Origin of the sequence: Candidatus Nitrohelix vancouverensis, from assembly GCA_015698305.1 — a bacterium.
GTDB lineage: Bacteria > Nitrospinota > Nitrospinia > Nitrospinales > VA-1 > Nitrohelix > Nitrohelix vancouverensis.
Genome location: CP048620.1, coordinates 2,771,827 through 3,002,512 on the forward strand (window position 1 = coordinate 2,771,827; position 230,686 = coordinate 3,002,512).

Consider the following 230,686-nt stretch of genomic DNA (forward strand, 5'->3'; position numbering starts at 1 on the left):
CGTCTTGAGAAGCAGGTTAACAGCTTCCTCCCACTGCCCGCGATACACCATGTCATTCCAGTCAGGAATCATATTACCCAGCGGACAGCCGCTGTCGCTCTGGCAAAAGGGAACGCCGCAATCCATGCAACGCGCTCCCTGCTGGCGAAACTTGTCCTCAGGAAATGGCTCGTACACTTCCAGATGATCGACCAGGCGCTCCGCAACATCACGATGCGGAGGCGTTTCTCTGGGAAATTCCAAAAATCCTTTTATCGCGCCCATGTGTCACCCCTTTCAAAAATAATACGACAAGCAAGGTCAGGAGCGTCCGGCGCATTCCACGCACAGAGCTTCTCCATACGAGAAGTCCTGAGTATCTTCACTTTCATTAAGCCACCTCTTCCAACATATCTTTTTTCATATTACGTTTTTTCTCTTCCACCACCCGGCGATAATCACGCGGATAGACCTTGACGAATTGAGGCAATACGCGCTCCCAGTCATCAAGGATTTTATGGGCGACGCTACTGCCCGTGTAATGCAGATGATCTTCAATGAGGGATTTCAGCAAGGCCGCATCCTCGTCTTCATCGACAGGGACCAGGTCCACCATTCCCTGATTGCAATGAATATCAAAGTCCTTGTCGCGGTCCAGAACATAAGCGGCTCCGCCGCTCATGCCCGCCGCAAAATTCCGCCCCGTTTTTCCAAGGATCACGGCGACGCCTCCGGTCATATACTCGCAACCGTGATCGCCCACGCCTTCCACCACCGCATGCGCGCCGCTGTTGCGTACGCAGAAACGTTCCCCGGCAACGCCTCGGAAAAAAGCCGAACCCGCAACTGCGCCATAAAGCACCACGTTGCCAATCAGAATATTGTCTTCGGGAACGATGGGCGATTCCGGCGGCGGAGCGATAGTGATTTTACCGCCCGACAATCCCTTGCCCACATAATCGTTCGCGTCGCCCGACAAATGAAAGGTCACGCCCGGCGCAAGAAACGCTCCGAAACTTTGCCCCGCCGATCCCTTGAAATTCACTTCAATGGTGTTTGGAGGCAGGCCCTGTTCGCCAATGCGCGTCGAAATCTCATAACTCAGCATCGCGCCAACCGCGCGATTGGTGTTTCGTATCGGCAAGTTCAAGCGCACTTCAGACGGATTCGTCTGTATGGCTTTCTCGCATTCGCGAATCAATTGATGGTCGAGCGCGCCGTCCAGATCGCCGCTCAGATCCTGCTTCGTCACGTTGCGAATGGCGACGCTATCGGCGACTTTGGGTTTGTGAAGAATTTTTGAAACATCGACGCCGTAGGCTTTCCAATGTTCAACCGCCGTCTCGCTTTCGAGCCATTCCACGCGACCGATCAAATCCGAAAATTTACGAACCCCCATTTCCGCCATGATCTCCCGCACTTCCTGTGCGATGAACTTGAAAAAATTGACGACGTACTCCGCATCCCCATTGAATTTCTCGCGCAATTTCGGATCCTGAGTCGCGATACCCACGGAGCAGGTATTGAGGTGACATTTACGCATCAGGATACAGCCCAGCGTAACAAGAGCGGTCGTGGAAAAACCAAACTCATCCGCGCCCAGCAAGGCGCCGATGACCACGTCGCGTCCGGTTTTCAATTGCCCGTCGACCTGCACGCGAATTCTGCCGCGCAGATCGTTCAAAATCAAAATCTGTTGCGTTTCCGAAAGCCCCAATTCCCAGGGCAGACCCGCGTGTTTGATCGAAGTCTGCGGAGACGCGCCCGTGCCGCCGTCGTGTCCGCTGATGAGCACGCCCTCGGCATGCGCCTTCGATACTCCCGCGGCAATGGTGCCGACGCCCGCTTCGGAAACCAGCTTCACGCTGACGTCCGCTTTCGGGTTGGCGTTGTGCAGATCAAAAATCAACTGCTGTAAATCTTCAATTGAATAAATGTCATGGTGCGGCGGTGGCGAGATCAACGACACGCCGGGCGTGGAGTTGCGTAACTTCGCAATATACTCCGACACCTTGTGCCCCGGCAACTGTCCGCCCTCGCCGGGCTTTGCGCCCTGCGCAACCTTGATCTGCAATTCATCGGCGTTTGCCAGATAATAACTGCTGACGCCAAAACGACCGGACGCCACCTGTTTGATTTTACTTCGGCGCAGATCGCCGTTCGCATCAGGTTTGAAGCGCACCGGGTCCTCGCCGCCCTCTCCCGTATTGCTCTTGCCGCCAAGCCGATTCATGGCGATCGCCAGAGTCTCATGCGCTTCGCGGGAGATCGAACCGATCGACATCGCGCCGGTGCAAAAACGTTTGGTGATCTCTGAAACCGGCTCCACCTCTTCAATGGGAATCGCTTTGCCGGTTTTGATTTTCATTAAACCGCGTAAGGTCGCCTGACGCGCGCTCACTTCATTGGAATGTTTGGAAAACTTTTTAAAGGTCGCATAATCGTTGGAGCGCGTGGCGTGTTGCAACAATGCGATCGCATTGGGATTCAACATATGCTTCTCTTCGCCGCGTCTCCAATAATAATTGCCGCCGGCTCCTAGCATAGCCGCTTTACCCGAGTCGGGATAAAACGCCCGCTGATGCCGATCCAGAGTCTCGCGCGCGATCACATTCAGTCCGGCGCCATTCACTCGCGAGGCCGTGCCGGTAAAGTATTTGGCAATCACCTCGTCGGCAAGACCCACAGCTTCAAAAATCTGCGCGCCGCGATAACTCTGAATGGTCGAGATTCCCATCTTCGCGATGATCTTGAACAGACCCTTGCGCGTGGAGAGGATAAAATTTTCCAGCGCCGTTTGCGGATAAACGCTCTTCACATAAATTTTTTGTCGGGCGATTTCCAACGCCGTCTCATAAGCCAGATAAGGATACACCGCGCCCGCCCCGTAACCGATCAATAAAGCAAAATGCATCATCTCGCGCGCTTCGCCGGTTTCGACAACGATTCCAACCCGGGTGCGCGTCTGCTCTCGAAGCAAATGATGATGAACCGCCGCCGTCGCCAGCAAACTAGGAATCGGAGCATTCTCCTTGTCCATACCGCGGTCGCTTAGAATAAGAACCGTCGCGCCATCGCGTATGGCCTGCGATGCGCTCTCGCACAAACGCTCCAGACCTTTTTCCAGACCGCCCTCGCCCTCGCTCGCCTTGAACAACATCGGCAATTCCACCGATTTGATATATGGAATCTCCAGCGAACGGATTTTCTCCATTTGTTCCAGAGTGATGATCGGGTGCTTGATTTTCAGTTTTCCGCAATGCTTGCCAGACTCGGTCAGAAGATTTTCTTCCTTGCCGAGGGTGATCTCCATCGACATGACCAGCTCTTCGCGAATGGAATCGATCGCGGGATTGGTCACCTGAGCGAACAATTGCTTGAAATAATTGAACAGGATTTGAGGTCGCTCCGAAAGCACCGCCAAAGGCGTGTCGTTACCCATCGACCCTGTGGCCTCCGAACCGTTGCTCACCATGGGACTCAAAACAATCTTGATATCCTCCGCCGTGTAACCAAACGCCGTTTGACGTTGCAAAAGATCGTCCAGATTGGCGGACAATTTCACGCCATCGCCGGGAACATCCTCGACATTGACCTGATTTTCAGCCAGCCATTCACCGTAGGGGTTTTTACCCGTGATTTCCTTTTTGATCTCCTCATCGGCGATGATGCGCCCCTGTTTCATATCCACCAGAAACATTTTTCCCGGCTGGAGTCGCCCTTTGTGAATGATGGTCGACTCATCAATCGGCAAAACACCTACTTCAGACGCCATGACCACAAGGTCATCCTTGGTCACAATATAACGCGACGGGCGCAAACCGTTTCGATCCAGAATTGCGCCGATCATGTCGCCGTTGGTGAAAGCGATGGAAGCCGGCCCGTCCCAGGGCTCCATCATCGACGCATGAAATTCATAAAAATCCCGCTTCGCGGCATCCATCGTTTCATGACCGCTCCAGGGTTCCGGAATCATCATCATGATGGAATGTTGTAAGGATCGTCCCGTCATGGCCAGCAATTCCAGTCCCTGATCAAAATCCGCTGAGTCGCTCCCGCCTTCCGCGATCACCGGAAGTATTTTTTCAATTTCCTTGAAATGCGGCGACTCAAACATCGATTCGCGCGCGCGCATCCAGTTCTTATTGCCTCGAATCGTATTGATTTCTCCATTATGCGCAATGAAGCGGAAAGGCTGGGCGCGTCCCCATGAAGGAAAAGTATTCGTGCTGTAACGCGAATGCGCCAGCGCCAACGCCGAAGTCAGATTCGGATCGGTGATATCAAGGAAATAAGTTTTCACCTGCGGAGCCATCAACTGCCCCTTGTAAACGAAGGTCCGGCTCGACAAACTGACGATGTAAAAACTGTCGTTATCGATATTCAAACCTTCGCGACGAACCGCATTGGCGACCCGTTTGCGAATCACATATAATTTTCGTTCAAAATCAATTCCAGATTTCACGTTGTCCGGAGCGCCGACAAACACCTGACGGATTTCCGGCTCGACATTACGCGCCGTTTGCCCGATCGTTGTGTTGTCGACAGGAGGCTTGCGCCAGCCCAGAAGGATCAACCCCTCTTCCTTAACAACCTGATCGAGAAGAGCCATGCGCTTTTCCGTATGCGCATCGCGACGCGCGAAGACCAGACCCGAGCCATAACGTCCCTCCTCAGGAAGGTCGATGCCCAACTCTTCACATTTGATTTTAAAGAACTGATGCGGCAACTGAATCAGCAATCCCGCGCCGTCTCCCGTCAACGGGTCGGCGCCGCAAGCCCCACGATGTTCCAATTTAGTGAGTAATTCGAGTCCCTGCAGGACGATGTCATGAGATTTCTTCCCCTTCATATGGACAACAAAGCCCACACCGCAGTTCTCATGCTCAAAATTCGAATCGTAAAGCCCCTGATTGACTGGATATGACATAGTTACTGAACCTGGATATTGTTTAAAATCATTCTAAAGATGAGACTTCTTTAGCTGAACTGAAGCTAAATAGCAAATTTTATACCTTCAGAAATAAAGGCTTGAAATCAAACACTTAATTCAAGCCTTATAAAAAAGAGTATATTTTATACACATATTCGCGCATAAAATCAACATTCTACACTCAGCGATAGCGCTGTCAAATCACACCTGAAACGCTTTCATGAAAGCTGATTGACACAAGCCGGGCGCCCAGACGCAAAAAAACTTCAGGCAAAGGCCAAAAAGTTAATGAAACGCATTTGGCAAATGGTTACAATAACATGTTCGGCTTTTCAGAAGCCATCACCTTTTATAAATCCATTCCCAATCAACGTTTACAGCCGCATCACTCTGGCTGAAAAAAGTTCACGTCTCTACAGGGGCGCGACTGATGGCAATGGATTACGCGTTTATTCTGGAGGTAGATGATGATTGTTGAAGAAGTGATGACTACAAAATTAATCACGATATCCGAAAACGACACCCTGTTGCAAGCGCAACAGCTAATGGTCGAGAAATCGGTTCGTCATCTACCTGTTGTTAAAAAACGGAAGCTACTAGGTATTATCACAGAAAGTGATATTCGTAGCGCATTTATTTTTGACGGGCGGACCACAGACCTCGACGAAGAGGTCCCGGTGAACCCGGCAAAAATGAAAGTCAAAAACTACATGACGAAGGAACCGCTGACGGTTTCTCCCGAGACAAATATCGAAGATGCGGCTCTGATCATCTATCGAAATAAAATCGGGGGCTTGCCTGTAGTTAAAGACGACAAACTGGAAGGCATTATTTCCATCATCGATATGCTGGGACTGTTCATCGACATGATGGGCATTCTGCATGGGAGTTCGCGCATCGACGTTCTAACGGATAAAAGTCAGAAGTCGCTCGACAAGGTCTCCAAGATCATAAACGACCATGGATTGAATATCATTGCTACGGGAATCGAGCCTTTCCCTCAGGACGACAAAAAACAAATCTGTTTTTTTCGAGTGGATTTGTGCGAAACGGAGCCAATCGTCGTCGACATCGAGAAAGCCGGGTTCAAAGTACTCGACGCCATCGATTGACGCACGACGCACCGCCGCGCCAGCGCCCGCTGATTAACAGATTTTCAAATACACTACATACATAGAAGGTCTATCATGACAAAAGAAAATATCATTATTTTTGACACGACATTACGCGACGGGGAACAATGCCCCGGCGCCAGCATGAATATAAAAGAGAAGATGGAAATCGCGCGTCAACTTGCCCTGTTGAAAGTCGACGTGATCGAAGCCGGTTTCCCGATCGCATCGCCGGGAGATTTTGAAGCGGTCAAACAGATCGCCGAAGAAATCCGCGGCGCGTCCATCGCCGGACTGGCGAGGGCATTGGAGAAGGACATCGAATCGGCGGCGCGCGCGCTTGAAAAGGCGGAGAAACCTCGCATTCACATTTTTCTGTCCACGTCCAAATCGCATCGCGTGCATATGGTCCACAAGGCCAAAGCCGAGATCATAGAGATGGCGCAAAAGTCTTTGGCCTTTGCCGGCAAGTTTTGTAGCGATCTCGAATTTTCACCCATGGACGCCTCGCGCACTGAACCGGAGTTTCTTGCGGAAGTCGTTGAAGCCGCCATCGACGCCGGAGCAACAACGATCAATATTCCCGACACGGTGGGTTATGCCATCCCCGATGAGTTTGGACGCTTGATAACCTATTTGAGGGAGAAAGTTCCAAACATCAAAAAAGCGGTCTTAAGCGTGCATTGTCACAACGACCTCGGCCTCGCCGTCGCCAATTCCCTCGCCGCAATTCAGGCGGGCGCGCGTCAGGTGGAATGCACCGTCAACGGCATCGGCGAACGCGCCGGAAACGCCTCCATGGAAGAAGTGGTGATGGCGCTGAAAACGCGCAAGGACTTTTTTGGAATTTCTACGGACATCGACACGCAACACATCATGACCTGTTCCAAAATGGTCAGCAGTTTCACCGGCTTTTACGTGCAACGCAACAAAGCAATCGTCGGCAAAAACGCCTTCGCCCACGAGTCCGGCGTGCATCAGCACGGTTTCCTCAAGCGCAAGGACACCTTTGAGATCATGAATCCCAAGGAAGTCGGCGTCGAAGAATCGGAGCTGGTGATGGGCAAGCACTCCGGTCGCAACGCCCTGCAATTCCGCATCAAGGAAATGGGATATGAGTTGACCAAGGAAGAGCTGGACAAAGTCTTCAATGAGTTCAAGATTCTTGCTGACGATAAAAAAGAAGTGTTCGAGGAAGACATCCTGACGCTCGTGCAGAAAGTGATTTTCACTGAAGAAACGATTCGCAACTGGAAGGTCAGTTCCGTGCAAACGCATACCGAGACTGGGCGCAAGCCCAGAGCGCAGGTGGCGCTGTCTGATTTCAGCGGCGAGGTTCATTCCGCTAACGCGGAAGGCGACGGCCCGGTCGATGCGATCTGCAACGCGGTCGACAAGATCACCGGTTTGAGTTGTAAACTTCTGGACTATCAGGTGATGTCCAAGACGCGCGGCACTGACGCGCTCGGCGAAGTCACCGTTCAAACCTCTTATCAGGACAAGAAGGCTCTGGGCAAGGGAGCGGGCGTCAACACCATTGAAGCCAGCGCCGAGGCCTACGTCGACGCGGTCAACAAACTGATTCGCAAGGATCAGATGGGCCAGGCGCAGAGGGAAGAATTCCCAGGACCTTGAGCCCATGTCGATTCACGCCCTAGATTCATGAAAGACGACCTGTTCACCCGGGCGACCCCTGAGAAATTTCAATTCAACGAGGCGGTCGCCCGGGTTTTTGACGATATGCTCGAACGGAGCGTTCCCCTGTACCGGGAATGCCTGACGATGACCGCGGAATGGTGCCGGGCGCTCGCAAAACCGCATTCGCGCATTTACGATCTCGGTTGCTCCACCGGAACCCTGCTCGATCTGCTTTCGCAAACCGGAGCGCTCCCGCCATCGGTGGAACTCATCGGCGTGGATAATTCCCGCCCGATGATCGAACGGGCCCAAAAAAAACTGTCCGCTCAGGCGAGGTCATTCCAGTTCATTGAGGCCGATCTCAGCCAGCCTTTTGCGCTCGAAAATGCCAGCGTCGCGATTCTCAACTACACCCTGCAATTCATTCCCCCCGACACGCGACTCAAACTCCTGAGCCAAATCTGTACCGGCCTGCTCCCCGGCGGAGGTCTCGCCATCATCGAAAAAATCAAGGGCGAAACGGCGGAAATGGACGCTCATTTCATCGCCATGCATCACGAATACAAACGCCGACGCGGTTATTCCGAACTGGAAATTTCCGCCAAACGGGATGCGCTGGAAAATGTACTCATCCCCTGGACGCTCACAGAAAATCTGGCCGTGTTGAAAAAAGCCGGATTCTCTCAAATCGACGTCTTTTTTAAGTGGAATAATTTCACCGGACTCATTGCATTGAAATAGAAACTAATGTATCTTTTCAAAAGCGTTTTTTTTATGATTCGACCCTGTTTATTGAGGAGGCCGTTGGAATGCCCCATTACGATTACACTTGCGAAAAATGCAAAAAAGATTTTGAAGTCGAAATGAAAATTTCCGAGGTGGACAAGAAGAAAATTTCTTGTTCCCACTGCGGTTCCGCCAAAGTCTCTCGCAACGTGACCAACGCTTCCTTTACCAGCGAAAGCATCAACCGATACGTCTGGAAACAAGACTGACCTCTCCCATACCTATGCTAACTCACGTCAAAACAATACCTAAAAAAGTACCGGGCAAGATCGGCGAACTGGTTCAGTTCCCCATGCAACGCATTCACATTGAATTAACCAATGTGTGTAACTTTGACTGTACTTTCTGCCCCAAGCAGGAGATGACCCGCAAGTACGAGTACATGGACTTCGACAAGGTCTGCGGCATCATCGACGAAATCGCCGAATACAATATGGCGGAGAAGATCACTTTCCATATCATGGGCGAGCCTTTCATGCACCCGCGCTTTTTTGACATTTTAGAGCATGCGGCGAGTTTGGGCGTGAAAACAGGCGTGACCACCAACGGCACCTACCTGAACGAAGAAATTGCAAAGAAGCTGGAAACCGTAACGGTTTCGCAAATGAATATTTCCCTGCAAACGCCGGACGCCGAGTCTTTCAAGACCCGCAAGGCGCGACGCATGGAGTTCGACGAATATCAGCAAAAGATACTTGAATTCATCGCGGCCTGCCTCAAGCAGAAGGAACCGCCGAAGATCAAAATGCATTTTCTGAACACGACCATACAAACCGACGTTCCGGGAGAAGACTGGTCGCTGGGAACCATGAAGGTCATCAACAACACGCAGGAATTGCGCAACACCTTCACTTACTGGGCCAATGAACTTCATAAGATCAGCCCGCCGAGTTCCGACCAGGCCCGCACGGAAGTTCTGGATAAAATCCAGAAGCTGTCTGCCTTCAAGTGGAATGTCGTGCAGGTGGTTCCCAATGTCTATTTTGAAACCTATATTCTCGACACCTGGGGCAACGCCTTTGTCGGCGACAACGTGGTGCCATCCAAAGTAGGCTATTGCAGCGCCCTGACCGATCACTTCGCCATCCAGTGCAACGGCAACCTGTCATACTGCTGTAAGGATTTTGACGGCAAGACCACGGCAGGCAATGTTTTTGAAAACCCCATCGTCGATATTTTGAATTCCAAACCTATCATCGACGCCATTGAAGGCTTCAAAAACTTCAAGGTTGTGCATCCCCATTGTCAGAAATGCCTTGGCGGAAGCACCTGGTTGAAATCTTTGGGAAACCAGATTGGCTCCATCGTTATCTGGAAATTTCTAAAACCCTTCTTTTACAAAAAGAACTGAACTACAAGTATCAACGACGTTAAAAGAATAGAAATTTGCGCTCCTGTTCTGCATAGAAAACTGTGGACTTTTGTCGCGTTTTGACTAAAATAGCGTCTGACCTCAGGGTTTCATTCATCGGGATGTAGCGCAGCCTGGTAGCGCACTTCGTTCGGGACGAAGGGGTCGGAGGTTCAAATCCTCTCATCCCGACCAATACCTTCGTTATATAAAACAAGGTTTTACAACAATTCCACCGACCAGGGATTTCGCGATTGGTTCCACCCTGCACAAAAATTGCACAAGCATCAGAAGCCTTTGTTTTTTTAACCCGCTCTTTTTAAATTTTCCATAGCGCCCACCCGCCTTTCGATTTCAGATAAAGGCCGCTCCACAGCAAATTCATCTAATGTTTTGCTCTTTTTCAGCCGCAGTGAATAGCATATAGATTGGTTCAATCCAGCTCTCACCATCCAGGAGTTTCTCATGCCAGCCGCCAAAACGATTACATCCAACACCAACCAGGATCTTTCAGGTGACAAACAGGTGGTTCCTTATTTCTGGATCAAAGCCATCGCTGCCGCAGTCAGTGGAGGCGCCATTCCAGGCATCATCTTTTACTTTCTCATGTAAGAAGCGCAACACTTCTCGTGTCGCATGGGAATGCGATCACAGAAAACTTCAATTCCTCGAAGCATCGATACCCCCCTGCCTCACGGGCTTTTCCAAGCCTGCAAAATTTCTCTGCAAAAATCATTTAAACTATCTATAATATCCTCATAAGCTTAATTAATCCTTAGAGAGAGGCTTGATGATGGATCAAATTAGAGATTTCATGAGATCTTCAATTGTTAGCGTAGATAAAGACACTACATTGGTCGAATGCGCAGTTCAACTCGTTGAGCAAAAAGTCAGCTCCCTCTTGATCACCAACAATGGAGAGTATGAAGGAATTGTCACCCCTAAAGACATCGTCAGGAAAGCCATCGCTAAAGGTCTCGATCCAAAAACCACTCTGGCCCATGCGGTCATGTCCTCCCCGATATTGGGCATGGAGTATTACCTCCCGCGTGAAGAAGCTCACGAATACATGTTGCGGCACAAAATCAAACATCTTGCGGCGACGGATAATAAGAAAATTATCGGTATTCTGACCTTCAAAGATATGACGCGCTGATCCGCCCCGGCGGTATTATTTTAAGACATCATCATAAAACCTTCGACAGGTTCGAAGGCTTAGCCACCTCTGTTTTCTCTTAAATCACACAGACAATACAATTAGAATCCCACGGCTACGCGCCGGCGGGGTTCCATGATTAAAGGAATAGTTCATGAAAGCATCGGACCTGTTTGTTAAATCCCTTGAAAAAGAAGACGTCGAATATATCTTCGGAATCCCCGGAGAAGAGAATCTTGATTTTCTCGAGTCATTAAGAAACTCGAAAATCAAACTCATACTCACTCGACACGAACAGGCCGCAGGATTCATGGCCGCAACTTATGGGCGGCTCACAGGCAAAGTCGGCGTGTGCCTCTCCACGCTTGGCCCAGGCGTCACCAATTTCATCACGGCGGCGGCCTACGCCCAATTGGGAGCCATGCCCATCCTCATGATTTCCGGTCAAAAACCCATCAAAAAAAGCAAGCAGGGTCGTTTTCAAATACTCAACGTCGTTGAGATCATGCGCCCCATCACAAAATTCACCCGACAGATCGTGCATGGGAACAATATCCCCGTCGCCGTCCGCGAGGCCATTCGCCTGGCCCAGGAGGAACGGCCCGGAGCCGTCCACCTTGAGTTGCCTGAAGACATTGCCGCCGAAGATTGCACAAGCCAGCCCCTTGAAATCATAGAATCCCGGCGTCCCTTCTCCGATTCCAAGATCGTAGATCAAGCCGTCGAAATGATACGCAAAGCGACCCGCCCCCTTCTGCTCATCGGCGCCGCCGCCAATCGCAACCGCACCTGCAAGGCGCTGGCAAAACTCGTTGACAAAAGCGGACTCTATTTTTTCAATACGCAAATGGGCAAAGGCGTGATCGACGAACGCCACCCGAAATACCTGGGAACCGCCGCGCTGTCCACACAGGACTATATCCATTGCGCGATAGACCGCGCCGATCTAATCATCAATGTCGGACATGACGTGATCGAGAAGCCGCCGTTTTTTATGGAAGTCGGCGGCGCGCAGGTGATCCATATCAATAATTTTGCCGCCCAGGTCGACGAGGTGTATTTCCCTCAACTCAACCTGGTCGGAGACATTGCCCACAGCATTCAACAAATTTCCAAAAAGCTCAAACCTTCGCCCAACTGGAATTTCAGCTATTTCGAGCGCGTTAAAAATGAAATCGAAGCGCATATCGAGCTGAAAAGCGCGGACGATCATTGCCCCGTCATCCCGCAATACCTGGTGTCTCAAGTCAGAAAAGTCATGCCAGACGACGGCGTCATCGCCCTCGACAACGGCGTCTACAAGATCTGGTTCGCGCGCAATTACAAGGCCTACAAACCCAACACCGTCCTGCTCGACAATGCCCTGGCGACCATGGGAGCCGGGTTCCCCTCGGCGATGGCGGCAAAAATCGTCAATCCCAAGAAGAAAGTCATGGCGATTTGTGGCGACGGCGGATTCATGATGAACTCACAGGAAATGGAAACGGCGGTTCGCCTCAAGCTCGACATCGTTATCCTGATCCTCAGGGACGACGCCTACGGAATGATTAAATGGAAACAAGCGGGCATGGGCTTCCCTTATTTCGGGCTGGATTACGGCAATCCCGATTTTGTTGAATACGCCCGTTCATATGGCGCCGAAGGACATCGGATCACATCCTCGGCGGAACTCGCGACGACGATGGACAAGTGCCTCAAGTCCAAGGGCGTGCATCTGATCGAAGTCCCGGTCGACTATACCGAGAACGAGCGCTTCCTCACAGAAGAACTCAACTCCCGCATTTGTCTGCTGTGATTCGAAGAATTAACGCCTGTTTCCGCTCCCGTTTTAACAACGGCGCCGGAATGGACTGCGCGTAAAACGCTAATTCGTTTGTTTCCCGCGTCAAAAAATCATATGATAGGGGATTGACTTTTCAGGGAGCGCTGATTCCCTTTACCTCTATAACGTTCAAAACGCACCGGCCCCTACAGAATCAAGCGTTACGGCCCAATGCGTTAACGGAGAAAGTGTTGTTATGACAGATTCCACTACCGATCTGCAATCGCCCCAGGCAAAAATGGATTTCCGGGCTTATTCAATTTCCTGGAACCTTACCAAACGTTGCAACTTGAATTGCGACCACTGTTACCTGGACGCCGACTTTCGCGGCGGTTTCAGAACGGACGAACTCAATACCGAAGAATGTTTTCGCGTGGTCGACCAGATCGCCGAAGTCAACCCCAACGCATTCCTGATTTTGACTGGTGGCGAGCCGCTACTGCGCCCCGACATCTACGAAATCATCCGCTATGCCGCCGATAAAAAATTCATGGTGGTGCTGGGAACCAACGGAACCCTCATCAACCACGCCAACGCGAAGAAGATCAAGGAAGCAGGCGCGCACGGCGTCGGCATCAGCATCGATTCGATGGACGCCATCAAACACAATAAATTCCGCGGCGTCGATCAGGCTTGGGAAAATTCCACCAAAGCCTTCGACATTCTCAACGAAGTGGGCGTCGATTTCCTCATCCAGATGTCTGTTTCCGATATGAACTACAAGGAAATCCCGGAAGTCGTCGCGTATGCCGAAAGCATCGGCGCGATCGCTTTCAACCTGTATTTTCTCGTCTGCACCGGTCGCGGCCAGGGCAACACGGATATCTCCAACGCCGCTTACGAAGAAGCGCTCAAAACCCTGTACGATCTTCAAATGGAATATCGCGGACGCCTGATGATCAATTCCAAATGCGCGCCGCAATACAAGCGCGTCGTTTATGAAAACGATCCCGATTCCGTTTACACGCGCACCTACTCCGGTGGCTGTCCGGCGGCAACGCATTACAGCCGCATCACCCCGGAAGGCAATCTGACTCCCTGCCCCTTCATCGAAGAGCCGGTCGGCAATCTGAAGAATTCCAGTTTCAAAGACTTATGGAATAATTCGCCACGCATGCTCGAACTGCGCGACCGAAAAAATCTGGAAGGCAAATGCGGCACCTGCGAATTCTCAGCCATGTGTTCCGGCTGTCGCGCCCGCGCCTTTGCCGAAACCGGCAATTATATGGCGGAAGATCCTTCCTGTGATTACGAACCCGGTAAATACGGCAATAAGGAAATCACCCTTAAAGTCGAGGACACGCTGGGTCTGGAAGTCGAATACCATGTCCAATGGACGCCGGAAGCCAAGCAGAGACTGGAACGCATTCCTTCCTTTGCGCGGGGAATGGTCGTTAAGGGCATCGAACGATTTGCGGAAGAAAGAAACATCGCATTGATCGACGAAGCGGTCGTGAAAAAATCGCGCGAAGAAATGATCGAAAAACGCGGCGCCATGTTCCCTTTCCTCAAAAAGTTCATCAATTCGGAAAAAGAATAAGAGAAGCGCAAGTTCTCCGAAATAAGGCGTCGCTGATGCGGCGCCTTATTTTTTTTTGTACAGGTCGCCGACGCGAAAAGAACTCTTGTTGACGTCCGCCGCTCCATCTTCAGCGATGGCGTTCGCCACCTCGTTCCGGTAATTCTTCACGGTCCGGTACATGGGGTGGGAAATATCCAGTTTCAAATTGGTCAAAGCCGCTGTCGCCTTCTGCCCTCCCAACTGCAGGTAACAGACGATCTCTCCAGATTCATTGTCGCGAAACGCGTCGATGATCTCCAAAGGCGTGTTTTTATCCAGAACGCAATTCAACTCGCGAAACAGCTCAATCACCGGTCCCTTGCCATAAACGCGAAAGGGAATATGCTTTTTTAGCTCGGTCAATATTTTTTGGGCGCTCATTTTGCTTTAACCCTATATTGTGTGGAATAACGTCAAAAAATTGGACGCCAGAAAACCATTCAAGGCGATCCATGATTATTCCGAAAAGATAACAGTAGGGGTCTCTAAAAGGAACTCTTTTTTTTCAAAGGCGATTTTCACTTTGAAATGATGATTCCAGGGCCGCTCCCAAAGCAAGCAGAAACTTGACAAAGACCAATAAATTCATTAACTTAGAAGAAGTCTCTTCGACTTTCCCAAGGCCCTGTGAACCGATTCTTGCCCGCAATTAATCTGATATTGGGAACGCTGATCCTGGTGATCGTCGCCTTGGGCGTTAAAACATGGACCCACCCCAAATATCCTTCCCGGGTGGATGGGCAAACCGTGTCCATAGCGCCCAAAATATTTGAAGAATTGAAACTCAGCCGGAAAATCATATCTCCAGACGTCGTGAATCAAGTGACTTCTAAAAATTTATTCAGACAGCAACGCGCGGAATACATTCCTCCCCCGCCGCCTCCGGCTTCGGTCTCTGAATCCGCAACAGCCGTTGCGCAAGTTCCGGCGACGCCTCCGCCAACTCTGGAGCTTAAAGGCGTGATGCTGATCAATGGGAAAAACATAGCCATTCTCGACGGTGAATTCTCCGTTCGCGATACCAATAACGTGGTCAGCAAAAAACCGGTCAAACGCAAAGGCTATTCGGTCGGCGATCAAATAGGCGACTATCGAGTGGAGCAGATTGAAAGAAGCCATGTGACTCTGAGCAATCAACAGGGATCGGCGCTGATCGTGCCCTTGAACAAAAGAACGGCAACCGAGACCATCGGCCGCAGAGGCAACGAGCTGTATCACAAGGCGAAAAACTTTTCTCCCAACGATTTGAAAATCAAGCATATCAAGAAAAAGTCGCCGCCGATACCGAAGCCAGCAGAAACCAGAACCGAAACGCCGTCAACGCCACAGAGAACCCAAGGCATTGCGCCCGCCCCTGTGGCGTCCGCGCCTCCGCCAGTCGCTATCGCTCCGCCCGCCCATGTATCCGGCGGAGCCTGGTAAAAGGACAACACCCTATGCTGAAAAAATCTGATCCTGTAGAGCGCATCCTGCTTCAACACAAGAAGATTTCAGAAAAATCGCTCCAGGAAATCAAAGCGAAGCAGTTGCACAACGGAAAGTATCTAGGGAAATCCCTGGTCGATCACGGTTTCATCCACGTCCAGACCCTGCTCTCCACCTTGAGCGAAGAGCTGGGCGCGCCCTATCTGAGCAAAGACGATTTTCAGAACAAAGAACTTCCCGTGCAGGGACTCGACATTCCCGAAACTTTTCTCCGCGAGAAACTGGTATTCCCGATTGAAGTCTCAGGCAATACGCTTCGCATCGTCATGTACGACCCCTTCGACTGGGGAGCCATCGAAAACCTGAAAGTATCTTTGGGCAAAGAGATCAAAGTCTGCCTTGCCAGCGAAAGCGATATTCTCGAATCCATCGAACTGTATTACGGCGGCGGCGCCTCCGCGATGGATCGCATGGTCGGTCAAATCGATCAGGACGAAACCAAAAACGGCGACGACGACGAAAATGCCGAACAAATTCGCGACATGGCGTCGGAAGCGCCCGTCATCAAACTGGTCAACCACGTCATCACTCGCGGCATCGAAATGGGAGCCAGCGATATCCATCTTGAGCCTTTTGCTGAAGACCTGATCCTGCGCTACCGCGTCGACGGCATTCTGCACGAGGTGGAATCGCCGCCAAAACGTTTGAATTCCGCCATCAGCACACGCATCAAAATCATGGCGAAGCTGGACATCTCGGAGCGACGTCTGCCGCAGGATGGGCGCATCAAATTGAAAATTCACGGCAAGGACATCGACATGCGCGTGTCCACCCTGCCCACCCTTTACGGCGAAAGCGTGGTCATGCGTATTCTCGATCGCGGCGCCCTGCAGGTCAATCTCGATCACCTGGGTTTCCCCGAGCGCGAACTCAAATTATTTGAGGAGTTGATTAAAAAGCCCTATGGAAAACTCCTCGTCACCGGCCCGACCGGTAGCGGCAAGACCACCACCCTGTACGCGGCTCTCGATAAAATCAACACGCCCGACAAAAAAATAATCACCATCGAAGACCCCGTCGAGTATCAGATGAAAGGCGTCAACCAGATTCATGTGCGCTCGCAAATCGGGCTCAGTTTCGCGCAAGGCTTGCGCTCCATCGTTCGCCAGGATCCCGACGTCATCATGGTCGGCGAGATCCGCGACTCGGAAACCGCAGACATCTCTATTCAGGCCGCCCTGACCGGTCACATGGTTTTCAGCACCGTTCACACCAACGACGCGGCGGGCGCCGTATCGCGCCTGCTCGACATGGGCGTTCAAAGCTATCTCCTGTCGTCCGCCCTGCTCGGCGTGCTCGCCCAGCGACTGGTGCGCATCATTTGCGAACACTGCAAGGAACCCGTCGCCCTGCCCGCCCAGTTCGTTCAGGAAATCGGCCTGGGAGACAAAGGCAAGGTCATGGTCTTTCACGGCAAAGGCTGTAAAGCCTGCAACCAAACCGGGTTTCGCGGGCGCGTCGGCATTTACGAATTGCTGATCGTCGACGATGAAATCCGACGACTCATCGTCGAGAAGGCCAGCTCCCACGTCATTCGCGCCGCCGCCATGAAAACCGGCATGCGTCGCTTGAGAGACGACGGCTGGAGAAAAGTTCTGGAAGGCGTCACCACGGTCGAAGAAGTTCTCCGAGTCACCCTGAACGACAGCGTATAAAATCATCATGAGCACCTATTACTACCGCGCCACCGATCAACGCGGAAATTATTGCGAAGGCCATGTTGAAGCCGCAGATTACCGCATGGCGGTGCAGTCCGTCCGAAGCCTCAACTATTTCCCGATCGAGGTCAAAAGCCAGCCGCTGAAGAAAAAGGTTTCGCTTAACAGCCCGGAGATCAAATTCGAATTCGGCAAACGAATCTCGCCGCGGGAGATGATGGACATCACCCAGCAACTGGCGACGCTGGTGGAATCGGGATTCACCATCGACAAAAGCCTCGGCGTGCTCACGCAGTTGACAGAGAAAGCCTACAGCAAATCGGTTCTCGCCGACGTTCAGGAAAAAGTTCATGCAGGAAGCTCCCTCGCCGACGCGCTGGCGGAGCATCCCAAAGATTTCTCCAAGCTCTATTTGAACATGATCCGCGCCGGAGAAGCGGGCGGGACCCTCGGCCCCTCCCTCACCCGGCTCGCCGGGTTTCTCGAACGCTCGGAAGAACTCAAGGCCAACATCCGTTCCGCCATGGTCTACCCGGCGATCCTGACGCTGGTCGGCGGCGGCGCCGTCGCCGTACTCATCACCGTCGTCATCCCGCAATTCTCCAAGCTCTTCGAGGAGATGGGACAGGCCCTGCCGACGCCCACGAAAATCATGCTCGGCTTCAGCGCACTGTTGACGGATTACTGGTGGGCCTTGCTCATAGCGACGATCGCCTTCGGCTTTGGATTTTATCTGTTTTTGAAAACGGAGAAGGGACGTTTGAAATGGGACGGGCTGTTATTGAAACTTCCCGTCCTCGGCTCTCTGATCGAGAAAATCGAAGTCTCCCGGTTCAGCAGAACGCTTTCCACCCTGCTTCAAAGCGGCGTCCCGGTCTTGCAGGCGCTCACCATTGTCAGCAGTATTCTGGAAAACCGCGTCATCAGCCGGGCGATGGATCATATCCACAAGGGTCTCAAAGGCGGACTCGGCCTGTCCGGCCCCTTGATCGAAACCGGCGTTTTTCCCGCGCTGGCGACGCATATGATCACCATCGGCGAGCAGTCCGGAACGCTGGATGAAATGTTGGAAAAAGTATCGAACACCTACGACAGGGAAGTCGAGCGATCCATCAAACAACTCATTTCCCTGATCGAACCGATCATGATTTTACTGATGGCGGTGATCATCGGATTCATCGTCATCTCCATGTTACTCGCAATCTTCAGCGTCAACGAAGTGTCTTTTTAATTATTTTTTACAGGATCGATATACACGCTATGAACAGAACACGCATCACACTGTCGATATTAAAAGCCAACGCCATGACACGCGCCTCATGGTCGTTGAAAAAGTCGGGCAAAGCAGACATTGCGCCATCGTTAAAAAAGTCAGACCTGGGGTTCACGCTGATTGAACTCATGGTCGTGATGGTCATCATCGCCTTGCTCGCCGGACTCGTGGTCCCCAAATTTTTTGGTCAGGTGGACAAGGCCATGCAACAGGACGCCCAGGCGCAGATCGAATTGCTCGGTCAGGCGCTCGATCTCTACCGACTGGAAAAGCATAAATACCCGACCACCGACCAGGGACTGGAGGCCATTCAATCGTATTTGAAAAAAGAAATCCCAAAAGACCCTTGGGGGAATCCCTATGTCTACAAATCTCCGGGACAACATGGCGATTACGATCTGGTGTCCTACGGCGCCGATAACGCCGAAGGCGGGGAGGAAATCAATCAGGATATTGTCAGCTGGAAACATATTGGCTAAGCGTCGAAGTTCTGCAACGAGCGAGGGCTTCACCCTGCTGGAACTGATCCTGGTTCTGGTTCTCATGGGACTGGTCGCCGGGCTGGCGACGCCCTTCGTCATGTCCACCGTCGAGCGCATTCAGCTGAACACGGCGACTCGCAAAATGGCCGCCGCTCTGCGCTATGCGCGGAACGAAGCGGTGACGCATAAAAAACGCTACCTGTTCAGCGTTGATATCGACGCCAACCGTTACTCCTTGAGCCGGGGCGACGATGAAGAACAGACCCTGGAGCGCACGGTGGAAGGCGACGCCAGAGTCGCGGCTTACGAAAACGAAAGCGAGCCTGTTTCCTCCGGCGTCTTTTCCATACAGTTTTTTCCGCAAGGAAGCGCCAGCGGCGGAAAGATTCGCATCGAGCCTGTTGAACGCGAAGAATCGGACTCATACTATGTCATCACCATCGACCCCGTCACCGGCGCAAGCCGCATCGAACAAAAAGAATCCTGAGGCCGGCTTCTCGCTTCTGGAAGTCGTGGTCTCCATGGCCATACTGGCCATCGGCTTCGTCACGGTCATGGAACTGTTTTCAGGAAGCGTGAAATCCGCCTCCCTGTCCGAACAGTATCTGAAAGCGTCGACGCTCGCCCATTCGAAATTCAACGAAATGGAGCTTTCCAATTTTCAATTGAACGAAACCAGCGGTTATTTTGAAGACCCTTATCGTTGGGAAGTTGAAATCTCCCCCTACGAGTCAGAACTGAACGACCCGGACAACCAGATCAACCTGTACCAGATTCTCCTCACTGTTTTGTGGAACGACGCCGGCAAGGAAAAGAATGTGCAACTCGCCGCTCTCACTCTTGCAGGCGAGAGCTACCCCCGGCCCGACTCCGACTTGAGCGAACTCTTCGCTGGCGGCGCCGGATCGATCGCCGCAGGCGGCGCGGAAGCGCCCGCAGAAACGCCTGATGCGGGTGATGGGGACTCCTCTTCCGGCGCCAACATCAGCGGCTCTTCAACCGGAGGCTTTCATATTTCAGGAAGCGGCTCCTCCATCCCCAGCGGTTCGGTGGGCAAAATCATCATCGGAGCCACCTGATATGAAATCCATCTCACAATCCGACGGCTTCACCCTGCTGGAACTCATCCTGTCGCTGGCGATTGTCGCCCTCATGGTCGGCCTGTCCCTCGGCGGCATCCGGCTCGGCATCATGGCCCGCGACGCGGGAGACAACAAAGCGGAAACGCATCAACGCCTGAGAACCATCGCGCAACAGCTGGGGCAGAAAATCAAATCCAATTACCCCGTCTATATCCAGAAAAAAGACCAGACCTTCGCGCGCGATGAAGCCAACCTGCAAGCCGCCAAACGTTCGCTCGCATTTCAGGGAGGAGAAAATTTCGTGCGCCTCGTGACTTTCTCTCCGCCCTTGACCGGCGACCCGGAACACGCGCCCTTCGCGCATGAAACGCTCATCTATCAGGGAGAACTCCCGAAAACAGGAGAAACCGGAATCATTCTGATGGAAAGGGAAATTCAGGGCGACAACCTCTTCACCTATATCGAACCGGACCAGCCGGACTCGCGCTTCTACATGCTTTCCAAAGACGTCAAATATCTCAAGTTCCGATATTACCAAATGGAGAAAATCCCCAAAAACGAACTGGAGAGCCAATCCAACCCATCCATCACCCATCGCGGACTCTGGGTCGACGAAATTTTTAACGTCAGCGCCCGTCAATTGACGGAAGCGGAAATAGAACGCAACAAACGTTTGGGAATCCAGGGCGACGACGCCATCAGCCTGCCGCGCGCCATAGAAATCTCCATCGGCCTGACCGAACAGCCCATAGGCGAGGAAGAAGCGGTGGTCGCTTACGCGCCGCCCATCATCATACCGCTGAATTCTGGAATGGAATTTGCATTACCTGCTAGAGAGGCTGAAGATGCCGCCAACTGACAAAATTCCGACGCCTTTGGCGCGCAGAATCGGGCAGGAACGCGGGATCGCCTTGATGGCCGTTTTATGGCTCCTCGTCATCCTCATGGCGCTGGCCAGCGAGTTCGCGTTTTCGATGAAAACCGAAGTCAACGCCACGCGCAATTACAAGGACGATCTGGAAGCCTATTTCCTTGCGAAGTCCGGCGTCCAGTTGGCGATGGCGGAAATCATTCGCAAGGCAAAATTTCATTCGATTCACCCCGAACTGGGATGGATCAGCGGCATTCCCGCTCAGAGCGGAACCAGCGTCAGCGCTGGCGAAGAAGAAACGCAGGAATTTTTTGAAATCAACCGGGACGACATTGAACTCGGACAAGGAACCGTGACTTACTCGATCACAGACGAAAACGGAAAAATCGGCGTCAACACCGCCTCGCGCGAAGCCATCATCAAGGTACTCGCCGCGCTCGGGCTGGAGGTCGGGCAGGATCGCGACATCATCGCCGATTCCATTCTCGACTGGATCGACGACAACGACACGCATCGCCTGAACGGCGCCGAAAACGATTATTACCAATCGCAAACGCCGCCCTACAAGGCGAAAAACGGGCGCATCGAATCCATCAATGAACTCCTGCTAGTCCGCGGCGTCACCCCGGAATTGTTTTACGGCTCCGACGAAATCGGCGCAGGACTCAAGGATTTATTTACGATTTACAACGTCAGACAGACCAATCCCAACACCATGAGCGCGGCGGCTTTGCGAGTGTTTTACAGCGGCGAGCAAATGAGCAACATCCTGTCTCAAAAAACCGCGAAAGGTTATTTCAATAATTCAACCTCGACGCATTTTCGCGTCCGCTCCACCGGCTCCATACCCGGAGGCGCCGAGCACAGCATCGAAGCCGTCTTTCAGAAAACGCTGGTGGACGGTAAACCGGCGTTAACCACTCTCTTTTGGGACGACAACTCGTTCAGCGAATGAAACCAATCTATCTTGAAAAATCCATTGGGATCGATATCCGCAGCGACTCCGTTGCCATGGTTCTCATTGGCAAGAAACTGACCCAGACCGACCTGCTTGGAGCCTGCTGGTTCCGCATTCGCGATATCGATGGACCGGACAAAAAAGAAGAACAGGTCTTTTTGACCGAAGCGAACCGCTTCCTCATGCATCATAACGCCTGGCCTCAGGCGACCGCGATCAGCCTGCCGCGTCGACTTTTCACATTCGAAACTTTTGAACTGCCCGCGCCGGACGCAAAATCGGTTCCAGCAATGATCGAATTTGAAATGGAGCGGCATTTTGCATCAATGGAACACTGCTACGCCGACCATCTATACGTCCAACGCGGCGCCAGTCAGTTTCATATCTCTGCGGCGGCGATACGTTCGGAGAAAGCCGATTATTATTTTGAACTGATGGATAAATTGAGTCTGCCTCCGGCTTCAGCCAATCTGTCGACCATTGCCAACGCCTCACTCGCGCTCTCTCGTCCCGGCGCTCGAGATGAAATTTCAGCGATTGTCGACATCGACGCAAAAAGCATCGAAACCGTCATCATGAAAAACGGCGGCATTGAGGCATCCAGACACATCCCGCTGAACGATCCAGACATACAAAAAGCCTACGCCAACGACGCCTTGTCCTCTTCCCATTTTGAAGCCTTGTCGCAGGGTCTGGCGAAACTTGTCATTGAAGGATTGCAAAACGCTCTCGGTCAGTGCCGCAACATTCAGGAATCTGAATCCATCGAACGCATCTGGCTCTGCGGAGGCGGAGAGCTGGCGAATAGCCTGGCTTACGCTCTCGAAAAAACTTCAGGCGTTCAGGTCGAAGCCCTGGGCAAGCTCAATGGCATGCGCGACTGGACGCGGGGAGAATTCGACCCGGCTTACCACACAACCGCATTGGGTCTGGCTGTGGCTGAATTGAATTCAGGCAATAACCGCGGAAATTTGCTCCCCGTCGAAAAACGTCCTAAAAAGAAACGGGGCAATTTAAAAGTTACCGCCGGAATGGCCGCAGGGGTTATACTGTTGATCGCTGGTCTGTGGGTCAACCAAACCTTGTACAACAAGCAAACGCTCGCAAATCTCGACCGGCAATTACAGGAAATCAAAACCCAGGCAGGCGCCTTCGAAAAAATCGATCTCGCATTTGAAACGCTGGAACGATCCACGCACACCCTGAACGCTATCGAAGCGGATCACCCGGCGCGCCTCGCCGCCCTGCTCGAATTATCAAACATCGTTCCGGGAGACTCCTGGCTCACGACCGTCAAATTCACAAAAAATGAAATGGAAGTGAAGGGCTATTCCAGCTCCGCATCGAAATTGATTCCCATCATAGAAAATTCGCCGTTGTTTCGAGACGCCTCGTTCACGGGAACAATCCTCAGCGAAGCGGCTGGGGAAAAATTTTCCATCAAGGCGCAAATGGAGTCGGTATCGTGACGATGACAGCGCGGGACAAACAATTTCTGATCGGCGGAGCGGTCTTCATCGTCTTTTACGTACTCTACCTTTTCGTCGCCGAACCGCTTTACAAAAAGAACAAAAGCGCCGTTCAGGATATAGAGAACAAAATTTTATTCATTCAAAAATATTTTGCCGTGATCAATCAGGAATCGCTGTACCAGCAACAGGAGCAAGCCAACCAGCAAATCCGCACGCAGTTGGAGCAACGCTTTCTGGATGAGAACCAGCCCGGCCTGGCCGCCGCGCAATTGCAAAAAATTCTGGAGGAGCTGTCGCGTCAATCCGGCGTCGAAATGCCGCGCGTAAGGGTGGAAAAAGCCCGCTTCGTTCAGGGCCTGCTCTCGGTTCCCATTGAAGTCACCCTGCTGTCCACAACGCGCGGCCTGACGCAATTCATCCGCTCCGTGGAGAGCCATCAAAAATTTCTAGTGATTGAAGAATTGAACAGCCGCATCTCCGCCAAGGGAGAACCCGAAAAACTCCAAACCCGGTTATTGATCAGCGGTTTCATCCACCAGTTCGAATCCGGGGACAAGCAAAACACATGAGACATTTTTTAACATTCATTCTGATCGCCCTGCTGACGCTGTCGCTCGGTTGCGCGCAAAAGCGCAAGTCCACCATCGACAAGCTGAAAGAGCAAACCGCGCTGGAAGAGTTGTACGCAAAGCGCAAGGATTCAACGAAACCCGGCGATCCATCGGGCAAGCCAGGCGCGCCGCAAGGCGACGTCATCGCCGATAAAGAATTGAAGGCGCTCGAGCAGATTCAGCCGCCCGCCAAGTCCGTCACCGTCGTCACGGTCGACGCGCCCTTGCGCAAAGGCCCCGGAGAGCGTTTCAAACAAATCGGCGTCGCCAAGATTGACGCGAACTACAAACTGATTCGCTCTCAGCGTTTACCGGAAGAGGAACAAAACTGGTATCTCGTAGAAAACGCCAGAGGACGAAAATTCTTCATCTCCGGTCAGGACGCCGTTCCGCCTGAAACAACGCCTAAGGAAACGACTGTGGAACCAACGGTCGCGCCGCCAGCCAAACAATCCGGCGAGGCAGTTGCGCAAGCGCCTGAAACAATCCAAACCTCTAAGGATGAAATCGAAGATGAGCCGGATCAGCAATTGAGCAATCTCGATATCCTGCAAATGCGCGATACCGGAGCGCTGGATGATTTGCGCACGCACCTCGATCCCAGTCCGCCGGTTCCTCCGGAATTGCTTCAGGCGAAGCATATCACCCTGAATTTCGAAGGCACCGAGGTTTACGACGTCATCACCACCTTCTGCGAATTACTGCAACTCGACTACATCATCGAAGGCGCGATCGAAGGCAAGGTCACCTTGCAGACCTTCAATAAAATCGACGTGAAAGACCTGTACCCGGTGCTGGAACAGATTCTTGCCCTGCACAATATCACCGTCGTGAAGAGCGGCAATTTTTATCGTTTCCTGCCCATCGAAGAGGCGCAGAGAAAAGCCACCGGCGTTTACCTCGACGACGATCCGGCCTTGCCTTCGGACGAACGCATGGTCATCCAGATCGTTTCCTTGCAGAACATTTCAAAGGAAGCCGCCGAGAAAGTTCTCAAACCCCTGCTCACTGAAAAAGCGCAGTTCATTGAAGTGCCCGGTTCGCAGAACATGATGCTGGTTGAAATCGCATCCAATCTGAAACGACTGGTCAAAATCGTCAAGGCGCTCGACGTGGATAAGCTGGCTTCTTCGGACATTCAACTGTACCGACTGAACAATGCAAACGACGAGGACGTCGCCGAAGAGCTTAAAAAAATATTCACCGCGATGGGCTTTGCCGACGCGCTCGACAAATCCCTGACCTTTCTTCCCATCGAGCGGATGAACTCGATTCTCGTGGTCAACACCATCGAGAGTCTGACGCCGACCATCGACTTCTGGATGCAGAAACTCGACCAGCCCATCGCCGAAGGCAATGTCAGCACCTTTGTCTACTATGTGCAAAATGGCGAGGCGGCGGCGATCTCCACCCTGCTGAACGGAATTTTCGGCCAGTCGTCCGGTCAATCGTCGCTGGGCAATATCAAGCTGACCTCGGACAAGGACACGAAAAAAACAACAACGAGTACAAAAGAAACCGGGAGCAAAACGGATAAGGGCGACAAATCTTCAGGAACCAACGTCAGCGTCACCGCAGGCGGCATCAGCGGTGAAAAGCTCGAAGGCGATATCACCATCATTCCCGATCCCGACACCAACTCGATCATCATTCGCACCAATCCGAGAAACTATCCGGCGATACTGGCGCTCATCAAGAAACTCGACCTGTTCCCGCAACAGGTGCTCATTGAAGTGCTCATCGTCGATGTGACCATTGACGAAAACACCGCCACCGGCCTGCAACTGGCGATTCAGGATAATATGGGCAGTCCGACCGTTTCCGGCGGCGTCAATGGCAATACTCTGGGAGCCACGCTCGGCGCGGCCACCGCCAGCCTGCTCACAACGGGCGGCTCGCTGGTCGTCAATCAGGCGGGCAAACTGTCGGCGACCCTGCAATTATTCGCTTCAGACTCCAAGGCAGACATCCTCGCCAATCCGATTCTGGTGACCTCGGACAACAAGGCGGCGAGCATTTCCATCACCGACGAAGTCCCGATTGAAAGCAGTTCGATTCTGGACACAACGGGAGGCTCGTCACTGGTAGGAACAACCATCGAATTCAAGGACGTCGGCATCAAACTCGACATCGTTCCTAAAATCAATTCCGACAATTTCGTCAACCTGAAGATCAATCAGGAAATCAGCAGTCAGGGCAACGACATCACCCTGAAGTCTGGCGATACCACGCCCTCCTTCAGCAAACGCCTGGTCAACACCGAAGTGGTCCTGCGCGACAAGCAGGTGCTGATCATGGGCGGTTTGATGCGAACCACAATCAACGAAAATTCAAGCGGCGTTCCCTACTTGAAAGACATTCCCTATCTGGGCCGTTTGTTTGGCAGCAAGGAGGACTCAAAAAAGAAAACCGAGCTGATGCTGTTCATCACCCCGCACATCATTTCCAACAGCGAGGACTCCGAGTTCATCACCAAACAGTTCGAGCGTCGCCTCGGCGATTTCAGCCAATACGTGAACCGAGGCTAGGTGAAGACCGCCAACCGCCGTCTTCTCCCCTGCAGGGTCTGCCTTACTCGTTTGAAAATAGGCTTTTGGGGGGAATCTTTCAGGAATCGATTTCCGACAGGATTCCCCCTCTCCTTTTATTGACTTCCCTCCCCCCCTTATTTATAATCACTTCTTTCATAGTGTAAGACTTTCTAACAACCCTATTGGTCCCTCCATGCTGGAACAGATAAGAACCCGATTTGATAATAGTTTAGAGTTGATTGGCTCTACGCCATTAGTTAAACTTAACAAAGTCGTCCCAGACAATGGCGCCAACATATACGCCAAGCTGGAATTCATGAATCCCGGCGGTAGCGTTAAGGATCGTATTGCGCGCGCGATGGTGGAAGACGCGGAAGCGCGGGGAATATTGAAACCCGGTTCGACGATCATTGAACCCACCAGCGGTAATACCGGAATTGGCCTGGCGCTGGTCGGAGCTGTAAAAGGATACAATGTCATTCTGGTCATGTCTGAGAACATGAGCATGGAGCGACGCATGATCCTTGAAAGCTATGGGGCCAAAACGGAACTGAGTCGCGCGGAATTTGGCATGGAAGGCACGATCGAACGCGCCGGTGAATTGCTGGCGGAGAATCCCGATTATTTCATGCCGCAACAATTCAACAACCCGGCCAACCCGGAAGCGCATCGCAAAACGACGGGACCGGAAATCGTCTCGGCGATGAACGGCGAAACCGTCGACGCATTCGTCGCGGGCGTCGGCACCGGGGGAACGATCACCGGAACCGGCGAAGTGTTGAAAGAGACTTATGGCGATGTACTGCTGGTGGGCGTGGAGCCTTCCACATCCGCCGTTTTATCTGGCAAACCTGCGGGCCCGCACAAAATTCAGGGAATCGGAGCCGGATTCAAACCCAAGGTTTTGAATCTGGACATTATAGATCGTCTTCGACCGGTATCCGACGAGGACGCTTATCATTATTCACAACGTCTGGCCATGGAAGAAGGCTTGCTGGTTGGCATTTCCTCCGGGGCCGCTTTGTGCGCCGCCTACGAGATCGCCAAAGAGCTGGGCGCGGGCAAAAATGTAGTCGTGATTTTACCGGATACAGGCGAACGATATTTCAGCTTCAAACAGTATTTCTAGAGGATAGGTAACTTTCGATGGGATATGTCAAAGGTTTAAAATGCAAGGAGTGTCAAAGAGAATTCCCCAAAGACCCGATTCACGTCTGTGAATATTGCTTTGGGCCGCTGGAGGTGGACTACGATTACGAAGCCATCGGCAAAGTGATCTCGCGCAAACGCATTCAGGACGGGCCGCCCTCCATGTGGCGTTACAAGGACCTGATGCCTTTGGACGAAGAGCCGAAAGTGGGCCATCATGTCGGCTACACGCCGCTGGTACGCGCGAAGAATCTGGGCAAGGCGCTGGGACTCAAAAACCTGTACGTCAAAAATGATTCGGTCAACCACCCCACCTTTTCCTTCAAGGACCGGGTGGTCTGCGTCGCCATTTCTAAAGCCATGGAATTTGGCTTCGATATGATCTCCTGCGCATCGACCGGCAACCTCGCCAATTCCGTCGCCGCGCATTCAGCGGAAGCCGGATTGAAAAGTTGCATCTTCATTCCCGACGGACTGGAAGCGGGTAAGATTCTCGGCACGAACATTTACGGCACGCAATTGATCGCCGTTCACGGCAGTTACGACGACGTCAACCGCCTGTGTTCGGAAATCGCCGCCAACCATCGCTGGGCCTTCGTCAACATCAACATCCGCCCTTATTACGGCGACGGTTCCCGATCCTACGGTTATGAAATCGCCGAACAGCTCGGCTGGAAAACGCCGGACAATGTGGTGGTTCCCGTTGCGGGTAGTTCGCTCATCACCAAAATTTATAAAGCCTTCAAGGAATTTGAACAGTTCGGTTTGCTGGAAGGCAAAGTCAACACCAAGGTGTTTGCCGCGCAGGCCACCGGCTGCTCTCCGGTAACGACCGCTATTAAGAACGGCACCGAAACCATCAAACCGGTGAAACCGAACACGATCGCAAAATCCATCGCCATCGGCAACCCGGCGGACGGCTATTACGGCGTCAAGACCGCCAAGAACAGCGGCGGCTGGGGCGAAGACGTCAGCGACGAGGAAGTCGTCAAGGGCATGCAGTTGCTGGCCCAAACCGAAGGCATCTTCACCGAAACCGCAGGCGGCGTGACCGTTGGCGTTACGAAAAAGCTGGTGGAACAGGGTCGTATCAAGCCCGACGAAGTCACAGTCATCTGCGTCACCGGCAATGGACTGAAAACACAGGAAGCGCTGGCGGGAGTGTATGCCGCGCCGCCAGTCATCGAACCCAAGTTACAATCATTCGAAGATATTTACTCAAACAGCATCACGGTATAAGGAGATAGAAATGCCCGTCAAAGTAAGAATTCCAACCCCTTTGATGAAACTCACCAATAATCTGAGCGAAGTGGACGCCGAAGGCAACGCAATTTCAGATATTCTGAACAACCTGGAAACCCAGTTTCCCGGCATCAAAGAACGGATTTGCGAAGAGAACGGAACCCCGCGTCGCTTCATCAACATCTACCTCAACGAGGAAGACATTCGTTTTCTTGAAGCGGAAAAAACCGCCGTTAAAGACGGCGATGAAATTTCAATCATCCCGGCGATTGCGGGCGGGGTTCAGTAATGGATTTTACCGATGAACAGATAGAACGTTACAGCCGCCACATCATCCTTCCCGAAGTGGGAGGCGTTGGGCAAATGAAAATGCTCGACGCTCGCGTTTTGTTGATCGGCGCTGGCGGTCTGGGTTCCCCTGCGGCTTATTATCTGGCCGCCGCCGGGATCGGTAACATGGGCCTGGTGGATTTCGACGTGGTGGATTCTTCCAACCTGCAACGCCAGATCATCCACTCCACCGAACGGGTGGGAATGCTCAAAACCGAATCGGCAAAAAAAACCATTGAAGCGCTGAACCCGGATGTCAAAGTCACTCTCTTCAACGAACGCCTGACTTCTGAAAACATCATGCGCATCTTTGAAGGCTTCGACTACATCCTCGACGGCACCGACAATTTCGCGACGCGCTACCTCATCAACGACGCCTGCGTCATGATGAACAAGACCAATATTCACGGCAGTATTTTTCGCTTTGAAGGTCAGGCCACCGTGTTCAAGCCCAAAGAGGGGCCTTGCTACCGTTGCCTGTACCCCGAACCTCCGCCTCCGGGACTGGTTCCCAATTGTCAGGAAGGCGGCGTGCTGGGCGCGCTTGCAGGCGTGATTGGTAATCTGCAAGCGGTGGAGACCCTGAAACTGGTGCTGGGTATTGGCAAGCCTTTGATCGGCACGCTTTTGCTCTACGATGCCTTGAACACCGAGTTTCGCCGTCTCAAGCTCAAAAAAGATCCAAATTGTCCCATGTGCGGGGATTCCCCGAGCATTAAGGAATTGATTGATTACGAAGAATTTTGCGGTTTATCCAGGTAATTGAGACTAGCGACTCAAAAAATATTTTCTACTGACTCACAACCTTTGGAACTTCATTGAATCTAAAAGAGACTATGTCCAGAGTAAAAGTGAACGCATCCATACCCGAAGAAGTGCAGGTTCCGGCCTGTCCCTTGATTACGGACGAAAGCATTCTCAAGCAGATCGGCAACACGCCCCTGCTGAAAATGCAGAACGTAGGCCGGGAATATCCCGACGTTGAGATTTACGCGAAAGCAGAGTGGAGAAACGCCGGCGGTTCGGTCAAATCCCGCCCTGCCCTGCAAATGATCCTCGACGGCGAGAAATCCGGCAAGCTCAAGCCAGGAAAAATCATCCTCGATTCCACTTCCGGCAATACCGGCATCGCTTACGCGCTCATCGGCAAGCTCAAGGGCTACAAGGTCAAACTGGTCATGGCCGCGAATGTCTGTAAAGAACGCAAAGGCCTGATGGCGGATTTTTACGGCGCAGAGATCGTCCAATCCAGCCCATTCGAAGGTTCCGACGGCGCCATTCGACTGGCTAAAAAATTGAACGAAGAGAACCCGGAGTTGTATTTCATGCCGGACCAGTACAATAATGATTCCAACTGGAAAGCGCATTATTTCGGCACCGCTGAAGAGATCTGGAAACAGACCGAAGGCCGCGTCACGCATTTCACGGCGGGCATCGGCACCGGCGGCACGATCATGGGAAACACGCGACGCCTGCGCGAATTGAACCCGAATATCAAATGTTACGCGATGGAACCCGCTGAAGAATTACACGGCATCGAAGGCCTGAAACACATGGCCTCCTCCATCGTACCTGGCATTTACAAGGAAGAAGAACTCGACGGCAAACTCTCCGTCGCCACGGAAGACGCCTACTCGATGGTCGAAACCCTCGAAAAAGAAGAAGGCATTCTGGTCGGGCATTCCTCTGCGGCGGCGATTGTCGGCGCATTGCAACTGGCCAAGGAAATCAAGAAGGGCGTGATCGTCACGGTCTTTCCTGACAGTTGCGACCGTTGCTACATCAATTTTGGCAAATTCAAGGAATATGCCGAGAATCAACCGCACAGCATCCCCAAGGCCGACGCGTAAAACCCCCGATGCCGCCATTTCAGAAACACCTCTTCATTTGCAATAACCAGCGTAAGGAAGACGACCCGCGAGGCAGTTGCACGAAATGCGGTTCTGAAGATTTACTGGATTTCGCCAAAGGCTGGATTCACGACAACGGATTGAAAGGCAAGGTTCGCGTCAACAAAGCGGGCTGTCTCGACGCCTGTCAATACGGTCCCGCAATGGTGATCTACCCCGACGATGTCTGGTACTCGCCGCAGAATCGTGAGGACATGCAAGCCATTCTCACCGAGCATGTGCAGAACAACCAGCCGGTGGAACGCCTGCGCATCCAGTTCAAGACCCGCGGATCGACCGCCTAGGCTGTATTCGCCTGGATCTGATGCAGTTTGTAAAAAATCCCCTTTTTCTCCAGCAGTTCCCGTCGCGTTCCATACTCGGCAATCTCCCCATCCTTCAACACCAGCGCCTTGTCGACATGTTTGATCGTCGTCAAACGATGCGCAATGATGATGCTGGTGCGACCGCGAATGATTTCCTTCACGGCGGCATGCAACAAGGCTTCCGTCTCTGAATCCACGCTCGACGTGGCTTCATCCAGAATCAGGATACGCGGGTCCACCGCCAGAGCGCGCGCGAAGGACAATAACTGCCGTTGCCCCAGCGACAGGCCCTTCCCCTCTTCGCCGATATCGTGGTTGTATTTCTCGGGAAGCGTTTCTATGAACTCATGCGCGTAGACCGCGCGGGTCAGGGGTTGGATGTCATCCAAGGTCTTATCAGAATTGGAAAGGCGTATATTATCCAGAATATTTCCCGAGAACAAAAACACATCCTGCGGCACCAGCGCCATTTGACGCCTCAATTCGTACTTGTCCAATTCTCCAATGGATTGCCCGTCGAGACGGATTTCTCCGCGCGCGATGTCATAAAAACGGCAGAGCGCATTCACCAGCGTCGATTTGCCCGAACCGGTCGCGCCGACAATCGCCAGACTCTCTCCCGGCTCCAGAGTGAATGAAACATCCTTCAAAACATAGTTGTCTTTCTGGTAGGCGAACCACACCTTGTCGAATTCAACGCGGCCCTTGGGAGACGCAATCGGTTTCGGATTTTCAGGATTGGGAACTTCCTCCGGCGTGTCGAGCAGTTCAAAAATGCGTTCGGAAGAAGTCATCGCCGTCTGGATGATATTGAATTTTTCCGCAAGGTCCCGGATCGGCTCGAAAAACTTCTGCAGGTATTGCAGGAAAGCGATCAATACGCCAAGCTGTATTTCCTCCTGAATGAAACGCCCTCCTCCATACCAGATCGCCAGGCCAATGGCGGCGGAACTGAACACGTCAATGGAAGGCATGAAGACGGCGTTGTAATGCAGGGCGCGTAAATCCTCGCGCAGTTTGTCGCTGTTGGCGCTTGAAAATTTTCCGTAAAATTCCTTCTCCTTGCTGAACAATTGCAAGGCTTCCATTCCCGAAATATTTTCCTCCAGCGCCGTGTTCAGTCGGGTCAGATGCGCCCGGTTCTTTCTCAAGGCGTCGCGCGCCCGCACGCGATAATACTGCGTCGCCATCACCAAAAAAGGAAATACCGCGCACACCACCAACGCCAGACGCCAGTCGAGATACCAGAGTACGCAGAAAATTCCCACCAGCGTGAACAGGTCGTTGAAGACCAGTATCAAACCCGAGGTCAACATTTCGTTGAGGACTTCAACGTCGTTGACGACTCGAGTCACCAGTTTGCCGATGGGCGTCTGGTCAAAATAGCGAAAAGACATGCGATGCAAATGCGCGAAGGCGCGCGTGCGCAAATCCAGCATCACCCGTTGTCCGATCGACTGCATCAGCCAGGTCTGCGCAAACTGGCAGATGAAAGTGAACACCAGCACGCCAAGATAAATCAAAGCCAGCTTGTCCAGACCCTCCAGCTTGCCGACGGAGATATGATCGTCGATAGCGATCTTGGTCAGATAAGGACCCGCCAGGTTCAGCATGGAAACTGCAAACAACATGCTGATGGCTAAAATCGCCAGCCCCGAATAAGGTTTCAGGTAAAGCAGAATCCGGCGAAACAGCGTCCAGTCGAGATAACGCTCCTGAAGATTTTCCTGACGCTCGTCGTTCATTGCAATGCGATTTCCATTTCCATGGCCAGAACCTGGTTATTGTAGGTTTCCGCGTAACGCCCCTTGTTTGCCATGAGAGTATTGAAATCCCCTTTCTCGCTGATGACCCCGCGCTCCATGTAAATGATCTGGTCGGCCCGACGAAGCGCAGGCAAACGATGCGATACCAGAATGAGCGTCGAACCTTCCATTTCTTTTGCGATATTCTCCATGACGCGCGCCTCGGTTTCCACATCCAGACCGGACAATGCGTCGTCCAGAATCAAGACTTCAGGGCGAACCAGCAGGATACGGGCCAGAGCGACGCGCTGTTTCTGTCCGCCGGATAAGGAAACGCCGCGCTCTCCCACCAGCGTTTCCAGTCCGTCGGGGAAACGCTCCAACTCCCCGGCAAGCCCGGCATTGGCGGCGGCGCGATTGATTTCTTCGAGCGTTGCCTGAGGACGACCCAAAGCGATGTTCTCGCGGATCGTCATCGAAAACAGAAACGGTTCCTGCCCTACAAAGCCAACCCAGCGACGCAAGGACTCCAGACTCAGACTATTAAGATCGTGTCCGCCAACCTTCACCGACCCCGACTGCGGATCGTACAAGCGAGGGATCAGCTTCACCAGACTGCTCTTGCCAGAACCAACCGAACCCGTTATCGCCAGCACGCTTCCTTTGGGGATGAGCAGATCGATCTGCCGCAATGCGGGACTCGCAGCGCCGGGATAAGTGAAACTTGCATCGCAAAATTCAATGTCCCCATCCGGGTCGACCGCCGTCGCCGTTGCGGAATCGGCTATTTTGGGTTCCGCCTGAAAAATTTCATGCACCCGTTTCATCGCCGCCCGGCCCTTTTGCGCCAGATTCACCACATAGCCCATTCCCATCATCGGCCAGGACAACATCATTAAATAACCGTTGAAGGCGACAAAATCGCCAAGCGTCATCTCACCCGCAAGCGTCGCCTTGCCTCCGACCCAAAGGGAAATCAGGGCCGCAATACCCAGCGTGAACATATAAGACGGGCTGAACGTTCCATACAACTTGGCGACGTTGAGATTTTTTTCGACGTATTCCTGATTGAGCTTGTTGAATTTTTTCTTCTCCTGCTCTTCCTGCACAAAGGAATGCAAGGTTCGAACGCCCGCTATATTCTCCTGCACCAGCGTCGTTATTTTAGCCAGATGCGTTTGGACAATTTCATGACGCTTGCCGATTTCCCGAATGAATCCAAAAAACAAAAACGATACGATGGGCAGAGGCAATACAACCCACAGAGTCAGCATGGGGTGAATCATCAACATCAATATAAGAGCGGCAACGATCACCACCACGGCGTCTACCAGGATCAAAAGCCCCAGCCCAAAAAAATCCCGCACGGCGCGCAGATCGTTGGTGGCGCGCGACATCAGATCGCCTGTTGAAAAACGCAGGTAAAAGGATTTGTCCAGCTTGAGCAGGTGTTGCAACAGATAGTCGAGGAGATCGCGTTCGATTTTACGCGAGGGACCGAAAAGAAATTTTCGCCAGCCAAAGCGACACACCGCCTGAATGACCGAGACCAGCGCGATCAGCAAAGCCAGCCCGATCATGTCGTCCCGATGCGCCGCTTGCGGGAGGCTGTCGATGACTTCCTTCAACAGCCAGGGAATCGCCAGTCCTGCCGCATCCGTCACCAGAAGCGCAAGGATGCCCCAGGCAAATTCCTTGCGATATTTGAGGAAGAAGGGAAGAAAGAATTTTATGTTATCGAACTTCATTAATTTTCATGAGAGAAAAACCGGCAGAAGTGCGACGGGGAAAGCAGGCGGGGACTTCTATGCAATGTCTTTGGTCAGCACCATCAAAAGGATGCCCATTCCCATACACAACAGGTTTTTAAAACCACCCTGATGTTCTTCATACACCGTTGGCAAAAGATCGCCAATTGAAATAAATAAAAAAGTCCCCGCAGATAGGCCGATGGCGACGCCAAGTGCGTATTCGCTCAACCCATCCAGGATAGAAACCGCAAACAAGGCCCCCACCGGCGTTGCCAGAGAAAAAATCAGCATAGAAACCAGAATGCGGTTTTTAGAATACTCTCCGCCCTTAACCAGCATTCCTCCCAAAGCCAAGGCCGCAGGAAATTTATGCACCGCAACCGCAGTGAAAATGACCAGGCTCAAGTTCATCATTTCGCCCGCGCCAATGGCGATGCCTTCCAGCAAACTGTGGAAGCCAATGCCGAAATACGCCGCCAATCCCACTTTGTGAAAATCGCATTCGCCTTCTTCGCAGGGATGAACCATGATGAATTTTTCCATCAGGAAAATCATTAAAAATCCCAGCATGATGGGGACGCCCAGATTATCTCCAAGAACCGTGGAAATCTCCGGCAACATGTGAAAGAAAACGGCGCCCAGCAAAACGCCCGCGCAAAAACTGATGACCAGGCGAAAGGTCCCCTTGGACAAAATTTTCACGGTGGGAATCCACCCGCCCAGCATGGTGATCGCAAATACAAAAAGAAGAAAAAGATAAAAAGACGCCTGTTCCATTAATTCAAACCGTTTCCTGTTGAGCGCTGTAGATATTAGGCAGGACTGTCACTCTTAAAGTGACGGGAATCATTTGATTTCCCTAGTCCTTTGATTCAATTTGGGATAATATGATGCCAAATTTTCAAGGAGGATTCTTTTTCAGATCCTACTGCTATTGTGGCCGAGTATTGAACTTGAAAACGTATCACAAACAATTCCTATAATCTATCATATTCAAATCAGGACTCTTATTTGCTCTGTCCGGTTTGACATCCCAAATTCCGATTTCACAAATGTTGTTCAATATCATTCTGGCGGGAGGTAGCGGAACCCGGTTCTGGCCCCAAAGCCGCGAAAATCATCCCAAGCAACTGTTGAAGCTCGGCGGCAACGACACCCTGATCCAGCAAACGCTCCAGCGCCTGCTCGCTTTGGCTCCATTGGAGCGGACTTTCATCATCACGGGTGAGGCCCACGCCACCGAAACCTGTCGTCAATTACAGGGTCGCGGATTTGACTCCGGCAATCTTGTCGCCGAACCTGCCAGTCGAAACACCGCATCCGCGATCGCCCTCGCCGCGCATCTCACGGCTCAAATCGATCCCGACGCCGTCATGGCGATTTATCCGTCCGATCATTTCATCGGCGATCTTGAACGCTTCAACGAAGCGGCGACGCAAGCCGCCGATCTGGCTCTGCAGGGCTATCTGGTGACCTTGGGGATTCAGCCCAATCGACCGGAGACCGGCTTCGGTTATATCAAAAAAGGCGATTCCCTTAACATCGGACAGGGAGCGTTTCAAATTGAAAAGTTCACAGAAAAACCATCCGCTGACAAAGCGGCCGAATTTTTAAAACAAGGCGGCTATTACTGGAACAGCGGCATGTTCTTCTGGAAGGCCAGCGTCTTTCTCGAAGAATTGCAAAGCCACCTACCCAATACCGCCAGCGCCTTGCAGGGCATTGCAGACTGCCTGACGCAGAAAAGCGGAAAGTTTCCTTTTCAAACACTGGATGCCAAGGGCAAAAGCAAATACGAAGGGCTTGAATCCATATCGGTGGATAACGGAGTCATGGAAAAATCCAAACGCTCTGCCGTAATACCCGCAGACATTGGTTGGAACGACGTCGGCTCCTGGAGCGCGCTCGATGAAATCATGAAGAAGGACGCCTCTGGGAACATCATTTCAGGAGACGTGATTCCCGTCGATTGCCGCAACTCGATCATACAAGGGTCCAGCCGCCTGCTCGCCGTTCTCGGCATCGAAGACACCATCATCGTCGACACCGAAGACGCGCTTTTGATTTGCGACAAAAACCGGGCGCAGGAAGTCAAGCAGATCGCCGCCGCCATCAACAAGGAAAAACGCAAAGAAGCGCGCGAACCCAACACCGTCGTCAAACCCTGGGGAAGCTACACCACTCTTGAAACGAATAATAATTATCTCGTGAAACGCATCGAAGTCCTGCCCGGCGAAAAACTGAGTCTGCAATCGCACACCGGTCGAAGCGAACGCTGGACCGTGATCCAGGGAATCGCCGAAGCGGAAAAAGACGGGGAAACCTTTCGGCTCTCCAGCAACGAATCCATCTACATCCCCCAGGGAGCCAAACACCGTCTGGGAAATCCGGGAGAAGAGCTGTTGGTCATCATTGAAATTCAGACCGGCCCACTGCTCGATGAAAACGACATCACCCGCTACGAGGATTTGTACGGACGCGAAGGCTCCTGAATTTAACAGGCTTTACAGTCGCTCGTCTCCAGCATAAAAAAATCACCTCAAAACGCGAAGCAGATTTCCCGCCGCGTAAGCGCGAACCGCTTCATTCGAATCCCCGAGCAAACGAACCAGCAGAGCAAAGGCATCGCTCCCACCCATCATGCCAATCGCGCGCGTCGCAGAAGACCGTACGCGAATATTGGGGTCCCGCGACGCCCAGGCCAGCAGATTCGCCTGATTGTGCAAGTGAATGTCCCCCATCGCCCGCGCCGCCGCGCTCCGGATTCCAAAATCCGGATCCGTTAACAATTGCTCAAAAACGCCATCGCAAGCGTTTTGCTTGAAACGTTTCAGCGCAACGGCGGCGGCGATCCGCACCATTCCGTCGGCGTCCGAGCACAAACCAATCAGCATATCCCGCGTGTAATGAGACGGCAATGCCCCCAGCTCCAAAGCCGCCTGATGACGAATCGAAGGATTGGCCGAATGCATCAATTCACGCAAGCGAGGCAATATATCCGGCTTGGCGTTTTTGCCGATCGCCTTCAAACCGTAAAAAATAATTTCATCCTCCGGGTCATTCAACAAATCCACCAAATGACGATAGGCCTTCTCTTCGCCTATTTTTCCCAGATGACCGATCGCATGGTATTTATAAACCACATCCTGTCGTTTCAAGGGCTCCAGCAACTGCGCGTAATGCTCCGGCTCGCCCAGTTTGATCAAAGCCGCCGCCGCCGCAAAACGAACGGGAGGGTCCGGCGCATCCAGAAAAGGTCGTATCTGCTCTTTGTAACGAACTCCGCCCAGATCGCCCAGCATTTCCAGGGCCGTCGATTTGACCCATATATTGCTGTCGTCTTTCAATTTTTCTGCAAGAGCAAGCGCCTCCGACTCCGATATCGTCTTCATTCCCTGAAGAGCGAACAGGCGCGTGTTGTGATAAAAATCCTCCGCTGATTTCTGTAAAAACGGGATCATCGCCGGGCTTTTAGACTCGCCCGCCGCTCTCGCCGCCGCGCTACGGACGTATGAATTCTCGCTCTGCGCTGCCTGCTCCAGAATCTGAATACACTGGTCGCGTAATTTGCTGATCGCCGCCATCGGTTTTTCATCAGCCTGAGCCAGGGCAGACAAAACGCATATAAAAAGAGCGACGGATAAAATGAATTTCAAACCTGATTTAATGTGCATGAATGTCACTGGTTTCCGCTTCGGATTTTTCTAAATATTTATTCATAATCGTTCTGTATTTCTCTGCATCCTGAACTTTGCCGCGTTTGTCGCAACCCAGCGCCAGAATACGACATTTTTCAGCCAGTTCCCCTATAGTCAGAGATCGTTGAGATGGGTTCAAGTTCCCCGACTCCAGGAGATTCAAAAGCGAGCGAACACGAAAGCGATCCATCCCCCAGTGTTTGTGCGATAACTGGTCCGCATGGCCGCCGCGCTTTATCATCAATTTCTCATCGATCAATTCAATGCGGAACTGCGCCGCAATCCGCAACCAGAGGTCATAATCCTCACAGGCCGGAAGCGATTCGTCAAAGCCACCCACCCTATCGAACAGTTCCTTTTTTAACAATATCGAAGAAGGGCTGACAATGCAAAACGGCAGACAACGCTCAAAAATATCTCCTCCATGCTTCGCATGTTTCGACATCGGGTTGACCCTCCTGCCGCGACGTATCCAGATTTCATCGGTATGAACCGCCATCGCCTCAGGGTGTTTTCGCATCCACTCCATTTGCACTTCCAACTTGTTCTCCAGCCACAGATCGTCTGAATCCAGAAAACAGATATAAGCTCCGCGCGCCGCCTGCACCCCAATGTTTCTCGCCCTTGAAACGCCGCCATTCTCTTGTAGAAAAATAAACCGAACCTGTGGGAAGTCTGAGGTCAGGGTTTCCGTTCCATCGCTGGACCCGTCATCCACAACAAAAACTTCATAATTTCTGAAAGTTTGATTTATAATAGAGGAAAGACAATCCTTTAAGAAATTCTTGCGGTTATAGGTCGGCACGATGATCGAAACTTCCGGCGCCTGTTTGTTTTGACTTTCTGCCATGATCCGATGCTAGGAATTATAAATGACGTCGTGGGATGGGGCGATAAATCCCTTGACAAAACAGCGAATTTCACCTAAAAAGAGGGTTCCTTTTCGCCCCCCCAGTTAAGCTAAGTTATTAATATTAATGCAAGAGCTACGGAATTTGAATGGAATTCACCGAAGTCACAGCTGAGTTGAAAGAGGACTTGGCAAAAATTGAAAAGGCTATCAAAGTAAATTACAAATCCGACATTCCCCTCATTCCGGGTATGACGAGCTATTTGATGAACGGGGGCGGCAAACGCATCCGGCCAATATTGTTATTGCTTTGCGCCAAGCTTGGAGGTCGAACGGTTGACGACGAAGTGGTCAACCACGGATGCGTCGTTGAATACATCCACACCGCAACCCTTCTGCATGACGACGTCGTTGATGAAACCACCGTACGACGCGGGCATGAAACTGTCAACTCCAAATGGGGAAGCGACGCCAGCATTCTGGTTGGGGACTTCCTGCTCTCGCGCGCCATCCTTCTGCTGGCCGACAACAACGACGCGGCTATCATTCAAGCCGTTGCCGGAGCCGCCAAAATTCTGGTTGAAGGCGGTATCAAAGAATACGCGAACGCGCGAAAAATAGACGTCACCGAAGAGCATTGTCTCGACGTTATCTATCGAAAAACTTCCTCAATTATAACAGCAAGCTGTCAGGTGGGTATGTTGCTCGCCAAGGGAACTCCCGAGCAGGTCAAAGCAGTGGTCGATTTTGGCGACCAGTTTGGAATGGCCTTTCAATTGATGGACGACGCGCTGGATTACGACGGCGATGAATCCATCCTCGGCAAGCCGCCGGGAACCGATTTCAAAGAAGGCCATGTGACGCTCCCTTTGCTACATCTTTACACCCACTCTTCTGATACGGTCAAAAAAGAGATCGAAGATTTCATTCAGAACGAGAATATCAGCGATAAGGACTTCCAATACATTCTGGGGCGAATGCGCGACGCCAAATCCATTGAGTACACTCAGGATCTGGCTCGCAACTACATGGATCAGGCCAAAAACTCTCTGGAAAAAACCCAGTTCAAGACCCCGGAAATCAGAGAACGTCTGTATGCGATCGCAAATTACATTATCGAGCGCCACACTCCCGTAAGAACCTGATCTCCTAATCGCTTCACGCCGCTGTCGAAGCATTGGCATCAATGTTCACAGGAGGTCAGCTTCATGTCTCCATTCACGCGCCTGGCTTACGATTCCATCGCCTATTATCTGGAGCGCCAACAAAAACTGCCGGCGCCCTCCCCCCCACTGCAAAGCCTGTTCACAGAACCACGCGGCGTCTTTGTCTCTTTAAAAATAAAAAATCGATTGAGAGGTTGCATTGGCTCCCTCACGCCGGTCAAAGACAACTTGTGGCAGGAAATCGTTGATAACGCCGTCAAGGCGGCCTGCAAAGACCCCAGATTCCCTCCGGTCGAGCAATCGGAGCTGGATCAGCTCACGATTTCAGTCGATATTCTGAGCCCGCTGACGCCAATAGAAAATTTATCGCAAACCAATAGCAGGGAGTTTGGACTGCTCGTTCGTTCGGATAAAAAGCAAGGCGTCTTGTTACCCGATCTGGAAGGCGTTCCCAACGTCAACGAACAATTACGAATCTGTCTGAACAAAGCGGGGATCAAGTCCGGGGAATCTTATAAAATGTATCAGTTCAAAGTCCAGCGCTACAAATGATGATAGAGATTCACGGCTCCTGGAAAAATTTTAGAAATCTTTCCAGATCGCGGTCGGCGAGAGAGACCCCATCCGCAAGCCGCCCATGCGCAGACCGGTCAACAGATCCAGAGAAGGGATGAAGTAGGAAGACCCGGTCAAGGGCTGGCCGGTAGAAAGATCCTGAGACCATTGCGGAAACAACCTGAAATCTCTATGAAACTGCATGGTGAAGAGATGCCCGTCTTCAGGATTTTCCCCGCCGAAAGTATGATCGCAAGCTCCGTTTGAATTCACAAAGGAATCTGTTTTACCCAGAGACTGTTTTGCGGACCATTTACGGATATACGAAAAACAACTCTGAGTTAATTCCGGATTTTCGTTGCCCAGGAAGACTTCAGAACGATCAGGCGCTCCAGCGTCCGGCGCCTGCAAGGATCGACCCTCGGCGCGCTCCACAATACTCGCCATTGAACTCGTGTAATCGCCAAGCCTATCCGCCAATCTGGCGTTCAAGTCTCTATCCGCCGAAGAAAAATAAAACAACATGTCGCCGCCCGTATACGGGATCGAAACGCCATCCTGCTCAGCGGATTTCAACGCGCGAAAACCATACGGGAAATTTCCGGGAAGAATAAAACTCCACAACTGCGGACCAAAACCGACTGTAACCGCAAGTTTCGATTCAGGACGCTCAGCGATTACCTGACGACATAATTGCGGCGCCATGGCCCCGATTTTGGCCATGCTCATCGCCGTCAATGGAACGTCGTGAACTTCAAATACCAGATAAAGACGTTCAAGGCCCGAGGGATTGAGAATCCCTGTTTGCGGTTGCGACATATAAAATATACCTGAAAGAAAAAAAGCCCCCTCCCCAAACCGGGGAAGGGGCTGATTGATACGACTCAGTTAACGTAAACGCACTTGCTGGCCGCTGTTCGCGTATCCATGTTACGACCCCGGTTGGTATGATCGTCGATCTCTGCCGCACAACCGATCATTCGACCGAACAGGAAGGTCGTGAAACTTGCATTTTCGATGTCGCGCTCATCCAGCTGACCGGCCTTGTATTCCTTCCAGACCATCTTCAACAGGATAACAGCGATCACCGCATCAATGTTCACGCAGTAAACGTCCTTGCTGACCTTCGCCTTGAACATTCCCTGAACGAGATTATGATAGTAATCAAGAAACACGTTGTACAAACCCTTCTCCTCGAAAAGTTTATTAACGAACACTTCACGCGGATCGTAGTTGACTTCTTTGCCTTTAAAAATCGGATGATTGACGCATGGAATTTTTTCATACGACAAATTGCCGATGGCTTTTTGTTTGTTCTTGTATTCGCCATACTCCTTGGCGCAGTTCAGAGCCATTTCTTCGAGATTCAAACCATGGTCCTTTTCATCTGCGGCCTTCAGCGAAGTGTCCTTGAACTGTTTGATCAGGAACGCCGCCGCTTCATAACCGTTGCCGCCATGAGCGAAACCGGTATGCGTCAGGAAGCCGACCATGCACTTGTTGACCTGAACGCGATCCGGCACTTCAGGACCGTCGGCGCTGACCGCGCCTTTGGCTCCTTGCGCAGAGATCGTGCCCGGCCCGTTGGTGATGATCAGGCCCAGCAATACCTGAAACTCAAACAACTCTTTATCATTGGGTTCTCGCCCCATCAACGACAGAAACGCCGTTCGGGTGAAGCTGAACTTGGTGATCAGATCTTCCATTTTAACGCCGCAGAAACTGTCCTGAGTCTGTGATTCCGCAGGAGCCGCAACGCCAACCAGTACGCTGTAGACTTTGGAGTACCAGGGCAAGCGAACCAGCGTGTCTTTGGAAATCTTCTTGCCTTTCAGACTGCTCCAGGCCACCGTGGTCCAGGTCGCCGCCAGCATGGTATCAACCGTGAGATGTTTTCCCTGTTTCTTCGCCAGATCCTGAAGGAAAGAGAAGAACACGGTTTTCCCTGCGGCGTTCACGCACTCCAGCCATTTCTGCACGCAAGGGCTTTCTTCCGAAGAGAGCAAAGCGTCCTCATGCTCTGCGCCTTTGGCGAGAAGACCCGAGTGATCGAATTCATCCCGCGCATCCGCCAGTTTTTCGTATTGAAAAATATCGAGAAGCGCCTGGGATGCGGCCATTGCTTTTTCAGCGCATTTTTTACCAACGATGGAAATCGCCGCCGCCGTCGCCGTGTTCGGCGAGTTGCCGTTTTCGCGAGACGCTGTCGCCGCCGCAAGAGTCGGTTGTCCGTGCTGATTGACAAAGCCATTCAGCGCAAAATTGACCAGCTTCTCACCCGTCTCACAAGTGTATTGTCGCGTCAGCGCAAATACGAGATTGGCTTCGAAGGTTTTTGTCGATGCGTCGAGAATCGATTGATTATGAATCTTGGAAACCTGGGTTCCCGGATCCATCATCGATGCGCCGCTCGCGTCTTTCATGGCTTCGCGTCTGAACTGCGCGCCCACATGCTTGTCGAGAGCCGCAATTTGTTCGTTGTAAGGAGCTAATGCCTCAACAATCGGTACATCCAATTCCGGAGGAAGAGTCACGCCATGGTTGTTGCCAAACCAGCATTTCAGAGACAGCGTTCCCTTCGGCTCAAAGTCAGGTTTCTTGTTGTTCAATTCCATGACTTTCGTGAGCGCTTCCGGGATGTGCGCAATGTTGGTTACCAAAGCGCCCTTCTTCGAGAAAACGGGTTTCTCCGGAGTGTAAATATCTTCAACTCCAAAATAGTCCATGAACCAGCGCTCTTTGGCGAACGCATCGTCCCCGGAACCCGCAAGCGATCCCGCATGTCCGCATGCCTTGGTCAGTTTCGCCTTCCACCGTCCAACGACGCAGGCGACAATCGGCTTGCTGGATTTCAGACCGTATTCATAATAACCGCCCGGCTCGCTGTAGATAACTGCCGCCTGAGAGCGGTCGTCATTTTCGAAACCGTGCAGGAATTCCTTCGGACCGTACTGGATATAAACATCCTTGCCGCTGGATACCGAAGTCGTGGTGCCCCAGCCCGCTGTCGAAAGATACACCGCAATCGTCGTGGTGAAGTTGCCCGAGTTGGAAAACAAGGCAACCGAACCCTTCATCAGCGATTCTTCCGGGCTGTTACCGCCCAGCGCGCCGCCCAGTCGAACATGGTTCCAGGCGTCCGCCAATCCCAGGCAGTTGCCGCCAAACAGGTCCACGCCGTTGGTCTGGCAGATTGCGCGCATGATACGCGCGTCTTTAACAGACACTTTTTCGGTCAGGATGATGACTTTTTTCAAGTCCGGGTTCGCGCGCACCGCTTCAGCAACGCCGTCTTTAACGCCGGACGGCGGCAGATAAACCACGCAGGTATTGAATTTATGTCCCGCTTCAATACCTTCCTTGATGGAGTTATAAACAGGAATCTTGCCGATTTTCGTCGGCAATGCCTTGCCCCCTTTGCCCGGTCCCGTGCCAAAAACAATATTCCCACCGGAATATTCATGGCTGGTAGGGGTAACCGTTGAACTTTCTTTTCCCATAATATTCAGAACAACCACCCGGTCGTCCTTGGTCGCCAACTCTTTTAAAGAGTTGATGCCTACATAATAAGGGAATTCCTTGATGCCTTCCTTATGCATTATTTAAATCTCCCCGAATAAATTGAGCGATTCGTTGGTCGCATTATTTAATATTCATTGCTGCTTTGATTTCTTCCTTGCCGCCATTCTTCAACCATTTGTTAACCTTCAACGTGTAGTTGATAACTTCAGACATGGCGCTATCGTGACCAAAGAAACGATAGGGAACGCCCAGCTGATCCAGCGTGTCGCGGAAATAAGACATGCCTCGAATCAGGTTGGGTCCGCCGCGACCGACGACCACAAACAAGGGAATCGGACCGTGTTTCTGGAAATAATCACGCAATGCGTCCGCAATCGCGCGCAAGGTTTCGTAAATATCCGTGTTGTTCGCTTTACCGCCAATCACAAACAGGATGTTCGACTGCCCCAGCCAGTGATTGAAGGTAATGCGGGAAATTTCATTCATCTTTTCATAAGGTGGGTTGCCGCCGAAGTCGGAAGAAATCGTCGCGTCTTCACCCAGCAACTCGGTCACCATCGCATTCGCGCCGCCGCCAAAGGTGGGGGCGGTGATATTGCCCTTTTCGTTGATGACGAACACGTCGCTCTGACCCTGATAGGTTCGAAGCTGATTGATTTCCTGTTCGAACTCCGAATAGTCGGAAGCAAAAACATGCGCCGGCAGATGCAATCGTTTCCAGGCCGGATCATCAATGTCAAACGCGCATTTGAAATCGCAAGCGACAGGAGTCACGCGACCGCCGTTGCCCGGCATCATGCGAATCGGGTTCAACTCCAGCATGGTCATACCGTAGTTATTATACAAATCCCACAATTTAGGAAGGTTTTGCACCAAGGGGCTGATGATATGCGCAGGCGCGCCAAGTTCAGTCAACGCATTGGACACATGGAAGGCTTTCAGACCCGTTAGCGGATCAAACGGCACTTCCCTGATTTTTGACTTGTCCAGCTCTTCAATGTCCACGCCGCCATGATGCGTGATCGTCATTGTCGGCGCGCGAAACTCTGTGTTCTCGGCAATCGAGAAATACACTTCGACGTCCGCAGGAACGGCGCCTTCATAAGTTACGCCATCCGCTTTCGTCGAATAATTGTCAACCTTGTGCTCGGCGAAATACAGCCGTTCCTTTTCCTTCAGCGCGTCGGTGATATTGTCGACGCGACCCAGCAAGCCGGATTTTCCTTTTTTACCAACGCCGCCTTTAAAAACCGGTTTGATAAAAATTTGCCCGTGCCGCTTGAGCATGTCTTTTATTTCATCGTAGCTCAGCTCCGGCCCTCGAACCTCCGAGTGTGGAAATTCCACCAAGTCGAGCAGTTTTCTTCCCCAAAGCATTCCCGTAATTTGCATAGTCTCCTATTAACCTCCAGTACAGTCCAAGAATCGAAAAAGGCGTGAAATCTATAGTTTCAGTAATAAAAAAAAGAGTCAAAAATCCTAAACTAATTTATGAATTTTAAGACCCGAACACTCATCAGAATGGGTTGCAAAACAACGTATTTTAAAGAATTTGGCGGGATTGTCAATTATTTATAAAATATGATTCGACCTTTTTTCCAGCGGGACTTTTCAACAGAAAAACAGGCAAGTAGAATCGAATTATCGAATAATTTCTTTTAATTCAACCCCTGCAAATCAAAGCATGCCCGCCCGGGCAATACCCGAAAGACCTAAATTATGTTGTTTAGAATTGCTGAGAGCTTAAGGCAGGATTATTCAAAAAGCGCGAAGACCGCCTGAAATCAACTTGCAATAGCGGCTTTGGATTCTTGAGAGCGCGCCGGGCGTAAAAACATTTCAAGGACCCGCTCGTCAAAATCCGGTTTTTGATACAAATTGCGGTAAAAGGTGAGAATACGCTCTTTATCCAAATGCTTTTCCAAAACGCTATGGCTGTTTCGAATGCGTTCTTTGTTGTGGAAAATATTACGCATCCACTCCCAGCGAATATTTTGGATATCCTTGCCCGTCAAAGGCACCCTATCAGGTGGGAAAAAATCGCCGTAAAAAGATGGGTCGTCCATCAACTTGGTCAGCAAGGATTCGGAAGTCTGTTCCTCAATCAAACGCGCTTCTTCTGGCGTGGGATTGAGAGCGTCAAATAACGGCGTTTCCGGATAAACTCGGACGATGCTCAAACCCGGCTCAGCCACATAGGTCAACTGCTTCGCCAGGTTCACCGTTTCCCAGGCTTCCTCCAACGTTTCCGTCGGGAAACCAATCATGAAAAACGTTCGAACTATGAAGCGACGCGACGCCTTTTCAATCATTTCAATCGCTTTGGGAATCTCAAGATACTTCACGATCAGGCGTTGAAGTCGAGGCGTTGCCGTTTCTACCGCCAAGGACATCTGGCTAGTGCCCGCCTCTTCAAAGAGGTCTAGAATTTCATCATCCAACCGGTCTGCTCTAAGACCGTTTGGGAAATTGAGAGAAACTCCAGGCAAATTCTTGATGATGCCGCGTAATATTTCTTTGGCAATCTTCTTAGGAACATTAAAGATATCGTCCACAAATACAAAATTGCGGATCCCCCTGCGGTAATGATCCTCCATTTCTTCGAGAACAAGATGCCCGGATCGACGTCGAACGGTCTTGCTCACTGCCGCATGGCAGTAATAACATTTATAAGTACACCCGCGTGAGCTTTCCATGAAGACGCAGGTGGCGGTACTTTGATTGGCAAGATTATAAATGCCTTCATAATCGCTCAGTTGAATCAAATCGTATGCCGGAGCGGGAAGAATATCGATATTCTCAATATCACCTCTTGCTTCGTTAACCTTGATGCCTGTTTCTTCCGAATATGTAACGGTTCCCTTTAAATCCAGAGGAAGAGTTCCGTGCACATTCACCCACTCAATCAATTCATTGAACGTGGTTTCGCCTTCGCCGCGAACAACCAGATCGACGAAAGCCCCAACCACTTCACGATACGATGAAGACGAATACGGCCCGCCGCCAATCAAATAAGCGCTCGGCGTCGTTTTGCGAATTACGCTGGCCAAGTGTTTGTACTGGTTCTGGTACAAGGATAAACTACGCAGGCCGACCAAGTCAGGTTTGAATTCACTCAAATATTCAACAACCGCTTTTTCGGAATCATCAAAAGTCGCGGTATGGATGATCTTGACCTCAATCCCCGGAAATGCTTTGCGAACGCTGGAAGCCAGGTACATGAGTCCTAATGGGTGGTGCGTATTGCCTGAAGCCTGATATTCAAGACGCCCTGTGTTGGTTCGGCGATCCAACTCAATATCAATCAGCAATATTTTTTTAATCATCAAGATATCTCCCCGCTCACTCTGTATATGAGAACGTATTGAAGCTACGAAAGGTTCTAACTGCTATGTGGAATAATGACGATTGCTATGAAAGCCAATGATGAAAGATTATATTACAATCTTTCTAAGCAGTCATGTTTTTCATGAGTTTTGCCAAAAAAAAACGTCCAACACGCGGTTGAAAACAGGGGGACAAGAATCTGTCTTCAAAGCCGATCACAAACGTTTCATGATTTCTGAAACCCGGTAACGCTCTTCATCCAGCGAAATATATCCCTGTTTGAGATCATAGGCCAGCATCATGATTTCAAATTGCAGGGCCGATTCCACCGCCGCGCGAAAACTTGGGCGACCGTCGCAGGGGAAGGCCAACAGGCGCGTGTTGAAACGCAGGGGCTGGGCTTCTTCCAGTATCTCATCAATATTTGCAGGGCAAATGCCGCCGCCAATCGAGACAGGTACGCCGCAGTCGCGAATCCGTTTCACCGTCTTTTGCACCAGCTTGCGAAAATCGGGATCGTTGCGCGACACGCCCATCGAACTCGACAGATCACTGCATCCGATGGTCACCTCGTCGATCCCGTCAACGCCGCAATATTCCAAGATCTCGTCCAGTTGGGTCAAGGCGACTCTCGATTCAATATTGATGCTTTTCTTCAAACGCTTGAACTGGAGCGGCGTCGTAAAATCATGCAAGGACGATAAAAAATTCTCCAGTCCGTAAGCCGATTCCACCATCGGCGCGATGAGGCCGTCGACCTCCAGCGGGATCATCTCTTTAATATCGTTGCGCGCGTTGGGGCCGCCAATCTTGACCCAGACCGGCACAATGCCTTTCGCGATACGCGCCCATTCCGCGATCTGGGCGTGTCCCATCCCGGCGTCTTCCGTTGACAGCTTCAAGCCCGACGCGCCGTGCAATTGCTTCAATTCCAATAAAGCTCTCTCCGGCGCCTTGGCAATCTTTTTGGGTCGTCCAGCAAGCGCTTTCAAGTTTGTCGGCTTGCGTTTCATATCAATCCCCTTTCAAGACACTCTCGCTTCATCTAAAATCTCCTTTGGAATTTCGCGCAATCACCGAGGCGTCCACCTGATCCGCTCTCGCACAACCGGTCAGAATCATCGCCTTGTTCAGTTCATCCCGTTTCTGATTCAGATAAAATTCCACGCCTTCCTGCCCGGCTCCGAACGCGGCGATGCAGACAGGGCGACCGATCATCACCGCATCCGCGCCCAGCGCCAGCATCTTCAGAATGTCCACGCCTTCGCGAATGCCGCCGTCAACAATGACCTTGACGCGGCCGGCAACCGCGCTGGAAATTTCAGGAAGCACTTCCGCCGTTCCCGGCATGGTGTCCATCACGCGACCGCCATGATTGGAAACGACAATCGCATCCGCTCCCGCTTCAATCGCCGCCAGAGCGGTCTCCACATTCATGATGCCCTTTAATATGAAAGGAACGGATAAATGCGATTTCAACTCCTGCAATTCGTCCACCGTTTTTGGGGCGACGCGTTGCGACTTCAACGCCATCGTCTTGAAAGACGCGGCGTCGATATCGATGCCCACGGCAATGGCCCCGGCGTCTTCCGCCGCCTTGAAACGTTTCACGATATCCATATTGTATTCGCGCGGCTTGAAAATGGGGATGCCCAGACCGCCGCATTTGCGAATCGCCTCCAGCCCAATCAGGTATTTCTGAGGACTCGCGCCGTCGCCCACCATGCCCAGCGTGCCGCAACCCAGACAACCGTTGAGCACGGCGTCCGCGTATTCGCGCTCGTCCATCCCGCCCGCCAGATTGGTCTCCATCCCGGTGATCGGCGCGGCCAGCACGGGGAAAGAAAGACGTTGCCCGAACAATTGAATCGACAGATCCGGCTTCTTGACATTGTGAATCGTGCGCAGATTGATTTTATAACGCGCCAGCGCGCGTAAATTTTCCGTGAAGGATTCGCCGCTCCCGATGCCGCCAATGCCCGGCACCTTGCCCGCGCATTCGGCGCCGTCGCAGACCACGCAGGCCTTGCAGGCGACGTAGAATTTCTTGCGCGCGTTATTGCGAATCGCGTCCCAACTCAGCTTGGCTTCCGCGCCGACTTCAATGCGGATGCAGGCGCGCGCTTCGTCGTTAACGCGAATGGCCTCTTCCCGCGTCTTGCCGACGCTGATCACATAACCCGTCTTGCCCAGATTGCTTTTGATATCCTCGACCGTATCCCCCGCCTCTTTCATGAGGATGATTTCTTTCACGCCCTTTATTCTTCGCGCCTCTTCCACACCCTGAATCGACAGAATTTTTCCCGACTGCGGAATCAAAGCGCGTTCGGCGGAAAATAATGTCTTCTTCGGTTCCAGTTGATCCGGGGTTTCTCCAATCGCGATCTGTATCGCCGCCTTGATCAGGTTCACCCCCGTCGCCAGCGGGTAAGTATAGGTCGACATCCAGCCGCCGCTCAGACGCGCGGCGATCTCCACCACCTTGGCTCCGTCCGACGTGATTTTGATATCGCCCTTGGCGGCGCCGATATTGATCCCTATCGCGCGAATGGCGCTCTTGAAAATTTCTTCAGCCGCTTTGCGATCCGCTTCCGGCAGAACCGACGGCATGGTGTGTCCGACTTCGACAAAATAAGGCGAGCGCTCGATGATTCGGTCGGCGACGCCGGTCACAACGATCTGATCGTTGAACACCAGAGCGTCGAGGCTCAGTTCCGGGCCTTCCATATATTCTTCGATCACCAGCTTGCCGCTGATGGACGCTTCCTTGGCTTCGCGAAAGGCGACGGGCAGTTCTTCCAGCGCGGTCAGTTTTTTAACGCCGCGCGCTCCCATGTTGTCGCAAGGCTTGATAACGAGTGGCAAACCCATTTCCTTGATCGCCCTCCTGCCCTCTTCCAGGTTCCAGACCGGACGAAAATCCGGGACGCTCACGCCCGCTTCTTTCAAGCGCTGGCGCATCTTGATCTTGTCCGTAGCGCGCTCCGCCACCTCAAAGGGGATTCCCGGCAGGTTGAGCGCATCGGCGACCGCCGCGACGGTCTGCGAAGCGTCGGTCCCCACCGTCATCACGCCGTCCAGAGCGCAGGTCTTGTGGAACTGCTTGGCGGCGTTCACGGTGAGATTGATGTTGCGGGTGCTGACGGGAATCGAGAAATCGGCGAGCAACATGCCCTCGGCGTCTTCGTTATAATCCGATACCGCCACCTTCAGGCCCATGGCCTTGGCGGTTTTGATCGCGGGGACCTGAAAAGGACCGCCGCCGATGATGAGAAGATGTTTGGGTCGGTGGGATTTCATTGACGTTGGCATTTAACAGTCTGAGGCAATAAAAACAGCTCTATAATGTCTTATTATCGACAAAAAATGAACTCTTCTTTAAACATTCCGGCAAAATGCCCTCTTTTTTTGCCATTTATAGCCCTGCGACGCTGACCCCATAGTTTCACGCCCTTCGCCGATGACGCAGAGATATGAAAAAGCTGGCTTTTCATGCTGAATCGGCATAGAGAAATCTTGACCGCAATGCGCCTCTGGTATAGGTTGATTTGAATTTTTGTGAAATAGAAATAACTGATCCTTCAGACACTCAGGGGACGCTTTTGACGAACAAATGGTTGCAACGCTGGCGCGGTCGCATAAAAAAATACGCGGAGCGCTACCTCCTGCGCCCGGACATGGAAAACGACGCGGCCTTCCAGGCGCTCTACAAACAAGTCGGAAGCCGGGAAAACAAATTCACCATGACGCCGATGGAGCGTTGCTACGCTCTGTACAACGCCGTGCGCTATGTTCAGGAAAGCGGCATCGCAGGCGACTTCGTCGAATGCGGCGTCTGGCGCGGCGGCAGTTCCATGCTGGCGGCGCTCACGCTCATCGCACAGAACGACCCGTCCCGGCAATTATACCTGTTCGACACCTTCGAAGGAATGCCGCAACCCACGGATAAAGACGTGGACCTGCACGGCTCGCCCTATCAAAAAATCTGGAAACAGGAAAAAGAACTGCTCAGCGTTTCTCTGGAAGACGTGCAACGCAATATCGAATCGACCCGCTACCCCAAAGAAAAAATCACACTGGTGAAGGGCATGGTCGAGGACACCATCCCGGAAAACGCCCCGGAAAAAATTGCCCTGTTGAGGCTGGACACGGACTTCTACGACTCCACCTATCACGAATTGCAACACCTCTACCCGCGCCTGGTCCCCGGCGGCATTTTGATCATCGACGACTACGGGCATTTCATGGGCGCGCGCGAGGCGACGGACAAGTATTTTTCCGAAACGAATCAAAAAATCCTGCTCAACCGCGCGGACTACTCCTGTCGACTGGGAATAAAACCCGGCTGAACAGTAGCAACGCGTATCGCATGAGGAATTGCAGATGATTTCGTCTTTAAACAGCGGAGCAGTTCTTGGCATCGACGGCTATCTGGTGGAAGTCGAGGTGACGCTCAGCCCCGGCCTGCCCGCGATTTCCATCGTCGGCCTGCCCGACGCGGCGGTGAAGGAAAGTAGCGACCGGGTCTCTGCCGCGATACGCAACGCCAATCTGGAATTGCCGCAACAGAAAATCACCATCAACCTCGCTCCGGCGGATATCAAAAAAGAAGGCTCGTCCTTTGATCTGCCCATCGCCCTCGGCATTCTCGCCGCCAACGGTCTCATTCTTGCGGAAGCGCTCAAGGACACTTTGATTCTCGGCGAACTGTCCCTCGACGGACGCGTCAAAGCCATACGCGGGACCCTGTCCATCGCCGCCGCCGCGAAACAGGAAGGCGTTCAACGTCTCATCCTTCCCGCTCAGAACGCCAACGAAGCCTCGGTGGTGGAAGGACTGCAGATCATCCCCGTCGCCACGCTCCCGCAGGCCCTCGACTACCTGAACGGTCAGATCGAGATCGCCGCCACGCCGGACGACACCGCCGCGAACCTGTTCGCCGAATCGCAGTACGAGGTCGATTTCGCAGACGTCAAGGCCCAGCACCAGGTCAAGCGCGCCCTTGAAATCGCCGCCGCAGGCGGACACAATGTTCTGTTGATCGGCCCGCCCGGTAGCGGCAAGTCCATGCTCGCGCGGCGCGTTCCCACAATTTTACCGACGATGGCATTGGACGAAGCCATTGAAGCGACCAAGATTCACAGCGTCATGGGCCTGTTGAGCAAGGACAAGGGACTGCTCAAGGCCCGGCCCTTTCGCACCCCGCACCACACCATATCCGACGCCGGGCTGATCGGCGGCGGACGTTACCCGCTCCCCGGCGAAGTGTCGCTGGCGCATAACGGACTTCTTTTCCTCGACGAGTTGCCCGAATTCAAACGCAACGTGCTAGAGGTCCTGCGGCAACCCCTTGAGGACGGTCAGGTCTCCATTTCCCGCGCCGCCGCCTCGGTTTCCTATCCCGCCAATTTCATACTGGTAGCGGCGATGAACCCCTGCCCCTGCGGTTACAAAAACGACGCCAAGCGCGAATGCACCTGCACGCCGCACGATATTCGCAAATACGTCTCTAAAATTTCCGGCCCGCTTCTTGACCGCATCGACATCCACATCGAAGTGCCCGCGCTCAATTACAATGAATTGTCCGACGAGGCCAGCGGCGAACCCTCGGAATCGATCCGCAAGCGCGTGGAACAGAGCCGGCAAATTCAATTGCACCGCTTCAGTAAAGATTCGATCTATTTCAATGCGGGAATGAGTTCTCGGCTCCTGAAAAAACATTGCGCGCTGGACGCCAACTCCAAAAACATCCTGTCGCTCTCGATGGACAAACTCGGGCTGAGCGCCCGAGCGCACGACCGCATCCTGAAAGTCGCCCGCACCATCGCCGACCTCGCCGGGAGCGAAAGCGTGATGGCCGAACATGTCGCTGAAGCGATCCAGTACCGCTCCCTCGACCGCGAACAGTGGTTTTGATTTTTATCACGGCGGGCTCTCATCCTTGCTTATTTTCCCATGCCTGTTTGCCCTGCATAAAAAATAACTATTTACTTAAATCCAGAATCTGAAATAATGAGGGGGCCATTAACTCGTTAAAAAACTTATGGATGCCTGCGAAATAAAAGACTATTGCGACGAAGCTCAGATCATTGCCGACAGCCACGGTATTTACGCGGCCCTGTCTTATGTGCTGGGGCAGAAGTTTTGCGCGGAATTGTTTCGATTGAAGGAGTTGAATCGGAAATTAAAATTCCTGCAACCCGCCGAGATGGACAGCCTCGCCCAGAAATCTTCGGGCATTCAGTCGTTTCAACTGAGTTATGCGCTGACCGCTGAGGATAATTTCCAGACCGCTCTGGAGAAAAGTCGCTTCCTTAAGGATCGGCTGGATAATTTCAGGAAGGAAATTCAGCTCCGCTTCAAGCAAAGCGATATCGAAGAATATTTCAACACCTACCCGCGCCTGGAATACAAGCGGACTCTGACCGCGCCCGACGATGCGCTTAATAACGAGGAACTGATGACGGGCAAAGCGGTACTGGAAGAAGCGGAAGATATCTTTATCATCGAAGAGCTGAAGCGGATTTTCAAATGATTGGACGCCCTCTTCCGGTCCTGAGCGCTCACGACCACCCCCATAGATCATCATGCTGAAACCTGTTCTGGGGCAACGAACGCGACTCGTTCTCGCCTTTCTGATTCTGTGCGCCTGCACGGTTTTGATTCTTTACACTGGGCCAGAGTTCAATTTTGCGCTTCAGGTCATTCTCTCCTGTCTGCTGATGTTTTTCCTGTTCTGGCTGGTCACCTGATTTTTTCTACTTTGTAACGATAATTGATTCATCTCTCAGGCGGGCTCCTCCATCTATTTAATTTCACATAATGAAAGCGCCGGAGCCACGGTGGGAATGCTTGCGGAATTTTTCTATCTCTGTAGAATATACAGTTACAGCTTAAAATAATTAAAAACACATCCATCATGGGGTAGCAGCGCCGCCGTGAACCAGCCCATTCAAATCCTCGCCGTCCAGAACAGCAGCGCTCAGGCGATCATCCTGACCAACATACTGGAAAAAGGCGGCTATAAGGTACGGGTTCTGAATGACGGGCAAGAGGCTCTCGATTCCATTATCAAGGCTCCACCGGACCTGGTCATCACAGACATTCACACGCCGGGTCTCGATGGCTTTGAATTATGCGCCAGCGTAAAAGACAATCCGGCGACCAAGAATCTTCCCATCATCATCGTCACATCACTGACCGGTATTGATAACCTGTTGAAATGCCTTTCTTCCGGCACTGACTATTTCTTCACCAAACCTTACAACAGCCAATCCATCCTGCCCCGCGTTAAAATGGTTTTGTCGACGCAGGATTCCAAGGAAGACAAAAGAACAACAGCGCGTCCTTTCGAATTTGAATATGCAGACAAAAAACATTCTGTCGTCTCGGACCGCAGAAAAATTCTCAACTTACTGCTCTCGACCTATGAAGGCGCCGTCAATCAGAATAAAGAGCTTTTGGCCGCCCAGGAGGCCTTGAAAAAAACGAACGCTGAACTGGCGATCCAGATCGAAGAGGCGGCAAGGGCCAGAGAATCCGCCAATCTCGCCAATCAATCGAAGAGTATTTTTCTGGCGAACATGAGCCATGAAATTCGCACACCTATGAATGCAATCCTCGGCTTCGCGCAAATACTCAAACGCAATGCGTCCCTGTCCCCGGAGCAAAAAGGACAGCTGAACACCATCATGGAGAGCGGCAATCATTTGCTGTTGCTCATCAACGATATTCTCGATATTTCCAAAATTGAATCGGGCAAAACCGAACTCAGCGAAAATGATTTCGACCTTCAAAAACTGGTCGCCAGCATCGTTCCGATGATTCAGATGAAATGCGAGGAAAAAGGCCTGCAGTGGAACATTGAGGGATTGGGAGAAGACCCGATACCCGTCCACGCAGACGAAACAAAAATGCGGCAGATACTAATCAACCTGCTCGGCAACGCCAGCAAATTCACAGATGCAGGCTCCGTTACCCTGCGCATGGTTGAGGTGGAATCGAAATCGGACACTATCCTTGCATACCGCTTTGAGGTGATAGATACGGGCGCAGGCATGACTGCAGAGACGCAAAAGAAACTGTTCCAGCCCTTCCAACAGGGCGACGAGGGGATAAAGAAAGGCGGCACCGGACTGGGCCTGTCGATCACAAAAAAACAAATCGAAATGATGGGAGGAGAGTTGTCTCTGGAATCAGAGGCGGGCAAAGGAGCGCGATTTTATTTCACCTTGCAGATAAAAAAAGCTCTGCAGACGATCGACGCGCCAAAAACAAAACTAACCATATCGAAAGTACTGGATTCATACAAAGTCACGGCTCTGGTCGTTGACGACAATGAACTCAACCGAAAAGTCCTCGACATCTTCCTGCGCAATTATGGAATCGAAACAATCATCGCAGTAAACGGTCAGGAAGCGATAGACAGGTACAGGGAACACCGCCCGGACCTGGTGTTTATGGATATTCACATGCCGGTCATGGACGGCATCGAAGCGACAAAAATAATCATGGATGAATTTTCAGCCGACGATCCCAAAATCGTCTGCGTCACAACCTCTGTATTCAGCGACCTCCGGGCGAATTACAAAGAGAGCGGATTCAAATATTTCATCCTCAAGCCTTTTTCAGCGGAAATCCTGTCTGAATGCCTCGTGGAAATCCTCGACGTCGAATTTGACTTTGCTCAAGATAAAAATGAGGAGGGGGAGCAAGGAACGCCTGGCCTTGGATCATTCGACAGCGCCTCCATATCCCTTCCTGAAAGCCTGTTGGGCCGAATGAATGACGCGCTAACAACTTACTCCGTAACAGAGTTGGAAAAATGCCTTGAGGAAATCAAGCAAACGGGAGAGACGGGCGCTCGCCTGGCAGATGCGCTTGACAAGCATGTCAAAGAATATAATTTTGACGACATCAAAAAATTTCTCACCCGAATCAAAACCACTTCCTGACAGGGGACAAAACCAACGACAGGCGCGCGGAAACATGGAGCGCGCATCCATTAATGCGGAATTTAAACATCAGGAGAGTAGTTTTGTAATCACTATCCCCACTCCCACCACCGTGGTCGCGCCTGCCAGAGCCGTCGCCAGCGCGATTTTCTTGTTCATCGCCTCGCGTTCCAGAGCCGCCGCTTCTTCCATCTCTTTTTTCAACTCCAGCTTGACCGAAGCCTTCAAGCCATCATGACCGGCGCGTAATTTTTCGTCCAATGAGGCGTCCGCCTTCTCCATGAGTTCTTCCATGAATTCCGGCCTGGATTTCTCCAGGTGTTCGCGGACCGCTTCAACGTTATCCTCTTTGAAACGATCCATCTGCTTCTGAATCACTTCCAAGCGCTCATTGATATGAATTTCGAGTTTCGGCTCGATGTTCTCGGCGATTCGTTCGAGCGAATCACGACCGTTTTGAATCGCCTCGTGGAGCTTCTCTTCGATTTCCTCGTCCAACGCTTCTTTGCGTTGCGAGACATGCGCCTCCAGGAGTTTCATTTTCTCTCTCAAATCCGAGATCACTTCGAAATCGTCCTGAGCGCGTTTTATTTTTTCTTCCAGATCCTCGCGGGGTGGCTCCATAATCCCTTCCTTACAATTCTTGTTTTATTGGTTTAGATGCGACCGACCGCCAAACTCTTCAAAAAAATCTTCCAAGATGAAAAATCGTTTGAGGCTTGACCCTTTTAAATCGCTCTAGTATATTGTTTTAAAAGGACTTAATATGAAAAATGACATCCAGAAATTCACCGCTTATCTTGCAGGCGAAAAATCTGCTTCGCCTCACACTATCACGAATTATCTATCCGACCTCAATCAATTTTATGATTTCCTGAAACAGTCCGGGCATGGAATAGAAAACGATCAGGTGCGCTCCGACCGCGTCGACCGACTGGCTCTGCGCTCCTATGTCGCTTCGCTTCACGAAAGATCCAGCAGTCCCGCAACCCTTTCAAGAAAACTCTCTGCAATCAGTTCTTTTTTCAAATTTCTGGGACGCGAAGGCGAACTGGAAAGCAATGTAGTGAAAAGCATTCCACGCCCCAGGCAAACGAAAAAATTACCGTCTTTTCTCAGCGTCGACGACATGTTCAGCCTGCTCGAACAGCCGGAATCCGACGGTTTTCTAGGAGTGCGGGATCGCGCCATTCTCGAGTTATTCTATTCAACCGGCATGCGTATCAGCGAGTTGACGGGCTTGACTCTGGAACGACTGGACCTGAATGCGCGCTTTGTCCGCGCCCTGGGCAAGGGCGACAAGGAGCGCTTGATTCCCATTGGCGACAAAGCCGCAGAGCGACTGGAAACCTACCTGAATTATCGAAAAGAAAAAATCAGGGAATCCAGACTGGATGAAATCCCCGAAGCCGTTTTCCTAAACTATCGCGGCGAAGCCTTATCGATTCGAGGAACCCGCAAAATCGTCGACAAATACCTGCGCATCAACGGATCGCCCTCCAATCTCTCCCCCCACTCCCTGCGCCATTCATTTGCGACGCATTTGCTCGAAGCGGGCGCAGACTTGCGATCCATTCAGGAAATGCTGGGCCATGTCAGCCTGTCGACCACACAGAAATACACCCACCTGAGCCTCGACAAACTCAACGAAGTTTACGATCAGGCTCACCCCAGAGCGCGCCGAAAAAGCCAATAAATCAAACGGAAAAGCCCCGTCCGGCCTGCTCCGTGAAAGGTGTAGGATTCAACAAGCTTTTTATGTTAATCTGAGCGTTATTCAATGCCCGCTGGGTTCCCGACAAACTTCACAGATTATTTTTAACCTATGATGCACGCAACCACCATTTTAGCGGTTCGGGTGAAAGATCAGGTCGCCATTGGCGGCGACGGTCAGGTCACTCTGGGTAATACCGTGATGAAACATTCCGCCAACAAAGTGCGCCGAATGTATTCAGGAAAAGTCATCGGAGGCTTTGCAGGCTCCACCGCCGACGCCTTTTCCCTGTTCGCAAAATTCGAAGAGAAACTGGAGAAATTTCAGGGCAATCTGGCCCGCTCCGCAGTGGAACTGGCGAAGGACTGGCGCACCGACAAAATGTTGCGACGTCTTGAAGCCATGCTCATCGTTGTGGATAGAGAAAGCTCCTTCATTATATCGGGCACCGGAGACGTGGTGGAACCCGAAGACGGCATTCTGGCCATCGGTTCCGGCGGCATGTACGCCATGGCGGCGGCGAAGGCTTTAATCAAACACACCGACCTGGACGCAAAGCAAATTGTTCAGGAGGCTATGGACATCACCCAGTCCATTTGTATTTACACCAATTCAAACATCACCATTGAGGAGTTATAGTCAGTGGATATTTCATTATCGCCCGTTTCCGAAACGGCGAACGCAACGGAAGATTTTTTATCCAATTTGACCCCGCGAAAAATTGTCGCCGAACTGGACAAATTCATCGTGGGACAAAACAAGGCCAAACGCGCCGTCGCCATCGCCCTGCGCAACCGCTGGAGGCGACGCAAATTGCCCGACGCCCTGCGCGACGAGATCGCTCCAAAAAACATTTTGATGATCGGCCCCACCGGCGTGGGTAAAACCGAAATCGCGCGGCGACTGGCAAAGCTGGCTCAGTCCCCATTCATTAAAGTCGAGGCTTCCAAATACACCGAAGTCGGTTATGTCGGGCGCGACGTCGAATCCATGATTCGCGATCTCGTCGAATTGAGCCGCACCATGGTCAAGGAAGAAAGTAAACTGAAGGTCGTGGAACAGGCGCGCGTGGCGGCGAAAGAACGTCTTCTCGACCTGCTCCTACCCCCGCCGCCGGGTTTTTCCAAACAAAAAGAGAACATGGAACTGGACCCGCTGGGACGCCAGCATTACGAAAAAACCCGAGAAAAATTCTCCGCCTATTTGGCAGAAGGACGCTTTGACGACCGCGAGGTTGAAATCGAAGTGCAGGAAAAAGCCGGCCCTTCTATGGACATGATGGGAACCGGAATGGACGAGATGGGCGCCAACATCAAAGACATGTTGCACAATATCATGCCGCAAAAAACCAAGAAACGAAAAGTCAAAGCGCCCGAAGCGTTCAAGATACTGGCACAGGAAGAAGCCGAAAAATTGATCGACAACGACAAGGTCGAACAAGACGCGCTGGACCGGGCGCAGAACAGCGGCATCATCTTCATTGACGAGATCGACAAAATCTGCGGACGGCAGGGAATGCAGGGACCGGATGTTTCGCGCGAAGGCGTGCAACGCGACCTGCTCCCGATCGTCGAAGGCGCTTCCGTCAACACGCGCTACGGCATCGTCAAGACCGACCATATTTTATTCATATCGGCGGGAGCCTTTCATTCGTCCAAGCCCTCGGACCTGATTCCCGAGTTTCAGGGCCGCTTCCCGATCCGCGTGGAACTCGATTCGCTTTCCGAATCGGACTTTGTGAGAATTCTGACGGAGCCAGACAACGCGCTGATCAAACAGTACATGGAGTTGCTCAAAACCGAAGGCATCGAACTCACTTTCAGCGAGGATTCCATCGCCGAGATCGCCTCCATGTCGGCGACAGTGAACGAACGCACGGAGAATATCGGAGCGCGCCGCCTGCAAACCGTTCTGGAAAAATTGCTCGAAGATATTTCCTTCGACGCTCCCGATCTGGAAGACCAGGTTGTTTCCATCGACCGCAAAGCCGTGCAGGACAAACTGTCGGATATCATTCAGGATGAAGATCTCAGTCGCTACATTCTCTAGGCCCATCTCAACAATGCCCGAGAATAACTATCATTCATTGTGCAAGCTGAATATCTCAATCGTCACGCTCTATAGGTCGCTATGAAAAAAGGATTACAGAAAGCCGAAGTCCTGCTCGAGGCTCTGCCTTACATAAAAAAATTCTTCGGGAAAACCATTGTCATTAAATATGGCGGCGCCGCAATGGTTTCCGAAGAGTTAAAGAAAAACTTTGCTCTCGATATCGTGATGATGAAGTACGTCGGCATGAATCCGGTGATCGTGCATGGCGGTGGACCACAGATCAACAAGACCTTGGACGCTCTCGGCATTCCCTCGCATTTTGTCGAAGGCCAGCGCGTGACCGACAAGAATTCCATCGACGTCGTGGAAATGGTTCTCGGCGGTCAGGTGAACAAGGAAATCGTGTCGCAGATCAACGAGCAAGGCGGCAACGCCGTGGGCATCACCGGAAAAGACGGCGGCTTGATCGAAGCCAAACGCCATCGAAAAATAAAATTATCCCCGGAAACGGAACGACCTGAAATCATCGATCTGGGTCTGGTCGGCGAAATCACTCAGATCAATCCCAAGATTCTCAAGGTTCTGGACAACAGCGGCTTCATTCCCGTCATCGCGCCCACCGGAAGAGGCGAAGACGGCGAGACCCTTAATATCAACGCAGACTTTGTCGCTTCCGAAATCGCCGTGGCGCTTCATGCTGAAAAACTGATCCTGATGACAGACGCGCCAGGCGTGCTCGACAAAGATGATAATCTGCTGACCAATCTCACGCCCAAGATGGTGAACCGCTTGATCAAGTCCAAGGTCATCATCGGCGGCATGGTGCCCAAAGTGAATTGCTGTCTGACCGCCTTGAAAAAAGGCGTGCTCAAAACGCATATCATCGACGGTCGCCAAAAGCACGCCCCGCTCCTTGAAATTTTCACGGAAAAAGGCATAGGCACCCTGATCGTACCGGAATAATTTTTCAAAAGGGAATCAGGCCGTGTTGCTATTTGACATCGGTCGAAACACCGCCCCCGCCAGATATATTGACAAGACGCGGACGGATTGATAATTTGAAATCAGTTAACGATTCCTATTACTGGCAAACACAATGACAACTCTTGCCCTGGACGAACGTAGCAAAGTGATATTGCTAGAAGTCGTTCGAGACTATATTCAAACAGCGGAACCCGTCGGCTCGCGCACCGTTTCCAAGAATCTGTCGGAGCCATTGAGTCCGGCAACCATTCGCAACGTCATGGCGGACCTGTCCGATCTCGGTTACCTCAAGCAACCGCACGTATCCGCAGGCAGGGTCCCCACGGACAAAGGCTACCGTTTTCTCGTCAATCACCTTCTCGACCTCGAAAAAACGCAAGGCAGTCAGTCGCATGCGCTCCCCGGCGACGTGTTCAACGCGCATCCGAATCTGCAGGAGGAACTGGAAAGAGCCTGCGCGAGCTTGTCGACTCATTCCAACCAGACCGGGCTGGTCATGTTACCTTGTTTTTCCAATGCGCTTTTCAAACACATCGAATTCATCAAGGTCGGCCCCAAAGAAGCGCTTGCCGTGTTTTATTCCGAACTCGGCGTCTTGCAGAATAAAATCATTCCCATTGAGCAGGGCGTCACTCAGGAGCAACTGGCTTCGATATCGAATTATATCAATCGCGAGTTCAAGGGACTGTCCATTCGAAGCATCAAGAAAGAAGCGCTCAGAAGGATTCAGAACGAAAAAGCGCATTACGATAAATTGATGCAACAGGCTTTGAAATTTTCGGCGCAATTGATGGAAGATGAAAATGAAAAGAGCGGACTTCTGGTTGAAGGCGCCTTTCACCTGCTGGATTCGCCGGAATTTTCCGCCAATCTGGAGAAAATGAAAACCCTTCTGCAAACAGTTGAAGAAAAAACAAAACTGATCACCCTGCTCGATCATTGTCTGAAACAGGACGGAGTCACCATTTTCATTGGCGGCGAGGATCTGGAAGAGGAGATGGAGGACTGCAGTCTGATCGCAAAAAATTACGGACACAGCGGCGAAAACCTGGGAACCATCGCGATTTTCGGCCCCAAGCGCATCGACTATTGCCGCATGATATCCATTGTCAATCAAACCGCCCAGGCAGTCTCTGGCGTGTTATCCAATGTAAAAAAGGACGTTTCATTATATGAGTAAGAAAAAAGCAGAAACCGAAGAAATTCAGGACGAATCACCCGAAGTCCTCGACGCGGATGAAGTTGTTGAAGAGTCTTCTGTCGACGAGGTTCTGGAAGACATCGAACAGGATGCGGTCGCAGAACTCCAGAAACAATTGGATGAAAAAGAAGCGGAACTCGTCGAGTTGCGCGGCGTGGCCTTGCGCGTCAAAGCCGACGGCGAGAATTACAAAAAACGACTGGATAAGGAAAAAGCGGACCTTTCCAAATTTGCCAATGAACGTTTGCTCAAGGAACTGCTCACCATTCACGACAATCTGGACCGCGCTCTGAACGCGCCCAATATTTCCATTGAGTCTCTGCGCGAAGGCGTTGAAATGATTCTCAAGGAATTCGAAAAATTCATGGAAAAACAAAACGTGGAGCCTATGGAATCGGTCGGCAAACCTTTCGATCCCAATATCCACGAAGTCCTGAGTCAAATCGAATCCGCCGATCACGAAGACAATCACGTGATTCAGGAACATGCGCGCGGCTATTATTTGCAGGGACGCGTCCTCCGCCCGGCGCAAGTGGTCATTTCCAAAGCGCCCGCCAAAGCGGAATAATCCGGCGCATCGCTCGCCGCGCGTTACCTAACTCAGGGATCGATTTCACATGCCCGAATTGCCAGAAGTCGAAACTTTGAAAAACGCCCTGCTCCCCCTCGTCCGCCATCAGGTTCTGGAAGACATTCATTTTCATCGGAGCAATCTGCGCTACCCGATCCCCATCGCCGACCTGAATGAACGTTTCAAGGGGCGCCGCATTGACAATGTCTTGCGCAAGGGGAAGTACATTCTGTTTCAGGCCGAAACGGGCGCAATGATCCTGCACCTGGGAATGAGCGGACGGGTGACGCAGTCGCACTCTGCCGAGGCGAAAGAAAAGCACACGCATATCGTCTTCAAATTTCAGTCCAACTTGTATCTGCATTTCGTCGACCCAAGGCGCTTTGGTTGTGTCGCCTGGGCGCCGGAAAATAAAGGACACCCCCTGCTCGACCGGCTCGGCGTCGATCCCATGACGCCCGAGTTGACAGCGCAGGCCATGAAAACTCTGGCAAAGGGTTGCACCGCATCCATCAAGTCGTTTCTGATGGATTCGCATCGTCTTGCGGGCGTCGGCAATATTTATGCCTGCGAATCGCTCTTTCGCTCCGGCATCCGCCCCACCTCCCCAGCCGGACGCGTGTCGCTCAAGCGCTGGGAGCGTCTTGTCGCTGAATTGCGTTTTGTCTTGCAACAAAGCATTGATGCGGGCGGGTCGACGCTACGGGATTTTTTCAACGCCGACGGAGAACCGGGATATTATTCGACCCAGTTCTGCGTCTATGGAAAAGAGAAACAGGCTTGCCCGCAATGCTCGTTTCCCATCACGCGCATCACCCAAACGGGTCGTTCCACTTTCTATTGTAAGAAATGTCAGAAATAAACCGCATCTGATTTCATGAGCGCTCAATCCACAATCTCAAACACGCCAGAGACCGCGCAATCGCTTTCCATCGGCCTGGTCACGCTGAACGCAAAATTCGTTCACAGTTCATTGAGTCTGCGTAATCTGCGCAACGCGGCGCGACGCGCAGGCTATGAAAATGTATGGCTCCTGGAATTCTCTATCGGTCAACCTGTATGGAAACAGGCCGCAGAAATCCTTGCCCGGTCTCCGAGCATTCTGGGTTTCGGTATTTACATCTGGAACCGCGCGCAAACGTTCGAGCTGATCGAACGAATTCACAAACAGGCGCCTCATATTGCCATCGCCATTGGCGGCCCCGAAGTTTCTTTCGATGCGGAAAGCCAGGCGCCCTGCACCCTGCTCGCAGGAGAAGGCGAAGACAAGTGGGTGGAATTTCTCAACCACTCAGCCCTGGGCCTCACGCCTTCATCCGCAACCCTGCAGGAATGGAAAACTTACGGCAACAGTCTGCCCGACCTGCTCCCGCCCTATGGCGAAGAAGATTTGCCGAATTTAAAAAACCGGATCGTGTACCTCGAAACGTCGAGAGGTTGCCCCTATCTCTGCTCGTTCTGTTTGTCCGCGCTGGATAAAACCGTTCGCTATTTTGAAGACGCCGACACCGAAAAACAAATCGAGCTTCTCATTCAGGGCGGCGTCAAGCAGATCAAATTTGTCGATCGCACCTTCAACCTGAAACCCAAAAGGATGAAGGAATTGATGTCATGGCTGACGCAGTTTGAAGACTGCTCGTTTCACTTCGAAGTCGTCGGGGATATTTTGTCCGCTGAACTGAATGAATTTTTCAAGACCGTGCCCGAGGGAATGTTCCAGTTTGAGATCGGAATTCAGACCACCAACGAAGAAGTCCAGAACGCCATCCAAAGAAAACAGAACGCGCAAAAGCTCCTGAAAAATTTAAAGAACCTGATTGAGCTGGACACGATACACCTGCACTGCGACCTGATCTTTGGCCTGCCCGGAGAAAATTTGCAGGACATTCTGCAATCCTTCGAAGAGATCGTTTCGCTCAAACCGCATGAACTCCAACTGGGGTTCCTGAAATTTCTGCCCGGCTCTCCCATCTGCAAGGACATCGAACCGCACGGTTATCAATATCAGTCCACGCCGCCTTATGAATTGATCTGCCACAATCAGCTTTCAGCCGAGGAAGTTGTTTATCTGAAAAAATTCGAGGAAGCCTTTGACCTTTTCTATAACACCAAACGCTTCTATTTTTCTTTTCAGCGTCAGATGGAACGACTCAAGGCAAGCGAGATTATCAATCGGCTGATCGAGGTCATGGAATCGCGAAACCTGTTTTTCTCCGCGCTGTCTCTCGACGCCCAGTACCGGATTTTTCACGACGCATTTGAGATACACGCCAGTCCGCTGGAATTCGACCTCCTGCGTCTGGATTATCTCTATGCGCAACGCGTCTACCGACTCCCTGAATTTTTACGCCTGCCATTTCTCGGAACCGGAAAGGAAAAATTGAAAGCCTGGTCCGGCGACGGCAAAACGCCGCTCATGCCCTTTCGTCACAACATCAAAATTGAACGCGGCGTCGTTCAAACCACCCCCTCCGACGCCTACCAATACTACGCCATCGAGCATGTAACGGGGGAACGCGGCTACCATCGCAAACCCCGGCTTCGCCAGGAAACGCCTTAAAAAAATTTTTGTTATCCGCAGGTAAAAAGATATACTTGTGGAATTAATCCAAATTCACCATTTTTGCGCCACAGGAGTTAATTTTGAGCGACACAACGCCCCCCATTTTGAATCGTAAAAGCCGAGTCGTCACCCAGGGTGACAAACGCGCGCCCAACCGCGCCATGCTACGCGCCGTGGGCTTTCAGGACGGAGACTTCAACAAACCCATCGTCGGCATCGCCAACGGACAGAGCGACATCACGCCCTGTAACGCCGGCCTTGGTAAACTTGCCGATGTCGCCGCGGCGGAAATCCGCAAATCCGGCGGCATGCCCCAAACCTTTGGCACGATCACCGTCAGCGACGGTATTTCTATGGGAACCGAGGGAATGAAATGCTCCCTCGTCAGCCGGGAAGTGATCGCGGACTCCATCGAAACGGCCTGTCGCGGCGCCAATATGGACGCCGTCATCTGCATCGGCGGCTGTGATAAAAACATGCCCGGCGCGATGATCGCCATGGCGCGTATGGACATTCCCGGTATTTTCGTTTACGGAGGCACTATCAAACCCGGAAAGCTCGGCGAACGCGACCTGACCGTGGTGAGCGTTTTCGAGGCAGTGGGACAACAAAGCTCCGGCACGATCAACAACGATTATCTGGCCGAAATTGAAAAGAACGCCTGCCCCGGATTCGGTTCCTGCGGCGGCATGTACACGGCGAACACCATGTCCTCCGCTTTCGAGGCGATGGGAATGAGCCTTCCTTACAGCTCCACCATGGCCAACGAGGACAAGGAAAAAGAACTCAACACAGGGGAATGCGCGCGCGCCCTGCTGAAACTTGTCGAGAAAAATATTGTCCCGCGCGATATTCTGACACGAAAGGCTTTTGAGAACGCCATCACCGTCATCATGGCGCTGGGCGGCTCGACCAACGCGGTTTTACATTTGCTGGCCATCGCGCACACCGTCAACGTCGACCTCACGATCGACGATTTTGAAACGATTCGTCAGCGTTCGCCGCGATTCTGCGATCTGCGCCCTTCCGGCAAATACGTTGCGGTCGATCTGCACCGCGTCGGAGGCGTCCCGCAAGTCATGAAAATGCTCTTGAACAAAGGCCTCCTGCATGGCGACTGCATGACCGTCACCGGCAAGACCATCGCGGAAAATCTGGCGGACATTCCCGACATGCCGTCCAGCGATCAGGACGTTATTCTACCGATTGAAAAACCGCTTTCACCTGAAGGCCATCTGGCGATCCTGAAAGGCAACCTCAGCCCCGAAGGCTCTGTCGCCAAAACCAGCGGCGTGAAAGTCAAACGCCTTGAAGGCCCGGCGCGCATCTTCGAATCGGAAGAAGAATGTCTCGATGCGATCATCAGCGATAAAATCAAGGCCGGAGACATCGTCGTCATTCGCTATGAAGGTCCCAAAGGCGGTCCGGGCATGCGAGAGATGCTGGCGCCCACCGCCGCAATCGTGGGCAAGGGACTCGACGACAAGGTCGGACTCATCACCGACGGCAGATTCTCCGGCGGCACGCATGGGCTGGTCGTCGGCCACGTCGCGCCGGAAGCGCAGGTCGGCGGAACCATCGGCTTGCTCCAGGAAGGCGACCCCATCGTCATCGATATTGAACACCGCATTCTCGAAGTCAAACTGGATGACGCGACTCTCGAAGCGCGGCGAAAACAATGGTCGGCTCCAGCGCTGAAGTATACCCGAGGCGTTTTGTCGAAATTCGCCAAACTGGTATCCTCCGCATCCCGCGGGGCTGTAACCGACTAGTGAGACTTTTCGAACGTCCCCCTGCATATCGCAGGGGGACGTTCTCTTCAAGCGTTTTCTATGACTGTGGAATCAATCAAGGTAAATCGAAAGATACTGGACCGGGAGGGGCGATTAAACCTCTACTACCTGCACAAACTGTACGGGCACATCGCGCAGACCGTTTCCAGACGATTGTTCGAGGAACATTTCATAGACATTCCCATGACGGCGGGCATGTGGGGCGGTTCGTACATGGTCGCCAACGACGAAGGAATCGCCCGTTCCAACGTGACTCGTCTTTACAGCATCGTCAATGTTCCACAAAATTCCCGCCTCGATGATCCCAAGAACTTTGAATTGTTGATGATCACCTATCATCAGGTTCTTAAGGAAACGCTGGACGCTTACGGATTCAATTTCGTCGACCCGCAGTGGGGAGAAAAGATTCCCTACACCAACAATCTAAAACCGACAACCTCTCTGCAAATGTGGGATCAGAGCAAGCGTGTGCACTATTTGCGAGTGTTTTTTGTCTGGAACATCACGTCCTGGGAAGAGTCGATCATTTACGACGCTGTGCGAAAAATCAAGGTTGTGAAAGAAGTTCTCGACCTGAACCGTCCGCCAATGATCAAGGACATGGCAGAAACAAAATTCCTATTGCAGGACACTCTGATTCTTTACTACACCCTTTATGGGGCCTTGACCGAAGATTTCAAGGAACATGCGGACGCCATCATGCAACCCTTGCTCAAGGAATTTCTGGGGGGGATACGTAGCGCCGAAGTGGCGGAAGAATGGTTCCTGAAAATCTATTCCAACGCCATTGTCTATGGCTTTGAAGAAGCCCTCGAAGGCGCCTATCAGAAATATGGTCTGGAGATTAAGAAAGTCGAAGAGTGGCCGGTTGATAAAATCAACTGGGTGCCGCCAGAGCTTAAAGAAAAACTTGTCCCGCAATTTCAGAAGCTGTTTCTGAAATTCCAAACCAATCTGGAAAAAAAATACCTCGACGAAAACGCAGACTGACCCGCCGTTTCAGACAAATTTAAGCAACAACCAGCCGACCAGACCTTTTTGTCCATTGCGCTCGCGATTGGCTCCGTTCCAGACCGCGACGGCCATGAGACTTGAACCCGTGAGCTGAACGTCGTTATCGTCGCCGGTGTCCATGCGTCGTTTGAAAACGATCCGCCATTTTCCATCGTTCCAGAAACTGCCGCCCTGAACGTTTTGCTCATCCTGCTCGGTTAAGGTGCTGTAACCTTCCGCATTCAAATCTTCAACGACAATCGGGAATTCGCTTTTGGATTTGACATGTCCGGCGCGCTCACTGCGAACGCTTTCGGGAGATTGCGGGTCCTTCCATTGCCAGATGTTCACCATTTTTCCCGGCTCCCCCATCGTGATGGCGGGAAACTCGCCCTGAAGAGAAAGCGGAAACATCAACGCCGCCATATCTATGTACAACGAAGAAATGCCAAAAGTCCGGTCGCGCGTGGGGTCGTCCCATTCCAGACAAATAGCGATGTCTTCCCCATCCCTTGCCGCGGCGATGCGCACATTCTTGATCGACGGATCCGGCCATTTGGGGTTGGTGATCATCTGCGGGCCTAACTCCACCAGCGTGAAACGCGAATCCGTAGTCCAGAAAGTATCGGAAGGGTCGAGAGGAAGCGCGCTTGCGCTTTTTGGCACTTCGATCACGGGTCCGCAGGTTTGTTCTTCAAGACAACTTTCCACATTACCGCCGCAACCCGCGAGGGTAAAAACAACAAGCAGTCCGGCAAACAGCTTTCGACTTTCGCTAATAATCGTAAACAATCCGTTCAATTTCTTTTTTGATTTCATCGTTAAAAGGGCCGACAACAATAACATTTAGCTTTTCCTGAATCAAAATTTTTCCAGCCACATTCCAGATGTCTTCGGTTGTGATTTCATTGACGCGATCCCATTCTTCTTCCGGCCCCAGGTCCTGCGAATACAGTTTGGAGAAACCGTAACGCAGGTTTTGTTTATAAGGATCATCCAGATCAAAATCCAGTTCATAAAAATAACGTTGCTTGACGTGGTTCAACTCCTCCTGCGAAGGGCCTTCCTTGATGAAGGTTTTGATCTCGCGAAACAACACGCGCGCCACTTCCAGAATTTTTTCCTTGCTCACCATGACGTCAAAATCCAGCGTGCCCGTGTCCGAGGAACTGGTCGCCCGACACTCCACAGAGTAAACAAGGCCGCGATCTTCACGAAGAGCCTGTTGCAATCGAGAGGTCACGCCATCGTCAAAAATTCGTTGAAGCAGACACACTTGAAAATATTCCGGGTCGTTGTAGGAAACCGCTCGAAAGCATATCTGCAACTGTACCTGACTGTCACTGTCGAACTGGAAACGGAATGCCGGCCTGTTTTGCTTCTCTTCCAGCGTGCCAACGAAGACGTCTCTCGGCACGCGCTTGCCGCGTTTGGGGATCCTGAGAAAATGTTTTTCCGCCATCGCCTCCACAGGAGTGTGCGTCACCGGCCCGGCAACGGCCAAAATCATATTCTCAGGTGAATAGAAAATTTTAAAATAATCTTCCAGCATTTTCTTGTCGATTGCGGTGATCGTCTTTTCTTTACCTATGGTCGGCCAGGACAGCGGCGTTCCTGGATACAGCAATTCGCAGGCCTGATTGTCGATGTCGACGTTGACGCCGTCTTCGTTGAGTTCTTCGAGATACTCTTCCAGAATGATCTGCCGTTCCAGTTCGATATTAGGAAAAGTTGGCTCTGCAAAAAAATGTGAGAAAATCTCCATGCCGCGTTCCAACTGGGTCAGGTGCGGATTGAAGCCATAATAAGTATATTCCGTGAGAGTCGATGCGCGCAATTCGCGACCGATCATTTCAAACTCGCGGTTCAATGAAACCGAGTCGGGAAATTCTTTATTACCTCGAAACAACATATGCTCGAGAAAATGCGAAACGCCGTTGTTGCGTTCGTTTTCAAACCTCAATCCGGCGCGCACGAACATGGCCACTTCCAGAATGTGAACGTGCGGCATTTCCACGGTAACAATCGTCAATCCATTCGACAGGACTTTATGATACGGGCGAATGGAGGAATTAACTTGATATTTTGAATTCATAAAAACGTAAGGACCGCCAAAAAATGGGTTGGATAAAATGCTAAGATTCGAGAGCGCGACCGCCCTCGACAAACTCGTCAATAAAAACAGGTGAAATTTAGTTTACCATTTTATCATTCAATTTGATAAAACAACCCGAATCAAATCACACTTTAATACTCAGGAAATTCGTTATGGAGCAACCACAGTGGGCAATCAAGGATTATGAAACCGGGCACGATGCGCTGATCGACCTCGAAGACCCGGAAACGCCATCCCTGTACGCCGTCCGCCCGGATCTGACTCTGGTCCTTGCCGAAGGGCTTCCCGTCTTTGGCTTTCACTGGATTGGCGCAGTGATGATAGCGCCGGCTCTGGTTTTCATGTTGATTCTCATCCTGCTCCCGGTATTCGTTCTCACCGGATCGGATGTGACATGGATCATGGCCATCGTCACCCTTGTCGTTTCTTCAAGTTTCCTCTGGGGATTCACCTTTGCCCTGCAACTCATGGTCCAGAATCGAGACATATTCCCCCGCCGTTATTTCACGACGCTTGGAAATGAGGGACTCGCCCTGCATTTTTCAAGAATCCATCTTCCCGGTCAAAACCCCAAAGCATGGATGGAATGGGCTTCCGTCCAGTCCGTTGAACTGAGCAGACGTTTTTTCCTGCCCGGCATCCTCGTCGCCAAACCCTTCATCCCCTATATCGACTTGAAAGGGAGCGGGGACCGGCGCTTGTCCATTCCCCTGTCCCCCAACGAAAACGATATCCAGTCCCTTGTGGAACGCATCCGGCGCCAGGCGAAACTGATCTGAAAGAGAGGCGCTCACTCAAAATGAATGGAGTGTTCGCCTAGAATTTCTTCGATTTCCTGAACGATTTCATCCGATGCGCGCGCTTTCAGATGCGGGCCAACCGTCACCGTCCGTTGCTTGTTGTCTGGGAAGATAAAATGGATTTCCACTTCATTGTTGCCCCGATTTTTTTCAAGCGCATCGCGAACAGACAGCATCATCGCCCTTTCCAGTCCGGGAGTTCGAATATGAATATGAATCGTTCCCTTCCAGTTCTGTTTCACATCATCCAGAGAACAAATCTGCTCAACGATCAGCTTCGGCGTGTTGCCCTCCGCATCGACTTTGCCGCGAATCCAGACCGGCGCATCTTCAGCCAGCAATTGTTCAACGGAGACATATAAGTCAGGCCAGATGATCGCCTCGACCGAACCTTGTAAATCTTCCAGAAGAACGATAGCCATTTTATCGCCCTTCTTTGTGTTCTTGACGGTCACTTTTGCGGGCAGTCCGATCATGTGAACGGTCTGTCCCTTGTGGTCGCTGATCGTGGCGGATGCGGCGTCTGAAAACCAGTGGATTTCCTTTTCATACTTATTCAAAGGATGACCGGAAATATAAAAACCGATCGTCTCCTTTTCGTAACGCAAACGATCTTCATCGCTCAGGCGTTCCTCGTTATCCGGCTCATCGGGAGCCGACGCTTCGTCTTCAAATGCGTCGAACATATTACTTTGCCCCATCAAGCGATCCCTCTGCTTTGCCTGGGCCATCTCCATCGCTTCGGGAAGATGTTTGATCATGTACGCGCGGCTTTGCCCGAGTGAATCGCAGGCTCCGCTTTTGATCAGACTTTCGATCACCCGCTTGTTCGCGGCGCGCAAATCGATCTGCTCGCAGAAATCCTTCAGGGAAGAAAAACGCTCCGCCGTCTTGCGAACCCCTATGATGGATTCAATCGCCGCCGAGCCGACGTTTTTAATAGCGCCCAAACCAAATAATAATTTCCCGTTCGCAATGGAAAAACTCCAGGAACTCTCGTTGATGTCGGGCGGCCGCACTTCGATTTTCATTTCCCGGCAATCGTTGATATAGCGAATCACCTTGTCGGTGTTGTCCATATCGCTGGTGATGAGGGCGCCGAAAAACTGCAGGGGGTAATGCGCTTTCAGGTAAGCGGTCTGGTAGGAAACCAGCGCATAAGCGGCGCTATGGGATTTGTTAAATCCGTAGCCCGCGAACTTTTCCATCAGGTCAAAAATTTTCTTCGCCTTGTCTTCTGGGATCGATTTGGAATGCGAGCCTTCGAGAAAACGTTGCCGCTGAGCCGCCATTTCCTCCGCCTTCTTCTTACCCATCGCGCGTCGCAGTAAATCCGCCTCGCCCAGACTGTAGCCGGACAACACGCTGGCGATTTTCATGACCTGCTCCTGATACAGAATGACGCCGTGCGTTTCTTTCAAAATGCCTTCGAGTTGCGGCAATTCGTATTGCGCCGCCATCACCCCATGTTTGCGTTTCACATAATCGTCCACCATGCCGCTTTCCAGCGGACCGGGACGATACAGGGCAAGCAGGGCGATGATGTCTTCAAAAGAGTCCGGCTTCATCTTCTTCAAGAGATCGCGCATACCGCCGCTTTCCAGTTGAAAGACGCCAAGGGTGCGGGCTGAACACAACAGTTCGTAAGTTTTTTTATCGTCCGTGGGAATCAGGCTGATGTCGATATCGTCGGAGGTCGACTCCCGGATGAGGCGCAGGGCATTGTCGATCACCGTCAAGGTGCGCAGGCCGAGGAAGTCCATCTTGAGCAGGCCCAGTTTCTCCACATTGCCCATGGAGAACTGGGTCACGACTTCATCATTACTGCCTTTATAGAGCGGGAGAAATTGTGTCAGCGGTTTGGAAGAGATCACCACGCCCGCGGCATGGGTCGAACAATGGCGAGGAAGGCCTTCAAGATTTTGAGCGATTTCAAGAAGTTCCTCTACATGTTCGCTTTCCTTGCGCAGTTCCCCAAACTTGTTCTCTTCCTTAAACGCCGCGTCCAGGGTGATGTTGAGCCGATCCGGCACCAGCTTGGCGATCCGGTCGACTTCGCCATAGGGCATATCCAGCACACGGCCCACATCGCGCAATACGCCTTTGGCGTTCATGCTTCCAAAGGTGATGATCTGCGTGACGTTCTGCGAACCGCCGTATTTCTCCGTAACGTACTGAATAACCTCTTCGCGCCCGTCCATACAAAAATCGATGTCGATATCCGGCATGCTGACCCGCTCCGGGTTCAAGAACCGCTCAAACATCAAGCCGTAAGGCAGAGGGTCCAGATCGGTGATGGTCAACGCGTAAGCCACCAGACTGCCCGCCGCAGAACCGCGCCCCGGCCCCACAGGAATTTTTCGTTCGCGCGCGTGGCGTATGAAATCCCAGACGATGAGAAAGTATCCCGGATAGCCCATGCGCTTGATGATGCCCAGTTCTTCTTCAAGTCGCTCTTTATAGCGTTCTTCATCAGGCTCCTGACCACAGCGCCGCATCACTTCCAGTCGATCTTCCAGCCCTTTCCGCGTCATTTCCTCCAGATAGCCTTCCAGCGTATAGGTCTCGGGGATCGGGTAGTCCGGTAAATTGATCTGGTCAAAATCCAGATGCAAATTGCAACGCTCGGCGATTTTCACCGTATTTTCTATCGCGTCGGGGACGTGTTTGAAAATCGCCGCCATCTCTTCGGTGGACTTGAAATACATCTCTTCGGTGTCGTAGCGCATTCGGTAGGGATCGCTGATCGTTTTCCCCGTCTGCAAACACAGAAGGATCTGGTGCGCCCGAAAGTCTTTTCTGTCGAGGTAATGGCAATTGTTCGTCGCCACAACGGGAATGGAGAGCTTGTCGCCAATCTGAACCAATTCCTTATTGATCCGTTCCTGATGTTCGAGTTTGTGATACTGCAATTCCAGAAAGAAATTATTTTCGCCCATGATATCCCGGTATTGCGACGCCACCTTGATCGCGCGCGGGATATTTTCCTTGTACACGTTATGCGCCACCTCGCCGCGACCGCAGGAGCTGAGGGCGATCAGGCCTTCGGAGTATTCGGCAAGCATTTCTTTGTCGATTCGGGGCTTGTAATAGAAACCTTCCAGATAGCCCGCTGTGACCAGTTTCAGCAGATTTTTGTAACCCTGATCCGTTTCAGCCAGCAATATCAGGTGATACGATGCGTCCCGAAGATCGTGCTTTGAACTTTTTTCGAGACGACTTTCCGGCGCCACATAGACTTCGCAACCAATGATCGGTTTCACGCCGTGCTTTTTCCCCGCATTGTAAAACTCCACCGCGCCGAACAAATTCCCGTGATCCGTCATGGCGACGGCGGGCATGTTGTACTCCGCCGCTCGTTTGAACAGGGCATCGTGTCTTAGGGAAGAATCGAGAAGACTGTAAGAGGTGTGGAGATGAAGGTGGACGAAATTTGTAAGGGGCATATTGAAATGAAAGCGGTCGTCAAAAAATAAAAAAGATGCCTGCGACTCTATCAGGAATTTTTACATTTTCCAAACCCCATCCAGAGGCTCTCCCAAACGTCGCATTTCGAGCCGAAAAGGGATTCAGGATTGCAGAGCTTCATCCGGCGATAACACGGGGTATCCCAACGCTTCTGCGACTGCGGGATGCGTGACCTTACCGCGATACAGGTTCAAACCCGCCTTCAATGCAGGGTCCTCGCTCAATGCTCGCTTGAATCCCTTATTCGCAAGCGCCAGGGCAAAAGGGAAGGTTGCATTGGTCAGGGCAAAGGTTGCGGTTCGGGCGACTGCGCCAGGCATATTCGTCACGCAATAATGCACAATACCATCGAGTTTGAAAATCGGGTCGCTATGCGTGGTGGGTCGAGAGGTTTCAAAAATTCCGCCCTGGTCAATTCCGACATCGACGATAACCGCCCCCGGACGCATCAAATTCAACATCTTGCGTGTTACGAGTTGAGGCGCCTTGGCGCCGGTGATAAGAACCGCGCCGACCACCAGATCGGCGTTGGACAGAGATTCTTCGAGATTGAAGCGGTTCGACATGAGGGTTTTGAGTCGGGCGCCGTAAATATCGTCAAGATAGCGAAGCCTCTGCAAATTGGTGTCGAGAAGCGTCACGTTCGCGCCCGTGCCGACTGCCATCTTGGCCGCATTGCTACCGACCACGCCGCCGCCAATGATCACAACATTTCCCGGATCGACGCCCGGCACGCCGCCCAGCAAGATGCCGCGACCGCCGTTTTCACGCTCCAGATACTTGGCCCCCTCGTGGATCGACATGCGCCCCGCCACTTCGCTCATGGGGATCAATAGCGGCAGGGAACCGTCGCGCGACTGTACCGTTTCGTATGCAATGCCGATGATTTTTCTCTCCAGCAAGCGTTTTGTCAATTCAGGAGCAGGCGCCAGATGCAGGTAGGTGTATAAAATTTGTCCCTCGCGCAGAAGTTCGTACTCCTCCTCCTGCGGTTCCTTGACCTTGACGATCATATCCGCCTTGGCAAACACGGTGTTTCTATCAGCAATTTCAGCCCCTTCGGCTTCAAAGTCCGCGTCTTCGATGCCGCTTCCCTCGCCGGCGTCAGACTGCACAAGAACCTGATGGCCCTGCCGGATCAGGTCGTGCACACCAGCAGGCGTCAAAGCGACGCGATATTCATGAACTTTTATTTCCTTCGGGACGCCAATAATCATAATCGCTATCCTCTGTCGAAATTTTTCAAGTGCCCCCTCCGGTCGCCTGAAAAGGGGTTAAATACTCAGTTTTCTATTCCATACTAAAGGAAAATACTCTCAATGGGAATTTGATATTTCCACTGAAATCATATAAATTGTTCTGTAAAATCCGGCAACCCTACAAGGCTATCATTTTGAATATCGACCTAAAAACTCAGTGGGAAAAGACGATTCAATCCAGGTTCTATGCATCCGACCTGTCGCTTGATCTCGAGAACAGAATACCTGGCAAGGAAGAATTCAAACTGCTCTTGCAGAGCAAGGAAATTTTCGAATGCGAGCAATTGTTCCTCAGCGACAATCGCCTGAAAGATGAGGATGTGATTCTCCTCTGCGATACTTTCAAAGGCGAAAAACTGAAGTCCCTGTATCTGAATAATAACCAGATTGGCGACAAGGCCGCCGAAGCGCTGGCCAACTCGGAACTGGCGCAGAACCTGAAATGCCTCATGCTTGAAGGCAACCGCATCGGCCCCAACGGAGTCCGGGCGCTTGCAGAATCGCCCAGTTTCCAGCATTTGGAAACCATTTTTCTAGACAGCAATCCGGTCACAGCCGAGGGAGTCAAAAGCCTGTCCACTTCCGACAATCTGCCGCAACTGCGCAATCTGCACCTCGATAGCGCGGATATCGGCGATGAGGGCGCGCAATACATTGCCGCTTCCGAACGTTTTTCCGGTCTGGAAAAGCTCTATCTTTGTTCGAACAAAATCGGAGACGCTGGAGCCATCGCCCTGGCCAATTCGCCTTATTTGAGCAACCTCAAGGCTCTCAGCTTCTGGAGGAATGAAATTCGCGATGAGGGGGGAAAAGCCATCGCCGAGTCGAAAACCTTCGGCAAACTGGAACGCCTGTACATGAGCCTGAACCTGATCGATCGGCCGGTGAGAAAAATCATACGCCAGTCGGAATTGAGCGCGCGATTGAAAACGCTCGTTATGGACTAACGTGAAATATTCAGGTAAAATAGAGCTATTAATAGGATAACTTTTTAGGAATCAGGATCTGATATGAGCTACAAATACGACTACGGAAAACTCTTCAACGTCATCTTCCATGTGGGCGTGGTCTTCAATGTCATGCTGGTTATCTGGGTGTACCTGGTTTTCTTCGACGTTATTTAGCCCGCGCGCGCCTAATAATCTTTCCTTGGCGTCGCCTGAACGAGGAACTCCTTGTTCTCCCATACCAGCTTGCTTTCCGGCAACAAGCGATCCCCCGCCGCGTTGCGCAACGGTCTCCACACATTATCAATATAGACTTCGTTCGGCCTGAAGTTGGCCTTGTACATGAGCGATTTGTTCTGCGCGATGTAATAACCTAAATAATAATAATTGATGCGATGTTGGACGCAATACTCCAACTGTTTCAGAATGCTGAAGGTTCCCAGCCCGATGCTCGGGTCGGGAGCGTCGTAAAAAGTATAAATTGCCGAGAAGGCATTTCGCGTGATATCCGCCAGCGCCACGCCAACCAGCTTGCCGTCAAGAAAATATTCGAACTCCACGCCGAAAGGTGTGCTCGAGTAAAACGACAACCTGAAGTTCTGGGAATCTTCCACATCGTCAACCAGCGAGGTGAACCTCTGCTTGTGGGTCAAATACAGAGCGAATTTTTCATCGCTGAATTTTGGCTTGCCCATGCGAATTTTCACATCGCGGCAGGATTTCAACGATCTTTTCTGACTGCGAGTCGCCTTAAAATCCCCCACCCGCACGCGGATGGGAACGCAAAGGGAACAACCCTGACAACGAGGCCTGAAAAAATAGTCCCCGAAATGCCGGGTTCCATGGGCCAGCAAATAGTCGAACTCTATTTCAGAAATATCTTCGAGAAGGTATTCCTCAAACAGCGACTGGCGGTCCATAAAATACCCGCACTGAAAAGATTTTGAGTCGATAAAATGTGCCAGCATCGGTCTTAAAAAAGAAGCACCGGATCAATCCGGTTTGAAAACAGGTCGGTTATCTATAAATGCATTATAACTATTTTATATCATGAACCCGGATCCGACGAAACAAATTGGATTTATTTTTTGGCTCCGCTCAAATTGCGAAAGCTCTGATTATATGATTTACTTGTCCAGCCCAATGAGCGCAACCCAGCCCGAACAGAGATTTCAGCAACTTGTTTAAGCCATGAACGTATCTATCATCATCCCCGCCTACAACGAAGCTGGGGTATTAGAACAGACGCTGAGCCGCATCCGGCGACTCAATCCCCACGAAATCATTGTCATAGATGGAGGAAGCGACGACGCCACGCGATCCATCGCTGAACGGGAGGGAGCAAAAATTACATCCTCCCCTTCAGGGAGAGCATTACAAATGAATGCGGGCGCCCAAATAGCCGGCGGGGAAATTCTACTCTTCCTGCATGCGGACAGCGCGGTGACTCCTGAAGGATTTCAGAAAATGATCGCGGCGATGAACAACGACTCCGTTCTCGGCGGCGCTTTCAGTCTGCGCATCGACTCTCCCAAATGGGCGCTCCGCCTGATCTCGAAACTGGCGACCCTGAGATCGCGATATTTCCATCTCGTCTACGGCGACCAGGCCATTTTCGTGCGCAAGTCCATTTTCGACCAAATGCAGGGTTTCGCAACGCTTCCCATCTGCGAAGACATTGAATTTTATCTCCGGCTGAGAAAACAAGGCCGAACGATCCTGCTTCAAGAAACCGCCCTCACCTCGGCGCGGCGATGGAATCAGGAAGGCATTTTTTATACGACCGCGCGAAATATTTTGATCGCCGGATTATTCCTGATGGGTTTTTCGCCGCGAATATTGAGCCAATGGTATCTTTCCATCCGCTGAATCGCGTTTCGTATCTTCTTGAATACCGCCGATGCAGATAATATAATGAATGCATACATAAAAAAATGCATTAACCTTATAACGCAACTCATGGCTAAAAAAAAATCAAACAATAAAAAATCGAAAACCGCGCCGGACAAATCCCGCAATCTGTTTTTGAGCGTCATGGCCCTCCTCTTCATTGGAGGCGGCGTCTGGATTTCAATGTCTCCGTCGGAATCGACGCCTGTCGCCCCGGCAACCGGGAAGTTGATTGAAACTCGACCCGTATTGTCACCGGCTCTGTTCACCGGCAAAGTCGCGCGAGCGTATCAAATCGCAAACGAAATTCCCAAAATCATCGACAGCCAGTTTTGCTACTGCTACTGCAAGAAAAACGACGGGCATAAAACCTTGCTGACCTGTTTCACCAATCGCCACGGTTCCAAATGCGATATCTGCATCAACGAAGTTTTATATGCCTACGAACTCTATAAACAGGGGAAAACCCTCGACGAAATTGTCGAACTGGTGGATAAGAAATTTTATCGCCCCTATCAACCTCATAAAATTTGAACGGATCCATGGAAAACGCAATCGAAACACGACCTTCTAAAATATATTTACCCTACGGACTGCTAGTCGCTTCTCTGGTCTGGATATTCGTCACCTTTGTGAACAAGGTGGAGCTGGAACCTTTCAATACGGAATACCCGGCGGAAGCTTTTCTTGCGCCTTCGTTTGAACTGACTTCATTGAAAGGCGGCAAAGTGAATCTTGCGGATTATCGCGGCAAGGTCGTCTTCATCAATTTCTGGGCGACCTGGTGCGGAACCTGTAAGGTTGAAATGCCTTCAATGGAAAAACTCTATCAGCGCTTCAAAGATTTCGATTTTGAAATGCTGACCATCAGCGTGGACAAGGACGTTTCTTTAATAGAACCTTTCCTCAAGGAATACAATCTGACCTTTCCCGTATTACTGGACCCGGGCGAGGAGATCGCCAAAAAACTTTATAAAACCACCGGCGTTCCTGAAACGTTCATTGTCGACAAGAAAGGCATCATTCGCTTCAAAGCGATCGGTCCCGACGACTGGGCCACCGATGAATACATGGAAGCCTTCGCGCAATTGATTAAAGAAACCTGATCCTATGACTTCTCGCTTCCTCAAAGCAGTGATTCTGAGCGCCTGCCTGTGCATGGTCCCGGGGATAGCTCTGGCGCATGGCGGGGAGAAACATGAAGAGCATGCCGAGGAAGCCAGCGTCTCCGGCCCGACGGATTCAATGTATGCAGTGGAAGAAGCCGCTCCAGCGCTGGACGGCGGACTCGGATTGTCCTCGCCCCTATCACGCTCCAACGATTTATTTGCCGACGATCTCCCCAGCATGGCGCCGCATGAGGAACACGGCGACTCGCACACGATGGAACATTCCACTCACACGGAAATTGAACTGGCAAAGCGGGAATGGAACAGTTCATCCAGAAAAGGCTATGGCCTTGCCGTTGGATTGACCTTATTGACGATTGGAGCGTTCGCTTTCCTTTCCATCAAACGCCCTGGGGAATAACTTTGGATTCACTCTCATGACAAATCGAACGGTTGAAACGGTTAAGGAACGTTTGGGCATCGGCGTGCTGGACTACCCGGTACCCGCCCACGCCAACAGCATCGGCTATTCCCTCGGAGGGATGACCGCCACCGCCTTCACCGTTCTCGTTGTCACCGGCATGTTGCTGGCGCAATTTTACGTGCCCGACCCGGAACGCGCCAACCGGAGCATTCATTACCTGATGGATCAAGTGTATCTCGGCTGGTTTCTTCGCGGCATGCACTTCTGGGCGGCGGAAATTCTGAGTGTGACGATGTTCCTGCATCTGGTTCGCGTTTTCATCACCGCCTCTTACAAGAAACCAAGAGAAATCAACTGGCTCATTGGCGTCGGACTGCTCGGCCTGATGGTCGGCCTGCTGTTCACGGGAACCGTGATCAAATGGGATCAGGAGGCCTATGAAGCTCTCGCTCATTTCCTCTGGGTCGCAGAAAAAATGGGGATTTGGGGCCTGCCTCTAACGGAAGCTTTCGCGCAGGGCGTGCCTCTATTGTCGAGAATCTATATGGCGCATATTTCATTACTGCCGATCGTGACCATCATGTTGCTGGGCTTACATCTGTTTTATGTGAAATACCACAAACTGTCCCCGTTGCCGAACGCAGACGTCGCCGAAACCAAAACCATCTCCTTCACGCAACACATGGCCTATTTACAACGCGGCGGTATCGGAATATTTGCTCTGATCTGCCTGCTGGCAACGCTGATTGCGCCGCCGCTTGGAGATCAGCCGTTCATGGGCATGGAAGTCACCAAGCCGCCCTGGCAGTTTGTCTGGATCTATGCGCTGGAAAACGTATGGGTTCCCTTTCTCGTTGTGGCTCCCGCCATCATCGGTCTGGGTCTGGTTTCGGTTCCCTTTGTCGACCGAAGCGAAGAACGTCACTGGAAACGCCGCCCCATCGCGATGGCGATACTGGCGCTTTCCATCATCACCCTTGTCGCCTTGATCATCTGGGGTACCGTCACCACCATGACGCATTCCATGTGACAATGGCCCAAATCGTTCTCGAAATTTTCAGTAAAAAAGACTGTTGTCTGTGCGATGAAATGAAGGAAATCGTGGAGAGCGTCGCGAGGGATTTTTCAGCGGAAATGATTCTCACCGACATAGAAACCAGCGAGGAATTGATGAAGGCCTACGGAGAGAAAATTCCCGTCCTGAAAATCAACGGGGAGGAAGCGTTTTTCTACAAGGCCCCCGAACCACGCCTGTCCCCCTCCACTTTTCCAATCAAGCGTTTCTGATTTCTTCTTCGCGTTGCCGGACAATCGCCTGCAGGCGCGTCTTGAAGAAAGGGTTCTTGTTAACGATGTACTGAAAGCTGGATTTGAACAATACAAAACAGGAAGAAAGCTGTTGAGTCACCAGCGTGGCGTTCCGGTTCGAGTGCGTTAGCAAAGCCATCTCTCCAAACACGTCCCCTCGTTTCAACACGGCAACCTGCTTCTGTTGAAAAAACATTTTCTTGACGGTGACCTTAATCGATCCTTCATAAACAACAAAGAAGAAGTCAGAGGCTTCGCCCTGTTTGATGATGGTCTCGTTTTTTTTAAACTGATAAAATGCCATCTGATCGATGAAATCATTCACTTCATCATCTTCAAGCGTTGAAAATACCTCGATCCCTTTTAGAACGCCCCTCACCCACTCAACGTCATGTTCCATAAATTCATCCCGATCAAAAAGGATTACTATATAATTACATTATAAGGAATTATCCTGAAATCTCACAAAAAATAAAGGCATCTCCAATGGTTGAAAAACACGCGCTCACTCAATCCGAACTGGAAGCAAAATTAAACGAACTTGCCCCCAAATGGAAAATGGGGAAAAACGAGAAAGGACTCAGCCACATTGAACGAGTCCATCACGCCGCCAAATTCATGGAAGGAATCGACTTTGTAACTAAAGTCGCCGAAGCCGCTGAAGCGAACAACCATCACCCGGATATTTTCATCAACTACAAACGCATCACCGTCCGTTACTGGACGCACAGCGCCAGCGGCGTGACCCTTGCCGACGTGCAAATGGCGCAAAAAATCGACCCACTGTTCAACTGAAGAACTGCTCAGCCCGCAATCTCTTCGCGCAAAATATCATCCAGCGTTTGCCGACGTCGAACCAGGCTCCATTGATCGCCATCCACCGCCACCTCGGAAATCAGCGGTTGCGTGTTGTAATTGGAAGACATCGCGTAGCCGTAAGCGCCCGCCCCTCCGACAACGATCCGGTCCCCCGCCTGCGGCATGGGCAATCGACGCGCCACCGGCTCTTCATCCTTTTGCGTCAGCACATCGCCGGATTCGCAGACCGGACCGGCGACGATCAAATCTTTCTCCGGCCCAAGGGATTCGCCATCGAACCAGATCGGGTGATAGGAACCGTAGGCCATGGGTCGCAGTAGATGACAAAAGCCGACATTGGTCAGAACATAGTCCAGACGATTTTTATTCTCATCATAAGTGTGGTTCAAGGAGCGCACCTCGCCCACCAAGTAGCCGCAACCCGCAACGAAACGACGTCCCGGCTCGATCTCGCAATGAATGGAGCGACCGAAATGCTTATCAAGATTCGCCGTTCGCTCTTCAAGAATCGCCTTGTAAGCTGAAATATCCTCCTGCGGCAAATCGGGATTGTACTGATAGGGCAGACCGCCGCCAAAGTTAATCACTTCGACCGCGTCGAACTGTTTCGCGAATTCCACCAGCTTTGCTGTGATGCGTTTCAAATGTTCCATATCGCCGCCGGAACCAATATGCATGTGCACGCCAGAGATCACCAGTCCGTAGGTCTTCGCAAGTTTCTTGACCTCGTCCAGATTCTCATGCCAGATGCCATGCTTGCTGTAGGGGCCGCCGGTGTTGGTTTTTTTCGAATGCCCAGCGCCTTCGCCGGGGTTGATGCGGATAGAAATTTTATTGGAACCCTTGCCCTGTTTCTGAAACGCCTTGCCATACTCTTCAACCATGCCGAGGGAACCGCAGTTGACGTAAACGCCCTGCTCCAGACAATAATCAACATCGTCGGCATTGAAAAACACGTCGCTTGTGAAACATATGTCTTCCACCGCAAAGCCCGCGCGCAAGGCCCTCTGCACTTCGTAGACGCTGACCGCGTCGATCTTCACCCCATTGACCTGCATTTCCTTGAGGACCCGACCGTTGGAGCAAGCCTTCATGGCATAGCGAACCACTGGCGACAATTGCTTTATTTCATCTATGGAACGTCTCAGGGCGTTCATGTCATAGATATAGACAGGGGTGCCCGTTTCAGCGGTGATATCCCTGATGTTCACATTTCCTATCTTCATATTCATCCCTCAAAGTTGATGGCAAGCGCAGATTTAAATTGAATAGCGGGAACTTTAACATAAAAAAGATTGTTTTCCCCGGGCTTTGTATTATATTTGCAAGCTGATATAATTCAAGACTCTAAACTGAAAACCCATAAAGAATTCAACGGAACGCAAATGTCGAAATGGACGGTAGACGACGCAAAGGAACTTTATAATATCCCGGGTTGGGGAGCGGGCTATTTTGACGTCAACCAGCAGGGCCATGTCGTGGTCCGCCCGGATAAAAGCAGTAAGCATGTCATCGACCTGAAAGCGTTAACGGAAGATATCCAGGCCAAGGGCTATTCGCTTCCCGCGCTCATCCGTTTTTCCGACATTTTAAAATCAAGCATCGCCTCTTTGGTAAACTCGTTCAAACGCTCGATCAAGGAATATGGCTACGAAGGCGAATATCACGGCGTCTACCCCATCAAAGTCAATCAACAGCGCCAGGTCGTCGAAGAGATTGTCAAATTCGGTCGCCCCTTTAATATCGGTCTTGAAGCCGGTTCCAAACCCGAGTTGCACGCCATTCTGGCGATCATGGACAATCCCGAAGCCCTCTTGATCTGCAATGGCTACAAGGATGAACCCTTCATTCGTCTGGCCTTGATGAGTCAGAAGCTCGGCAAAAAAGTTTTTATCGTCGTCGAAAAACTGAACGAATTAGCCCTCATTCTCAGAGTCGCTGAAGAACTCAACATCCGCCCCAACATCGGCCTGCGCATCAAACTCGTGAGCGCGGGTTCCGGCAAATGGGCGTCGTCCACCGGCGAATACTCGAAATTCGGACTCAACTCCATCGAACTGGTGGAAGCGCTCGAGCTGGCCAAGAAAGCAAACGCGCTGGATTGCATTCAATTGATCCATTTTCATCTGGGGAGTCAGATCACCAATATCCGCCGCATCAAAGACAGTCTGAAGGAGATCGGGCGATTTTATTCCGAACTTCGCCGCTGGGGATGCAACGTCAACTACATCGACGTCGGCGGCGGCCTCGGCGTCGATTACGACGGTTCTCGATCCACCTTTTCATCCAGTATGAATTACTCCGTTCAGGAATATGCAAACGACGTGGTCTATCATATTCTGGAAATTTGTCAGGAAGAAAATCTGCCGCATCCGAATATCATTTCCGAATCCGGTCGGGCCATGACCGCTTACCATTCCATGCTGGTCTTCAACGTGCTTGACGTGACTTCTTTCCCGGAATGGGACGATTCGATCAAGGTTCCGGAAAACGCTCCGGATGTGGTGCATGAAATTTACGACGTTCTTCAATCCACCTCGAACCGCAATATCAACGAGTCCTGGCACGACGCGATGCACCTTAAAGATGAAGCTCAGTCGCAGTACCTTCTCGGACTGATCAAGCTTGAAGACCGCGCCCTGCTCGAAAGAATCTTCTGGGGCATTGGCAGAAAAATTGTCAAGCTGGCGGCTCGCCTCAAATACATGCCGGAAGACATCGAATTGCTGGACAAGAATCTACGCGACAAATATTTCTGCAACTTCTCCGTCTTTCAATCCGTTCCCGACTCCTGGGCCATCGACCATATTTTCCCGGTCATCCCCATTCAGCGATTGAACGAACAACCAACGCACAAAGCGACGCTGGAAGACATCACCTGCGACAGCGACGGCACCCTCGATAATTTCATCGGGCAACACAAGGGACCCGACTCCAGCCTCGCCGTTCATAAAATCGAACACGGAGAGTCTTACCAGATCGGTATTTTTTTGATTGGGTCCTATCAGGAAATTCTGGGGGACTTGCACAATTTGTTTGGCGACACCAACACCTTCCACGTTTCCCTGCAAAAAGACGGGTCGTTGAAGTATGAGCAAATCATCGAAGGGGAAAACGTGACGGATGTTCTGGATTATGTGCAGTTTCGCGCCGATGAGTTAGCCGGGCGCGTTGCCGGTTACCTGATCGGTTGCGTGCATAAAGGCTCCATCACGCAAGAAGAAGCCGACGAATATTTGAATCTCTACAAAAGCGGTTTGAACGGATACACCTATCTGGTCAAGCCGATGATTGAGGAAGAGACCGAAACGTCTTAGAGGGTAGAATTCAGGAGACCGCGATGCCCTGAGCCAAAATGGCGACCATCGCTTCATGCACCCGGCCGTTGCTGACCAGAATATCCTTGTCGTAGATGGAATAAGGACTCCCGTCGAAGCGTGTCGCCTTGCCACCCGCTTCCGTCAGGATCAGGGTTCCCGCCGCAGTATCCCAGGGCTTCAGCTTCATTTCCCAAAATCCTTCGAAACGACCCATCGCCGTGTAGACCAGATCCATCGCCGCCGATCCCGGTCGGCGCACCGCCTGGCAGGACTTCATCAAATTGCCAAAATGCACCAGATTGTCTTCCAGAGTCCGCGTGATTTGCGGGGTGAAGCCGGTGACCAGCAGACTCTCGTCCAGATCGTCCACCGTAGAAACGGAGATCGGCTTCGAGTTCATCGTCGCGCCCTTGCCTTTTTCCGCAACGAACAATTCATCAAGACAGGGATTGTAAACAACGCCGAGCGCCAGTTCGCCTTCCGACTCCAGACCGATAGAAACGCAGTAGCAAGGATAGCCGTGCGTGTAATTCAATGTTCCATCCAAAGGATCAATCACCCATTTCTGCGCCGACGATCCCAAATCCTCACCCGACTCTTCGGCTAAAATGGAATGGTCTGGAAACTTGGAGCGAATGCGCCCGATGATTTCCTTCTCGCAGAGGATGTCCACTTCGGTGACAACGTCGCCCACCCGGCCCTTGTTCTCGACCCGGCCCAGATTATCGACCCTCTCCTGCTGAATGCGTCCCGCCGCCAGCGCCGCTTCAACCGCTACTTGCAAGGCTTCGCTCATTCGATCCAGCCGCCTCCAACGATGCAATCATCCTTGTAGAAAACCGCCGCCTGTCCCGGCGTGATCGACAATTGCGGATCATAAAAAGAAACCTTCGCGCGCCCGTTCTCCAAAGGCGTGACCTCCGCAGGAGCCGCGCTATGCCGGTAGCGAATCTGCACCTCCGCCTCCACCGGGCCGGTCACATCCAGACACCAGTTGGCGCGACTCACATAAAATTCGCTGGCGATCAAATCATCCTTCGGCCCCACGGTGATGCGATTGGATTCAGGATCAATGCCGGTGACAAAATGCGGCTCTTTCAATCCGCCAATGTTCAAGCCCTTGCGCTGGCCGATGGTAAAAGCCGGGTAACCGCCATGACGTCCCAGAACCGCTCCCGACTTATCGACGATCTCCCCTTCCGCAAAGGCATGCGGCGCCTCGGAGGCGACAAATTTCGCGTAATTATTATCGGGAACAAAACAGATTTCGCGCGACTCCGACTTCTGCGCCACCACGAGGTCCAGCTCCGTCGCAATGCGACGCACCTCGGTCTTCGCCATATCCGCCAATGGAAACTCAAGCCGCGACAACTGGCTCTGACTCAAATTGAATAAAAAATAACTCTGATCCCGGGTCCGGTCTTCGCCGCGCCGGATCGTATAGCGGCCATCCACCTGCACGATGGAAGCGTAATGCCCCGTCGCCACGCGCTCGATGCCAAACGCCTCCGCCTTCTGAAACAGACGGTCGAATTTCAATTTCTGATTGCACAAGGTGCAGGGGATCGGCGTGCGTCCCTGCAAATATTCATCGACGAAATAATCCACCACCTCCGCGCGGAACTCGCTTTCCAGATTCAGCACATAGAAAGGAATATCGATCTTGTGCGCCACGCGACGCGCATCCGACAAATCGTCCAGCGAACAGCAAGTGCCAAAGCGGTTGTCCGACTCGCCGCTGTAATTCCACAACTGCAAGGAAATGCCCACCACCTCGTGGCCGCGTTCCTTCAACAAGGCCGCCGCAACCGAACTGTCCACCCCACCGCTCATGGCGATGACTATTTTTGGTTTTTCCGTCATGAATTCAATTGATTATCAAGAAGAGAGAGAAAAGAAAGACAAGCGCGTATCCCCAAGCCGCCGCTCTTTGAAAAGGCTCAGTGTATCATAATTCCCCAGCAATTCTTCCTTTCGATGACTTTCCGTCACCACAAAAGCGCCCTCATTCAAAATCCCCGAATGCGCGATCTTCGTCAGGCATGGCCCGTAAAGTCCCTTGGAAAAAGGCGGGTCCACGTACAGCAGGTCAAAACGATCCGGCCCCTTGCTCAGAATATCCAAAACACTCAATGCATCCCCCGCGACCAGGCGCCAGCGATTTCCCGAACCCTCCGCGTCCTCATTTACGAAACCGCACCGCTTGAGATTATCCAGAATCAAACGCCGCGCCTCCGAATTTTGTTCCACAAACACCACCCGCTCCGCCCCCCGGCTCAAAGCCTCCAGCCCCATGCTTCCCGAACCCGCGAACAAATCGAGGAAGTTCAAACCATCCAGATACGGCCCCACCTGATTAAAAAAAGACTCCTTCACCCGGTCCAGCGTCGGGCGAATATCCCGATCGCCCAGCGCCGCCAGTTTGCGACCCCGCGCAGACCCAGCTATGATGCGCACATCCACACTCCCAAAGACTTTTAATAAGGGAAACCCCTCTATTTCAGGCAATTTAACTTGACACCCACGGATAATCAAATTAAAATTTTCAGATCATTCGGGCATCGTCTAACGGCAGGACGTCAGGTTCTGGCCCTGAAAATTGAGGTTCGAATCCTTGTGCCCGAGCCAAATTTTCCCATCAATCGACACAAAAACAAACAACGGCGATGAATCTTTACAGAAATCCATTCATAGTAGCGCTTTGGGGTCCGGCCTATTTGCTGGCCGCCACCGTCGCCATCACTAACGACTTTTTAATGGCCGCCATGTTCATCATGGGAACGCTCGGCGTGATCGGCGCTTATGTGTCCGACTTTCCGCTGATGCCCACGCTCTACATGAATGAAGTCGCCCACAAAACCGCGCTTTCTTCCTTACTGGGGATCATGCTCGGGCTGGTTCTGTTTCTGGCCTTTCTGGGAGGCTCCGACGTTGAGGACTCCTCCCCCATGTCGCCCGGCGGAAAATTCGGTTTGACCTGGCTCGTTATGTCCACGCCCTCCTATCCCTTGATGGTGTATTTCATAACGAAAGTCAACAAACGCGATCTGGAAGGCGAAGAAAAACGTAGAAAAGAAAAACGCGAAGAACAGCGCAAACGCGGCGGCGGTCCCCCCATCATGGATCGCGATAGCTTCTAATCCCGCATCACTCTGACCTTTCAGGCCCCATCGTCTAGCGGTTAGGACACCGGCCTCTCACGCCGGTAACGGGGGTTCGATTCCCCCTGGGGTCACCAATTTACAGCACCTCGCAAGTCTCTTTTCTTGGTCAATTTCAGGTAAAAGTCAAAAAATTCTAATTATCAATATGACGGTTTCCGGTTGGCGGAAAGTAGTCTGCAATCTAATCCCACGTTCTGCCTTTATGGTGAAGCGTTTTTTTTAAAGTGTTCTCTCGCCCCGCCCACGTACTGCTCTTGGTCCAAGCGTATTTGTAATTCCCCCATAGCTATTAATTTGCCTCTTTCGAATTCTTCACATCATCTTTTTTATTTCCCAAAGCTTGAATGGCCGCTAATCTATCTTGACGTTCTTTTTTTGCTACGTACCACTCTTTGAAAAGCATTTCTATCAAACCTATCAACTGTTGAGCTTCATCAGGATCAACATCGATTATCACATTAATATCTTTCTCCATATGGGCGCCGATGTTTCCCATTTTCCTTACAGCATCTATAGCAGTCCACACTTCACTTTCAATTGTGTCTTTTATGGCTTCGATTTCATCTATTAAACGCCCTTTTGTTATATCGTGAAAATCACGAATCATTCCCTGGAGGCATCTACGAGCCAACGTTGCGGAAGCTTTAGGACTTAAATCTCTTATTTTACAAGCTTCATAGTAATCTTGCTTGATTGGGTCGGGGATGTAATCCGGCTGTGGCTTTGCAGAAGAATCAGGGAGTAAAAACCATTTTTTGATTTCGCTACCTACTTCCAGTCTCCCACTCACTTTCACCGCACTACACAAAATGTAGATGAGTTCTAGTTCTTTACATTCCAAGTTTGGACAGGAAACTGCGAGTACCTCATATCCAATTTTTCCATATTTGGAGTTGTCCAGATAAATTACTTGGGAATCAGAATGAAAATGTGGATCAGTAATGGTTGTTGGTTGGTTGCAGTATTTACAAGTCCATGAAAAAGCATCACCCATACGAAACTCCCCCTAAATCATTTTGAATTTGGAATTCCGAATTATATCATGAATTAAGCTACCAATATCTACACAATGTGTCTACGGTCCAACAGCTTCCTGGATTGCTTCGTCCGCTCCGCATCCTCGCAATGACGGCGGCTTAAATTCATAACTGCTCTTCTTAACCAACCTTTTCTGTGAGGGCCTGTGTGCAGGCCAACGGAAAAAATGTTTTTCCATTTACCCTTCAATAACACTATAATACGTCAATGACGTATAGCTGATTTTCACAGGGGATTATGGAATTCATTGAAGCGCCTATTTATTCCAAACTGATTCACGACTATCTGAATAATGAAGATATTCAGCCTTGTAATGGTTCCTGGCGCTTCACCCGGAGTCGGGAGATATTATTCCCAAGAGCGGCGGCATCAGAAAGCTACGATGGCCGGTAAAAGGTAAGGGAAAAAAGGGGCGGGCTTAGAATCATCTATTACTTCCAAAATCGCAAAGATGAAATCTGGTTATTGACTGTTTATGCCAAAGGAGAAGCAGACAACATACCTGCCGCTATCCTTCGCCAATTACGTGAGGAGATAGACTCGTGAAAAAACGCGACATCGGTCATGAAATCTTGAAAAGCCTGCAGGATATCAAACAAGGAAAAGGGAAGCGCATTAAATCCAAATTGCCGCCCAGCGTAAAAACGATTCGCGATAACATGGGGCTGAGCCAATCTGCGTTCGTCGGCTTTTTAGGCGTCAGCGTTCGGACCTTGCAGGAATGGGAGCAGGGAAGAAGAAAGCCGAGCGGCCCTGCCACCGTTTTGCTGAAAGTGGCGCACACTCACCCTGTGGTCCTTTTACAGTCAGAGAATTAGCAGGGTCGTTGATTAACTCCCATCCAAACTATTGCAAGGCCAAGAGCGTCATCGCGAGCGACTGAAAGGAGCGCGGCGATCCAGCGTCTTTAGGCCTTTCATGAAAGCCTCTGGATTGCTTCGTCGCCTTGCTCCTCGCAACGACGGCGGCTTAGGATGCAGGGCTCCCTATCTCAGCAGAGCGTGTTTTTCTGAACACTATTTAAAATCGATAAGCCAGGCTTGCGGCTCCGAAGAGATCTTCCTCGTCCTGGGTGTCGAATTCCTTGAAGCGATACACGAGCGTGTAGCTCAGGCGTACACGACCGAAAGTAAAAGCCAGTCCCAGATTGGCGTCGCCCACAAGGGGTTTTTTATCGACGCTGTGGCTACTCTCAAAGGTATTGCCATCGAGGAAGATGTTGCGCGCGACGGCGCGGCCTTCCATGCCTCCGAACAGAAACCAGCCCCAGCCATTTTTCGGGACTTCAAAATAACCCGTGCCGGGTAGCGCGGGCCGAACCCTTGGCGGCATATCGCTCAATCGGGATTTTTTGGAGCTGATGCGAAACGAAAACCCGGCATTGCTGTAGGTATAAACATTGCCGAGACTGACTCCAAAATGGGGAGCGACGGACAACGCCAGCAGGGACGTTTCGTAAAACAGGGCGCGGGGCCAGCGCCGTTGCCATGACAGGATCAGCCCCAGTTCGTTTTCGAGTTGATGGGACCAGCCGTTTGGCGTTGGACTGTTGGTGATGTTCTCATGCACGAAGGTTTGCACCGGTTCGCCCAGCGCCATCGGCCCGACAAATCCGATCGTGGCTTCGAGTTCGTCAACGTGGTTATCGGTCAGCGTGGCCATGCCGATCGACCCGTACAGGAATGCCGCCCAGGGGCGGTCTCCTGCTTCCTGCTCGCGACTGCTGATGTCGTCCGGCGTGTAAAGATTCTGCCCCAGAGAATAATAGACGCTCGACGTCGGGTTGATGCTGAAGGTGGGAACGTACTCTGCGAGGGTGTGAGCGATGTCCGGAAATTCTGCTTTCAGGTCGAAATAAGTCAGTCTTACGCCGTTGGTATAGTTCTGGTCGGTGCCGCCGCCGATGGAATCGTTTTCAAAGGTGAAGGTGATGAAGTTGTCGTAAGAGCTGTCCGCCAACTCATGGGACACTTCATTTTCCAGGCTCTCTTTCGCATCCTGAGCCTGACCGGGCGCGACGATAAGAAAAATCGCAAGAATAGAGATGACTATCGGTTTAAAAATCATTCGCAGACGCTTGAGAAAATGAGGATGATACCACAAACATTCTATACCAAGCTTATTGAAAAATCTGAAACGAGTGCGCGTCTGCTTGTCATCGCAAGCGACTGGACGAAGCGCGGCGGTCCAGATTATCAGGAATGGCTTTGTCCGATTCGCTTCCTTGGGATGATTTGAGCCGCGCCTTACGTTTTCTCCACCAGACCCATAAGCCAGTGGCGTAAAGAGTGATCGGAACAAAGCCGGTCAGGAACACAAGGATGCGGCCGGGCAATCCGAAGGCTTCGCCATTGTGCAAGGGGAACATCCATGAGAGGAAGGCATCGCCGCCGGGCATGCTTTGCGGCTCCTGGATTTTCAGTATATCTCCATCATAAGTTGATATCCAAAGCTGGACGTTACCGCTGGTTTTTCGTATCTCTCCAGGCTGACGCATGATGACGCGGTAAGGGCTGTCAGCAGAAGCGGGGAAAAAAATGCGCTGTAGCTCCGCCTGCGGAAATGTATCCCTGGCTATCGTCTCAACTTCATCGACATTGACTCTTGGAGTCTCATTGTTCCCGACCGCGGACTGCTTGAATGGAGAGGGTTCCGAAACAGACAGCGCCATGCCGACAAGGGGCTTCACATACTGCGGGAAAATCATGTAAATACCGGAGAAGGCGATCACCAGCAACACGACCGAGGAATAAGCGCCAATCGTCTTATGCAGATCGTAAATGAAGCGGGTAAGGTTGGCGCTCCGCCTGAATGTGAACGCTTGAAAGAATGATCTGAGTTTTGGCCGCCACAGGACGAGACCCGTCACTATGGAACCGATCAATAACGCCCCCATCGCACCCATGATGCTTTCCCCAATATCGCCCAGCGCCAGGGTGTAATGTATCTTGTAGAGGAAGCTCATCAGATAGCCGCCCCACTCCCGTTGCCCGAGCGCCTCGGCGGTGTAGGGATTGACCATCACGTCAAGCAGGACCTTCTCGCCGTCCCTGGAGAGAGAAAACCGCACTTTGATTGGCATTTGCGGATGACGTGGAAGATACAAGCGGGAGGGCTTTGCCTCAACCGGCGCCGCCTTTTGCGCGGCCAAGGTGATTTCGCTGAGCGGGAGGTGATCTTCCCCCGGCTCCACTTTCAACAAGCCGGGGTTCAGAAATTCATCGATATCCTGATAAAAAACCAGGGCGCTACCGGTCAGCCCGCTGAAGGCGAACATGAAGCCGAAGAACAAGCCAGTATAAAGATGGAAATGGCGCCACATGCGAAGGTTAGCGGGATGGGCTATGCGCGTTTTCCCGAATGAGGGCAAACGCATACACGTTTCTGGATACCCGCATCGCCCGCTTCGCGGGACAACTTGATACGCGCTTCAAATATTTCGATACGGCGGTCACCAGTTGAACGTATAGGCAATGCGCGCAGTGGCGCCACGAGCGGTGATATTACTGGTATTATTGCTGTTACGAAGCAACTGACCGAACACGGTCTTGTACTGGTTGTTCAACAGATTTTCAACGCCGACCTTCAGCTTGCCATGACCGAGATCGAAGCCGCCGTATAGGTCGACGACGGTATAGTCGCTGACCTCGCGCCCGCCGAAGCTGATATTGTCATCGGCGGCAGAGGTGCGATTGCCCGAGTAGAGAGCATGAAGGCGCAGGTTCCACCAATCGCTCGGATGATATTCCATGTAGCCGGTGAGCTTGAGCGGCGGAATGCGGAAGCCGTCCAGAGCGATATCATCGCCGCCGCTCGGATTCGCGCGTATGCCCTCCAGCCAGGTGAAGGTACCGCCCATATCGAGTTGATCGCTGAATGCATAATCGGCGGTCGCCTCGACGCCATAAATCTTCTCGGTTGTGCGCGCCTGGGCAATCGTGAAGTTTTCTATGAAGATGTTCCCCTCGTCGGACTCGCTGTAAAAGCCTGCGATGCTGGCCCTGAGCCTGTCCCAGGACCTTCTGATTCCGATCTCGACGTTGTCTGTGATTCGCGGATTGAGACTGGCATTGTCAGAAGAAAAACCCACCCCCGCCAAACGCAATTGCAGTCCAATGTCCGGCAGTTCGAAGGACTGGGAAAAATTCGCGTAGACGTCGACGTCCTCTACCGGTGTGACAACCGCACCCACGTTGAATGTGGTCTCTGCATAGTCGATTTCACCGCCTTCGATATTGTTGCCCGCGCCGAGCGTTGTAAAAGCTCCGTAGCTGACATCAACGATCTCGTGACGCAGACCGCCGCGCAAGGTCAACCAGTCAACGGGGTTGGCCTCCAGTTGAGCAAATACGCCGTAGGAGTTGGTCGTCATCTTGGGAACGTAGGTCTTCTCTGCATTGGTGACCACAAAGTCGGTCCCGCCGGAAGAATCGAAAATCGTTCCGTTAAAAACCGTAGCGGGCTGTTTGACGTCCTCGCTTTTAACATCCGCTCCCCAGAGTAATTTGGCATTGATCGACTCGAGTCCAATAATGGGCGTGTCCACCGTGACACGACCGCCATAGACCTCGGACACCAGAAACGTCTGAATCACCGCGTTAACGCTACCGATCGTCCGCCCATCAAAAGGAGAGAATCGCGTCTCGTAGTCGCGGAAATAGGCCTGAGTCTTCACGGAACTTCCAAACAACTCCCGATTGCTATAATTGAGATTGAGTATGAGATTCTCGCGCCCGGCCTGGTTCTCAAGCGACAGGCCGCTGAGCGGACGCGATTTCACGGAACCTTTCGCAAAATTAGTGACGGTCGGATCTGAAACGAAATCCGTATCCTGCTCGGAGTCCAGATAGCTCGCAGAAAATTGCACGCGCTGATCGGACCACTCGTAGCCGATCTTGGCAAGCAAATCCACGGTCCTTGTGTCCGACAAATCGCCTTGGCTCGGCTCGGGAGCGATGCGGTCGGCATCCGCGTCGAAAAAACCCTGGGTCTGCTCGCCGGAGAAGGATAGGAGATAGTCAACGTCGTTTTCCTTGCCGCTGACTTGTTGTTCCATTCGCCCGGATAGCGCGTCGTGACCCACTCTGGAGAGACCACTGCTACCGGCCATCGTGGTTTTGAAAACCGGCTCCCCTGTTTCGCCCTTCAGGGTATTGATGTGAATAATTCCGCCCGCCGCGCTGTCGCCATACAAGGCGCTACCGCCGTGGACCACCTCGATGCTCTCGATGTTGGACGGCGTGATATTGAACAGATCGCGCGATACATTGCGACTGGTATTCAGCGGCACGCCGTCAATGAGCACAAGCACGTCGCGCCCGCGAAGCCTCTGACCGAAATTGGAAAGCGTCTGGCTGGAGGGAGACATACCCGGCACGAGCTTGGCGATCATGTCTGCGAGACCGTGCGAGGTCTCCTGTTGCCTCATGATCTCATCCTTGGGGATGACTGTGACGTTGCGAGACAATGTGTCTAGCGAGCCGCCTTCACGCATGCCCGCAACCTGAATCGGCTGAAGAGATATTACCTCTGCATCCACTCTCACCACGCCGGAATCCGTAAACCGGGCCGTCAAGCCCGTCCCGGCAAACAAAATTCTCAAAGCCTGTTTGGCAGTGTATTCTCCCGCAAGAGCGCCAGAGCTAATGCCATTTAGTTTATTGAAATCGTAGAAAACCTGAACGCCGGTCTCTTCGGCAAATTTCAAAACCGCGGCATTGAGTTCCTGCGAAGGAATATTGAGATTGAAGGTCTGCCCCGATTGAGCAAAGGCGCTTCTGGTTTCCCCAGCTATCAAAAGGACTATTAAACTCAACGCGATTAAACACAGGTTGCGACCGCTTATGCTTCTTCCCATCCCACCCCCCATTTGGTTATCTTTATTGCGAGTGAATACTCGCTTTGAATTATTTCGGGTTTGTTCTTTACTAGCTATCTTGTTGACGATCCTAGAGAGGGAATACAGTAATGCGCAGGGACTTTTTTCTCGGGAGGAAGGAGATTCTAGAAATTATACCTGTCCGGCATGATGCGTAAATCGCCGGAAAGGGAATCAGACCTCCCCAACATTAAGTTTCGTCTTGATTTTGAATGAAGACTTGGGACAGGCGGGAGAGCTGTTTTTTTCCGACAGATCAATTCCTCAATCATCTCCCTTTCAGGGCTGGATGCCAGGGATCTGCTAACTATCAGTAGAGGAGAGTGACAAAAGGAAATATCTGAACGGATTGCGCGCCAACCTCAGCGGCGATGGTGTCTGCGGCGCCGCCAAGACGGTCAATATGGAAGACTCCGCTGACCTGACGACCGGACAGAGCCGCGTCGCTAATCAGAATGCGACTGCGACGATATCGGTTCAGACTATCAACAACCTCAGACAAGGGAACCCGGTCGAAAACAAGTTGCCCCCGCTGCCAGGAGGCCTCGCTCTCAAGGTCCACCGTTGTGACAGGGCCGAGCGCTTTTGCCTTGCTTAAGTGAATGGCGTTGCCGGGATGGAGCAGGATTGGCGATTGCTCTGGTGCGGCTCTCTCCGAGGCGGAAACTTCAACCCTGTGTTCCAGAACGGTGACATTGACCGCGTCGCCATCACGTCGGACAATGAATTCTGTGCCGAGGGCTTTTGCCTCCCAGTTGGCGGCTTCGACCACAAATGGCGGCAAAACGCCGTTGGATGGAGCTACTTTGAAAGCCGCCTCCCCTTCGATCAATTTGATCCGCCTTTGCCTATCATCGAACTGGACTGCAATGGCCGTCCCCGTATTCAGTTGAACGGAACTGCCATCTGCGAGAGCGACCGTACTGATTTGACCTGCGCTTGTGTAGTAATCTGCTGTGATGATAACAAGGGGATTGATGCGAAAAAAACTTGTAACTACGAATAACAACAGTATCGACGCCGCAATTGTTGTAATAAATCTGGCTCTGGGTTTGGCCGCTGGCGGGAATGTTTTAAATTGACGCTTTTGAATCTTGGCAGATGAAGGTAAATCTTCCCGGGTCAATTTCCCAAGTTCATCCCATGTCTGGCAGGCAAGCTGATAAGCCGCTTCGTGTTGAGCGCTTTGCATGCGCCAAGCTTCGAGACGGGCGCGTTCAGCCGGGCCGAAGTCAGGCGAACCTTGTCGCATAACCCATAAAGATGCTTGCGCGTCAATTTCTACAGCGCCCTTTTCTTCTTGATTCATCAGCATTCCAGTTCATTGATGATTGCACATAAATAGATGACGAACCAGAATTGGTTTTACCATAGCGAAACTTGGAATTAAATGGATTTCACGCACTGCATGGCTTGGCAGAGGGCCTTGGCTAAATGCTTTTGAACCGTACTCTCCGATATCTTCAAACGGTCGGCGACTTCTACGTAAGTCAGACCTTCCATGCGGTTCAATTCAAAAACCTGCCGCGTCAAAGGGGAGAGACGTTCAATAGCTCCAAGCAGGAGCCTGATTCGTTGCTTGCTGGAAACGGTGTCTTCAAGGCCGGGAGAATGATCTTTTACATGCGCAAGCTCCTCGTGATCCGTAGGATAAGTTTGTCGTCGTTTTTCCTTGCGAACATGGTCGATCACCAAATTTTTAGCGATTTGGTACAGGTAAGGGCGAGGGTTCTGGACAATCGTCGTTTGCTCGGCCAAACGCAAAAAAATTGTTTGCATCAGATCTGAGGCGGTTTCCTGACACCTCACCTGGCGGAGCAAATAGCCCATCAACTCCTTGCTATATAATTGGAAAATATTTCTTAGTTCGATTTCACTCAAACCCACTCCCTCATTTCGAGAAATATAATAATTTAAGCATCATCATAATTCGCGCATTGTAATAATAATGATAACCATTTTCAATATCAAAATTAAGCGAATATAACTTATTCGTTAATAATCCTGAAAAAGACCCTCGAATGAAGGTTTTTCAAGATGAATTGTCAAAATTCCGGCTTTCTGATTGAGCATTACTTTAGCTACTATGATTGATTAAAAAAACACTGAACGAGGGATGGAATCGTTTTCCAAGCTGAAGCGACCGTCGGAACGGCGAGAGGAAGAATGCAGGGAGCGCGGCGATCCAGCGCCGTCAAGCCCTTTCAAAAACGTTCTCGAGCGCATCCTTAATCAAAACTCAGCGGCTAGGTCGAATGGCGCTAAGAAGTCCTGCACCATTTCATTATTGTGAGCGCGGCGTGTCACCATTTGCTTGGCAAAGGCGATCTTCCTTATCTTGTCCCTACCCTGAAGCTGACTGAATGTTATGGGTTCGGGCAGGTTATCGACGATGGTATTCTTCAGCCAGTAATCCCACATATTGTCGGGAAAGGGGGGGAGTTTTCTTTTTTTGAACTTAAACTCGGGCTTGTCAAAAAGGAGATAAAGAAACAAGGTAGGCGCAGGGTAAATGGTGATGTCTTTTTCGTCGACCTGAAAGTCATACATATAGCCCCATATGATGGATTCAAAGGTCTTGATCATTGCGTCGCGCGGCGAAAGACTTTGATTGTTCAGCATGATCAAAGTTTCGTTCAAATCAACTGACCGGGCGGAGGCGCGGTATTCGGCTTTACCGAGAGCCTGCATGATGATATCCAACTCCTCCATACTTTTATAAATTCCCGTATTCAATCCAAAAATAATATGCCTCAATTTCAGCTTGACCAGTTTGGTCTGCATGTTCGCATAAGAATGCAATGTGTCGAGCAACTGAGCGTCGGGCATTTTGCTTTCCTCCGGCCCCGCCATCATTTCCGCCACGGAAACTTCATTGGATTTTTTAATTTTATCAGCAAGGCCTTTAATCAGATATTCTTCGCCAAGAGCGATTTGCGGGGCGTAAGCTTCCACCAGTCCCTTGATCCGCGCATTGCGACTGGCCTGCGCGGCCTTCAAGGTCAGCTCTTCGATGGTCCGCAAAGCGCTAACGGCTCCCTTGGTTGTGGTGATCCGCGCGACAGGCACGGCTTTTGTCAGGGCTTTGCCTGCGGGCAGAGCTAGGATGTTCAGCCTCTGCGCAATCACGCTCAAGCCCTTCAAGGCGCCGGCGGCCACCAGCGCTTCCGGGAGCAGAAAAATTGTCGCCGCGATCACAAAATCAAAAAGCATCGCTTCGACTCCGGGCGAACTCTCGGCGTAAACTTTTTCGTTGAGGAACTTGATTCGGGTGGATGTGACCTGCTGGACGGCGGTTTGCACCATCAGCTTGAAATCTTCCCATTCCGCTTCCTGTTCGAGCTCGGCCTCCTGCAAGGCCCAAATCACTTCCAGTTTACGTTTTTCAAATTCTGCCGACATTTCGCACCCCCTTGATTGGCTATTTGTGAATCAGGCTACCAACATGCCTCGCCTGTTGTTCATTTTCTAGATGAAACTGGACGACGACGCCCTTTTGCGCCAGCGATACCAGAGGAGCGAGAGCGCTTTGTTTTTCCGTGGATAAAATAAATTGCTCTATATCTGAAGAATGCCCAGTGTGCGAAGAATGCACCTTGAGACATACCCCCTGCCCCACGGATACGTTCTGCTTCTTTCGGTTGCGACCAAAGACAGGACGCTGGACAGCAAGAGTTTTTAGAATGCGGCGCCAGCCCCAGCAGATGACACCCCAAATCCATGCTTCCGTTTTTGAAGGTTTCATCGGAACAGACTCACCCAATTATAAATTGCATTGAACAGCTTGAAAAAATATTCCGAAGTTTCCTGATCCAGTTTGCTTGAAAGCGCCGACGCATTCCCAAAAAACAAGACATCAAGGCTCGAGCTGTCGAGTTCAGGAGGAAATTCTTCGCTCAAGCTCTGACCGGGTTCAAAAATAAATTTAACTCGCAATATCAGGATTCGCTCAGCGCCGAGCATGCTCCCACGCAAAACTATGACATCGGTATCCTTGAATTTGCCGCCGGATTTTTCCTTGCGTTTCGTTCTGAACACCAGACAGTCATCGGAACAATTTTCAAGATAAGCCGTGATCTGATCGTCATCAGGAAACGTGTCTTTCTTTTTGAGCGATCTTCCCAAAGCCGTCTTCTCCAGTTCGCGGCGCAATTTTTTCAGCACATTGGAATCATGAAGTTTTGAAACGAAGATATCCTTCAACTCGCTTCCCACCAGAAAGTCGGGAATTTTGGAAGTCACCCGCATACGCGGCCTTTCTTCGCCATGGACCGCTTCTAATTTCATCCTCAATTGGAAAGCATCCTCTTCGTCATCGAAAGCAATATTCCCGTCTGCGTTGAGCCGGAGAACCGCATCAGAGTGAAAGTTATCCACCTGGTGAAGGGTGAGCAAGGGGGGATAGGAACCAGCAGGGAGGTCTAGATTGCTCGCGGCGGTGACATAGGTTTCACGCAATTTTTGCAGAATGGAGATCACATCGTGATCCGGCTGTGTGTGATCAGACAGGGGAATGAGCGCGCCCTCTCCTTCGTCGAAATCCCAGAGCGCCCATTCTCTCAATATTTCCATCATGCTGTTGAACGCCTCGATACTGAGGGAGTCTTTTTTATTCTCGATCAATCGCGTTTTTTTCCCAGGCGGCGTATAGCATAAAATGACAGACTTTTTATTCCTGTCGTCCTGCGAATACGCAAAGACGCCTTTGGTCTCGATATCCAAAGACAGCAACATCGAATTCGACGGAGCAGGACGGAATGCCTGATCGAGGAGGCTGTGCCTCCTCAGCTGATTCGATAAAGGGGAACTATGGATGAATGGAGGGGAACAGAAAAACAGCTCCGTGGCTTTGACATCGTCCCGTTCCATTCGTTCCGCTTCAGGAACCGGAAGGAATCGGACTGACAAATTGAAGTCTACCAGTACTTTTTCAGGGCCCTGCTTTTTTAGTAAAAATAACAGGGAGCCGCTTTTACTTTTAGAAATCGTAAAATTTAAATCAAACTGGAGGGGACCGATGAAAAAAAAATCATGAAAGAAGGCCGGTTCTGCTTCGTCGCGTTGTTGAGAAACTTCCAGCAATTCCAGATTTGCCGCGACAAGCCCCTGGCTCAAATCCCCCACAACTTCGGAAAGCGCCTCTAAGCGATCATTCACATCAACCATTTTAAAATGCCCCCGGTTTTATATTAGGCATGCATGGCTATTCATCATCATCTTCATCATTTTTAAACGACAAGGCCTCTGGCGGCAAAGGCGCGGCAATGATTTCAAATTGAATGCTTTGCTCGTTGAGTTCTTTGGACGTTGTTTTTTTAGAAGCCACAATCACATTCAATTTGCCGCTCGATTCATTATCCAACGCCACCTTGAGTTCGGCGGTTAATTTTGGTATGCGAAATACCGTAGGAAACACATAGTCCTTGTCCTGATTCTCCAGATTGTACTCGCGGGAAACATAGTCCATCATACGCTGTGTTTCCACCATGCTTTTCCCAATGTCCGCCAGAAATTTTGCGAATTGTGAAAACTCCTTGTGAGATGCAGGCGGACCGGCTTTGACAAAGCTATCCAATTCAGCGTCCTTCTTCGCTTTCCTTTTGGCCTGCCTGGATTGTCGCTGAGTTTTCTCTTTTTCCCGCTCCGCTTTTCTCCGGGCCTCTTTCTTTTCCCTTTCTGACTTTCTTTGGGCCTTTTCTTTTTCTCGTTCGGCTTTTCTTTTAGCTTCCGCCCTGTCTTTTTCCGCCTTTCTCCGAGCCTTGTTTTTTTCTCTTTCTATTAGATTTTGCTCTCTCTCTTCTGCTTTAGCGGATTTTTTCTGAGATTTAGCGGCTTGTCGCTCCGCGCGTTTTTGAGCGCGATCAGCTTGCCGGTCCGCTTTCTTCGCAGACCGTTTGCCTGACGTCGTCTTCTTCGTAGCCATGAACTGATCCTTATTTATCGCCCACGCTAACGGAATCCATCAGCGTGGGCGTCATTGTCAAATTTCAACAAACCTGATCTTAATTACGAAGCGTCCTCTTCCTCTTCTTTTTTATCTTTCTCTTTAACCTTTTTGGCCCCCTCGGCCAAGGTATCCAAAATTGAATTTGCCTGGGCAGACAATTCGGGATTGACGGTAGAGTTCTCAGGCATCGTCAGGCTCAATTTGCCCAACTCCTCAGCCCGGTCGAGCAGAGTGTTCAAGACTGTTTTATCCATGGGAACGGCGTGAATGACCGTTCGCACCTCGGCGGCGGCCCGGTAGTCGCTACCATAGGTCAAACTGGTTGCGGCCTGTACCACCCCGATGTTCACTCCACCCGCAACGCCCGCTTCAAAACTTTGGGAAATATCCATCTTCATTGTGAAGGTGGTTTCTGTGAACTGGTAGCGCGAAGGCGCCATCGCCGGGAGCATGGTTTCCAGAACGGCCTGAAAACCCTTGGTTCCATCGCCGGCGCTTTTCGCGCCCATATCGCTCACCATGGTGAGCAGGGCTTCCATGTCCTGCAAAAAATTCAGGTTGAAATTTCTCTGAGCCTCGGCAATTCCCAAACCAAGTCCGGTGATAACGTTAGGCAAGGATTGCAGATTTTTGATGATTTTTTTTGACATGGTTTTTTCTCCGATAAATTTACTCAATACTAAGGTTTCAATCTAGTTGACCTGTTTTTGACCGGGACCTGTTTGATTTCTAGCGTGATCTTTGATTGTTGAAAGGAACCATAACGAATGCGATGACTGGAATTGATCGGAAGAGCCCTCAGCTTTTGAACTTTTTCCTGATCAACGCTGAGTTGAACGCCGCATTCAAGTTTCGTGGATGTCAGTAGTTGACGCGAGGGCTGAAGTCCGGATGCGGCTTCCCCCATGATTGCTTCCAGCTGAGGATAAAGTTTCAGAAAATGGTTCAAATCGGACAAAAAATCGTTGTCCAGTTTTGCTTGCGCAAGAGGAAAGGATTCTGCAAGGCGCAACAATAGACCTTGCAGGGAAGCGTGCATCTCTTCTGTCTTTATAGAATAGCTTCCCGGCATAATCCCTCAAAATTTAAGAAAACCGAAATACACTTTATCAAACATGGGTATTAAAGTACAATTGTCTGCGAAATTTCAACATTTTTACTTTTTTTGACAAGAATTTTCTTACAATTCAGGGATAACTCTGTTCGAGAAACTTGAAAAAACCAAATTCGCCAGGTTATTAGAATTTCTCAAGAAACTTCACTGCGTAGCGCTTACAGACAACTTTTTTGATGAGGTGGCCCATGAAGCTAATACCTGTCATTTTATTTTCAGTCATTCTATCCCTATTGCCGACTCAGCCAGCCTTTTCATTCACTCAATTTACGAGCAAACCCGTTCCCAGTCCTATGGGGCATGAATGGCTGACACGCTTGGGCGCAGAAAAAATATTGGACCTCAAAAAGCTGAACACCTTGATGAGTCGTGTTCAAAAACTTTCTGATATCCCCTTGGATAAGGGTGAAGTGAAGCGAATCTATTCGGAAAAAGTGGAGGACGGAAGATTTGAATCCACTTATATGGCGGTATATTCAGCAATCATCGGGCAGAGGTTTGTTGATTTTGGCGGCACGAGAGTGGGAGCGACCGCGAATGATCGGCAGTGTTTTGACGCGGTCGCGCAGGAACCCGTGTCGGCCTATATGGATCATTTCATGCGAAGTCCCCATGACAAGAATGCAATAGGCGGTGTGCAGGCCATCCAAAGAGCGAGAAATAAATTCGTCAAAGTTTTTGTGGAAGCGGCAATGGCGGAACCCAAGTCCATGGTGGTTAAAGATGGCGGTATCATCCCCGGCCTAGTCACTGTGGAGAGCAACTATTTTCTATTTGGCAGGGCAGTGCATCTCTTTCAGGATTCATTTTCTCTCGACCACGTGGTCCGCTTGCCCGAGGATGATTTCATGAAAGTCAGAAACCTCAAGGGCTATGGTTGCACAGCGGGTGTGGAAGAACACAACCATAAGATCATTCAAAACGTAATACTGAACGCCAGCGCTGGTGATGTGGTCTGGAATGAACGAAACCCTCTTGAAACTTATTATGCCGCCCGATACTCCATCACCTGGATCGGTTACGGCGAAGAGTACATGAAACCCAATGCCGTGGTCGCCGCAAACGCAACCGCAGAACTGTGGGGAGCCTTCATCCGGACGATGGGGCAGAACCGGTCAAACAGAGAATCCTTTGCTCGCAAAGAAGCGCAGGCGCTCGCCGATAAATGGCTCAACTATGACGAGAGCGAAATGCTCGCCTGGTACGATGACGAAGCGAATCGCGACGACACCTACCTTCTCGCCGACGACAACTCCCCCGCCTCCAGAGGCAAAGGAAGAAAGGTTGAAGATTGCACATCAAGCAACGGAGAAACCGGACTTGCCGGCAAGATAAAGCATGAGGAAACGATCGCAACGAATCGACTGATCTGCCTCGCCTCCATCGAAGCCGTTCCCGGATACGACGATCTCTACGACCCTTACCTGCTCATCCCCTTCAACTGGCAATGGAAAAAAGAAGCCTCCCGATCATTCTTGCCGCCGCTGGACAGGTTGCCGACGCCCAGCGCAAATTCCGCAATCGCCGATCATGTAACGATTTGGGATATGGATGGAAAGGCGATACAGTCGAACAGAAATGACTGGTTGATTATGGGCAACACTCCTATGGAGTTCACCGTCGTGGACGCGGGAAACGGAGCGGTCTACCTGCGCTCCAATAGCGATGCGACCGAGTTCTTATCCTATCGAGCGGCTACGGGCGCTGTTGGGCTTTACCCAAGCGCAAACAGCGCCGAGTTGAAACTGATCCGGCACGGCGATTACTGGGAGATTATCAACACCAAGCTCAATCACCATATGTACCGTTACAGGAAATCCATCTATCTTCATGCCGATGGCGATGAGGCTTTTGAAGCCGGCAACCCGGATGCGCGATGGATCATCAAGGGAATGCCCAATTGAAACGGACTCCCGATGGCTCAATCCGGCGACAAAGACCGCATCACTAGTTTCTAAAAACCAGCGTTGTCAGCGACACAGATACTTTTTAAATTTGAATCCGGGGTCTGGTATATTTAAAGAGTCTGTTCCACCTCCTGAATATTTAAGGGAACGTTTTAATGATAAATCAAAACAGTCGTATCGGTTTGGTAGGCGTGGGTCGCATGGGCGCCAATATGGCCCGGCGTCTCAAGGACAAGGGGTATGCTGTCTCTGCGGTTCAGGATATCAACCCGTCCGGCGCGGCATCATTGGCGAAAGAGTTGGCTTGCGAGGCCGCCGCGACACCTGCCCGGGTTGCGGAATTATCCGATGTTGTGCTGACAATTGTGCCGGATGATTCCGCCATGCGCGAAATTTTTTCCGAGGGAAATTCTTCAAGCCTGCTGTGTCATGCCAGGGGTCGGCTGTTCATCAATTTCGCCACGGTCTCCCCTGAAGCGCACATCGAGGCGGAAGCGCTCGTCGAAAAGCATGGAGGAAACGCTCTCGAAGCGCTCATGGCCAGCAGTATCACGCAAGCGCGGGAAGGGACGCTCTACCTCATCTGCGCAGGAAAGGAATTGATTTTTGATCAGGCGCGCCCTCTTCTTCAGGACTTGAGCGTCAAGAATCTCTATACGGGGCCAGCCGGTACTGCGGCGCAGGTCAAGGCGCTCGTCAATATGGTCATGAACTGCAACACCGCCGCATTGGCAGAGGGCCTGGGACTGGGCGATGCGCTCGGTCTGGACCTGAGCATGCTACGCGAGGTATTCGGTCAAACCGGCGCGGCATCCCGCGTTCTAGAAACGGACGGGCAAGACATGCAGGAGCGGGATCACGAATGCTATTTCTCCGCCGCGCACGCCGCCAAGGATTCCGGGATCGCCCTCAACATGGCGCAGTCGGTCGGCTTGCAGTTGCCGCTGGCACAGGCCACGCTTGACCAATATCAGCGTCTCGTTCAAGCCGGGAAAGGCGAACTGGACAAGTCGGGCGTTGCCGAGTTGACATTCAAGGGACGAATGAAATAAAGAGTTTTAATCAATTTATATTATTTTTTAAGGAAAGGAACGCAATGGCGCTTGAAGATGAATTGGGGGATATTTTACAAAAGGCCAGAGACGGCAAAAACTGGTCCCAGGACGACCTTGCTCAGGCAACGGGAATTTCCAGGGACGATCTCCAGCGGATTGAAAGCTATCAACTGACGCCCGAGGATTCGCAAGTCTTAAAACTTGCAGACGCCCTGGATTTAGACGGCCCCGCCCTGATCGACAGCGCTCAAGAACGCTGGATTCCCCAGGCGCCCCTTGACGATCCGGATTTCGATCTGGTTTGTCTCAATGTATTCATGGGGGAATATCCCGTCAATTGTTTCCTGTTACGTTGTAAAGCAACGGGAGAAACAGCGGTGGTGGATACCGGCGCGAACCCGAAAACCATCATCAACAAGGCGCGGGAAATGAACGTGAAGCCCAGCATGATCCTGTTGACCCATGCCCACCCGGACCATGCCGGAGGCCTGGGAGAATTGACAAAAGCCTTTGAATGCCCAACCTATATTGACCACAAGGAACCCAAACCCAAAGGAAGCTCCGATTTCAAAATCGTCAAGGACGGAGATGAGATCAGGCTAGGCAACTTACGCATCCAGTGCATAGAAACCCCCGGTCACACAACGGGCGGCGTCTCTTATCTCATCAACCAGACCCTGCTGTCAGGCGACGTTATTTTTGCCGGGTCCATGGGGCGCGCCAATTCCTCCTGGCAGGATCTCTTCAATTCCATCACGCAAAAAGTCCTGCGTCTGCCAGACGCCACCGGGCTTCACCCCGGCCACGGCCCTGCGACAACGGTCGCGCAAGAAAAAGAACACAATCCATTTTTCAAGGGACGCGCCGCTTAGATTATTCTTTTAGAATTGATTTATTAAATGGTTAACGCTTACGAAAACCAATCGCTTCTTCAAATCATTTTCTTACCTTGCATTAAATCCCCTGGATAATTGCGGGGAACCCTCATTAAAAATCGTAATCCAGCGCGAGAGTGCTTGTGACATCGGTTTCCTTGATCCCGGTGGTGGGCTTGCTATCATATTCGATGAGATTAGTGAGCTTCAAGGCCCATCCAGAACCCAGACTGGTTTTAATGTTGGATTCATTTCGCCACTTGTAATCCCCTGTATCGTCAACGCGAGGATAGAGCTGGGACTCCACATTAAACTTCAATCGATCGCTCCAGTGAAGAGCGTACTCCGCGCCCAAACGATAGGTTGCCCATTGCTCGTCCACTCCCAGTTCATGATCCTGGGAGAAGTAGGTAACGCCCGCCTCAAGGTCCAAAGAACTTTTAGCATCGTCCCACAAACTGTAACCCACCCCAGGGCCAAGGATCGTCCGCAAATTAAGGTCCTTGAATTCATCCTTCAACATTTCCGCCGCAAAATACACATAAAGCGGACGTTTCACGAAATGGTCGATTTTCATTGACCCATAGGTATTACGACTGGTCACGCTGTCGTCTTCATCAGAATAATTGTGCAGGAAGCGAAGCCTGAAACGGTCGTCTTCGGTCTTTCGGTTTGTCTCAAAACCCAGAGTGATACTGTTCAAATCGGTGTTCCCAGACTGCATGCTACCCCCTGCGGAAATACTTCCCGACCAGTTAGATTCCGGCGGATTGACCGCTGTGATGCGCCGCCAGTCGACGACCGCGCTTTGGCCCGTCTGCGCGCTCTTCACCCGCACGCCGCCCCCCTCTATAGGAGTCAAGGATCCTTTCAGTTTCCAGCCATTGTCCAAATGAATTCTCACCGGTTCTTCTGTGATAATTTTTTTCACACTCGACAACTTAATTTTTATATCTCCTCCATATTCCGTGGATAGCGTCAACTTACCCCCATCCATAGACTTCACCGTGCCGCTCAAGCGGTCGCCATTAACAAGCAGTAATTCGTCCGCCTGAACGGGCGCTGCGAAAAGAACCAAGATCAAGAACAAATGTTTCCATTTAATAAAACCGCTATTCAGTTGAAACATATTTTCTCCCAGTTGCAAACGTTCAAACACAATCAAGCCATCGCCTGATTGAGAGATGTTTAGTTTTAAAATATAAGGAAAAGCATAAAACCTTTCCATTCTCTAATAGGATTCTAACAAGGAGCCGGTAAGATTAAAACCGGCGGTCGCAAGCGCTCACTCCCGGAAAAATGAGAAGGCTCTTAAAACATTGAAAATCATCTTCCAAGGCGACAAAGCTTTGAAGTATTCCCGGAAAAAAAGATACAATTAAAAACACGTGACAGTTAAAACCAGTCGACATTTCCCCAAGGTATAGAAAAGAATGGATAAATACCTGTCTGAATACATCGCAACGTTTTGTCTCGTTTTTGCCGGAACGGGAGCCATCATCGTGAATGATTTGAGCGGTGGGCAGATCACTCACGTCGGCATTTCCTTAACATTTGGACTGATCGTTACGGCAATGATCTATGCCATCGGCAATGTCTCAGGAGCGCATTTAAACCCTGCGGTAACGATTGCGTTTATGGTTTCGGGACGTTTGGCAAAAAACCAGGTCATGCCCTTCGTTGCCTGCCAGTTTCTTGGGGCGCTGACTGCAAGTTTATTTTTAAAGTTTATTTTTCCGAGTCATGAAACTTTGGGGCTGACCGCGCCCCACGGACCGGTGTATCAAAGCCTGATCCTGGAATTTTTACTCGCCTTCATACTCATGTTTGTCATTTTAAACGTTTCAACCGGGGCCAAAGAGAAGGGAATCATGGCGGGAGTGGCGGTGGGTTCAACCATAGCGCTGGAAGCGTTGTTTGCGGGTCCCATCACTGGAGCTTCCATGAACCCGGCGCGCTCCTTAGGCCCCGCGCTTGCCAGCGGACAGTTGGAGCATCTTTGGATTTATTTGAGCGCGCCCGTGCTGGGAGCTCTGGCGGCATGTCCTTTTTGCAGAATCATTCAGGGAGACGATTGTTGCCCTAGCATCGAATGAACCGATCAAACTCAACGGTATGGAGACCCTTAACCGTTATTCCTGGGCCTCAACTCTAACGCTCGATTGTGGAGGATTTTGTTTTTTACTGGTCAGTAATAACCACAGGTAACCAGAAACGCCAGCGATCAGGGAAGCGAATAGTACCCCGGTCTTCGCCATCAGCAAATCCTCGGGGTGATGAGCGAAGCCCAGTTCAGAAATGAAAATGGACATTGTGAAACCGATCCCTCCCATGAATCCAACGCCAACGATGTGATTAAAGTTCAGCCCCTTGGGTAACTGGCAATAGCCAAGGCGCACCGCCAGCCACGAAAAAAAACTAACCCCGATCAATTTCCCAACGGTCAGACCCGCGATGATTCCCAGAGACACCGAATGCGAGAGTGTGTCGCCAAGGGTTGCCCATTCTATCGGTACGCCTGCATTTGCCAACGCAAAAACCGGAATAATAATATAGGCCGCAGGTAAATGCATTTTATGTTCCATCGCCTGAGCGGGAGCCTGCACTTTATGAACTCCCTCGCTTAGAGCCATCAAGCGTGAACGCATCCGGTCATTCTTTAAAATACTTTTCTCTTTCTCGTATGCGTCCTGAATACGGTTAACCAGTTCGTTAGCCCTCTCAAGAAACCGTTGCGGATCGTATTTCGGTCTCATAGGAATAGTGAAAGCGAGAAGAACTCCAGCGAGGGTCGCATGCACGCCGCTCTTTAACATCGCCAGCCAAAGAATGAGACCGAAGAAAATATAGGGAAAGGAATGCCGGATACCGCCGAGATTGAAGCTGATCAACCCGCCTAAGACCACAAAAGCCAGCCCCAAAGCTGCCCAATCCAAAGACGCTGTGTAAAACAGAGCGATGACTATAACTGCGCCCAGATCGTCCACAATCGCCAATGCGACCAGAAAGGTCAGAAGATTTCTGGGGATGCGTTTCCCCAACAAAGCCAGGGCGCCAAGCGCAAAAGCAATATCCGTCGCCATGGGAATCCCCCATCCGTCCAGGGTATGTCCCTCCGGATTAATCATTACATAGATCAGCGCGGGAACCGTCATTCCGCCAATCGCCGCGATGATTGGCAACAACGCTTGCTTCGGATCAGATAATTCACCGACCAGAATTTCTCGCTTCAACTCCAGCCCAACGACAAAAAAGAACATTGCCATCAATCCGTCGTTGATCCAGTGATGAATGGACATGGAAAGGGAAAAATTTTCAAATCCGACGCTGAAATAACTTTTCAGCAGGTGATGGTAAGATTCATTCCACCCGCTATTTGCCAGAATCAAGGCCAGCACGGCGCAGACCATCAGGAGTATTGCGCTGGTGGTCTCGCGGTGAATAAAATCTTCCAGTGGACTCAGTACGCTATCAAATGCCTTCTCCCATGGAGCCACATAGACCTTGCCCTTTTTTTTCATTCCGTCGCGTCCTCCCAATCAAGGTAGTCCAAATTGTAAAATCGCTGAGTCATGCATTGGATTCGAAATCTTCTGAAGTGCAATTGTAATTCGGAAAAAATGAGGTGAACTCCCAAAGAGCATGGCGAGTTGAAGCGATCATGAGGATAGGTAAGCAGAATTCGGCAATGACCCAAAAGACGGCGCCAAAATCCACCGCAAACTTCACAGAAGAACTAGCTGAAATTGAAACGTACTTACAGCACACGATCCGGTTAATTACATTTTAAATATCATGAGTAAAAAACCAAAAAAGACGCTCAACCCCAACATCCAAGACATAAATTTAAGCATGCCGCTTCTCCGATAGAAAAAAAATCGACACGATCATCCTGTCATTCAAAATCCTGAACATCTTCACCGTCCAGAATATTCTCATCCAAACCCTTTTCAATAATGAGGTCTGCAACATCGCCAATGATCGTTCCTTCATCCGCTACATTCTCTTCATCGAAATCGTCGAAAAACAAAGAATGCTCGGATTCACACCATTTGCGAACCCCGGTACTAAATCGTAATACTTTTTGAACCGCTTCGAGTTTTTCCATCCTCTACCCTTAAATCGTGTTTTAAAAATATCTTTAAACAAGCGCCTCAACCTGCAATGCCACTCAAGCGTTTCAAGGCGTCAGTCAATTTCACCAACAGTGATAGAATCATTTCAATTTTAACTATTTCGCCAACGACTTCAACAATAATAGGAAAGCCGCCGGACCATGTGTTCCGAAGCCGTGTGAATACAGACTCCATCGGCAAGGTTCAGACAAACTATGCGCCCTTCCGGCTTTCCCTCTTCAGTCACTTCAAGCCTTACATTTTTAACGGAATAATTCCAGCACATTTGATACAGCTTTTAAATTGCGCAAGCCCATCGCATTCCCTGCCATAACAATTGCCCCCACTACAAATAAGCGATGACCTTGCCCAGGTAAATGCCAATTAAAGATAAAATCACTGTAGCCAGAATATTAACAGTAAATAGAACAAGCTGATCTTGTTGTAGCAATCGAAAGGATTCATAACTGAAAGTAGACATGGTTGTGAAGGCTCCCAGAACGCCGATCGACAAGAAAATACGGATCTCATCAGAAAACATTCCCTTTGACTCTGAAAGAAACATTACGAATCCCAATAAAAAGCTTCCCACAAAGTTAACGAACAGCGTGCCTGCTGGAAACGACAAAAATCCGGATTGCACCCAGCCGCTCACCCAATAACGAAACAGGCTTCCCGCAAAACCTCCCAATCCAATATAAATCCATAGTGGCATAACAATTGATCCGGTATATTGAAGAATTCAATCACTTCACTCGTTTTTACATATTTTGAAACAATATTTTATGATTTAATGAACCGGTTCTCAAAATCAGAACACCAAACCGCCCAGTCGCCTAAAAGCCGAGTGGGCCGTCCAGCTATATAATTTCGTCGTCGTTCCCAAGACAAGAACACATTCAGCAAAATAATGAAAACAATTTGTTATATTACGGGCACTACCTCCCTTGGGGGCGGCCCGGAACATTTATATCAACTTTTAAAACGTATGGACAGAAAGGAATGGCAACCTTTCGTGTGCTCGCGAATGGACGGCCCCTACTGGAAACGATTCAAAGCTCTGAAGGTGCCCTTATATCCATTCACTCTAAGAAAATTGTCTCCGCTGACTTTTTTCGCCCTGTACCGTTTTCTTAAAAATAAAAAACCAGACTTGATTCATACCCACGGGAAAGGGCCCGGCTTGTATGGCCGCGTTATAGCGCGCTTGCTGAACATTCCTTCAATCCACACCTTCCACGGCTTTCATTTTGACGATATTCCCCCTCTCAAAAGAAAGCTCCATCTGTTCGTGGAAAATTTTTTAAGCAGAATAACCAACTGGCATATCTTCGTCGGAGAAACAGAAAAAGAACGCTCCCATATCCTCAGCCATATGAACCGAAATCAATACAGCGTGATTCCTAACGGCGTCGACGCGGCCGCCATAGAAGCAATACGCATCGATCGGGCGGAAGTCATGCGCAGGGAAGGACTCAAACATTATCTGTATGGAACGCTTTTGGGGACCGTATCGAGGCTCTCCCCTGAAAAAGGAATTCACATATTGATAGAGGGGTTTGCTCTCGCCGTTAAAAAAAACGCTGACTTAAGACTGATCATCATCGGCGGCAGTCTGGACGAACATAAAAACTATGAAGCGAAATTGGTCGAACGTATTAACGAATTACAGCTGGAATCTAAAATAGCCATGGTCGGAGCGCGCGAGGACGGTTTGTCCTATATGAAATGTCTGGATTATTATATTTCGCCATCATTGAGCGAAGGCCTGCCTCTCAGTTTGCTGGAAGCCTTTTCAGCGCGAGTACCCGTTCTGGCATCTGCGATCCCCGGCAATGAAGAAGTCATGGGATCACCCGCCTGCGGAACGCTCTTTCTACCTAATTCGCCCGAAGCCTTAGCCCAAACTATTCTGGCCACCTGTAAGAAGAACCATCCTGAAATCGAAAAACTAAACGCGCAAGCCTTCAGTCGCGTTTCGACAGTATACTCTGCGCACTCGATGGCGGAAGCCACATTCAAACTTTATCAAAACCTCGCCGTCCATAATCCCCAGTAAACCGCTTCACTATCTCCAGCCCCGAAACAATTAAGATTTTTCACAGGCGCCGTCGCCGATTTCAATGATCTTCCTGGCTTTGACCAATGAAGCGTGACGTCCAAATAAAACCAAAACATCGCCAGCTACAACACTGAACGCGGCGTCTGGATCGGCGGTCACTTCATTGCCTCGAACGACTGCGATCAACTGCGCTCCACTAAGAGCCTTCAAGTGCAAGGCTTCAACCGTTTTACCGTTGGCCCAGCATTCGCCTGAGACTTGATACGATTCGGTCAGGGTGGCTGTAAGGTAGGTCGAAAATTTCCGGAGATTCTCCGCGTCGAGAGAGATACCGCGGAACATTCCATAGCCTTCCATGCGCACCAGTTCAATTTGTTGCTCGATCACATTACTGGGGATCTTGAACTCTCTCAGCACGCGACTGAAAATTTCAATGGAGGTTTCAAACTCCTCGGCGATCACTTGATCCGCCCCCGCGTTCGTCAATTCTTCCACCTCCCTCGCAAATCGGGTGCGAACCAGAATATGGATATCGGGATTCAGTTTTCTCGACAATTTGATTCCCTGCTCGGTCGCCTGAAAATCAGAGATCGCAAACACAATTGCTTTTGCGCGCATGATCCCAGCCTGCACCAGAATATTCGCGCGCGTCGAATCGCCGTACAGCACCTTGAAATTTTCAATGAGCGCGCGCCGCACCGACTCCCCGTCCAACTCGATGATTTGAAATGGAATCTGAATCTCGTTCAATACCTTCGAAAGGTTTTGACCTCCATGACCGTAGCCAACGACGATGACATGATCTTTCAAACTGCCTGAAGATTTTTTAGGACCTTCCGCAGTTTCGTCTCCGGCTCCAAAAAGGCGAAGCGACCATTTGGAAGAACCCTGAATAAGTAGAGGCGCAATCAGCATGCTGAGCGTCGACACGATCAGAAAAATCTGGTATTGAGACGCCTCGAAAATGCCTTCATCCAACGCAATTTTCGCAAGCACAAGAGAGAACTCTCCCGCTTGCGCAAGACGCAAACCAACGACAAAAGAAATCCTCGAGGAATTCTTTGTCACGACTGCCGAAAGAAATGCGCCGGCGATCTTCACCACGACCAAAGCCGCCAGTAAAGTAAATATCAAAGTTCCTGATTCAATGAATATGGACAGGTTCAGCAACATGCCTATGGAGATAAAGAAAATTGCGCTGAAATAATCCCGCAGGGGAAGGATGTCCAAAAATATTTGATGACTGTATTCCGAGTCGGAAATGATTATCCCGGCGATGAAAGCGCCCATCGCTAAAGACAACCCCAGACTTTCCGACGCCAGCCCTGCGCCCAGAATGATCAATATAACCAGCAGGGTGAGATGTTCGCTACTACCGTAGCGGGCGACCCACGACAAGGCCTTCGGCACCAGTAAACGCGACACAACGACCAGCGCCGTCACCGCGACCACTGAAATCAGAAACGCCATGCCGACGCTCGACGATCCGCCTTCTGCCGTTCCCGCCAACAAGGGAATCATCAATATGAGCGGGACCACCGCCAAATCCTGCACCAGCAATATTCCAATGCAGGTCTGGCCATGCAGTGTTTCAAGTTCTGCACGGTCCGTAATCATTTTCATGACGATGGCGGTGCTACTGATCGCCCCCAGCGCAGACAACAAGATGCTTTGATTCTGCGGCACGCCATAATACGAAAGGATGCCATAGATCGCCAGACCGGTGAAGGTCAACTGCGCTCCACCCGCGGCCAGTAAGGGGATGAAGTTTTTAATCAATCGGCTTATCGAAAATTCAAGCCCCACAACAAACAACAGCAGAATCACGCCGATTTCTGCCAGGTGGTTCACCGACTCGACGTCGTCCACCAGTTTCAATCCATAGGGGCCGATCACAACGCCCGCTACGATGAAACCCATCACCGACGGCAGTTTCACTTTGTGAAATATAATATTGATTGGCAGAGACACCAACAACAGCAACACCATGTCTTGAATCAAATGACCCACCCTCAACTCCTGGCTGTTATACGTTTTTTTACCGTTACGACCTGATAGAGATTCTGCTTAAAAATGTCTTCGCACGCCGTTGATTTAATTTATACTGTAAACAAGAGGTGATTATACCCCGATCAACAAATGAATTCCGATAGCTTTATTCGGATTGACTTGACGGAGGTTAACATGCCGGAACGAGTTCATACGCTCCTCAAAACTTTATATTTCCTGTTTCTCTTTTTTACTTTTCTACCGAGCGCCCAGGCCAATTCAGTAGAAAAAGGAGTTCTTCCAGCCGTTACGGCGGAATACATTCACTCCATCATCGAAGCGAACCGTACCATCTACACGGAAGTGATCGTTGAAAGACTGGGCGCCGCCATCGCTTTGCCCGCAACCGAAAATTGGGAAAAAGATAATGCATTGATGCTTCCCGCCCAATTTTTACTCGCATCATCCCAACACGCCAACAGCAAGAATATCGGGATGACCTACCGTTTGCTCAGTCTGTGGCCCATCAATCCCAAAAATGGACCTAAAACAGATTTTGAAACTAACGGACTCAAACAAGTAGCTCTGAAACCCGAGACGCCTTTCGCGCAAGTGATCACGATGGAAGGTAAAAGCTTCTTCCAGGTCATTTATCCTGATAAAGGGGTGAGCAAGGCCTGCGTCAACTGTCATAACCAGCACAGCAAAAGTCCCCGAACCGATTTCAACCTAGGCGACGTCATGGGCGGCATCATCATCAATCTGCCCATCAGCAAGCCGGACGCTTCCAGCCTGATCCCGCCGGAAGTCGTTGCGGATTACATCCATTCAATATTAGAGTCGGCTCGCGCCGTCTACGCAACGTATATAGTTGACCGCCTGCAGCAGAAAAAAATCGCTTTCGCATCCGAGCAATGGTGGGAAGACAACACCCTGCTTCTGCCCGCACAGTTCCTTCTTGATTCATCTGATCTGATCGCCCATAAAAAACTACCTCTGGATTTCAATTTGATCAGCCAATGGCCTATCAATCCTGCTCACGGCCCTGCCAATGAGTTCGAACGGACGGGACTCAAATACGTCAATCAAAACAAGGTTCGGCCCTTCATTGGCAAAACCCAAGTGGGAACGCAGGATTTTTTCAAAGTGGTGTACCCGGACTTTGCAGTCGCTCCGTCATGCGTCGACTGCCACAACAAACATCCAAACAGTCCGCGCAATGATTTCAAGTTGGGAGATGTAATGGGTGGGATCTCACTCTCGTTTCCCGTACAAACCGGAGAATGAGTGTTGTGAATCAATTTCTAATCGCTGGTTGCAAAATCGAGCGCGTCCGCAAACTCTTCCAGCCCTTCTTTTCGCGCCGACGTGGCTATCTTGGGAATGGCCTCTGAGCGATCAATCGCCTGCGCTGTTGTGGAGCTTTGCTTCAGCGTTTTTCTGACTCCCTTAATCATATCCGAAACAATGTATTCAAAAGCTTTCTCATCCAACGCGCATTCAATGTTTCCCCAGAATTTCTTCACGGGGTCTGTAATGAGCTTCATATCAATGGCTTTCCGATATATGAATAATCGTACAAGTCATACAATTATAATTCATATCAAGCCAATTTCCTACACATAATTCATACTTTACAGCAGTTTACAACGAATATCCCAATAGCCCATATCTCTAAAAATCATCATTCATAATAAGCCGCTCCACATTCTTCGAACTCTCGCACTTCCACCCGTTTCAAAGTCACATTCTCATTATTGACCGTCGTTTTGAGGGAGAAAAAAATCCAGCGCGCAATATTCTCCGCAGAAGGATTCATTTCGGTGAAAGGCTCCACCTCGTTGAGATTCTTGTAGTCCAGTTTTTCTATACACTCATTCGTCCACTTCTTCAATTCTACAAAATCGACCCCCAGGCCAATAGCGTCCAGTTCCTTAGCCGTTACGGTAACGAAAACCGTCCAGTTGTGACCATGAAGATTCTCATACTTGCCGTCGAAATATTTTAATTGATGCGCCGCTGAAAACTGAGTTTTGATATTCACATCGTACATGGATCATCCTCTAAGTTCGTAATGCCGCAACAATGCTGTCGCGAGCAATTTCCACCATTCGTTCGATCTCTCCCACCGTTATGATATACGGCGGCATGAAATACAGAACATTTCCCAAGGGTCGCATGAAGACCCCTCGCTTGAGTCCCTCCGCATAAATTTTATAGCCAATACGTTCTTTAAAAGGAAACGCAATCTTCCCGTCTTTGGATTGAACCAGTTCCACCGCCGCAATCATTCCGGTCTGGCGAAATTCTCCACACCAGGGCAAATCCTGTAAGCGTTCACCGCCTCTGCCAATCGCTTCGACCTTCGATTGCAAGGACTCCCAGAAACCTTCCTCGCCAAACAAATCCAAACTGGCATTAGCCGCGCTACAAGCCAAGGGGTTCGCCGTGTAACTGTGGCTGTGCGCGAACCAGTTCAAAGTCTCAAAGCCGCCGTCAAAGGCCGAATGAATTTCTTCGCTTGTCAAGGTCGCCGCCAGCGGCAGATAGCCCGAGGTCAACCCTTTTGAAAGGCAAAGGAAGGTCGGTTGCAATTCATGAGCGCCGCACACAAACAAGGATCCGGTGCGCCCGAAACCAACTGCAATTTCGTCGAAGATCGTGTGCACTCCCGCTTTGTCGCAAGCCGCCTGAAGTTTTTTCAGATAGACCGGCGGATACATCTTCATACCCGCCGCTCCTTGCACCAAAGGCTCCAGCGCCGCCCCTGCCGTCTGTTCCGCATGTTCTTCCAGCGCTTTTTCAAAAGGCTCAAAACACTCGGCGTTGCAACTCTCCCGCTTCAAGCCATAAGGACAGCGAAAACAATCCGGCCCTTCCACTTCGATATTCTCATGCAGAACGTCTTCAAATTTTTCGCGAAACAAAGGGATGCCGCAGACCGACAAGGCGCCCAGGGTCTCGCCGTGATAGGCGCCCTTCAAATAGAGAAATCGCTTCTTCTCCGGCTTGCCCCTTTGTTTCCAGTATTGCAAACTCATCTTGAGCGCCACTTCGATCGATGTGGAACCATTGTCCGAAAAGAAAACCCGCGTTAAATTCGGCGGCGTGTGTTCCACCAGCCGCTCGGCAAGGCGTGTGGCCGGACGGTGAGTGATCCCGGCAAACATGACATGCGCAAAGCGTTTCAACTGATCTTCAATCGCCTCATTGATTTTGGGATGATTGTGTCCAAACAGATTGACCCACCAAGACGAAATGAGGTCCATGTAACGCGCACCGTTCGCGTCTTTCAGATAAATCCCGTCGGCGCTATCGATCAGCAGAGGCGGCAGATTTTCATGGTCTCGTAAAGGCGTGCAGGGATGCCAGACATGCTGGCGATCCTGCCGCAATTCAGGGCTGTCGTTATTTTCCTGCATGGTCATTGAGAAGAGAGATTTAACGCTTAAAGATCATAACGCGCTGGAGAAAATTCTGGAATCTCGACGGGGTTCGATTTCAGGATCGTATCCGCAAGGTAATCCGACTGGTTCGGCGTCTGCAAAATACCGTTGCGGTAATGACCGGTGGAATAATAAAGATTTTCGTAACGCGCGCTTCGCCCCATGATAGGGGACATGTCTTGCGGCGCCGGACGCAATCCCGTCCAGGTTTCCAGCAAGGGAGCGCGGCTCAAACAAGGCAGTATCTGCGACGCTCTTTCAATGAGGTCTTGAATGACGTCGGACTCCACCGAAGGATCATAGCCCCGGTCTTCCATGGTCGATCCCACAACGAAACCAAAACCTTCGCGCCAGGGGGCGATGTAGGTCATCTTGCCATGCACCGTGTAGCCCAGAGCATCGTCTTCCACAGCCAATCGGCACATCTGCCCCTTGATCGGTTTCAAGGGCACTGAAACGCCCAGAATTTTTCCCAGTTGCGGCGACCAACTGCCAGCGGCGATCACAATTTTTCTGCCGACAATTTCGCCATTATCCGTGATCGCCGATTCGATCCTGTCTTTTAAAAGTCGGAATCCAGTCACGTTCTCCCACAACGTATGAACTCCGGCCTTGACCGAAGCCGTTTTCAGGGCATCGTGCATCTGCCGGTTGTTGACCTGAGCCTCCGGCGTCCAGATCACGCGACCGCAGTTTTCAGACAAGCCGGGAAGTCGGGAGCGCACCGTCGCCTTGTCCCATACCTGATACGCAATATTCTGATCTTCAAAAAAACGGATGCGTTCATCCCAGCGCTCGCCGAACTGAGATTCCGGCATCACTGACCCCGCCTGAGAAAAATAAACGGATTGACCGCTTTTCTCCTCCAGCGACTGAATGAATGCCGGGTATTTATTCAAAGATTCCCTGCAAAATTCAAAAAAAGCGTCCGCCTTTTCGCATTCGCCATAGGGAGCCAGCATTCCCGCCGCCGCACGCGACGCCATCAGGGAATTAGCCGGGTCGCCTACCACCGCAAGGGATAAGCCCGGATCGTTCTGCATCAGGCGAAACGCAATGCTGTAGCCGATGACGCCCGCGCCAACGATGACAATGTCGTAATCAGGTTTCATAGAGTTCATTTGAAATTTTCAATTTCCGCGTGGATGCATTGTACCGAACTTTGCCCGCCTCCGCCACGCGAACATGAGCCAAAATCAATATTCTTCCCCCGCAAGCATCTCTTCTTGATCCGCAATTTGTAAATATGATACTTTGATAGTCACTAAACACTCTAGACCCCGGGCTTATCATGACTGAAGAAAATGAAACCACCGCCGAAGATTACGGCTTGAAAATCGACCCACTGCTCGACCTGCTGGATACGGATGAAAATCCTGTGGACAAGGGAAAGATACGCGAAGCGTTTGTAAGCCTCTGGGAATTTGAGAAAGCCAGCGAACTCGAACCCACCGATCAGTACCTGACCACCGTCGCATTATTCATTTACACCAGTCACAACATCCTGAACGATCACAATATCCGCCAGGATCGCGCGCGCAAATACATTCTGGAAGCCTTGCGCAAATGGAAATCCGAGGAAATGGAAGCGGGCGTCGCCAAAGAGAAAGCCACCGACAATCCTTTCAAAGCCTTTGTCGAAAACAATATCGAAAAAATTGACGAAATTTACAGCTGGGAAAACTTCCTTCTAGAACATAAGAAATCCGACGAAAAGGAATGGACCTACAAAATGAAAAAATGCTGGTTCGCCCAGTTCTTCATCCGCTTTGGAAGAACCGACTATATCGAAACCGCCTGCGGCTTCGATCAGCTTCCGGCCCAGGCCCGCGAGGAGTATGTGGATTTGAAACTCAACAATAATTTCATGAAGCTGGGCGCCTACTGCCAGTTCCGATACACTCCCAAGAAAGACAGTTGACCCCTCTGGTTGTGAGACGCCCATCAATCGCAAACGGATAGCCTATTATATCAGCGCGCACGGCTACGGACACGCTCAGCGTTCCGTAGTCCTCGCCCGGCGTTTGATAAAAGACAACGACCTCTTCATTCGCTCGCAAATTCCTCTTTCGTTTTTTCAGCTCTATCTGGACCCGCCGATCGAATACAGTTTCTGCCCTTCTCCACCGCTTTGCGCGCAGAAAAATTTTTCAGCAATTGATTTTGAACGATCCTTCAGCAATCTCGATCAAATGGCCCTGTCTTTCGAACGGTCAATCGAAGCAGAAACGGCTTGGCTGTCAGAACAAGGCATCGACCTCGTCCTGACAGACGCCGAACCTCAGCCCCTGCCCGCCGCGCGTCGTTTACGAATTCCTTCACGGGTCGTCAGCAATTTCACCTGGCATGATATTTTCTCCAAGTTTCCCGGAGCAAGCCAGCGCATCGCATCTCTTGATGTGCTGGAGAAAGCTTACGCGAGCGCCGACGGCCAATTGCTTCCGCAAATGCACATTAAGAATCAGGTGATCGACAATCAACAAGAAATCGGCCTGCTCTCCATGCCCGGAAAAAATATCAGGAAATCGCTGGAAGCCTCTTTCAGTCAATTCTCAAACAAATCGATACTGGCGTTTATTTATATGGGGCAATATGGCGCAGAAACGGTGCAATGGGAGCGTCTCGGGCGATTGCAAGATTGTCTGTTCATCACCCGCGACACAATCCCCAATCCCCCGGCCAATGTCATCGTCCTTGACGAGCGCTACCGCTACCCGGACCTCATCGCCAGCGCGGACGTCGTTTGCGCCAAACCCGGCTACTCCACCTTGGCCGCCGCTTTCGCGCATGGAAAACCCGTATTGACTTCTCCCCGTAGCGATTTTTGCGAGTATGAAGCGATTGAAAAATTCATTCAGGACTATAATGTAGGCGTCGTGCTGAAAAGCGATGATTTTTTTAGCTGCGACTGGCAGGTCGCCATTGAGAAAGCGCTCTCTCTGGACGATAAGAAAGCGACGCCCCTGAACGGCGAAGTCGAAGCCGAAGCTATCCTGCAAACCCTGTTATCGCGATGAATCCATCATGAGTTCCATTGATATCACCCTCGTCATCACCAATTGGAACGGGGCCAGTCTCCTCCGGGAATGCCTGCCCTCGATACTCCGGGCCGTGCAGTTCGACTCGAAACGCTCCTATGAAATCATGGTCATCGATGATTGCAGTTCCGATGACAGCTTGCAGATTCTCGAACAGGAATTCCCGCAAGTCCGCAGAGAACGCACGCCGCGCAACCTCGGATTTCAAGGGGCGAATAATTATGCGGTCGAACTGGCCAATTCGCCTCTCGTCTTCCCGATGAACAACGACGTCAAATTGCATGAAGAATCTCTGTTCCATCTGGCCGAGCATTTTTTTGAGAAGAACGACGATGGTCTTCTGTTCGCCGTCAGCGGCAAATTCTACGGCTTCGATGAGACGACCTTCCTATACGGAAACCGGGGCGGACGATTCCACGAAGGACATTTCTTCCTCTATGAAAAACCTGCAGAAGACACAAGCCAGACCCTGTTCGCCTGCGGAGCGGGCTTTCTGGTCAATCGTCAACGCTATCTGGAACTGGGAGGATTCGATTCGCTCTACCACCCTCTCTATTACGAAGAGATCGACATGTCTTATCGCGCCTTGAAACGCGGCTGGAGGGTGGAATACGAACCGCGATCCATCGCATACCACAAAGTGCAGGCCACCATCACCCAACAAGAGAAACGCAAACAAATCGGCTATATTTCCGGCAGAAACAATTACCTGTTCCTCTGGAAGAACATTCTGGATCGGGGAATGACCGCCGCCTTCCTCGTCTACACGCCGCTCTATTTATTACGCGACCTGTGCCGCTTCAAGTTCCGCTTCTGGATCTGCTTTTACATGGCCTTGAAACGCATCGGACCGGCTCTTGAAGGGCGTCGCAAAGAACGCGAGGCGCGACTCCCGGTTTCAGATAAAGAAGCCCTGCAACGCATCAACGCTCAATCTCCCACAGCGCCAAAACCATGAAACTCGCCATTTGTCTGGACGCCGGAGACATCCGAGGCATGGGCCATTGCTACCGCCAACTGAGACTCGCGCGCTGTCTGCAAAGCAAAGGCTATTCCATCGACTTTTTTTTACCGGACTATGCTCCAGCCATAGAATTGCTCCACGAAGCCGGATTCGTCTCCCGACCCTGCGAACCAAACGACATTCTCCCCACGGCGAATACTCGATACGATGCGGCGATCGTTGATCTTCTCGACACCAAACCGGAATACATCAGACAACTGAAACAGCGCGCTCGCAAAATCGTCGTTTTTGAAGATTTGGGCGACGGTAGAAATCACGCCGACTTGCTGATCGACGCCAACCTGTCGGAGCAAAGCTCAGCTCCCGTACCCTCTTCCGTCCAGACCTTGTTTGGACTGAAGCATCTGGTCCTGGCGCCTGAATTCGCCTCCCCGCTGGCGCCGCCCGCTTCAGATAACGAAGGAAAATATCTCATCGCCATTGGCGGCGTGGATCATCAAAATCTGACGCAAACTTTTGTTGAAATCCTGCAGACCGTCGCTTCCAAACCGGGAGGAACCGTCATCGTCGGTCCGGGTTACGCGCATCTTGAAAAGCTGTCCCGAATCTGTTCAAAAGGGAAATACAGGCTACTCAATAAGGTGTCGAACATGGCCGATATCATGCGCCAGCACGCCATCACCTTTTGCGCAGGAGGCATCACCATGCACGAGGCCATGGCGGCGGGATCCGTCCCCTTCGTCACCAGCGTCGCACCGCACCAAATCCTCAAAGCGCAACATGCGGAAACAACTCAAACCGGAATTTTTCTGGGCACGGTGGAACAAATCAATGCGCCGCTCGTTGCCAGCGCATTGCAAAATAATCAGGAGCGAATTGAAGCAATGAGGGAACGGGGCCGGCGGATGGTGGATGGCAGAGGAATGGAGCGGGTGGTCAGCGCAATTCAGAAATTGCTATCCTGAGATTTCAAGCGGCGCCGCTCAGCGAGCAGGCGAGGAGTCAAGAAAAAGAACCTTGAAGGACGCCGTGGCTTTGCGAACCCCCTTCGTTATAGCTCGAACCGACAAGGTAGCGCCGGTGATCGAATTGATTTCCCGATAGTCGAACTCGGCGTCGCGACCAAAGAACTGACTCATGAACGATTCAGAACGTACTTCATAGCCGCGCGGTTCACGGTAGACCATGATTTCAACGTCGCGCACCGTGCCGTCCACATTCATCACAATCATGAAGGTGATCGGAAAAGACTTGCCAATGATATTCTCAATCACCATGTAGCCCATGGCCTTACCCGATTTCATTCCGATATAAAAATCCATGCGCCTGTCGTCTACCTTCAGCAAGGAAATTGTACTGATCGCCTCGCGTTGCGCTTCAGTGAGCCAGATTTTCTTTTTTTCAATCGAGTCCGCGCCGGGAAAGGCAAGTTCCAAAGCCTGTTTCTTGCTGAGGTAGACCTGAAGAGAGAACTCTTCCTCTTCCGCGCCCAAAGGCGTCTTCATAAATACAATCGCCGCCAGAATCAGCAGACAGGCGGCGGCTTTCCGTTGAAACCCAGTTATAAAAAATGCTTTCATTTATGTATTATATACCAAAATCCAATAAAAAAAATCCTGGCAACCGGACTCTTGGAGGAGGATGGCCCGGTCGCCAGGATTATGAGCCCCCATGAAGGGGGGAAAAACTAGTACATATAAGCTACGCCCAGATTGAACTTGTCGGTCGTCGCGTTGGTGCGATCAAAATCAAGATGGGAATAATCCATCTTCAGCGCAACAGAAGGAACAGGCATGTAAGACATACCCACCGTGACTACGTTAAAGTTACTCGTCGGGCTGGTCGCCGTAGCTCCCGCTGGCATTTCATCCTGGGGACGAATGCTTTCATAGAGAACGAAAGGAACCAGATCCTGAGTCGTGTTTTTACCCAGCAACTGGAACAGGTGAACGCCGGCTTGAATGTTCCAGCCAAAAATGTTCTCTGCGATATCCGTCGTACAACCCGAATGTGCTCCACAGAAGGTATTCAGGGCCGCCGCATCATCGATATCAATGTTTGCGATGGAGGAATTCATTTCAAACCACTGCTTGCGGTAACGAACGTCCGCTTCCAGAATCGTGGTGTTGCCGCCTTCATCGATAAAACCATGCGTGGTGTCGCCATTGTAGAAAGACACGCCCACGTTCAAGCCTTCATAGAGTTTCGTGAACTCAAGGCGACCCGATACTGCGATATCGTCCATAACGCGATTGTTCGGCTGGAGACGACCGCCGCGGATACCGTCAGAAGCGCGGAATCGTCCATTTGCACCGCCGTTGCCGTTGCCGCTACCGACGTCGCTGGTCGAATCGGGGCGGATGGATTGGAGGGAATTGGTGACGTATAATCGATAGTTGACGCCGTCCATCGCGGTGCCGAAGATACCTGCGCCGCTTGCGTTCCATGTGGTGGGAATGATTTTCTGATGAAACTCTGGGCGCTCTACCGTCCAGAACAGCGGCGGCTCGTGGTTTTCATTCAGATAGCCGATCGGCATCAACACAACACCTGCGCGCGCATTCAAGTTCTTGCTGAGCAAGAAATCCAGGTAACCGAATTCAAACTCCAATTCCTGCGCCGCATGCTCAAAATCGATTTCAGCGTTCAAATGGATCCAGTCCGCCAATTCTGCATGCACGCCGATAACAAAACGGTGATTGTCCGCTCGGGTTTTAGCGCCGCCCTCGCCATTGATGTGCATTTCACCGTAACCGTGTACCGACACCCGGTCGTGCGAACCTGCTCCGCCAGACCTTTTCACCTGATCCAACTCTTCAGACAACGAATTGATGCGTCTTTCCAGCTCGAACACATCTGCCGCCCAGGCAGAGGTGGTCAAACCCAGAACCATCAGAGACAACACGCATCCCTTAAAAAATGTTTTAGCCATTATTTCTCCTTCCTGAATTAAACGCTTAAGGACATTAATTTATTTAGCCCCACCTAAACTACACCACAACCATTTTGATAATGGTTTTCATTTATATTAATAATATTTAATATTGTCAATACTTATTTGCATTAAAAATCCATATAAACATAATTTACGATCAAAAATTATTAAAGACATATTGATGCCCAGTTGAGGAGCCGAAGGAGAAACAAGACATCCAAGACAATAGAAATGATAATTATTATCAATATTAATAATTATAATTGGACTCTGGATGAACCGTCATCTCATCTTTCGTTAAAAATTCCTTTAAAGTCTCTAGCCCCATCGGCTTTCCCAATAGATAACCTTGAAGCGACAACGGAGCGTATTGCAGTAAAAAATTTCTCTGCTCCCAGGTTTCAACGCCTTCAACAACGATATTCAGTTTAAAATCCCGGGCTATTTTCACAATGCCGTCAAACATCAAACATGCCGAAGGTCGAGGAAGATTCCGAGTGAAACGCGCGTCTATTTTAATAATATCGACAGGCAACTCCGCAAGGCGACTCAAAGATGAATGCCCCACGCCAAAATCATCCAGCGCGACCCGAATGCCCATGGATCGCAATTCATGCAAACAAGCAACAATCGCCTCAAAATTTTCAACGACTCTGGATTCCGTAATCTCAACCGTCAAACGCCATGGAGGCAAGTCGGCCTTTGCAAGCAGACCGCCAATAAAGCCGGGCAATCGGGAAGATTCCAATTGCCTGGTAGAAAAATTTACCGAAAGAGAAATGTCATTTGTAAAGAAATCTGTTTGAAAGGAACGCATTGAATGACAGGCTTTGGAAAAAATCCAGTTTCCCAGCGCAATGATAGAACCTGATTCTTCAGCAATCGGTATGAAGCGAGAAGGAGGCGCCCATTCAGTGCCGGCGCGGCGCCAGCGGGCCAGGGCCTCCAAACCCACCAATTCCATCTTTTCGTCGACCTGAGGCTGGAAATACACTTCGAATTCATTTTTTAAGACAGATTCCAGAATGTCTCTGGACATGACAGTTTTTGAGAATCCATCGGTCTGCATCAACATAGAGCGGCTCCAAAACATCCCGCCTTACGGCGGGATGTCGGACTGAGTTTAATCAAGAGCATAGGGGGTCAGGGAAATACGCTGACTACATGCCAACAAAACCCTGCAAACTGTTCGAAAACGAGGTCATCCCGCTGGAGTGACTGCGCTCCACAGGAATGGAATTCTGCTTCGCCGCTTTCAAGGCTTCGTTCACCATGCGATGAGCGACGGTGCCCGTGAAAATAACCATCCCATTGACCTGGCTCAATCTCTGCGCCATATTGGGGGAACGCTGGCTGAACACGCGAATGTCCACGCCCATTTCTTTCCCCTTCTTTTCGTAAGCTCGTTTCAATCGGTCCAAACCACCTAAAACAGCAATTGTCATGTCAATCTCCAGTAAAAGTTGACTTGGCCCGGACCGTTTGGTATAGTCATCTTGTCTAGATGTGGTCCAAAGCCATGTTAATAGATAAGTGCAGTTTGAAAGGCCGCCACCTTTCAAACTGCTTTTTTTTGTCCGGAAAGAATGATCCCCTCATTACAATCACCGGACAAAAAATCAATAGCTCACTCTCTCTCTGGGAAGCATCCGTTCTGGCACAAGAACGTCGAGCGCCTCCTCTGCCTTTCTGAATTTAAGAATCGAGTCGCAGTCGGAATGAATGACGGAAATTCCGCCGCCGCATTTCTTTAAGCACTTGGTTTTTGTTACAGAACAACCGGTCAAGGTCCCATCTTTTTCAACTTCGTTCAATTTCCCCAGCAACTCCAGAGACGCCCACGCCTTGCAACCGGCCCCGCTACAAACTCGAACGCTTTTCTTATTTTTAGTATCCATGACCGCGATCCTTTTTAATTTTGAGAACCATTATCAAAAATATAAAGCAAAATCGGATTCCTGTCAAATCTATTTTTAGAATTTTTTCTTTTATTTCTGATCCTGCCTTTATAAGTTGGGACGAACAAGCGCCCTATATCCACCCCCTGGCTCCATAAAAACACACAAGATAGGGAAGAATTTATTCGTAAAACGACAAAATTATCCATCCCGATCTGAATAAGTCCCGTATTTATAATGTTTTCAATGTTCTCCACCCTCTTTATATTTTTCTATTGTTTTTTTGCCGGGAGATGGGCTAGATTAACAATATTGATAATCATTATTAAAATATAAAAATGAGCGATAACGGCATATTTAAAGATTTCATCAAACAGAAAAACCTCAGATGGACTCCGCAAAGGAATCTGATCTTGAAAACTTTTTTACAAACACAGGAACACTTCACCGCAGAGCAAATTCATCAAATTGTCTTGAGTCATGATTCTGCGATAGGGATCGCAACCGTCTACCGCACGATGGCTTTGCTTGTGGAGGCCGGACTGGCTAAGGAAATTTCACAAATGGGCGAGAAAAAAATGTTTGAATCGATCTACAGGAAGAGTCACCACGATCATTTGATTTGCACCGTGTGCGGTCGCATTGTGGAATTTGAGCACCCGCTCATCGAGAAGTACCAGCGCGAGGTTTGCCTGGCTCACGATTTCCTGCTCAATTCTCACTTGATGGAACTAAGGGGAATTTGTTCCAGTTGTCGGTGAAACGCCCCGCTCCCTGAGAGGAAGCGGGGATTTTTATTACATATGTTCCGCCAGATAATTCTGAATACCAATGTCTTTGATACGACTGAACTGCGTTTCCAGCCAATCGCAACTGTCTTCACTGTCTTCCAGAATCTTATCCAGTATTTCTTTTGTTACGAAATCATTCGCATCCATCGCCTGCCGGATCACTTCTTTCGTTCGCGTAACGTGCCCCGTTTCCAGCGTGTATTGATTTTTTAATTGCGTCTCACAATCATCGCCAACCAGAATCTCATCATAACGCGACATGTTGGGAATGCCCTCCAGAAACAGAATGCGCTCGATCAGTTGATCGGCATGCTTCATTTCGCCCATCGACTCGCTTCGGGAATGCTCGGCCAGTTTGTCATAGCCCCAGTTTTCCATCATCTTGTAATGGATGTAATACATATTGATGGCCGTCAATTCACCCATTAGAATATCATTCAGACCGTCAATAACTTTTGCATCACCTTTCATCAGTATCCTCCTCTAAATACTTTCTCATCTATTAAGCCGCAAGCCCCGCATGAGCGGGACCGGGAAGGACAGAAACATCCTGCGGATTGTCCTTTCACGTCTAACATCCCAGATGCGAAAAATGAAGTCAACTCTTTTATTTATATAGACTTACAGATTTCGATCGGCTTTGATAAAGGTTATCAATTATTCGCAAATCGAGCGCAAAGGCAGGGCTTCTGAATGACAGGGGCCGCGTCTTCAAAGCCTCTGACCTTCAGGGTGTGAAATACTCTCGACGCCTTTTGATAATTCATATCATTTGGCGCCGAAAAAATTATTTTAGGAATTTTCAGAAGGGAGTGCGTCCGTCGAGTCGCGTCAATACGTCGTACCCGGTTTCTGTCACGTGGATGGTGTGTTCGAATTGCACCGAGGTAGAACCGTCTTGAGTGACCGCAGTCCATTTATCGGCGAGAATGCGAAGGTCTGGCTTGCCTTCATTCACCATCGGTTCAATGGTGAAAATCATGTTCTTCTTCAGTTCGAGTCCCTCGCCAAAGCGTCCGTAATGCAGAACCTGCGGCTCTTCGTGAAAATTCTTGCCGATGCCATGCCCACAGAATTCGCGCACTACGGTGTAATCGTGCTTCTCGACGAATTGCTGAATGGTCGCGCCAATATCCCCCAGTCGGGCGCCGGGTTTGACCTGCTCGATGCCAAGCCCGAGAGCATCGCGACAGACTTCGACCAGTCGGGAGGTGCGCTTGCGCGGCGAGCCGACAAAGAAAGTGCGGCTGGTGTCGCCGTGATACCCGTTCAAATAGGTGGTGATGTCCAGGTTGACCACATCCCCGTTGCGCAGAGTTCGATCGCTTGGAATGCCGTGGCAGATTTCTTCGTTGATAGATGCGCAGATACTTTTTGGAAAGCCCCGGTAATTGAGCGGAGAAGGCGTCGCCCCATGCTCGATGATATAATCATGACAGATCTGATCCAGCTTGTTCGTGGTCACGCCCGGCTTGACATAGGGTTCGATCATCAACAAAACCTCCGCCGCCAGCGCGCAGGTTTGCCGCATCAATTCGACTTCTTCATCTGATTTAATATGTATCATTGATATATCCTAGCTCCCTCAGGTCGCCGTTGGACTGGCTCCATCCATTCTTGACCTTGACGAATAAATTTAAAAAGACCTGGCAGGCAAAACGTTTTTCGATTTCACCCCTTGCCAGTTTTCCAATTTGTTTAATACGTTTTCCTTTTTCACCTATCATGATTTTTTTCTGGGATATTTTTTCCACATAAATCGTCGCGTGGATGTTCAACAATCCCGGTCTACCCTCTTCCAACACATCTGTCAAGACGGCGCAGGAATAAGGAATTTCGAGATGGGTCAGATTCATTACTTTTTCGCGAATGATTTCGCTGACCCAGAATTTCTCAGGGCAATCCATGACCATATCTTCCGGAAAATAACGCGGCCCTTCGGGAAGACGGTCCAGTATCGCGCGGATCAAAACGTCGATGCCGTCGTCTTTCAAAGCGGAGATCGGGATGATCTCGGCAAAATTAAATTTCTGATTCAGATCGGAAATGATTTCAAGCAACTTCGGTTTAACGACGGTATCAATTTTATTAACGACCAGAAACACAGGAACCGACACTCTTTTCAGCATTTCCAATGCGTAGGCATCGTCTTCGGTGAATCCCTGTTGCGCGTCGATCAAAAACAAGATCAAATCCACGTCGGACAAGGTGTTGAGCGCCGCTTTGACCATCAACTGGTTCAGTTTGGAAAAGGCCTTATGAATTCCCGGCGTATCGAGTAGAATGATTTGTCCGCCGTCCAGATGCGCAACCCCTGTGATGCGGCTTCGCGTGGTCTGCGGTTTACTGGAAATCGCGGCGATTTTCTCAGAGGTCAAGCGGTTCAGCAGGGTGGATTTGCCTACGTTCGGCTTGCCAATGAGGCTTGCATAACCGGATTTAAAAACAGACGCTTTGTTTTTCAAAAGTTCTCCTGAGATACCTTGCGCAATTCATAAGCTGGACAGGCCGTTCGCAGGGAGCAAACTCCATTGCAAAGACGCGGGCGCCCGTCGCACATTTTTATTTCCACTTGGGAAAAACCTTGATAATACCATGAATCCGCTCGGAATCTACATCCACATTCCCTACTGCATCCATAAATGCGGCTACTGTGATTTTAATTCACATAAAATCAACGAGGCCGAAATGCCTCTCTATGTTGAGGCCCTCATCAAAGAAATGCAGTGCGTCTCCAAAAGGATTCAAGAGCCGCGCCCCGTTCCTTCTATTTTTCTTGGAGGCGGCACGCCCACCACCCTGCCCGCTCATCTGTTGGCGGACATCCTGCAGGCCTGCCGCGACTGCTTCCAACTTAACGACGATTGCGAAATCTCGCTTGAGGCGAACCCGGCGACGGTGAATATCGACCATTTTTCAGAAATCCGGGAGAGCGGCTACAACCGCATCAGCATCGGCGTCCAATCCTTCGATGCGGACGATCTGAAAGCGCTCGACCGCATCCACAGCATTGACGAAATTCACGCCACAGTGGAAACAGCCCGGCAAGCAGGTTTCGATAACCTCAGCATCGATTTGATGTTCGCCCTTCCGGGACAAACGCTCGATTCCTGGCGAAAAAATATCAACAAGGCTCTGGACTTGAAAACGGACCACCTTTCCGCCTACAACCTGACCATAGAAAAAGGAACCGCTTTCGACGCCCTCTACAAGCGCGGCGCCTTGACGCTTCCACAGGAAGAGGATCAACTGGAGCTTTACAAGGAAGCGATCCGCTCCTTCACGAACGCCGGTTTCTCGCATTATGAAATATCCAATTATGCCCGGCAAGGTAAAGAATGCCGCCACAACCTGCTCTACTGGCACAACGAAGACACCCTGGGCTTTGGCGCGGGCGCGGCCATGTATTTTGAAGGAGTGCGTAGCAAGAACGTCAACCCTCCGGCGCATTACATTCGCCGCATTCAGGAGAACGGATCCGCCGTCGAGTCCAGCGAGCGCCTGGAACGCGAACACGCGATGAGCGAAACGCTCATGCTGGGCTTGAGATTGTTGCAGGGACTGGATCTGGAGCGTTTTGAAAATAAATTCCAGACTTCCTTCTTCGACGTCTACGGCGAGACGGTCGACAAATTATTTGCAAATCAACTGCTCCAAAGGAATGGCGCCCGGCTTGCGCTGACAAGCAAGGGACTGTATCTTGCCGATTCCGTCATCCTCGAATTTTTTTCATAACGATTGGACCTTCAACAATGAAATCTACCGGAAACGCATTCCAACAATTAACCGAGATCGTGGATACCCTGATGAGCGATACGGGTTGCCCCTGGGATCGCGTGCAAACGCGCGAAACGCTCAAGCCCTATCTCGTTGAAGAAACCTATGAGGCGCTGGAGGCGCTGGACGCCAACGATCCGGAACGGATCAAGGATGAATTGGGTGATTTGCTTTATCAAATCCTGTTTCATGCGAAGATTTCAGAACAACGCGGGGAATTTGATATGAACGGCGTCATTGAATCGATTTCGCAGAAGATGATTCGACGCCATCCGCATGTCTTCGACAAGGGAGACGCCGACACGCCTGAAAAAGTGGTCGATCAATGGGAGGAGATCAAAAAAACCGAATCTGCGGGACGCTCCAGAAAATCTGTTCTGGATGGAATCCCAGCGCATCTTCCCGCTCTGGCCCGTTCTCAGAAGCTACAGAAAAAAGCCGCCAAAAGCGGTTTTGACTGGGATGACATTGAGGATGTCTTCGCCAAACTGGATGAGGAGGTCGCCGAGTTCAAAGAGGCCGTGCGTTCCATGGATTCCCAGGAAGCCACATCCGAGCTGGGCGATATGCTTTTCGTGATGGTCAATATCGCCAAATTCAAAAAGCTGGACGCGGAAGAAGCCTTGCGACAATCCAACAATAAATTCATTCGACGCTTCCAGCACATCGAAGCGCAGGCGGCTTCACTGGGACGCGACTTGAAATCCATGACCCTCGAAGAAATGGAAACCTACTGGCAGGAGGCCAAAGGCAAAGAGATTTAGGAACGTTCCGCTCTTGCCCGCTTCTTCATCCCGCAAAACGCGCCGCTTTCTCGATGGACTCTAGCGCGAAGACTCCGGCGCGTCTTTGGACAATATGAAGAAAATATTGTAGGCCATGATCAGCATTCCCGACGCCGTCATCACCGCGCAAAGTATAAAAGCGACGCGGAAAGGACCGGGGTGATGGTATCCTCCACCGATTGCATAAGAAGACAACAAGCCCACCAGCCCCACATTGTGCAACCAGAAATGGTATTTCACTCCCCCAGGCCAGGGCAAGGCGCGTCCGCTGAATCGCGGCAATACATGATATGCCACCCCCGCCACGAACATCGTCATGAAACCCATCAAATTGAAATGGATATGAATGAATCGAATCTGCCCGGCATGATCCGGCGCCAGGCCCATTGCGATTCCTAATACGATTCCGAGAGTCAGGTAAACAACGCTCGCCCGGATGAACAACCTTGGATAATTATCCATTTCAATTTCCTTTATTTATTGCGAATACACGCGGCCGCGCCACTCCGACCGCTTACGAAACATGATTTGAAACATCGAATCCAGCATGATGCCTGACATGACAAGCGCGCCCAGCGGAAAAGTGAAAGCATACCAAGCCTTCAATCCCAGCTCAACACACAAACCCAGAGCCGTTAACAAATACAAGATCAAACTGAGCAAACACAGAGCCAGCGCCCAGCCCGCCGCGCCGTCCGCCCAAGCGAACGCCGTTAATAGAAAAGGCCCGCCAACAAAGTTATTGATCATAAAAATATAGAAAAAATTCCTCAACGGGGATCTTTTCAGGGCCAGAAAAATATTCTTTCTCCAGCCCGTCCAGATTTCTTTCAATGAATGATACATGCGTATCGAAAAAATCGCCTTGCCATCCGCCACGAATAACCGATAGCCACATTTCTTGATTCTCTTTCCCAGCCCAATGTCTTCAAGTATTTCCGACTTGACCGACTCGTGCCCGCCGATCGCCTCGTAAACATCTCGCCTGAACATCAAGAAGGCGCCAAATCCGATCGCGCTCTTATCGTCGCGTTGGTTGACCTTGCCAAAGCGCGTCAATCCGGCGATGAAACCAAAAATCACCGGTTGAACGCATCGCTCCCAAAACGAACCGAAGGTCGTCGCCGGCATGAGGGTCATCGCGTCAAAATCATAGAGGCTGGTCGCGTGAATGGCGGTCGACAAAGCATTGGGTTCGAATTTCAGATCCGCATCGGTAAAAATCAGAATATCGCCGTTGGCATGGGCCTGCGCCTGATGGAGCGCATAAGGCTTGCCCAGCCAGCCCTCGGGCAAAGGCCCGCCCTGCAAGGCGGTGAAATTTGAATAACGCTCGGCGTAAGACCGGATGATCTCTCCCGTCCCATCCTCTGAATTATCGTCAATGGCGACAACCTCAAAATTGTCGTAATCCTGACGCGCCAAAGATTCCAGACAGGCGCCGATATCTCTCGATTCATTCCTCGCCGGGATGCACACGGAGACCCGGGGGGATTTCGCCAGGGGACCGCTTGCGGGCGTCAGGCGCTTCAAATCAATCATATTGCTGGACAGGTAGACAAAAACAAATCCAACCAGCAACAAATGCGCGAGGATAATAAAAGTCATGAAAACGATTCCAGTGGGGAAAAATCAGACTCAAGAAGATGAAACACGCCCTTCAAGGGTTATAGGCTAATCCCCTTTTCAGGCCAAGCGTTTTTTGCTAGAATGAGTCTCTGATACTCCACATCCCGTGGACAGGGCGCGATTTTGGCCCGACAGGATTCTCCTGACAATTCTCCGCAACGCTTCTGCATTTTTTAAATTATGAGATTTTCTATTTCAGTCAGCTTCACTTTTTTAGTCCTGTTCAGTTTGCTTGCGCCCAGCGCTTCGCAGGCTTTATGCATCAAAAATTCCAACGCCAATCTGCGACAGGGCCCCGGAACGCACTACCAAAAACTCTGGGAAGTTTACCAGTACATGCCTTTCAAGAAACTTAAGAAGAAGGGCAATTGGTTCAACGTTAAGGACGTCGATGGAGACGTCTATTGGGTGCACAAAAAACTGGTCACGGAATCCTATCATTGCGCGGTCATCAAAAACGACAAAACCAATTTACGGACCGGCCCATCGACCGACTTTGCAAAAGTGGAATGGAGTCCCGTCGATAAATTTTTTTCGATGAAGGTGCTTGAGATACGCGGTCAATGGGTTCACATCGTTGACAGCGCCGGCGACAAGGCCTGGGTCTACCGTCCTCTGGTCTGGATTCAGTAATCACCGCCACCTTATTACTCAGCGATGAATTGCCCGTGCGGCGCGAAAATCATTTCGCCTGACACCCCACAGGAAACGATCAGTTTTGGACGGGCTGAAGCGCCGGGCTTTTGGGAAGCGCGATCTTGAACTTACTGCCACTGCCCACTTCGCTTTCCACCTCGATCGTTCCCAGATGCGCCTGCACAATGAACTTGCAGATGCTCAGGCCCAGGCCGCTACCGCCTTCCTTGCGCGAACGCGCTTTATCGACGCGGTAAAAACGGTCAAAGATGAACGGTAAATGATCCTGGGCTATGCCGATTCCCGTATCCTGAACAACGAGTAAAGCATGTTCGCCCTTGTCCTCCAGGCTCACCTTGACCTCGCCCCCGTTCGGCGTGTACTTCACTCCGTTATAAATGATATTCCACACCATCTGACGCAAGCGCACGGGATCGCCAGTGATCGTCAGCGGCTCCAGATAAGCCGTCACAATGGCAATCTGCTTTTCCATGGCAATCACCTCGGCGTGGCGGCACACCTCCTCGATGATGTTCTGCAAATTGACTTCTTTATAATTCAGTTGAACCTGATGCTCATCCGAACGGGACAGCAGAAACAAGTCTTCGAGAACCTTGGACATGTAATTGATTTCCTCCAGGTTGCTCGACAACACATCCTGATATTCCTCCAGATTCCGCTCCTTGCCAAGAACCAGCTCGCTTTGCCCCTTGAGAACCGTCAAGGGCGTTCGCAGTTCATGCGAGGCGTCGCTGGAAAACTGCCGCATCTGTTGAAAGTTCCGATCCAGACGATCCATCATGCTGTTGAAGGTGAGCGCCAGTTGTCCGATTTCATCATGCACTTCGGGGACCGGGATACGACTGCTCAAATCGGCGCCCAGAGCAATCTCGCGCGCGGTCTGGGTGATTTTTGAAACCGGCTTCAACGCCCTTCCGGCAAGGAAGCGTCCCATCAAGGTCGCCAACAGCAAGACGGTGGGAACTGCGGTGAACACAAAAATTTTCAGGTTCTTCAAAGTCTCCTGAACCGATTTCAGCGAGGTGCCCACCTGCACCAGATTGGCCAGTTTGTCGTTGTGCATCAACGGCATGGTGATGATGCGAATGGGATGATCGCCGTCGATCATCGTCGTCTCATAAGTCGTCTCCCCTTTCAGCGCATTGGCATACGCGCCTTGGGACAAGGGAAATTGTGAAGCTGTGAGGTTTTTCGAACGTGAACCGATATTGCCGGAACCGTCGTAGATTCGGTAAAATTTGTTGAGGTTGCCGCGACCCAGAATTTGTTCGAAAAAATTCTCCAGACCCGGTAAAGGGTATTGCGAAAACTTCATGGTGGCGGAGCGAGACACCACCACTGCGGACACTTTGAGAGAGTTATCAACGCTTTCGTAAAGCCGGTTGGAAAGAAAGAAATAGAGGAGGATACTGAACAGAATAAGAACGACGCCGAGGAGGCCGACATACCAGCCAGTCAATTTGGTGCGAATGGAATGGGAGAACATCGTAAATTATTCCTTCATGACATAGCCAACCCCCCGCATGGTATGCAAAAGTTTCTTAGCGAAATTCTTATCTATCTTTTTGCGGAGATGATTTATATAGACGTCGATGACGTTTGTGAACGTATCAAAATTGTAATCCCAAACATGCTCCGCGATCATGGTGCGGGTGAGCACCTTGCCCTGATTCCGCATGAAGTATTCCAGCAAACTATACTCCTTGCTCGTCAATTCAATCTCAACGCCGTCCCGGTTGACCTTGTGGCTGACCAGATCCAGAGTCAGGCCGTCGATGGAAAGAACGGTCTTGGTTTCCTGCCGCCCTCTTCTCAGCAAAACCCGAATGCGCGCGACCAGTTCCGAAAACGCGAAGGGTTTGGTCAAATAATCATCGGCCCCCCGGTTGAGTCCCGCCACCTTGTCTTCAACAGCGTCTTTAGCGGTCAGCAGAATGACAGGCGTGTCGTTCTTAGCCTTGCGCAACCGGCTCAAAACTTCCATCCCGTCGATCTTTGGCAACATCCAGTCCAGGATGATCAAATCGTACTGATTTTCTTTTGCCAGAAATAAACCTTCCTCGCCGTCGTAAGCCACGTCGACCGCGTAGGTCTCCTCCTCCAGCCCTTTTCTGATAAAACCCGCTACTTTTTTTTCGTCTTCAACGACCAGAATACGCATTCACGCGTCCCATTTTTCCTGTTGCTTATGCAGTTCTATCTCGCCCTTCAGCATTTCTATATGCTTTTCGCAATCCTTGAAAATAGCCGAATACATGGCCCGGCAACTGTCGTCATTGGCATCCACCATCGCCTGTTTGCAAATGCCAGCCGCTTCCTGAGCGGCTTCCAAAGCCTTCAGAATATTTTCATTAAATTTTTTTGTCATAAAGCCAAACCGCCCCTTTCAATTCCCACATTCTAGCGCTAAATCAGATCCCAATAATCGTAAATCTGACAAAAGCGATCAATCTGTAGAGCGGTCCAATTCATCTTTAAACAAGATTCGAACCAGTAGAAATCCGCACACAATGCCGATATAGGGCAACATATTAACCAATTCCGCAATATACCTTCCAATTAAACCATAATCGCGAACCAAATTGGAGAGCAAGGGCGTTCCCGACTTTTCCAGCCAGAAAAAAATAAGGCTCACCACCACGCCGCACACAAAACCGATAAAACCGCCAAAACCGTAATAGATAAATTTCATTGAATTCTTGAAAACAAGTCGAGTATCCTTGCCCGTATTGATAGGGTTCATCCTCATCCAGCAACAAATGTAACGTTGCAAGCTATTATATACAATGCTTTTGTGAAATTTCAAAGGCGGAGATCAATTAATGCGACTTCAGAATAAAATCGTCATCATCACCGGCGGCGGAGCCGGTATCGGACGCGCCACGGCTATCGCCTTCTCAAGGGAAGGCGCCTCGGTTGTCCTGTTCGGACGACGCAAAGACAAACTCGAAGAAACCGCATCCTGGTTGCATGGAAAAAGCCTGATTGTTCAGGGCGACATGACCCAGGAAGCCGATCTCGATCGCCTTGTTCAAACCACTCTGGACGCCTTTGGCTCGATAGATATTCTCCTTAATAATGCAGGAATCTTCACCGGTAGCTCCATTCACGAGATGGAAAACAAACAATGGGACGAAATATTCGACCTCAATATATCTTCCGTCTTTCGCCTGACCAAACGGGTATTGAAACCCATGATGGAGCAAAAAAACGGCAATATCATAAATATCAGTTCCATATTGGGAATGATCGCCGTCCCGCAAGTCGCCGCCTACAACGCCTCCAAGGGCGCTCTCATCCAGTTCAGCCGTTCCCTGGCGGTTGAATACGGATCGCATGGCATTCGCTCCAACGCCATTTGCCCCGGTTTGATCGCCACGGAAATGACGGAAGGGCTCATGTCCGACCCAAAACTCATGGACGAATGGAAAAAAGATTATCCCATCGGTCGTTTTGGAGTTCCTGAAGACGTCGCCAGCGCCTGCCTCTATCTGGCGAGCGACGAATCTTCCTTTGTCACCGGCATCGTTCTCCCTGTGGACGGCGGATTCACAGCGCATTGAGGCGATACGATGGCGCTTGACCTGAATTTGCCCGACGATTACAATATAAAAAATCAAAATCCTCAGTGATTCGCCCCGTAATTACGAATTCCTATAGTGAATTCCCGTAGAGAACTCCCAAAAGGACTCACTTTCAATGAACTATGAAGTGGTGATTGGGTTGGAAGTACACACCCAAATGAAAACAAGGACCAAAATATTTTGTTCCTGTTCAACCCAATTTGGGCAAGCCCCAAACGAAAACACCTGCCCCATTTGTCTGGGCCTGCCGGGAGTCCTGCCAGTCCTGAACAAACAAGCGGTGGATTACGCCATCGCCGCCTGCATCGCCACCCATTGCGAAGTTCAGGAGACCAGTCGATTTGATCGCAAGAATTATTTTTACCCCGATCTACCCAAAGGCTACCAGATTTCGCAGTTCGCCCTCCCCATCGGGCTTCGCGGACGTGTGAACATCACCGTCGACGGCGTGGACAAACGCATCGGCATCACCCGCATCCACATGGAAGAGGACGCCGGCAAATCCATTCACGGCGAAAATCTTGGGAGCCCCGGGAAAAGTTACGTCGATTACAACCGCACCGGCGTGCCGCTCATCGAAATTGTCAGCGAACCCGAGTTGCGCTCCGCCGAGGAGGCGAAAGCCTACCTCATCGAATTGCGCTCCATTCTTCAATACGCCGGGGTCAGCGACTGCAACATGGAAGAGGGAAGTTTTCGTTGCGACGCCAACGTCTCACTGCGACCCGTTGGACAAGAGGCCTTTGGCACGCGCGCGGAAATCAAGAATCTCAATTCCTTCCGCTTCATTCAAAAAGCCATTGAATACGAGACCGACCGGCAAGGACGCATTCTCGATCAAGGCGACGTCGTCGTTCAGGAAACACGCTTGTACGATTCCGACCGCGGCGTGACCTTCAGCATGCGTAGTAAAGAAGAAGCGCATGACTACCGTTATTTCTCAGAACCCGACCTCGTGCCCATCGTACTCAAGCAGGAGATGATCGATGCCATTCGAAGCGGCATTCAGGAATTGCCGGAAGAAAAGCGCGATCGCTATACCCGCGAGTTGGAAATCCCCGATTACGACGCGCGTGTGTTGACCGCCACGCCAGCGCTGGCAGACTATTTTGAATCCTGCGTGCAGTCTGGAGCGCAGGCGAAAACAGCCAGCAACTGGATCATGGGCGACCTGCTTGGGAAATTGAATAAAGAAAATAAAGACATCGTCGACTGCCCCGTCCCCGCGCCCGCTTTCAGCGAATTGCTGAAAATGATCGACGACCAGACGGTGAGCGGAAAAATCGCCAAAACCGTTTTTGAAGAAATGTACGCCTCCGGCAAATCAGCCCCTCAAATTGTCGAAGAAAAAGGCATGACCCAGATTTCAGATGAAGGATCGATAGAAACCTGGGTGGATGAAGTGATCGCCGCCAACCCCGGTCAGGCCGAAGAATTCCGCAACGGCAAAGAAAAACTGCTCGGATTTTTTGTCGGTCAAGTCATGAAAGCCAGCAAGGGGCAGGCCAATCCGGCCCTGCTCAATAAAATCATTAAAGAAAAACTAAGTTGATTGTATGCATGCTCAACTTCCAAACGGAGCGTTCTCCATTGATTGATTCATCCGCCATTTTTTGCAAACGTCTTGTCCTGATTCTGGCGTTGACCCTGTTGACAACCTTGCCCGCAACGCTTTGGGCGGTGCCCGTCCAGTCTGAAGACAAACGATTCACGGATCACCAGGACGGCTCCATCACCGATACGCAGACCGGGCTGATGTGGTTTAAAAACGACTCCTACCTGCAGATCGGCCATTGGCTCAGCTGGCTGGAGAGCATCATGTATATCAAACAAATGAACGACACCAGCTTTGCAGGGTACAGCGACTGGCGCATGCCGACTGTCGAAGAATTGAAAACGCTTTACGAACCGGAGAAAGTGAACAGCCAGCAGGCCGGAACCGAAATGATCATGTATTTTGATCCCATCTTCGGCAAGAACGGCTCCGGTTCGCTCTGGTCCTCCACATCCAACGGCGCCTACAACGCCTTTGGGGTCGTATTCAATACGGGAAAAGCTTTTAGCAGTAACAGGAGCAACAAGGCCCGCAAAGGGGTGCGCCCTGTCCGCAATCAAATCCAATAATTTTCAAGTCATTCACTACAGGAAATAACCAATGAAATATTTCTCAATCGTTTTCGGCGCCCTTCTTATTTCATGCGCCCTGTTCGCAACCCCTTCGCACGCGACCTTTCCAAACGCTGACATTTCGCAGTGGAATACCAAAGAGGTTCAGGAATTGGACGACCCCGACTATGCCAGCGCACGGGAACTCGTTCATCAAAAAAAATATCAGGAAGCGCTCGATCTGCTCAACACAAAGATCGAACATTATCCGCGAGAAGCCACCCCGGTATATCTCAAGGCCTCGACCCTGATAGAAATGGGGAAATACAAGGAAGCCTCGGTCGTATTAACGCAAGCGTACAAGATGGAGCAATACCATCCCGCCGCGCATTACACCTTTTGCCAGCTACACCGCGAAATGGGTAAGGGGGAATCGTCGCTCCGCTCCTGCGTCATCACGGCACAGCAACATCCCGACTCGGCGCAAGCCTTGTATGAATACTCCGTTACGCTGAATGCCCTGGGGCAAATGGAAAAGGCTAACACTCAATTACTGAAAGCCGAACAGCTCGATCCCGGCAACCCGGAGTACTCTTATCAGATCGGTTTGAATTACTCATACCTCAACGACAATGCACAGGCCGAACAAGCCTTTCTCAATGCCCTTAGAATAGATTCGAAACACCTCAATTCGCTTTATCAGATCGCCTACCTGTATGCCGCTCAGGGAAAATCAGAGCAAGCAATGTCCTACCTGAAACAGTTGCTGGATTCCAATGAAGTATTCCCAAAACAAGAATCAGCCGAACGACTTCTCGACTACATCAAAAAAGGGGAAACGAGCAAGCTGCCATTGAAAATCGTTCCTCATAATTATCATGTCGGTCGCTCCAAATCTTTTTACCAATCCAAGAAATACGGCCCCGCTCTCATTGAAATAGAAACTGCCGCACGACTCAGGCCCAATGATCCTTCCATCCTGGAAATTAAAATCGGCGTCAGCAGTTTCCTCCTGCGCCTCAAGGAAACGGAAGATACAATCAATCAATTACTCGAAGTGATTGGCAACAATCCGCAGATATCCGCGCGCAGTTTTCAGGAAATGGGAGACGTTCAATTGATGCGGGGCAATCTGGAAATGGCGAAAAAATTATATGAAAAAGCGAAAACTCTGGACGATCCTAATGGAATTTCCCGGATCAGTCTGGATGAGTTCCCGGATATGGACGCCAAACCCTTTCCAGAAAAACTTGAAAATGAATTGTTCATCGATCCTGCGGAAGCCTTGAATAAAAAAGGCGAAGTTTTTCTGTTTTACGGCATGTACGAGCGAGCGCTGGCCAATTTTTCCCTCGCCCTCAAAGTACAGCCCAATCATCTGTTCAGCATTTTGAATACGGCGACTGCCTACAAGAAAAGCGGGCAACGCAATCGCGCCATATCGATCCTTGAAGGCTTGCTGGTGTCGCAACCCAAACACGCCTACCTGTCCGCGCATTTATTATTACTGGGACAATGCTATTTTGAAGCGGGAAATTCAGCGAAAGGAATCACTCATATCGAAAATGCCATCGCCATCAGCCCTCAAATTCGGCAGTTGATTCAAGAAGACCCCGCTTACGAACAGATCAAGGAAAGCGCGGCCTTTAAGGATAAATTCCCTGAATAAAGGCATATGAATCAATTATCAATTGACTTTATTTATCTAACTTGATAGAGCTTAGAGAATAAAGTCTCTTTCCATCCCCCTTGCATGTTGGTCCCTAGTGGGAGGAGGCTCTTCCAAATTACATAAGGAGGCCTAAGGGAATGGTTAAAAAATTGAGCATCAGTTCATTTCGCAAAATAGTACTGTTCGGAATTTGTCTGACAATGTTAGCTATCCCCTTCCAGGCTTATGCGGACCAAATATGCAAAACTGGTTTGAAAAACCTACGCGGAGACAACGACCTCGTCCAATCGCGCGGCGGAATCTGGTCCTACATGGAAACGAATGGAATGAACGATTTTTCCATGGTTGGAATGCAAGCCGACGGGAAACTATCACGCCTGGTGTTCATTGTTGAAACCATGTGCAAGGAAGGTAAAACCCCGACTCCAGAGCTTATGAAAAGCGTCTCAGGTGTGATCGGTCAAGGTCGGGACATCATGAACATGAGTCCGGAGCGCAGTCCGCTGGATAAAATCATGGAAAGCATCAAGTCATTGAACGAAAACGCAGATAAACTGATCGCGAAAATTGACGGCTAAAAAAACAACATCTCAATCGCTCCTTCCCGAAGAGGGAACACAAGCTCCCGATTTCTGCGGACTGAATCAGAACGGTAAAGAAATCAAATTGAGTTCCTTTAAAGGAAAGAAGAACGTCGTCCTTTATTTTTACCCGAAGGACATGACTCCCGGTTGCACCACCGAAGCCTGCGACTTCAAAGACCAGTTCAAGGCCTTCAAAAACACGGTGATCCTGGGCGTGAGCGCGGATTCTCCAGAACGTCATTTGAAATTCATTGCGAAGTACGATTTGCCGTTTGACCTGATCTCCGATGAAGATAAAACGATTCTGAATCAATACGGCGTCTGGCAGGAAAAGAAACTTTACGGAAAAACCTTCATGGGCATTGTGCGCTCCACCTTCATCATCGACAAAAAAGGCATCCTTCGCAAGGTCTTCCCAAAGGTCAAAGTCAAAGGCCACAGCGACGCCGTACTCGAATCCCTCAAAGCTCTCTAAGCGCCCTCCCTCCAAGCGTTTCCGTCACTTTGCCATAATACGTTCGATCTCCTTGACGCTCTTGGGAATGTTTCTAGACAGATTAACGCAACCAACTTTTTGAATGAGCAGGTTGTCTTCCAAACGGATACCGATCGCCTCTTCGTACAATTTACCCTCCAGCCGAATCTTGAACTCCCCGTAGACCCCAGGCTCGTTACTGATCAGCCATCCCGACTTCATCGGTTGCGTCGCGTAATTGCGAAACGGATCGCCGTCATGCTCCTGTTCTCCGATCAAATGGCTCACACCGTGCGGGCGTTCGTTGTAGACAGTTTTGTACTTTCCGCCAGCTTTCTCAAAACGGTTTTTCAAGCCATCGTTCACCACGTCCCAGCAAAGATCATTGAGGCGAGAGATGGTTTCTCCTTCGGTCGCTCTTTTTTCCACTTCACGTTGCGCCTTCAATACAATCTCATACAACATTTTTTGAAGCGGATTGAATTTCCCAGAGGCTGGAACCGTACGCGAGATATCCGCATGCATGGTCATCCATCGCACGCCAAAATCGAGCAGAACCATTTCATCTTTTGAAAAGGCGTCGTCGTTTTTCATGTAATGTAAAACCGTCGCGTTCGGACCGGAGGCAATGATCGAGGGGAAACTCAAGCCGTAAGGCGACCCCATCGTCATCTGCCCTTCGATAAAACCCTGCACCTGATACTCGGTTTTGAATTTTTTGAAATTCTGAAGCGTCTCCTTGAACGCCTTCCCCGTTATCTCTTGCGCGCGCGCGGTGTTGGCCACATCATAACGATCCAAAGGCAATCGCAGATCGAAATGATTGTGCATGACATTTTTCAAAGCCGACGTCGCGTAGCCCCAGCCGCGCAACCAACCCGCCAGTTTCTGACGAAACACCCAATTATGATCGTTGGTGAAATTCCGAATCGAGCCGTTCACATTGCCTTCCATCCAGAAAGTTCCCAAACGCTTGCTTCTCTGTTTTTTCAAACGCTGTTGCAAGACTTCCTTGAAGGTATCGATATTCCGCACATCCTTGATGCCCGTCACCTTCTTCACTTCCGCAATGCTCCGATCATCACCCACGCCAAAACGCACGCCGTCCCAAAACTCCCGTGTTGGATCTTTACTTCCAATGAACAGGATTTCGTCCGACTCTTTTGATGTTGGGTCCAACAGCAAAATGACTTTGAACTGGTTGATGCCGGTCAAGTACATGACTGCCGGCTCCTGGTAGGTAGGACAGTGCGCATAGGACCACGATGTTTCCCCGCCGGGGCCATACGGCACTCCCGTTAAAACCATCAGGCAATTTTCACTCTGCATCAATGCTTCGCGTCGTTTTCTGAATCGTTTCTTCGCCTGCGGTCCGGCGCCGCCGTCTCGAAAAATTCCGGAATATGTATTCTTAGTATGAGCCATGTTTAAACTGCTTTCTCAATGAGGGATCGAATAAAATGAGTATCAGGGAAAATTTCAGATGGAATACTTCCCAAGCGCTCATGATAATATATAATTGCAAAAGAACAAAATCGACTCCTGATTTTCTCGGTGAAAATTCATGTGCGGAAGATATTCGCTGGCTAAAACAAAAAAGGATATGACGGATCATTTCTCCGTAGCCGCCGATACCCCGCAGAAAAAACGTTTTAATATTGCTCCGACTCAATACGCGCCTGTGGCGATAAGCTCTCAGGGACAACGGGCCTTGCAGGACATGCGCTGGGGGCTGGTGCCGAACTGGGCGCGAGACGCTTCCATAGCCCATAAGCTCATCAACGCCCGATCCGAAACAGCGCATGAAAAACCAAGTTTCAAAGAATCATTCAAACGACGACGCTGTCTGATTCCTACAGACGGATTTATCGAATGGCAGGGCGGGCAGAGTGTGAAACGCCCGCATCATATTTTTCTACCGGGTCGGGAGATTTTTTGTTTTGCAGGAATTTGGTCGCAGTGGGATTCGGGAGGAGAAACATTAATCACCTACAGTATTTTAACGCGCCCCGCCAATGAGCAATTACAAGCGCTTCACCATCGCATGCCCGTCGTTGTCCGGCCGGAAAATTATGACGAATGGATCGACCCCGATGCGCAGAGACCTGCTCTAAGTCAGATCATTGATCGTTCGGAAGATATACGCTTCACGATTCAGGAAATATCGACCCGGGTGAACTCCGCAAAGAACGACGATCCGGACTGCCTTCGCCCCGTTCCTGTCAACGCAAGCTTGTTTTAGCTGGACTTTTTTACGAGCAGAGCCGCCCATTCCTTGCCGCGTCTCTGCTCTGCGGAATGCGGCGTCTTCTCAAGAAATTCAATCTCAAACGCAGGCGAGAAAAATTTCAGGATATCCGTCTTCGGCGTATTGAAAGGCGGTCCGCCCTCTTCGCCGGTCTCGTAAAACAACCCCGCAATCTTTCCCTGCGGACTCAAAATCCGCAAAGCGGTTTCAATGTAGCGAGATCGATCTCTGGGGGCGATCGCGCAAAAAAATGTGTGCTCGATCAACAGATCGTATTTGCCGTTATGCGACGCATCCAGTTCAAAAAAATTTTCCAACAGCGCCCGACCTTTTAAATTCTTTTTCGCAATGACATCAGACAGATGATTCACTGCGCCCGAACTGAAATCAACTCCGGTGACATGAAATCCCTTCTCCATGAGAAACACCGCCTCATGTCCGCGACCACAGCCGGGGATCAGAGTCGCGCCGGGCTTCAGCCATTGATCCTGCCACATCCTGACGATGGGCGGCGCAGGTTCGCCCAGATCCCACCTGAGATCGTTTTCGTCGTAATGTTTCTGCCAATCCGCCTGTTCGTATTCGCTTGTTGAATCAGTCATAAAATTTAATCGAGCGCTTGAGTAAGGTTTCTAATCACAAACGTGCGCATATCAGGGTTTGAAAAAATCGATCAGCCGCTGGATTGGAGCGCGCCCCATAGCCAGCACGGCTTCTTCCGCATTGCCGCCGATATGCGGCGTCCCTGTAAAATGTTTCAAGTTTAGAAATTCATTATCCACAGGAGGTTCCGGATCGAAAACATCAAGCGCGGCTCCAGCAATGCCAGAATCCATCAGGGCCCGTTTGAGCGCCGCCGCATCCACCACTTCTCCCCGGCATGTATTGATGAGATAGGCCGTCGGCTTCATACGATTCAAAAAATTCGCATCCACCATGCCCAGGGTCAATTCCGTCAATGGAACATGCAAGGTGACAATATCGGATTCGCTCGCGAGTCGATTCAGATCAATTTGTTCTGCGCCCCAGCGCTTGCAGACCGCATCTTTGGATACGATATCGCATATCAGAATGCGGCATGAGAAGGGGGCCAGTAGCTCAATCAGGCGTTCGCCAACATGACCGCAACCGACAATCCCGACCGTTTTTCCCTGCAGTTGTCGCCCCCCATCCTTACGCCAGACCCCGGCTTTTAAATCAAAGCCGGTAGAATACATATTGTGCATCAAACCAATCATGAAGCCCAGAGTCAGCTCCGCCACCGATTGACGATTCACCCCCGCATCCCACTTGAACGCAACGCCGCAGGATTCCAGATCCGCTTGATTGATCGTGTCCAGACCCACGCCATACTTGGCGATGATTTTCAGACGCGGCAGACGTTTCACAATGCCCGCGTCGATACGGTCTCTGCCAATGATGGCGCCCTCCGCATCTTCGAGGAAGGAGACCAGTTCCTCTTCCGTCAGGTAACGGCCCTTATCATTGAATCGGGCATGAGGAAAGACCTCCAGCAATTCTTCTCTCAATACTTTGGACTTACAGAAGGCGGGAGGCGTCACTCCAATTCGCGGAGACACCCCTCAACCCCATATCTGCGTAACGATGGACGCTCCGGCGACATAGGTGCCGATCGCCGAACCCGTGTTGGCGCAAAAGAAAATAAGAAAGACACGCAGAACGCCGTTGCTCCGCCAGCCGGATAAATGCGACAGGTCCGTTCTGAGCAATTCAAAATCAGAGACCTTGGGCTTGCGAATCCACGACTCCACCAGCCCCACCACCATGCCCGCGCCGACGGTCGGATTCAACGAGGTCAAGGGCGCCGCAAAGAAAGCGGTAAGAACCGATATCGGATGCGCCAGGGCGATGGCCGCTCCCAGTGCACTCAGTCCTCCGTTGACCAACACCCAGGTGCCGATGATCTGCCAACCCAGTTCAGGCGACTTTTGATAGCCCACATAAAAGAAACTCAAAACGATCAGGCAGATCGCCCAACCAAAATAATAACCGCCTCGTCCTGGAGGCGGTCTGAAGTCAAGTGATGCGAACTCTTCCGCTTGCGGCGGCGAATTGAAGGCGGGCAACATGCCATAGAGGTGACCCGCGCCGACTACGGCGAGAATGTTTTTTGGCGCGTCGGCGGACTCGGCGAGTTGAACCAGTTTGCCGACCATGAAACGGTCGCGTTCGTCGATCAGCACTTCCTTCACTTGCGGCAGTTCGTCGCTGAATTCCTCGACAACGGAATGCAACATATCGCCCTCTTTCAAACTTTCTATCTGGGCTTCGTCGATTTCTTCGCCCACGAACAGGCCGGTGACAAGGCCCATGAAAATCTTCATCTTCTGCCAGAGCGACACCTTGGAAAGCAATCGTCGCAAGGTCGTCGAGACATCCCGGTCGATCAATTCAAGGCGGGTGTTTTTTTCACCGGCAAGATCGATCGCGCGAATCATCTCCTGCCCTGGCTCCACGCCGAGTTTTTCCGCAAGGCGCTTCTGGTACGCCGCCATGGCGAGATTGACCAATAACAACGAAGCCTTGCCCTGCTTGAAGACCTGAAAAATATCCATATCCTTCCAGGCGTTCTTATCGCGGATTTTTTCGAAGCGAGGGGTGCACAATTCGACGGCGACGCAGTCAAAACGGTCGGATTCGATCATCTCCTCAACCAGGTCGACGCTCTTCTGAGACACATGCGCGGTGCCAACCAGGGTGATTTTGGAGCCTTTGTATTCAACTTCCTTAACGATGTCCTGATTCTCTTCCACTAAGAACTCTTTTCATTATTCGGTTGAGCCACGATTGGACAATTCACATTGTTTCTTTGCATCGGCTAAGTTATTTTATAGAGGGTACAAAAGATTTTAATTATAAAAGCATTCGACGTTTACAGGCAAATTCATTTTAGGGTCGGCATTTAAAGCCTGTTGAGCGTTTTTTTGATATTTCGTTGATATAAAAATCCTCGTTCCAAAGATTCATGCAACCTTTCAAACTTGTATCGCAGTTCAGCCCGGCGGGAGACCAGCCCGAGGCCATCGCGAAGTTGGTCGAAAACCTCAATGCAGAGCGTAGCGCCCAGACTTTGCTTGGCGTCACCGGATCGGGAAAAACCTACACCCTCGCCAACGTGATTCAGGAAGTGCAGAAACCAACGCTGGTTCTGGCTCACAACAAAACTCTGGCGGGGCAACTGTATGAAGAATTCAAACAGTTTTTCCCCGACAACGCCGTCGGCTATTTCGTCAGCTATTACGATTATTATCAGCCCGAAGCCTATGTGCCCACGTCAGACACTTTCATAGAGAAAGACGCCTCCGTCAACGATGAGATTGACAAGATGCGGCATTCAGCGACCCACAGCCTGTTTGAGCGAAAAGACGTGATCATTGTCGCCAGCGTCTCCTGCATCTACGGTCTGGGTTCGCCGGAAGCCTACCACGGCATGCTTCTCTTCATGGAAACCGGCATGCAGATGTCGAGGGATCAGGTGCTGGAAAAACTCGTCTCCATCCAGTACAAGCGCAACGATATCGATTTTCAGCGCGGAACCTTCCGCGCTCGCGGCGACGTTGTCGATGTGCTGCCGGTCTACGAACGCAACGAAGCCATTCGAATCGAATTCTTTGGCGACGATATTGATCGCATCTACAGCTTCGATCCGCTCACACAAAAAACAATTTGCGAACTGGACCGCATCGCCATCTACCCCGCAAGCCATTATGTGACGCCGGAAGAGCCGCTCAAGCAGGCCATTCAGTCGATCAAGGAAGAATTGATCGAGCGCATCAGTTATTTTGAAAGCCAGAATCAACTGATCGAAGCCCAGCGAATCGACCAGCGAACCATGTTCGACCTGGAAATGATAAGGGAAATGGGCTATTGCCAGGGCATCGAAAATTATTCCCGTTACCTGACGGGAAGGCAACCCGGCGAACCGCCGCCCACCCTGCTCGATTATTTCCCCGACGATTCCCTGTTTATCATTGACGAAAGCCATGTGACGCTCCCCCAATTGCGCGGCATGTACAAAGGCGACCGGGCGCGCAAAGAAAATCTGGTCAATTACGGCTTCCGTTTGCCTTCGGCGTTTGACAATCGCCCTTTGCAATTTGAAGAATTCGCCCAGCATATCCGCCATGTGGTTTACGCTTCTGCTACGCCGTCGGAATACGAGATCACTTCATCAAAGAAAAATGTTGTGGAACTGATCGTTCGCCCGACGGGTCTGGTCGATCCGCCCATATCCATTCGCCCCATCCACGGTCAGGTGGACGATCTCTACCATGAAATCCTTGAGCGCGCCGCCAAAGGGGAACGCACTCTCGTCACCACGCTCACGAAGCGTTTTTCAGAGGATTTGGCGGAACATTTCACAGAAGCCGGACTCAAGGTCAAGTATCTGCACTCCGACATCATCACACTGGAGCGAGCCCAAATCATTCGTGAATTACGCCTGGGAGAATTCGACGCGCTCATTGGGATCAATTTATTGAGAGAAGGTCTCGACATCCCGGAAGTATCGCTCGTCGCCATACTGGACGCCGATAAGGAAGGATTTCTAAGGTCCACATCGTCGCTGATCCAGACTTCCGGTCGCGCGGCGCGCAATCTGGCGGGAAGCGTCATCATGTACGCGGACACAATCACTCAATCCATGCAACGCGCCATTAATGAAATGGAACGCCGCAGAACCATTCAACTCGCCTACAACAAAGAGCACAATATCGAACCGGCATCCATCATCAAATCCATACAAAGCTCCATGCTGTCCAAAGACCTCTCCCCTGAAATTCCGATGGTCGCAGAAGAGGAGGATGAGTATCTCGCTTCGAGCAATTTACCGCAATGGATCAAAAAGCTGGAAAAGCAGATGCATGCATCGGCTAAAAATCTTGAGTTTGAGCGCGCCGCCGAGTTGAGGGATAAAATTCAGAAATTACGCGAGCGCGATTTAAAAATCGTGGGTTGAGGATTTTTCAACTCGTGAATCGAGGCCCTGTCCGGCGATCCGGCTGGACCCGGCTTTCCAGAAGTTTCCTGATCACGTCGCTGTTTTCTGGAGAGGGGTTGATAAAACGAATCCCGGTGACATAGGATTCGCTTTCATTTCTTGGGTTTTTTCTCACATTACAAACGTTGCACAACATCTTCGTGACAGTCCCCTGTGGAAAGGTGATGTTGACGATGATATTGGTTTTCTTTGTAAGAGGTTTGGAGTGCGTCAGCAAGGCTCCCCCCATACTCACGTCGCGAACATAACCCCGTTCCTCCACCGCCTCCTTGGCGCCATCAAACACATAAGTGAAGGGGAAGCTGGTACGAAACCTTTCGTTTTTTCTTAAATTGAAGATGTCGTGCGTTTTGGGATACTCGATCAACATGGCCAGCGCCTGATTGAATGAATAGACCACGCTGGACTTGAAACTGACCATCTTCCCTTCACGAATATAATTGATGTTACAACCGGTCTGAGGAGCCACGCGCACGTTCTCTCCGTTAACGGATGGAAGATCGATCACCACAAAACGGTTGATCGCCCAACCCCGAATATAAACGTCGTAACTTTCTCCTCGGATATGCGCGATCACTTTGCGACCGATATCCAGCGGTAAGGTTTGGTGAGTAGCCATGGCCCCGTTGATAAACCGAAAATGATATATTGTGAAAACGATACGCCCACTATCATTTCCCCAATAAAATCAGTTAGTTGTTAAATGTGTTTCTTTGAAAATACGACAGGTTGAGTGAAATTTCAACTCAAATATGACGATAAATAGAAAACTAATTGGGGTTGGAAATGGACACAGGGAGCGTTTGGCGAGCAACCACAGGGTACAATTTAAAATAATGATTCAATACTTTTTTGGCGATGGGGGCCGCCGTCGCGCCGCCATGACCTCCATGTTCGACGAGGACCGCAACGGCAATATCTGGATCCGCATAAGGAGCGAAGGCCGCAAACCAGGCATGATCGCGAAACTGATACGGAATCTCCTCTTCCGGCTCAGCATCGTCTGATTTCATTCGAACAACCTGAGCGGTTCCCGTCTTTCCAGAAACCAGAATGTTTTTCAATCGAGAACGCTGTCCAGTCCCATGCGCCTCGTTCACAACGCCGCGCAAAGCTTCAAGAACCGCCTTCAACGATTCTTCGGAGAAAACAACAGAAGAGGACTGTTGCGGGGGGAATTCCTTGACTAGTTTCCCATTGGGCGTTTCGATTTTTTTAACCAGATGCGGTTTCAGCATGATGCCCTTGTTCGCGACAACCGACATCAACATGGCCTGTTGCAACGGCGTGACTAAATTAAAGCCCTGCCCGATCGAAGCCGAGATGGTTTCTCCCGGCAACCAGGACTCCCCTCGCGCCCTTTTTTTCCATGAAGTCGTTGGAACCAGGCCCTGTTTTTCTCCGCGCAGGGCGATGCCAGTCTCCTTACCCATGCCAAGCATTTCGGCGTATTGAGCGATCTTGTCCACGCCAAGTCGATAGCCCAGAGTGTAAAAATAAACATCGCAGGACTGGACAAGCGCATCGTGCAAATTGACCTTGCCATGCCCGCCTTTCTTCCAGCAACGATAACGCCCTTTTCCCAACCGGAAATGCCCAGGACAGTAGATGGTCGATTGCGTATCAATCACCTTTTCCTCCAGAGCCGCAAGCGCAACAATTATCTTATGCGTCGAACCCGGTGGATACTGCCCGTTGATTGTCCGGTTTTGAAGTGGATGAAATTTATCCAGAATCAATTCGTTCCAACGCTTTCTGGAAATTCCGGCGGCGAACAAGTTGGGATCGAACGAAGGACGACTGACCATTGCCAGAATCTCTCCGGTTTTAACTTTCACCGCGACCAGAGCGCCCTTGAAAGGTTCGCCGGGCTTTCCCTGCAAAGCCTCTTCCGCTATCTGTTGCAAACGCACATCCAATGTCAGCGTCAAGATATCCCCTCCCACAGGAGGAAGTTTTTTCAACACAGACAACTCCCGCCCAGAAACATCCACTTCTACCTGTTTGAAACCTTTCTGGCCGCGAAGTCGGTGTTCGTACACGCTTTCAATCCCATCCTTACCAATCAAATCGCCCATCTGGTAATGCCCCTCTTCCACCTTGTCCAATCGCACCTTGGAGATTTCACCGAGGTAACCAAAAACGTGAGAAGCCATTTCACCGAAACGGTAACTACGGAGGGGTTCCGCCTGGATTTTAATACCCGGTAGTCGCATCTTGTTTTCCTCAACAAACGCAACTTCTTCGCGCGCAACATCCGCCTTGATCAAAACATTTTTAAAAGAACGCGCTTTTTTAATCCCCTGGCGCACCGACTCTTCATCGAATTCAATGCGCTCCTCCAGTAAATCCAGAGTCGGCTCGAAATCCCCCGCGTCTTCCGGGGTGATGTATAAATTAAACGACGGACGGACGCCGACAAGCAGTTCTCCATTGCGATCGCGAAACTCACCGCGAAACGGAGACAGGGAGTTCATCCGAACGCGATTGTTTTCAGACAACTCCTTGAAGTTCTCGCCTTTCAATATTTGCAGATACCAGATCCTCATCCACAAACAAAGAAACGCCATCACAACCAGGATCACAAAAAAACGGATTTTCTTTTTCAGGCTATCCGTCGCATCTGTGTTGTAGCGATAAAGGGTCATAGAGCCGTCGCGTTTTTATCCAGCAGGTTCTTTAACCAACGTTGTTTGAATGCGTCCATCATATGAAAGAGAAAAGGCCCTAGTAGCGCGTTGTAAAGGCCGTAGCCCAGCACCGGCGTGATGACAAATTCTCCGCTTGAACTTTTCAAGAGCGCGTAATGGATCCAGTAAATGATCAGTCCGTCAAATAGCGACGCGAAAAAAATAAAGAAACAAATGGGAATCACGCCTTCGACCATAATTTTATCTTTCACACGGTCAAAAGCAAATCCCAGCAAGGATTTGGACAATGTGTTTGCCCCCAACAAACCGCCAGAAAAACAATCCTGAACAAAGCCCAGAAGCAAACCCATTGTCGCCCCGCCATGACCGCGCACATGAATTCCGCAATAAACCACGACGATGAGAGCTAAATCGAATGTGACGCCGGTGAATTCAACAAGAGGGATGAGCGTAGTTTGTATGGAAAATAAAATCAGGACTAAAAAAAAGAGAATCAAAGAAAGCATAAAAATCTTTTGATTAAGGCAAGAGAACCATCACTTCTTCCAAGCGCACCAGGTCTGCGGCTGGAACAAGCCGAATACTTTTAAACAGGTCCTGCTTGCTATGCGTGACTTTAGCTACTTTGCCAACGATCAAACCTTTAGGAAATATACCGCCCAAACCCGACGAAATGACAATATCGTCCACCTTCACTTCAGAGGTCAGCGGTACATATTTCATATCGCACAACTTGCTCCCGGCTCCAGCGACGACTCCGGGGTCTCTCGAATTTTGAAAAATCGCGTCGACAGAACTCCGACTGTCGGTTATCAGCAAAACTTTTGAAGAAACCGGCCCCGCCTGAATGATATGACCGATGATGCCCTGATCTGTAACCACCGCCATCTTTTCTCGAATTCCGTCCCGAGATCCTTTATCAATGAAAACCATCTTGGACCATTGTGAAGCATCCCGTCCGATCACGTTCGCCAGTTGCGTCTTGTAATTATTTGAGTCGCTGAAAGAAACCAGTTTTTCTACGCGTTCATTTTTTTTGATTTTTTCAAGGAGTTGATTTTTTTCCCAGGTCAGGCGATCGATCTCTTTATGAAGATTCTCGTTTTCAATTGAGACGCCGACAAGAAAAAAATAATGCGCAAACATGTTGGAGATGGCGTCGACCCCGTCGGTGATCACGGTTTGAATGGGTTGAATCAGAAGGAGGGCAAAAGATTCCGGCCAAGTCAGACTCTCGCCTTTCTTGGCGGTCGCCGTCATCAAGGCAAACGAAAAAAGCAGTAGAAATGCAAGGAGAGCCAGAGTTCGTCGTTTGCCTTTAATTTCCCTGTCGGGCAACATTCGCTATAAAGTGACTTTTTTGAGGAGTTTGGGATCGTTCAACACATAACCTGCGCCGAGGGCCACTGCGGACAAAGGATCTTCAGCAAGCGTGATGGGCAAACCAGTGGCTTCCCTCAACAACACATCCAGACCTTTGATCAATGAGCCGCCGCCTGCGACGACCACGCCCTTATCGACAATATCTGCGGCCAGTTCCGGAGGCGTTCGTTCCAGAGCGATTTTGACCGCTTCGACAATAGAACCGAAGGTTTCGGCGAGCGCTTCGCGCACTTCTTCATCGGACACCACCAGCGTTTTGGGTATTCCAGCAACCAGATCGCGGCCCTTGACCTCCATCGTAATGCGTTTTTCCAGGGGGTAAGCTGAACCGATATGAATTTTAACCTCTTCCGCCGTTCGACTGCCGATCAATAAATTGTATTTGCGTTTGATGTAGTTGACAATCGCTTCATCCATTTCATCTCCGGCGATGCGAATGGATTTACTATAAACAATACCCGACATGGAAATGATCGCCACTTCCGTCGTGCCGCCTCCGATGTCGATGATCATGTTGCCGGACGGCTCCTGCACCGGAAGCTCCACGCCAATAGCCGCCGCCATCGGTTCTTCTATAAGAAAGACTTCCCGAGCGCCCGCCGATAAGGTGGAGTCGCGCACTGCGCGCTTTTCGACCTGCGTGATTCCCGAAGGAACCGCAACCACCACTCGCGGTCGCACCAAAGTTTTTCGATTGTTATGAACTTTTCGGATGAAATGAGCGATCATCTTCTCGGTCACTTCAAAATGAGCGATCACGCCATCCTTCATCGGGCGAATCGCTTCGATATTTCCCGGGGCGCGCCCCAACATCTGCTTGGCTTCCGATCCCACCGCCTGAACGGTTTTTGTATGGTTGTTCATCGCCACAACCGAGGGTTCTCTGAGCACGATGCCCTGCCCTTTGACATTCACCAGGGTATTGGCTGTACCCAAATCTATAGCAAGATCATTTGAAAAAAGACCCCAGAAAAAATTCACGATGAGAAATTCCTTATCTTGGGAAGGGAGGGAAATGGATGAATGTAACCCATTGTTTTTTAGACCGCTACTTTTTTATAGCAAGGGCCATTATAAATTGCAAGGAAATTAGATTGGCTCCGGTCCTACAGCGCCGAAAGCGTTTTTTTAATGCAGGTAATTCATCAAAAACCTATTTAAACGGTTGCGCTTTGGCTCAGCCTTCCTATAGAATGAAAAGTTTATTATAAGAGACATTTTCGTCAGGAATAACAAGCAATGCTCAATTTAATCAGACAGCACTCAGACTCTTGGTTGGTCAAAGGTATTTTGTGGCTCATCGTTTTGGCCTTTATCGGCACTATTTTTTATTCCTGGGGAATGGGCGGAGCCTCGACTGCCCGCGGCGGAGTCATCGCCTCGGTCGATGGGAAACCGATCAATTACAACGAATACAACCAGACCTTCAATAATCTGGTGCGCTTTTACCGCGAACAATTCCGCAACCAGTTCAACGACGAGTTGATCGAGCGTCTCGACATCAAGGGACAAGCCCTCGACTCGCTCATCCAGAAGAACTTGCTCCTCAAGGAAGCCGAGCGACTGAATATCCGCGTCACCAACGAAGAGCTTGCGGACCATATCAAACAATACTCGGCGTTTCAAAAAGACGAAAAGTTTGATCCTGCCACCTACAAAAATTACCTGCGTTTCAATCGCTTGAACGCCCTTCAATTTGAAGAAGGACAACGCCAGGCTCTGGTCATTGAAAAGATCGAAAATCTCGTCATGAGCGCCGCCAAGGTCATGGAATCCGAAGTCATGGAAATCTATGAGCGCGAAGCGGAAAAAATAAAGATCGACTACGTCTCTTTTTTCGACGACAAGTTCGAGCGGGAATTCCTCCTCGGGGATGATGAGATCAAAGCCTTCTATGAAGCCAACAAGGCGAAATTCCAAACGCCTGAGCAGTTCAAAGTACAGTACGTGAAACTGGCCTCCGCATCATTTCTCGACGAAGCGACTCTGGAAGATAAGGAAATTCAGGATTACTACAATGCAAAAATCACCGCGTTTGAAGTGAAGAAAAAATTCAAGGCGCGACACATCCTGTTCCGCCTTAATCCGCAGGTCGGCGATCAAACTGCAAGCATTGAAGAACGCCAGAAGGCGTCTGAGAAGGAAGCGCAAGAACGCGCCGAAGCCGCGCACGCAAAAATCAAAAGCGGCGAGATCAACTTTATTGACGCCGCGAAAGAATTTTCCGACGACGCCGCTTCGGGTGAAAAAGGCGGAGACCTCGGCGAATTTGACAGCGGCGTGATGGTTCCAGAATTCGAAGCCGCATTGGATAAGCTGAAAGATGGCGAAATCAGCGACGTCGTTCGCACACCATTCGGCTTCCATATCATTCAACGCGATGGCTTCACCCCCGGTCGAACCAAAACGCTCGACGAGGTTAAGGACGAAATCACCCAGGCTTTGAAGGAGATCAAAGCGGAGCAGAAAGCGCGTAGAGCGGCTCGCCGTATTCAGCGCGAAGCCGAGAAATCGGGCGACCTGGCCGCTGCCGCGAAAGCGCATGACGCCGAAGCGAAAACCACCGGCTTTTTCTCACGACGAGACCGGGATTTACCAGACATCGGTTCGGCCCCGCAATTTTTTGAGCAGGCCTTTTCGCTGAAGGAAAACCAGATCGGCGAAGCAGTACACACGCCAGAGCATTCCTACGTGATTAAATTGGTTGGAAAAGCCGCGCCGGCAATCCCGCCCTTTGAAGAAGTCCGGGAGGAAGCGAAAGCGAATCTCTTAAAGAAAAAGAACAAGGATCATGCGCAGGAACAATTTGAGAAACTGAGCGCGCAGTACCAGCAGAACAAAGATCTGGAGAAACTGTCTAAAGATATGGATGTTGAAATCAAGACCAGCCCCTTGTTCAGCCTGATCGATTCAATCCCTGGAGTCGGAAATATTCAACCTGTGAAAGATAAAATTGCGAATCTGAATAAGGGCGAGGTGACGGCCGTCTCCGCGCTGGGCAGGAACTTTTTTATCAGAATCAACGACCGGGTGAACGCAGGCGAACCGGATGCGGATCAATACAAGAAAATTGCCGACCGTCTCCGCGCTGAAAAAGGTCAGTCGATCTTTCAGGACTGGATCACCGGAAAACGCGCACAGGCTGAAATCCTGATCAATCAGGAAATGTTATAAAGCCGGTTCGAATCATTTTGCGTTATAGAGCTTGCCGATCTTCAGAATGAGGTCGGTCAAGCTCTCCATATCATTGGCGATCACGCGGATCATTTCTTCCTTACCAAATCCGCCGATATCATAGATGATGTCCGGCACTTTTCCCATCGCTTCAATCGCCGATGCCGTGCCCCACTCCAGACTGGAGCCTTCTTTCGTTTTTACTTTTTTCGGTTCATCCGCGCGGTCGAAAGACCCAATGGATAATTTCAACTTCTTGCAAATCTGAATCAAGCGCGGTTCGTATTTGATGTTCATCACCGCGCGCTTCTCCCGATCAAAATTCATCGCCGTCAATACGATATCCGCCACATGACGCGAACCGCCAAAACACGGCGGCGCAGGAACCGCGATTTCGTTGCCAATTTTGGTGATCCGCCCCGGAAAGCCGACAACATCGTCGCGATTGAGAGCCAGCTTCAAACCATAGCCGATATTGGATTGCACTTCCGGAACCAAACGACCGATATCGTTTCCTTTCAGTCTCTCAATCGACGCGCAGACCCGATTCAAGGCGTCAAAGCGTTCCATTTCTCGATACAGGGAAGCCATGGGATTGGCAAATGGAGCGCCTTTACCGCTACACTCAGAAAAAACGATGGCGACGTTGATGAATTGTTTTGCACGCGTCACCGCTTCCAACAAATCGTCGCCTTGCGCAAGGTGAGCCGCAATCGCCGCTGAAAGCACGCACCCCGTACCATGAACCGACACCTTGCCGCCAATGCGCTCGCTGACCAGTTCGTGCACTCGCCCCTCCTCGCAAAAGGTATCCACAGGATCGCCCTTACCATGCCCGCCGGTGATCAAAACCGCTTTCGGACCTTTTTTCAAGATGGCCCGCGCCGCCTTCACCCGATCCGCGCTGGATTTGATGCGCATTTCTGACAGAACCTCGGCTTCCTTCAAATTGGGAGTGACCAGAACCGCTTGCGGCAAGAGATGTTCTATCATGGCCGCAACGCCTTCCTTCGACAACAGGGTCTTGCCGCTGGTGGAACGAAACACCGGGTCCACCACAAGGTTCTTCGCCCTGCGCACTTTCAAACTGTCCGCCAGAGCCAGAACCACCTGAGCATCCCCCAGCATTCCGGTTTTCACCGCCAGGGGCGGCGTATCATCGAATACCGAATCCATTTGAGCCAGAACCGTTTGCGGAGGCACGTCAAAAGTTTCGCTAACGCCAAGTGAATTTTGCGCCGTCAGCGCCGCGATAACGGAGCGGCCCGAGACGCCCAGCGCCGCGAATGTTTTCAAATCAGATTGAATCCCCGCTCCGCCGCTCGGGTCGGAACCTGCAATGGTCAACGCTATGGGCGTCTGTCTCGTTTTCATTCTAAAATCCTTATCAGCCGACCGTCACCGATTTTGCCAGAAATCGTGGACGGTCAACGTTGCATTTGAGTGAGGTTGCGGTGAAATAAGCAAAGAGTTGCCCAATCACCAAATGAATCAAGGGCGCCAGAATTGGAGGCACCGGAGGAAGAATCAACTCTTCCGAAAACAAATCTTTATTCTTGCCGCGTTCGTCAAAATGAATTCCCAGAACAAACCCGGATCGCGCGCGCACTTCCTCAACGCAGTGCATGGTTGAAACGTACAGGCTCGAGTCTGATTTTGGCGGCACAAACGCAATTGAAAAAATATCGTCGTCGATCAACGCCAGCGTTCCATGCTTCAGAAAGCCGCCCGGCATCCCTTCCGCGTGAACATAGGCGACCTCTTTCATTTTCAGCGCCGACTCCAGAGCGATCGGGTAGTACACGCCGCGCCCCAGATACAACCAATGCTTGGCCTGTGAGTAACGATTGGCGATGCGATGAATGAAGCCGGAACGTTCGTTGAGAATGCTCTGGATGATTTCAGGCAATTCCGCCAAAGACCGAAGACTTGCGTTGTATTGTTTTTTTGTGATGTGTTTGTTTTTCAATCCGAGGCGCAGGGCCAGCAGATTCATGATCGTCATCTGCGTTAAAGCCGCCTTGGTGCTGATGACCGAAATTTCCGGGCCGGAACCTTGTAGAATCAAACGATCCACCATCCGCGAAATCGCCGATCCCATCACGTTGACGATTGCCGCCGTCTTGCCCTTCTGCGCTTTGGCAAACTTCAGCGCCTGCAAGGTATCGTAGGTCTCCCCCGATTGAGATACCGCAAACACGAGACAGTTTTTATCAACCGTCGCCAATCCGCTGAACTCATCGGAACTGATCGTCGGAAAAAACTCTCCAGCATAATTCGAAAACACATACTTCCCGTACTTGGCGACATAAAAGGTACTGCCAACGCCGACAAGATAGACCCGCTTTGAATCAGCAATCAATTCCGTCACCGCGTCAAGAGGTGCGTCGAGAGATTCCAGCGCATTGGAAATTGTTTGCGGTTGCTCGTAAATCTCCTTGAGCATGTAATGCGGATAGCCTCCTTTACGAGAGGTATCGCTGTCCCATTCGATCTTTGTGATGGTTTTGGCGGATTCAGCGCGGGTGAGGAAATTCTTAATCACATAGGCGTCGCGGGTCAGAATCGCATACTCGCCGTCTTCCAGAATCACCGCATTGCGCGTGTACTCAATGAAGGCGTTGAAATCGGAACCGACAAATTTAAACTCGTCGCCAATGCCCAGCATGAGCGGCGATTCGCGCTTGGCGCAAAAGATGGTGTCCGGTTCGTGTTCGGTGATGAACGCGACAGCGAAGGCCCCTTCGAGAAGGTTGAGCGTCTTGAGCAGGGCTTCTTCAACGCTTCCGGTCGCCTTGTAAAATTTTTCAAGCAGATGAGGAACCACCTCCGAGTCGGTTTCGGAAACAAAGCAGACACCCTCCTTTTCCAGTTGATCGCGCAAGGCGCGGTAATTGGAAATGATTCCGTTATGAACAACTGCGAATTTTTTATCCGTCGACGTGAAGGGATGCGTGTTCTTGCGCAGAACTTTTCCATGCGTCGCCCATCGGGTATGGGCCAGGCCGATCTTACTTTTATGGGACAGCACTCTTTCCTTGCGAAAGAACTCTTCAACGCCGCCGATATCTTTCTTTATCAGCAACTTTTTTTTGTCAACCAGCGCAACGCCGCACGAATCGTAGCCCCGATACTCCAGGCTGAGGATTCCTTCGAACAACATGTCTGTGACGTTTTTCAGTCCAACAACGCCGCTGATTCCGCACATAGTCTGGCTTATGAATTAACGAGTTACTGAATATCGGGGTTCTAATATTTTCCCCGGCGCTACGGTGGTTCCCGGCTCGATGGTGTTGCCCGCTCCGACGACCGCGTCGTCGCCGATAAAGGTTCCCAGTTTATTGAGACCCGAATCCACCAAACGCTTGCCGTCTTTGATTGATACCGATTTCCAGTCCACCGTACGGTTGACGGTCATGGACCCGGCGCCAATATCGACCCGCTCGCCCAGCACGCTGTCGCCGATAAAGGACAAACGCCCCACGCGCGTGTTGTCGAGGATCACGCAGTTTTTCAACTCCACGCCGTAGCCGACCGAGCAATGGTCGCCGAGAGAAGTGTAACTGCGTATCAAAGAATTGTTCCCTATATAACTGCCCTTGCCGATGGAACACGGCCCCTCTAAAACAGCCCCCGCTTTGATCACGGCGCCCTCTTCAATATGAACCACGCCCTGAATCGTCACGTTCCCTTCGAGAACCGCCGACTTGGCAATGGATGATTCCTGCCAGGAATCCATCAAAATTTTGTTGGCTTCGAGAACATGCCAGGGGTAGACGATGTCCAGCCATTCATCCTCCCACATGGAGGCCTTCATGCTTCCGTCTTCCACCAGCTGTTTGAGCGCCTTTTCCATCGAACCGCGATTCTTTTCCAGCAATCCAAAAAACGATTCCGGTAGCACAAAGACGCCTGAAAGCACGTAATTGCCCAGGCTGTCGCCTTTGGGCTTCTCAATGATTTTTGTGATTTGCATTTGCGCGTTCAAGAATACGTTGCCAAACATTTCGTTCGACGGCGGCAGGCAGATCGAAGCGATGGGGCACTTGAAAGCGTGAAAGGATTGTTGCGCCTTGAAAAAAATATTCTCCGCCGTGACGGTGTCTCCGTAAATGAGAAGAAAATATTCGCCAGGGGAAATTTTATCTTTTACTTTTAAAACCGCGCGACCGATTCCGCCGCTCTTCTCCTGCACCATGTAATGCAGATTGAGGCCGTTTTGAGAATGATCGTTGATACGCTCGATCAGCTTTTCTTTCTGGTGACCCACCACCACGAAGATATCGTTGATCCCGGACTGCTTGAGCAAATCCACGGTATTGTCGAACAGCGTCCTGCCTGCCATACGAATCATCGGCAAAGGGCGAGTCATTGTGATCGCTCCCAAACCAGACCCTTTTCCAGCGGCTAGAATGACGGCTTTCATCTTTGTTTAATATTCTGAAGTGACGGGTATTTCAAAGGAATGGATCATTCGAAAGGGTGAAAGTCGGCTACCATGCGCTCAGCCTTGTTTAAGTCGTCCAGGGAATTGATACCAAACACTTCGCGAGTGTCTTTCGCCAACACCGAATCGACCCTCAAGCCTTCGCATTTTAACAAATGAATGGTATCGGTCAAATAGTATTCATTTTGCGCGTTCTGATTGTCGAGCTTATCTAAGGCTTTAAAAAACAATTCCTTTTCAAAACAATAAACGCCGGCATTTAATTCGTCAACCCTTTTCTCCTGCTCCGTCGCGTCGCGCATTTCAACGATCCGATCCACCGAACCATCCTCCCCTCGCACAACGCGACCAAAATCCTGATTCTCCGGGTCGATAAAACTCAGCATGACGCAGGCCGCCTTCGTGCTCTGTCTCAAGGACAGCATTTCCTGCAAGGTTTCGGTGCGAATGAATGGCATGTCGCCGCAAAGGATCAACAAATCGCCGCTGAACTCCTGCAAAACCTCTTTCGCTTGCGCCGCCGCGTGCCCGGTGCCCAACTGCTCGGCCTGCAGAACATATTGCAAGTCCGCCTCGCCCTGAAACGCTTCGCGCACCTGCTCCGCCTGATAACCGATCACCGCGATCGTGGCTCCCGGCTTCAGCGGTCGCACCGCCTGCAGAACGTAGGATAACAGGGGTTGCCCCGCAAGCGGTTGCAACACCTTGGCCAGCGGAGATTTCAGCCGGGTTCCCTTGCCCGCCGCGAGAATGATCGCCGCGAGATTGCTCAATCCCATTGAATATTATGATCCTGAATTTTTTTTCGGAGGGTGTTACGATTGATGCCCAGTATATTCGCCGCCTGGGTTTTGTTGCCCTTGACCTCTTTCAAAACAATTTCGACTAGAGGTTTTTCTATGCCGCCCACGATGGTATCATGCAAATGACCGTTTTGCCCGCCATCCATATGCGCCACATATTCCTTGACGGTTTTATGCAACCATTTTTCCAGGAAGGAGCGGGCTTTTCGATCCACATTTTGCATGGGAGCCTTTGGTTGAGGGAAAACCTGCGTCAACAGAACTCGCGCACACTGTTCCACGACATTTTAGATAATGAGGGGGGAATAGTAACAAACCTGTTTTGCAGAATCAAGAGCAGACTAGGGGCGTCTGGGTAAGCCTTTGTAAATTCATATTGATTAAATTCACCCGCTTGCAATAAGATACGTTTCCCGTTAATTTCAAATTCCATAGACCTTATGAAAACCGCTAAAAACCGAGTTGCGTTTACAACGCTGGGTTGCAGAACCAATCAAAACGACACCGCCGAAATGCAGGCCATTCTCATGCAGGAAGGCTTTTCCGTGGTCGATTCTGGAGAGGAAGCCGACATCTATGTCGTCAACACCTGCACCGTCACCCAGAAAAGCGATCAGAATTCCCGCCTGGCCGTTAAAAAATCACTTGCCATCAACGATCAGGCGCTGGTGGTGTTCACCGGATGCTACGCCCAACTCAACCCGGAAGAGGCCGCGCAACTGAACGGCCTGGACATCGTCCTGGGCAACGCCAATAAACTGGAAATCGCAGACGCGATCAAAACCCGACTCGAACAAGATTCGCCGAAAGACGCAGAGGCGGTTGCGGACATCGTCATGACCGACATCCATGCGCCGAGAGAATTCAAGGCCCTTCCCATCTCAGCCATCCAGGGTCGAACCAAAGCCTTCATCAAAGTGCAAACCGGATGCGACGAGAAATGTTCTTTCTGCACCGTCGTGCGCGCGCGCGGCAAGTCGATCAGCGATACCCGCGAGAATATATTGAATAACGTAAGGCATGCCATCGACTCCGGCTTCAAGGAAATCACCCTCACCGGAATCAACCTCGGAACATGGGGAATGGATTTCACGCCAGCGCAAACCTTCTCATCGCTGGTTAAAGACATCATCGATCTGCCCGGAGACTATCGCGTCCGCCTGAGTTCGATCAATCCCATGGAAATCGAGGATGAATTGATCGACCTGATGGCGCAAAGCGACCGCATCTGCCCTCACCTTCATATCCCCCTGCAAAGCGGGGACGATACGATCCTGACGCGAATGCGACGCAATTATCTGACGCAACCCTTCATCGACGTGGTAGAAAAAGCCGCCTCCGCCATACCGGAGCTGGCCCTTGGAGCCGACCTCATTGTCGGCTTCCCCGGAGAAACCGACGAACAATTCGAGAACACCCGACGCCTCGTCGAACGCCTGCCCTTCACCTATCTGCACGTGTTCACTTATTCGCCGCGCGAAGGCACAGAAGCCTACGATTTTAAAAATGAAGTCCCGAAAAAAGTTAAGAAGGAACGCAATCGAATTCTCACGGCAATCGCCAAACAAAAATCTCTGGATTACCAGAAGCGATTCCTGAACCGCAAGGCGACCGTGCTGGTGGAAGCGCAACGGACGCGCAAAGAGTCCCTGCTGAAAGGACATACCGAGCATTATATCGCCGTTGAGTTTTCCGGCGACGACGCGCTTGCCAACCAATTGACCGAGGTGCGCATCACCGACGTCTCCGAACAGCAGGTCGCCGCATGCCTCCCATCGTGACTCTGACCAGCGACTTTGGTCTGCGCGACCCCTTCGCAGGAATTCTGAAAGGGGTGATCTGGAATATTGCGCCGAAAGCCCGCATCGTCGATCTGACGCACGAAATCGAACCGCAAAACATTCGTCAGGCGGCGCTCACTCTCGAATCTGCCGCTCCGTATTTTCCGAAGGGAACCATTCACCTTGCCGTCGTCGATCCCGGCGTAGGAAGCGAACGAAGAGCGATGGCGGTCGATTGCGGCGACTGTTATTTCGTCGGCCCCGACAACGGACTGGCCTCCGCCTTGCTGACGCCGCGAAGCAAGTGCTATGAGCTGAACAAAAAAAAATATTTCCTGTCCCCTCTTTCCGCAACCTTTCACGGCAGAGATGTGTTCGCCCCAATCGCCGCCTGGCTGGCAAAGGGAACGCCCATCTCACAACTCGGGCGCAAGATCACAGACGCTCAACGCCTGAGCTTCCCTGGGCCTGAACGCAAGGGCGACACATTGAAGGGGGAAATTTTGCACGTTGACCGGTTTGGCAACCTTTCAAGCAATATCAAGGCGGACGATTTAATACCTTTAAAGAAAAAACAAAGCAAACTCCGCATCCGAATTTCCAGAAAATCCATCGCAGGACTGGTCGAAAATTATACGCAGGTCGCCGCCGAGCAATACGGCGCGCTGATCAATAGCTGGAATCGCCTGGAAATCTTCTGCAATCAGGAAAACGCCGCCGAGCGGCTCAAGGCAGGCATCGGGAGCGCCATCACAATATCTCAGGAAGTCAAAAGCCAATGAGCGAAATCAAGATCATCTGTCAGAACAAAAAAGCCCGTCACGATTATTTCATCGACGAATGCATGGAAGCAGGAATCGCCCTCAGAGGCCCGGAAGTGAAGTCCCTGCGCGCAGGCAAGGCCAATCTGTCCGACAGCTACGCCACCGTCGAAGGCGGAGAAGTCTGGCTTCTGAACTGTCATATCACGCCCTACGACCCGGCGCACCAGTTCAACAGCCACCCGCTACGCAAGCGCAAGCTCCTGCTTCACAAAAGAGAAATCGACAAACTGATCGGACGCACGCAGGAAAAAGGCTGGAACCTGATCCCCCTCAAACTTTATTTCAAAGGCGGCAAGATAAAAGTTGAAATCTGCCTGGCGCAAGGCAAGAAGCATTACGACAAACGCGAAAGCATCAAACAACGCCAGGCCAAACGAGAAATCGACCAGGCCATGAAGAACAACCGCTAAGCAGACCCTCTTGCAAGGTCTCGAACATATCAGTCAGGAGCGCTCTTGAAGCACGAAAAGTTTGTAGAAAAATTAAGAAACGGTGATATCCATATTGTCATCGACAGAGCCGTCGCCTTCAAAATCGTCGAAACCGGACGCCTCGGCGCCGCCTACCAGAAAACCCAAACCGTCTACACCTGGATCTGGTTCCTCGGCCTGCCTCTTGGCATCGCTTTGGCCCTGCTCTATAAATGGTGGCTGGGACTGATCGTTATCTTCATCTCACTCGGCCTGCCCCAGGGCATCAAACGATCCGCCTCCAGAGGCGTGCGAGACAAACTCATCGAAGACCCCGAATTTTTCGAGTTCGCCCTGCAATACAAAGCCTTTGAGATCGTCAAAAACCGCCGCTGAACTCAAAAAAAATGCCGCCTCAAAAAAGCGGCATTCTCTTCATCAAATTGGCCACATAAAATTTATCAAGTCTCAGGGGCTTTGAAAAAATCGCCGCGCTTGTGCGATTCCTGATCCGTTCCCCAATGGATCTGTTTGCCCATATTTTGAAAACGGGGGATGTGTTTGGAGCAATGGATGTAGGCTTCTTCGATTTCAATCCACACCCAGCATTCCGGCGGCTTGCCGCCTTCCTTGTATTTTTCCTGCTCCAGAAGGATGCGCGTTTCTTTCTCCAGCTCCAGTTCGTCGTTTTTTACAATGCGCGCTTTCCCATTCACATGCAAGCCAATGGAATTTTCCTCGAAGTCGATGAAGATCAATCCGATATGAGGGTTTTCGCTGATGTTGCCCAGACTCGCCAGCACCCCGTTGCCGCGATATTCCGGGTAGGCCAGGGTTCTGTCGTTGAGGATACGCACAAAACCGCGAGGGCCGCCGCGAAATGAACAATCGCATTCGCCGCCAGCATCGGAGGTGGCGATGAAAACCAAATCCCGCTCTGCAATGAACTCCTGCATGGCGGGATTGAGAATGTCGCGCATCTGGTTTTTATAGAAAGAAGTTGCGTTGCGTTCGCAACCAAACTCTTTTTGTAACTTTTTTTCACCCTTCGAGCCGAAGGCAGTCATGATGGAACCGGTGGAAAGTTTTCATAACGCCCGAACCGCTCGTTCAAGAGCGGTTCGGACATCTATTTATTTAACCGCGATCAATTCAATATCAAAGATCAAGGTTGCGTTCGGGCCAATGATGCCGCCCGCTCCGCGTTCGCCATAAGCCAGTTGCGGCGGGATGAACAGGCGCCACTGCCCGCCCTCTTTCATCAACTGCAGAGCTTCCGTCCAACCGCTGATGACGCCGTTGACGGGGAACACCACCGTCTTGTTGCGCTTGTGAGAGCTGTCAAATTCGCTTCCGTCAATGAGCGTGCCGCGGTAATGCGTCTCGACCTGGTCAGCGGCGGTGGGCGTTTTCCCCGTTCCCGCTTTGATGACTTGATACTGCAATCCGCTCGGAAGGGTCTTCACTCCCGACTTGGATTTGTTCGCTTTCAAAAAAGCCTCGCCGGCCTTTTTATTGACCTCGCCCTGCTTTTTCATTTCCTCTTCCATGCGCGCCATTTCTTCTTGCTGACGTTTGCGTTCGATCGCCTGCATTTGTTTCTGGAATTCTGCGAGAGCCTGACGCGCTTCCTCTTCCGAGAGCAGGTCTTTCTTATCGTCCATTCCATCGGCAAAGCCCTTGAGGATGATTTCAGGATTCAGATTGGTGTCCTTCGCCAAATCCTGAATGCCCTTGGCAATATCCAGGCCCAGGCTGTAACTGGTAATATCTTCTTTCGATTTCAACGTTTCCTGCCCGGCGAACGCCGCATTGGCGAAAAAGGAAACGATAGCAATAACGCCGATGGTGATCTGTGTTTTCAATGGAACCTCGTGTATAAAGTTAAAATTAAAATGGATTGGCGGCGGATTCTTCCGAACCTGCCGTCGCCTTCAACAACTTGAAAATTTCACTTTTCCCTAATTGCGCCGCCACATATAAAGCCGTCCAGCCTTTTCGACTCTTCGCGCCCGGGTCCGCGCCATGATCCAACAGGGTTTTGGCGACAGCGGGATTCCCCCCTGCCACCGCAACCATCAGCGGCGTCCAACCGAGTTTACTGCGTGAATTGGCGCTCGCTCCGTGTTTCAACAAAACTTCCACCGCTTCCAAATGTCCTCTCTCTGCGGCGATCATCAATGGCGTGGAACCGTTGGCGATGGGAACGTCCACAGACGCGCCCTGTTCCAGCAGAATCCGAATCACATCGGGGTCGCCCCCCGCCGCGGCGCTGGCCAAAACGCCGCTACCATTTTTGCTGAGGGAAAATACACTCGCCCCATGATCCAGAAGAATTTTTACAATGTCCGCTTCCCCGCGTTCGGCGGCGATCATAAGAGGAGTCGCTCCGGCCCGACTGCGCAGATCAACGGTCGCGCCTTTCTCGATGAGCAGTGAAGTGATTTCAAGACGCCCGAATTTTGCGGCATGAAACAACGCGCTCCAGCCATTTCGCGTTTTGCTGTCGGGGGAGACATTTCTATCCAGCAAGGTTTGCGCCGCGTCCTTAAAACCGCGCTCAGCGGCGACGACCAGCAAGGGTTGTCCCCAACGATTGTTCAAATTGGGATTACCGCCGTTTTGAATCAGCGTTTCCATGATATCCGCCCGGCCTGTCGCCGTCGCTAAAAGCAAAGCCGTTTCACCGCGTCTGTTTTTCAAATGCAAATCGGCGCCGACTTCAATCAGTTCGTTGACAATGAGGGAATGCCCCTCGCCTGCGGCGATAATCATCGGCGTGTTGCCGTCTATCAAACGGGCGTTGATATTGGCGTCATTCGCCAACAGGTAACGTGTGATGTCCAGCCTGCCGTATCTCGAAGAGCGATGCAGCGCTGTCCAGCCAAAGCCGTTCGCTGAATTTATCCGCGCGCCCGCATCCAGCAACAGCTTCACAGAAGCCAGGTTTCCGCTTGTAGCGGCGAGGATCAAAGCAGTGTCGCCATAATGATTATGCGCATTGGCATCCGCACCCTGCTTTAAAAGAAAACGAATGAGTTCAGAATTCCCGGCGATGGACGCCGTCATCAACGCGGTGCTCCCTTTTGTAGTTTTGCTTTCAAGCTCCGCCCCGGCCTCCAGCAAACGAGCCGTCGCCTCCACATCACCCCCATGAACAGCGTTGAGAAATTCCTCATCGACTCCCGCAAACGACCGGGTCGATGTGGTCATCATCAACAGCAAAACCGCGCCTATAAAAAAATATTTCATCGAATCCAAACTCAGCTAAACAGTTTAATCGCTTCCGCGAATCGCTCCTGCGATTCTTCGCGCATCGACAAGAGGATAGTCTCATTAAGTTCCAGAGACTTCAGAACAGCCGGGTCGAGTTTTGGCGGCGACACATCGCCCAGATCTCCCGAACCGATCTGATCCGCCAGATAATCTGCAAAATAGATAATTGCCGCTTCTTTCATATTTCTCTTGGCATCCAATGGATGGTGATGAAACGACACGCAATCCAATAAGCGCTGGGGTAATTTCCAGGCCCTGAGTAAAGACGAGCCAACGTCTGCGTGACTGAAGCCCATCACCTCGCGTTCCGTTTCGTGCATCGCTCCCGCGCCTTCCTTCTCCAGCTTGACGGCCCGCATCATTTTTTCGGGAGCCTTTTTACAAATCACCAGAGTTCCAATGTCGTGCAACATCCCGGCGATGTAAAACCGCTCCAGTTCTTTTTCCCCCAGATACCCCGCCAGTATCTGAGCGGAGACGCCAACGGCGACGCTATGCTCCCAGAAAGTATTCATATTGAGTAAATCTCCGGGAACGCCGCTGAACTCGTTCATGATCGTCGTCGTCAACACGAGATCGCTCAACTGATTCAAGCCGACGATGGTCATTGCATGTTCCACCGTTTCCACCTTGGCGTCCAATCCGTAAAAAGGACTGTTGACGATCTTGAGGAGCCGAATCAGCAAGCCCGGGTCGGCGCTTAATATCTCTGAAAACTCCTTGAACGAAGTGTCAGGATCCTCCACCGCCTCTTTGAACTTAAAATAAACAGCGGGGGGAGTGGCCACCCAGTCTTCCGTGATCGCGTCGATATCTTTATTTTGCATAGAGTTCTAATTTAAAAGGCGACGGTAATTTGTCAACATTGATTTAGCTCCCGTAATAATGTTAATCTCAAGCATGATAATTATTATTGCAGGGGAAGCGCGTTTTCGCAATTGCCGATGGTAAATAATTGCATTAAATTGGGTGTCCTTGTTTCGGGCCGCGGGTCCAACCTGGTATCCATACTAGATCATATTGAGCGCGGCGAATTACAGGCTCAGGTCGCCATCGTTCTTTCCAACAAAGAATCCGCGCCAGCACTGGAGAAATGCCGCGAGCGCGGCATTACTGCGAAATTTGTCGACCCGAAAGCATTTTCCGGTAAGACGGAATACGAAACCGCTCTGATCGACGAACTCAACGCACATTCAATCGATATCGTCTGCCTCGCCGGATACATGAAAATTCTTGGCAAGGAATTCATCGATGCATTCAGGGGGAGGATCATCAACATTCATCCCTCCCTCTTGCCCGCATTCCCGGGCCTGAACGCCCAGAAGCAGGCGCTCGACTATGGCGTCAAATTTTCAGGATGCACAGTGCATTATGTCGATGAAGGCGTCGACTCCGGCCCCATCATCATGCAAAGCGTGGTCCCGGTTTACGACAACGACGATGAAAGCGCCCTCAGCGCCCGAATTCTGGAGCAGGAACATATCATCTACGCTCGCGCGCTACAACTCTTTGCAAATGGAAGCATCGTTCTCAATCCACAACGCTCGCCCTCCGGCGCTACCAACAAATAATCCCAATGTCGCGTTTATTACTATTTGCCCTGCTCATTCTATGTCCCGGCCCCGCACACGCGGAAAACGATACGCTCGCAACGATGGAAGCGATTCAAAAGCAGTATGAACTCGTCAAAACCTTTTCCGCCGAATTCAGCCAGAAGTCCTACGTCAAGATGATGGGCAAAGCCCAGCAGTCGAGCGGAACGGTGGTGATTAAAAAACCCGGCAAAATGAAATGGGTCTACAACGCGCCCGATCCGCAAGTGCTGATCAGCAACGACAAGACATTATGGCTCTACGTTCCCGAAGAAGGCCAGGTTTCTCAAATGCCGGTTGAAAATGTCTATTCATCTAATGCCCCCGCCCTGTTCCTTTCCGGCAAAGGAAAACTGATGGAAAGTTTCAAAACCACGGGAATTAAAAAAATCGACAGAGAACTGGTGGTCAGCATGGTTCCAAAACAGGAAGACCATTCCCTGACCCGGCTGGCCCTGTACGCGGACAACAAATCGTTTCAAATTACCGGGGCAACCGTGTATGATAAATTGGGTAATCAGACAGAAATCCGGTTCACTAAAATCCAGATCAATCTGGACGTCCCTGAAGCAACTTTCCAATTCGTAAAACCCCAAGGCGCTGAATTACTGGATTTTACCAACAAAGAGTGAAGAGATAACATGTTCGAACTGTTTAGTTTGCCCACAGACGGGGCGTTTGGATTCGCCGCCAAGATGCTGGTATTTTTGATCGGCCTGGCCGCGTTGATCTTTGTCCACGAACTGGGTCACTTTCTTGCCGCGCGCAGGGTCGGCGTTGAAGTCGAGGTTTTTTCCATCGGATTTGGTCCGCGTTTGCTCGGCTTTAAATCCGGCGGCACGGAATACCTGCTGGCCGCGATTCCTCTTGGCGGTTACGTCAAAATGAAGGGCGAGGACCTCGAAGAATCATCCTTGAGCATTAAAGGCTCCTTCGCCGCCGCGCCGCCACAGCACCGTCTGCTCATTGCCTTTGCCGGCCCGCTCTTCAACATTCTCTTCGCAATCGCTATTTACTACGTCATTTTCCTGATGGGTTCCCCCAGCCTGGCCCCAGTGGTCGGCTCCATCAAAGACGGCTCCCCGGCCCAGGTCGCCCAATTGAAAACCGGCGACAAGATCACCATGATCGAAGGCACGGAAATCCGATTCTGGGAAGACCTTCAAAAAGTCGTCCATGATGCGCCGGGGAAAAAACTGTCTCTGACGCTGGAACGCCAGTCCACATTGATGGACATGAGCATCACCCCCATGGCTGAGGAAATCGTCAATCTGTTTGGCGAAAAGGAAACCGTGGGCCTGATCGGCATCTCCCCTCTCGTGCAGAACGTAACCTTTGTGAAGAAAGATTCCGCCGCCGACAAAGCCGGCATCCAGATCGGCGATAAAATCATTGCCGTCAATGGCGAGCCGATTCACGGCTGGGCAGACCTCAAACCCGCCGCTGTTGACAAGCCGGGAACCGAACTGACTTTTACGATTCAACGCGATGGCTCCGAACGCATGCTTCAAGTCACCCCGGAGCCTAAAACGGTAGAAGACGCAGAAGGCGGCAACACCACCATCGGCGTGATCGGCGTGGGCCTGAGCGGGCAATTGTTTGAAGAAAAGTACGGTCTCTGGGGCGCCTTTGAGCGCGCCCTCGAAGAAACCTGGCGTTTGACCTATCTGATTGGCGTCAGCATCAAAAAAATGATCACAGGCTCTATCCCCTCCGATTCCATTGGCGGACCGATCCTGATATTCCAGATTTATGGCGAACAGGCAGAACAGGGATTCAGCGAATTCGTACGCCTCACCGCCCTGCTCAGCATCAATCTTGGTCTCTTGAATTTGCTCCCCATACCAGTCCTCGATGGCGGACATATTTTCTTTTTCCTCATCGAACTCATCAAGGGAAAACCGGTCAGCGAGAGAAATAGAGAACGAGCGCAACATGTAGGCATCGTCATGCTCATCAGCCTTATGATTTTTGCGTTTTACAACGACATCATGCGCCTGATTGGCTAAAACAAGTCCTCAAACAGGGCCGTTTTCACGAAACTTATATTTTTCCTGTTAATTACCAAGAATTTATAATAAAACATTAATCAGGCGGCGACGTAGAGCGTGGACGACGCAACCAAATTACAAGCGCTGGAACAGGTTGCCCGCAAACTTTCTATCAACATTGAAGTCACCCGATTTGAAGAAAGCGAAATTCAGACCCAAAGCGGCCACTGCAAACTCCGAGGGCAAGATTTGATTCTCCTCGATCGCAACCTGACCCCGAAAGAAACAATAGAAATTTTTTTAACCACCTTTCTGAAATTTGATCTGGAAAACGTCTACCTTCCCGCATGGTTGCGCGAGGAAATGGACGCTCGCCAGTCTTCCGATACCAATCAATGACTCTGCTAAACAATACCCTGCCTGAAATTCGAAGAGGCAAACTGAAATCCCTGCTGAAGCAAAAACGCCCGGTGAGAGTTCTCGAAGCGCATAATGGAATCAGCGGCATCATTGCAAATAATACAACCGTGGAAGGCGAGGAACAGGGCGACGCCGTGAAACTTGAATTTGACGCTCTCTGGGAAAGCAGTCTGACCGACTCAGCCTCCAAAGGACACCCAGACATTGAAGTCGTGAGTTTTGACTCCCGACTGCAAACCATCTATGAAATTCTGGCCGTCACCAACAAGCCAATGATCGTCGATGGCGACACCGGAGGCGACGCCAATAATTTTGAATACATGGTCTCGAAACTCGAACGCGCAGGCGTTTCCGCCGTCATCATCGAAGACAAGGTCTTCCCAAAACGCAACAGCCTGGAGACCGGAGCGCAACAAACGCTGGAAGACCCGCATGTGTTCGCGCAAAAAATCAAACGCGGCAAACGCTCTCAATTGACGGATGATTTCATGATTATCTCCAGAATTGAAAGCCTCATTGCCGGCAAGCCCATGGATGAAGCCCTCGACCGCGCCCGGATCTATCTGGAAGCCGGCGTCGACGGCATCATGATCCATTCCAAATCCAAGAAACCAGACGAGATCATCGAATTTTCCCGCAGGTATAAACAAGAATTTCCCGCCGAACTCATCAATGGAAAACCCCTTGTATGCGTGCCCACGACCTACAACTCGATCACCGAAGAGGAATTGGGAGAACAGGGCTTCAATATTGTCATCCACGCCAACCACTTGTTGCGCGCCGCCTACAAAGCAATGGAAGAAACGGCCAAAACCATTTTGACGAGCCAGCGATCTTTTGAAGCCGATCCGCAGTGCAGCGCCGTTAGAGAAATTTTTTCCGCAGTCGGTTTTCTCGACGTAAAAAAGAAGGACGAAGAAAACGAGTTGACCAGCAATATCGCCGTAATCATTCCCGCCGCTGGCGAAGACTCGCTCTTGAAAAAACAATTGAACGGCAAACCCAAGGCCATGCTGGAACTCGGTGGAAAAACCCTGCTCCAAAGACAGGTCGCCGCCTTGAACCATAACAACCTGACCGACGTGACCGTCGTCACCGGTTACGCAAGTAATCAAATCGCCGCAGAAGGCGTTAGTTTCATCGAAAACAAGGACTATAAAAACGGCACCCCTCTACACAGCGTGTTCGCCGCCAAAGAAAAAATGAGCAACGGCTTTTTGATGCTCTACTCCGATATCCTTCTCGAAGAACATATCATCACCAAGCTGTTAGGCGCCTCCGAAGATATTGTGCTGGTCGTCGACAATGCCGTGCAATACCACCGGGCTGATAATGAAAAATTATTGGACTACATTATAAGTAAAAACAAACACAAGCTCAGCCACCGGAAAATCAGCTTCGTCCATGAGAATCTGATCACCAAGATCGGAAACAAACTTCACCCCGATACCGTGACGCATGAATTCATCGGGCTTGCCAAGTTCAGCAAGACCGGCTCCGAGCAATTTATCCAGACCTATCAGGACTGCCTGCAAAATTATGAAGGAAAATTTCAGGAAGCAGAAGACATCACCCAGTTCACCTTCACTGATCTGATACAGGAAATGATCGACCGGGGCTTCGCCGTTAATTTTCTGGAAATCCACAAGGGATGGATGGAAATTCACCATCCCGAAGACATCGAACTTGCCAACGAGCTACTCTAACGCCTGTGCGCGTTTCAAACCCCTATGCGTTTCAGCCAACTTTTCATCCCGACATTAAAAGATTCCCCGACAGACGCCGACGTGGCGAGCCACAAGTACATGATCCGCGCCGGAATGATCCGGCAGATCGCCGCTGGCATCTATTCCGTTTTGCCTCTCGGTCTGCGCACCTTGAGGAAAATTGAAAATATCATCCGCGAGGAAATGAATCGCGTTGGCGCGCAGGAAGTGTTTCTACCCAGCGTTCAACCCGCCGAACTCTGGAAGGAAAGCGGACGCTGGGAATTTTACGGTAAAGAACTCCTCCGCTTCAAGGATCGGCACGAGCGCGAATTCTGTTACGGCCCCACGCATGAGGAAGTCATCACCGACATGGTGCGCAAGGAAATCAAATCCTATCGACAACTGCCCGTGGCCTTCTACCAGATTCAAACCAAATTCAGAGACGAAGTGCGTCCCCGATTCGGCATCATGCGCGGACGCGAATTCATGATGAAAGACGCCTACAGCTTTCACGCCGACGAAGCCAGCGTCGATAAAACTTACGACGACATGGCCGCCGCATACTCCCGCATCTTCGAACGATGCGGTCTGGAATATAAAAAAGTCGAAGCCGACACCGGCTCCATCGGCGGCGCCCGCTCGCATGAATTCCATGTTCTCGCCGATTCCGGCGAAGACCAGATCGGATTCTGCGACGCCTGCGAATACGCCTCCAATATCGAACTCGCGGAATGCCGACCGGACGCACCGGACAACGGAGCGCAAACAGACACCCCAATTCAGGAAGTCGAAACCCCCGGCAAGAAAAGCGTCGAAGAAGTCAGCGCCTTTCTTTCCGTCAAGCCGCGTCAAATCATCAAGACCATCTTGTTTGAAAGCGATCAGGGCATCATCGCCGGACTCTGTCGCGGCGACCGGGAAATCAACCCCATCAAACTGAAGAACCATATCGGCTGTGAATGGTTGCACCCGGCCCCGGAAGCCATCCTGTCCAAAGACGAATCCATCCACTGCGGCTACGTTGGCCCGGTCGGTTTGAAATACCCCATTTACGCCGACCTTGAAGTGCCCGGCATGGCTAACGCCGTAGCAGGCGCCAACAAAGCCGACGCGCATCTGACAGGCATTCAAGCCAACCGCGACCTGAAAGCCACGCAAATGGTAGATATTCGCCTCGCAAAAGAAGGCGACCCCTGCCCCAAATGCGACTCAGGCAGTCTGAAAGTGAAACGCGGCATCGAGCTCGGGCATATTTTTGTGCTCGGAAAAAAATACAGCTCCGCCATGAAAGCCCAGTTCCTCGACCCCAATGGCAAGGAACAAGCCATGGTCATGGGCTGTTACGGCATCGGCGTCGGACGCACCGCCGCCGCTGCGATTGAGCAACGACACGACGAAAAAGGCATCTGCTGGCCCCGCTCCATCGCCCCCTTCGAAGTGATCCTGTTGCCCGCCAACCACAAAGATGATGCCACCCGGGAGGCGATCGAAAAACTATACAAGGACTTGTTGGCGCAGGGAATCGACGCATTACTCGACGACCGCCCGGAACGCCTGGGCGTCAAATTCAAAGACTCCGAACTATTGGGAATCCCCGTACAAGTGGTCATCGGCCCCAAAACCCTGGAAGCAGGCGTCGCCGAGGTCAAAATCCGCTCCACCGGAGCCGTTTCCACCCCCAATCTTTCCTCGGCCCCGCAACAAATACAGGAAATATTGCAAACTCTTTAGAAACAATCCCCGCTCTATAAATTTTCGCTTGCAACCCCAATCCCGGTTTAGTAAACTTGCATGACAAATAGACCTGCTTGAGTTGCGGGCGCGAAGCCCGCATTTTTTTTGCTCAAAAAGCGCCGAGCCGTTAAAAGGACGTAGTTAAGATGGCCAAATCCTCAATTTCTCATCAAGTTACAGAAATTGTCGAACCCATCGCTCAAGAGGACGGTCTCGAACTGGTTGACGTAGAATATAAAAAATCCGGCCCCTCCTGGATATTAAGAATATATATTGATAAAGTCGGCGGAATCACTTTAAAAGATTGTCAGAACCTGAGTCGCCAAATCAGCGATCTGGTCGACATCAACGAAGTCATTTCAATCCCCTATGTACTGGAGGTATCCTCTCCCGGCCTGGACCGACCGCTCAAAAAAGAAAGAGATTTCACAAAGTACGCTGGAAAGAAAATTAAACTGAAAACGTTTTCGCCCATCCAGGGCCAAAAAAATTTTACGGGCGTGATTAAGGATTTTCAGGAACGAACCCTGTTCCTTCAAGTAGACGCCACAATAAAAGAAATTCCGTTTGAACAAATATCGGTCGCTAATCTGGTCGTGGAAATCTAACGATCCCGTTTTTGATTTCACAAACAACACTCGATTCAAAGCAATCCAGGAATTACAGAAACCCCGCGCCACTCGCGTGAAGGGCCATTTTAAAGGACTTTGAAATGAATTTAGAAGCGCTCTCCCTATTAGAGCAAATCAGCCGCGAAAAAGGCATCTCGCCGGAAACGCTGGTGGAAGCCCTGCAAAGCGCCGTGGCCGCCGCCGCTAAAAAACGCTGGCCGGAGTTTAAGGAAATCCATAGCGAGTTCAACCCGGAAACCGGAGAAGTCGAGATTCTGGTTGAAAAAACCGTCGTTGAAGACATCGAAAACGACGCCGAGGAAATTTCCCTTAAAGAAGCGCTGAAGATCAATAAAAAGGCAGAACCCGGCGAAACCCTTCTGGTCAAACAGGAACTTGCCGAATACGGACGCATTGCCGCTCAACTGGCAAAACAGGTGATCCTGCAAAAAGTCAGGGAAGCGGAGATTGAAAATACCTACAACGAATTCAAGGATAAAAAAGGCGATTTGATCAACGGCATCGCTCAACGCGTGGAACGCGGCGACCTCATCGTCGACCTCGGGAAAGCAGAAGGCGTGTTGCCGCGCCGCGAACAGGTATTTCGCGAAACCTTCAACCGCGGCGAACGCATTCGCGCCTATGTGGTTGATGTGCGCAAAACGCCGAAAAGCGCCGTCGTCGTGCTCTCACGCACCCACACCGGCCTGGTTCAGCGCCTTTTCGAGCTTGAAGTTCCTGAAATCAGCGAAGGCATGGTCGAGATCATGGGTATTGTGCGAGAACCCAACGGACGCACCAAAATTGCCGTCCGCACCAACGACCGGGATATTGACGCCGTCGGCGCCTGCGTCGGCATGCGAGGCATGCGCGTCCAATCCATCGTTCAGGAATTACGCGGCGAAAAAATAGACATTGTCGAATACTCCGAAGATTCTGAAGTCTTCATGCGCAACGCGCTCAGTCCTGCGAAAATTTCCAGAATCATTCGCAACGACGCCGAAAAACACATGATCATCATTGTCGCCGACGACCAAATGTCTCTGGCCATTGGAAAGAAGGGTCAGAACGTGCGACTGGCGGCGAAGCTGGTGAAATGGAAAGTCGATATCAAAGGCGAATCCGAAGCCGGATCGCTTGGCGACGCGGGAACATGGAAAACGATGCCCGCGCAAAACAACCAGATTGACTTTTTGGATATCATCAAAAACGCCAAGGGACTGGGTCCAAAAATCATGACGATTCTGTTTTCTAACGACGTGGTGACGGTTCAGGAAGTCGTCAAACGCGATCTGAAAGGCTTGACCGCGCTGACAGGAATCGGCCCCAAAAAGGCGGAATTGATTTTGGAAATCGCGAAATTGCATACGACCCCGGAGCCTGTCGAGGAAGTCGTAGAAGTGGAAAGCGCTGAAATTGAAGAAGCCGGCACGGCTGTGGAAGACGACGCAATCGTCGAAGAAACTCAGCAAGCAGTCAGCGACGCGACGGAAGAATCCATCGAAGTCGAAGATGAGGACGGCGAAGAAGATCCAGACATCCCAATCACGCAACTGGCGAACGCTTCGGATGATACCATCACCACTTTGCAGGACAGCGGATTTGAAACAATGGCGGAACTTTCAGTGGCAACCGTCGAAGAATTGTCTGAAATTGAAGGAATTGATGAAAGCATGGCTCGCGACGTGATTGAACAAGCAAAAAACCGAGTCGATAATCTGGAAATCTCGTGATGCCGAATTCCAGAAAAAAATTGTATAATATCCCACATTAATCCAAACCCTTGTAGGAGGTTTATTTGGCTAAGATTCGAATCAATAAGTTAGCCCTGGAACTCAACGTGCAAAACGACCAGGTCATCGATGCGCTTCAAAAGAAGGGCATTCCGGTCAAGAACTATATGAGCTCCATCGACGATAAGGCGGCCGCCTACGTAAGGGATATGTTTTCTGATTCGAGCAGTGACTCGAAAAAAACCGTCAAGGCCAAAGCTACGGTCAAGGCCAAGGGCAAAACCAAACCCAAGAACGTCATCAAGGTTAAGGTAAAGGCCAAAGCCGCGAAGAAAAAAACCGATGCGGTTGAGGAAGCTCCTGCTCCCAAAAGTCCGGAACCTGAGGAAAAACCTAAAACGGTAGCCAAAACCCCTGCAGGCAAAGAAAAAACTCCTGAAAAATCCGAGGAGAAACAATCCAAGGCTAAACGTCCGCAGTCAAAACCGCCGTTCAAGAAAAAGACCGCTCCTTCAAGCTCCGATGACGCCGATCAAGCGGCTAAAAATGCGCGAAAAAACACCTTGAAAATTGTCAAGGCTGAGGACAAACCCAAACCGGCTCCGAAACCGGTCGCCAAGAAAACGCCGCCGCCAAAACAACAAGCTCCCAAACAGGAACCCTCTATCAGTAGCCGTGCGGCAAGAAGAAAATCTGCCGCCGCCGCGGCCGCTGCTGCGGCTCCCGAGCCGGCCGCAAAGACTCCTGAAACGGGCGGAGAAGGCTTCGAAATTGTGCAACTGGCTGAGAACATGCCGGTTCGCGAACTGGCCGAAAAGCTCAAATGCACGGTCAACGATGTCATTAAGGAGTTGATGCTTTTTGGAATCATGTCCACCATCAACCAGAGTCTGGATTTCGAAGTCGCCGCCAAAGTCGCCGACAAACTGGGATTCGAAGTTGAAAAATCAGAGAAAAAGTCCGACCTGGATTTCGAAGAAGAAGAGCAGGATTTGGAAAAAGATCGCCTGCCTCGCGGCGCCATCGTCACCATCATGGGCCACGTCGACCACGGCAAAACCTCTCTTCTCGATTCCATACGCAAAACCAAAATTACCGAAAGCGAAGCCGGCGGCATCACCCAGCATATCGGCGCCTATCAGGTGAAGCTGGAAAACTCTTCCGTCACCTTCCTCGACACTCCCGGCCATGAAGCCTTCACGGCGATGCGCGCCCGGGGCGCTCAGGTTACGGACATCGTCGTACTGGTCGTCGCCGCCGACGATGGAATCAAACCGCAAACCAAAGAAGCGATCGACCATGCGAATGCGGCGGGTGTGCCCATCGTTGTCGCCATCAATAAAATTGACAAACCCGACGCCAATCCGGAAGAAGTCAAAAAACAATTGGCCAATCTGGGACTCTTGCCGGAAGACTGGGGCGGACAAACTATTTACGCGGAAGTTTCCGCGCTCCAGAAAATCGGAATCGATCATTTGCTTGAAGTGATCACTCTTCAGGCTGAGATCATGGAACTGAAAGCAAACGCAAAATTACGCGCCAAAGGCATCGTCATCGAGTCCAAACTCGACAAGGGCCGCGGTCCCGTGGCGACCCTCATCGTTCAGTCTGGAACGCTCAAGATCGGCGACCCCTATATCGTCGGCCCCTACTTTGGCAAGGTGCGTTCCCTGATCAACGACAAGGGACACAAAATCAAACAGGCCGGACCCTCCACTCCGGTCGAGGTGATCGGGCTTCCAGCAACGCCGGAGCCTGGCGAAAAGTTCATCGTCGTGAACGACGAAAAAAAGGCGCGTCAGTTGAGTACGCAACGGATTCAGGAGAAACGAGAAACGCAACTCGCCAAATCCAGCCGCGTCACTATGGAAGACCTCCATCAGCAGATTGCCGAAGGCACGATCAAGCAACTCAACCTGATTATCAAAGCCGACGTGCAGGGTTCGATCCACGCCGTGCAAGAGGCCTTGTCCAAACTGGAATCGGAACAAATCAAAATCAAGATCATCCACGACGGCGTTGGCGGCATCACCGAATCCGACGTCCTGCTGGCCACCGCATCCAACGCCATCATCATTGGATTCAGCGTGCGCCCGACAGAAAAAGCCACCTTGCTCGCGGCGAAAGACGAAGTGGATATTCGCATGTACAGCATCATTTACGACGCCATCAACGACATGCAACAGGCGATGGAAGGCATGCTCGCGCCCAAATTTCGCGAGAACATCATGGGCCGCGCCGAAGTTCGACAGGTCTTCACCATCCCCAAAGTGGGTTCCATTGCCGGTTGTCAGGTCTTGTCGGGAAAAGTCGAGCGCAATATCAAGGCGCGCCTGATCCGCGACGATGTGGTGATCTATGAAGGAAAAATTCTCAGCGTCCGACGCTTCAAGGAAGACGTCAAGGAAGTGCAATCGGGCTACGAATGCGGTCTGTCCCTCGAAAAATACTCGGACGTGAAGCAAGGGGATATCGTAGAACCGTACACGCTGGAAGAAATCACAGCATAAGGCGCTACCGGACGGCTTAGCAGACCATGCACGTCGCCTGTTGTTCCATTAAATTTTTCTTGCACGGCAACCGATCCCTGAAAGAAAAACGCAGGGTCACCCGGGCGATCAAAGATCGTTTGAAGAACAAATTCAACGTATCGGTTTCCGAAATCGGCGATCAGGATGTATGGCAAAACCTGCACCTCGGCATTGTCTCCGTCGGATCCGACGCGGCTTATCTCGAAGGCATGATGCGCCAGCTGATTTCAGCCATCGAACACATGCACCTGGCGGAAATCATCGACAGCCAGTTTAAAGTTTTCAATATGAGCGACGCAAGTTCTTGAAATTCAAAGTTTTCAATAGGGCCAATGCAAGGCCAGGTAACTCAAAGATATTCATTCAGACCGACACAAACCCATGAGATTCAAACGATCACAGCGCGTTCAGGAATTATTGCTAGAAGAAATATCGCGTTTGATACAAAACGGGCTGAAAGACCCGCGAATCGGTTTTGTGACCATAACGTCGGTCGAATTAACAGACAACTTAAAATTCGCCAGAGTTTATGTCAGCATTATGGGAGACAAGAAAAGCGCCGAAAGCGCTTTAGAAGGTCTGCAGAGCGCGCGGGGCTTTATCCGCAAAGCTCTTGGCAAGAACCTGTATCTCCGATACATTCCCAACATCGATTTCAGAATCGACGAAACGGCTGAAAAGGTGGATAAAATCAATCGTATACTCAATGGACTGCACACTGAATAAGGTCGTCAATCTCTACAAACCAGCCGGTCCGACCTCCTTTGACATGGTTTGCAAGGTCAAACGCATTCTGGGGGTAAAAAAAGCGGGCCATATTGGCACTCTCGACCCCGATGCGGAAGGCATGTTGCCCATCTGTCTGAACCGATCCACCCGGATCATTCCGTTCCTTACCGCCCAGCTCAAGGTCTATGAAGCCCAGATGACCCTGGGCTCTGCCACGGACACTCAGGACTCCACAGGAAAGACCATTGCAGAAGGTTCCGTTGAGGGCATTTCCAGAGAACAGGTTTTACAAGTTCTGAATGAATTCCGAGGCCCGCAAAATCAAGTACCCCCAATGTTTTCAGCTAAAAAGAAAAACGGAATTCCTCTTTACAAATTGGCCAGAAATGGTATTACTATCGAACGAAAAGCCGTTCCCATCCATATCCATTCTATAGAAATGATCGGAATGGAGGATAACCGCGTTGATTTCGTGGTACAGTGTTCGTCTGGAACTTATATACGGACCCTGTGTCACGATATGGGGGAACGTTTGGGCTGTTATGCTCATATGTCGCGACTGGTAAGAACCGAGGTAGGCATATTTAATAGAGACACCTCTTTGACGCTTGAGAACCTGCAAGCCGCCGTCGACGATGGAAGCATCAGCTCTAAACTATTTTCACAAGAAGAGGCGTTGCAGTTTTTACCCGCAATTCAGATCAAATCCGATCACGCCGCCGCAGTGGGAAACGGCAAAGCGCTTACCCGGCAGAGCATCGAATCCATTGCACATCCTGTTGAAACAGGACAACATTACCGGGTTTCCGACGACGCAGGATTGACGCTGGCTGTCGTCGAATCGGCGATCACGGAAGAAGAGTATGCGCGGTTGGAACCGAATGAAATCGCCTTCAAATTAAAACGCGTATTAATGTAATTTATTTTTTTAATATAGAACAAAAAACCAATGACAGCTAATTCGGGAAATGATGCGGAATGTTTTCGTAGCGGAACGAACCAGGGCTTGCCTTTCAGGAACCCGGCCTTTCCGTTCCACTTCGAAAACATTCACCCATCCTTGCCCGGACATGCGTCGCTAACATGAGGAAAGGGAAATGCCTTTAGAAAAGAATTACAAAACCGACATTATTAACGATTACAAACTCCATGAGAACGATACCGGTTCCTCGGAAGTTCAAATCGCATTGCTCACGACCCGTTTGAACGAGTTGACCGAGCATTTCAAATCCCACAACAAAGACCACCATTCCCGCCGCGGACTGCTCAAAATCGTCAGTCGCCGCAGGAAACTGCTGGATCATTTAAAAAGAGAAGATGCCAATCGCTACAAACAGATCATCACACGCCTCGGCATCCGAAGATAATCAGACAACGGAGAAAAATTAATGGAAAAAGTTGAAATAGAAATTGACGGGAAAACTATATCTATAGAAGCTGGCGATCTCGCCAGACAAGCAGGTGGCGCCGTCGTCATTCGAACCGGAGACACCATGGTGCTGGTTACCTCCACCATGGCCAAGAGCGCCCGGGAAGGAGCGGATTTCTTTCCGCTGACCGTAGACTATCGAGAAAAAACTTACGCCGCAGGAAAAATTCCCGGCGGCTTCTTCAAACGCGAAGCGCGACCCAGCGATCTCGAAACGCTGATTTGTCGATTGATCGACCGACCGCATCGTCCCATGTTCCCCGACGGTTTCCGCAATGAAACGCAGATCATCTGCATGCCTCTGTCGCATGACTTGAAAAATCCGGCGGACGTAATCGCCATCACCGGCGCCTCGGCGTCTCTGATGATTTCCGACATTCCTTTCACGACCCCTCTGGCGGGCGCGCGCGTTGGACGAATTGATGAAAAATTCGTATTCAATCCTACGGTTGAAGAAACCGAACAAAGCGACCTCAACCTCATCATGGCCGGCACCGCAGACGCCATCGTGATGGTCGAAGCCGGTTCCAAAGGACTCAGCGAGCAAGTCATGATGGACGCGCTGGAATTCGGACACGAACGAATCAAAAAGCTGGTCGAAATACAGGTCAAACTCCGCGAATTGCTCGGCAAGGAAAAAGTTCCTTTCGAAGCGCCTCCGGTCGATCAGGAGTTGCAAAAGAAAGTTCGCGAACGCGGATTGGCGGAACTCGAAGCCTCGATGTCTATCACCGGCAAGCATGAACGAACCGACAAGATCAAGGCAATCGATAAAGCCATTCAGGAAGAATTGAACCCGGAGCAGGATCCAGCCATCAAAGCCGCTCTCGGTTCCTTATTCCACGATCTCGAAAAAGAAGTCGTGCGCAATATGATTCTGGATAAGAAACTGCGCGTCGACGGTCGAAGTCTCGATCAGGTTCGCCCCATTTCGATCATGGTTGGATACCTGCCGCGAACGCACGGTTCCGCCATCTTCACTCGCGGCGAAACCCAGGCGCTGGTCACCACCACGCTGGGCACCTCTTCGGACGAGCAACGCATGGACACGCTGGAGTTCCGCGGAACCCGCTCCTTCATGTTGCATTATAACTTTCCGCCATTCTGTACGGGCGAGACGAAATTCGTTTCCGGCCCCGGACGACGGGAGATCGGTCACGGCATGCTCGCAGAACGCGCGCTCACCCCGGTGCTTCCCGGCAAGGACGTATTTCCCTACACCATCCGCATCGTATCCGAGATTCTCGAATCGAACGGCTCTTCCTCGATGGCTTCGGTCTGCGGCGGCGCCTTGTCGCTGATGGATGCAGGCGTGCCGATCAAGGCTCCGGTTGCGGGTATTGCAATGGGTCTGATCAAAGAAGGCGACCGAACGGCGATCCTGTCCGACATCCTCGGATCGGAAGATCATTTGGGCGATATGGATTTCAAGGTTGCAGGCACGAAAGACGGTATCACCGCTCTGCAAATGGACATCAAGATTGACGGACTGTCCAAGGAAATCATGGCGCAGGCCTTGCAACAAGCTAAAGAAGGTCGTCTGCACATCCTCGGCGAAATGGACAAGGCTCTCGAATCGCCTCGTCAGGAAATGTCTCGTTACGCGCCGCGTATCGTTACCCTGACGGTGCCGAAAGACAAAATCCGCGACGTCATTGGACCGGGCGGAAAAGTCATTCGCGAAATCATCGAGAAAACCGGCGTCAGCATCGACATCAACGACGACGGTCTGGTCTCCATCGCATCTGCGGATGAGGATGCGGCCAAAGCCGCGGTCGATTATATCGAACGTCTGGTTCAGGAAGTCGAGATCGGTCGCATTTATCTTGGCAAAGTGAAGAAGATCGTGGATTTTGGCGCCTTCGTGGAAATCCTCCCCGGCACCGACGGTCTGGTTCATATCTCTCAAATCTGCGACCGCCGAATCCGAAGCGTGAGCGACGAGATTCAGGAAGGCGATGAGATCAACGTCAAAGTGATCGACATCGATTCACAGGGCAAAGTCAAGCTGAGCCGCAAAGAAGCCTTGCGGGAAAAAGCTGGCGATAAAGCCGCTAGTGAAAAGGCCGGAGAAAAAGCAGGCGAACCGGCAGTCTGATTCAATCGGAACGTTAACCCCTCTATCGATTTTCGATAGAGGGGTTTTTTTTGCCTGTTTTTCAACTTCGGCGTTTTTACGCGTTACACAAAACAAAGTTCGCGCTTTTATTAGCTATTATGGGAGTTTTTGCGCCGGAGCGACGCGGGTGAAGGAGGGAGTTCTATTCTTCTATTTTGAGGTTCCAGTCTTTCAATTCGTCGATGAACTGATGACGCGTCAGGTCGAACTGAATCGGCGTGATCGAAATGTATTTTTCAGCCACCATTTCACAGTCCGTGTCCTGTTCCACCTCGTCGAAACGCATTTCCCCCGCCAGCCAGTAATAAACGTTGTTCCTCGGGTCTTTTCGTTTATCAAAGGTTTCAATCACACGGGATTTGCCCTGGCGCGTGATCGCCAGGCCGCGAATCTCGCTCTTTGGGACGGCGGGAATATTGATGTTCAAAGCCACGCCCTCAGGAAATTTCTTGTCCAGAATTTGCGGAACCAGCCCTCTCACAAACTCGGCGGCAAAGCTAAAATCAGGATCGATGAAGGTGTCCAGAGAAACCGCAATTGCAGGAACGCCCATGATCGCCGCTTCCGTGGCCGCCGAAACGGTACCGGAATAAATCACGCAAGTCCCCAGATTGCCGCCCAGATTGATTCCTGAAATCACCAGCTCCGGCGGCTCGTCCAGTAAAACAGACACTGCCATCTTGACGCAGTCCGCAGGCGTGCCGTTGACGGCGTAGCCGATGCGTTCGCCGTCCTCCACCACTTCGCGCACCTTGAGCGGAGCGGATATGGAAATGGCGTGTCCCATCGCGCTCTGCTCCGTTTCCGGCGCCACGATCAGGACCTCGGCTATTTTCGCGATCTCTTTACGCAGGGTTCGCAAACCCGGCGCATTGAAACCATCGTCGTTGGATAAAATAATCATAAAATAAAAAAAGGGCGGCAACCCATAAGGTTCCCGCCCTTAAGCTTCAACCGTTACCTTGTTACGAAGCGACGATTAATTGTGCTTCTCGAAATAGTCCTTGGAACCTTTCGGGTCCGCTTTCATTCCATCTTCGCCCTGTTTCCAGTTCGCCGGGCACACTTCCCCGTTATTCTCATGGAACTGAAGAGCGTCTACCATGCGCAGAGCTTCGTCGATATTACGTCCCAAGGGCAGGTTGTTGATGACCTGATGTTGAACCACGCCTTCCTTGTCGATCAGGAACAGACCGCGGAACGCGATTCCCGCAGGGTGCAATACGCCGTAGTCGCTGGTGATTTTTTTCGTGACGTCTGCAACCAGAGGATACTGGATGCTTCCCAATCCGCCATTTTTTCGATCCGTATTTCTCCAGGCCAGATGAGAGAAATGACTGTCGATGGAAACGCCGAGCACTTCAACATTTCGCTTGCTGAAATCGTCCATCTTTTCGCTGAAACCGATGATTTCAGTCGGGCATACAAACGTAAAATCGAGAGGGTAGAAGAACAATACAACATACTTGCCTTTGAGACTCGACAATTGGATTTCTTTGAAACTGCCGTCTGGCATTACCGCTTGCGCTTTAAAATCGGGCGCCTGTTTTGCGACCAACGTGGACATATGCAACTCCTCTTATGATAAGATCATGTTCAATGGAAAAGAGGTAATTTAGCACAATTCCAGCGAAAAATTCAATTTTCTTCCTGATTTGCCGATCATGCAAGGCGTTTGAAACGCGCCGGGAAATTCTGGGTACCCGCTCTCGCTTGACTTCCTCAATACCTGTTTTTAAAATGATGGTGCAACTCGGTTTTTTATCAATCGCTTAACGCACTTTATACTGGCGACCGCCTGAAAGATATTTGATCTATGAACACCAGCGCCCTCGTTCAAAATCGCCTCTTGTGGGCGCTTCTGGTCACAAGCTTTATTCTGGTTCTCGAAGTCGTCGGCGGTCTCATTGCAAACAGTCTGGCCTTGCTGGGCGACGCCGCGCATATGGCCTCGGACATGTTCGCTCTGGGGCTGAGCTGGCTAGCGCTCAAATGGGCGCACCGCCCCTCGCCCACTGACAAGACCTTCGGCTACCACCGCGCAGAAATCTTCGCCGCCTTAATCAATGGTCTGCTTTTGATCTTCCTGGCCGCCAATATCCTGATCGAAGCCTGGGAACGCATGCAGAATCCCGCCGACGTAGACTCCGCGACCGTCGTTCTGGTTGCCGCTGTGGGACTGGCCGCCAATCTGTGCGTCATTTTCATACTCAAGAACCCGATGCATCATTCGCACGACCTGAACCTCAGGAGCGCCTATCTGCATGTGCTTGGCGACACCGCCGCCTCGCTGGGAGTCATCATCGGAGCCGCCGTTATCTATTTCACAGGCTGGACGGTTATCGACCCGGTGATCGGCGGACTCATTGCGCTCCTGCTGATATGGAATGCGCGCAAAGTCGTGTCCGACGCCTTCCATATTCTGATGGAGGGAGCGCCGAAAAATCTTTCCGTGAAGGAAGTCGCCGAGGAATTGAAGTCGCTCCCCGGCGTACTCGACGTGCATGAAATGTATATCTGGAGCATCTGCTCCAATGTCAACGCCCTGAGCGCGCACGCTCTCGTGCACGATCAGCAACTGACCCAGGCGGAACGGGTTCTTGCCGACATTCAGACCGCGTTGAAAAACAAATTCAACATCACGCATTCAACCATTCAATTTGAATCTGCTCCCTGCAAGTTTTCCGGAAGCCTTCAGCAGATTCAACATTAAGGATTTTTTCATGGAATTACTTTTTCTCGGAAGCGGAACCTCCACCGGAGTCCCGTCCCTGTGCTGTCATTGCGAAGTATGTAAATCCGAAGACCCCAGAAACAAACGCTTGCGTTCTTCCATTCTGGTTCGAAACGGCGACTACCATTTGCTGGTGGATACTTCCACCGATCTGCGGCAACAATGCCTGGCTCACCAGATCGACCGTATCGACGCGGTGTTATACACGCACCACCACGCCGACCATGTGCACGGCATCGACGAACTGCGCAGCTTCAATTTTTTCAATAAAATGGTCACGCCCTGCTACGGCAACCAGAAAACCATCGACGAAATTCAGAGCAAGTTCAATTATATCTTCACTCCTCCAGACCAGGTCGGCGGGGGACTGCCGCAACTGCAAATGCATTTGCTCAACGGGAATTCATTGCAACTGGGAGGGATCGAGGTGACGCCGGTCGACGTGTGGCATGGGAAGATGATTATCACGGCCTATCGCATGAATAACATGGCTTATGTGACGGATTGTAGCGGCCTGACGGACGACGCAAGAGAAAAACTTCAGGGTCTTGATCTACTCGTCATCAATGCCTTGGGATTCGATCCGCACGCCACGCATTTCTGCCTTCCCCAAGCCCTGGAAGCCATTGAAGAACTCAAACCGCGCACCGCTTTGTTGACTCATATCAATCATAAATTCGACCACGAAGAAGTCTCAAAAACGCTTCCTGAAAACGTCGGACTCGCCTACGACGGTTTGACAATCGAATTATGAATTCAATCCAGATCAATATCTCTCAAAGGGATATCGCCCAGTTTGTCGACGTTCTTTTGGGCTTCCTTGAATTTTTCCTGAAGTATACGGTCGCGCTCTTTCTCGCTCTGGCTTCGCTTTTTGAACAGGTTTTCCTGCTCCTTGCGTTGCGAATCAAGATTCTTGACCATGTCGGCGAGAGAGGCTTTGGGCTTTTCTTTCTTCTCTTCCCAGATCACTTCTCCCGTGAATTTATCCACCTGCAATTTGGTCTCGCAACAGGGGCAGAGAACTTCCAATCGATCTGAACTCATAATTAAGGCCTCGAATTAAAAAACGGCTCCAGTATAACAAAAATAAATTTTTCATGATAATGCGTAGATGACCCAGCAAGGATTTTTTATCACGGGAACCGACACCGGTTCTGGCAAAACAGCGGTCACAGCGGGACTGTTGGCCTGCTTTCGCAACATGGGCTACAAGCCTGGAGTGATGAAACCGATCGAAACAGGCGTCAGCCCGGACTGCAGTTCGCCCGCCAACTCCGACGCGCGTTTTCTCATGGAGGCCAATCAGGAAACCTTGGCTCTCTCGCAAGTCTGCCCCTACCAGATAAAAACCCCGGCGGCGCCTTACCAGGCGGCTCGGCTGGATCAACGCGAAATCGATATCGGACTGATACTCGATGCATTTTCACATATACGAGAGACAAGAAATCCCATGCTGGTGGAAGGCATAGGCGGCCTCATGGTTCCCATATGCGAGGATTACTCCGTCGTCGATCTCGTACGAGACACGCAATTGCCGTTGATCGTCGTCTCCCCGCTTCGGCTCGGCGCTCTGAATCACACGCTCCTGACCCTGAAAGTCGCCGAAATGGAAGGACTGCTCATCGCTGGAGTCATCCTCAACAACCTTGAAAATCGCGCAGACGACCCGGTCATGGCTGGCATGGCTGAGTTGATTCAAACTTTTGGCAAGGTTCCCGTCCTCGGTCAATTTCCCTATCTGGAGGAATTATCCAGCGAATCCATTCAGGAAAATCTCAGCGAAATTATGAACGGACTCCATCTGGACACTCAAACCAACTGGGCCTTCCCCTGAGCATATAAGACCTGACAAGCCACCTATGCAATAAATGCGGATCGCGGGGTGTTCTATTCAGATTATCAGGAAATTACGAAAAGATGATGAGGCAGGCCGTCCGGAATCAGGCTTCAAACATATAGCCTTTTTCCCTGACAGTGATGATGCGTTTAGGTTTTTGCGGATTTTTTTCAAAATATTTTCGGAGCTTGGCGATGAAATTATCGACCGTGCGGGTTTCGGTTCCAGGATCATAGCCCCAGACCTTTTCCAGCAGTTCTTCCCGGCCCACGACGTTTCCCTTGTTTGAAACCAGAAGCTTCATCACCATCGATTCCTTGACAGTTAGAAAAAATTCGCCGTCTTTGCCCAAAGCCCGCCCCACGCTGAAATTGATCCACATGCCGTCGAAATGAAAAATTTCATTATCGTGGACCGGTTCCTTGTACCATTCGATCCTGCGAAAAATCCCCTGCACTCGCAACAAGAGCTCCGGCAGGTGAAAGGGTTTTGTCAGGTAATCGTCCGCCCCCGCTTCCAAACCGATCTCGCGGTCTTCCGCAGTGGACTTAGCCGACAGCATCAAAATGGGAAAACGAATATTCGTCTTGCGAATCCGTTTGGCGACTTCAATGCCGCCGAGTTTTGGGAGCATCAAATCGAGAATGATCAGATCAAATTCTTCACGGTTGAGCAGTTCCAGAGCTTCCTCGCCGTCGCCTGCTACAGAAGTGTCATAGCCCTCCTGCTCCAGATTGAACTTCAACCCGCGAGCCAGGTGAGGCTCGTCCTCAACCAATAATATGCGCTTGCCCTTGGAATTCATTTAGATGGTTCGGTCCGGTAAAACAGAATTGAAAAGCAGAGATGTCTGCGCCCTATAATACCCGCTATCGACGCCCTTTTCCAGAGCTGGAAACTCAAACTGCGAATCAGACCGGTTTTTCCTGAAGGATCAGATTCAAAGCCAACAAACGGTTGTTGCGCCATACTTTCAGCTGAACAGAATCCCCGATCTTGTATTGACTCAGCGTTTGCGTCAAGTCGTTCATCGTTTCAATTTTGCGGTCGTTGAGGCCGAGAATGATGTCGCCATCCACCGCCAGGCGCATGTTTCCCAGACTGACTTCCCTTCGCCCGCCCTGCACGCCGCCCTTGTGCGCGGGACTGCCCATCACCACGTCGACCACCACGACGCCTTTGTCGAAGTCCACGCCGATCGCTTTCGAAAGTTCAGGATTCAAAGGCAGGCCGGACACACCAAGCCAGGGCACGGCAAATTTTCCCGATGTAATGAGTTGCGATGCCACCTGCCTGGCGCGGTTGATCGGAATCGCAAAACCAATGCCCTGATAGCCGCCGGACATGCTGAAAATAGCCGTGTTGATGCCCACCACCTCGCCGCTCGAATTGAGCAAGGGTCCGCCCGAATTACCCGGGTTGATCGCCGCATCGGTCTGAATCAGATTCTCAAGAATGCTCCCATCCTCATTCTGGATGTGACGGTCCAGCGCGCTGATGACGCCGCTCGTCAGGGTCTGCGACAGACCGAAGGGGTTGCCGATCGCGATGGCCTTTTGACCCACCCGAATCAAGTCGGAATTCCCCAATCGCGCAACGCGATCCACAAAGCGAGACGGAATTTTGATGACCGCAAGATCCGTCGACGGCGCCTTGCCGATCAAAACCGCGTCCGCCCGCTTTGTACCGTCCAGCGTGACCGTTATTTTTTGCGCGCCTTCAACCACATGATTGTTGGTCAGTATGTAACCTTGCTGATCAATGATCACGCCCGTCCCCTGCCCTTGCGTCGGAACGATCTGTCGCCAGAAATTCATCGACAAGGCCGTCGACGCGATGTTGACGACGGCGGAACGATTATTATCATACACCCGCGTCGTTATCTCTTCATCCCGAGTCGCCAACGGAGCGCCGCTGGAGCGGTTCTCCGGTCGATTGAAATCAAGGTCCTGAGCCATCGGCCGACCGAACAGGGAAAACTTGATCGTATCCCAGTTTTCAAAAGTTAACGCGCCCATAAAAAAGATCAGAATCCAAAGCGCGGTCTGTCGAAAAAAATCACTCCAGCTCATTTCAATTTTCCAGCAGGGTTAAAAAATTTTAATCTATACATTTCTTCCTCAGCTTGCGCAGTAGCTCCATAAAACCGCTATTTTACAGGAGAAAACGGGGCTGTAAAACTTAAAAAAATTTTTCACACAGTCGCTTGACTCTTCAAAAATCTAATTTTATTTATTTTGCAGAGGGTAGTTATCACTCAACCAATGCTTATTCAGGAGGATCATTATGTTACTCGACAGTTATACAAATTGGGAAACCTGGGACCCTTTCAGGGAGATCAATCAATTGCAGGAAGAGGTCAACCGTCGCTTTTCAAACCGCAGGGTCGACGCAGTCGCCTACCCCAAAGTCAATATCTGGCAGACCGATGAAGGTTGCACCGTGACCTGCGAACTACCTGGCCTTTCGCCCGAAGACCTGGATATCTCGGTAAAAAACCGAGAGTTGACTCTAAAAGGCGAACGCAAAACAGGCGAGTCGACAAGCGATGAAAGCTACTTCGTCAAGGAACGTTCCTTTGGAAAATTTTCCAGAACGATCAAACTACCCTTCCGGGTCGATTCCGATAAAACGGAAGCGCATTTTAAAAATGGAATTTTAACCATTTCCCTGCGCCTCCCGGAAGAAGACAAACCCAAAACCATTGCGATTCAATCGCATTAATACAGGAGAATGCAATCATGTCTGATACCAACGTAGCAACAGTAGAGCAGGATGAAATGAAAACTGAAGCGGCGGCTGTCGAGCCGATGCAAAAACGGGAGACCTATCTGCCGCTGGCGGACATTAAGGACCACGAGGAAACGGTGGTCGTTGCGATGGATATGCCCGGCGTCAGCCGCGAATCAGTGGACGTCACCGTCGACAAGGACGTTCTGACAATCACTGGCAAGCTGGAGGCGGAAGGACCGCGGGCGGATTGGAAAGCGATCTGGCATGAATACCCAGAAGGCAATTACAAACGTTCATTCCGCCTGGCAGGAAACTTTGAAACAAACCAGATCAATGCGGTTATGAAACATGGGGTGTTGACTCTAAGTTTGCCCAAGAAAAAAGAGCTCACGCCTCAGAAAATAACCGTCAGCTCAAATTGAAGTTCGGTTTCTATCGCAAGGAGATGACTCATGAAAATCAAGGATTTGATTCCATGGAGCCGTGAAAAGGAAATGGAGAATCCCTTCGCGGCTCTGCAAAACGAAATGAATCGTCTCTTCAATAATTTTTCCAGCTCGGGATTCAACGCTCCGTTCTTTAATGGCGAGAATGGGACAATGAAAGAAATCTACCCCAATATCGACCTGTTGGAAACGGAGAAAGAATTCATCGTGAATGCCGAGCTACCCGGTATTGATGAGAAGGACGTCGATGTGAAACTCACACACAACCAACTCATCATCAAGGGTGAAAAAAAAGAAGAGAAATTCGAAGAGGAGAAAAACGGCTATGTGCGAACAGAACGTTCCTTCGGTTCATTTTACAGATCGATCCCCGTTCCAGCGGGAATCGATCCACAAAAAATCAATGCCGAATTTAAAAAAGGCGTTCTGAAGGTCACACTGGGCAAATCAAAAGAGGCTCAGGAGGAAGTCGTTAAAATTCCGATTCACGCAGTGAATTGAGGAAACCTGGTTTCCTCAAAATAAGGCGCCAACGGGTTTAAACCCTCTCCACCCTTGGCGCCTTTCTTATTTTCCACACCACTCAATCGCAATTACAACCCGGGGAAGCGCCCGGGGCCGAATCACATCATCGCTTGCGGTTCACCCGCCGTAACCTGGTTTTTGACGTAGAGGTCGGGTAAATCGTTCACTCCAAAATGCGTGATGTATAGAAAGACATGCTCGCGCGCGTTGATGCGCATCGCCCAGGGGTCGAAATCATCGCGATAAAAATTCTGGTATTTTTCCATCGCTTCTTCAATCGTCAAACCGGATTCAGGCGTGTAATAATAATCCATCGCCAGATCATGTTCGGGATAATCCGTCACCTTGATTTTATAGTCGTCAATATTTTTATAAACCGGCGCGTTCTTATACAAGACGAAGAAATACATTTCAACCGAGTGGATTTTATCCTGATTCGCCAATAAAAATCGCCGCGTGTCTTCGGCTTCTTCAGGGGTTTCCGAAGGAAAACCATAGAAGGCCATGACATGGCTCCAGATACCCACCCGCCGGGCTTCCGACAAATTGACGACAGCCGCCTTGATGTCCGTGTCCTTTTTCACCAATTTGATGATCCTCTGATTGGCCGACTCCAGACCGAAGTACAAGGATCGACAACCTGCTTCGGCCGCCTTGTCCCACACTTCAGGTTCCAGCAAGCTGGCTTCAAAACGGATCAGGGTCGTCCAGAAAATATCCAGCTTTCGGTCGACCATGATCGGCGGTAACTTTTTGAATAACGCAGGGGGAAACGATTCGTCGGTGAACAGGAAATGCTGGGTGTTGTATTTTTTCTTCAAAAATTCCAGTTCATCGACAATCTGGTCTGCGTGTTTGGCGCGGAACTGGTCAATATAACCCGCCCCATGATCGCAAAAGGTACATTTCCCCCAATAACATCCCCGCGTTCCAAGATAAGGAACCAGTTTCTCGGGTGAGAAATATTTTTCCCAGGGGAAGCCGTCAAAATCCGGCGGCGGTAATTCGGTCACCCGCTCCTGATACAACTCGTTCACATGAACGGCGCCCGCTTCATCCTTGTAAATAAGATTGGTCACTTCAGACATCGGGCGTTGCCCGTCCAGAGCTTCGACCAGGCGGACAATGGAATGCTCGCCCTCATAGCAGATCATTGAATCAAACGCCTTGCCAATCAAATGATCCTTTTTCTGCAGGACATCCTTCAAGCGCGTGATGATATTGCCGCCAACGGTGATATGGATATTCGGGTAACGATCCTTAATCAAAGTGGAAAAGGTGATTCCCGCCATTAACTGCACCGGGGTGCCTATGGAAATGCCGATCAAGTCGGGCTTCTCCTCTTCGATGGCGGGAAAAACAAGCCGACGACAAACATCGGCATAAACATTAACGTCGTCGTCATACGGCGCCTTAGTCAAATCCTCGGACACCCAGGGTCGGTAAATATTCAGGTTGCTTTCCATCGGGTAAAAATTGATGCTCGCCGGAAAATACGCGGCGGATATATATTCCATCACCTCGCGGAATGCGTTGAGCGCCCATTCACACTTGTCCACCTCGTAGAATTCTTCGCAACGCATGATGACCTTGGCGCGTTCAACCTTTTCAATATGGTAGTCGAAATCGACATAAGTGTAGTCTGTCAACATTTTAGCCAGCTTGCTATCTTCCTCAGTCGCCTGACCGCGCGCCTCTTTCACCTTCAAATGCTCGATTCGGGAAAGGATCTTGTCGCGCGCAAATTCCAGAAACTCCCTCGTAAAAAAGTGGTCGTACATCTCAACATTGATGTCCTTTTGAACCACTTCTATGCCATTTTGGCGCAAAACGGAGGTCAAACTGGGCAACGCCAGATAAGGGGCTGTGGGAACCCATTCCGGCGGAAATAACAGCATCACTTTTTTCATGGAAAATTTCCTAAATAAAGTCGCAATACCTAAAACTACTAACTTTTTAATCGTATTACAAGCCCATTTGAATCCAAATAAGGACTACAGAAATCTTAAGAGTACGATTAGCGCGCAGTCGACAGAGCAAGTTACGAAATGCGCCCCTTCAGTCAGGAGTTTTCATCAATTTTGTGTGGGATTGGCAAAGGTTAAATGATACCATTAGAACATCCTGAAACCCTTGTCTGCCCCTCTCTCTGGATGGACATGACCGGGTTCAATCGAAATAACTAACGTATTTTCATTAAACTTTCATCTACAGGAGACAAACGCAACCCATGGCGGCACAAACCCCAACTCCCGAGACCATAGCAAAAATTTTACTGGATGAAGCAAACCTGGCATTTTGTGAAACTGCCGAACGTAAAGACGAAAAAGGAAAGCGCACGCTGGAAGGTTCCGGCTGGGATGAAGGCAAAATGGACGGCGAATACGACCAGTCCGACTATGAAAAAATCCTGGAATGGCAAATGAAGGCCGCTCAAATCTGCGACGAAAAGCCCGAACTGGAGCAAACCACGGCAGACATGTTTCAAACCGTTTCCGCTGACAACGCCGCTGACATCATCAAACAAATTCAGGAAGATGAACATCTTCTCGGTCTCGCTCGCGGCGCCATCACGGTTTTCATGCTTCGTTTCCCCACCGTTCAATCCTTTGTCAACAAGGGACACCCACTGGTGTTGGCCGTGGATGAATACATGCTTGAAAACGCCGATGCGCAAAACTGGCACGATTATCATTTCATAGGAAACGAGTTCCGCTGGCTCTAACCCGCCCGGTGTTCCAATCATGCGATTCCGATACAAACTCGATAAAAAAACGTTCAAGAACAAGAAGGTCGCACCCCAGCGCATGCCCGGCTGGGATCAGGCGCATGTCGACGCCGACCAGCGCGGCGACCACGCTTCGAATGACGGGGATGTTCTTGCTCTCGACGCCGACACGATTTCCAGCCAGCATCAAAAAGACGTAGACAAGAAAAATGCTGAAATCAGGGAGGTGTCGCGCCGCGATCTCTTCTCTTTCGCGCGACTCGGTGATTTTTCTGAAGCCGTGGAAGAGGAAGAAAAAAAACGCCGGAAAAAACGCCGCTCCTCTGAAGAGGACGAAGAACAGGACGAGTCCGAGGAAGAAACCCTCCATGAAGACGAGGTGAATGAAGATTCCGAAGAGGATGAAACTCCGCCTCCGCCCAAAGTCGGCTTCTTCAAAAAAATATTCAACAAACTCAAACCCGGTTCCAAATCCGAAGACGAAGAACCTCAAGCGGTTCCCGGCCCAAACTCCATAGCCGCCAGCGCCGCAGAAGCCGTGCGGGAAGAATTGCGCGCCGCAGAAGAAGAGGAAGAAGTCGAGATCGTTCCCGAAGAACCGGAGGCCGAATACGATCGCCGCAACCTGCTCAAACAAGGCATTCATTTTTTCGCCAAACCGGCGATGGACTCGGTTCAGGAGAAAATCGACAAAGTAAACACCACCGTCGATAAAATCACCAAACGGGTTCCCCTGATTCGTCCCCCGGGAGCGATTTCAGAGAAAGATTTTTTAAACGCCTGCACGCGTTGCGACAAATGCATTCACGCCTGTCCCAAGGACGCGATCAAAAGAGCGCCCAAGAAAATGGGCTTTTTCATCGCCGGAACGCCCTACATCGAACCGCTGAAAAATCCCTGCGTCATGTGCGACCATCTGCCCTGCATCTCCGCCTGCCCGGACGGGGCGCTGTTGCCGGTCGCCAGCCCCAGCGACGTGAACATGGGCTACGCCATTCTCGATAAAGGCCGCTGTCAGGCCTACGGCGACACCTTCTGCCAGCAATGCGTGATCGACTGCCCCATCCCCGGAGCCATCACCCAGACGGTCGACAGCAAACCCGTCATCCATAAGAATATCTGCACCGGATGCGGCGTATGCGCTCGCTCTTGTAGCACCGTCAATATTCCCGTCGCCATCAAGATCAAACCGCAAATGGTGGTCGAGCACCAGTTGAAGAAAAAACGACTGGAAAGAGAAAAAGCCGAACGCGAAGCGGAAGAGCAGGAAGCCCGCCTGAGAATGGCTGAAGAAGAGGCACAGGAAGAGGCACAGGAAGAAGCGCAGGAAGAAAACGAAGTCGAGTTGACCGCCCCCGCCGAAGACACAAAAGAATAGCTCAATTTTAAACTTGCAAGTTGCGCCTCGTTTAATTATCCTTGGTGGTCTTTGTCCACTGCCAGCCCGCGAGGGCGTTACCATTCAGCTTCCCAAATCATCATGTCCAATACATTGAATCGAACTCATTACTGCGGGGAACTGAACGCCTCCCTGATAGGTCAGAACGTAACCCTGTGCGGCTGGGTGCATACCCGTCGAGACCACGGCGGCCTCATTTTTATCGACTTGTGGGACAAGGAAGGCATCGCGCAAGTCGTTCTCAACCCGCAAATCGACCAACTCGCGCACCAGCAGGCCCAGTCTCTGCGCGGCAATTACGTGATCGGCGTGCGCGGTCTTGTGCGCGAACGTCCCGAAGGCATGGTCAACGAAAAACTCAGCACCGGGCAGGTGGAAGTCTATATCGACGAGCTGGAAATTTTCAATCCCTCGACAACGCCGCCCTTTTCCCCCTGGGAGCCGCAGGAAGTCTCCGAGGCGATTCGCCTGAAATACCGCTACCTCGACTTGCGTAGCGACGAACTGCAAAACAATCTGCGATTGCGTTACCAGGTCGCCAAAACCGCTCGCAACGTTCTCGACCGCAACGGTTTCATGGAAATCGAAACGCCCATGCTGACCAAGAGCACGCCGGAAGGCGCGCGCGATTATCTGGTCCCGAGCCGCGTGGCGCCGCATCATTTTTACGCGCTCCCGCAATCGCCGCAATTATTCAAACAGATTTTGATGGCGTCGGGAATGGATCGTTATTTCCAGATCGTGAAATGCTTTCGCGACGAAGACCTGCGCCAGGACCGACAACCGGAATTCACCCAGATCGACATTGAGATGTCCTTCGCCAGCCAGGAACAGATTTTCGAACTGGTCGAAGAAATGATCTGCGAAATTTTTCTGGAGACCCTCAAACAAAGCGTAACCGCTCCGTTCCCCATCCTGACCTATCAGGAAGCGATGGACCGCTACGGTTGCGACAAACCCGACACGCGCTTTGGCTTGGAACTGGTGGACTTGTCCGACACCGTCAAGGGAAGCGGATTCAAAGTATTTGAGCAGGCGCTTGAGAGCGGTGGCCAGGTGAAAGCCATCCGCATTGAAAACGCAACTGAGACCCTGTCGCGTAAAGCGCTCGACGATTTGACCGAAGTCGCCAAAACCTACGGCGCCAAGGGAATGGCCTGGATCAAGATTCAGGAAAATGAACTGCAGTCGCCCATCATCAAATTTTTTGAAAAGCCCATGCTCGACGCACTGCTGGAACAAATGCAGGGCAAACCCGGGGACGTTCTTGTATTTTGCGCCGACTCCGCGAAAGTGGTCGCTGACTCTCTCGCGCACATTCGACTCGCCGCCGCGAAACGTCTCAACCTGATCGACGAGAAAAAGAAAAATTTCATCTGGGTCACCGAGTTCCCTTTACTCGAATTCAACGAAGAAGAAAAACGCTTCACCGCAATGCACCATCCCTTCACTGCGCCGACCGATCAAAATCTCGAAGCCCTGCAAAACACGCCGCCCGAGAAATTGCTGGCGCGCGCTTACGACCTCGTGCTCAACGGCAACGAGATCGGCGGCGGGAGCCTTCGTATCCACCGGAAAGACGTGCAGGAAAAGGCCTTTGAATTGCTCGGCATCCAGAACAAGGAAGCCCGTGAAAAATTCGGCTTCCTCCTCGACGCACTGGAATACGGCGCGCCGCCTCATGGAGGCATCGCCTTTGGTCTCGACCGCATCGCCATGCTGGTAACGGGAGCGGACTCCATTCGCGACGTCATCGCATTCCCGAAGACGCAGAAAGCATCCTGCCTGATGACCGAAGCGCCTTCAAGGGTCGATGATCGGCAGATGAAGGAACTCAAACTGAAGTACGACCTCTCCTGAAGTTCAAGCGCTTCCAAAAGACAGACGACAAGCCGCCGCGCCCGCGGCGTTCTCTAGCCACGCCCATTCACGGGCGTTATGGCGTCGCGTTTCGCTAAAAAAACATCGATTCGAAATACTCTGAATTAGCGCAGGAAAAGTTGGAAAATGCGCCGCACTCTCAAGCCCTTCCTAGAGAAACCCGAAAACAAGGATAGAAGAAAACATTATCCAGGGAGGGATAACAGGATGTGGAAACCCGTATTAACGCTCATCATGGTGGCGGGAATCATCGCGATGGCGTTGACCAACGACTACTCAGACCCGCTCGGCGAAGCCATCACCCGCCATATCAGCAGTCAAAAACAAATTTCAAAAATTTCGCGCTGAGAGCGCTTTTGGTATTGGAGTGAAAATGGGTGGAAATAAAAAAGAAAGGGGTCGAAGTAAACCAATAAGCCGGGTTCTGTTCCCCGCCGAAACGGGGCGGCGACCATCAATCTAGGCCTGCCGTTGCCGACAGGCTCAAGCAGTCAACCCGAAAGCATCGGACGGGCCGTCCTCAAACGCTTTCCTATTTGACCTTGCTCCGGATAGGGTTTGCCAAGCTACCGCTGTCGCCAACGGTACTGGTGAGCTCTTACCTCGCCTTTTCACCATTGCCGCCGCCGGAAAACCGACGGGTAGGCTGTGTCTTTTCTGTGGCGCTTTCCTTGGAGTCGCCTCCACTCCGCGTTACGGAGTATCCCGCCCTGTGGAGCCCGGACTTTCCTCCCTCGCAGAGCAAGCCCTGCAACGGCGGCCGCCCGGTTTACTTCGACGCCGCAGTCTCCGATTCGGGTTCTTCAACCCAGAACAACATCCGTAGACAATTCATGCAATCAAGAATTTCCTTACCCGCCTTGACCTTGATCATCATCTGAGGCAGAACGCTTTGATGGCACCCCTGGCAGATCATCCCCTTCAAACCCACCACGCCAACCCCCTCGCGCGCCTTGGATATTTTTTCATAGCGTTTCAACAAGGTCGGTTCCACTTGCCGGGTGATCTGCTGTCGACGGTCTTCCAATGCCTGAATTTCGTCTTTGACGCGCTTCGCCTCATTTTCCTTTTTCGCCGTATATTCCTTAAAGTGCGCCTCTTCCTCATCCAACTGCGCTTTGATTGCTGGGAACTCGCTCTCCTTCTGCTCAAGCGTTTCCATGATCTCAAGCTCCTGATCTTCCAATTGCGAGATTTTCTCTTTCACAGAATCGACTTCGGTCAGGATGGCGCTGTACTCTTTATTCGTCTTCACGTTCGGCAATTTCATTTTTATCTTTGCCATGTGGTCGTTTTGATCCTGAACGCCGCGTTCGAGATCCTTGCGCTTCTTTTTCAGAGACTCGATTTCCTCCAGAGCCTTATCGGCGCGTTGTTTCTTCAAATCCCGTTCGCTTGTTCCGGCCTGGATTTGTCCGGGAATCGCGTTCAGGGCGCGCTCCATTCCCTGCGCTTCGGTGTCCATGTTCTGGAGTGAGATCAATAGCTCAAGCTGAGGATTCATTTAAAGCGCCTCGCATTCATTAAAAAGGGGTGAAAATAAATGTATCATGGCGCAGGAGGGATGACAACTCAATGTGCCGCGCCGGGGCAGAACCTAGCGCGCGCGGGCCCGCGATTCCCAGTAAACCAGAAAAACGCTGGCCACAAATATGGAGGAGTATGTGCCAATGCCCACGCCAATCAGCAACGCGAAGGAAAAATCATGAATGATCTCTCCGCCGCGCAGGAAAATAGCCATCATGACCAGGAGCGTCGTCCCGGAGGTGAGCAGGGTTCGACTCAAGGTCTGGTTGATGCTTCCGTTAATGATTTCCGTTAAACTGAATTTACCGCGTCGACGCAGGTTCTCGCGTATGCGGTCAAACACAACGATGGTATCGTTCAGCGAATAGCCGATGATCGTCAGGATCGCCGCCACAATCGTCAGGGTGAATTCTTTATCGAGCAGTGAAAATGCGCCGACAGTGATCACGATGTCGTGTATCAAAGCCAGAATGGCGGCAATCGCGTATTGGAATTCGAAACGCCAGGAGATATAAATCACGATACCGATGATCGCGTAGAGAATGGATAGCAGAGCTTTTTCACGCAGGTCTTTACCCACCTTCGGCCCCACCATCTCCACGCGTTCAACAGTAATATCATCTTTGTTGAATTTAGACGATAAGGCGTCGCGTATATTCTGACCCACCGCCTCCAGCTTGCCGTCGCTTCGTTGCACGCGGATGAGGATATCGTTTTTAGAGCCGAATTCCTGAATGGAACTTTCGCCCATACCCATCGTCTTCAATCCATCTCGCACGTCATTGATCGACGGCGGCTCTTTAAACTTCAATTGAACTAGGGTGCCGCCAGCGAAATCGATTCCGTAATTCAACCCGCCATGAAACGCGATAGAGGCGATGCTTATAAAAATCAAAATCGCGGACAAGGCCAGCGTGATGCGGGTCTTGCCCAAGAAATCAATTTTGGTTTCCGTCTTGAAAATTTCCATTTATATGCTCAACTTTTCTATTTTCCGGGCGCTCATCACGCTGTCGAAAATGGTTCGACTGACAAATACCGCCGTGAACATACTTGCGGCGATTCCGATACACAAGGTGATAGCAAACCCCTTGATAGGCCCGGTGCCGAACTGAAATAAAACCACGGCGGCGATGAAGGTGGTGATGTTCGCATCCACAATCGTTCGAAATGCCTTGGCAAATCCTGCGTCGATAGCGGCTCGCACCGTCTTGCCGATGCGGATTTCCTCGCGAATACGCTCAAAAACCAGCACATTTGCGTCGATCGCCATGCCCACCGTCAAAATGATTCCTGCGATGCCGGGCAAGGTCAACGAGGCTCCAAAATACGCCAGAGCGCCCAGCAATAATACGATGTTCAAGACCAGGGCAATATTGGCAATCACCCCCGAAAGTTTGTAGTACACCAAAATGAAGATGACCACCAGAATGCCGCCCATAATGATAGACTCGATTCCCTTCTGGATCGAATCTTTACCCAAAGAAGGTCCAACCGTTCTGTTTTCTAGAATCGTGACCGGAGCGGGCAAGGCGCCTGCGCGCAAGACAATGGCCAGGTCGCGCGCGTCTTCTGTTGTGAATTGTCCCGTGATCTGCGCTCGGCCTCCGGCAATCTCCTCCTGAATGACCGGCGTGGAATACACCGTATTGTCGAGAACGATAGCCAGGCGTTTTTTCACGTTGTCTCGGGTGATCTGCTGGAACAACATGGCCCCGATGCTGTTGAAGGTCAACGACACATACGGCTCGTTGAAATCCGAATCGTAACTCACGATCGCGCCCGTCAAGGTGTCGCCCGTCAGAACCGCCCTCTTTTTCAACAAATGTGGTTCTTTTTCCACGACGCCGGTTTCGCGATTCACCACGCGCTCATGCAGAATTTCGCTTCCTTCTGGAATGACGCCGGCCAGCGCAGATTGAATGCTGTTGTCTTCGTCCAGCAGTTTGAACTCCAGGCGCGCCGTCTTGCCGATCAGGTTGATCGCCCGACTGGCGTCTTTGATGCCCGGCAATTGCACGAGAATCCGGCGCTCGCCCTGAACCTGAATGCTCGGCTCGGACACGCCGAATTGATCGACGCGATTGCGAATGGTTTCCAAACCCTGACTCACCGCGTTTTCATGGATACGTTTGACCTGATCCGAGCTCAAATGATAAACCAGAGCCAGCTTGTCCGCTCCGGACGCCTGTTTCTCCAAAAAGGGATAGCGTTCCGAAATCAGGGTCGCAACAGCGGCGGCATCGTCTTCATCCAGCAAAGCGATTTTAAGGCCGGATTCCTCGATCAACGCGAGAATACGATCCGCTTCGATGTCTTTCTCGTCGATGTCGCGTTTCAGGTCGTCGGCCAGACGTTCCAGACTGGTCTCCACCGCCTTCTCGACCTCGACTTCGAGAACCAGGTGCATACCGCCCTGCAGGTCCAGACCCAGATTGATTTTTTCTTCCAACGGATAAGACAACCAAGACGCGCCCAGCAATACCAAGGCGATCAGTGGAATTTTCCATCTCAGGTTTCGATACATTCCGCTACGTTATTCCCTTTTAAGTGCTATTGAAGCACGGTTGATTTTAATCTTCACCGGGTGAGGCTGTTCGCATATCTGCAGAACAACCGTATCTTCTTTAATTTTCTTGATGGTGCCGTGGATTCCGCTCAAGGTCACGACGTTGTCGCCTTCCTTCAGCGCTTCCAGCATTTTCTGAGATTCTTTTTGCTTTTTCTGTTGAGGACGAATCAGGATGAAGTAAAAGATCAAAAACATCATGATCATGGGCGGCAACATGCCCAACAGTCCCGGTCCTCCTTCTTGCCCCTCTGGAGGAGGCATCATGGCAAACGCTAAATCAAGCATCTATTTTTTCCCCGATGATTATCCTTGGCGCAGGCGTACCGCCTGCCAGGGTTTCGTTTTGAATTAAAAATCAGCTAGTTGATTATGATTCTATGACTTTAATTACTGGAAGAATATAAACGGTTGCTTCTACCAGATCAATATTGTTTTGTCAAACCTAATAGGGAAAGCTCCTGCCCGATCACGCGCTATCTGGGCCTGAAAGCATCAATAGAAACTCGGAGCGATATTCTCTTCGCCGGTGAGTTCCCGGTAGAGCTTGTGAAATTCCTCGGTGGTCAAAGCGGGATTTCGTAGCGACTCCAATTGCTCGGGGGTGATCTTCGTTTCGGACTTGTCATCCCAGGCAGACGTTGCGATCGCCGCATAATTGGGAGGGTTGAGACTTTGAAAAATCAGGCCGTCGACATTATCGTTGTACTTGAGGGCAATGTCTATGACCAACTGCGCGTCTTGCGCTGTCAAACCGCTACCGAGAGCCACATTGGTGGGCGGGTGCCCCCCCCGTCGCTTCCAGTACTGGATCGTGTTCCGCAATACCTTGAAGGATTTGGATTTAAGAAATTCACGGATTTCTTTGTTGTTTTTCTTATGCTTGTATTCCAACCACATTTCTATCGTGCAAACGGTGGTGTCTCTGTCACCGCAAGGGCTTGCCGAAACATCGGTCGCCCAAACGGCTCCGCTAAATACAATCGCCGCGCACAGGCTTGTCAAATAGTTCAATCGATTCCTCCATATCCAATTCGGTTTTTTTGTTCATTGTAATCCATTCTCCCCCTACCCTGTCAAGAGACGACAACGCGCTTTTTGTTCCCCAATTTCTTACATTTTTTCTCAAATTTCACTTTTATTGGCTAAAGAATTTCTGAATTCATCCGTTAAGCAGAATAAGTCGAACTCTATTTGGGAGGTTTAGATCATGGATGTCAATTCCGCTTCCGGCGTTAGCCCGCAATTTCAGGCCGCCGCGACAAAAACTGCTTTGAACGTACAAAAACAGGAAGGCAATAACGCTGTGAAACTGATTGAATCTGCGGTTCAAGTCAGCGAACAAAGCGTTGCCAGCTCTAAAAGCGCCAATAAAGTAGACATCATCGTTTAAGCAAACTTCAAAAAACTTTCAGATCGGCAAGCTAAGGTCGCCGGCTGGAACTGCGCCATAAAATTCAGCAGGTCTACGCTTGCTTAGGCTTGATATTCCCTGCATCGCTCAGAAAACGTTTGGGTTCTGACTGACCTGTCGAATGATTTCTTCCTGTTGCTCGGGGGATAAAGTTTCGCGCTGGTATCTTAAAAAGAATTGCGGGAGCGCCGACAAGGGCGTCGCGCTGACGCCAAAATCGCTTCCCAATCGCGCATTCAAAAAAACCACAAGCGGAATGAGCGGATCGACTCCCAATTGCGGGGCGATCTGATTGACAATTTTTCTGTTCTCCAGCAGAGGATTGTAAACTGCGACCGTCTGCCCTCCCTGCTTCGCCCACCACTCCCGATCCCCCGGCCTTCCCGTCAAACGTCCCTTAAGACTGGAAATCGAGATGACAAAAACGCCGTAAGGCGAAACGACCAAGCGGTCGATGGAAACTATTCCCTGAGGCGTCGTCAAACTCACATCCTTCAAAATTTGATACGACTCGCCCAATCTGGAGAGACGAGCGTCCAGCGCCTGCGGCGTACCGCCTCCCTGCCAAAACCAGCGTTTCCAGATAAAAAAAGCGGCTGCCAGAGCCACCGCCGCTATTAGAAATGTCGTTGAGTCCCAGTGTTGCATCGTACGCTCTTAGAAATGAAGAAAACGACGACCCGTCCCCCGGTCGCCATTAAAAATGTCGTTGAATCCCAGTGTTGCATCGGGTGCGAGTCAGAGGGCTCACTGCCCCGGCGTGGCGTTCATATTCATTTCGACAGGGAAAAGTTGCGGCCCCTGCACAGACGACTCACTCAGTTTCTGCAAGTCCCGCTGAAACCGATCCGCCGCAGAGCGCGTCGCCGCCTTCCTCTCCGGCAACTGCGCTTTGATAGATTCCCCGGCGCGTCGGCCAAAGGTAATGATATCGAGCAGGGAATTTCCCATCAAACGATTCGTTCCATGCAAACCTCCCGTCACTTCACCCGCCGCCCAGAGTCCATTGATCTCGGTTCGACACCATTCGTCGACGCGCACGCCGCCATTCTGATAATGCAGGGTAGGATAGATCAGGATCGGCGTCTGCGAGGGATCGATTCCAAACGGCGCGAAGCGATGCACAATACCGGGAAACTGTTTTTGCAAGGTCCCGGCGCCATGTTTGATATCTATCAGCGGCGTGTCCAGCCACACCCCGCAACTTCCCGCCGGGGTTTGAATGCCTCGACCCTCGCGCACCTCGCGAATGATCGCCGCCGCCAGCACATCGCGATAAGTCAGTTCGTTGATAAAACAATGCCCCTCGTTATTCACCACCTGCGCTCCGACGGACCGGATCGCTTCCGTCACAAGGCGCCCGGACATCGCTTCCGGATAGCAACTGCCGCTGGGATGGTATTGAAAACTGCCGCCATGCTCCAGATGACAGCCCTGGCGATAAGCGAGAACGAGACCGTCTCCCGTGGCGCCCACATGATTGCTCGTGCCGAACTGCTGAAAACGGAGCTGACCCGCGCCCCCCGTCGCCAGCAAAACCGCGCGCGCGGAAACCGACTGCAAACAGTTCTTCTGACGATTCCAGATCGTCGCGCCGCTGACCTGCCCGGCGCCGTCGTCGAGCAATTCCAGCGCGGGACAATCTTCCATGATCTCCGTCGTCGTCAACCGCGTCGCATCTTTTAATGTGCGCATGATCTCAAGCCCGGTGTAATCCCGGCAAGCCAGCACTCTGGGAACCGACGCGCCGCCGCCAAGGCGAAGTCGAAACATTCCCTCTTCGGTCACATCGAACAGGCAACCCAATTCCGTCAGCCAGCGAATCCCCTCCGGCCCCTGCTCGCACAGGCGCTTCAACAATTGAGGATCGTTCTTGCCGTGGCCGCCCACCAGAGAATCGGCGAAATGACGTTGCGCGGAATCCTCCGGCCCCAACGCCGCCTGAATTCCCCCTTCCGCCATCACCGTATTCGAATCGCCCAGGCGCAATTTGGCGCATAGGAGCGTTTTCAAACCCGACTCGTTCAGAGCCAGCGCCGCAGAGCAGGCCGCCCCGCCGCCGCCAATGATGAGCACGTCGGTTTCTATATCCGCCGCTGGAACGTAGTCGTCCGGCAATCGACTTTTCGATTCCAGCAAGTCCGCCAGTTCGATGGGAAACGCCGTCGCGTTGGCGTTGGCTCCAACTGCAATGCTCCGCCCCTTGCCTGAGTGATCGGGATGGTGTTCCTGCAATAACCGATCAACCTCTTCTTGCGACAATTCTTCATGAACCGCGTTGCGACGCGCTTCGCGGGAATCCTCCAATCGTTTCAGCGAGTCTCTGGCCCATTCCATCATGATTCCACCCTCCCCGTTTTTCGAAACTCGCGACAGCGCGCCAGTCGGGTTTCTTCATCGCAATCCAGTAAAAGATCCCAGGATTCATCAGGAGAATTCACGGCGCTTCCTGCAAGCCTTTCCCAATTTTGCGCCATACCCAGGGAACGGCGCACCCACATGCCCATGTTATGCGGCTTCACCCGGTCTTCGCAGACGACCCGGCATTGACCGCAATGAATACAGGATGTGAAATCTTCCGCCGCCTCCTCAAAGGCGCCCGAGCGCATTCGCGTGACCGAATCCATGACCGGAATGTCCATCGGGCAGACCATCGAACAGGCTCCGCATTTGGTGCAACGGTCCAGAGTCGGAAAGGCCGCGCGGATGGATTCAGGGCTGATCTCCCGATTCGGCGCCACCGCCGGTATCGTTGGAGCTGGATAGGGAAAAACCGTCATGCCGTCTTCCACCTGTCGTTGACAGGCCAGATCGATGAGGGTTTTACTATCCCCTTTCAACTGGATTGAAACCGTGCAGGCGCCGCAGACCCCGCCGTCGCATCCGGTCTGCACCTCGCCCGCCCGTCCCGCCTCCCACAAGGCATGCGTCAGCGTCAGGCCGGGTCGGGCCTTCAAAGCTTTTCCTGAAACGATCACTTCAATATGTTCCTGGCTCATAACATTAATTCCCGCCATTGATTTTCATAATTTTTAAACTCTGCTGATTATCAGGCCTTGCAAAAGCCAGCGCAAACAAAAATCCGTCGCGTCCCCGGACAAAACCGCATTGAACCCGTCGCGATATCTGTGCTAAATTGAGCCAACAAAAATTCTCAAAAAGGAAGCTCCATGTCCGGTCATTCCAAGTGGGCCAGCATCAAACATAAAAAAGGCGCGGCGGACGCCAAGCGCGGCAAGATTTTCACCCGCATCATTAAAGAGATCACCGTCGCCGCGCGTTTGGGCGGAGGCGACGCAGACGGCAACCCTCGTTTACGCACCGCGATTCTGTCCGCCAAGCAGGCCAACATGCCTCAGGATAACATCATCCGCGCCATCAAAAAAGGAACCGGCGAGCTTGAAGGCGTTCAGTATGAAGAGATCACCTACGAGGGTTATGGCCCCGGTGGCGTCGCGATTTTTATCGAAGTGATGACCGACAATCGTAATCGGACGATCGGAGAAATCCGCTCCATCTTTGGAAAAAACGGCGGCAACATCGGCGAAAACGGATGCGTCGGCTGGATTTTTGAGCAAAAAGGATTCTTCACCGTTCCCGCAGAAGGCCGCGAAGAAGATGAATTGATGGAGCTCATCATCGAATCCGGCGCCGAGGATTTAAAACTCGAAGGCGAATATTTCGAGATCACCTGCGCGGTTGAAAATTTCGAGCTGGTCCGAAAAGCTCTGGAAGACGCCGAGATCCCGACCGAAACAGCCGAACTGACGCGCATTCCACAGAACACGGTTCCAGTCGAAGAGTCCAACGTCAAACAACTGATACGCCTCATGGACGGTTTGGACGACCACGACGACGTGCAAAAATCCTACGCCAACTTTGACATCTCCGACGAAGTGCTGGCAACGCTCGACTGAGCAGGGTCAAATTCAGTTCCGCAGGGTCGCGCTCTACCGGCGCCCGATGAAACATCAGGCTTGTCATTTCTTCCACCCGCATATCTTAAACCTTGCATGAACCCCTTTCGTTTTCCAACCTTACTGCGCCCAGACCGATCAAAATGAAAATATGGGTCGATGCCGACGCCTGCCCCCGACCGGTCAAGGACATCCTGTTTCGCGTCGCTGAACGCACCGAAGTGTCGGTGACGCTGGTCGCCAACCAATGGTTGCGCCTGCCCGATTCGCCATTCATTCATTTGATTCTGGTAGGACAGGGCGCCGATATTGCGGACGACGAAATCGTCAAACAATGCGATACAGGTGATTTGATCATCACCGCCGACATCCCGCTGGCGGCGCGCGTGGTGGAAAAAGGCGCGCTGGCGCTCGACCCTCGCGGTTCTGTTTACGACAAGGAAAATATTGGACAATTGTTGAGCATGCGCAATTTCATGGACAGCCTGCGCAGCGCCGGAGTCGAGACCGGCGGCCCGGACATTTTTGGAAAGAAGGAGCGCATGAAATTCGCCAATGAGCTGGATCGCATCATCGCGCGTCGATAACAATCATTTCTGCATATTGACCCCCCTCATTGAAGCGAGTAATATGAAGAGCGATTTAGTATGCAAGCCATTGAAATAAAATATTTTTCAAACGTTCTGCCAGACAACCCCGAGGCAGTCAGTGGAACGCCGATAACGATTCGCTTGCAATCGTATGGCCCCTGTTTTTAATATCTAACCGCGACCCGGTTTCTCTCCAAATGTTGCCTGAAAAATTTCACCAGACGGGAATTTCATAAAATGCGTATCCTTGGAATCGATCCGGGCAGTAACTGCACCGGCTACGGCATTGTCGAGGAATCCGGCTCCAGCCTGAAGGCCGTGTGCTGGGGCGGCATTCGCAATCCGGCCAAAGCTTCGTTTCCCGATCGTCTCAAACGCATTCACGATGAATTGCTCGGCGTGATCCAGAAACACCAGCCCGACGGAGCCGCCGTCGAAGACTTGTTCTTTGCGGTCAACGTCAAAAGCGCGCTGAAACTTGGACAAACACGCGGCGCCATCTTGCTGACCCTGGCGAATGCAAATCTGGAAATCGGAGAATACAGTCCATTGGAGATCAAACAGGCGGTAGCGGGTTACGGAAGGGCCGAAAAATCTCAGGTGCAGTCCATGGTCAAGACCCTGCTCAGCCTCAAGGAAGACCCGGAGCCGCTCGACGCCTCCGACGCGCTCGCCGTTGCGATTTGTCATATCCATTCATCCGCCTTGAAAACGCGCATCGCCGGGAGCCGAAAATGATCGCCCGTCTTTCAGGAATTCTGACTCTGCGTTCGCCGGAACGTTTGGTGATCGACGTCAACGGCGTCGGCTACCTCGTTCATTCGCCGCTCTCGACCTTTTACGAACTGCCCGCGCAGGGCCAGTCGGTGACTCTGAATATATACACGCATGTGAGCGATCAGGCCATGAAGCTGTTTGGCTTCCTCAGCGATGAAGAGCAGACTCTGTTTGAAAACCTCATTAGCGTGAACAAGGTCGGCCCCAAACTGGCGCTGGCGATCCTCTCCGGCATGGACCCGGAAAAACTGATAGGCGCGATTCAGGCCAACGACGTGGCCTTGTTGAGCCGCATTCCCGGCGTTGGAAAAAAAACCGCCGAGCGGCTGGCGCTGGAGATGCGCGACAAATTACCCAAAATGGATATCGTCGCGAATGCCGAAGCCTCCGTTTCCCATGAATCGGAAGCGCTCCGCGACGCCTTGTCGGCGCTGACCAATCTGGGCTACCGCAAGGCCGATGCCGAGATCGCTTTGAAACGTCTGTCGGAACAGGGCGACAAGGACCTCGAAACATTGATTAAAGAAAGTCTCAACCTGCTGTCTTGAACCGGACCCAATGAATGGATGAAGAACGTTTGACAGACCCGGCAGAAGAACAGGACGAAGTCCGCTTCGAGACCGCTCTGCGCCCGCTCACTTTCAACGACTACATCGGTCAGGATAAAGTGAAGAGCAACCTGGAAATTTTTATTTCCGCCGCGCGCATGCGTGGGGAAACGCTCGACCACTGCCTGTTCTACGGCCCGCCCGGTCTGGGCAAAACGACTCTGTCAAATATCATCGCCGCAGAAATGGGGGCAAATTTGAAAGGCACCTCCGGGCCTGCCATCGAAAAAACCGGGGACCTCGCCGCCATCCTGACCAATCTTAAAAAAGGCGACATCCTCTTCATCGACGAAATCCATCGTTTGTCCACGGTCATCGAAGAAATCCTTTATTCCGCGATGGAAGATTTTCAACTGGATATCATGATCGGGCAAGGTCCGAGCGCGCGCTCCATCAAACTGGAACTGCCGCCCTTCACGCTCATTGGCGCGACGACGCGCGCGGGTCTTTTGACTTCTCCCCTGCGCGACCGTTTTGGCGTCGTGCATCGTCTCGACCATTACAGCGCCGAAGAACTCGAAATCATCGTGTCTCGATCCGCCGCCATTCTCAAAGTGGAGATCGTGCCCGAGGGAGCGAGCGAAATCGCCCGCCGTTCGCGCGGCACCCCGCGCATCGCCAATCGGCTACTGCGGCGCGTGCGCGATTACGCCCAGGTCAAGGCCGACGGCGTCGTCAATCGCGCGGTGGCCAGTCACGCCCTTGAAATGCTGGAAGTCGATTCGATGGGACTGGACAAAATGGATCACAAACTCATGCGCACGCTCATCGAAAAATTTCGCGGCGGCCCGGTCGGCGTGGAAAGCCTTGCGGCTTCCATCAGCGAAGAAAAAGACGCCATCGAAGACATTCTCGAACCCTTTCTTCTGCAATCGGGTTTGATCCAACGCACCCCGAGAGGTCGCGTCGCCACCCCTTTCGCCTATCAGCATTTTGGCGTTCTGCCGCCGTCAGAACAGGGGAATCAGGACAACTTGTTCTAAACTCAGGAACCGGAGCATTCCCTCCAGGTTCTTTCCATTCATTTCGAATTCAACAGCGAGGATGAATCATGGGATATTTTTATCTCGGGCTTGCGCTACTGGGCGGCATCGCCATTCCCATTCAGGTGGGCATCAACGCCAGCCTTGCCAAACAACTGGACAGTTCAACGATGGCGGCGTTCATCTCCTTCGCCGTAGGGGCCATCGGCTTGCTGATCTACAATCTGACGACGCGGCAGTCTCTGCCCGCTTTCGACACGGCGGCGCGCCTCCCCGTCTGGATGTGGGCTGGCGGCTTGCTCGGAGCCTTCGTCGTCTGGGTCGCCATCGCCAGCGGCCACAAGATCGGCGCGCTCAGTTTGATGGGAGCATTTCTGGCGGGCCAATTGTTCGCCACTCTGGTCATCGACCATTATGGATTACTGGGATTTCCTGAAAGACCGCTGAACTGGGAGCGGATGCTGGGCACCGGTTTTCTGATTCTTGGCGTGGCTCTGATCCGAAAATTTTGAACATAAAAAAAGCCCCGCCAGAAACTGGCGGGGCTTAAAAGAGCAAGGGAGCTACCGTTAACCTGGCGTTAACAAGTTTTCCCGGAAGCTCCCCAAATTATACTGTGACTAGACAAGGGATCACCTCCTTTTGATCCAGGGGGGCCTTATCTGCGCTGTCGGGCTCCCTGGCGCCCAGAAGCGCAACGCACGATACCTACGCAAATATAATAACTTTTTTAATTCCAAAAAGTCAACGATCCAAACATCGTTTCAGACAGGGATTCAACCCCAGGCTTTTTTGAATTCTTCAACGAAACCGTGATCCATTTTTGAACTGCCCAGCAACTTGGCGGATTGCCCTGTGGAGAATCCATGAAAGTCCCGGCTCCCTGTGATAATCAAACCAAAACGTCTGGCCAGTCCCTTGTAATAGTCCACCTTGCCGATGCGCTCGTGGTAGGGGTAAACGCATTCCAGTCCCATCAACCCGTAAGACTTCAATTCTTCCACCATTCCGGGAACATCAGAATACTGTCGTCCTTTGCTGGGATTGTAGAGCGAATAGGCCCGCTCGCCGGGATGCGCCAGCACGGAGATGCCGCCGCTTTCGCCAATCAGGCGCAGGGCTTCTTCGATAACAATATTTTTTCTGAGAACATTATGCGGAGCAAGGTATTTGTCGAACGCCTCGCGCGTTGACGACACGATTTTCAGGCGAACCATTTCCCGCGCCAGATGAGGCCGAGCCAGCACGCCTTCGGCGGCGCGCCGAACATTTTCAAATTCGATAGTCCCTTGATGACGTTCCGGAACCAGTCCGTTGATTTTGTCCACCAAGTCGCGCATGCGCTTCTCGCGCAAAGCCGACATATCGTGAACCTTTGCCATCAATTCGGGAAGAATGGATTCATAGGATTTGAAATAACCCAGCACATGCAGTTGGAAATCCCGGTACGTCACGGTGATTTCGATGCCGGGAAAGCCCATGATCCCCTTTTCGCGCGTCGCTTCAAGAAATTCAGGAATTCCTTCGAAGGTATCGTGATCCGTCAGGCTGAGCACATTTACAGAATTCTTGTGCGCAATATCCACCAGCTTGCCCGGCGGAAATTCCCCGTCAGAATAATTGGAATGCATGTGAATTTCAGATTTCATCCTTCGACCTAGTGAAATAACCTGCGATTATCGTATAATAGCAGAATAGATAGTCTTTGTATAAATACTTTATAGAGAACCCTCGTTACCCATGCCCGGATTTCCAGCCCTTCTGGCCTTCATTACATTATGTTTCACCATCGCCTGCGCCAAGCCGCCCGTCCAGGCATCCACCTCTGGAGAGTTTTTGCTTGTCTATTCGGGCAACACACTTGGGGAGTTGAAACCCTGCGGATGCTCGGGAGAAGAGGACCAGGGCGGCATTGAAAAACGCATGACTTACCTGAAGAAAACCCGAGCTGAAAACAAACACATGGTTCTGGTCGACACGGGAGATAATTTTGATGCGCCGACGCGGCAGGGGAAAATCAAAGCGCGTTACCTGATCGAAAGCATGCAGGCGATGAACTACGACGCCGTCCTGACCGGCGACAAGGATTATCTTTATGGCGAGAAATTTTTGATCGACCGCGGCCCCCTGCCCTGGCTGGGAAGTAATTTCAAGCACGACGCCATTCCCTTCGCTCCGGCGAAAATCAAAAAATTCGATAACGGGATCAAGCTCGCCCTGCTGGCAGTGGGCGATCCGGAACTTTATTACGCCGCGCATTCATCGCAATTGCACATCGGCGACCCGGAGGAAGCTGTTCGTTCCAGCGTTCAGGCCCTGCAAAAAAGCGAGGCGCCTGACATTATCGTCCTAATGACCCACATGACCCGGGACCGCGCCCTTCCCTTTCTCGATATCGACGGCGTTCACATCGTCGTCAACGGGAATATCGAGAGCGCCGAAGATGTGATTGACATGAAAGCCGTCAGGAAAGACGGCAAAATTTTCGCGCAGACCAGTCCGCGCGGACAGAAAATGGGAGAAATTCGCGTGCAGATTGGAGCCGATGGAAGCCTCGACTTCAAGCACCAAATGGTCCCCCTGGCTTCAAAATTCGAATTTGATCCAGCCATGAGCGAACTCTACGCGCGCTATAATGAAGAAGTGGAAGGCCTGTTCTTTGAAACCATGGCCGCCCGACGCGATAAAAACAAAAACAAACGTTTTGCGTCCAGCAAGGTCTGCAAAAACTGCCACAGCGAAGCATATAAAACGTGGAAGAATTCCCGCCACGGGCACGCCTATGATACTCTGGTCAAGGTCAACAAATCCTTCGACCCCGAATGTCTTGCCTGCCACGTTGTGGGTTTGAATCAAGACGGAGGATTTGTCAGCGAAATCGACACGCCTGAATTGAAAAATGTACAATGTGAAAACTGTCACGGAGACGGAGCGGGTCACGCTCAGTCGCCTCAAGCCGGATTTGGTCGCAACGCGAACGCCGCGTGCAAGAATTGCCATTCAAGCGACCACAGCCCCAAATTCAATTTCAACGCCTATTGGCCCAAAATAAAACACTGAAGGAGACGCACATGAGATTTATTTTAACCCTGCTGTTAACCCTGATGATCCTCGTCCCAAATATCGCTTGCGCGGAAGAAAAAATTAGAGGAAATTACAAGGTGATCGGCGACCTTGAAAAATTAAAGGGCGCCAAGCAAATCGAAGTGAAGGAGTTTTTCAACTTCTCCTGCGGTCATTGCTACCGATTCCTGGCGACAGCCGAAACGCTTCACAAGAAATACAAGGACAAGCTCTACCATAAAAAGTATCCTATCTACTGGGGCAACCAGACTCCCTATCCCTCGCGCGCTTTTTATATCGCCGACGAGTTGGGAATCCAGGAAAAGTTCACACACGAATTGTTTGACACCAATTTCAAATTGAACATCAATATTTTCCAGGTAAAAGTTATCAAGTTTCTCGCCAGCGACATGGGCGTCGGCAAACAAATGCAGGAAGGGATGGAGAACCCGGCGATACAGGCAAAAGCTCAAGAGGCTCTCAACCTTGCCAAACAGTACAACGCCGATGAAACGCCCACGATCATCATCAACGACGTGTTGAAAGTCACCCCCAGTCTTTACAACGGAAGCGTTGACGAAATGACGGCGGGTCTGGATATGATTTTCGAAGACATTCTCAATCAAAAGTAATTTACGGATGCGCATTCCATTGAAACCGAAAATCATCGCCACGCTCATTCTCACCGCCCTGGTCGCCATTGCGGCTTCTCCGTCCGGCCCTGGGACCTACAGTCCCATGTCGCCTAAAATCGCGCATGCGGGATTTTTCAGCCAGGATCTGGAGCTGTTTGAAGAAGTTGTCGATCTGGTTTCCGACAAATACGTCTATCCTCCCGATTACAGGAAATTGTTCGAAGGGGCGTTTGAGGGCATGGTCGCCTTCGTCGACGACAAGGAACTGATCCATCAAAAAGCGGGCGCCAAAGGCATGCTCCGGTGGAAGGGACGCAACCTGCCCTACCGCCTGACCTACAATTTTAAAGACAATATGAACGCCCTCAAGAAGGCCTATTATTTTCTTGCCGAAGGCATGGACGAAAAATCTCTGAACAGAGACCTTGAGTTTGCGGGCATCAACGGCATGATGGAAACGCTGGACCTCTATTCTCAATTCATGGATCAGAGTATGTTCGACCGATCCATGCGCGACACGGAGGGCAAGTACGGCGGCCTGGGCATGCTGATCACCATGAAAGACAAGCGTCTCGAAGTGGTGAAGACCATGCCCAATTCACCGGCGCGGAAAGCCGGAATTCTTTCCGGCGACCTGTTTGTGAAAGCGGATGGAAGGGACGTCAAGGACACCCAGATTGAGGACCTTGCCGAAATGTTGCGCGGCTACCCCGACACGCGCGTCTCGATTTCTCTGGAGCGACCGTCCGAGAAAAAAATTTACGATTACGAACTGACGCGAAAAACGATCGAAATCGAAAGCGTCCATTACGAAAAACTCGCCGGGCCGGTCGGCCATATACGCATCACCAGTTTTTCAAAACAAACCGACGAGCAATTGATCGTAGCCTTGCAACAAGCGAAAAAAGATCGGGTACGCGGCTACATACTTGATCTGCGCGACAATCCCGGCGGCCTGCTCACCCAGTCGGTGAAAGTGGCGGGACATTTTCTATCGCCCAACCGCCTGGTGGTGTACACTCAGGGAAGAACCCGCTCCAACTATCAGGAGTATCGATCAGAAATAGAAAACACGCTTCACGAAAAGCCGATCGTCGCCCTCATCAACGGCAACAGCGCCAGCGCATCCGAAATTGTCGCTGGGGCTTTGCGCGACGTGGGACTCGCTCTGGTTCTTGGCGAAACTTCCTATGGCAAGGGATCGGTTCAAACTATTTTCAGGATCAGTGAAGGCGCCGGTCTGCGTTTGACCACGTCAAAATATTACACGCCGTCGGGAATCGATATCACGGAACATGGCATCATACCGGATATTATGGTGGAGGACGATCAGTTCGAAACCGAGAAGACTGCGGATACAAACACCGAAGTGGACGCCGTATTTCAACACAAGAAATCGCCTCTCCCCGGTTACCCATCGATTCGGATGAAACTGTCCGACGTGGAAAAACTGGTTCGGAGTCGCGGCATCAAACTGGATGAAGAACACGACCCTCTTCTGGGCTTTGCTCAAATGTCGCTTGAAAACATCGTCACTGCGGACAAATTAAAAACGCTGGAGCATGCAAAAGAGCTTGCGGCGAACATCATTTATTAAGGGAGTCAAGAGTGAACATCATCAACATCGATTACGACAGCAACCTTGTGGAAAGCGAATACCATAAATGGGAGATCGTTTCCAACAACGACAATAAATTCTTACTGCTTCAACGCCAGGAAGGCGAACGCTTCGTCGCCGCTGAAGCGGACGTTAAAAAGAAACATATCTGGGAAGTTAAAGAAATCGCCTACCGCGGTCCCAATGGGGACACTTATTTTTACGACGAAGACAGCGGCATCATTAAACTCTGAGGAGGCTGACAGGTTCAGGCTTGTTTCTACGCCTGCTTGAAAAATTTACGGCTCAGTAGAGTTCGAGGGATTTCAGGTAGGATAATTTTTGCTTCAGCGTTTCCTTGGTATCGCCGGACAGAAAATTACCGCGCAGGTCCAGTTTCTTCAATCGGGGGAAACGATCCCGGTTCTCTGCAAACGCCAGCGCTCCCTCGTCCCGCACTTCCGCCCAATTCAGTTGCAATTCCTCCAGAACCGGGAAACCGGATGATGCGGCCACTTCAAGCGCGCCCGCGTCGCCCAGAATATTGTGGCGTAAGATCAGTTTTTTGAGTTTGGGAAATTGCGCCGAAGATAACAAGCGCGCGCCTTCTGCAGATAAATCATTATAACGCAAATCCAGTTTTTCCAGCCCGGCGATCACAGGGCTTCCTATTAAAAAGCGGACGCCCTCGTCGCCAATTTTCTTGCCGTTCAAATCAAGAAACTTTCCGTTGCGCTTCAATTGCGAATCGAAGAGCGATTGATAGTCAATCTCCTCTTTAACCGCCGCCTGAGCAAAACTGGCAACGAAAAAAACAAATGCCAGAGACAGCCAGACATAACTGAATCGCAATCGGCTAGCCATTGCTCGCGCCTTCTTTCGCCATTTTCTCTTTGTATTTTTTCAGATCTTCCAGACTGTTGATCACGACTTCATCATCGTCGTCGTCTTCCGCATCATCCTCATAAATAAAATCTTCGATATCGTCGAGATGCAAATGGCACAGGCGCGCATTACATTTAGCGGCCTTGAGCGCGTCGACTCCGTCGCGGCGTATCCGGTTCCCGGTCAAATACAAATGCTTCAACTTGACCAGCGTTTCAGACTCTGCCAGAGCGATGGCTCCGTCGTCTTCCACCAGGTTGCCGTAGAGCGACAATTTCCTCAATTTCCCAAAATAGGGAGATTCCGCGATCGCCTTGACGCCGTCGTCGCCGATCACATTGCCGTAAATATCCAGCTCTGTCAGATTTTTAAAAAACTCTGAGTTGGCGATTGCGATGATGCCTTCGTCGCCAATATTGTTATTGGGCAGACTGAGACGTTTTAATTTTCTCAGGGCTTTGGAATTGGAAACCGCGACCGCTCCCTTGTCTCCGAGTTTCTGATTGCTCAGATCCAGGGTTTTTTTATCAGCCGTCAGAAATTGTTTGATCAAATATTCAACGCTGGCCACACGATTCTCCAGTCAGATAGGTTTCTCAGATTGCTCTCTTTAGATTGCTTGACTGATTATATCACATTCTTTAATGCGAACCGTCGAAGGAATCAACTGGAGTTTTCAGGCCCAGGCGAAACGAACCAGAAACGCCGCCGCAATCGCGTAAAGGCCCCAGTGACACTCTCTGCCCTTGCCGCCCAGCAATTGAATTAAAGGATAGCTGATAAAACCCAGCGCCATGCCGTCGGCGATGCTGTAGGTGAAGGGGATGCCGCAAATGATGAGATAGGCCGGAAGCGCCTCGTCCCAGGCGCTCCAATTGATCTTCACGCACTGGGAAACCATCATGCAACCGACGATGATAAGTACCGGCGCTGTGATGGGGTACAGGGTCAGGTCTCCCTGACGATAACCGCCGCCGATCATTTCCGCTATCGGGAAAAACCAGAGCGAGAATAAAAATAACAGGCCGGCGACAACGCTGGTCAGTCCCGTCCGCCCTCCCTCCGCCACTCCGGCGGAACTTTCGATATAACAGACCACCGTCGAGACGCCAGCGCTCGCTCCAAAAGTCGTCGCCACGGCGTCCGGGAGCAAGGCTCTCTGCGCCCGGGGCAACTTGCCGTCTTTAATGAAGCCGCCCTGTTGCCCCACGCCCACCAGGGTGCCCGCCGTATCGAAAATATCGACAAACACGAACACCGCGATGATGGTGACGATGCCCAGGTCGAAAGCCGCCCCAAGTTCCATCTTCATCCAGGTCCCGCCGATCCCCGGCGGCGACGAGATGATCCCCTTGAATTCGGCAAGGCCGAGAGGAACCGCCAGAGCCGTCAAAACCAGCAATCCAATCAATATCGCGCCCGGCGTTTTGCGATACAACAAAGCCCCCATCAGCGTCACTCCAAACAGGGTGAAGAGCGCTGGCAGGTCGCGAAGATCACCCATCTGCACCAGCGCATCGGGATGATCCACGACCAATCCCCCTTGCGTCATGCCGATGAATGCGATGAACAAACCGATCCCGACAGCGATGCCGCATTTCATGGCATTTGGGATCAAGACGATGATTGCCTCGCGAACCCGAAGAAGCGTCAGGATGATGAGCAGAATCCCGGATATGAAAACCGCTCCCAATGCGGTTTCCCAAGGAATCCCCTGGCCGATGACGACGGTGTAGGTGAAGTAAAAATTGATGCCCATTCCCGGCGCCAGCAGGATCGGGTAATTCGCCAACAAGCCCATGAGCAGGCAACCGAGCGCGGAGGCCAGACAGGTTGCGGTCATCACCGAACCAAAATCCATTCCTGCTTGCGACAAAACGGCAGGCTGAACAAAAATGATGTAGGAGGCGGTGATGAACGAGGTCAATCCGGCGCGGATTTCGGTTCCAACATTCGTACCGTTTTCTTCCAGCGCAAACCAGCGCTTCAATCGGGTTTCAATGACTTGGGGAATCGCAATCATCGGTTGGGATCAGGCCGGGCTGGCGGTAAAGCGAAGGTTTGCAAGGACATGTTTTCAGGATGACAAATAATGTTCCCGCACCCAGCGGGCTTCATCTTCCCGGCTGTTGACAACGCCTTCGAAGCGGGCGCGGCGCAAGCCCTTTAAAATTGCCGCAAAAACGGGTCCAGCGGCAACGCCCATGAGAGCGAGATCGTTGCCGGTCAATTCGATTCGCGCCCGGCTCCGGTTTTTGCAATACGCGCCATACCATGCAAAAACGCGGTTGTCGTTGAACCGGGCAAACACGCAAGCCAGCGCTTCCGGAGAAAGCGCGTCGAAAACCTGGTGGATGTCCCAATCGCTCAAAGCAGAAGCGTCTTGAAGGCGACCGAGGCGCTCTTCGATGGTATGACTGTCTGCGCTCAATCGGTTTTTCAATTGCCGATTCCATTGCAATCGCCCGGCAATTTCCTTGAGCGTTTCTTCGCTGAGGTGAGAGGTCAACGCCAGAAGATAAAGATAGGGAAAGTCGACTACACTGCCTTCATCCAGACAGGAGCCGACGCGGCCTAAAGCCTCCCAGCCGGTTTCGCTGTCCGTGATTTCAGAAGCAAGATAAGCGATCAAGCCTTCCTTGCGAAACAGATGCAGGCATCCGACGGCGTTGTCTTCAGTAAACGCCAGTTTGAATTCATTCCAAAAACGCACTCCGCTCAACTGCCCTGGCATTTTCTGCTCCAGCGCGTCGCGCATCCAGCCTTCGCTGTCTGGTTCCCAACGAAAATTCAATCGATTCTGAAAACGAAGACCTCGCAAGATTCGGCAGGGATCGTCCCGGAAACTTTGCGCGTGATGCGCGCGAATCAAGCCTCGTTTTAAATCCTCTTCGGCGCCGCTTAGCGCAATCAATTCGTAAGCACTTACTCCATTGATCGGCAGAGCCATGCTATTGATGGTGAAATCCCTGCGCAGTAAATCCTCTTCCAGAGTCCCCCGAGCCACATCCGGCAGAGCGGCGGGCTTCGTGTAGGTCTCTTTGCGGCAAGTCGCGAAATCCAGGCGAAACCCATCCATCAACTCCAGCGCCACCGTGCCAAACTGCGATTCAGCCGAAGCGGTGACTTTATAGATTTTTGCCGTTTGTTGAGCCAGATCCACAGCGGAACCTTCGACCATCAGGTCAATATCCATCACGCTCTTTCCCAACAGCAGATCGCGCACAAAGCCGCCGACCACATAAACCCGCACATCCATTGCGTCGGCAAGCGAGCCGATCCGCTGAAACAGGTCCAGGGGTTTCGGTCCAAGTTGTGGCTTGAGATTCGTCATGAAGCTCGCAATGACACGAGGGACGATCAGTCCACTCGATCGAGTTTTAGGGAGGGATTCAAAATTTGCAAATTCGCCGTGAATTTTTCAAGGGTCGGCAGGGTGCAAATGCGATTGTCGCAGGCTCTGTATTCGATAGAACCCAGCAGGGGGTAGCGCCCTTCCGCCATATTACGCGGCACCCAGTAATGTCTTCGAAATTCAATCAGGTTTTTATGGGTTTTGACGACGCGACCGAGCGCGCCGTCGAGCATGATCTCTGGAGAAGGTTCTCTCCAGTTGCCTTGCGGGAGAAACCTCGAGTCGAAAATTTCGATACGCGTGGAGAATTCCTTCTCCCCTGGCGATGATTCCAGAGAATAGATATGCCAGCCTTCATCCATTTCGAGCCAGATGCGCAGTTCGAACAAATCGCCCGGAACGGCCTTGTTGGGGTCCGCCATGGCATCGACATGAACATGGTTTTCTTTTGAACCCCGACCAAAATCTTTGGCAGGGTCAAAAGCAAAGGCCTCCACGTTCCAACTGAACAGGAAAATGAGAAAAGCGATTCGGGTAGCCGCCATGAAACTCACCGATTGAGCTTGGCTTCGGAATTGATCTGGGAAAGGAATTTATCAATAGAGGTAGAGAACCTCTCTTCAGACACCGCGCCGGAAAACATTTCGCCCGTCACGGTGTTTGCTTTCTTATCGTAGATGCCTAGAATGAAGGTCGGTGTGCCTTGAATGCCGATACTACGGCCATCGTTGATGTCCTTTTCGACCTTGCTTTTATACTTGCCGCTCATCCAGCATTGCTTGAATTCGTTGATGCGCTTCACACCCACCTGCTTGGCAAGATCCGGCACTCGATTGAGGTCCGAAGCCATCGAATTTTTATCATAAAAGGCGGTTTGCAGTTCCCAGAATTTTCCCTGATCGCGCGCACATTCCGCCGCTTCAGCCAAAGATTTCGCTTCTTTATGAAAGGGTAAGGGAAAATGCCGGTAACCGAACTGCACGTCGCTCGCGTAACGTTCGCGCAATTTATTCAGCGTTTCCTGCACACGCTTGCAAAACGGGCATTGAAAATCCGAATATTCCAGAACGAAGACCTTGCGATAGACCGAATCATTTTCCTCAAACCACAGATTCGCATTGCCAAGCTCAACCACCAAATGAAAGTCGGAGGGAGGGGTCAGGTGAACCTTGATCCATCCCTTCTCCACAGCCCGGTCGTATTGCAGGTCGACAAACTGACTTTTATATACATTCTCCAGATAGTCTCGAACCTCGTCCCGCATGGTTTCAATACTGCCTAATTCCTTCACGCCCGGCGTGTTGAGATAGAATTTTTTAATATCTTCTTCAGTGACGCTCGGAACCCTGGCGGCGCTGATTTCCGGCCGCTTTTCAGCCAGCTTCTCGAGCGCCTTGCTTTTCAGAGCAGACAATTGCATGCGGTATAGTTGCTCCATGGACTCATGCATCTGCGCGGATTTGATCGCATCCATGCGGATGACTTCGCCGTCCACTTCGGCGATCATCGGATTGCTTTCAAACTGAGGAGGCTTTGGAGGGTCCGCAAGAACCGTCTCCGGTGAAAAACAAATTCCCATCAAAAAACATGCTGTCAGGGAACGGATCGTAACGCGCATTGAACTGGGTAGGGCTGTCGGATTAATCATGGGAATAAAGGACCTGGAGAACCATTTCGGGGAATAAGCTGGTTAATACCTACCTACATTATCTCTCAGGATCGGGGCAAAGCGCAAATGAATGTTGATGGTGAATCAACAAGGAAACTCGATGCAATTTCACCTCGCATCAAGCTGTTTTGACGTTTGCCCCCACCCTGGTCCTCAACTCGATTTCAACGACTCTTCCGGGTTGAGAAATTTATGACAATTTTCCGCCAGCGTCATGAACGCTTTAGCCGCTACGGAATCCGGCTTGGACTCGATCACTGGATCGCCGGTGTCCGACTGAATCGTGATATCAAGATCCAGAGGGATGCTTCCAAGATAAGGCAGGGCCAGTTCTTCCGCCAGTTTTTTGCCGCCGCCTTTTCTGAACACGTCGATATCCTTGGCGCAGTGCGGACAGGACATCGTACTCATGTTCTCAATCACGCCCACAATCGGCACGTTACTGTCGCGGGCAAAAGAAATCATTTTCCTAGCGTCCAGCAAGGCCAGATCCTGAGGCGTCGTCACGACAACGCAACCGTCGACTTCGCCGATGAAATCAATGATCGTGATCTGTTCGTTGCCAGTGCCGGGAGGCAGATCGAACAGCAGGTAATCCAGCTCGCCCCAGTTGATATTGCCGAGCAGTTCAATGATGAAGTCATATTTCACCGCGTCGCGCCAGGCTATATGCATGTTCGGATCTTCAATCAGAAAACCCAGCGAAGCCACCTTCAGTCCACTCTTGGTTTCATAAGGGTCGATGCCCTCGTCCGTGGAGCGCAAACGAACCGATTCGATATTCAAGAGTTTGGGGATGTTTGGGCCATGCAGGTCCGCATCAGCCAAACCCACTTTTTTGCCGCTTGCCGCAAGCGCGAGCGCCAAATTGGTCGTTACCGTACTTTTCCCGACTCCACCTTTATTACTGCCAACGATCAATTTGAATTTAATATCGCCCATTCGCTTGTTGACCAGCCAGCGATTGTGCTCGTTTTTATCCGCCTTACAATCCGTATCGTTGTTGAACTCGCACATTTCGCACGTGTGAAGAAGTCTACATTCCCCGGTAACCGCCATCAAACCCTCCAAGATCTATAAGTCGCATTAATCTAAAGACTATCCGCATGTCGTCCCGTCCAAGCAATTCCACGACAAGGCAGAAATCTATTTAAGAGCTATCATTTAAACATAATGATTTAAGGTTATTTAACCATATTTCCCTTGTCAAGGGAAATGAACTTATCCATTTCGTCATAAATAAATTCCACAAAAAACTTTAAAAACTCGAAACTTTTCTTGTAGGATATAATCTTACGAATTTGAATGATTTGTATTAGGCGCTCATGTTGTTTCAATGACTTTGTTTTAGCTTCACCCATCATTATTTTTATCTAAAGGAGTTAGTAAATGAAAAGGCAAGTTGTTCTATCTGTTGCAACCGTCCTGTTGTTTTTGGCCGCATCACTGGTTTCAGCTTCTGCGGAAAACTCGGTTACGATCGTTTCTCCTAAAAATGGAGATACGGTAGAAAGCCCCGTTGAATTCTGCATGGAAACCGAAGGCGTTGAAGTCGAGCCTGCCAAAAACGGCGTCAATGACGGCAAAGGCCACCATCACCTGCTGATCGATACGGATGTTCCTTCGGATCTGTCCAAGCCAATCGGCAAAGACGCGCAACATGTCCACATGGGTAGCGGCGACGACTGCAAATCCCTGAAATTGTCCGCTGGCGAGCACACCGTTACGACCTTGTTTGCCAAGGGCAATCATGTGCCTTACGATCCTGAAATCTCCGACACGATTCAGATAACCGTAAAATAAATCTGAACAGCTAACGAAAAGCCGCCCTCAGTTGAGGGCGGCTTTTTTTTCCTACTGAATCCTGACCACGTCGGAAAATCATTGTTTTCCCCTTCCCATAATTTTAAAATAGAATTTATAAGCAGGAAAATAATGTAACGCGATTTCACTTTCACCAAAGACCAATCCATGATTCGCTTGAAAACCTTCAAAGCACTTGCATCCTTTCTAATCGCCGGAATTTTTGTTCTGGTTTCCGTTGTCTCATCCAGCGCAACTCAGGCCAACACCAGCGCCATCGCTCTTCTTATCGCAAAAGACAAAGACGGTAATGATCTGGGAACGGGTAGCGGCTTTGTGGTGGATCCCACTGGAGTCCTTATTACCAATTACCATGTGATGGTGGATGCGGCGACCTTGACCGCAATTTTCAGCAACGGGCAAACCGCCCGGGTCGAGCGTGTTTTAAAAGTGGATCGCAAAAAAGATTTCGCCGTCGTTCAACTTGAAGAGGATTTTTATTCGACGCTCGAACTGGGAGACTCCGACCGTTTGCAAATGTTCGATTTCTCGAAAGCCCTGGGCCATCCCACGCAGAGAGTCATCCGGGAAAACGGACGCCCCGAAGGTCCCTTGCTTAAAACCTTCGGTTTTGTGATCGGCGTTCTGCCGCAGGCAGTCGCGGATTTTTCATTTATTTACACGACGGCTCCTTTTGAACCGGGTTTCAGCGGCGGTCCTTTATTGGACAAAAACAATAAGGTGATCGGTATTGTCACCATGGAAGGCGGGTCGCTCAACCTGGCCCTGCCAATCAACGAGGTCAAGCCCTTCATCAACAAGAGTAAAAAAGACGTCTCCTACGAGACCTTCATTGAACAGGACCTCGCTTTTTCCGAAGCGGATTATTACCGGGGAAATTTTTACCTGTATGAAAAGGGACAGCCAGAGGAAGCGCTGGAATTTCTAACGCAGGCCGCGCTCAAAAATCCGGAATGGGCCGCTCCTTATTACGACATGGCGGCGGCTCATCGCGACATGGGCGACATCGATCAAGCGATCGAAAAATATGAACTCTGTTTGAAAATCAACCCGAATTTTTCGGAAGCGCTTTCCAATTTAGGCGGTTTTTATTTTCGAGAGGGCAAAGTCGAAGAAGCCTTGAAACTGTTTGAACAATCCGTGGCTATCTTCCCGCACTTTGTTCAGGCTTTGTCCAATCTGGGGGCAGTGCTCAATAAATTGGAACGTTCAGAACAGGCGGTGCCTTTTTTGAAGCGGGCGCTACGCGTCACCCCGGGCTTTGAAATGGCCTATTTCAACCTCGGCAACGCCTATTATAAAACCCAGGAATGGGGACAGGCTGAACAAACCTACCGACAGGCTCTTGCTCTCGGCGTCGACTTCCTTTCCATCCACTGGAAGCTTTATGAAATTTATCACCGCCAGGGCGATGTGAAACGCGAACGAGAAGAACTGAACGCCATCCTGCAAATGGACCCGGAAAACGAAAAAGCAAAATCGTTGCTCTCTTCAACGCCTTGACAGAGAGAACGCCAGAATCCGGACGCCGCTCCAATTCCCTCCCCTATTGAGTAGCCTGCCACTCCAGCAAAACGCGAAAAACAGCAAGCAAACTTTCTTCTGAGCATTTGTCGAGCGTGTCCGACAGCAAATGCCAGTGAGGGTAGTCGAGATCGATCAAAACAATCGCCGGAATGCCGCGCTTGTAAAAGGGATAATGATCGTCATACACCGTGTATTTCTTTTGGTCTTTGAACTGGGAATAGCCCAATTCAGTCGCCTTCGCCACGATCCCGTCCAAATAAGCCCCCGCGCTGATCTGCGAATAAGTTTCGCGAAATATCTCCAGCTCCGCATCTCCTATCATATCCACGACCAGAACCAGATACGGCTGATCCTCAGGAGACATGCCTTCCACCTGCTCCGCCATATACGTCGAGCCTAGCAAACCGCCGCCAGAGCTGTGATCGCCATAATCTTCGCCATCGAAAAACACCAGATGCACCGGTCCTTTGGGTGGAAAACGCGAATACCATTCCGCCAGCGCCAGCAAGAGCGCGACTCCCGAGCCGCCGTCGTTGGCGCCTACAATGGGTTGTTTACGCAGAACCTCGTCGGATTCCTGATCCGCGTAAGGTCGCGTGTCGTAATGCGCGCCAATAAAAAGCGGCTTACCGCCTTCGGTGCCCGGAAATTTCAAAATGATGTTCTGGAATTCCAGCCCCATCCCCTTCGCAGAACGCAAAGGATGAAACGACTGGAGCGACACTTCCGCCGCATAGGATGCGCCAACCGAACGAATGAGGTCGCGCGTTTGATAATAGCCAGGGGAACCAGGATAACGCGGACCAAAACTGCATAGCAGTTCCAGACCTTGCCATAACTTCCCCGAAAATTCCGTCCAGGGGGATCTGGACTCAGCCAAAGTCTTGCCCGTAGAAAGCAAGGCAAGCAGAAGGCTGAAACAAAGAATTAAAATACGTTTTTTCAAAGCTTTTTCGACTCAAGCAAAAGCTTCACCTGAGCGCTTGCACGGAATCAAAATAATCCTGAAGGATTTTAGCGTGGTCGAATACCAAGGGGTCGGGCAGGTTTTCCCTTGTAAAAACACCGATTTCACGAGAATCGGTTCCCGGTTGTGGTTGGCCAGAGGCCCTTGCAACAAAGACCGTAGAGATATTGTGTTGTCGATAATCCCGATTCGGATCGGAGTAGGTGCGCAACTGTCGAACCAGTTCAACGTCCAGAGCCGTCTCTTCTTTGGCCTCGCGTATGGCAGCCGTTTCCAGGGATTCTCCATAATCCACATACCCACCCGGAATCGCCCAGCCATGCGGTTCGTTGAACCTCTGGATCAAGACGATACCTCTGTCCTCCAACTCAATAATGATATCAACTGTGGGAATAGGATTCTTGTATGGCATAAAAAATTTTCTCCAATCGTGTCTCTGTCTGGCAATAGATACATGTATGATATTCAATTTTTTTTTAAAATCAATCCCCACTTCTGCAAGGGTCCCCCCAAAGTCTCTGTTTTCTTGACACTCTGTAAATTTGGGGGTATTTTAAAAGTAGTATTAAATTTACATTAGGTCGTTTTTGCCCCTAAAGTTTCCATCTATCCTTCCGATAGGAAGGGTAACTCGGGAGTTGAATTGGAGGATTTACCCCGACTCCCAGCCGAGAAAGAATGATTAACCCATTGCAGGCTTAGCAGGTAGCGTTATGGAAATCCCAGGAAACGAATTCAGAGTTAAAAACAAGACCATTCAGGACCGCATGAAGGTTGATGGCAAGGCGGCCTCGAAAAAAGCGGATGCGGCTTCCGGCTCATCCTCTGTTTCCAACACAGTCAATGTGCAAGTTTCTTCCTTTGCCAAAGATGTGCAAAAAGCGCATGAGGCCTTGGGTGCGGCTCCAGACATAAGGACCGAAAAGGTCGAGCGCATCAAAAAGGAAATTGCAGAAGGTCGTTTTCACGTTGACAGCAATGATCTTGCGGAAAAAATTCTGAAAGACATCATCACCGAATCCGACTTTTTAAGCTGATCGCGGCGCTATTTCATAGCGCCCTGACCCAGCCCGTCGGCCTCCCTCGAAATCCGACGGAAGTCGGAATATTCAATACGAGCCTTCGATCCCACCGAAGCGACTGAATCACACAATAAATTCAATATTCGACATTTGAATACGCTTCCATCCCGTTTACGCGCGAGAGCGTTCATTTGAACAGAAACGGGTCGGTTCTTGGACTGGCCGGAAGGTTCTTTGTAATTTCTACAGTCAGCGAGGATAAAGAACTAATTACTATGCGCTGTGGAGGAAGGCAGGGTGTGGATGAAACGGTTTAACTTTTCGATCAATTGGTTAACCTCCATGCCATGCATGAGGGCGCCGTTCTCCAAAGTATCGAATTTAACGGCGAAACACTCTCCGCAACTCATCTTCAATTCGTTAAAAAAACGAATGGTTTCGGGATGAGCGCTGATAATCTCGTTAATCGTCGTATTTTTATTGATGACAAGCATATAGGCCCCTTAAAATCACTTGCCCATGGTTTAAGCTTATGCTAGCATTATCACCTTCTTTAAACAATGTTTTTTTACGGGAGCAGTTGAATGTCCAAAAAGTGCGAAATCTGCGATAAAGGCCCGATGTTCGGGAACAATGTGAGTCACGCAAATAACAAAACGCGTCGACGATGGAACCCCAATCTGCGCAAGATTCATGGCATCTACAAAGGCGTTGTAAAAACCATGAAAGTTTGTACGCGTTGCTTGAAAAAAGGCAAGATCACCAAAGTTATCTG

The 230,686-nt window shown here is 51.0% G+C and carries 225 protein-coding genes, 3 tRNA genes, 1 other RNA gene and 1 pseudogene (2 of these 230 running past the window's edge); 126 read left to right on the forward strand and 104 right to left on the reverse strand.

Annotation, left to right across the window (positions count from 1 at the left end):
- Nucleotides 1-264: the 5' end (the start) of a glutamate synthase subunit beta gene (locus tag G3M78_12800; GenBank protein ID QPJ66224.1), read on the reverse strand. Its footprint begins 1,209 nt before the window's first position; the window shows 264 of its 1,473 coding nt (coding positions 1-264); the start codon lies at nucleotides 262-264; the stop codon falls past the left edge of the window.
- Between the two features lie 106 nt (nucleotides 265-370).
- Nucleotides 371-4,909, reverse strand: coding sequence for a glutamate synthase large subunit (gltB, locus tag G3M78_12805; protein QPJ66225.1), 4,539 nt, complete (start codon nucleotides 4,907-4,909; stop codon nucleotides 371-373).
- Between the two features lie 467 nt (nucleotides 4,910-5,376).
- Here gltB and G3M78_12810 point away from each other — a divergent pair, with 467 nt between their 5' ends.
- From G3M78_12810 to G3M78_12855, 10 genes are all read left to right on the forward strand, one after another.
- Nucleotides 5,377-6,024: a CBS domain-containing protein gene (locus G3M78_12810; protein ID QPJ66226.1), complete on the forward strand. Its 648-nt coding sequence runs from the start codon at nucleotides 5,377-5,379 to the stop codon at nucleotides 6,022-6,024.
- Nucleotides 6,025-6,099: 75 nt separating this feature from the next.
- Nucleotides 6,100-7,659 carry a 2-isopropylmalate synthase gene (locus tag G3M78_12815; protein ID QPJ66227.1) on the forward strand — a complete coding sequence of 520 codons (1,560 nt, stop codon included), beginning with the start codon at nucleotides 6,100-6,102 and terminating at the stop codon, nucleotides 7,657-7,659.
- A gap of 27 nt (nucleotides 7,660-7,686) precedes the next feature.
- Complete coding sequence (gene cmoA, locus G3M78_12820) at nucleotides 7,687-8,403, forward strand: carboxy-S-adenosyl-L-methionine synthase CmoA (protein ID QPJ66228.1); 717 nt, start codon at nucleotides 7,687-7,689, stop codon at nucleotides 8,401-8,403.
- 68 nt (nucleotides 8,404-8,471) lie between these two features.
- On the forward strand, nucleotides 8,472-8,657 hold the full coding sequence (locus G3M78_12825) for a zinc ribbon domain-containing protein (GenBank protein ID QPJ66229.1): 186 nt from the start codon (nucleotides 8,472-8,474) through the stop codon (nucleotides 8,655-8,657).
- Between the two features lie 14 nt (nucleotides 8,658-8,671).
- Entirely contained in the window at nucleotides 8,672-9,799 is a 1,128-nt protein-coding gene (locus G3M78_12830) for a radical SAM protein (GenBank protein QPJ66230.1), read from the forward strand.
- Nucleotides 9,800-9,917: 118 nt separating this feature from the next.
- Nucleotides 9,918-9,994, forward strand: a tRNA-Pro gene (locus G3M78_12835).
- 270 nt (nucleotides 9,995-10,264) lie between these two features.
- Nucleotides 10,265-10,411, forward strand: coding sequence for a hypothetical protein (locus G3M78_12840; protein ID QPJ66231.1), 147 nt, complete (start codon nucleotides 10,265-10,267; stop codon nucleotides 10,409-10,411).
- Between the two features lie 202 nt (nucleotides 10,412-10,613).
- Nucleotides 10,614-10,955 carry a CBS domain-containing protein gene (locus G3M78_12845; GenBank protein QPJ66232.1) on the forward strand — a complete coding sequence of 114 codons (342 nt, stop codon included), beginning with the start codon at nucleotides 10,614-10,616 and terminating at the stop codon, nucleotides 10,953-10,955.
- Between the two features lie 154 nt (nucleotides 10,956-11,109).
- On the forward strand, nucleotides 11,110-12,750 hold the full coding sequence (locus G3M78_12850) for an acetolactate synthase large subunit (protein ID QPJ66233.1): 1,641 nt from the start codon (nucleotides 11,110-11,112) through the stop codon (nucleotides 12,748-12,750).
- Between the two features lie 223 nt (nucleotides 12,751-12,973).
- Nucleotides 12,974-14,317, forward strand: coding sequence for a radical SAM protein (locus G3M78_12855; GenBank protein QPJ66234.1), 1,344 nt, complete (start codon nucleotides 12,974-12,976; stop codon nucleotides 14,315-14,317).
- Nucleotides 14,318-14,362: 45 nt separating this feature from the next.
- Here the strand turns inward: G3M78_12855 and G3M78_12860 are convergent, their stop codons facing one another.
- The gene (locus G3M78_12860; protein QPJ66235.1) at nucleotides 14,363-14,719 is read right to left on the reverse strand and encodes a hypothetical protein; all 357 of its coding nucleotides are present in this window, start codon (nucleotides 14,717-14,719) and stop codon (nucleotides 14,363-14,365) included.
- A 258-nt stretch (nucleotides 14,720-14,977) separates the two neighbouring features.
- Between G3M78_12860 and G3M78_12865 the strand changes: the two genes are divergently transcribed.
- The 17 genes from G3M78_12865 to G3M78_12945 all read left to right on the forward strand — a co-directional run bounded on the left by G3M78_12865 (nucleotide 14,978) and on the right by G3M78_12945 (nucleotide 31,676).
- Nucleotides 14,978-15,760, forward strand: coding sequence for a hypothetical protein (locus G3M78_12865; protein QPJ66236.1), 783 nt, complete (start codon nucleotides 14,978-14,980; stop codon nucleotides 15,758-15,760).
- Nucleotides 15,761-15,774: 14 nt separating this feature from the next.
- A complete protein-coding gene (gspE, locus tag G3M78_12870; GenBank protein ID QPJ66237.1) occupies nucleotides 15,775-17,478 on the forward strand; it encodes a type II secretion system ATPase GspE in 1,704 nt (567 codons plus the stop codon).
- A 7-nt stretch (nucleotides 17,479-17,485) separates the two neighbouring features.
- Nucleotides 17,486-18,712 carry a type II secretion system inner membrane protein GspF gene (gene gspF, locus G3M78_12875; protein ID QPJ66238.1) on the forward strand — a complete coding sequence of 409 codons (1,227 nt, stop codon included), beginning with the start codon at nucleotides 17,486-17,488 and terminating at the stop codon, nucleotides 18,710-18,712.
- A 74-nt stretch (nucleotides 18,713-18,786) separates the two neighbouring features.
- Nucleotides 18,787-19,233 (forward strand): type II secretion system major pseudopilin GspG, encoded by a 447-nt coding sequence (gene gspG / locus G3M78_12880; protein ID QPJ66858.1) that lies wholly within the window; start codon nucleotides 18,787-18,789, stop codon nucleotides 19,231-19,233.
- Complete coding sequence (locus tag G3M78_12885; GenBank protein ID QPJ66239.1) at nucleotides 19,226-19,723, forward strand: prepilin-type N-terminal cleavage/methylation domain-containing protein; 498 nt, start codon at nucleotides 19,226-19,228, stop codon at nucleotides 19,721-19,723. Before gspG ends, G3M78_12885 begins: the two co-directional genes overlap by 8 nt.
- Nucleotides 19,665-20,315, forward strand: coding sequence for a prepilin-type N-terminal cleavage/methylation domain-containing protein (locus G3M78_12890; GenBank protein ID QPJ66240.1), 651 nt, complete (start codon nucleotides 19,665-19,667; stop codon nucleotides 20,313-20,315). The genes G3M78_12885 and G3M78_12890 overlap by 59 nt, the downstream gene beginning before the upstream one ends.
- Before the next feature lies 1 nt (nucleotide 20,316).
- Nucleotides 20,317-21,177, forward strand: a complete 861-nt coding sequence (locus G3M78_12895) for a type II secretion system protein (GenBank protein ID QPJ66241.1) — start codon at nucleotides 20,317-20,319, stop codon at nucleotides 21,175-21,177.
- Nucleotides 21,164-22,144, forward strand: a complete 981-nt coding sequence (locus G3M78_12900) for a general secretion pathway protein GspK (protein ID QPJ66242.1) — start codon at nucleotides 21,164-21,166, stop codon at nucleotides 22,142-22,144. Before G3M78_12895 ends, G3M78_12900 begins: the two co-directional genes overlap by 14 nt.
- Nucleotides 22,141-23,616 carry a hypothetical protein gene (locus G3M78_12905; protein QPJ66243.1) on the forward strand — a complete coding sequence of 492 codons (1,476 nt, stop codon included), beginning with the start codon at nucleotides 22,141-22,143 and terminating at the stop codon, nucleotides 23,614-23,616. Before G3M78_12900 ends, G3M78_12905 begins: the two co-directional genes overlap by 4 nt.
- Complete coding sequence (locus G3M78_12910) at nucleotides 23,613-24,188, forward strand: hypothetical protein (protein QPJ66244.1); 576 nt, start codon at nucleotides 23,613-23,615, stop codon at nucleotides 24,186-24,188. Before G3M78_12905 ends, G3M78_12910 begins: the two co-directional genes overlap by 4 nt.
- Nucleotides 24,185-26,758 carry a type II secretion system secretin GspD gene (gene gspD, locus G3M78_12915; GenBank protein ID QPJ66245.1) on the forward strand — a complete coding sequence of 858 codons (2,574 nt, stop codon included), beginning with the start codon at nucleotides 24,185-24,187 and terminating at the stop codon, nucleotides 26,756-26,758. The genes G3M78_12910 and gspD overlap by 4 nt, the downstream gene beginning before the upstream one ends.
- Nucleotides 26,759-26,954: 196 nt before the next feature.
- Nucleotides 26,955-27,890 (forward strand): cysteine synthase A, encoded by a 936-nt coding sequence (gene cysK / locus G3M78_12920; GenBank protein ID QPJ66246.1) that lies wholly within the window; start codon nucleotides 26,955-26,957, stop codon nucleotides 27,888-27,890.
- A 17-nt stretch (nucleotides 27,891-27,907) separates the two neighbouring features.
- Nucleotides 27,908-29,149, forward strand: a complete 1,242-nt coding sequence (locus G3M78_12925; GenBank protein ID QPJ66247.1) for a threonine synthase — start codon at nucleotides 27,908-27,910, stop codon at nucleotides 29,147-29,149.
- Between the two features lie 10 nt (nucleotides 29,150-29,159).
- Nucleotides 29,160-29,441 (forward strand): MoaD/ThiS family protein, encoded by a 282-nt coding sequence (locus G3M78_12930; protein ID QPJ66248.1) that lies wholly within the window; start codon nucleotides 29,160-29,162, stop codon nucleotides 29,439-29,441.
- Nucleotides 29,441-30,244 (forward strand): molybdopterin-synthase adenylyltransferase MoeB, encoded by an 804-nt coding sequence (gene moeB / locus G3M78_12935; GenBank protein ID QPJ66249.1) that lies wholly within the window; start codon nucleotides 29,441-29,443, stop codon nucleotides 30,242-30,244. Before G3M78_12930 ends, moeB begins: the two co-directional genes overlap by 1 nt.
- 89 nt (nucleotides 30,245-30,333) lie before the next feature.
- Nucleotides 30,334-31,332, forward strand: coding sequence for a cysteine synthase family protein (locus G3M78_12940; protein QPJ66859.1), 999 nt, complete (start codon nucleotides 30,334-30,336; stop codon nucleotides 31,330-31,332).
- 8 nt (nucleotides 31,333-31,340) lie between these two features.
- Nucleotides 31,341-31,676 (forward strand): (2Fe-2S) ferredoxin domain-containing protein, encoded by a 336-nt coding sequence (locus G3M78_12945; GenBank protein QPJ66250.1) that lies wholly within the window; start codon nucleotides 31,341-31,343, stop codon nucleotides 31,674-31,676.
- On the opposite strand, the gene G3M78_12950 is transcribed toward G3M78_12945, so the two are convergent.
- Genes G3M78_12950 through G3M78_12960 form a run of 3 tightly spaced genes read right to left on the reverse strand, consistent with a single transcriptional unit; the run spans nucleotide 31,673 to nucleotide 35,970 of the window.
- Complete coding sequence (locus tag G3M78_12950) at nucleotides 31,673-33,442, reverse strand: ABC transporter ATP-binding protein (GenBank protein QPJ66251.1); 1,770 nt, start codon at nucleotides 33,440-33,442, stop codon at nucleotides 31,673-31,675. The two genes, G3M78_12945 and G3M78_12950, sit on opposite strands and share 4 nt — an antisense overlap.
- A complete protein-coding gene (locus tag G3M78_12955; GenBank protein QPJ66252.1) occupies nucleotides 33,439-35,190 on the reverse strand; it encodes an ABC transporter ATP-binding protein in 1,752 nt (583 codons plus the stop codon). Before G3M78_12955 ends, G3M78_12950 begins: the two co-directional genes overlap by 4 nt.
- A 57-nt stretch (nucleotides 35,191-35,247) precedes the next feature.
- Nucleotides 35,248-35,970 carry a ZIP family metal transporter gene (locus G3M78_12960; GenBank protein QPJ66253.1) on the reverse strand — a complete coding sequence of 241 codons (723 nt, stop codon included), beginning with the start codon at nucleotides 35,968-35,970 and terminating at the stop codon, nucleotides 35,248-35,250.
- 278 nt (nucleotides 35,971-36,248) lie between these two features.
- Here G3M78_12960 and G3M78_12965 point away from each other — a divergent pair, with 278 nt between their 5' ends.
- Complete coding sequence (locus tag G3M78_12965; protein QPJ66860.1) at nucleotides 36,249-37,685, forward strand: mannose-1-phosphate guanylyltransferase/mannose-6-phosphate isomerase; 1,437 nt, start codon at nucleotides 36,249-36,251, stop codon at nucleotides 37,683-37,685.
- 42 nt (nucleotides 37,686-37,727) lie between these two features.
- Here the strand turns inward: G3M78_12965 and G3M78_12970 are convergent, their stop codons facing one another.
- Complete coding sequence (locus G3M78_12970) at nucleotides 37,728-38,867, reverse strand: HEAT repeat domain-containing protein (protein QPJ66254.1); 1,140 nt, start codon at nucleotides 38,865-38,867, stop codon at nucleotides 37,728-37,730.
- On the reverse strand, nucleotides 38,857-39,741 hold the full coding sequence (locus G3M78_12975; GenBank protein ID QPJ66255.1) for a glycosyltransferase family 2 protein: 885 nt from the start codon (nucleotides 39,739-39,741) through the stop codon (nucleotides 38,857-38,859). Before G3M78_12975 ends, G3M78_12970 begins: the two co-directional genes overlap by 11 nt.
- A gap of 149 nt (nucleotides 39,742-39,890) precedes the next feature.
- Here G3M78_12975 and G3M78_12980 point away from each other — a divergent pair, with 149 nt between their 5' ends.
- Entirely contained in the window at nucleotides 39,891-40,886 is a 996-nt protein-coding gene (locus G3M78_12980; protein QPJ66256.1) for a polyprenyl synthetase family protein, read from the forward strand.
- 63 nt (nucleotides 40,887-40,949) lie between these two features.
- Entirely contained in the window at nucleotides 40,950-41,459 is a 510-nt protein-coding gene (amrA, locus tag G3M78_12985) for an AmmeMemoRadiSam system protein A (GenBank protein QPJ66257.1), read from the forward strand.
- A gap of 30 nt (nucleotides 41,460-41,489) precedes the next feature.
- Here the strand turns inward: amrA and G3M78_12990 are convergent, their stop codons facing one another.
- The 6 genes from G3M78_12990 to G3M78_13015 all read right to left on the reverse strand — a co-directional run bounded on the left by G3M78_12990 (nucleotide 41,490) and on the right by G3M78_13015 (nucleotide 51,611).
- Entirely contained in the window at nucleotides 41,490-42,281 is a 792-nt protein-coding gene (locus G3M78_12990) for a hypothetical protein (protein ID QPJ66258.1), read from the reverse strand.
- 65 nt (nucleotides 42,282-42,346) lie between these two features.
- Nucleotides 42,347-45,061 carry a CoA-binding protein gene (locus tag G3M78_12995; GenBank protein QPJ66259.1) on the reverse strand — a complete coding sequence of 905 codons (2,715 nt, stop codon included), beginning with the start codon at nucleotides 45,059-45,061 and terminating at the stop codon, nucleotides 42,347-42,349.
- 43 nt (nucleotides 45,062-45,104) lie between these two features.
- Nucleotides 45,105-46,376, reverse strand: a complete 1,272-nt coding sequence (locus tag G3M78_13000; protein ID QPJ66260.1) for a carboxylate--amine ligase — start codon at nucleotides 46,374-46,376, stop codon at nucleotides 45,105-45,107.
- 392 nt (nucleotides 46,377-46,768) lie between these two features.
- A complete protein-coding gene (locus tag G3M78_13005; protein QPJ66261.1) occupies nucleotides 46,769-48,310 on the reverse strand; it encodes a B12-binding domain-containing radical SAM protein in 1,542 nt (513 codons plus the stop codon).
- A gap of 216 nt (nucleotides 48,311-48,526) precedes the next feature.
- On the reverse strand, nucleotides 48,527-49,324 hold the full coding sequence (locus G3M78_13010; protein QPJ66262.1) for a hypothetical protein: 798 nt from the start codon (nucleotides 49,322-49,324) through the stop codon (nucleotides 48,527-48,529).
- A 28-nt stretch (nucleotides 49,325-49,352) separates the two neighbouring features.
- The gene (locus tag G3M78_13015) at nucleotides 49,353-51,611 is read right to left on the reverse strand and encodes an ATP-grasp domain-containing protein (GenBank protein QPJ66263.1); all 2,259 of its coding nucleotides are present in this window, start codon (nucleotides 51,609-51,611) and stop codon (nucleotides 49,353-49,355) included.
- A gap of 302 nt (nucleotides 51,612-51,913) precedes the next feature.
- Here G3M78_13015 and G3M78_13020 point away from each other — a divergent pair, with 302 nt between their 5' ends.
- The 5 genes from G3M78_13020 to G3M78_13040 all read left to right on the forward strand — a co-directional run bounded on the left by G3M78_13020 (nucleotide 51,914) and on the right by G3M78_13040 (nucleotide 57,265).
- Entirely contained in the window at nucleotides 51,914-52,660 is a 747-nt protein-coding gene (locus G3M78_13020) for a macrocin O-methyltransferase (protein QPJ66264.1), read from the forward strand.
- Nucleotides 52,661-52,694: 34 nt separating this feature from the next.
- Entirely contained in the window at nucleotides 52,695-54,227 is a 1,533-nt protein-coding gene (locus G3M78_13025) for a YifB family Mg chelatase-like AAA ATPase (GenBank protein QPJ66265.1), read from the forward strand.
- Nucleotides 54,228-54,354: 127 nt separating this feature from the next.
- On the forward strand, nucleotides 54,355-54,846 hold the full coding sequence (locus G3M78_13030) for a hypothetical protein (protein QPJ66266.1): 492 nt from the start codon (nucleotides 54,355-54,357) through the stop codon (nucleotides 54,844-54,846).
- A gap of 52 nt (nucleotides 54,847-54,898) precedes the next feature.
- Nucleotides 54,899-55,063, forward strand: a complete 165-nt coding sequence (locus G3M78_13035; protein QPJ66267.1) for a hypothetical protein — start codon at nucleotides 54,899-54,901, stop codon at nucleotides 55,061-55,063.
- A gap of 186 nt (nucleotides 55,064-55,249) precedes the next feature.
- On the forward strand, nucleotides 55,250-57,265 hold the full coding sequence (locus tag G3M78_13040; GenBank protein QPJ66268.1) for a response regulator: 2,016 nt from the start codon (nucleotides 55,250-55,252) through the stop codon (nucleotides 57,263-57,265).
- A gap of 69 nt (nucleotides 57,266-57,334) precedes the next feature.
- Here G3M78_13040 and G3M78_13045 read toward each other — a convergent pair whose 3' ends face one another.
- Entirely contained in the window at nucleotides 57,335-57,889 is a 555-nt protein-coding gene (locus G3M78_13045) for a hypothetical protein (GenBank protein QPJ66269.1), read from the reverse strand.
- Nucleotides 57,890-58,031: 142 nt separating this feature from the next.
- On the opposite strand from G3M78_13045, the gene xerC reads away from it, so the two are divergent.
- The 10 genes from xerC (at nucleotide 58,032) to G3M78_13095 (ending at nucleotide 69,133) form a co-directional block, all read left to right on the forward strand.
- Nucleotides 58,032-58,961, forward strand: coding sequence for a tyrosine recombinase XerC (gene xerC, locus G3M78_13050; protein QPJ66270.1), 930 nt, complete (start codon nucleotides 58,032-58,034; stop codon nucleotides 58,959-58,961).
- 132 nt (nucleotides 58,962-59,093) lie between these two features.
- Entirely contained in the window at nucleotides 59,094-59,618 is a 525-nt protein-coding gene (gene hslV, locus G3M78_13055; GenBank protein QPJ66861.1) for an ATP-dependent protease subunit HslV, read from the forward strand.
- Between the two features lie 3 nt (nucleotides 59,619-59,621).
- Complete coding sequence (gene hslU / locus G3M78_13060) at nucleotides 59,622-61,028, forward strand: ATP-dependent protease ATPase subunit HslU (GenBank protein QPJ66271.1); 1,407 nt, start codon at nucleotides 59,622-59,624, stop codon at nucleotides 61,026-61,028.
- A gap of 81 nt (nucleotides 61,029-61,109) precedes the next feature.
- Entirely contained in the window at nucleotides 61,110-61,994 is an 885-nt protein-coding gene (gene argB, locus G3M78_13065; protein ID QPJ66272.1) for an acetylglutamate kinase, read from the forward strand.
- 133 nt (nucleotides 61,995-62,127) lie between these two features.
- Nucleotides 62,128-63,195, forward strand: a complete 1,068-nt coding sequence (gene hrcA, locus G3M78_13070; protein QPJ66273.1) for a heat-inducible transcription repressor HrcA — start codon at nucleotides 62,128-62,130, stop codon at nucleotides 63,193-63,195.
- Nucleotides 63,188-63,784 carry a nucleotide exchange factor GrpE gene (locus G3M78_13075; GenBank protein QPJ66274.1) on the forward strand — a complete coding sequence of 199 codons (597 nt, stop codon included), beginning with the start codon at nucleotides 63,188-63,190 and terminating at the stop codon, nucleotides 63,782-63,784. Before hrcA ends, G3M78_13075 begins: the two co-directional genes overlap by 8 nt.
- 49 nt (nucleotides 63,785-63,833) lie before the next feature.
- Nucleotides 63,834-64,649, forward strand: coding sequence for a bifunctional DNA-formamidopyrimidine glycosylase/DNA-(apurinic or apyrimidinic site) lyase (mutM, locus tag G3M78_13080; GenBank protein QPJ66275.1), 816 nt, complete (start codon nucleotides 63,834-63,836; stop codon nucleotides 64,647-64,649).
- A 15-nt stretch (nucleotides 64,650-64,664) separates the two neighbouring features.
- Entirely contained in the window at nucleotides 64,665-66,347 is a 1,683-nt protein-coding gene (locus G3M78_13085) for a DUF4080 domain-containing protein (GenBank protein QPJ66276.1), read from the forward strand.
- A gap of 83 nt (nucleotides 66,348-66,430) precedes the next feature.
- Nucleotides 66,431-68,122, forward strand: a complete 1,692-nt coding sequence (ilvD, locus tag G3M78_13090) for a dihydroxy-acid dehydratase (protein QPJ66277.1) — start codon at nucleotides 66,431-66,433, stop codon at nucleotides 68,120-68,122.
- Nucleotides 68,123-68,182: 60 nt separating this feature from the next.
- Nucleotides 68,183-69,133: a hypothetical protein gene (locus G3M78_13095; GenBank protein QPJ66278.1), complete on the forward strand. Its 951-nt coding sequence runs from the start codon at nucleotides 68,183-68,185 to the stop codon at nucleotides 69,131-69,133.
- Nucleotides 69,134-69,142: 9 nt separating this feature from the next.
- Here G3M78_13095 and G3M78_13100 read toward each other — a convergent pair whose 3' ends face one another.
- On the reverse strand, nucleotides 69,143-69,928 hold the full coding sequence (locus tag G3M78_13100; GenBank protein QPJ66279.1) for a hypothetical protein: 786 nt from the start codon (nucleotides 69,926-69,928) through the stop codon (nucleotides 69,143-69,145).
- A complete protein-coding gene (locus G3M78_13105) occupies nucleotides 69,912-71,231 on the reverse strand; it encodes an insulinase family protein (GenBank protein ID QPJ66280.1) in 1,320 nt (439 codons plus the stop codon). Before G3M78_13105 ends, G3M78_13100 begins: the two co-directional genes overlap by 17 nt.
- Before the next feature lie 173 nt (nucleotides 71,232-71,404).
- On the opposite strand from G3M78_13105, the gene G3M78_13110 reads away from it, so the two are divergent.
- Complete coding sequence (locus tag G3M78_13110; protein QPJ66281.1) at nucleotides 71,405-72,031, forward strand: hypothetical protein; 627 nt, start codon at nucleotides 71,405-71,407, stop codon at nucleotides 72,029-72,031.
- 11 nt (nucleotides 72,032-72,042) lie between these two features.
- Here the strand turns inward: G3M78_13110 and dnaE are convergent, their stop codons facing one another.
- Together dnaE and ald are read right to left on the reverse strand one after the other, a co-directional pair.
- Nucleotides 72,043-75,498 carry a DNA polymerase III subunit alpha gene (dnaE, locus tag G3M78_13115; GenBank protein ID QPJ66282.1) on the reverse strand — a complete coding sequence of 1,152 codons (3,456 nt, stop codon included), beginning with the start codon at nucleotides 75,496-75,498 and terminating at the stop codon, nucleotides 72,043-72,045.
- 123 nt (nucleotides 75,499-75,621) lie between these two features.
- Complete coding sequence (gene ald, locus G3M78_13120) at nucleotides 75,622-76,737, reverse strand: alanine dehydrogenase (GenBank protein ID QPJ66283.1); 1,116 nt, start codon at nucleotides 76,735-76,737, stop codon at nucleotides 75,622-75,624.
- 176 nt (nucleotides 76,738-76,913) lie between these two features.
- On the opposite strand from ald, the gene G3M78_13125 reads away from it, so the two are divergent.
- Nucleotides 76,914-77,726, forward strand: coding sequence for a hypothetical protein (locus tag G3M78_13125; protein ID QPJ66284.1), 813 nt, complete (start codon nucleotides 76,914-76,916; stop codon nucleotides 77,724-77,726).
- A 188-nt stretch (nucleotides 77,727-77,914) separates the two neighbouring features.
- On the opposite strand, the gene G3M78_13130 is transcribed toward G3M78_13125, so the two are convergent.
- Nucleotides 77,915-78,694 carry an arginyltransferase gene (locus G3M78_13130; GenBank protein ID QPJ66285.1) on the reverse strand — a complete coding sequence of 260 codons (780 nt, stop codon included), beginning with the start codon at nucleotides 78,692-78,694 and terminating at the stop codon, nucleotides 77,915-77,917.
- A gap of 223 nt (nucleotides 78,695-78,917) precedes the next feature.
- On the opposite strand from G3M78_13130, the gene G3M78_13135 reads away from it, so the two are divergent.
- The 6 genes from G3M78_13135 (at nucleotide 78,918) to G3M78_13160 (ending at nucleotide 82,436) form a co-directional block, all read left to right on the forward strand.
- A complete protein-coding gene (locus tag G3M78_13135; protein ID QPJ66286.1) occupies nucleotides 78,918-79,595 on the forward strand; it encodes a glycosyltransferase in 678 nt (225 codons plus the stop codon).
- Nucleotides 79,596-79,685: 90 nt separating this feature from the next.
- Nucleotides 79,686-80,150 carry a hypothetical protein gene (locus tag G3M78_13140; protein QPJ66287.1) on the forward strand — a complete coding sequence of 155 codons (465 nt, stop codon included), beginning with the start codon at nucleotides 79,686-79,688 and terminating at the stop codon, nucleotides 80,148-80,150.
- Nucleotides 80,151-80,158: 8 nt separating this feature from the next.
- Complete coding sequence (locus G3M78_13145) at nucleotides 80,159-80,722, forward strand: redoxin domain-containing protein (protein ID QPJ66288.1); 564 nt, start codon at nucleotides 80,159-80,161, stop codon at nucleotides 80,720-80,722.
- A 4-nt stretch (nucleotides 80,723-80,726) separates the two neighbouring features.
- A complete protein-coding gene (locus G3M78_13150) occupies nucleotides 80,727-81,146 on the forward strand; it encodes a hypothetical protein (GenBank protein QPJ66289.1) in 420 nt (139 codons plus the stop codon).
- 16 nt (nucleotides 81,147-81,162) lie between these two features.
- Nucleotides 81,163-82,179 carry a cytochrome bc complex cytochrome b subunit gene (locus G3M78_13155; GenBank protein QPJ66290.1) on the forward strand — a complete coding sequence of 339 codons (1,017 nt, stop codon included), beginning with the start codon at nucleotides 81,163-81,165 and terminating at the stop codon, nucleotides 82,177-82,179.
- A gap of 2 nt (nucleotides 82,180-82,181) precedes the next feature.
- Complete coding sequence (locus G3M78_13160) at nucleotides 82,182-82,436, forward strand: glutaredoxin family protein (GenBank protein QPJ66291.1); 255 nt, start codon at nucleotides 82,182-82,184, stop codon at nucleotides 82,434-82,436.
- On the opposite strand, the gene G3M78_13165 is transcribed toward G3M78_13160, so the two are convergent.
- Entirely contained in the window at nucleotides 82,423-82,857 is a 435-nt protein-coding gene (locus tag G3M78_13165) for a cyclic nucleotide-binding domain-containing protein (protein ID QPJ66292.1), read from the reverse strand. The genes G3M78_13160 and G3M78_13165 overlap by 14 nt on opposite strands.
- A gap of 86 nt (nucleotides 82,858-82,943) precedes the next feature.
- On the opposite strand from G3M78_13165, the gene G3M78_13170 reads away from it, so the two are divergent.
- On the forward strand, nucleotides 82,944-83,252 hold the full coding sequence (locus tag G3M78_13170) for a 4a-hydroxytetrahydrobiopterin dehydratase (protein ID QPJ66293.1): 309 nt from the start codon (nucleotides 82,944-82,946) through the stop codon (nucleotides 83,250-83,252).
- 8 nt (nucleotides 83,253-83,260) lie between these two features.
- Here G3M78_13170 and lysA read toward each other — a convergent pair whose 3' ends face one another.
- Entirely contained in the window at nucleotides 83,261-84,502 is a 1,242-nt protein-coding gene (gene lysA / locus G3M78_13175) for a diaminopimelate decarboxylase (protein QPJ66294.1), read from the reverse strand.
- Between the two features lie 159 nt (nucleotides 84,503-84,661).
- Here lysA and speA point away from each other — a divergent pair, with 159 nt between their 5' ends.
- Entirely contained in the window at nucleotides 84,662-86,593 is a 1,932-nt protein-coding gene (gene speA / locus G3M78_13180; protein ID QPJ66295.1) for a biosynthetic arginine decarboxylase, read from the forward strand.
- A 10-nt stretch (nucleotides 86,594-86,603) separates the two neighbouring features.
- Here speA and G3M78_13185 read toward each other — a convergent pair whose 3' ends face one another.
- From G3M78_13185 to rsmD, 3 genes are read right to left on the reverse strand one after another with little or no spacing between them, the layout of a single operon-like run.
- Entirely contained in the window at nucleotides 86,604-87,392 is a 789-nt protein-coding gene (locus G3M78_13185; GenBank protein ID QPJ66296.1) for an inositol monophosphatase, read from the reverse strand.
- Nucleotides 87,389-88,459, reverse strand: coding sequence for a tRNA 2-thiouridine(34) synthase MnmA (mnmA, locus tag G3M78_13190; GenBank protein ID QPJ66297.1), 1,071 nt, complete (start codon nucleotides 88,457-88,459; stop codon nucleotides 87,389-87,391). Before mnmA ends, G3M78_13185 begins: the two co-directional genes overlap by 4 nt.
- Nucleotides 88,460-88,474: 15 nt before the next feature.
- Complete coding sequence (rsmD, locus tag G3M78_13195) at nucleotides 88,475-89,053, reverse strand: 16S rRNA (guanine(966)-N(2))-methyltransferase RsmD (protein QPJ66298.1); 579 nt, start codon at nucleotides 89,051-89,053, stop codon at nucleotides 88,475-88,477.
- Nucleotides 89,054-89,150: 97 nt separating this feature from the next.
- Between rsmD and G3M78_13200 the strand changes: the two genes are divergently transcribed.
- From G3M78_13200 to G3M78_13210, 3 genes are all read left to right on the forward strand, one after another.
- Nucleotides 89,151-89,224, forward strand: a tRNA-Gln gene (locus G3M78_13200).
- 38 nt (nucleotides 89,225-89,262) lie between these two features.
- Nucleotides 89,263-89,736, forward strand: a complete 474-nt coding sequence (locus G3M78_13205) for a hypothetical protein (protein ID QPJ66299.1) — start codon at nucleotides 89,263-89,265, stop codon at nucleotides 89,734-89,736.
- A 23-nt stretch (nucleotides 89,737-89,759) separates the two neighbouring features.
- A tRNA-Glu gene (locus G3M78_13210) sits at nucleotides 89,760-89,834 on the forward strand.
- 215 nt (nucleotides 89,835-90,049) lie between these two features.
- Here the strand turns inward: G3M78_13210 and G3M78_13215 are convergent.
- Nucleotides 90,050-90,754, reverse strand: a complete 705-nt coding sequence (locus G3M78_13215; protein ID QPJ66300.1) for a DUF4145 domain-containing protein — start codon at nucleotides 90,752-90,754, stop codon at nucleotides 90,050-90,052.
- Nucleotides 90,755-91,035: 281 nt separating this feature from the next.
- On the opposite strand from G3M78_13215, the pseudogene G3M78_13220 reads away from it, so the two are divergent.
- Nucleotides 91,036-91,344: pseudogene (locus G3M78_13220) on the forward strand (transcriptional regulator).
- Entirely contained in the window at nucleotides 91,341-91,616 is a 276-nt protein-coding gene (locus G3M78_13225; protein QPJ66301.1) for a helix-turn-helix domain-containing protein, read from the forward strand. The pseudogene G3M78_13220 and the gene G3M78_13225 overlap by 4 nt, the downstream one beginning before the upstream one ends.
- Nucleotides 91,617-91,818: 202 nt before the next feature.
- Here G3M78_13225 and G3M78_13230 read toward each other — a convergent pair whose 3' ends face one another.
- The 11 genes from G3M78_13230 to G3M78_13280 form a co-directional block, all read right to left on the reverse strand.
- Nucleotides 91,819-92,865, reverse strand: a complete 1,047-nt coding sequence (locus G3M78_13230) for a lipid A deacylase LpxR family protein (protein ID QPJ66302.1) — start codon at nucleotides 92,863-92,865, stop codon at nucleotides 91,819-91,821.
- Between the two features lie 88 nt (nucleotides 92,866-92,953).
- Nucleotides 92,954-94,075, reverse strand: a complete 1,122-nt coding sequence (locus tag G3M78_13235; protein ID QPJ66303.1) for a PepSY domain-containing protein — start codon at nucleotides 94,073-94,075, stop codon at nucleotides 92,954-92,956.
- A gap of 174 nt (nucleotides 94,076-94,249) precedes the next feature.
- Nucleotides 94,250-96,655, reverse strand: a complete 2,406-nt coding sequence (locus tag G3M78_13240; protein ID QPJ66304.1) for a TonB-dependent receptor — start codon at nucleotides 96,653-96,655, stop codon at nucleotides 94,250-94,252.
- 331 nt (nucleotides 96,656-96,986) lie between these two features.
- Nucleotides 96,987-97,985: a FecR family protein gene (locus tag G3M78_13245; protein QPJ66305.1), complete on the reverse strand. Its 999-nt coding sequence runs from the start codon at nucleotides 97,983-97,985 to the stop codon at nucleotides 96,987-96,989.
- A 77-nt stretch (nucleotides 97,986-98,062) separates the two neighbouring features.
- Nucleotides 98,063-98,557, reverse strand: a complete 495-nt coding sequence (locus G3M78_13250; GenBank protein QPJ66306.1) for an RNA polymerase sigma factor — start codon at nucleotides 98,555-98,557, stop codon at nucleotides 98,063-98,065.
- A gap of 351 nt (nucleotides 98,558-98,908) precedes the next feature.
- Entirely contained in the window at nucleotides 98,909-100,078 is a 1,170-nt protein-coding gene (locus G3M78_13255; protein ID QPJ66307.1) for a hypothetical protein, read from the reverse strand.
- A gap of 19 nt (nucleotides 100,079-100,097) precedes the next feature.
- Nucleotides 100,098-100,421, reverse strand: coding sequence for a hypothetical protein (locus tag G3M78_13260; protein QPJ66308.1), 324 nt, complete (start codon nucleotides 100,419-100,421; stop codon nucleotides 100,098-100,100).
- Complete coding sequence (locus G3M78_13265) at nucleotides 100,418-101,833, reverse strand: hypothetical protein (GenBank protein ID QPJ66309.1); 1,416 nt, start codon at nucleotides 101,831-101,833, stop codon at nucleotides 100,418-100,420. Before G3M78_13265 ends, G3M78_13260 begins: the two co-directional genes overlap by 4 nt.
- Nucleotides 101,834-101,879: 46 nt before the next feature.
- Nucleotides 101,880-102,599 (reverse strand): hypothetical protein, encoded by a 720-nt coding sequence (locus tag G3M78_13270; GenBank protein ID QPJ66310.1) that lies wholly within the window; start codon nucleotides 102,597-102,599, stop codon nucleotides 101,880-101,882.
- A gap of 83 nt (nucleotides 102,600-102,682) precedes the next feature.
- Nucleotides 102,683-103,273, reverse strand: a complete 591-nt coding sequence (locus G3M78_13275; protein QPJ66311.1) for a hypothetical protein — start codon at nucleotides 103,271-103,273, stop codon at nucleotides 102,683-102,685.
- A gap of 29 nt (nucleotides 103,274-103,302) precedes the next feature.
- Complete coding sequence (locus tag G3M78_13280) at nucleotides 103,303-103,695, reverse strand: hypothetical protein (GenBank protein QPJ66312.1); 393 nt, start codon at nucleotides 103,693-103,695, stop codon at nucleotides 103,303-103,305.
- A gap of 230 nt (nucleotides 103,696-103,925) precedes the next feature.
- Here G3M78_13280 and G3M78_13285 point away from each other — a divergent pair, with 230 nt between their 5' ends.
- From G3M78_13285 to G3M78_13295, 3 genes are all read left to right on the forward strand, one after another.
- Entirely contained in the window at nucleotides 103,926-105,641 is a 1,716-nt protein-coding gene (locus G3M78_13285) for a hypothetical protein (protein QPJ66313.1), read from the forward strand.
- Nucleotides 105,642-105,799: 158 nt separating this feature from the next.
- Nucleotides 105,800-106,696, forward strand: a complete 897-nt coding sequence (locus tag G3M78_13290) for an NAD(P)-dependent oxidoreductase (protein QPJ66314.1) — start codon at nucleotides 105,800-105,802, stop codon at nucleotides 106,694-106,696.
- Between the two features lie 44 nt (nucleotides 106,697-106,740).
- Nucleotides 106,741-107,571, forward strand: coding sequence for an MBL fold metallo-hydrolase (locus tag G3M78_13295; protein QPJ66315.1), 831 nt, complete (start codon nucleotides 106,741-106,743; stop codon nucleotides 107,569-107,571).
- Between the two features lie 115 nt (nucleotides 107,572-107,686).
- On the opposite strand, the gene G3M78_13300 is transcribed toward G3M78_13295, so the two are convergent.
- Nucleotides 107,687-108,739, reverse strand: coding sequence for a DUF481 domain-containing protein (locus G3M78_13300; protein ID QPJ66316.1), 1,053 nt, complete (start codon nucleotides 108,737-108,739; stop codon nucleotides 107,687-107,689).
- 268 nt (nucleotides 108,740-109,007) lie between these two features.
- Between G3M78_13300 and G3M78_13305 the strand changes: the two genes are divergently transcribed.
- A complete protein-coding gene (locus G3M78_13305) occupies nucleotides 109,008-109,670 on the forward strand; it encodes an aquaporin (GenBank protein QPJ66317.1) in 663 nt (220 codons plus the stop codon).
- A gap of 36 nt (nucleotides 109,671-109,706) precedes the next feature.
- Here the strand turns inward: G3M78_13305 and nhaA are convergent, their stop codons facing one another.
- The 3 genes from nhaA to crcB all read right to left on the reverse strand — a co-directional run bounded on the left by nhaA (nucleotide 109,707) and on the right by crcB (nucleotide 112,404).
- Entirely contained in the window at nucleotides 109,707-111,095 is a 1,389-nt protein-coding gene (gene nhaA / locus G3M78_13310) for a Na+/H+ antiporter NhaA (GenBank protein ID QPJ66318.1), read from the reverse strand.
- Nucleotides 111,096-111,469: 374 nt separating this feature from the next.
- Nucleotides 111,470-111,682, reverse strand: coding sequence for a hypothetical protein (locus tag G3M78_13315; GenBank protein ID QPJ66319.1), 213 nt, complete (start codon nucleotides 111,680-111,682; stop codon nucleotides 111,470-111,472).
- A gap of 353 nt (nucleotides 111,683-112,035) precedes the next feature.
- Nucleotides 112,036-112,404 carry a fluoride efflux transporter CrcB gene (gene crcB, locus G3M78_13320; protein QPJ66320.1) on the reverse strand — a complete coding sequence of 123 codons (369 nt, stop codon included), beginning with the start codon at nucleotides 112,402-112,404 and terminating at the stop codon, nucleotides 112,036-112,038.
- 273 nt (nucleotides 112,405-112,677) lie between these two features.
- On the opposite strand from crcB, the gene G3M78_13325 reads away from it, so the two are divergent.
- Nucleotides 112,678-113,748, forward strand: a complete 1,071-nt coding sequence (locus tag G3M78_13325; GenBank protein ID QPJ66321.1) for a glycosyltransferase — start codon at nucleotides 112,678-112,680, stop codon at nucleotides 113,746-113,748.
- Between the two features lie 30 nt (nucleotides 113,749-113,778).
- On the opposite strand, the gene G3M78_13330 is transcribed toward G3M78_13325, so the two are convergent.
- Nucleotides 113,779-115,740 (reverse strand): potassium transporter Kef, encoded by a 1,962-nt coding sequence (locus G3M78_13330; GenBank protein QPJ66862.1) that lies wholly within the window; start codon nucleotides 115,738-115,740, stop codon nucleotides 113,779-113,781.
- Between the two features lie 195 nt (nucleotides 115,741-115,935).
- On the opposite strand from G3M78_13330, the gene G3M78_13335 reads away from it, so the two are divergent.
- On the forward strand, nucleotides 115,936-117,027 hold the full coding sequence (locus G3M78_13335; protein QPJ66322.1) for a DUF3365 domain-containing protein: 1,092 nt from the start codon (nucleotides 115,936-115,938) through the stop codon (nucleotides 117,025-117,027).
- Between the two features lie 17 nt (nucleotides 117,028-117,044).
- Here the strand turns inward: G3M78_13335 and G3M78_13340 are convergent, their stop codons facing one another.
- The 4 genes from G3M78_13340 to G3M78_13355 all read right to left on the reverse strand — a co-directional run bounded on the left by G3M78_13340 (nucleotide 117,045) and on the right by G3M78_13355 (nucleotide 120,298).
- Entirely contained in the window at nucleotides 117,045-117,287 is a 243-nt protein-coding gene (locus G3M78_13340; protein QPJ66323.1) for a hypothetical protein, read from the reverse strand.
- A gap of 137 nt (nucleotides 117,288-117,424) precedes the next feature.
- On the reverse strand, nucleotides 117,425-117,793 hold the full coding sequence (locus G3M78_13345; protein ID QPJ66324.1) for a 6-carboxytetrahydropterin synthase: 369 nt from the start codon (nucleotides 117,791-117,793) through the stop codon (nucleotides 117,425-117,427).
- Nucleotides 117,794-117,803: 10 nt separating this feature from the next.
- The gene (gene bioA / locus G3M78_13350) at nucleotides 117,804-119,168 is read right to left on the reverse strand and encodes an adenosylmethionine--8-amino-7-oxononanoate transaminase (protein QPJ66325.1); all 1,365 of its coding nucleotides are present in this window, start codon (nucleotides 119,166-119,168) and stop codon (nucleotides 117,804-117,806) included.
- A gap of 20 nt (nucleotides 119,169-119,188) precedes the next feature.
- The gene (locus tag G3M78_13355) at nucleotides 119,189-120,298 is read right to left on the reverse strand and encodes an FAD-dependent oxidoreductase (protein ID QPJ66326.1); all 1,110 of its coding nucleotides are present in this window, start codon (nucleotides 120,296-120,298) and stop codon (nucleotides 119,189-119,191) included.
- A 179-nt stretch (nucleotides 120,299-120,477) separates the two neighbouring features.
- Here G3M78_13355 and G3M78_13360 point away from each other — a divergent pair, with 179 nt between their 5' ends.
- The 4 genes from G3M78_13360 (at nucleotide 120,478) to G3M78_13375 (ending at nucleotide 124,153) form a co-directional block, all read left to right on the forward strand.
- Complete coding sequence (locus G3M78_13360; protein QPJ66327.1) at nucleotides 120,478-121,107, forward strand: hypothetical protein; 630 nt, start codon at nucleotides 120,478-120,480, stop codon at nucleotides 121,105-121,107.
- A 103-nt stretch (nucleotides 121,108-121,210) separates the two neighbouring features.
- A complete protein-coding gene (locus G3M78_13365) occupies nucleotides 121,211-122,203 on the forward strand; it encodes a hypothetical protein (GenBank protein QPJ66328.1) in 993 nt (330 codons plus the stop codon).
- Between the two features lie 7 nt (nucleotides 122,204-122,210).
- The gene (locus tag G3M78_13370) at nucleotides 122,211-123,182 is read left to right on the forward strand and encodes a glycosyltransferase family 2 protein (GenBank protein QPJ66329.1); all 972 of its coding nucleotides are present in this window, start codon (nucleotides 122,211-122,213) and stop codon (nucleotides 123,180-123,182) included.
- Nucleotides 123,179-124,153, forward strand: a complete 975-nt coding sequence (locus tag G3M78_13375; protein ID QPJ66330.1) for a hypothetical protein — start codon at nucleotides 123,179-123,181, stop codon at nucleotides 124,151-124,153. The genes G3M78_13370 and G3M78_13375 overlap by 4 nt, the downstream gene beginning before the upstream one ends.
- A gap of 18 nt (nucleotides 124,154-124,171) precedes the next feature.
- Here the strand turns inward: G3M78_13375 and G3M78_13380 are convergent, their stop codons facing one another.
- From G3M78_13380 to G3M78_13400, 5 genes are all read right to left on the reverse strand, one after another.
- A complete protein-coding gene (locus tag G3M78_13380; GenBank protein ID QPJ66331.1) occupies nucleotides 124,172-124,768 on the reverse strand; it encodes an FMN-binding protein in 597 nt (198 codons plus the stop codon).
- 107 nt (nucleotides 124,769-124,875) lie between these two features.
- On the reverse strand, nucleotides 124,876-126,120 hold the full coding sequence (locus tag G3M78_13385; GenBank protein QPJ66332.1) for a hypothetical protein: 1,245 nt from the start codon (nucleotides 126,118-126,120) through the stop codon (nucleotides 124,876-124,878).
- A gap of 253 nt (nucleotides 126,121-126,373) precedes the next feature.
- Nucleotides 126,374-127,162, reverse strand: coding sequence for an EAL domain-containing protein (locus tag G3M78_13390; GenBank protein QPJ66333.1), 789 nt, complete (start codon nucleotides 127,160-127,162; stop codon nucleotides 126,374-126,376).
- 121 nt (nucleotides 127,163-127,283) lie between these two features.
- Entirely contained in the window at nucleotides 127,284-127,568 is a 285-nt protein-coding gene (locus G3M78_13395; protein ID QPJ66334.1) for a DUF2325 domain-containing protein, read from the reverse strand.
- 174 nt (nucleotides 127,569-127,742) lie between these two features.
- Complete coding sequence (locus G3M78_13400) at nucleotides 127,743-128,021, reverse strand: hypothetical protein (GenBank protein QPJ66335.1); 279 nt, start codon at nucleotides 128,019-128,021, stop codon at nucleotides 127,743-127,745.
- Nucleotides 128,022-128,434: 413 nt separating this feature from the next.
- Here G3M78_13400 and G3M78_13405 point away from each other — a divergent pair, with 413 nt between their 5' ends.
- Nucleotides 128,435-128,782, forward strand: coding sequence for a transcriptional repressor (locus tag G3M78_13405; GenBank protein ID QPJ66336.1), 348 nt, complete (start codon nucleotides 128,435-128,437; stop codon nucleotides 128,780-128,782).
- Between the two features lie 36 nt (nucleotides 128,783-128,818).
- Here G3M78_13405 and bfr read toward each other — a convergent pair whose 3' ends face one another.
- The 3 genes from bfr to G3M78_13420 all read right to left on the reverse strand — a co-directional run bounded on the left by bfr (nucleotide 128,819) and on the right by G3M78_13420 (nucleotide 131,277).
- On the reverse strand, nucleotides 128,819-129,283 hold the full coding sequence (bfr, locus tag G3M78_13410) for a bacterioferritin (GenBank protein ID QPJ66337.1): 465 nt from the start codon (nucleotides 129,281-129,283) through the stop codon (nucleotides 128,819-128,821).
- Between the two features lie 331 nt (nucleotides 129,284-129,614).
- Entirely contained in the window at nucleotides 129,615-130,379 is a 765-nt protein-coding gene (map, locus tag G3M78_13415; GenBank protein QPJ66338.1) for a type I methionyl aminopeptidase, read from the reverse strand.
- Nucleotides 130,366-131,277 carry a GTPase Era gene (locus G3M78_13420; GenBank protein ID QPJ66339.1) on the reverse strand — a complete coding sequence of 304 codons (912 nt, stop codon included), beginning with the start codon at nucleotides 131,275-131,277 and terminating at the stop codon, nucleotides 130,366-130,368. The genes map and G3M78_13420 overlap by 14 nt, the downstream gene beginning before the upstream one ends.
- Before the next feature lie 130 nt (nucleotides 131,278-131,407).
- Here G3M78_13420 and hemW point away from each other — a divergent pair, with 130 nt between their 5' ends.
- Entirely contained in the window at nucleotides 131,408-132,547 is a 1,140-nt protein-coding gene (gene hemW / locus G3M78_13425) for a radical SAM family heme chaperone HemW (GenBank protein QPJ66340.1), read from the forward strand.
- Nucleotides 132,548-132,564: 17 nt separating this feature from the next.
- Nucleotides 132,565-133,353, forward strand: coding sequence for a nucleoside triphosphate pyrophosphohydrolase (gene mazG, locus G3M78_13430; protein ID QPJ66341.1), 789 nt, complete (start codon nucleotides 132,565-132,567; stop codon nucleotides 133,351-133,353).
- Nucleotides 133,354-133,413: 60 nt separating this feature from the next.
- Here the strand turns inward: mazG and G3M78_13435 are convergent, their stop codons facing one another.
- Both G3M78_13435 and G3M78_13440 read right to left on the reverse strand, forming a co-directional pair.
- Nucleotides 133,414-133,836, reverse strand: a complete 423-nt coding sequence (locus G3M78_13435) for a cbb3-type cytochrome c oxidase subunit I (protein QPJ66342.1) — start codon at nucleotides 133,834-133,836, stop codon at nucleotides 133,414-133,416.
- A gap of 15 nt (nucleotides 133,837-133,851) precedes the next feature.
- Complete coding sequence (locus tag G3M78_13440) at nucleotides 133,852-134,982, reverse strand: glycosyltransferase (GenBank protein QPJ66343.1); 1,131 nt, start codon at nucleotides 134,980-134,982, stop codon at nucleotides 133,852-133,854.
- 201 nt (nucleotides 134,983-135,183) lie between these two features.
- Here G3M78_13440 and G3M78_13445 point away from each other — a divergent pair, with 201 nt between their 5' ends.
- Nucleotides 135,184-135,636, forward strand: coding sequence for an SH3 domain-containing protein (locus tag G3M78_13445; protein QPJ66344.1), 453 nt, complete (start codon nucleotides 135,184-135,186; stop codon nucleotides 135,634-135,636).
- 79 nt (nucleotides 135,637-135,715) lie between these two features.
- Here G3M78_13445 and G3M78_13450 read toward each other — a convergent pair whose 3' ends face one another.
- From G3M78_13450 to G3M78_13465, 4 genes are all read right to left on the reverse strand, one after another.
- Complete coding sequence (locus G3M78_13450; GenBank protein QPJ66345.1) at nucleotides 135,716-137,146, reverse strand: heavy metal sensor histidine kinase; 1,431 nt, start codon at nucleotides 137,144-137,146, stop codon at nucleotides 135,716-135,718.
- Between the two features lie 6 nt (nucleotides 137,147-137,152).
- Nucleotides 137,153-137,821 carry a response regulator transcription factor gene (locus G3M78_13455; GenBank protein ID QPJ66346.1) on the reverse strand — a complete coding sequence of 223 codons (669 nt, stop codon included), beginning with the start codon at nucleotides 137,819-137,821 and terminating at the stop codon, nucleotides 137,153-137,155.
- Complete coding sequence (locus G3M78_13460) at nucleotides 137,822-138,028, reverse strand: hypothetical protein (protein ID QPJ66347.1); 207 nt, start codon at nucleotides 138,026-138,028, stop codon at nucleotides 137,822-137,824.
- Nucleotides 138,029-138,106: 78 nt separating this feature from the next.
- Nucleotides 138,107-138,352 carry a hypothetical protein gene (locus tag G3M78_13465; protein QPJ66348.1) on the reverse strand — a complete coding sequence of 82 codons (246 nt, stop codon included), beginning with the start codon at nucleotides 138,350-138,352 and terminating at the stop codon, nucleotides 138,107-138,109.
- A gap of 130 nt (nucleotides 138,353-138,482) precedes the next feature.
- Here G3M78_13465 and G3M78_13470 point away from each other — a divergent pair, with 130 nt between their 5' ends.
- From G3M78_13470 to bcp, 6 genes are all read left to right on the forward strand, one after another.
- A complete protein-coding gene (locus G3M78_13470; GenBank protein QPJ66349.1) occupies nucleotides 138,483-139,223 on the forward strand; it encodes an SDR family oxidoreductase in 741 nt (246 codons plus the stop codon).
- A gap of 136 nt (nucleotides 139,224-139,359) precedes the next feature.
- On the forward strand, nucleotides 139,360-140,796 hold the full coding sequence (gene gatB, locus G3M78_13475; protein QPJ66350.1) for an Asp-tRNA(Asn)/Glu-tRNA(Gln) amidotransferase subunit GatB: 1,437 nt from the start codon (nucleotides 139,360-139,362) through the stop codon (nucleotides 140,794-140,796).
- Between the two features lie 8 nt (nucleotides 140,797-140,804).
- Nucleotides 140,805-141,368, forward strand: a complete 564-nt coding sequence (locus G3M78_13480) for a DUF1566 domain-containing protein (protein ID QPJ66351.1) — start codon at nucleotides 140,805-140,807, stop codon at nucleotides 141,366-141,368.
- A gap of 31 nt (nucleotides 141,369-141,399) precedes the next feature.
- On the forward strand, nucleotides 141,400-143,019 hold the full coding sequence (locus G3M78_13485; GenBank protein ID QPJ66352.1) for a tetratricopeptide repeat protein: 1,620 nt from the start codon (nucleotides 141,400-141,402) through the stop codon (nucleotides 143,017-143,019).
- A gap of 254 nt (nucleotides 143,020-143,273) precedes the next feature.
- Nucleotides 143,274-143,600 carry a hypothetical protein gene (locus tag G3M78_13490; GenBank protein QPJ66353.1) on the forward strand — a complete coding sequence of 109 codons (327 nt, stop codon included), beginning with the start codon at nucleotides 143,274-143,276 and terminating at the stop codon, nucleotides 143,598-143,600.
- Complete coding sequence (bcp, locus tag G3M78_13495) at nucleotides 143,590-144,081, forward strand: thioredoxin-dependent thiol peroxidase (GenBank protein QPJ66354.1); 492 nt, start codon at nucleotides 143,590-143,592, stop codon at nucleotides 144,079-144,081. Before G3M78_13490 ends, bcp begins: the two co-directional genes overlap by 11 nt.
- A 24-nt stretch (nucleotides 144,082-144,105) precedes the next feature.
- On the opposite strand, the gene G3M78_13500 is transcribed toward bcp, so the two are convergent.
- A complete protein-coding gene (locus G3M78_13500) occupies nucleotides 144,106-145,506 on the reverse strand; it encodes a M24 family metallopeptidase (GenBank protein QPJ66355.1) in 1,401 nt (466 codons plus the stop codon).
- Nucleotides 145,507-145,684: 178 nt separating this feature from the next.
- On the opposite strand from G3M78_13500, the gene G3M78_13505 reads away from it, so the two are divergent.
- Complete coding sequence (locus tag G3M78_13505; protein QPJ66356.1) at nucleotides 145,685-146,323, forward strand: SOS response-associated peptidase; 639 nt, start codon at nucleotides 145,685-145,687, stop codon at nucleotides 146,321-146,323.
- Here the strand turns inward: G3M78_13505 and G3M78_13510 are convergent.
- The 3 genes from G3M78_13510 to G3M78_13520 are packed head-to-tail and all read right to left on the reverse strand — an operon-like array spanning nucleotide 146,320 to nucleotide 149,103.
- Nucleotides 146,320-146,931 (reverse strand): methyltransferase domain-containing protein, encoded by a 612-nt coding sequence (locus tag G3M78_13510; protein ID QPJ66357.1) that lies wholly within the window; start codon nucleotides 146,929-146,931, stop codon nucleotides 146,320-146,322. The genes G3M78_13505 and G3M78_13510 overlap by 4 nt on opposite strands.
- 51 nt (nucleotides 146,932-146,982) lie before the next feature.
- The gene (locus G3M78_13515) at nucleotides 146,983-147,909 is read right to left on the reverse strand and encodes a phosphoglycerate dehydrogenase (protein QPJ66358.1); all 927 of its coding nucleotides are present in this window, start codon (nucleotides 147,907-147,909) and stop codon (nucleotides 146,983-146,985) included.
- A gap of 3 nt (nucleotides 147,910-147,912) precedes the next feature.
- Nucleotides 147,913-149,103 carry a TraB/GumN family protein gene (locus G3M78_13520; protein ID QPJ66359.1) on the reverse strand — a complete coding sequence of 397 codons (1,191 nt, stop codon included), beginning with the start codon at nucleotides 149,101-149,103 and terminating at the stop codon, nucleotides 147,913-147,915.
- A 212-nt stretch (nucleotides 149,104-149,315) separates the two neighbouring features.
- Here G3M78_13520 and uvrB point away from each other — a divergent pair, with 212 nt between their 5' ends.
- Nucleotides 149,316-151,307, forward strand: a complete 1,992-nt coding sequence (uvrB, locus tag G3M78_13525) for an excinuclease ABC subunit UvrB (protein ID QPJ66360.1) — start codon at nucleotides 149,316-149,318, stop codon at nucleotides 151,305-151,307.
- A gap of 7 nt (nucleotides 151,308-151,314) precedes the next feature.
- On the opposite strand, the gene G3M78_13530 is transcribed toward uvrB, so the two are convergent.
- From G3M78_13530 to G3M78_13550, 5 genes are all read right to left on the reverse strand, one after another.
- Nucleotides 151,315-151,968 (reverse strand): flagellar brake protein, encoded by a 654-nt coding sequence (locus tag G3M78_13530; protein ID QPJ66361.1) that lies wholly within the window; start codon nucleotides 151,966-151,968, stop codon nucleotides 151,315-151,317.
- 151 nt (nucleotides 151,969-152,119) lie between these two features.
- Nucleotides 152,120-153,997 carry a penicillin-binding protein 2 gene (gene mrdA, locus G3M78_13535; GenBank protein QPJ66362.1) on the reverse strand — a complete coding sequence of 626 codons (1,878 nt, stop codon included), beginning with the start codon at nucleotides 153,995-153,997 and terminating at the stop codon, nucleotides 152,120-152,122.
- Nucleotides 153,994-154,506 (reverse strand): rod shape-determining protein MreD, encoded by a 513-nt coding sequence (mreD, locus tag G3M78_13540; GenBank protein QPJ66363.1) that lies wholly within the window; start codon nucleotides 154,504-154,506, stop codon nucleotides 153,994-153,996. The genes mrdA and mreD overlap by 4 nt, the downstream gene beginning before the upstream one ends.
- A 13-nt stretch (nucleotides 154,507-154,519) precedes the next feature.
- Entirely contained in the window at nucleotides 154,520-155,341 is an 822-nt protein-coding gene (gene mreC / locus G3M78_13545; GenBank protein QPJ66364.1) for a rod shape-determining protein MreC, read from the reverse strand.
- A 3-nt stretch (nucleotides 155,342-155,344) separates the two neighbouring features.
- Nucleotides 155,345-156,367 carry a rod shape-determining protein gene (locus G3M78_13550; GenBank protein QPJ66863.1) on the reverse strand — a complete coding sequence of 341 codons (1,023 nt, stop codon included), beginning with the start codon at nucleotides 156,365-156,367 and terminating at the stop codon, nucleotides 155,345-155,347.
- Nucleotides 156,368-156,622: 255 nt separating this feature from the next.
- Here G3M78_13550 and G3M78_13555 point away from each other — a divergent pair, with 255 nt between their 5' ends.
- Nucleotides 156,623-158,557 carry a hypothetical protein gene (locus tag G3M78_13555; protein QPJ66365.1) on the forward strand — a complete coding sequence of 645 codons (1,935 nt, stop codon included), beginning with the start codon at nucleotides 156,623-156,625 and terminating at the stop codon, nucleotides 158,555-158,557.
- A gap of 12 nt (nucleotides 158,558-158,569) precedes the next feature.
- Here G3M78_13555 and thiD read toward each other — a convergent pair whose 3' ends face one another.
- From thiD to G3M78_13580, 5 genes are read right to left on the reverse strand one after another with little or no spacing between them, the layout of a single operon-like run.
- A complete protein-coding gene (gene thiD, locus G3M78_13560; GenBank protein QPJ66864.1) occupies nucleotides 158,570-159,898 on the reverse strand; it encodes a bifunctional hydroxymethylpyrimidine kinase/phosphomethylpyrimidine kinase in 1,329 nt (442 codons plus the stop codon).
- Between the two features lie 46 nt (nucleotides 159,899-159,944).
- Complete coding sequence (gene glmS / locus G3M78_13565) at nucleotides 159,945-161,765, reverse strand: glutamine--fructose-6-phosphate transaminase (isomerizing) (GenBank protein QPJ66366.1); 1,821 nt, start codon at nucleotides 161,763-161,765, stop codon at nucleotides 159,945-159,947.
- 15 nt (nucleotides 161,766-161,780) lie between these two features.
- Nucleotides 161,781-162,983: an NTP transferase domain-containing protein gene (locus tag G3M78_13570; GenBank protein QPJ66367.1), complete on the reverse strand. Its 1,203-nt coding sequence runs from the start codon at nucleotides 162,981-162,983 to the stop codon at nucleotides 161,781-161,783.
- Nucleotides 162,984-163,027: 44 nt separating this feature from the next.
- On the reverse strand, nucleotides 163,028-163,783 hold the full coding sequence (locus G3M78_13575) for an NTP transferase domain-containing protein (protein QPJ66368.1): 756 nt from the start codon (nucleotides 163,781-163,783) through the stop codon (nucleotides 163,028-163,030).
- Complete coding sequence (locus tag G3M78_13580) at nucleotides 163,774-164,031, reverse strand: Fis family transcriptional regulator (protein QPJ66369.1); 258 nt, start codon at nucleotides 164,029-164,031, stop codon at nucleotides 163,774-163,776. The genes G3M78_13575 and G3M78_13580 overlap by 10 nt, the downstream gene beginning before the upstream one ends.
- A 216-nt stretch (nucleotides 164,032-164,247) precedes the next feature.
- On the opposite strand from G3M78_13580, the gene mtaB reads away from it, so the two are divergent.
- From mtaB to G3M78_13600, 4 genes are read left to right on the forward strand one after another with little or no spacing between them, the layout of a single operon-like run.
- Nucleotides 164,248-165,588 (forward strand): tRNA (N(6)-L-threonylcarbamoyladenosine(37)-C(2))-methylthiotransferase MtaB, encoded by a 1,341-nt coding sequence (mtaB, locus tag G3M78_13585; protein QPJ66370.1) that lies wholly within the window; start codon nucleotides 164,248-164,250, stop codon nucleotides 165,586-165,588.
- Nucleotides 165,573-166,370 (forward strand): SAM-dependent chlorinase/fluorinase, encoded by a 798-nt coding sequence (locus tag G3M78_13590; protein QPJ66371.1) that lies wholly within the window; start codon nucleotides 165,573-165,575, stop codon nucleotides 166,368-166,370. The genes mtaB and G3M78_13590 overlap by 16 nt, the downstream gene beginning before the upstream one ends.
- Nucleotides 166,367-166,822 carry an SsrA-binding protein SmpB gene (smpB, locus tag G3M78_13595; GenBank protein ID QPJ66372.1) on the forward strand — a complete coding sequence of 152 codons (456 nt, stop codon included), beginning with the start codon at nucleotides 166,367-166,369 and terminating at the stop codon, nucleotides 166,820-166,822. Before G3M78_13590 ends, smpB begins: the two co-directional genes overlap by 4 nt.
- A 45-nt stretch (nucleotides 166,823-166,867) precedes the next feature.
- Nucleotides 166,868-167,218, forward strand: a complete 351-nt coding sequence (locus G3M78_13600) for a hypothetical protein (protein QPJ66373.1) — start codon at nucleotides 166,868-166,870, stop codon at nucleotides 167,216-167,218.
- Nucleotides 167,219-167,283: 65 nt separating this feature from the next.
- Here the strand turns inward: G3M78_13600 and G3M78_13605 are convergent, their stop codons facing one another.
- The 4 genes from G3M78_13605 to G3M78_13620 all read right to left on the reverse strand — a co-directional run bounded on the left by G3M78_13605 (nucleotide 167,284) and on the right by G3M78_13620 (nucleotide 170,925).
- A complete protein-coding gene (locus G3M78_13605) occupies nucleotides 167,284-167,889 on the reverse strand; it encodes a pyridoxamine 5-phosphate oxidase (GenBank protein QPJ66374.1) in 606 nt (201 codons plus the stop codon).
- Between the two features lie 66 nt (nucleotides 167,890-167,955).
- Nucleotides 167,956-168,609 (reverse strand): FKBP-type peptidyl-prolyl cis-trans isomerase, encoded by a 654-nt coding sequence (locus G3M78_13610; GenBank protein QPJ66865.1) that lies wholly within the window; start codon nucleotides 168,607-168,609, stop codon nucleotides 167,956-167,958.
- 103 nt (nucleotides 168,610-168,712) lie between these two features.
- Entirely contained in the window at nucleotides 168,713-170,074 is a 1,362-nt protein-coding gene (locus G3M78_13615) for a hypothetical protein (protein QPJ66375.1), read from the reverse strand.
- A gap of 11 nt (nucleotides 170,075-170,085) precedes the next feature.
- The gene (locus G3M78_13620) at nucleotides 170,086-170,925 is read right to left on the reverse strand and encodes an HDOD domain-containing protein (protein QPJ66376.1); all 840 of its coding nucleotides are present in this window, start codon (nucleotides 170,923-170,925) and stop codon (nucleotides 170,086-170,088) included.
- Between the two features lie 117 nt (nucleotides 170,926-171,042).
- Here G3M78_13620 and G3M78_13625 point away from each other — a divergent pair, with 117 nt between their 5' ends.
- The 14 genes from G3M78_13625 to pnp all read left to right on the forward strand — a co-directional run bounded on the left by G3M78_13625 (nucleotide 171,043) and on the right by pnp (nucleotide 186,675).
- On the forward strand, nucleotides 171,043-171,669 hold the full coding sequence (locus tag G3M78_13625; GenBank protein ID QPJ66377.1) for a phosphoribosylglycinamide formyltransferase: 627 nt from the start codon (nucleotides 171,043-171,045) through the stop codon (nucleotides 171,667-171,669).
- Nucleotides 171,670-171,674: 5 nt separating this feature from the next.
- A complete protein-coding gene (lolA, locus tag G3M78_13630) occupies nucleotides 171,675-172,322 on the forward strand; it encodes an outer membrane lipoprotein chaperone LolA (GenBank protein QPJ66378.1) in 648 nt (215 codons plus the stop codon).
- Between the two features lie 9 nt (nucleotides 172,323-172,331).
- Complete coding sequence (gene rseP, locus G3M78_13635; protein QPJ66379.1) at nucleotides 172,332-173,699, forward strand: RIP metalloprotease RseP; 1,368 nt, start codon at nucleotides 172,332-172,334, stop codon at nucleotides 173,697-173,699.
- Between the two features lie 99 nt (nucleotides 173,700-173,798).
- On the forward strand, nucleotides 173,799-174,080 hold the full coding sequence (locus tag G3M78_13640; GenBank protein ID QPJ66380.1) for a hypothetical protein: 282 nt from the start codon (nucleotides 173,799-173,801) through the stop codon (nucleotides 174,078-174,080).
- Nucleotides 174,077-175,807, forward strand: a complete 1,731-nt coding sequence (gene aepX / locus G3M78_13645; protein QPJ66381.1) for a phosphoenolpyruvate mutase — start codon at nucleotides 174,077-174,079, stop codon at nucleotides 175,805-175,807. The genes G3M78_13640 and aepX overlap by 4 nt, the downstream gene beginning before the upstream one ends.
- Nucleotides 175,808-175,831: 24 nt before the next feature.
- Nucleotides 175,832-177,541 (forward strand): proline--tRNA ligase, encoded by a 1,710-nt coding sequence (locus G3M78_13650; GenBank protein ID QPJ66382.1) that lies wholly within the window; start codon nucleotides 175,832-175,834, stop codon nucleotides 177,539-177,541.
- 149 nt (nucleotides 177,542-177,690) lie between these two features.
- Nucleotides 177,691-178,152 (forward strand): ribosome maturation factor RimP, encoded by a 462-nt coding sequence (locus tag G3M78_13655; GenBank protein QPJ66383.1) that lies wholly within the window; start codon nucleotides 177,691-177,693, stop codon nucleotides 178,150-178,152.
- Between the two features lie 104 nt (nucleotides 178,153-178,256).
- A complete protein-coding gene (gene nusA / locus G3M78_13660; GenBank protein ID QPJ66384.1) occupies nucleotides 178,257-179,888 on the forward strand; it encodes a transcription termination/antitermination protein NusA in 1,632 nt (543 codons plus the stop codon).
- 65 nt (nucleotides 179,889-179,953) lie between these two features.
- Nucleotides 179,954-182,398: a translation initiation factor IF-2 gene (gene infB / locus G3M78_13665; protein QPJ66385.1), complete on the forward strand. Its 2,445-nt coding sequence runs from the start codon at nucleotides 179,954-179,956 to the stop codon at nucleotides 182,396-182,398.
- A 26-nt stretch (nucleotides 182,399-182,424) separates the two neighbouring features.
- Nucleotides 182,425-182,727: a DUF503 domain-containing protein gene (locus G3M78_13670; protein ID QPJ66386.1), complete on the forward strand. Its 303-nt coding sequence runs from the start codon at nucleotides 182,425-182,427 to the stop codon at nucleotides 182,725-182,727.
- 73 nt (nucleotides 182,728-182,800) lie between these two features.
- A complete protein-coding gene (gene rbfA, locus G3M78_13675) occupies nucleotides 182,801-183,145 on the forward strand; it encodes a 30S ribosome-binding factor RbfA (GenBank protein QPJ66387.1) in 345 nt (114 codons plus the stop codon).
- The gene (truB, locus tag G3M78_13680; GenBank protein QPJ66388.1) at nucleotides 183,126-184,067 is read left to right on the forward strand and encodes a tRNA pseudouridine(55) synthase TruB; all 942 of its coding nucleotides are present in this window, start codon (nucleotides 183,126-183,128) and stop codon (nucleotides 184,065-184,067) included. Before rbfA ends, truB begins: the two co-directional genes overlap by 20 nt.
- Before the next feature lie 178 nt (nucleotides 184,068-184,245).
- A complete protein-coding gene (gene rpsO, locus G3M78_13685; protein ID QPJ66389.1) occupies nucleotides 184,246-184,515 on the forward strand; it encodes a 30S ribosomal protein S15 in 270 nt (89 codons plus the stop codon).
- Between the two features lie 21 nt (nucleotides 184,516-184,536).
- Nucleotides 184,537-186,675, forward strand: a complete 2,139-nt coding sequence (gene pnp / locus G3M78_13690; GenBank protein QPJ66390.1) for a polyribonucleotide nucleotidyltransferase — start codon at nucleotides 184,537-184,539, stop codon at nucleotides 186,673-186,675.
- A gap of 163 nt (nucleotides 186,676-186,838) precedes the next feature.
- On the opposite strand, the gene surE is transcribed toward pnp, so the two are convergent.
- Nucleotides 186,839-187,600, reverse strand: coding sequence for a 5'/3'-nucleotidase SurE (surE, locus tag G3M78_13695; protein QPJ66391.1), 762 nt, complete (start codon nucleotides 187,598-187,600; stop codon nucleotides 186,839-186,841).
- Nucleotides 187,601-187,675: 75 nt separating this feature from the next.
- Complete coding sequence (locus G3M78_13700; protein ID QPJ66392.1) at nucleotides 187,676-188,263, reverse strand: peroxiredoxin; 588 nt, start codon at nucleotides 188,261-188,263, stop codon at nucleotides 187,676-187,678.
- Nucleotides 188,264-188,512: 249 nt separating this feature from the next.
- On the opposite strand from G3M78_13700, the gene G3M78_13705 reads away from it, so the two are divergent.
- Together G3M78_13705 and G3M78_13710 are read left to right on the forward strand one after the other, a co-directional pair.
- On the forward strand, nucleotides 188,513-189,409 hold the full coding sequence (locus G3M78_13705) for a cation transporter (GenBank protein ID QPJ66393.1): 897 nt from the start codon (nucleotides 188,513-188,515) through the stop codon (nucleotides 189,407-189,409).
- A 10-nt stretch (nucleotides 189,410-189,419) separates the two neighbouring features.
- A complete protein-coding gene (locus G3M78_13710) occupies nucleotides 189,420-190,184 on the forward strand; it encodes an MBL fold metallo-hydrolase (protein QPJ66394.1) in 765 nt (254 codons plus the stop codon).
- Nucleotides 190,185-190,186: 2 nt separating this feature from the next.
- Here G3M78_13710 and G3M78_13715 read toward each other — a convergent pair whose 3' ends face one another.
- The gene (locus G3M78_13715) at nucleotides 190,187-190,477 is read right to left on the reverse strand and encodes a 2-nitropropane dioxygenase (GenBank protein QPJ66395.1); all 291 of its coding nucleotides are present in this window, start codon (nucleotides 190,475-190,477) and stop codon (nucleotides 190,187-190,189) included.
- A gap of 67 nt (nucleotides 190,478-190,544) precedes the next feature.
- On the opposite strand from G3M78_13715, the gene bioD reads away from it, so the two are divergent.
- Nucleotides 190,545-191,267: a dethiobiotin synthase gene (bioD, locus tag G3M78_13720; protein ID QPJ66396.1), complete on the forward strand. Its 723-nt coding sequence runs from the start codon at nucleotides 190,545-190,547 to the stop codon at nucleotides 191,265-191,267.
- Nucleotides 191,268-191,373: 106 nt separating this feature from the next.
- Here bioD and G3M78_13725 read toward each other — a convergent pair whose 3' ends face one another.
- Both G3M78_13725 and G3M78_13730 read right to left on the reverse strand, forming a co-directional pair.
- The gene (locus tag G3M78_13725) at nucleotides 191,374-192,075 is read right to left on the reverse strand and encodes a response regulator transcription factor (protein QPJ66397.1); all 702 of its coding nucleotides are present in this window, start codon (nucleotides 192,073-192,075) and stop codon (nucleotides 191,374-191,376) included.
- Nucleotides 192,076-192,181: 106 nt separating this feature from the next.
- Nucleotides 192,182-193,288, reverse strand: coding sequence for a trypsin-like serine protease (locus tag G3M78_13730; GenBank protein ID QPJ66398.1), 1,107 nt, complete (start codon nucleotides 193,286-193,288; stop codon nucleotides 192,182-192,184).
- Between the two features lie 268 nt (nucleotides 193,289-193,556).
- On the opposite strand from G3M78_13730, the gene G3M78_13735 reads away from it, so the two are divergent.
- From G3M78_13735 to G3M78_13745, 3 genes are read left to right on the forward strand one after another with little or no spacing between them, the layout of a single operon-like run.
- A complete protein-coding gene (locus G3M78_13735; GenBank protein QPJ66399.1) occupies nucleotides 193,557-193,994 on the forward strand; it encodes an Hsp20/alpha crystallin family protein in 438 nt (145 codons plus the stop codon).
- Between the two features lie 17 nt (nucleotides 193,995-194,011).
- Nucleotides 194,012-194,425 (forward strand): Hsp20/alpha crystallin family protein, encoded by a 414-nt coding sequence (locus G3M78_13740; GenBank protein QPJ66400.1) that lies wholly within the window; start codon nucleotides 194,012-194,014, stop codon nucleotides 194,423-194,425.
- A gap of 30 nt (nucleotides 194,426-194,455) precedes the next feature.
- Nucleotides 194,456-194,950 (forward strand): Hsp20/alpha crystallin family protein, encoded by a 495-nt coding sequence (locus G3M78_13745; GenBank protein QPJ66401.1) that lies wholly within the window; start codon nucleotides 194,456-194,458, stop codon nucleotides 194,948-194,950.
- A 122-nt stretch (nucleotides 194,951-195,072) separates the two neighbouring features.
- Here the strand turns inward: G3M78_13745 and G3M78_13750 are convergent, their stop codons facing one another.
- A complete protein-coding gene (locus G3M78_13750; protein QPJ66402.1) occupies nucleotides 195,073-196,884 on the reverse strand; it encodes a radical SAM protein in 1,812 nt (603 codons plus the stop codon).
- A 320-nt stretch (nucleotides 196,885-197,204) separates the two neighbouring features.
- On the opposite strand from G3M78_13750, the gene G3M78_13755 reads away from it, so the two are divergent.
- The 4 genes from G3M78_13755 to G3M78_13770 all read left to right on the forward strand — a co-directional run bounded on the left by G3M78_13755 (nucleotide 197,205) and on the right by G3M78_13770 (nucleotide 201,330).
- Entirely contained in the window at nucleotides 197,205-197,699 is a 495-nt protein-coding gene (locus G3M78_13755; protein ID QPJ66403.1) for a hypothetical protein, read from the forward strand.
- Nucleotides 197,700-197,718: 19 nt separating this feature from the next.
- Complete coding sequence (locus G3M78_13760; GenBank protein QPJ66404.1) at nucleotides 197,719-199,080, forward strand: 4Fe-4S dicluster domain-containing protein; 1,362 nt, start codon at nucleotides 197,719-197,721, stop codon at nucleotides 199,078-199,080.
- A gap of 102 nt (nucleotides 199,081-199,182) precedes the next feature.
- The gene (gene aspS, locus G3M78_13765; GenBank protein ID QPJ66405.1) at nucleotides 199,183-200,961 is read left to right on the forward strand and encodes an aspartate--tRNA ligase; all 1,779 of its coding nucleotides are present in this window, start codon (nucleotides 199,183-199,185) and stop codon (nucleotides 200,959-200,961) included.
- A 228-nt stretch (nucleotides 200,962-201,189) separates the two neighbouring features.
- A complete protein-coding gene (locus tag G3M78_13770) occupies nucleotides 201,190-201,330 on the forward strand; it encodes a hypothetical protein (GenBank protein QPJ66406.1) in 141 nt (46 codons plus the stop codon).
- Between the two features lie 49 nt (nucleotides 201,331-201,379).
- On the opposite strand, the gene rnpB is transcribed toward G3M78_13770, so the two are convergent.
- The 6 genes from rnpB to G3M78_13800 all read right to left on the reverse strand — a co-directional run bounded on the left by rnpB (nucleotide 201,380) and on the right by G3M78_13800 (nucleotide 206,092).
- An RNA gene (gene rnpB, locus G3M78_13775) (RNase P RNA component class A) lies at nucleotides 201,380-201,758 on the reverse strand.
- Nucleotides 201,752-202,486: a hypothetical protein gene (locus G3M78_13780; GenBank protein QPJ66407.1), complete on the reverse strand. Its 735-nt coding sequence runs from the start codon at nucleotides 202,484-202,486 to the stop codon at nucleotides 201,752-201,754. Before G3M78_13780 ends, rnpB begins: the two co-directional genes overlap by 7 nt.
- Nucleotides 202,487-202,579: 93 nt before the next feature.
- Entirely contained in the window at nucleotides 202,580-203,479 is a 900-nt protein-coding gene (gene secF, locus G3M78_13785) for a protein translocase subunit SecF (protein QPJ66408.1), read from the reverse strand.
- Nucleotides 203,480-205,036 carry a protein translocase subunit SecD gene (secD, locus tag G3M78_13790; protein QPJ66409.1) on the reverse strand — a complete coding sequence of 519 codons (1,557 nt, stop codon included), beginning with the start codon at nucleotides 205,034-205,036 and terminating at the stop codon, nucleotides 203,480-203,482. It abuts the gene before it with no gap.
- Between the two features lie 9 nt (nucleotides 205,037-205,045).
- The gene (gene yajC, locus G3M78_13795; GenBank protein ID QPJ66410.1) at nucleotides 205,046-205,366 is read right to left on the reverse strand and encodes a preprotein translocase subunit YajC; all 321 of its coding nucleotides are present in this window, start codon (nucleotides 205,364-205,366) and stop codon (nucleotides 205,046-205,048) included.
- Nucleotides 205,367-205,573: 207 nt separating this feature from the next.
- Nucleotides 205,574-206,092: a hypothetical protein gene (locus tag G3M78_13800; protein QPJ66411.1), complete on the reverse strand. Its 519-nt coding sequence runs from the start codon at nucleotides 206,090-206,092 to the stop codon at nucleotides 205,574-205,576.
- A 196-nt stretch (nucleotides 206,093-206,288) separates the two neighbouring features.
- Between G3M78_13800 and G3M78_13805 the strand changes: the two genes are divergently transcribed.
- Nucleotides 206,289-206,471 (forward strand): hypothetical protein, encoded by a 183-nt coding sequence (locus G3M78_13805; protein QPJ66412.1) that lies wholly within the window; start codon nucleotides 206,289-206,291, stop codon nucleotides 206,469-206,471.
- A 108-nt stretch (nucleotides 206,472-206,579) separates the two neighbouring features.
- Here G3M78_13805 and G3M78_13810 read toward each other — a convergent pair whose 3' ends face one another.
- The 3 genes from G3M78_13810 to G3M78_13820 form a co-directional block, all read right to left on the reverse strand.
- On the reverse strand, nucleotides 206,580-207,140 hold the full coding sequence (locus G3M78_13810; GenBank protein QPJ66413.1) for an NERD domain-containing protein: 561 nt from the start codon (nucleotides 207,138-207,140) through the stop codon (nucleotides 206,580-206,582).
- Between the two features lie 99 nt (nucleotides 207,141-207,239).
- Nucleotides 207,240-208,829, reverse strand: coding sequence for an FAD-binding protein (locus tag G3M78_13815; protein QPJ66866.1), 1,590 nt, complete (start codon nucleotides 208,827-208,829; stop codon nucleotides 207,240-207,242).
- A complete protein-coding gene (locus G3M78_13820; GenBank protein QPJ66414.1) occupies nucleotides 208,829-209,509 on the reverse strand; it encodes a 4Fe-4S dicluster domain-containing protein in 681 nt (226 codons plus the stop codon). The genes G3M78_13815 and G3M78_13820 overlap by 1 nt, the downstream gene beginning before the upstream one ends.
- Before the next feature lie 153 nt (nucleotides 209,510-209,662).
- Here G3M78_13820 and G3M78_13825 point away from each other — a divergent pair, with 153 nt between their 5' ends.
- The 6 genes from G3M78_13825 to G3M78_13850 all read left to right on the forward strand — a co-directional run bounded on the left by G3M78_13825 (nucleotide 209,663) and on the right by G3M78_13850 (nucleotide 213,879).
- Nucleotides 209,663-210,409 carry a YebC/PmpR family DNA-binding transcriptional regulator gene (locus G3M78_13825; GenBank protein QPJ66415.1) on the forward strand — a complete coding sequence of 249 codons (747 nt, stop codon included), beginning with the start codon at nucleotides 209,663-209,665 and terminating at the stop codon, nucleotides 210,407-210,409.
- Nucleotides 210,410-210,552: 143 nt separating this feature from the next.
- Nucleotides 210,553-210,996 (forward strand): YaiI/YqxD family protein, encoded by a 444-nt coding sequence (locus G3M78_13830; protein QPJ66416.1) that lies wholly within the window; start codon nucleotides 210,553-210,555, stop codon nucleotides 210,994-210,996.
- 240 nt (nucleotides 210,997-211,236) lie between these two features.
- Nucleotides 211,237-211,737, forward strand: coding sequence for a crossover junction endodeoxyribonuclease RuvC (gene ruvC, locus G3M78_13835; GenBank protein ID QPJ66417.1), 501 nt, complete (start codon nucleotides 211,237-211,239; stop codon nucleotides 211,735-211,737).
- Nucleotides 211,734-212,324: a Holliday junction branch migration protein RuvA gene (gene ruvA / locus G3M78_13840; GenBank protein QPJ66418.1), complete on the forward strand. Its 591-nt coding sequence runs from the start codon at nucleotides 211,734-211,736 to the stop codon at nucleotides 212,322-212,324. The genes ruvC and ruvA overlap by 4 nt, the downstream gene beginning before the upstream one ends.
- A gap of 14 nt (nucleotides 212,325-212,338) precedes the next feature.
- A complete protein-coding gene (gene ruvB / locus G3M78_13845; protein ID QPJ66419.1) occupies nucleotides 212,339-213,367 on the forward strand; it encodes a Holliday junction branch migration DNA helicase RuvB in 1,029 nt (342 codons plus the stop codon).
- 68 nt (nucleotides 213,368-213,435) lie between these two features.
- Nucleotides 213,436-213,879, forward strand: a complete 444-nt coding sequence (locus G3M78_13850) for a DMT family transporter (GenBank protein ID QPJ66420.1) — start codon at nucleotides 213,436-213,438, stop codon at nucleotides 213,877-213,879.
- A gap of 264 nt (nucleotides 213,880-214,143) precedes the next feature.
- On the opposite strand, the gene G3M78_13855 is transcribed toward G3M78_13850, so the two are convergent.
- Nucleotides 214,144-215,016: a PHP domain-containing protein gene (locus G3M78_13855; protein QPJ66421.1), complete on the reverse strand. Its 873-nt coding sequence runs from the start codon at nucleotides 215,014-215,016 to the stop codon at nucleotides 214,144-214,146.
- 91 nt (nucleotides 215,017-215,107) lie between these two features.
- Here G3M78_13855 and G3M78_13860 point away from each other — a divergent pair, with 91 nt between their 5' ends.
- Genes G3M78_13860 through G3M78_13875 form a run of 4 tightly spaced genes read left to right on the forward strand, consistent with a single transcriptional unit; the run spans nucleotide 215,108 to nucleotide 218,916 of the window.
- Nucleotides 215,108-216,427 (forward strand): hypothetical protein, encoded by a 1,320-nt coding sequence (locus G3M78_13860; GenBank protein ID QPJ66422.1) that lies wholly within the window; start codon nucleotides 215,108-215,110, stop codon nucleotides 216,425-216,427.
- An 11-nt stretch (nucleotides 216,428-216,438) separates the two neighbouring features.
- Entirely contained in the window at nucleotides 216,439-217,062 is a 624-nt protein-coding gene (locus G3M78_13865; GenBank protein QPJ66423.1) for a thioredoxin domain-containing protein, read from the forward strand.
- Nucleotides 217,063-217,081: 19 nt separating this feature from the next.
- Nucleotides 217,082-218,662, forward strand: a complete 1,581-nt coding sequence (locus G3M78_13870) for a S41 family peptidase (GenBank protein QPJ66424.1) — start codon at nucleotides 217,082-217,084, stop codon at nucleotides 218,660-218,662.
- A gap of 11 nt (nucleotides 218,663-218,673) precedes the next feature.
- On the forward strand, nucleotides 218,674-218,916 hold the full coding sequence (locus G3M78_13875) for a hypothetical protein (GenBank protein QPJ66425.1): 243 nt from the start codon (nucleotides 218,674-218,676) through the stop codon (nucleotides 218,914-218,916).
- Between the two features lie 52 nt (nucleotides 218,917-218,968).
- Here the strand turns inward: G3M78_13875 and G3M78_13880 are convergent, their stop codons facing one another.
- The 7 genes from G3M78_13880 to G3M78_13910 all read right to left on the reverse strand — a co-directional run bounded on the left by G3M78_13880 (nucleotide 218,969) and on the right by G3M78_13910 (nucleotide 225,588).
- Nucleotides 218,969-219,526, reverse strand: a complete 558-nt coding sequence (locus G3M78_13880) for a hypothetical protein (GenBank protein QPJ66426.1) — start codon at nucleotides 219,524-219,526, stop codon at nucleotides 218,969-218,971.
- The gene (locus tag G3M78_13885; GenBank protein QPJ66427.1) at nucleotides 219,519-220,118 is read right to left on the reverse strand and encodes a hypothetical protein; all 600 of its coding nucleotides are present in this window, start codon (nucleotides 220,116-220,118) and stop codon (nucleotides 219,519-219,521) included. The genes G3M78_13880 and G3M78_13885 overlap by 8 nt, the downstream gene beginning before the upstream one ends.
- 105 nt (nucleotides 220,119-220,223) lie before the next feature.
- Complete coding sequence (locus G3M78_13890; protein QPJ66867.1) at nucleotides 220,224-221,549, reverse strand: NCS2 family permease; 1,326 nt, start codon at nucleotides 221,547-221,549, stop codon at nucleotides 220,224-220,226.
- Nucleotides 221,550-221,624: 75 nt separating this feature from the next.
- Complete coding sequence (locus tag G3M78_13895) at nucleotides 221,625-222,881, reverse strand: CCA tRNA nucleotidyltransferase (GenBank protein ID QPJ66428.1); 1,257 nt, start codon at nucleotides 222,879-222,881, stop codon at nucleotides 221,625-221,627.
- 26 nt (nucleotides 222,882-222,907) lie between these two features.
- Nucleotides 222,908-223,447 (reverse strand): hypothetical protein, encoded by a 540-nt coding sequence (locus G3M78_13900; GenBank protein ID QPJ66429.1) that lies wholly within the window; start codon nucleotides 223,445-223,447, stop codon nucleotides 222,908-222,910.
- Nucleotides 223,448-223,452: 5 nt separating this feature from the next.
- Nucleotides 223,453-224,550 carry a thioredoxin domain-containing protein gene (locus G3M78_13905; protein ID QPJ66430.1) on the reverse strand — a complete coding sequence of 366 codons (1,098 nt, stop codon included), beginning with the start codon at nucleotides 224,548-224,550 and terminating at the stop codon, nucleotides 223,453-223,455.
- Between the two features lie 174 nt (nucleotides 224,551-224,724).
- A complete protein-coding gene (locus tag G3M78_13910; protein QPJ66431.1) occupies nucleotides 224,725-225,588 on the reverse strand; it encodes an Mrp/NBP35 family ATP-binding protein in 864 nt (287 codons plus the stop codon).
- 372 nt (nucleotides 225,589-225,960) lie between these two features.
- Between G3M78_13910 and G3M78_13915 the strand changes: the two genes are divergently transcribed.
- Complete coding sequence (locus G3M78_13915; GenBank protein QPJ66432.1) at nucleotides 225,961-226,374, forward strand: DUF4399 domain-containing protein; 414 nt, start codon at nucleotides 225,961-225,963, stop codon at nucleotides 226,372-226,374.
- Between the two features lie 168 nt (nucleotides 226,375-226,542).
- Nucleotides 226,543-227,898 (forward strand): tetratricopeptide repeat protein, encoded by a 1,356-nt coding sequence (locus tag G3M78_13920; GenBank protein ID QPJ66433.1) that lies wholly within the window; start codon nucleotides 226,543-226,545, stop codon nucleotides 227,896-227,898.
- A gap of 43 nt (nucleotides 227,899-227,941) precedes the next feature.
- Here G3M78_13920 and G3M78_13925 read toward each other — a convergent pair whose 3' ends face one another.
- Both G3M78_13925 and G3M78_13930 read right to left on the reverse strand, forming a co-directional pair.
- On the reverse strand, nucleotides 227,942-228,802 hold the full coding sequence (locus G3M78_13925; GenBank protein ID QPJ66434.1) for a M28 family peptidase: 861 nt from the start codon (nucleotides 228,800-228,802) through the stop codon (nucleotides 227,942-227,944).
- 91 nt (nucleotides 228,803-228,893) lie between these two features.
- Entirely contained in the window at nucleotides 228,894-229,301 is a 408-nt protein-coding gene (locus G3M78_13930; protein ID QPJ66435.1) for an NUDIX hydrolase, read from the reverse strand.
- 301 nt (nucleotides 229,302-229,602) lie between these two features.
- Between G3M78_13930 and flgM the strand changes: the two genes are divergently transcribed.
- Nucleotides 229,603-229,926, forward strand: coding sequence for a flagellar biosynthesis anti-sigma factor FlgM (flgM, locus tag G3M78_13935; GenBank protein QPJ66436.1), 324 nt, complete (start codon nucleotides 229,603-229,605; stop codon nucleotides 229,924-229,926).
- A 251-nt stretch (nucleotides 229,927-230,177) separates the two neighbouring features.
- Here the strand turns inward: flgM and G3M78_13940 are convergent, their stop codons facing one another.
- Entirely contained in the window at nucleotides 230,178-230,405 is a 228-nt protein-coding gene (locus G3M78_13940; protein ID QPJ66437.1) for a DUF1858 domain-containing protein, read from the reverse strand.
- A gap of 90 nt (nucleotides 230,406-230,495) precedes the next feature.
- Between G3M78_13940 and rpmB the strand changes: the two genes are divergently transcribed.
- Nucleotides 230,496-230,686: the 5' portion of a 50S ribosomal protein L28 gene (gene rpmB / locus G3M78_13945; GenBank protein ID QPJ66438.1), read on the forward strand. 1 nt of this gene lie beyond the right edge of the window; only the first 191 of its 192 coding nucleotides appear in the window; it begins with the start codon at nucleotides 230,496-230,498; its stop codon straddles the right edge of the window (only 2 of its three bases are visible, at nucleotides 230,685-230,686).

Bases quoted from the DNA above. Each gene is read 5' to 3' on its own strand.
- gltB (QPJ66225.1), bottom strand. From the start codon at position 4,909: ATGTCATATCCAGTCAATCAGGGGCTTTACGATTCGAATTTTGAGCAT.
- G3M78_12810 (QPJ66226.1), top strand. From the start codon at position 5,377: ATGATGATTGTTGAAGAAGTGATGACTACAAAATTAATCACGATATCC.
- G3M78_12815 (QPJ66227.1), top strand. From the start codon at position 6,100: ATGACAAAAGAAAATATCATTATTTTTGACACGACATTACGCGACGGG.
- cmoA (QPJ66228.1), top strand. From the start codon at position 7,687: ATGAAAGACGACCTGTTCACCCGGGCGACCCCTGAGAAATTTCAATTC.
- G3M78_12825 (QPJ66229.1), top strand. From the start codon at position 8,472: ATGCCCCATTACGATTACACTTGCGAAAAATGCAAAAAAGATTTTGAA.
- G3M78_12830 (QPJ66230.1), top strand. From the start codon at position 8,672: ATGCTAACTCACGTCAAAACAATACCTAAAAAAGTACCGGGCAAGATC.
- G3M78_12840 (QPJ66231.1), top strand. From the start codon at position 10,265: ATGCCAGCCGCCAAAACGATTACATCCAACACCAACCAGGATCTTTCA.
- G3M78_12845 (QPJ66232.1), top strand. From the start codon at position 10,614: ATGAGATCTTCAATTGTTAGCGTAGATAAAGACACTACATTGGTCGAA.
- G3M78_12850 (QPJ66233.1), top strand. From the start codon at position 11,110: ATGAAAGCATCGGACCTGTTTGTTAAATCCCTTGAAAAAGAAGACGTC.
- G3M78_12855 (QPJ66234.1), top strand. From the start codon at position 12,974: ATGACAGATTCCACTACCGATCTGCAATCGCCCCAGGCAAAAATGGAT.
- G3M78_12860 (QPJ66235.1), bottom strand. From the start codon at position 14,719: ATGAGCGCCCAAAAAATATTGACCGAGCTAAAAAAGCATATTCCCTTT.
- gspE (QPJ66237.1), top strand. From the start codon at position 15,775: ATGCTGAAAAAATCTGATCCTGTAGAGCGCATCCTGCTTCAACACAAG.
- gspF (QPJ66238.1), top strand. From the start codon at position 17,486: ATGAGCACCTATTACTACCGCGCCACCGATCAACGCGGAAATTATTGC.
- gspG (QPJ66858.1), top strand. From the start codon at position 18,787: ATGACACGCGCCTCATGGTCGTTGAAAAAGTCGGGCAAAGCAGACATT.
- G3M78_12890 (QPJ66240.1), top strand. From the start codon at position 19,665: ATGTCATCACCATCGACCCCGTCACCGGCGCAAGCCGCATCGAACAAA.
- G3M78_12895 (QPJ66241.1), top strand. From the start codon at position 20,317: ATGAAATCCATCTCACAATCCGACGGCTTCACCCTGCTGGAACTCATC.
- G3M78_12900 (QPJ66242.1), top strand. From the start codon at position 21,164: ATGCCGCCAACTGACAAAATTCCGACGCCTTTGGCGCGCAGAATCGGG.
- G3M78_12905 (QPJ66243.1), top strand. From the start codon at position 22,141: ATGAAACCAATCTATCTTGAAAAATCCATTGGGATCGATATCCGCAGC.
- gspD (QPJ66245.1), top strand. From the start codon at position 24,185: ATGAGACATTTTTTAACATTCATTCTGATCGCCCTGCTGACGCTGTCG.
- cysK (QPJ66246.1), top strand. From the start codon at position 26,955: ATGCTGGAACAGATAAGAACCCGATTTGATAATAGTTTAGAGTTGATT.
- G3M78_12925 (QPJ66247.1), top strand. From the start codon at position 27,908: ATGGGATATGTCAAAGGTTTAAAATGCAAGGAGTGTCAAAGAGAATTC.
- G3M78_12930 (QPJ66248.1), top strand. From the start codon at position 29,160: ATGCCCGTCAAAGTAAGAATTCCAACCCCTTTGATGAAACTCACCAAT.
- moeB (QPJ66249.1), top strand. From the start codon at position 29,441: ATGGATTTTACCGATGAACAGATAGAACGTTACAGCCGCCACATCATC.
- G3M78_12945 (QPJ66250.1), top strand. From the start codon at position 31,341: ATGCCGCCATTTCAGAAACACCTCTTCATTTGCAATAACCAGCGTAAG.
- G3M78_12950 (QPJ66251.1), bottom strand. From the start codon at position 33,442: ATGAACGACGAGCGTCAGGAAAATCTTCAGGAGCGTTATCTCGACTGG.
- G3M78_12955 (QPJ66252.1), bottom strand. From the start codon at position 35,190: ATGAAGTTCGATAACATAAAATTCTTTCTTCCCTTCTTCCTCAAATAT.
- G3M78_12960 (QPJ66253.1), bottom strand. From the start codon at position 35,970: ATGGAACAGGCGTCTTTTTATCTTTTTCTTCTTTTTGTATTTGCGATC.
- G3M78_12970 (QPJ66254.1), bottom strand. From the start codon at position 38,867: ATGCACATTAAATCAGGTTTGAAATTCATTTTATCCGTCGCTCTTTTT.
- G3M78_12975 (QPJ66255.1), bottom strand. From the start codon at position 39,741: ATGGCAGAAAGTCAAAACAAACAGGCGCCGGAAGTTTCGATCATCGTG.
- G3M78_12980 (QPJ66256.1), top strand. From the start codon at position 39,891: ATGGAATTCACCGAAGTCACAGCTGAGTTGAAAGAGGACTTGGCAAAA.
- amrA (QPJ66257.1), top strand. From the start codon at position 40,950: ATGTCTCCATTCACGCGCCTGGCTTACGATTCCATCGCCTATTATCTG.
- G3M78_12990 (QPJ66258.1), bottom strand. From the start codon at position 42,281: ATGTCGCAACCGCAAACAGGGATTCTCAATCCCTCGGGCCTTGAACGT.
- G3M78_12995 (QPJ66259.1), bottom strand. From the start codon at position 45,061: ATGCATAAGGAAGGCATCAAGGAATTCCCTTATTATGTAGGCATCAAC.
- G3M78_13000 (QPJ66260.1), bottom strand. From the start codon at position 46,376: ATGCAAATTACGGGAATGCTTTGGGGAAGAAAACTGCTCGACTTGGTG.
- G3M78_13005 (QPJ66261.1), bottom strand. From the start codon at position 48,310: ATGATTAAAAAAATATTGCTGATTGATATTGAGTTGGATCGCCGAACC.
- G3M78_13010 (QPJ66262.1), bottom strand. From the start codon at position 49,324: ATGAAACGCAAGCCGACAAACTTGAAAGCGCTTGCTGGACGACCCAAA.
- G3M78_13015 (QPJ66263.1), bottom strand. From the start codon at position 51,611: ATGAAATCCCACCGACCCAAACATCTTCTCATCATCGGCGGCGGTCCT.
- G3M78_13025 (QPJ66265.1), top strand. From the start codon at position 52,695: ATGATTTCGTCTTTAAACAGCGGAGCAGTTCTTGGCATCGACGGCTAT.
- G3M78_13030 (QPJ66266.1), top strand. From the start codon at position 54,355: ATGGATGCCTGCGAAATAAAAGACTATTGCGACGAAGCTCAGATCATT.
- G3M78_13035 (QPJ66267.1), top strand. From the start codon at position 54,899: ATGCTGAAACCTGTTCTGGGGCAACGAACGCGACTCGTTCTCGCCTTT.
- G3M78_13045 (QPJ66269.1), bottom strand. From the start codon at position 57,889: ATGGAGCCACCCCGCGAGGATCTGGAAGAAAAAATAAAACGCGCTCAG.
- xerC (QPJ66270.1), top strand. From the start codon at position 58,032: ATGAAAAATGACATCCAGAAATTCACCGCTTATCTTGCAGGCGAAAAA.
- hslV (QPJ66861.1), top strand. From the start codon at position 59,094: ATGCACGCAACCACCATTTTAGCGGTTCGGGTGAAAGATCAGGTCGCC.
- argB (QPJ66272.1), top strand. From the start codon at position 61,110: ATGAAAAAAGGATTACAGAAAGCCGAAGTCCTGCTCGAGGCTCTGCCT.
- hrcA (QPJ66273.1), top strand. From the start codon at position 62,128: ATGACAACTCTTGCCCTGGACGAACGTAGCAAAGTGATATTGCTAGAA.
- G3M78_13075 (QPJ66274.1), top strand. From the start codon at position 63,188: ATGAGTAAGAAAAAAGCAGAAACCGAAGAAATTCAGGACGAATCACCC.
- mutM (QPJ66275.1), top strand. From the start codon at position 63,834: ATGCCCGAATTGCCAGAAGTCGAAACTTTGAAAAACGCCCTGCTCCCC.
- G3M78_13085 (QPJ66276.1), top strand. From the start codon at position 64,665: ATGAGCGCTCAATCCACAATCTCAAACACGCCAGAGACCGCGCAATCG.
- G3M78_13095 (QPJ66278.1), top strand. From the start codon at position 68,183: ATGACTGTGGAATCAATCAAGGTAAATCGAAAGATACTGGACCGGGAG.
- G3M78_13105 (QPJ66280.1), bottom strand. From the start codon at position 71,231: ATGAATTCAAAATATCAAGTTAATTCCTCCATTCGCCCGTATCATAAA.
- G3M78_13110 (QPJ66281.1), top strand. From the start codon at position 71,405: ATGGAGCAACCACAGTGGGCAATCAAGGATTATGAAACCGGGCACGAT.
- dnaE (QPJ66282.1), bottom strand. From the start codon at position 75,498: ATGCCCCTTACAAATTTCGTCCACCTTCATCTCCACACCTCTTACAGT.
- ald (QPJ66283.1), bottom strand. From the start codon at position 76,737: ATGATTATTGGCGTCCCGAAGGAAATAAAAGTTCATGAATATCGCGTC.
- G3M78_13130 (QPJ66285.1), bottom strand. From the start codon at position 78,694: ATGCTGGCACATTTTATCGACTCAAAATCTTTTCAGTGCGGGTATTTT.
- G3M78_13135 (QPJ66286.1), top strand. From the start codon at position 78,918: ATGAACGTATCTATCATCATCCCCGCCTACAACGAAGCTGGGGTATTA.
- G3M78_13140 (QPJ66287.1), top strand. From the start codon at position 79,686: ATGGCTAAAAAAAAATCAAACAATAAAAAATCGAAAACCGCGCCGGAC.
- G3M78_13145 (QPJ66288.1), top strand. From the start codon at position 80,159: ATGGAAAACGCAATCGAAACACGACCTTCTAAAATATATTTACCCTAC.
- G3M78_13150 (QPJ66289.1), top strand. From the start codon at position 80,727: ATGACTTCTCGCTTCCTCAAAGCAGTGATTCTGAGCGCCTGCCTGTGC.
- G3M78_13155 (QPJ66290.1), top strand. From the start codon at position 81,163: ATGACAAATCGAACGGTTGAAACGGTTAAGGAACGTTTGGGCATCGGC.
- G3M78_13160 (QPJ66291.1), top strand. From the start codon at position 82,182: ATGGCCCAAATCGTTCTCGAAATTTTCAGTAAAAAAGACTGTTGTCTG.
- G3M78_13165 (QPJ66292.1), bottom strand. From the start codon at position 82,857: ATGGAACATGACGTTGAGTGGGTGAGGGGCGTTCTAAAAGGGATCGAG.
- G3M78_13170 (QPJ66293.1), top strand. From the start codon at position 82,944: ATGGTTGAAAAACACGCGCTCACTCAATCCGAACTGGAAGCAAAATTA.
- lysA (QPJ66294.1), bottom strand. From the start codon at position 84,502: ATGAAGATAGGAAATGTGAACATCAGGGATATCACCGCTGAAACGGGC.
- speA (QPJ66295.1), top strand. From the start codon at position 84,662: ATGTCGAAATGGACGGTAGACGACGCAAAGGAACTTTATAATATCCCG.
- G3M78_13185 (QPJ66296.1), bottom strand. From the start codon at position 87,392: ATGAGCGAAGCCTTGCAAGTAGCGGTTGAAGCGGCGCTGGCGGCGGGA.
- mnmA (QPJ66297.1), bottom strand. From the start codon at position 88,459: ATGACGGAAAAACCAAAAATAGTCATCGCCATGAGCGGTGGGGTGGAC.
- G3M78_13205 (QPJ66299.1), top strand. From the start codon at position 89,263: ATGAATCTTTACAGAAATCCATTCATAGTAGCGCTTTGGGGTCCGGCC.
- G3M78_13215 (QPJ66300.1), bottom strand. From the start codon at position 90,754: ATGGGTGATGCTTTTTCATGGACTTGTAAATACTGCAACCAACCAACA.
- G3M78_13230 (QPJ66302.1), bottom strand. From the start codon at position 92,865: ATGATTTTTAAACCGATAGTCATCTCTATTCTTGCGATTTTTCTTATC.
- G3M78_13235 (QPJ66303.1), bottom strand. From the start codon at position 94,075: ATGTTCGCCTTCAGCGGGCTGACCGGTAGCGCCCTGGTTTTTTATCAG.
- G3M78_13240 (QPJ66304.1), bottom strand. From the start codon at position 96,655: ATGGGAAGAAGCATAAGCGGTCGCAACCTGTGTTTAATCGCGTTGAGT.
- G3M78_13245 (QPJ66305.1), bottom strand. From the start codon at position 97,985: ATGAATCAAGAAGAAAAGGGCGCTGTAGAAATTGACGCGCAAGCATCT.
- G3M78_13255 (QPJ66307.1), bottom strand. From the start codon at position 100,078: ATGTCGGCAGAATTTGAAAAACGTAAACTGGAAGTGATTTGGGCCTTG.
- G3M78_13260 (QPJ66308.1), bottom strand. From the start codon at position 100,421: ATGAAACCTTCAAAAACGGAAGCATGGATTTGGGGTGTCATCTGCTGG.
- G3M78_13270 (QPJ66310.1), bottom strand. From the start codon at position 102,599: ATGGCTACGAAGAAGACGACGTCAGGCAAACGGTCTGCGAAGAAAGCG.
- G3M78_13275 (QPJ66311.1), bottom strand. From the start codon at position 103,273: ATGTCAAAAAAAATCATCAAAAATCTGCAATCCTTGCCTAACGTTATC.
- G3M78_13280 (QPJ66312.1), bottom strand. From the start codon at position 103,695: ATGCCGGGAAGCTATTCTATAAAGACAGAAGAGATGCACGCTTCCCTG.
- G3M78_13285 (QPJ66313.1), top strand. From the start codon at position 103,926: ATGAAGCTAATACCTGTCATTTTATTTTCAGTCATTCTATCCCTATTG.
- G3M78_13290 (QPJ66314.1), top strand. From the start codon at position 105,800: ATGATAAATCAAAACAGTCGTATCGGTTTGGTAGGCGTGGGTCGCATG.
- G3M78_13295 (QPJ66315.1), top strand. From the start codon at position 106,741: ATGGCGCTTGAAGATGAATTGGGGGATATTTTACAAAAGGCCAGAGAC.
- G3M78_13305 (QPJ66317.1), top strand. From the start codon at position 109,008: ATGGATAAATACCTGTCTGAATACATCGCAACGTTTTGTCTCGTTTTT.
- nhaA (QPJ66318.1), bottom strand. From the start codon at position 111,095: ATGAAAAAAAAGGGCAAGGTCTATGTGGCTCCATGGGAGAAGGCATTT.
- G3M78_13315 (QPJ66319.1), bottom strand. From the start codon at position 111,682: ATGGAAAAACTCGAAGCGGTTCAAAAAGTATTACGATTTAGTACCGGG.
- crcB (QPJ66320.1), bottom strand. From the start codon at position 112,404: ATGCCACTATGGATTTATATTGGATTGGGAGGTTTTGCGGGAAGCCTG.
- G3M78_13325 (QPJ66321.1), top strand. From the start codon at position 112,678: ATGGACAGAAAGGAATGGCAACCTTTCGTGTGCTCGCGAATGGACGGC.
- G3M78_13330 (QPJ66862.1), bottom strand. From the start codon at position 115,740: ATGGTGTTGCTGTTGTTGGTGTCTCTGCCAATCAATATTATATTTCAC.
- G3M78_13335 (QPJ66322.1), top strand. From the start codon at position 115,936: ATGCCGGAACGAGTTCATACGCTCCTCAAAACTTTATATTTCCTGTTT.
- G3M78_13340 (QPJ66323.1), bottom strand. From the start codon at position 117,287: ATGAAGCTCATTACAGACCCCGTGAAGAAATTCTGGGGAAACATTGAA.
- G3M78_13345 (QPJ66324.1), bottom strand. From the start codon at position 117,793: ATGTACGATGTGAATATCAAAACTCAGTTTTCAGCGGCGCATCAATTA.
- bioA (QPJ66325.1), bottom strand. From the start codon at position 119,168: ATGACCATGCAGGAAAATAACGACAGCCCTGAATTGCGGCAGGATCGC.
- G3M78_13355 (QPJ66326.1), bottom strand. From the start codon at position 120,298: ATGAAACCTGATTACGACATTGTCATCGTTGGCGCGGGCGTCATCGGC.
- G3M78_13360 (QPJ66327.1), top strand. From the start codon at position 120,478: ATGACTGAAGAAAATGAAACCACCGCCGAAGATTACGGCTTGAAAATC.
- G3M78_13370 (QPJ66329.1), top strand. From the start codon at position 122,211: ATGAGTTCCATTGATATCACCCTCGTCATCACCAATTGGAACGGGGCC.
- G3M78_13375 (QPJ66330.1), top strand. From the start codon at position 123,179: ATGAAACTCGCCATTTGTCTGGACGCCGGAGACATCCGAGGCATGGGC.
- G3M78_13380 (QPJ66331.1), bottom strand. From the start codon at position 124,768: ATGAAAGCATTTTTTATAACTGGGTTTCAACGGAAAGCCGCCGCCTGT.
- G3M78_13385 (QPJ66332.1), bottom strand. From the start codon at position 126,120: ATGGCTAAAACATTTTTTAAGGGATGCGTGTTGTCTCTGATGGTTCTG.
- G3M78_13390 (QPJ66333.1), bottom strand. From the start codon at position 127,162: ATGTCCAGAGACATTCTGGAATCTGTCTTAAAAAATGAATTCGAAGTG.
- G3M78_13395 (QPJ66334.1), bottom strand. From the start codon at position 127,568: ATGACAATTGCTGTTTTAGGTGGTTTGGACCGATTGAAACGAGCTTAC.
- G3M78_13400 (QPJ66335.1), bottom strand. From the start codon at position 128,021: ATGGATACTAAAAATAAGAAAAGCGTTCGAGTTTGTAGCGGGGCCGGT.
- bfr (QPJ66337.1), bottom strand. From the start codon at position 129,283: ATGAAAGGTGATGCAAAAGTTATTGACGGTCTGAATGATATTCTAATG.
- map (QPJ66338.1), bottom strand. From the start codon at position 130,379: ATGATACATATTAAATCAGATGAAGAAGTCGAATTGATGCGGCAAACC.
- hemW (QPJ66340.1), top strand. From the start codon at position 131,408: ATGAATCCGCTCGGAATCTACATCCACATTCCCTACTGCATCCATAAA.
- mazG (QPJ66341.1), top strand. From the start codon at position 132,565: ATGAAATCTACCGGAAACGCATTCCAACAATTAACCGAGATCGTGGAT.
- G3M78_13435 (QPJ66342.1), bottom strand. From the start codon at position 133,836: ATGGATAATTATCCAAGGTTGTTCATCCGGGCGAGCGTTGTTTACCTG.
- G3M78_13440 (QPJ66343.1), bottom strand. From the start codon at position 134,982: ATGACTTTTATTATCCTCGCGCATTTGTTGCTGGTTGGATTTGTTTTT.
- G3M78_13445 (QPJ66344.1), top strand. From the start codon at position 135,184: ATGAGATTTTCTATTTCAGTCAGCTTCACTTTTTTAGTCCTGTTCAGT.
- G3M78_13450 (QPJ66345.1), bottom strand. From the start codon at position 137,146: ATGTTCTCCCATTCCATTCGCACCAAATTGACTGGCTGGTATGTCGGC.
- G3M78_13455 (QPJ66346.1), bottom strand. From the start codon at position 137,821: ATGCGTATTCTGGTCGTTGAAGACGAAAAAAAAGTAGCGGGTTTTATC.
- G3M78_13460 (QPJ66347.1), bottom strand. From the start codon at position 138,028: ATGACAAAAAAATTTAATGAAAATATTCTGAAGGCTTTGGAAGCCGCT.
- G3M78_13465 (QPJ66348.1), bottom strand. From the start codon at position 138,352: ATGAAATTTATCTATTACGGTTTTGGCGGTTTTATCGGTTTTGTGTGC.
- G3M78_13470 (QPJ66349.1), top strand. From the start codon at position 138,483: ATGCGACTTCAGAATAAAATCGTCATCATCACCGGCGGCGGAGCCGGT.
- gatB (QPJ66350.1), top strand. From the start codon at position 139,360: ATGAACTATGAAGTGGTGATTGGGTTGGAAGTACACACCCAAATGAAA.
- G3M78_13480 (QPJ66351.1), top strand. From the start codon at position 140,805: ATGCTCAACTTCCAAACGGAGCGTTCTCCATTGATTGATTCATCCGCC.
- G3M78_13485 (QPJ66352.1), top strand. From the start codon at position 141,400: ATGAAATATTTCTCAATCGTTTTCGGCGCCCTTCTTATTTCATGCGCC.
- G3M78_13500 (QPJ66355.1), bottom strand. From the start codon at position 145,506: ATGGCTCATACTAAGAATACATATTCCGGAATTTTTCGAGACGGCGGC.
- G3M78_13505 (QPJ66356.1), top strand. From the start codon at position 145,685: ATGACGGATCATTTCTCCGTAGCCGCCGATACCCCGCAGAAAAAACGT.
- G3M78_13510 (QPJ66357.1), bottom strand. From the start codon at position 146,931: ATGACTGATTCAACAAGCGAATACGAACAGGCGGATTGGCAGAAACAT.
- uvrB (QPJ66360.1), top strand. From the start codon at position 149,316: ATGCAACCTTTCAAACTTGTATCGCAGTTCAGCCCGGCGGGAGACCAG.
- G3M78_13530 (QPJ66361.1), bottom strand. From the start codon at position 151,968: ATGGCTACTCACCAAACCTTACCGCTGGATATCGGTCGCAAAGTGATC.
- mrdA (QPJ66362.1), bottom strand. From the start codon at position 153,997: ATGACCCTTTATCGCTACAACACAGATGCGACGGATAGCCTGAAAAAG.
- mreD (QPJ66363.1), bottom strand. From the start codon at position 154,506: ATGCTTTCTTTGATTCTCTTTTTTTTAGTCCTGATTTTATTTTCCATA.
- mreC (QPJ66364.1), bottom strand. From the start codon at position 155,341: ATGTTGCCCGACAGGGAAATTAAAGGCAAACGACGAACTCTGGCTCTC.
- G3M78_13555 (QPJ66365.1), top strand. From the start codon at position 156,623: ATGCTCAATTTAATCAGACAGCACTCAGACTCTTGGTTGGTCAAAGGT.
- glmS (QPJ66366.1), bottom strand. From the start codon at position 161,765: ATGTGCGGAATCAGCGGCGTTGTTGGACTGAAAAACGTCACAGACATG.
- G3M78_13570 (QPJ66367.1), bottom strand. From the start codon at position 162,983: ATGAAAGCCGTCATTCTAGCCGCTGGAAAAGGGTCTGGTTTGGGAGCG.
- G3M78_13575 (QPJ66368.1), bottom strand. From the start codon at position 163,783: ATGGGATTGAGCAATCTCGCGGCGATCATTCTCGCGGCGGGCAAGGGA.
- G3M78_13580 (QPJ66369.1), bottom strand. From the start codon at position 164,031: ATGCAAAATGTGGATCGAAAAGCCCGCTCCTTCCTGGAAAAATGGTTG.
- mtaB (QPJ66370.1), top strand. From the start codon at position 164,248: ATGAAAACCGCTAAAAACCGAGTTGCGTTTACAACGCTGGGTTGCAGA.
- G3M78_13590 (QPJ66371.1), top strand. From the start codon at position 165,573: ATGCCTCCCATCGTGACTCTGACCAGCGACTTTGGTCTGCGCGACCCC.
- smpB (QPJ66372.1), top strand. From the start codon at position 166,367: ATGAGCGAAATCAAGATCATCTGTCAGAACAAAAAAGCCCGTCACGAT.
- G3M78_13605 (QPJ66374.1), bottom strand. From the start codon at position 167,889: ATGACTGCCTTCGGCTCGAAGGGTGAAAAAAAGTTACAAAAAGAGTTT.
- G3M78_13615 (QPJ66375.1), bottom strand. From the start codon at position 170,074: ATGAAATATTTTTTTATAGGCGCGGTTTTGCTGTTGATGATGACCACA.
- G3M78_13620 (QPJ66376.1), bottom strand. From the start codon at position 170,925: ATGCAAAATAAAGATATCGACGCGATCACGGAAGACTGGGTGGCCACT.
- G3M78_13625 (QPJ66377.1), top strand. From the start codon at position 171,043: ATGGTAAATAATTGCATTAAATTGGGTGTCCTTGTTTCGGGCCGCGGG.
- lolA (QPJ66378.1), top strand. From the start codon at position 171,675: ATGTCGCGTTTATTACTATTTGCCCTGCTCATTCTATGTCCCGGCCCC.
- rseP (QPJ66379.1), top strand. From the start codon at position 172,332: ATGTTCGAACTGTTTAGTTTGCCCACAGACGGGGCGTTTGGATTCGCC.
- aepX (QPJ66381.1), top strand. From the start codon at position 174,077: ATGACTCTGCTAAACAATACCCTGCCTGAAATTCGAAGAGGCAAACTG.
- G3M78_13650 (QPJ66382.1), top strand. From the start codon at position 175,832: ATGCGTTTCAGCCAACTTTTCATCCCGACATTAAAAGATTCCCCGACA.
- G3M78_13655 (QPJ66383.1), top strand. From the start codon at position 177,691: ATGGCCAAATCCTCAATTTCTCATCAAGTTACAGAAATTGTCGAACCC.
- nusA (QPJ66384.1), top strand. From the start codon at position 178,257: ATGAATTTAGAAGCGCTCTCCCTATTAGAGCAAATCAGCCGCGAAAAA.
- G3M78_13670 (QPJ66386.1), top strand. From the start codon at position 182,425: ATGCACGTCGCCTGTTGTTCCATTAAATTTTTCTTGCACGGCAACCGA.
- rbfA (QPJ66387.1), top strand. From the start codon at position 182,801: ATGAGATTCAAACGATCACAGCGCGTTCAGGAATTATTGCTAGAAGAA.
- truB (QPJ66388.1), top strand. From the start codon at position 183,126: ATGGACTGCACACTGAATAAGGTCGTCAATCTCTACAAACCAGCCGGT.
- rpsO (QPJ66389.1), top strand. From the start codon at position 184,246: ATGCCTTTAGAAAAGAATTACAAAACCGACATTATTAACGATTACAAA.
- pnp (QPJ66390.1), top strand. From the start codon at position 184,537: ATGGAAAAAGTTGAAATAGAAATTGACGGGAAAACTATATCTATAGAA.
- surE (QPJ66391.1), bottom strand. From the start codon at position 187,600: ATGATTATTTTATCCAACGACGATGGTTTCAATGCGCCGGGTTTGCGA.
- G3M78_13700 (QPJ66392.1), bottom strand. From the start codon at position 188,263: ATGTCCACGTTGGTCGCAAAACAGGCGCCCGATTTTAAAGCGCAAGCG.
- G3M78_13705 (QPJ66393.1), top strand. From the start codon at position 188,513: ATGAACACCAGCGCCCTCGTTCAAAATCGCCTCTTGTGGGCGCTTCTG.
- G3M78_13710 (QPJ66394.1), top strand. From the start codon at position 189,420: ATGGAATTACTTTTTCTCGGAAGCGGAACCTCCACCGGAGTCCCGTCC.
- G3M78_13715 (QPJ66395.1), bottom strand. From the start codon at position 190,477: ATGAGTTCAGATCGATTGGAAGTTCTCTGCCCCTGTTGCGAGACCAAA.
- bioD (QPJ66396.1), top strand. From the start codon at position 190,545: ATGACCCAGCAAGGATTTTTTATCACGGGAACCGACACCGGTTCTGGC.
- G3M78_13725 (QPJ66397.1), bottom strand. From the start codon at position 192,075: ATGAATTCCAAGGGCAAGCGCATATTATTGGTTGAGGACGAGCCTCAC.
- G3M78_13730 (QPJ66398.1), bottom strand. From the start codon at position 193,288: ATGGGCGCGTTAACTTTTGAAAACTGGGATACGATCAAGTTTTCCCTG.
- G3M78_13735 (QPJ66399.1), top strand. From the start codon at position 193,557: ATGTTACTCGACAGTTATACAAATTGGGAAACCTGGGACCCTTTCAGG.
- G3M78_13740 (QPJ66400.1), top strand. From the start codon at position 194,012: ATGTCTGATACCAACGTAGCAACAGTAGAGCAGGATGAAATGAAAACT.
- G3M78_13745 (QPJ66401.1), top strand. From the start codon at position 194,456: ATGAAAATCAAGGATTTGATTCCATGGAGCCGTGAAAAGGAAATGGAG.
- G3M78_13750 (QPJ66402.1), bottom strand. From the start codon at position 196,884: ATGAAAAAAGTGATGCTGTTATTTCCGCCGGAATGGGTTCCCACAGCC.
- G3M78_13755 (QPJ66403.1), top strand. From the start codon at position 197,205: ATGGCGGCACAAACCCCAACTCCCGAGACCATAGCAAAAATTTTACTG.
- G3M78_13760 (QPJ66404.1), top strand. From the start codon at position 197,719: ATGCGATTCCGATACAAACTCGATAAAAAAACGTTCAAGAACAAGAAG.
- aspS (QPJ66405.1), top strand. From the start codon at position 199,183: ATGTCCAATACATTGAATCGAACTCATTACTGCGGGGAACTGAACGCC.
- G3M78_13770 (QPJ66406.1), top strand. From the start codon at position 201,190: ATGTGGAAACCCGTATTAACGCTCATCATGGTGGCGGGAATCATCGCG.
- G3M78_13780 (QPJ66407.1), bottom strand. From the start codon at position 202,486: ATGAATCCTCAGCTTGAGCTATTGATCTCACTCCAGAACATGGACACC.
- secF (QPJ66408.1), bottom strand. From the start codon at position 203,479: ATGGAAATTTTCAAGACGGAAACCAAAATTGATTTCTTGGGCAAGACC.
- secD (QPJ66409.1), bottom strand. From the start codon at position 205,036: ATGTATCGAAACCTGAGATGGAAAATTCCACTGATCGCCTTGGTATTG.
- yajC (QPJ66410.1), bottom strand. From the start codon at position 205,366: ATGCTTGATTTAGCGTTTGCCATGATGCCTCCTCCAGAGGGGCAAGAA.
- G3M78_13805 (QPJ66412.1), top strand. From the start codon at position 206,289: ATGGATGTCAATTCCGCTTCCGGCGTTAGCCCGCAATTTCAGGCCGCC.
- G3M78_13810 (QPJ66413.1), bottom strand. From the start codon at position 207,140: ATGCAACACTGGGACTCAACGACATTTCTAATAGCGGCGGTGGCTCTG.
- G3M78_13815 (QPJ66866.1), bottom strand. From the start codon at position 208,829: ATGGAATGGGCCAGAGACTCGCTGAAACGATTGGAGGATTCCCGCGAA.
- G3M78_13820 (QPJ66414.1), bottom strand. From the start codon at position 209,509: ATGGCGGGAATTAATGTTATGAGCCAGGAACATATTGAAGTGATCGTT.
- G3M78_13825 (QPJ66415.1), top strand. From the start codon at position 209,663: ATGTCCGGTCATTCCAAGTGGGCCAGCATCAAACATAAAAAAGGCGCG.
- G3M78_13830 (QPJ66416.1), top strand. From the start codon at position 210,553: ATGAAAATATGGGTCGATGCCGACGCCTGCCCCCGACCGGTCAAGGAC.
- ruvC (QPJ66417.1), top strand. From the start codon at position 211,237: ATGCGTATCCTTGGAATCGATCCGGGCAGTAACTGCACCGGCTACGGC.
- ruvA (QPJ66418.1), top strand. From the start codon at position 211,734: ATGATCGCCCGTCTTTCAGGAATTCTGACTCTGCGTTCGCCGGAACGT.
- ruvB (QPJ66419.1), top strand. From the start codon at position 212,339: ATGGATGAAGAACGTTTGACAGACCCGGCAGAAGAACAGGACGAAGTC.
- G3M78_13850 (QPJ66420.1), top strand. From the start codon at position 213,436: ATGGGATATTTTTATCTCGGGCTTGCGCTACTGGGCGGCATCGCCATT.
- G3M78_13855 (QPJ66421.1), bottom strand. From the start codon at position 215,016: ATGAAATCTGAAATTCACATGCATTCCAATTATTCTGACGGGGAATTT.
- G3M78_13860 (QPJ66422.1), top strand. From the start codon at position 215,108: ATGCCCGGATTTCCAGCCCTTCTGGCCTTCATTACATTATGTTTCACC.
- G3M78_13865 (QPJ66423.1), top strand. From the start codon at position 216,439: ATGAGATTTATTTTAACCCTGCTGTTAACCCTGATGATCCTCGTCCCA.
- G3M78_13880 (QPJ66426.1), bottom strand. From the start codon at position 219,526: ATGGCTAGCCGATTGCGATTCAGTTATGTCTGGCTGTCTCTGGCATTT.
- G3M78_13895 (QPJ66428.1), bottom strand. From the start codon at position 222,881: ATGACGAATCTCAAGCCACAACTTGGACCGAAACCCCTGGACCTGTTT.
- G3M78_13900 (QPJ66429.1), bottom strand. From the start codon at position 223,447: ATGGCGGCTACCCGAATCGCTTTTCTCATTTTCCTGTTCAGTTGGAAC.
- G3M78_13905 (QPJ66430.1), bottom strand. From the start codon at position 224,550: ATGATTAATCCGACAGCCCTACCCAGTTCAATGCGCGTTACGATCCGT.
- G3M78_13910 (QPJ66431.1), bottom strand. From the start codon at position 225,588: ATGTGCGAGTTCAACAACGATACGGATTGTAAGGCGGATAAAAACGAG.
- G3M78_13915 (QPJ66432.1), top strand. From the start codon at position 225,961: ATGAAAAGGCAAGTTGTTCTATCTGTTGCAACCGTCCTGTTGTTTTTG.
- G3M78_13920 (QPJ66433.1), top strand. From the start codon at position 226,543: ATGATTCGCTTGAAAACCTTCAAAGCACTTGCATCCTTTCTAATCGCC.
- G3M78_13930 (QPJ66435.1), bottom strand. From the start codon at position 229,301: ATGCCATACAAGAATCCTATTCCCACAGTTGATATCATTATTGAGTTG.
- flgM (QPJ66436.1), top strand. From the start codon at position 229,603: ATGGAAATCCCAGGAAACGAATTCAGAGTTAAAAACAAGACCATTCAG.
- G3M78_13940 (QPJ66437.1), bottom strand. From the start codon at position 230,405: ATGCTTGTCATCAATAAAAATACGACGATTAACGAGATTATCAGCGCT.